General features: G+C 70.8%; 172 protein-coding genes, 3 tRNA genes and 3 pseudogenes (1 of these 178 only partly in view). 61 read left to right on the forward strand and 117 right to left on the reverse strand.

Annotated features, from left to right (window positions below):
• The 9 genes from lpdA to wrbA all read right to left on the reverse strand — a co-directional run.
• Nucleotides 1-46 carry the 5' end (the start) of a dihydrolipoyl dehydrogenase gene (lpdA, locus tag BO39_RS06275; RefSeq protein ID WP_043831149.1) on the reverse strand. 1,349 nt of this gene lie to the left of the window's left edge, so only the first 46 of its 1,395 coding nucleotides appear in the window; it begins with the start codon at nt 44-46; its stop codon lies off the left edge, out of view.
• A 29-nt stretch (nt 47-75) separates the two neighbouring features.
• Nucleotides 76-555 carry a GNAT family N-acetyltransferase gene (locus tag BO39_RS06280; protein ID WP_043831151.1) on the reverse strand — a complete coding sequence of 160 codons (480 nt, stop codon included), beginning with the start codon at nt 553-555 and terminating at the stop codon, nt 76-78.
• Between the two features lie 9 nt (nt 556-564).
• Nucleotides 565-1,968 carry a hypothetical protein gene (locus BO39_RS06285; RefSeq protein ID WP_043831153.1) on the reverse strand — a complete coding sequence of 468 codons (1,404 nt, stop codon included), beginning with the start codon at nt 1,966-1,968 and terminating at the stop codon, nt 565-567.
• A gap of 31 nt (nt 1,969-1,999) precedes the next feature.
• Nucleotides 2,000-3,376, reverse strand: a complete 1,377-nt coding sequence (locus tag BO39_RS06290; protein WP_043831154.1) for a pyruvate dehydrogenase complex dihydrolipoamide acetyltransferase — start codon at nt 3,374-3,376, stop codon at nt 2,000-2,002.
• Nucleotides 3,377-3,392: 16 nt separating this feature from the next.
• Nucleotides 3,393-4,850: a pyruvate dehydrogenase complex E1 component subunit beta gene (locus BO39_RS06295; protein WP_043831156.1), complete on the reverse strand. Its 1,458-nt coding sequence runs from the start codon at nt 4,848-4,850 to the stop codon at nt 3,393-3,395.
• Nucleotide 4,851: 1 nt separating this feature from the next.
• On the reverse strand, nt 4,852-5,898 hold the full coding sequence (gene pdhA / locus BO39_RS06300; protein WP_043831158.1) for a pyruvate dehydrogenase (acetyl-transferring) E1 component subunit alpha: 1,047 nt from the start codon (nt 5,896-5,898) through the stop codon (nt 4,852-4,854).
• Between the two features lie 226 nt (nt 5,899-6,124).
• A complete protein-coding gene (locus BO39_RS06305; protein WP_043831159.1) occupies nt 6,125-6,454 on the reverse strand; it encodes an FtsB family cell division protein in 330 nt (109 codons plus the stop codon).
• 188 nt (nt 6,455-6,642) lie between these two features.
• Complete coding sequence (gene eno / locus BO39_RS06310; protein ID WP_043831160.1) at nt 6,643-7,926, reverse strand: phosphopyruvate hydratase; 1,284 nt, start codon at nt 7,924-7,926, stop codon at nt 6,643-6,645.
• A gap of 126 nt (nt 7,927-8,052) precedes the next feature.
• A complete protein-coding gene (gene wrbA, locus BO39_RS06315; protein WP_043831162.1) occupies nt 8,053-8,655 on the reverse strand; it encodes an NAD(P)H:quinone oxidoreductase in 603 nt (200 codons plus the stop codon).
• 207 nt (nt 8,656-8,862) lie between these two features.
• Between wrbA and BO39_RS33575 the strand changes: the two genes are divergently transcribed.
• Nucleotides 8,863-9,369: a hypothetical protein gene (locus BO39_RS33575; RefSeq protein WP_052401661.1), complete on the forward strand. Its 507-nt coding sequence runs from the start codon at nt 8,863-8,865 to the stop codon at nt 9,367-9,369.
• The gene (locus tag BO39_RS33580; protein ID WP_052401663.1) at nt 9,366-9,824 is read left to right on the forward strand and encodes a DUF421 domain-containing protein; all 459 of its coding nucleotides are present in this window, start codon (nt 9,366-9,368) and stop codon (nt 9,822-9,824) included. The genes BO39_RS33575 and BO39_RS33580 overlap by 4 nt, the downstream gene beginning before the upstream one ends.
• Before the next feature lie 4 nt (nt 9,825-9,828).
• Here the strand turns inward: BO39_RS33580 and kdsA are convergent, their stop codons facing one another.
• From kdsA to tpiA, 4 genes are all read right to left on the reverse strand, one after another.
• Nucleotides 9,829-10,650: a 3-deoxy-8-phosphooctulonate synthase gene (gene kdsA / locus BO39_RS06330; protein WP_043831164.1), complete on the reverse strand. Its 822-nt coding sequence runs from the start codon at nt 10,648-10,650 to the stop codon at nt 9,829-9,831.
• Nucleotides 10,647-12,278, reverse strand: coding sequence for a CTP synthase (locus BO39_RS06335; protein WP_043831166.1), 1,632 nt, complete (start codon nt 12,276-12,278; stop codon nt 10,647-10,649). The genes kdsA and BO39_RS06335 overlap by 4 nt, the downstream gene beginning before the upstream one ends.
• Before the next feature lie 102 nt (nt 12,279-12,380).
• On the reverse strand, nt 12,381-12,752 hold the full coding sequence (secG, locus tag BO39_RS06340) for a preprotein translocase subunit SecG (RefSeq protein ID WP_043831168.1): 372 nt from the start codon (nt 12,750-12,752) through the stop codon (nt 12,381-12,383).
• Between the two features lie 97 nt (nt 12,753-12,849).
• A complete protein-coding gene (tpiA, locus tag BO39_RS06345; RefSeq protein ID WP_043831170.1) occupies nt 12,850-13,608 on the reverse strand; it encodes a triose-phosphate isomerase in 759 nt (252 codons plus the stop codon).
• A gap of 123 nt (nt 13,609-13,731) precedes the next feature.
• Between tpiA and BO39_RS34920 the strand changes: the two genes are divergently transcribed.
• From BO39_RS34920 to lexA, 8 genes are all read left to right on the forward strand, one after another.
• Nucleotides 13,732-15,630: a peptidylprolyl isomerase gene (locus BO39_RS34920; RefSeq protein WP_043831172.1), complete on the forward strand. Its 1,899-nt coding sequence runs from the start codon at nt 13,732-13,734 to the stop codon at nt 15,628-15,630.
• Entirely contained in the window at nt 15,627-17,144 is a 1,518-nt protein-coding gene (trpE, locus tag BO39_RS06355) for an anthranilate synthase component I (RefSeq protein WP_043831174.1), read from the forward strand. The genes BO39_RS34920 and trpE overlap by 4 nt, the downstream gene beginning before the upstream one ends.
• A 91-nt stretch (nt 17,145-17,235) precedes the next feature.
• Nucleotides 17,236-17,856: an anthranilate synthase component II gene (locus tag BO39_RS06360; protein ID WP_052401665.1), complete on the forward strand. Its 621-nt coding sequence runs from the start codon at nt 17,236-17,238 to the stop codon at nt 17,854-17,856.
• A gap of 3 nt (nt 17,857-17,859) precedes the next feature.
• Nucleotides 17,860-18,867: an anthranilate phosphoribosyltransferase gene (gene trpD, locus BO39_RS06365; RefSeq protein ID WP_043831176.1), complete on the forward strand. Its 1,008-nt coding sequence runs from the start codon at nt 17,860-17,862 to the stop codon at nt 18,865-18,867.
• 100 nt (nt 18,868-18,967) lie between these two features.
• Nucleotides 18,968-19,795 carry an indole-3-glycerol phosphate synthase TrpC gene (gene trpC / locus BO39_RS06370; protein WP_052401667.1) on the forward strand — a complete coding sequence of 276 codons (828 nt, stop codon included), beginning with the start codon at nt 18,968-18,970 and terminating at the stop codon, nt 19,793-19,795.
• Complete coding sequence (gene moaC / locus BO39_RS06375; protein WP_043831178.1) at nt 19,792-20,268, forward strand: cyclic pyranopterin monophosphate synthase MoaC; 477 nt, start codon at nt 19,792-19,794, stop codon at nt 20,266-20,268. The genes trpC and moaC overlap by 4 nt, the downstream gene beginning before the upstream one ends.
• Nucleotides 20,268-21,473, forward strand: coding sequence for a molybdopterin molybdotransferase MoeA (locus BO39_RS06380; protein WP_043831180.1), 1,206 nt, complete (start codon nt 20,268-20,270; stop codon nt 21,471-21,473). The genes moaC and BO39_RS06380 overlap by 1 nt, the downstream gene beginning before the upstream one ends.
• Before the next feature lie 114 nt (nt 21,474-21,587).
• The gene (gene lexA, locus BO39_RS06385; protein ID WP_043831182.1) at nt 21,588-22,322 is read left to right on the forward strand and encodes a transcriptional repressor LexA; all 735 of its coding nucleotides are present in this window, start codon (nt 21,588-21,590) and stop codon (nt 22,320-22,322) included.
• Between the two features lie 177 nt (nt 22,323-22,499).
• Here lexA and BO39_RS06390 read toward each other — a convergent pair whose 3' ends face one another.
• A complete protein-coding gene (locus tag BO39_RS06390; protein ID WP_052401669.1) occupies nt 22,500-24,683 on the reverse strand; it encodes a ComEC/Rec2 family competence protein in 2,184 nt (727 codons plus the stop codon).
• Nucleotides 24,684-24,761: 78 nt separating this feature from the next.
• Between BO39_RS06390 and gltX the strand changes: the two genes are divergently transcribed.
• Nucleotides 24,762-26,168 carry a glutamate--tRNA ligase gene (gene gltX / locus BO39_RS06395; protein WP_043831184.1) on the forward strand — a complete coding sequence of 469 codons (1,407 nt, stop codon included), beginning with the start codon at nt 24,762-24,764 and terminating at the stop codon, nt 26,166-26,168.
• Here the strand turns inward: gltX and BO39_RS06400 are convergent.
• Complete coding sequence (locus BO39_RS06400) at nt 26,149-27,072, reverse strand: LysR family transcriptional regulator (RefSeq protein ID WP_245615009.1); 924 nt, start codon at nt 27,070-27,072, stop codon at nt 26,149-26,151. The genes gltX and BO39_RS06400 overlap by 20 nt on opposite strands.
• A 120-nt stretch (nt 27,073-27,192) precedes the next feature.
• On the opposite strand from BO39_RS06400, the gene BO39_RS06405 reads away from it, so the two are divergent.
• From BO39_RS06405 to BO39_RS06430, 6 genes are all read left to right on the forward strand, one after another.
• On the forward strand, nt 27,193-28,203 hold the full coding sequence (locus tag BO39_RS06405) for an ABC transporter substrate-binding protein (protein ID WP_043831188.1): 1,011 nt from the start codon (nt 27,193-27,195) through the stop codon (nt 28,201-28,203).
• Nucleotides 28,204-28,207: 4 nt separating this feature from the next.
• Nucleotides 28,208-29,596, forward strand: a complete 1,389-nt coding sequence (locus BO39_RS06410; protein ID WP_245615000.1) for an amidohydrolase family protein — start codon at nt 28,208-28,210, stop codon at nt 29,594-29,596.
• Nucleotides 29,593-30,375, forward strand: a complete 783-nt coding sequence (locus BO39_RS06415; protein ID WP_043831192.1) for an ABC transporter ATP-binding protein — start codon at nt 29,593-29,595, stop codon at nt 30,373-30,375. The genes BO39_RS06410 and BO39_RS06415 overlap by 4 nt, the downstream gene beginning before the upstream one ends.
• Nucleotides 30,372-31,121 (forward strand): ABC transporter permease, encoded by a 750-nt coding sequence (locus tag BO39_RS06420; RefSeq protein WP_211257394.1) that lies wholly within the window; start codon nt 30,372-30,374, stop codon nt 31,119-31,121. Before BO39_RS06415 ends, BO39_RS06420 begins: the two co-directional genes overlap by 4 nt.
• Nucleotides 31,121-31,867 carry an ABC transporter permease gene (locus tag BO39_RS06425; RefSeq protein WP_043831194.1) on the forward strand — a complete coding sequence of 249 codons (747 nt, stop codon included), beginning with the start codon at nt 31,121-31,123 and terminating at the stop codon, nt 31,865-31,867. Before BO39_RS06420 ends, BO39_RS06425 begins: the two co-directional genes overlap by 1 nt.
• 138 nt (nt 31,868-32,005) lie before the next feature.
• A complete protein-coding gene (locus BO39_RS06430) occupies nt 32,006-32,245 on the forward strand; it encodes a hypothetical protein (RefSeq protein ID WP_043831196.1) in 240 nt (79 codons plus the stop codon).
• 114 nt (nt 32,246-32,359) lie between these two features.
• Here the strand turns inward: BO39_RS06430 and BO39_RS06435 are convergent, their stop codons facing one another.
• The 19 genes and pseudogenes from BO39_RS06435 to BO39_RS06525 all read right to left on the reverse strand — a co-directional run bounded on the left by BO39_RS06435 (nt 32,360) and on the right by BO39_RS06525 (nt 52,213).
• Nucleotides 32,360-34,426: a methyl-accepting chemotaxis protein gene (locus BO39_RS06435; RefSeq protein WP_052401672.1), complete on the reverse strand. Its 2,067-nt coding sequence runs from the start codon at nt 34,424-34,426 to the stop codon at nt 32,360-32,362.
• A gap of 83 nt (nt 34,427-34,509) precedes the next feature.
• Complete coding sequence (locus BO39_RS29700) at nt 34,510-35,379, reverse strand: DUF697 domain-containing protein (RefSeq protein WP_052401674.1); 870 nt, start codon at nt 35,377-35,379, stop codon at nt 34,510-34,512.
• Between the two features lie 49 nt (nt 35,380-35,428).
• Nucleotides 35,429-36,832: a YcjX family protein gene (locus BO39_RS06445; protein ID WP_052401675.1), complete on the reverse strand. Its 1,404-nt coding sequence runs from the start codon at nt 36,830-36,832 to the stop codon at nt 35,429-35,431.
• Nucleotides 36,833-36,837: 5 nt separating this feature from the next.
• Entirely contained in the window at nt 36,838-37,242 is a 405-nt protein-coding gene (gene gloA, locus BO39_RS06450; protein WP_043831198.1) for a lactoylglutathione lyase, read from the reverse strand.
• Nucleotides 37,239-38,111 carry an LpxI family protein gene (locus BO39_RS06455; protein ID WP_043831200.1) on the reverse strand — a complete coding sequence of 291 codons (873 nt, stop codon included), beginning with the start codon at nt 38,109-38,111 and terminating at the stop codon, nt 37,239-37,241. The genes gloA and BO39_RS06455 overlap by 4 nt, the downstream gene beginning before the upstream one ends.
• A gap of 7 nt (nt 38,112-38,118) precedes the next feature.
• Nucleotides 38,119-38,943, reverse strand: coding sequence for an acyl-ACP--UDP-N-acetylglucosamine O-acyltransferase (gene lpxA, locus BO39_RS06460; protein ID WP_084697899.1), 825 nt, complete (start codon nt 38,941-38,943; stop codon nt 38,119-38,121).
• Nucleotides 38,940-39,464, reverse strand: coding sequence for a 3-hydroxyacyl-ACP dehydratase FabZ (gene fabZ / locus BO39_RS06465; RefSeq protein ID WP_043831204.1), 525 nt, complete (start codon nt 39,462-39,464; stop codon nt 38,940-38,942). Before fabZ ends, lpxA begins: the two co-directional genes overlap by 4 nt.
• A 2-nt stretch (nt 39,465-39,466) precedes the next feature.
• The gene (lpxD, locus tag BO39_RS06470) at nt 39,467-40,519 is read right to left on the reverse strand and encodes a UDP-3-O-(3-hydroxymyristoyl)glucosamine N-acyltransferase (protein WP_043831482.1); all 1,053 of its coding nucleotides are present in this window, start codon (nt 40,517-40,519) and stop codon (nt 39,467-39,469) included.
• 4 nt (nt 40,520-40,523) lie between these two features.
• On the reverse strand, nt 40,524-41,357 hold the full coding sequence (locus BO39_RS06475; protein WP_052401678.1) for an OmpH/Skp family outer membrane protein: 834 nt from the start codon (nt 41,355-41,357) through the stop codon (nt 40,524-40,526).
• 22 nt (nt 41,358-41,379) lie between these two features.
• Complete coding sequence (gene bamA, locus BO39_RS06480) at nt 41,380-43,788, reverse strand: outer membrane protein assembly factor BamA (RefSeq protein ID WP_043831206.1); 2,409 nt, start codon at nt 43,786-43,788, stop codon at nt 41,380-41,382.
• 142 nt (nt 43,789-43,930) lie between these two features.
• Nucleotides 43,931-45,058, reverse strand: coding sequence for an RIP metalloprotease RseP (rseP, locus tag BO39_RS06485; protein WP_043831208.1), 1,128 nt, complete (start codon nt 45,056-45,058; stop codon nt 43,931-43,933).
• Nucleotides 45,059-45,089: 31 nt separating this feature from the next.
• Nucleotides 45,090-46,259: a 1-deoxy-D-xylulose-5-phosphate reductoisomerase gene (gene dxr / locus BO39_RS06490; RefSeq protein WP_043831489.1), complete on the reverse strand. Its 1,170-nt coding sequence runs from the start codon at nt 46,257-46,259 to the stop codon at nt 45,090-45,092.
• Nucleotides 46,260-46,290: 31 nt separating this feature from the next.
• The gene (locus BO39_RS06495; RefSeq protein ID WP_043831211.1) at nt 46,291-47,166 is read right to left on the reverse strand and encodes a phosphatidate cytidylyltransferase; all 876 of its coding nucleotides are present in this window, start codon (nt 47,164-47,166) and stop codon (nt 46,291-46,293) included.
• Between the two features lie 4 nt (nt 47,167-47,170).
• On the reverse strand, nt 47,171-47,917 hold the full coding sequence (uppS, locus tag BO39_RS06500; protein WP_052401679.1) for a polyprenyl diphosphate synthase: 747 nt from the start codon (nt 47,915-47,917) through the stop codon (nt 47,171-47,173).
• A 14-nt stretch (nt 47,918-47,931) separates the two neighbouring features.
• Nucleotides 47,932-48,504: a ribosome recycling factor gene (gene frr, locus BO39_RS06505; protein WP_043831213.1), complete on the reverse strand. Its 573-nt coding sequence runs from the start codon at nt 48,502-48,504 to the stop codon at nt 47,932-47,934.
• Between the two features lie 10 nt (nt 48,505-48,514).
• Nucleotides 48,515-49,234 carry a UMP kinase gene (gene pyrH / locus BO39_RS06510; RefSeq protein WP_043831215.1) on the reverse strand — a complete coding sequence of 240 codons (720 nt, stop codon included), beginning with the start codon at nt 49,232-49,234 and terminating at the stop codon, nt 48,515-48,517.
• Nucleotides 49,235-49,404: 170 nt separating this feature from the next.
• Nucleotides 49,405-50,319 carry a translation elongation factor Ts gene (tsf, locus tag BO39_RS06515; RefSeq protein ID WP_043831217.1) on the reverse strand — a complete coding sequence of 305 codons (915 nt, stop codon included), beginning with the start codon at nt 50,317-50,319 and terminating at the stop codon, nt 49,405-49,407.
• Between the two features lie 349 nt (nt 50,320-50,668).
• Nucleotides 50,669-51,406, reverse strand: a pseudogene (rpsB, locus tag BO39_RS06520) (30S ribosomal protein S2); the annotation flags it as partial.
• A gap of 261 nt (nt 51,407-51,667) precedes the next feature.
• A complete protein-coding gene (locus BO39_RS06525) occupies nt 51,668-52,213 on the reverse strand; it encodes a hypothetical protein (protein WP_043831221.1) in 546 nt (181 codons plus the stop codon).
• A gap of 174 nt (nt 52,214-52,387) precedes the next feature.
• On the opposite strand from BO39_RS06525, the gene BO39_RS06530 reads away from it, so the two are divergent.
• On the forward strand, nt 52,388-53,371 hold the full coding sequence (locus BO39_RS06530; RefSeq protein ID WP_052401681.1) for a tripartite tricarboxylate transporter substrate binding protein: 984 nt from the start codon (nt 52,388-52,390) through the stop codon (nt 53,369-53,371).
• 105 nt (nt 53,372-53,476) lie between these two features.
• Here the strand turns inward: BO39_RS06530 and BO39_RS32460 are convergent, their stop codons facing one another.
• The 8 genes from BO39_RS32460 to BO39_RS06565 all read right to left on the reverse strand — a co-directional run bounded on the left by BO39_RS32460 (nt 53,477) and on the right by BO39_RS06565 (nt 63,388).
• Nucleotides 53,477-53,647 (reverse strand): hypothetical protein, encoded by a 171-nt coding sequence (locus BO39_RS32460; protein WP_156963533.1) that lies wholly within the window; start codon nt 53,645-53,647, stop codon nt 53,477-53,479.
• A 143-nt stretch (nt 53,648-53,790) separates the two neighbouring features.
• A complete protein-coding gene (dnaE, locus tag BO39_RS06535) occupies nt 53,791-57,249 on the reverse strand; it encodes a DNA polymerase III subunit alpha (protein ID WP_043831223.1) in 3,459 nt (1,152 codons plus the stop codon).
• Between the two features lie 54 nt (nt 57,250-57,303).
• Entirely contained in the window at nt 57,304-58,533 is a 1,230-nt protein-coding gene (locus BO39_RS06540; protein ID WP_043831225.1) for a M28 family peptidase, read from the reverse strand.
• The gene (locus BO39_RS06545) at nt 58,533-59,495 is read right to left on the reverse strand and encodes a Bug family tripartite tricarboxylate transporter substrate binding protein (protein ID WP_052401683.1); all 963 of its coding nucleotides are present in this window, start codon (nt 59,493-59,495) and stop codon (nt 58,533-58,535) included. The genes BO39_RS06540 and BO39_RS06545 overlap by 1 nt, the downstream gene beginning before the upstream one ends.
• Nucleotides 59,496-59,544: 49 nt before the next feature.
• On the reverse strand, nt 59,545-60,249 hold the full coding sequence (locus BO39_RS06550; protein ID WP_043831228.1) for an ABC transporter ATP-binding protein: 705 nt from the start codon (nt 60,247-60,249) through the stop codon (nt 59,545-59,547).
• Complete coding sequence (locus BO39_RS06555; protein ID WP_043831230.1) at nt 60,242-61,495, reverse strand: lipoprotein-releasing ABC transporter permease subunit; 1,254 nt, start codon at nt 61,493-61,495, stop codon at nt 60,242-60,244. The genes BO39_RS06550 and BO39_RS06555 overlap by 8 nt, the downstream gene beginning before the upstream one ends.
• On the reverse strand, nt 61,495-62,811 hold the full coding sequence (proS, locus tag BO39_RS06560; RefSeq protein ID WP_043831232.1) for a proline--tRNA ligase: 1,317 nt from the start codon (nt 62,809-62,811) through the stop codon (nt 61,495-61,497). The genes BO39_RS06555 and proS overlap by 1 nt, the downstream gene beginning before the upstream one ends.
• 316 nt (nt 62,812-63,127) lie before the next feature.
• Entirely contained in the window at nt 63,128-63,388 is a 261-nt protein-coding gene (locus BO39_RS06565) for a DUF1467 family protein (RefSeq protein ID WP_043831234.1), read from the reverse strand.
• Nucleotides 63,389-63,471: 83 nt separating this feature from the next.
• Here BO39_RS06565 and BO39_RS06570 point away from each other — a divergent pair, with 83 nt between their 5' ends.
• Complete coding sequence (locus BO39_RS06570) at nt 63,472-63,759, forward strand: hypothetical protein (protein ID WP_043831236.1); 288 nt, start codon at nt 63,472-63,474, stop codon at nt 63,757-63,759.
• 7 nt (nt 63,760-63,766) lie between these two features.
• On the opposite strand, the gene BO39_RS06575 is transcribed toward BO39_RS06570, so the two are convergent.
• From BO39_RS06575 to BO39_RS06700, 26 genes and pseudogenes are all read right to left on the reverse strand, one after another.
• The gene (locus tag BO39_RS06575) at nt 63,767-65,419 is read right to left on the reverse strand and encodes a ribonuclease J (protein ID WP_043831238.1); all 1,653 of its coding nucleotides are present in this window, start codon (nt 65,417-65,419) and stop codon (nt 63,767-63,769) included.
• The gene (locus BO39_RS06580) at nt 65,416-66,237 is read right to left on the reverse strand and encodes a type III pantothenate kinase (RefSeq protein WP_043831240.1); all 822 of its coding nucleotides are present in this window, start codon (nt 66,235-66,237) and stop codon (nt 65,416-65,418) included. The genes BO39_RS06575 and BO39_RS06580 overlap by 4 nt, the downstream gene beginning before the upstream one ends.
• Before the next feature lie 22 nt (nt 66,238-66,259).
• Complete coding sequence (locus BO39_RS06585; protein ID WP_043831242.1) at nt 66,260-66,982, reverse strand: biotin--[acetyl-CoA-carboxylase] ligase; 723 nt, start codon at nt 66,980-66,982, stop codon at nt 66,260-66,262.
• Nucleotides 66,979-68,400 carry an NADH-quinone oxidoreductase subunit NuoN gene (nuoN, locus tag BO39_RS06590; RefSeq protein WP_043831494.1) on the reverse strand — a complete coding sequence of 474 codons (1,422 nt, stop codon included), beginning with the start codon at nt 68,398-68,400 and terminating at the stop codon, nt 66,979-66,981. Before nuoN ends, BO39_RS06585 begins: the two co-directional genes overlap by 4 nt.
• A 4-nt stretch (nt 68,401-68,404) precedes the next feature.
• Nucleotides 68,405-69,916: an NADH-quinone oxidoreductase subunit M gene (locus tag BO39_RS06595; protein ID WP_043831244.1), complete on the reverse strand. Its 1,512-nt coding sequence runs from the start codon at nt 69,914-69,916 to the stop codon at nt 68,405-68,407.
• Nucleotides 69,913-71,829, reverse strand: a complete 1,917-nt coding sequence (gene nuoL / locus BO39_RS06600; RefSeq protein ID WP_043831246.1) for an NADH-quinone oxidoreductase subunit L — start codon at nt 71,827-71,829, stop codon at nt 69,913-69,915. Before nuoL ends, BO39_RS06595 begins: the two co-directional genes overlap by 4 nt.
• A gap of 6 nt (nt 71,830-71,835) precedes the next feature.
• Complete coding sequence (nuoK, locus tag BO39_RS06605; RefSeq protein ID WP_043831248.1) at nt 71,836-72,147, reverse strand: NADH-quinone oxidoreductase subunit NuoK; 312 nt, start codon at nt 72,145-72,147, stop codon at nt 71,836-71,838.
• Nucleotides 72,147-72,842 (reverse strand): NADH-quinone oxidoreductase subunit J, encoded by a 696-nt coding sequence (locus tag BO39_RS06610; RefSeq protein WP_043831250.1) that lies wholly within the window; start codon nt 72,840-72,842, stop codon nt 72,147-72,149. Before BO39_RS06610 ends, nuoK begins: the two co-directional genes overlap by 1 nt.
• Nucleotides 72,839-73,327 carry an NADH-quinone oxidoreductase subunit NuoI gene (gene nuoI, locus BO39_RS06615; RefSeq protein ID WP_043831252.1) on the reverse strand — a complete coding sequence of 163 codons (489 nt, stop codon included), beginning with the start codon at nt 73,325-73,327 and terminating at the stop codon, nt 72,839-72,841. The genes BO39_RS06610 and nuoI overlap by 4 nt, the downstream gene beginning before the upstream one ends.
• A gap of 44 nt (nt 73,328-73,371) precedes the next feature.
• Nucleotides 73,372-74,382, reverse strand: coding sequence for an NADH-quinone oxidoreductase subunit NuoH (gene nuoH, locus BO39_RS06620; RefSeq protein WP_043831495.1), 1,011 nt, complete (start codon nt 74,380-74,382; stop codon nt 73,372-73,374).
• Nucleotides 74,382-76,445 (reverse strand): NADH-quinone oxidoreductase subunit NuoG, encoded by a 2,064-nt coding sequence (nuoG, locus tag BO39_RS06625; protein WP_043831254.1) that lies wholly within the window; start codon nt 76,443-76,445, stop codon nt 74,382-74,384. Before nuoG ends, nuoH begins: the two co-directional genes overlap by 1 nt.
• A gap of 6 nt (nt 76,446-76,451) precedes the next feature.
• On the reverse strand, nt 76,452-77,762 hold the full coding sequence (nuoF, locus tag BO39_RS06630) for an NADH-quinone oxidoreductase subunit NuoF (protein WP_043831256.1): 1,311 nt from the start codon (nt 77,760-77,762) through the stop codon (nt 76,452-76,454).
• A gap of 2 nt (nt 77,763-77,764) precedes the next feature.
• Complete coding sequence (locus BO39_RS06635) at nt 77,765-78,421, reverse strand: complex I 24 kDa subunit family protein (RefSeq protein ID WP_043831258.1); 657 nt, start codon at nt 78,419-78,421, stop codon at nt 77,765-77,767.
• Nucleotides 78,418-79,671, reverse strand: coding sequence for an NADH-quinone oxidoreductase subunit D (locus BO39_RS06640; protein ID WP_043831260.1), 1,254 nt, complete (start codon nt 79,669-79,671; stop codon nt 78,418-78,420). Before BO39_RS06640 ends, BO39_RS06635 begins: the two co-directional genes overlap by 4 nt.
• Nucleotides 79,668-80,345 (reverse strand): NADH-quinone oxidoreductase subunit C, encoded by a 678-nt coding sequence (locus tag BO39_RS06645; RefSeq protein WP_052401688.1) that lies wholly within the window; start codon nt 80,343-80,345, stop codon nt 79,668-79,670. The genes BO39_RS06640 and BO39_RS06645 overlap by 4 nt, the downstream gene beginning before the upstream one ends.
• Nucleotides 80,338-80,925, reverse strand: a complete 588-nt coding sequence (locus BO39_RS06650; protein ID WP_052401690.1) for a NuoB/complex I 20 kDa subunit family protein — start codon at nt 80,923-80,925, stop codon at nt 80,338-80,340. The genes BO39_RS06645 and BO39_RS06650 overlap by 8 nt, the downstream gene beginning before the upstream one ends.
• A gap of 118 nt (nt 80,926-81,043) precedes the next feature.
• On the reverse strand, nt 81,044-81,412 hold the full coding sequence (locus BO39_RS06655; protein WP_043831262.1) for an NADH-quinone oxidoreductase subunit A: 369 nt from the start codon (nt 81,410-81,412) through the stop codon (nt 81,044-81,046).
• Nucleotides 81,413-81,673: 261 nt separating this feature from the next.
• Nucleotides 81,674-81,750 (reverse strand) — tRNA-Asp (locus BO39_RS06660).
• A 71-nt stretch (nt 81,751-81,821) separates the two neighbouring features.
• A tRNA-Val gene (locus BO39_RS06665) sits at nt 81,822-81,893 on the reverse strand.
• Nucleotides 81,894-82,009: 116 nt separating this feature from the next.
• Entirely contained in the window at nt 82,010-84,430 is a 2,421-nt protein-coding gene (lon, locus tag BO39_RS06670) for an endopeptidase La (RefSeq protein WP_043831264.1), read from the reverse strand.
• 191 nt (nt 84,431-84,621) lie between these two features.
• Nucleotides 84,622-85,878: an ATP-dependent Clp protease ATP-binding subunit ClpX gene (clpX, locus tag BO39_RS06675; RefSeq protein ID WP_043831265.1), complete on the reverse strand. Its 1,257-nt coding sequence runs from the start codon at nt 85,876-85,878 to the stop codon at nt 84,622-84,624.
• A gap of 178 nt (nt 85,879-86,056) precedes the next feature.
• The gene (clpP, locus tag BO39_RS06680; protein WP_043831266.1) at nt 86,057-86,734 is read right to left on the reverse strand and encodes an ATP-dependent Clp endopeptidase proteolytic subunit ClpP; all 678 of its coding nucleotides are present in this window, start codon (nt 86,732-86,734) and stop codon (nt 86,057-86,059) included.
• A gap of 174 nt (nt 86,735-86,908) precedes the next feature.
• Nucleotides 86,909-87,739, reverse strand: a pseudogene (tig, locus tag BO39_RS30920) (trigger factor); the annotation flags it as partial.
• Between the two features lie 594 nt (nt 87,740-88,333).
• Nucleotides 88,334-88,753: pseudogene (locus BO39_RS06690) on the reverse strand (trigger factor family protein); the annotation flags it as partial.
• Between the two features lie 56 nt (nt 88,754-88,809).
• A tRNA-Leu gene (locus BO39_RS06695) sits at nt 88,810-88,894 on the reverse strand.
• A 101-nt stretch (nt 88,895-88,995) separates the two neighbouring features.
• Nucleotides 88,996-90,447 (reverse strand): NAD(P)H-hydrate dehydratase, encoded by a 1,452-nt coding sequence (locus BO39_RS06700; protein ID WP_043831267.1) that lies wholly within the window; start codon nt 90,445-90,447, stop codon nt 88,996-88,998.
• Between the two features lie 186 nt (nt 90,448-90,633).
• On the opposite strand from BO39_RS06700, the gene parA reads away from it, so the two are divergent.
• Nucleotides 90,634-91,257, forward strand: coding sequence for a ParA family partition ATPase (parA, locus tag BO39_RS06705; protein ID WP_043831269.1), 624 nt, complete (start codon nt 90,634-90,636; stop codon nt 91,255-91,257).
• Nucleotides 91,258-91,291: 34 nt separating this feature from the next.
• Here the strand turns inward: parA and BO39_RS06710 are convergent, their stop codons facing one another.
• The gene (locus BO39_RS06710; protein WP_084697902.1) at nt 91,292-92,218 is read right to left on the reverse strand and encodes a DMT family transporter; all 927 of its coding nucleotides are present in this window, start codon (nt 92,216-92,218) and stop codon (nt 91,292-91,294) included.
• Nucleotides 92,219-92,430: 212 nt separating this feature from the next.
• On the opposite strand from BO39_RS06710, the gene BO39_RS06715 reads away from it, so the two are divergent.
• The 4 genes from BO39_RS06715 to metC are packed head-to-tail and all read left to right on the forward strand — an operon-like array spanning nt 92,431 to nt 95,850.
• Nucleotides 92,431-93,066: an NUDIX domain-containing protein gene (locus BO39_RS06715; protein WP_052401694.1), complete on the forward strand. Its 636-nt coding sequence runs from the start codon at nt 92,431-92,433 to the stop codon at nt 93,064-93,066.
• Nucleotides 93,063-93,794: an alanyl-tRNA editing protein gene (locus BO39_RS06720; protein WP_420493634.1), complete on the forward strand. Its 732-nt coding sequence runs from the start codon at nt 93,063-93,065 to the stop codon at nt 93,792-93,794. The genes BO39_RS06715 and BO39_RS06720 overlap by 4 nt, the downstream gene beginning before the upstream one ends.
• On the forward strand, nt 93,791-94,657 hold the full coding sequence (locus BO39_RS06725) for a sulfurtransferase (RefSeq protein WP_043831271.1): 867 nt from the start codon (nt 93,791-93,793) through the stop codon (nt 94,655-94,657). Before BO39_RS06720 ends, BO39_RS06725 begins: the two co-directional genes overlap by 4 nt.
• Nucleotides 94,657-95,850, forward strand: coding sequence for a cystathionine beta-lyase (metC, locus tag BO39_RS06730; protein ID WP_043831273.1), 1,194 nt, complete (start codon nt 94,657-94,659; stop codon nt 95,848-95,850). Before BO39_RS06725 ends, metC begins: the two co-directional genes overlap by 1 nt.
• A 19-nt stretch (nt 95,851-95,869) precedes the next feature.
• Here metC and BO39_RS06735 read toward each other — a convergent pair whose 3' ends face one another.
• The 3 genes from BO39_RS06735 to BO39_RS06745 all read right to left on the reverse strand — a co-directional run bounded on the left by BO39_RS06735 (nt 95,870) and on the right by BO39_RS06745 (nt 98,743).
• The gene (locus BO39_RS06735; RefSeq protein ID WP_052401696.1) at nt 95,870-97,228 is read right to left on the reverse strand and encodes an NTP/NDP exchange transporter; all 1,359 of its coding nucleotides are present in this window, start codon (nt 97,226-97,228) and stop codon (nt 95,870-95,872) included.
• Nucleotides 97,215-98,129, reverse strand: coding sequence for an aldo/keto reductase (locus tag BO39_RS06740; RefSeq protein WP_043831275.1), 915 nt, complete (start codon nt 98,127-98,129; stop codon nt 97,215-97,217). The genes BO39_RS06735 and BO39_RS06740 overlap by 14 nt, the downstream gene beginning before the upstream one ends.
• 128 nt (nt 98,130-98,257) lie before the next feature.
• Complete coding sequence (locus BO39_RS06745) at nt 98,258-98,743, reverse strand: Fur family transcriptional regulator (RefSeq protein ID WP_052401697.1); 486 nt, start codon at nt 98,741-98,743, stop codon at nt 98,258-98,260.
• A gap of 56 nt (nt 98,744-98,799) precedes the next feature.
• Between BO39_RS06745 and hisI the strand changes: the two genes are divergently transcribed.
• Nucleotides 98,800-99,276 carry a phosphoribosyl-AMP cyclohydrolase gene (gene hisI, locus BO39_RS06750; protein ID WP_084697905.1) on the forward strand — a complete coding sequence of 159 codons (477 nt, stop codon included), beginning with the start codon at nt 98,800-98,802 and terminating at the stop codon, nt 99,274-99,276.
• Nucleotides 99,277-99,349: 73 nt separating this feature from the next.
• A complete protein-coding gene (locus BO39_RS06755; RefSeq protein ID WP_043831278.1) occupies nt 99,350-100,012 on the forward strand; it encodes a GOLPH3/VPS74 family protein in 663 nt (220 codons plus the stop codon).
• A 7-nt stretch (nt 100,013-100,019) separates the two neighbouring features.
• Here the strand turns inward: BO39_RS06755 and BO39_RS06760 are convergent, their stop codons facing one another.
• Nucleotides 100,020-100,274 carry a SemiSWEET family sugar transporter gene (locus BO39_RS06760; protein ID WP_043831280.1) on the reverse strand — a complete coding sequence of 85 codons (255 nt, stop codon included), beginning with the start codon at nt 100,272-100,274 and terminating at the stop codon, nt 100,020-100,022.
• Nucleotides 100,275-100,391: 117 nt separating this feature from the next.
• Here BO39_RS06760 and lpxB point away from each other — a divergent pair, with 117 nt between their 5' ends.
• Entirely contained in the window at nt 100,392-101,534 is a 1,143-nt protein-coding gene (lpxB, locus tag BO39_RS06765) for a lipid-A-disaccharide synthase (RefSeq protein WP_043831282.1), read from the forward strand.
• Nucleotides 101,535-101,598: 64 nt separating this feature from the next.
• Here the strand turns inward: lpxB and BO39_RS06770 are convergent, their stop codons facing one another.
• The 3 genes from BO39_RS06770 to BO39_RS06780 all read right to left on the reverse strand — a co-directional run bounded on the left by BO39_RS06770 (nt 101,599) and on the right by BO39_RS06780 (nt 105,437).
• Entirely contained in the window at nt 101,599-102,555 is a 957-nt protein-coding gene (locus BO39_RS06770) for a YsnF/AvaK domain-containing protein (RefSeq protein ID WP_043831284.1), read from the reverse strand.
• Nucleotides 102,556-102,623: 68 nt separating this feature from the next.
• Entirely contained in the window at nt 102,624-103,025 is a 402-nt protein-coding gene (locus BO39_RS06775) for a DUF2382 domain-containing protein (RefSeq protein WP_043831286.1), read from the reverse strand.
• Between the two features lie 96 nt (nt 103,026-103,121).
• Entirely contained in the window at nt 103,122-105,437 is a 2,316-nt protein-coding gene (locus BO39_RS06780; RefSeq protein WP_043831288.1) for a bifunctional salicylyl-CoA 5-hydroxylase/oxidoreductase, read from the reverse strand.
• 108 nt (nt 105,438-105,545) lie between these two features.
• On the opposite strand from BO39_RS06780, the gene BO39_RS06785 reads away from it, so the two are divergent.
• The 11 genes from BO39_RS06785 to BO39_RS06835 all read left to right on the forward strand — a co-directional run bounded on the left by BO39_RS06785 (nt 105,546) and on the right by BO39_RS06835 (nt 115,295).
• Nucleotides 105,546-106,292, forward strand: coding sequence for an SDR family NAD(P)-dependent oxidoreductase (locus tag BO39_RS06785; RefSeq protein WP_043831290.1), 747 nt, complete (start codon nt 105,546-105,548; stop codon nt 106,290-106,292).
• The gene (locus tag BO39_RS06790; protein WP_043831292.1) at nt 106,289-106,795 is read left to right on the forward strand and encodes a MarR family winged helix-turn-helix transcriptional regulator; all 507 of its coding nucleotides are present in this window, start codon (nt 106,289-106,291) and stop codon (nt 106,793-106,795) included. Before BO39_RS06785 ends, BO39_RS06790 begins: the two co-directional genes overlap by 4 nt.
• On the forward strand, nt 106,792-107,601 hold the full coding sequence (locus BO39_RS06795; RefSeq protein WP_043831294.1) for an enoyl-CoA hydratase family protein: 810 nt from the start codon (nt 106,792-106,794) through the stop codon (nt 107,599-107,601). The genes BO39_RS06790 and BO39_RS06795 overlap by 4 nt, the downstream gene beginning before the upstream one ends.
• Entirely contained in the window at nt 107,601-108,761 is a 1,161-nt protein-coding gene (locus BO39_RS06800; RefSeq protein WP_043831296.1) for an acyl-CoA dehydrogenase family protein, read from the forward strand. The genes BO39_RS06795 and BO39_RS06800 overlap by 1 nt, the downstream gene beginning before the upstream one ends.
• Nucleotides 108,758-110,419, forward strand: coding sequence for an AMP-binding protein (locus BO39_RS06805; protein ID WP_043831297.1), 1,662 nt, complete (start codon nt 108,758-108,760; stop codon nt 110,417-110,419). The genes BO39_RS06800 and BO39_RS06805 overlap by 4 nt, the downstream gene beginning before the upstream one ends.
• Before the next feature lie 26 nt (nt 110,420-110,445).
• On the forward strand, nt 110,446-110,961 hold the full coding sequence (locus BO39_RS06810; RefSeq protein WP_052401699.1) for an acyl-CoA thioesterase: 516 nt from the start codon (nt 110,446-110,448) through the stop codon (nt 110,959-110,961).
• Nucleotides 110,958-111,359, forward strand: a complete 402-nt coding sequence (locus BO39_RS06815; protein WP_043831299.1) for a RidA family protein — start codon at nt 110,958-110,960, stop codon at nt 111,357-111,359. Before BO39_RS06810 ends, BO39_RS06815 begins: the two co-directional genes overlap by 4 nt.
• Nucleotides 111,360-111,742: 383 nt before the next feature.
• Nucleotides 111,743-112,957: an NADP-dependent isocitrate dehydrogenase gene (locus BO39_RS06820; protein WP_043831305.1), complete on the forward strand. Its 1,215-nt coding sequence runs from the start codon at nt 111,743-111,745 to the stop codon at nt 112,955-112,957.
• A 104-nt stretch (nt 112,958-113,061) separates the two neighbouring features.
• The gene (locus BO39_RS06825; RefSeq protein ID WP_245615002.1) at nt 113,062-113,739 is read left to right on the forward strand and encodes a DUF599 domain-containing protein; all 678 of its coding nucleotides are present in this window, start codon (nt 113,062-113,064) and stop codon (nt 113,737-113,739) included.
• A 172-nt stretch (nt 113,740-113,911) separates the two neighbouring features.
• A complete protein-coding gene (locus BO39_RS06830) occupies nt 113,912-114,298 on the forward strand; it encodes a hypothetical protein (RefSeq protein WP_043831311.1) in 387 nt (128 codons plus the stop codon).
• Between the two features lie 58 nt (nt 114,299-114,356).
• The gene (locus tag BO39_RS06835; RefSeq protein ID WP_043831313.1) at nt 114,357-115,295 is read left to right on the forward strand and encodes a cation diffusion facilitator family transporter; all 939 of its coding nucleotides are present in this window, start codon (nt 114,357-114,359) and stop codon (nt 115,293-115,295) included.
• Here BO39_RS06835 and BO39_RS06840 read toward each other — a convergent pair.
• The 3 genes from BO39_RS06840 to BO39_RS06850 form a co-directional block, all read right to left on the reverse strand.
• Nucleotides 115,292-115,759: a hypothetical protein gene (locus BO39_RS06840; protein ID WP_043831314.1), complete on the reverse strand. Its 468-nt coding sequence runs from the start codon at nt 115,757-115,759 to the stop codon at nt 115,292-115,294. The genes BO39_RS06835 and BO39_RS06840 overlap by 4 nt on opposite strands.
• Nucleotides 115,756-117,387 carry a peptide chain release factor 3 gene (locus BO39_RS06845; RefSeq protein WP_043831315.1) on the reverse strand — a complete coding sequence of 544 codons (1,632 nt, stop codon included), beginning with the start codon at nt 117,385-117,387 and terminating at the stop codon, nt 115,756-115,758. Before BO39_RS06845 ends, BO39_RS06840 begins: the two co-directional genes overlap by 4 nt.
• Before the next feature lie 88 nt (nt 117,388-117,475).
• Nucleotides 117,476-118,645, reverse strand: coding sequence for a multidrug effflux MFS transporter (locus tag BO39_RS06850; protein ID WP_043831511.1), 1,170 nt, complete (start codon nt 118,643-118,645; stop codon nt 117,476-117,478).
• A 167-nt stretch (nt 118,646-118,812) separates the two neighbouring features.
• Here BO39_RS06850 and BO39_RS06855 point away from each other — a divergent pair, with 167 nt between their 5' ends.
• Nucleotides 118,813-119,259: a hypothetical protein gene (locus tag BO39_RS06855; protein ID WP_043831316.1), complete on the forward strand. Its 447-nt coding sequence runs from the start codon at nt 118,813-118,815 to the stop codon at nt 119,257-119,259.
• Nucleotides 119,260-119,304: 45 nt separating this feature from the next.
• Here BO39_RS06855 and BO39_RS06860 read toward each other — a convergent pair whose 3' ends face one another.
• From BO39_RS06860 to BO39_RS06870, 3 genes are all read right to left on the reverse strand, one after another.
• Nucleotides 119,305-119,898, reverse strand: coding sequence for a YcbK family protein (locus BO39_RS06860; protein WP_043831320.1), 594 nt, complete (start codon nt 119,896-119,898; stop codon nt 119,305-119,307).
• Nucleotides 119,898-121,439: a L,D-transpeptidase family protein gene (locus BO39_RS06865; protein ID WP_052401702.1), complete on the reverse strand. Its 1,542-nt coding sequence runs from the start codon at nt 121,437-121,439 to the stop codon at nt 119,898-119,900. The genes BO39_RS06860 and BO39_RS06865 overlap by 1 nt, the downstream gene beginning before the upstream one ends.
• Nucleotides 121,440-121,503: 64 nt before the next feature.
• On the reverse strand, nt 121,504-121,734 hold the full coding sequence (locus BO39_RS06870) for a hypothetical protein (RefSeq protein ID WP_043831322.1): 231 nt from the start codon (nt 121,732-121,734) through the stop codon (nt 121,504-121,506).
• Nucleotides 121,735-121,978: 244 nt separating this feature from the next.
• On the opposite strand from BO39_RS06870, the gene BO39_RS32465 reads away from it, so the two are divergent.
• Together BO39_RS32465 and BO39_RS06880 are read left to right on the forward strand one after the other, a co-directional pair.
• A complete protein-coding gene (locus BO39_RS32465) occupies nt 121,979-123,688 on the forward strand; it encodes a hypothetical protein (protein WP_043831324.1) in 1,710 nt (569 codons plus the stop codon).
• Between the two features lie 59 nt (nt 123,689-123,747).
• Nucleotides 123,748-124,467, forward strand: a complete 720-nt coding sequence (locus BO39_RS06880; RefSeq protein WP_043831326.1) for a DUF1028 domain-containing protein — start codon at nt 123,748-123,750, stop codon at nt 124,465-124,467.
• A gap of 12 nt (nt 124,468-124,479) precedes the next feature.
• Here BO39_RS06880 and BO39_RS29705 read toward each other — a convergent pair whose 3' ends face one another.
• The 4 genes from BO39_RS29705 to minC form a co-directional block, all read right to left on the reverse strand.
• Entirely contained in the window at nt 124,480-126,867 is a 2,388-nt protein-coding gene (locus BO39_RS29705; protein WP_052401704.1) for a putative bifunctional diguanylate cyclase/phosphodiesterase, read from the reverse strand.
• Between the two features lie 97 nt (nt 126,868-126,964).
• A complete protein-coding gene (gene minE / locus BO39_RS06890) occupies nt 126,965-127,246 on the reverse strand; it encodes a cell division topological specificity factor MinE (protein WP_043831328.1) in 282 nt (93 codons plus the stop codon).
• Nucleotides 127,243-128,061, reverse strand: a complete 819-nt coding sequence (gene minD, locus BO39_RS06895; protein WP_043831330.1) for a septum site-determining protein MinD — start codon at nt 128,059-128,061, stop codon at nt 127,243-127,245. Before minD ends, minE begins: the two co-directional genes overlap by 4 nt.
• A 106-nt stretch (nt 128,062-128,167) precedes the next feature.
• The gene (minC, locus tag BO39_RS06900; protein ID WP_052401706.1) at nt 128,168-128,887 is read right to left on the reverse strand and encodes a septum site-determining protein MinC; all 720 of its coding nucleotides are present in this window, start codon (nt 128,885-128,887) and stop codon (nt 128,168-128,170) included.
• 155 nt (nt 128,888-129,042) lie between these two features.
• Here minC and BO39_RS06905 point away from each other — a divergent pair, with 155 nt between their 5' ends.
• Complete coding sequence (locus tag BO39_RS06905) at nt 129,043-129,486, forward strand: acyl-CoA thioesterase (protein WP_043831334.1); 444 nt, start codon at nt 129,043-129,045, stop codon at nt 129,484-129,486.
• Here the strand turns inward: BO39_RS06905 and BO39_RS06910 are convergent.
• From BO39_RS06910 to BO39_RS06920, 3 genes are all read right to left on the reverse strand, one after another.
• On the reverse strand, nt 129,483-129,665 hold the full coding sequence (locus BO39_RS06910) for a hypothetical protein (RefSeq protein WP_043831335.1): 183 nt from the start codon (nt 129,663-129,665) through the stop codon (nt 129,483-129,485). The genes BO39_RS06905 and BO39_RS06910 overlap by 4 nt on opposite strands.
• Nucleotides 129,666-129,675: 10 nt before the next feature.
• Nucleotides 129,676-130,758: an ABC transporter ATP-binding protein gene (locus BO39_RS06915; protein WP_043831337.1), complete on the reverse strand. Its 1,083-nt coding sequence runs from the start codon at nt 130,756-130,758 to the stop codon at nt 129,676-129,678.
• Nucleotides 130,759-130,822: 64 nt separating this feature from the next.
• The gene (locus BO39_RS06920; protein ID WP_052401708.1) at nt 130,823-131,758 is read right to left on the reverse strand and encodes a 2-hydroxyacid dehydrogenase; all 936 of its coding nucleotides are present in this window, start codon (nt 131,756-131,758) and stop codon (nt 130,823-130,825) included.
• A gap of 283 nt (nt 131,759-132,041) precedes the next feature.
• Here BO39_RS06920 and BO39_RS32470 point away from each other — a divergent pair, with 283 nt between their 5' ends.
• Nucleotides 132,042-132,212, forward strand: a complete 171-nt coding sequence (locus BO39_RS32470) for a hypothetical protein (protein ID WP_156963539.1) — start codon at nt 132,042-132,044, stop codon at nt 132,210-132,212.
• Nucleotides 132,213-132,297: 85 nt separating this feature from the next.
• Complete coding sequence (locus tag BO39_RS06925; RefSeq protein ID WP_156963541.1) at nt 132,298-133,854, forward strand: sensor domain-containing phosphodiesterase; 1,557 nt, start codon at nt 132,298-132,300, stop codon at nt 133,852-133,854.
• 15 nt (nt 133,855-133,869) lie between these two features.
• Here BO39_RS06925 and BO39_RS06930 read toward each other — a convergent pair whose 3' ends face one another.
• The 4 genes from BO39_RS06930 to BO39_RS06945 form a co-directional block, all read right to left on the reverse strand.
• Nucleotides 133,870-135,150 (reverse strand): TRAP transporter large permease, encoded by a 1,281-nt coding sequence (locus BO39_RS06930; protein WP_043831340.1) that lies wholly within the window; start codon nt 135,148-135,150, stop codon nt 133,870-133,872.
• Nucleotides 135,151-135,156: 6 nt separating this feature from the next.
• Nucleotides 135,157-135,690 (reverse strand): TRAP transporter small permease, encoded by a 534-nt coding sequence (locus BO39_RS06935; RefSeq protein ID WP_043831342.1) that lies wholly within the window; start codon nt 135,688-135,690, stop codon nt 135,157-135,159.
• A gap of 1 nt (nt 135,691) precedes the next feature.
• Nucleotides 135,692-136,693, reverse strand: a complete 1,002-nt coding sequence (gene dctP / locus BO39_RS06940) for a TRAP transporter substrate-binding protein DctP (protein ID WP_043831343.1) — start codon at nt 136,691-136,693, stop codon at nt 135,692-135,694.
• Between the two features lie 74 nt (nt 136,694-136,767).
• The gene (locus BO39_RS06945) at nt 136,768-139,950 is read right to left on the reverse strand and encodes a YhdP family protein (protein ID WP_156963543.1); all 3,183 of its coding nucleotides are present in this window, start codon (nt 139,948-139,950) and stop codon (nt 136,768-136,770) included.
• 17 nt (nt 139,951-139,967) lie between these two features.
• On the opposite strand from BO39_RS06945, the gene BO39_RS06950 reads away from it, so the two are divergent.
• The 4 genes from BO39_RS06950 (at nt 139,968) to BO39_RS06965 (ending at nt 144,708) form a co-directional block, all read left to right on the forward strand.
• A complete protein-coding gene (locus BO39_RS06950; protein ID WP_043831346.1) occupies nt 139,968-142,946 on the forward strand; it encodes a bifunctional [glutamine synthetase] adenylyltransferase/[glutamine synthetase]-adenylyl-L-tyrosine phosphorylase in 2,979 nt (992 codons plus the stop codon).
• Nucleotides 142,943-143,395 carry a thioredoxin-dependent thiol peroxidase gene (bcp, locus tag BO39_RS06955; RefSeq protein WP_043831347.1) on the forward strand — a complete coding sequence of 151 codons (453 nt, stop codon included), beginning with the start codon at nt 142,943-142,945 and terminating at the stop codon, nt 143,393-143,395. Before BO39_RS06950 ends, bcp begins: the two co-directional genes overlap by 4 nt.
• 93 nt (nt 143,396-143,488) lie before the next feature.
• Nucleotides 143,489-143,950: a hypothetical protein gene (locus BO39_RS06960; protein ID WP_052401709.1), complete on the forward strand. Its 462-nt coding sequence runs from the start codon at nt 143,489-143,491 to the stop codon at nt 143,948-143,950.
• A gap of 11 nt (nt 143,951-143,961) precedes the next feature.
• A complete protein-coding gene (locus BO39_RS06965; protein WP_043831350.1) occupies nt 143,962-144,708 on the forward strand; it encodes a DUF6065 family protein in 747 nt (248 codons plus the stop codon).
• 185 nt (nt 144,709-144,893) lie between these two features.
• Here the strand turns inward: BO39_RS06965 and BO39_RS06970 are convergent, their stop codons facing one another.
• On the reverse strand, nt 144,894-146,228 hold the full coding sequence (locus BO39_RS06970) for an ATP-binding protein (protein WP_342666311.1): 1,335 nt from the start codon (nt 146,226-146,228) through the stop codon (nt 144,894-144,896).
• 37 nt (nt 146,229-146,265) lie between these two features.
• The gene (locus BO39_RS06975) at nt 146,266-146,985 is read right to left on the reverse strand and encodes a response regulator (RefSeq protein ID WP_043831354.1); all 720 of its coding nucleotides are present in this window, start codon (nt 146,983-146,985) and stop codon (nt 146,266-146,268) included.
• Nucleotides 146,986-147,235: 250 nt separating this feature from the next.
• Between BO39_RS06975 and BO39_RS06980 the strand changes: the two genes are divergently transcribed.
• On the forward strand, nt 147,236-147,898 hold the full coding sequence (locus BO39_RS06980) for a DNA-3-methyladenine glycosylase family protein (protein ID WP_043831356.1): 663 nt from the start codon (nt 147,236-147,238) through the stop codon (nt 147,896-147,898).
• Nucleotides 147,899-148,062: 164 nt separating this feature from the next.
• On the opposite strand, the gene BO39_RS32475 is transcribed toward BO39_RS06980, so the two are convergent.
• Complete coding sequence (locus BO39_RS32475) at nt 148,063-148,215, reverse strand: hypothetical protein (protein ID WP_156963545.1); 153 nt, start codon at nt 148,213-148,215, stop codon at nt 148,063-148,065.
• Nucleotides 148,216-148,374: 159 nt separating this feature from the next.
• On the opposite strand from BO39_RS32475, the gene BO39_RS06985 reads away from it, so the two are divergent.
• The 4 genes from BO39_RS06985 (at nt 148,375) to BO39_RS07000 (ending at nt 151,985) form a co-directional block, all read left to right on the forward strand.
• Nucleotides 148,375-149,889 (forward strand): circularly permuted type 2 ATP-grasp protein, encoded by a 1,515-nt coding sequence (locus tag BO39_RS06985; RefSeq protein ID WP_052401710.1) that lies wholly within the window; start codon nt 148,375-148,377, stop codon nt 149,887-149,889.
• Complete coding sequence (locus BO39_RS06990; RefSeq protein WP_043831358.1) at nt 149,889-150,830, forward strand: alpha-E domain-containing protein; 942 nt, start codon at nt 149,889-149,891, stop codon at nt 150,828-150,830. The genes BO39_RS06985 and BO39_RS06990 overlap by 1 nt, the downstream gene beginning before the upstream one ends.
• A gap of 67 nt (nt 150,831-150,897) precedes the next feature.
• Nucleotides 150,898-151,677, forward strand: a complete 780-nt coding sequence (locus BO39_RS06995; protein ID WP_342666312.1) for a proteasome-type protease — start codon at nt 150,898-150,900, stop codon at nt 151,675-151,677.
• Between the two features lie 110 nt (nt 151,678-151,787).
• Nucleotides 151,788-151,985, forward strand: coding sequence for a hypothetical protein (locus BO39_RS07000; protein WP_043831360.1), 198 nt, complete (start codon nt 151,788-151,790; stop codon nt 151,983-151,985).
• A gap of 87 nt (nt 151,986-152,072) precedes the next feature.
• Here the strand turns inward: BO39_RS07000 and alaS are convergent, their stop codons facing one another.
• The 11 genes from alaS to flgB all read right to left on the reverse strand — a co-directional run bounded on the left by alaS (nt 152,073) and on the right by flgB (nt 163,911).
• Entirely contained in the window at nt 152,073-154,724 is a 2,652-nt protein-coding gene (gene alaS, locus BO39_RS07005; RefSeq protein ID WP_043831362.1) for an alanine--tRNA ligase, read from the reverse strand.
• Between the two features lie 118 nt (nt 154,725-154,842).
• Nucleotides 154,843-156,504 (reverse strand): ABC transporter substrate-binding protein, encoded by a 1,662-nt coding sequence (locus BO39_RS30935; RefSeq protein ID WP_084697917.1) that lies wholly within the window; start codon nt 156,502-156,504, stop codon nt 154,843-154,845.
• Nucleotides 156,501-157,325 (reverse strand): hypothetical protein, encoded by an 825-nt coding sequence (locus BO39_RS32480; protein WP_156963547.1) that lies wholly within the window; start codon nt 157,323-157,325, stop codon nt 156,501-156,503. Before BO39_RS32480 ends, BO39_RS30935 begins: the two co-directional genes overlap by 4 nt.
• Before the next feature lie 407 nt (nt 157,326-157,732).
• Entirely contained in the window at nt 157,733-158,773 is a 1,041-nt protein-coding gene (gene recA / locus BO39_RS07010) for a recombinase RecA (RefSeq protein ID WP_043831367.1), read from the reverse strand.
• Nucleotides 158,774-158,964: 191 nt separating this feature from the next.
• Complete coding sequence (locus BO39_RS07015; RefSeq protein ID WP_245615004.1) at nt 158,965-160,620, reverse strand: ATP-binding protein; 1,656 nt, start codon at nt 160,618-160,620, stop codon at nt 158,965-158,967.
• A 7-nt stretch (nt 160,621-160,627) separates the two neighbouring features.
• Nucleotides 160,628-161,686 carry an EscU/YscU/HrcU family type III secretion system export apparatus switch protein gene (locus tag BO39_RS07020; protein WP_043831368.1) on the reverse strand — a complete coding sequence of 353 codons (1,059 nt, stop codon included), beginning with the start codon at nt 161,684-161,686 and terminating at the stop codon, nt 160,628-160,630.
• 3 nt (nt 161,687-161,689) lie between these two features.
• Nucleotides 161,690-162,466, reverse strand: a complete 777-nt coding sequence (locus tag BO39_RS07025; protein WP_043831370.1) for a flagellar biosynthetic protein FliR — start codon at nt 162,464-162,466, stop codon at nt 161,690-161,692.
• Nucleotides 162,463-162,738 (reverse strand): flagellar biosynthetic protein FliQ, encoded by a 276-nt coding sequence (locus BO39_RS07030; protein WP_043831372.1) that lies wholly within the window; start codon nt 162,736-162,738, stop codon nt 162,463-162,465. The genes BO39_RS07025 and BO39_RS07030 overlap by 4 nt, the downstream gene beginning before the upstream one ends.
• Before the next feature lie 48 nt (nt 162,739-162,786).
• Nucleotides 162,787-163,083 carry a flagellar hook-basal body complex protein FliE gene (fliE, locus tag BO39_RS07035; RefSeq protein WP_043831374.1) on the reverse strand — a complete coding sequence of 99 codons (297 nt, stop codon included), beginning with the start codon at nt 163,081-163,083 and terminating at the stop codon, nt 162,787-162,789.
• Nucleotides 163,083-163,490: a flagellar basal body rod protein FlgC gene (gene flgC, locus BO39_RS07040; RefSeq protein WP_043831375.1), complete on the reverse strand. Its 408-nt coding sequence runs from the start codon at nt 163,488-163,490 to the stop codon at nt 163,083-163,085. Before flgC ends, fliE begins: the two co-directional genes overlap by 1 nt.
• A gap of 19 nt (nt 163,491-163,509) precedes the next feature.
• On the reverse strand, nt 163,510-163,911 hold the full coding sequence (flgB, locus tag BO39_RS07045) for a flagellar basal body rod protein FlgB (protein ID WP_169742734.1): 402 nt from the start codon (nt 163,909-163,911) through the stop codon (nt 163,510-163,512).
• Nucleotides 163,912-164,006: 95 nt separating this feature from the next.
• Here flgB and BO39_RS07050 point away from each other — a divergent pair, with 95 nt between their 5' ends.
• Genes BO39_RS07050 through fliP form a run of 3 tightly spaced genes read left to right on the forward strand, consistent with a single transcriptional unit; the run spans nt 164,007 to nt 165,244 of the window.
• Nucleotides 164,007-164,252 (forward strand): hypothetical protein, encoded by a 246-nt coding sequence (locus BO39_RS07050; RefSeq protein ID WP_043831377.1) that lies wholly within the window; start codon nt 164,007-164,009, stop codon nt 164,250-164,252.
• Between the two features lie 33 nt (nt 164,253-164,285).
• Nucleotides 164,286-164,531, forward strand: a complete 246-nt coding sequence (locus BO39_RS34290) for a FliO/MopB family protein (protein ID WP_052401712.1) — start codon at nt 164,286-164,288, stop codon at nt 164,529-164,531.
• Between the two features lie 11 nt (nt 164,532-164,542).
• Nucleotides 164,543-165,244, forward strand: coding sequence for a flagellar type III secretion system pore protein FliP (gene fliP / locus BO39_RS07060; RefSeq protein WP_342666313.1), 702 nt, complete (start codon nt 164,543-164,545; stop codon nt 165,242-165,244).
• A gap of 116 nt (nt 165,245-165,360) precedes the next feature.
• Here fliP and speE read toward each other — a convergent pair whose 3' ends face one another.
• The 9 genes from speE to BO39_RS07105 form a co-directional block, all read right to left on the reverse strand.
• On the reverse strand, nt 165,361-166,233 hold the full coding sequence (speE, locus tag BO39_RS07065) for a polyamine aminopropyltransferase (RefSeq protein ID WP_043831523.1): 873 nt from the start codon (nt 166,231-166,233) through the stop codon (nt 165,361-165,363).
• A gap of 73 nt (nt 166,234-166,306) precedes the next feature.
• Entirely contained in the window at nt 166,307-166,753 is a 447-nt protein-coding gene (speD, locus tag BO39_RS07070; RefSeq protein WP_043831379.1) for an adenosylmethionine decarboxylase, read from the reverse strand.
• A 161-nt stretch (nt 166,754-166,914) separates the two neighbouring features.
• Nucleotides 166,915-169,650 carry a tetratricopeptide repeat protein gene (locus BO39_RS07075; RefSeq protein ID WP_043831381.1) on the reverse strand — a complete coding sequence of 912 codons (2,736 nt, stop codon included), beginning with the start codon at nt 169,648-169,650 and terminating at the stop codon, nt 166,915-166,917.
• Nucleotides 169,650-170,204 carry a protein phosphatase CheZ gene (locus tag BO39_RS07080; protein ID WP_043831383.1) on the reverse strand — a complete coding sequence of 185 codons (555 nt, stop codon included), beginning with the start codon at nt 170,202-170,204 and terminating at the stop codon, nt 169,650-169,652. Before BO39_RS07080 ends, BO39_RS07075 begins: the two co-directional genes overlap by 1 nt.
• On the reverse strand, nt 170,197-170,577 hold the full coding sequence (locus tag BO39_RS07085; RefSeq protein ID WP_043831385.1) for a chemotaxis response regulator CheY: 381 nt from the start codon (nt 170,575-170,577) through the stop codon (nt 170,197-170,199). Before BO39_RS07085 ends, BO39_RS07080 begins: the two co-directional genes overlap by 8 nt.
• 15 nt (nt 170,578-170,592) lie before the next feature.
• Nucleotides 170,593-171,255, reverse strand: coding sequence for a MotE family protein (locus tag BO39_RS07090; RefSeq protein WP_156963549.1), 663 nt, complete (start codon nt 171,253-171,255; stop codon nt 170,593-170,595).
• Nucleotides 171,255-171,671: a DUF6468 domain-containing protein gene (locus tag BO39_RS07095; protein WP_043831386.1), complete on the reverse strand. Its 417-nt coding sequence runs from the start codon at nt 171,669-171,671 to the stop codon at nt 171,255-171,257. The genes BO39_RS07090 and BO39_RS07095 overlap by 1 nt, the downstream gene beginning before the upstream one ends.
• Nucleotides 171,668-172,738: a flagellar motor switch protein FliM gene (fliM, locus tag BO39_RS07100; protein WP_043831389.1), complete on the reverse strand. Its 1,071-nt coding sequence runs from the start codon at nt 172,736-172,738 to the stop codon at nt 171,668-171,670. Before fliM ends, BO39_RS07095 begins: the two co-directional genes overlap by 4 nt.
• 10 nt (nt 172,739-172,748) lie before the next feature.
• The gene (locus BO39_RS07105) at nt 172,749-173,339 is read right to left on the reverse strand and encodes a flagellar basal body-associated FliL family protein (protein WP_043831391.1); all 591 of its coding nucleotides are present in this window, start codon (nt 173,337-173,339) and stop codon (nt 172,749-172,751) included.
• A gap of 224 nt (nt 173,340-173,563) precedes the next feature.
• Between BO39_RS07105 and BO39_RS07110 the strand changes: the two genes are divergently transcribed.
• From BO39_RS07110 to BO39_RS07130, 5 genes are all read left to right on the forward strand, one after another.
• Entirely contained in the window at nt 173,564-174,310 is a 747-nt protein-coding gene (locus tag BO39_RS07110) for a flagellar hook-basal body complex protein (protein WP_043831392.1), read from the forward strand.
• An 89-nt stretch (nt 174,311-174,399) separates the two neighbouring features.
• Nucleotides 174,400-175,185 carry a flagellar basal-body rod protein FlgG gene (gene flgG, locus BO39_RS07115; RefSeq protein ID WP_043831394.1) on the forward strand — a complete coding sequence of 262 codons (786 nt, stop codon included), beginning with the start codon at nt 174,400-174,402 and terminating at the stop codon, nt 175,183-175,185.
• On the forward strand, nt 175,182-176,144 hold the full coding sequence (gene flgA, locus BO39_RS07120) for a flagellar basal body P-ring formation chaperone FlgA (protein WP_043831396.1): 963 nt from the start codon (nt 175,182-175,184) through the stop codon (nt 176,142-176,144). Before flgG ends, flgA begins: the two co-directional genes overlap by 4 nt.
• Nucleotides 176,145-176,155: 11 nt before the next feature.
• Nucleotides 176,156-176,905, forward strand: coding sequence for a flagellar basal body L-ring protein FlgH (gene flgH, locus BO39_RS07125; protein ID WP_156963551.1), 750 nt, complete (start codon nt 176,156-176,158; stop codon nt 176,903-176,905).
• Between the two features lie 453 nt (nt 176,906-177,358).
• Nucleotides 177,359-179,413: a PAS domain-containing sensor histidine kinase gene (locus BO39_RS07130; RefSeq protein WP_052401714.1), complete on the forward strand. Its 2,055-nt coding sequence runs from the start codon at nt 177,359-177,361 to the stop codon at nt 179,411-179,413.
• Nucleotides 179,414-179,571: 158 nt separating this feature from the next.
• Here BO39_RS07130 and BO39_RS29710 read toward each other — a convergent pair.
• The coding region (locus tag BO39_RS29710; protein WP_408735162.1) for a calcium-binding protein at nt 179,572-180,679 on the reverse strand (1,108 nt) is incomplete at its 5' end.

A 180,679-nucleotide genomic window follows, 5' to 3' on the forward strand; every position in this document is an offset into this window, starting at 1 on the left:
CGCCAGGCCCGCCGCCCACCACAACCAGATCGAATTCGTCCGCCATCGCGACGCTCCTTCCCTATCCCGCCAGTACTAACTCGCCAGCCGCGCGAGAGCGTCGCCGCTCACCCGCCGCCCACGCCATTCATCGAGCGCCTCGGCGCCCAGCCCCTCGTAGAACTTGATGGCGGGCTCGTTCCAATCCAACACCTGCCAATCGAGCCGGGCCCAGCCCCGCTCCACCGCGATCCGCGCGAGGTGTCGGAAGAAGGCGCGGCCGATGCCGAGGCCCCGGTGCGGGGGCTCGACAAAGATATCCTCGAGGTGGATGCCCGGCTTGCCCGTGAAGGTGCTGACGTTGTTGTACCACAGCGCACCGCCGACCACCCGCCCGCCCACTTCCGCCAGCACCGCGTGCAGCAGCGGCGCGGGGCCGAAGAGAAGCGCGCGGAAATCCTCCTCCGTCGCGACGGCGCGGTGGGAGAGCCGCTCGTACTCCGCGAGGGCGCGCACGAGGCGCAGCACCGCCGGCAGATCGTCCGGCGCGGCGTCGCGGAGGAGGAAGCCTTCCATCCCGCCCCCTCAGGCCAGCGTGCCGCGCAGCGCCGGCCAGCGCCGGGCGGCGAGGGAGAGGATGGCCCAGGCAGCGGCAACCGAGAGGCCGAGGATCAGCGCAAGGTTGTAGCGCTCCTGGTTCACCGAGGCCCCGGCATGAACGACCAGCATGATCCAGGCCGGCGCTGCATAGAGCGCCCAAAGCCGCAGCCGCCCCGCCCGGTGCGCCGCGACAAGCCCAAGCGGCAGCAACAGGATCACGACGATCCCCACGTTCCGCCCGACCCAAAGCCCCCTCCAGGCAAGCGAGAGAGTGGAGGCCACATAGGCGACGGGACGGCCGATCACCTCATCCCGCAGCAGCCCCGGCACGAGGTCGTCGATCCGTCCGGGCGCCGCCAGCGCGGCGTGGCGGCGGTGCTGGCCGATATCGTAGAGGCTGTCCGGCAGGTTCCAGTCGAGCCGCCGCACCGTCTCGTGGCCGAAGAGACGCTCCGCCAATCCATCGCCGAAATCGGGCAGCCAGTAGAGGAAGGAGGCGCCGAATTCCCTGGGCGTCATCTCGTTATAGGCCATGCGCTCTATCAGTACGGCCGGGCCGTATCCGGCGGTGAGCGCGAAACGGCCGAGCACCGCCTCGTTCCGCAATGCCCAGGGCAGCGTGACGGCCGCGACGCCGAGGGCGAAGAGCGCCGTCGCGGCGATCCGCCGCCCGGACGGGACCGGCCGCATCGCCGCGTAAAGCAGCGCCGGCAGCGCGACCGGAAGCAGCACGACATGGCTCGGCCGCGTCAGCAACAGCAGGCCGAAGAACAGCCCGCCCAGCAGCGCCACCCCGCGCCTGCCGTCCAGCAGCGCCCGCATGAAGGTGTAAGCCGCACCGGAGAAGAGGAAGAGCGCCAGGCTCTCGGTCATCGCGAGGCTGAAGAGGCGCGCATAGGCGAGGCAGAGAACCAGCCCGATCCCGGTGGCCAGCCCCGCGACCGCGAGGCTCCCGCTCACCCGCCGGGCCGCCGCCAGCAGGAAGGCCAGCGCCCCCGCGACGAGCGCCATGTGCAGCGGCCGCACCAGTCCGCGATAGGCCGGGCAGCGCGCCGCGACATCGGCCGAGGGCGTGTGCCGCACCATGCAGCCCGCCGCTTCTCGCAGGCTTGGTTCGACAGACATCACGCCCGCCAGCAGCAGCGGATAGGCCGGGCCGAGGAACATGCCCGGCGGTGGCGCCTCCACCGCGCTGTCCACGCGGTCGAAGAAGCCGTCCGAGAAGGTGCCCCAGCGCAGCAGGTCCCAGGCGGTGGTCGCGTAGAAGGACTGGTCGCCATAGGAGAGGTCACGCGGCGGCGCCCGCAGACCCGCCACGAGCAGCGCGGCGAAGCAGAGGGCGAAGGCCAGCACCACCGGCCTCCCCCCCTGCCCCCAGCGGGCGAGCATCGTCACCTCTCCGCGCCGGCCGCCGGATGCATCAGAGCATCAGGCTCAGCGGATCCTCGACGATCGACTTGAAGGTCGCGACCCATTCCGCCGCCAGCGCACCATCGATGGCGCGATGGTCGACCGAGAGCGTGACCGTCATGACGGTCGCGACCGCCAGCTGCCCGTCCTTCACCACCGGCCGCTTCTCGCCGGCGGAAACCGCGAGGATGCCGGCCTGCGGCGGGTTGATGATGGCCGAGAACTCCTTCACCCCGAACATGCCCATGTTCGAGATGGAGAAGCCGCCGCCCTGGAACTCCTCGGGCTTCAGCTTCCCGGCCTTCGCGCGGGCGGCGAGGTCCTTCATCTCGTTGGAGATGGTGGCCAGGCCCTTCTGGTCGGCCTTGCGGATGATCGGCGTGATCAGCCCGTCGGGGATCGACACGGCGATGCTGATGTCCACGTCGTCGTAGATCACCATCGCGTTGTCGGTCCAGGTCGCGTTCGTCTGCGGCAGCTTGCGCAGCGTCGCGGCCGTCGCCTTGATGACGAGGTCGTTCACCGAGAGCTTGTAGGCCCCCGGCCCCTCCTTCGGGGAACGCGCGTTGAGGTCGGCGCGCAGCTTCATCAGCGCGTCCAGTTCCACGTCGATCGAGACGTAGAAGTGCGGGATGGTCTGCTTCGCCTCCGTCAGGCGGCGGGCGATGACCTTGCGCATCGAGGAGTGCGGCACCGCCTTGTGCGGGGCGGTGATGACCGGCGCGGGCGCGGCCGGCTTCGGCGCCGCGGCAGGCGCCGGCGCGGGCGCGGCGGCGGCAGCCTGCGGCGCGGGCGCGGCGACCGGCTTCGGTGCAGCCTGGGCTGCCTCCACATCCGCCTTCACGATCCGCCCGCCTGGGCCGGAACCCTTGATCGAGCCGAGATCGAGCCCCGCCTGCCCTGCCATGCGGCGCGCGAGCGGCGAGGCGAAGATGCGCCCGGCCTGCCCGTTCGCCACCGGCGCGGGCACCGGTGCCGGTCCCTGCGGCTTCGGCGCATCCGGCACCACCGGCTGCTCCGCCGCGCCCGCAACCTTGCCGCCCGAGGCCTGCACGGCCTCCAGCGCCGGGCTGCCAGAGGGCGAGGGCGCGGATTCCGTGGCCTTGGCGGGCGCCGCGGCCGGCGCGCCGGACGGAACCGCCTCGCCCTCCTCCACCATCACGCCGATGGGCTGGTTGACCTGCACGCCCTCGGTGCCGTCGGGCACGAGGATCTTGCCGAGGATGCCCTCATCCACGGCCTCGAATTCCATCGTGGCCTTGTCGGTCTCGATCTCGCAGATCACGTCGCCCGACTTGACCTGCTCGCCCTCCTTCTTGAGCCAGCGGGCGAGCGTCCCCTCCGTCATCGTCGGGGAAAGCGCGGGCATCAGGATGTTGGTCGCCATGGTGCGCGCGCCCCTCTTACTTGTAGGTGACTTTGCGCGCCGCCTCGATCACCTGCGCCACCGTCGGCAGCGCGAGCTTCTCAAGGTTGGCGGCATAGGGCATCGGCACGTCGAGGCCGGCCACGCGGACCGGCGGCGCGTCGAGGTAGTCGAAGGCTTCCTCGACCACCTGCATCGCGACCTCGGCGCCAATATTGGCGAAGGCCCAGCCCTCCTCCAGCGTCACCAGCCGGTTCGTCTTGCGGACCGAAGCAAGCACCGTCTCGATGTCGAGCGGGCGGATGGTGCGGAGGTTGATCACCTCCGCCGAAATCCCCGCCTTCTCCAGCTCGGCCGCCGCCTGCATCGCGAGGCCGACCATGATCGAGTAGGAAACGATCGTGACGTCCGTGCCCTTGCGCTCCACCTTCGCCTTGCCGATCGGGAGGATGAAGTCCTCCGCCACCGGGCAGTCGAAGGTCTGGCCGTAAAGGATCTCGTTCTCGAGGAAGATGATCGGGTTCGGGTCGCGGATGGCCGCGCGCAGCAGGCCCTTCGCATCGGCCGAGGACCAGGGCGCGATCACCTTCAGGCCCGGCACATGCGCGTACCAGGATGTGTAGTCCTGGCTGTGCTGGGCGGCCACGCGCGCCGCCGCGCCATTGGCGCCGCGGAACACGATCGGGCAGCCGAGCTGGCCGCCCGACATGTAGAGGGTCTTCGCCGCCGAGTTGATGATGTGGTCGATCGCCTGCATGGCGAAGTTGAAGGTCATGAACTCGACGATCGGCTTCAGCCCGGTCAGCGCCGCGCCGACCGCCATGCCCGTGAAGCCGTGCTCGGTGATCGGCATGTCGAGCACGCGCTTCGGCCCGAACTCGTCCAACATCCCCTGCGAGATCTTGTAGGCGCCCTGGTACTGGGCGACCTCCTCGCCCATCAGGAACACGTCCCCGTCCGCGCGCATCTCGAGCGACATGGCGTCGCGCAGCGCCTCGCGCACGGTGATGGGCTTCGTCTCGCCCCAGTCCTTCTCGGGCGCGGCGTCGGTGGACTTCGCCTGGGCGGCCACCCCCTCGTCGCGCGCCGCGCCGCGGGCGGAGACCTCGCCGTAGTCCTCGGCAGTCTTCGCCACCTTCGCCGCCTCGCCGCCGTGCTGCGTGGCGTTGGATTCCGGCAGATTGACGGACGCCGCCTTGCTGCCCTGCTGCGTCGCGGGGGTGCCCGCATCGCCTGCCGGGGCCGCGCTGCCGTCGCCACCGTCGAGCTCGGCGATGGCGGCGTTCACCTGCACGCCCTCGGTGCCCTCGGGCACGAGGAGCTTCGTGATGCGCCCCTCATCGACCGCCTCCACCTCCATGGTGGCCTTGTCGGTCTCGATCTCGGCGAGAACGTCGCCGGACTTCACCTCGTCCCCTTCCTTCTTCAGCCAGCGGCTGAGCTTTCCCTCCGTCATGGTGGGGGAAAGCGCGGGCATCAGGATCGTCGCGCCCATCTCAGCGGGTCTCCACCAGAACATCGGTCCAGAGCTCGGATTCGTCCGGCTCGGGGCTGGACTGGGCGAATTCGGCGGCGTCCGCCACGATCGCCTTCACCTCGTCATCCACCGCCTTCAACTCGGCCTCGCCCCGGCCGGACTCCAGCAGCAGCTTGCGCACATGCTCGATGCAGTCGCTCTGCTCGCGCATCTTCTGCACCTCCTCGCGCGTGCGGTACTTCGCGGGGTCGGACATGGAGTGGCCGCGGTAGCGGTAGGTGAGCATCTCCAGCAGGTAGGGGCCCTTGCCCTCGCGGCAGTGGGCAACGGCGCGCTCGCCGGCGGCCTTCACCGCCATCACGTCCATGCCGTCCACCTGCTCGCCCGGGATGCCCCAGGGCGCGCCGTTCTTCGACAGGTCCTTCGAGGCGGAGGCGCGCTCCACGCTCGTGCCCATGCCGTAGCGGTTGTTCTCGATGACGAAGACGCAGGGCAGCTTCAGCAGGGCGGCGAGGTTGAAGCTCTCATAGACCTGGCCCTGGTTGGAGGCGCCCTCGCCGAAATAGGCGAGGCTCACCTGGCCGTTCTCGCGATACCAGTTGGCGAAGGCCAAGCCGGTGCCGAGCGCCACCTGGGCGCCGACGATCCCGTGGCCGCCGTAGAAGCCCTTCTCGCGGGAGAACATGTGCATGCTCCCGCCCTTGCCCTTGGAATAGCCGCCGATGCGCCCGGTCAGCTCGGCCATCACGCCGCGGGCTTCCATGCCGGTCGCCAGCATGTGCCCGTGGTCGCGGTAGGAGGTGATGACCTGATCGCCCTCCTGCAGGGTCATCTGCATGCCGACCACCACGGCCTCCTGGCCGATGTAGAGGTGGCAGAAGCCGCCGATCAGACCCATGCCGTAGAGCTGGCCCGCCCTCTCCTCGAAGCGGCGGATAAGCAGCATGTCGCGGTAGGCGCGGGACAACAGGTCCTGGTTGTGCCCTGCGGAGGGGGCTGTGGAGGGAACCGCCTCCTTCCCGTTCGCGCCGCCGCGCTTTGTCGCGCTTTCCGTCCCGTTAGCCATGGGCTGCTCCTGGTTCAAGCCGCCCGAGACGCGGCCTCCTAGGGGCAGATACGGTGGACAATGCCGATCAGCAAGTTATAGGACTCGGCTAAGCCATTGATGTTGCACCGCGTCATGACGATTCATGCAGGGGTCATGACGCATTTGCGAGGTTTAGGAAGGCATAAACGCCCTTCCGGCCGGGCAGGACCCTAAGCGCGGGGCCCGCCGCCTGTGCTCACCAGGATCAGAAAAGGCGTCGGTTCGGCGCGTAGGGAACGACGATCTCGTCCCGCGCGACGACGTTCAGCAGGGCGCGGGCGCGCTCCTCCAGCATGTCGCGATCGAGGTGCTCGGCGCGCAGGCCGGCCACCTTCCTCTCCATGGCGTCACGCTCCGCCTCCGCATCGGCCAGCACGAGGCGGGCCTGCGCGATCTCGGCGTTGCGGGCATCTCGCGCGATCAGGCCGCGCGTGCCGTTCATCGCGTGGTGGGCAAAGTAGCCGCACAGCGCGAAGAAAATCCCTGGAAGCACCAGGGCTTGCGCCCGGCGCTTCACACCGCTGAAGAAAGCCAACTGCCCCTCCCCCGAAGAGCTTAGGCTGATCGGAAGTGATCCCCTGACCGTGAGTAGACTGGCACTGGGGCTGCCGTGCAAGGCGTTTCACGGCAAAGCAGTGAAAACTCAGGCAAAAACATACGGGCGTGGCGCCGAAAGCGCGGTCCACGCCCGCGGCGGAGGGCTAGCGCCCCCGCGACGGAGGGCTAGCGCCCCCGCGGCAGTACCGTACGGCCGGCGTAGCGGGCGGCCGGGCCAAGATCCTGCTCGATGCGAATGAGCTGGTTGTACTTCGCCAGCCGGTCCGAGCGCGACAGCGAGCCGGTCTTGATCTGCCCGCAATTCGTGGCCACCGCCAGGTCGGCGATCGTCGCGTCCTCCGTCTCGCCGGAGCGGTGGGACATCACCGCCTTGTAGGCGGCACGGTGCGCCATCTCGACGGCCTCCAGCGTCTCGGTCAGCGTGCCGATCTGGTTCACCTTCACCAGGATGGCGTTGCCGACCCCACGCTCGATCCCCTGGCGCAGCCGCTCCGGGTTGGTGACGAAGAGATCGTCGCCCACGAGGTTGACGGAACCGCCGAGTCGCTCGGTCAGCAGCTTCCAGCCCTCCCAGTCGTCCTCGGCGCAGCCATCCTCGATGGAGACGATCGGGTAGCGGCCGCAAAGGTTGGCCAGGTAGTCCACCATCCCCCCGGCATCGAGCTTCACTCCCTCGCCTTCCATGTCGTAGGTGCCGTTCTTGAAGAACTCGGTGGAGGCGCAGTCGAGGGCGAACATGATGTCCTCGCCCACCCGGTGCCCGGCCGCCTCGCAGGCGGAGGCGATGAAGTCGAGCGCCTCCTCGGCGCTCTTGAGGTTCGGCGCGAAGCCGCCCTCGTCGCCCACATTCGTCGCGTGGCCGGCGTCGTGCAGCTTCTTTTTCAGCGCCTGGAAGACCTCGGAGCCGATTCGCACGGCGTCCGCGATCGTGCCGGCCGCCACCGGCATGATCATGAATTCCTGGATGTCGATCGGGTTGTCCGCGTGCTGGCCGCCGTTGATGATGTTCATCATCGGCACCGGCAGGGTGCGGGCGAAGGTGCCGCCGACATAGCGGTAGAGCGGTAGCCCGTAGTGCTCCGCCGCCGCCTTGGCCGAGGCGAGGGAGACCGCGAGCATGGCGTTCGCGCCGAGCCGACCCTTATTGGGGGTTCCGTCCAGCTCGATCATCGCCTGGTCGATCTTCACCTGGTCGGTGACGTCGAGGCCGGAAAGGGCGTCGAAGATCTCGCCCTCGACATTGGCGCAGGCCTTGCGCACGCCCTTGCCGCCGTAGCGGGACTTGTCGCCGTCGCGCAGCTCCACCGCCTCATGCGCGCCGGTCGAGGCGCCGGAGGGGACGATGGCGCGGCCCATGGCCCCGCTGTCCAGCATCACCTCCACTTCCACGGTGGGGTTGCCCCGGCTGTCGAGCACCTCGCGGGCAACGATGTCGGAAATGGCGCTCATCTGTGCTGTCTCCCGGCCTTGCCCCGCGTTTCCGGGACCCGGAGCGGATAGGGCCAGCCGGGATGGCAAGCAAGTGTGCGGCCGTAACGATGCCGCCACCTGCCCTTCCCGGCCGCCCCCTCAGGATCAGGCCGCCAGCTTGGCCGCGATCCGCGCGACATGCGCTCCCTGGAAGCGGGCGCCGCCGAGATCGTCCTCCGTCGGCTTCGCGCTGCCGTCACCGCCCGCGATGGTGCTGGCGCCATAGGGGGTGCCGCCCTGCACCTTCGTGATGTCGGTCAGCGGCGCGTAGCTGTAGGGCAGGCCCACGATCACCATGCCGAAGTGATAGAGCACGTTGTTCGTGGCGAGGATCGTGCTCTCCTGGCCGCCATGGGGGCTGGCGGTGGAGGTGAAGGAGGAACCCACCTTCCCCACCAGCGCGCCGGTGGCCCAGAGCCCGCCCGTCTGGTCGAGAAAGTTCTTCATCTGCGCGGCCATGTTCCCGTAGCGGGTCGGCGTGCCAATGATGATCGCGTCATAGCCCGGCAGTTCCGCGACCGTCGCGACGGGCGCCGCCTGGTCCACCTTGTAATGGGACTTCCGCGCCACCTCCTCGGGCACCAACTCCGGCACCCGACGGATATCGACGGTCGTGCCGGGCACGGAGCGGGCGCCCTCCGCGACCGCTTCCGCCAGCGCCTCGATGTGGCCGTAGCTGGAGTAGTAGAGGACCAGGACCTTCGCCATCCGATAGGCTTCCTTCCGAAACAGGATTTGCACGGCGGCCGTGCCGCCCCCGGGGCAGCCCGGGACGCCGCGCCCGCGACGGCCGGGACTTAGGCAACTTCGTCCGGGCGTCAAAACCCGAAGGCCGGATAACCATCATTCACGGACAGGTATGACAATCCCGTCATCCCGCTCCGCCGGTCATGCCGCGCCCGCGTTCGGCCCCTCATGCAGATCCCGCCAACGATCGCGCGCATCGACGCGCGTGCCGGCCTGCAGCGGCGGGTATGGACGGCGTCGCGCATCGCCTGGCGGACCATGGTGGCCGTGCTGCTGCTCGCTGCCGGCGGGGCCTTCGGCGACGGCCCTCTGGCGGAGGCCGAGGCACGCGCCGCCGATGGCAGCATCAGGGTCGCCTACGACCGCTTTCAGCGCTCCGACGCCGGCTCGACCCTCGATATCCGGCTTCGAGGCGGACAGGGCGGCGAGGCCCGCTTCTGCCTCGACCACGCCTTCGGGCAGGCTTGGCAGGTCACCCTCATCGAGCCCGCCGCCCTGCGGGAGGAGCTGAACGCTGGCGGCACCTGCCATGTCGTGGCGCTGTCCGCCACCCCGCCGGGGGCGCCGCTCATCCGCCTGCGGGTCCATCCCCGCCACGCCGCGCTGCGGATCGAGGGCTCGCTCTATGTCCCCGGCGGCGATCCCGTGAGCATTCGGGCGCTCGTCTGGCCATGATCGACATCATCTTCCGCACCGCCATCGCCTGGCTCGGCCTGACCATCCTGCTCCGCCTCTCCGGCCGACGGACCCTGGGCGAGATGAGCGCGGTGGACCTTGTGGTCCTGCTGATCACGGGCGACATGATTCAGCAGTCGCTGCTCGGGGACGATGCGAGCCTTACCAGCGGCTTCGTGGTGATCATCACCCTGCTGACGCTCACCATGGCCTATGCAAAGGCCAAGGCTGTCTGGCCCGGCGCCGCGCGCCACTTCGAGGGTGTCCCGACCGTGCTCATCCGCAACGGCAAGCCCGACGAACGGCAGATGGCGAACAGCCGCGTCGCCATGGACGAGATCTTGGAGGCGGCCCGCCTGCAGGGCATCACGGAGCCGGAGGAGATCCGCTTCGCCCTGCTGGAGGTGAGCGGCCAAATCAGCATCATCCCGCGCGCCCCGGCCGGGCGCGCCTAGAGGCTCAGCCCGCCTTGGCGAGCGCGTCGAAACGCTTCAGGCGCTCGATCAGCGCCGGCATCTCCCGCAGCGGGATCATGTTCGGCCCGTCGCTCGGTGCGTGGTCAGGATCCGGATGGGTCTCGATGAAGACCATGGCCACACCGACCGCCACCGCCGCCCGAGCCAGCACGGGGGCGAACTCCCGCTGCCCGCCGCTGGACCCGCCGAGCCCGCCCGGCTGCTGCACCGAGTGGGTGGCGTCGAAGACCACGGGGTAGCCCGTCCGCGCCATGATCGGCAGGCCCCGAAGGTCGGAGACGAGGGTGTTGTACCCGAAGGAGGTTCCGCGGTCGCAGAGCAGGATGTGCTCGTTGCCGGTGGAGGCGATCTTGGCGGCGACGTTCACCATGTCCCAGGGCGCAAGGAACTGCCCCTTCTTCACGTTCACCGCGCGCCCGGTGCGCCCCGCCGCCAACAGCAGGTCGGTCTGGCGGGAGAGGAAGGCCGGGATCTGCAGGCAGTCTACCACCTCCCCCACGGGGGCGCATTGCGCGGCGTCGTGCACGTCGGTCAGCACGGGAAGTCCGGTGCGGTCGCGCACCTCCGCCAGGATGGAAAGCCCCTCCTCCAGCCCCACGCCGCGCGCGGCGCCCGCGCTGGTGCGGTTGGCCTTATCGAAGCTCGACTTGAAGACCATTCCGACGCCGGCCTCCCGCGCCATGGTCGCCAGCGCCTCGGCGCATTCCAGCGCGTGCGCCCGGCTCTCGATCTGGCAGGGGCCGGAGATGAAGGCGAGCGGCAGGTCGTTCCCGACCTGCACGTTCCCGATCGAGACGGCGCTCATACCAGGCGCGCCTGGCGCACCGCCGCCCCGATGAACCCGGCAAACAGCGGGTGCGGGTCGAAGGGCTTGGACTTCAACTCGGGGTGGTACTGCACGCCAACGAACCAGGGATGGTCCGGCCGCTCCACGATCTCGGGCAGCACGCCGTCGGGCGACATGCCGGAGAAGCGCAGGCCCGTCTGCTCCAGCTTGTCCCGGTAGTTCACGTTCACCTCGTAGCGGTGGCGATGTCGCTCACTGATCTCGGCCTTACCGCCATAGATCGAGCGGACCAGTGAATCTTCGGCCAGCAGGGAGGGATAGGAGCCCAGCCGCATGGTGCCGCCGAGGTCACCGCCCTCCTCGCGCCGCTCAAGCTGGTTGCCGCGCTTCCATTCCGTCAGCAGGCCCACCACGGGATCCTCGCAGGGGCCGAACTCGGTGGAGGAGGCGTGGGGCAGCCCTGCCTGGTTCCGCGCCGCCTCGACCACGGCCATCTGCATGCCGAAGCAGATGCCGAAGAAGGGCACCTTCTGCTCCCGCGCGAACTGAACCGCGCGGATCTTGCCCTCCGAGCCGCGCTCACCGAAGCCGCCGGGGACGAGGATGCCGTGCACCCCCTCCAGCCGCTTCGTCGCGCCCTCGCCCTCGAAGATGGAGCTGTCCACCCAGTCGAGCCGCACCTTCACGTTGTGCGCGATGCCGCCATGGGTCAGCGCCTCGCCGAGCGACTTGTAGGCGTCGAGCAGCGACATGTACTTGCCGACCACGGCGACCGTCACCTCGCCCTCCGGCTGCTGGAGGGAGGCGACGATCCGGCGCCAGCGGGAGAGATCGGGCTCACCGTAAACCGACATGTCGAAGTGCCGCAGCACTTCCCGGTCCAGCCCCTCCGCATGGTATTGCAGGGGCACGGCGTAGATCGAGGTCGCGTCGAGCGCGGGGATCACGCTCTCGGGCCGCACATTGCAGAAACTGGCGATCTTGCGCCGCTCGTTCTCCGGGATCGGCCGGTCGCTGCGGCAGAGAAGGATCTGCGGCTGGATGCCGAGGCCCAGCAGCTCCTTCACGCTGTGCTGGGTCGGCTTCGTCTTCAGCTCGCCGGCGGAGGCGATCCAGGGCACGAGCGTCAGGTGCACGAAGATGCTGCGGCGCGGGCCCAGCTCGTTCGCCAGCTGGCGCATTGCTTCGAGGAAGGGAAGGCTCTCGATATCGCCGACGGTGCCGCCGACCTCCACCAGCACGAAGTCGTAGTCCTCGACCCCTGCGGTGATGCCCTCCTTGATGGCGTCGGTGATGTGCGGGATGACCTGCACGGTCCCGCCCAGGTACTCGCCGCGCCGCTCCTTCGCGATCACGTCGGAGTAGATGCGCCCCGTCGTCCAGGCGTCGGCCTGGTTGGCATGAACCCCGGTGAAGCGCTCGTAATGGCCGAGGTCGAGGTCCGTCTCCGCCCCGTCATCGGTCACGAAGACCTCGCCGTGCTGATACGGGCTCATCGTGCCCGGATCGACGTTGAGATAGGGGTCCAGCTTCCGCAGGCGGACCTTGTAGCCGCGCGCCTGCAGGAGGGCCGCAAGGGACGCGGCGGCGATGCCCTTGCCGAGGGAGGAGACCACGCCGCCGGTGATGAATACGTACCGCGTCATGGGAGACCCTCATAGCAAGCGTTTGGGCGCCGCGGCCAGGGGCCGCGGACGCAGGGAAGGCATGCGCGGCCCCTCCTTGCGAAGGGCCGCCGGTGGAACGGGTTAGTTGTTCGGAACGCTCGGCGCCGGCGGCAGCGCGGGCAGCGACGGGGCGGCAGGTGTGCCACCGGCGGCGGGCGCGCCGCCGGGCGCGGCACCCGGCGCGGCGGAGGGCGGCGGCGCGTCGAAGATGGAGCGCTGCCGCCCCGTCCCCTGGTTCATCAGCCCGAGCGCAAGGGCGAGCGCCATGAAGATGGCCGCCAGCACCCCCGTCGCCCGCGTCAGCAGATTCGCGGTCCCCCGCCCGGACATGAAGCTGCCCATGCCCTGGGAGGAGCCGATGCCCAGCCCGCCGCCCTCGCTGCGCTGAAGCAGCACCACCCCGATCAGGGCGGCGGCGACAAAGAAGTGCAGAACGAGGAGGACGGTGATCATGGCGGCCGGGTTCTAGCCCCGTTACGTCCCTGGGGGGAAGGGCAAAGCCCTCCCCGGGGGGGAAGGGCAAAGCCCTCCCCGCGTTAGGAGCAGCCCTTCAGGCCGGCACCGCCGCCGCAATCGCCAGGAAATCCGCCGCCTTCAGGCTCGCCCCACCGACCAGCGCGCCGTCCACATTCGCCAGCGCCAGGATGGAAGCGGCATTGGAGGGCTTCACCGAACCGCCATAGAGCAGCCGCGTCGTCCCGCCCTGCCCCGGAAACCGCGCCACCAGCTCCGCCCGCATCCGCGCGTGCATGGCCACGATGTCCCCCTCGGTGGGCGTGCGGCCGGTTCCGATGGCCCAGACGGGCTCGTAGGCCACCACGCCCTTGGCCTCCGTGAAGCCCTCGGGCAGGGAGCCCGCGATCTGCGCGGCCACCACCGCCTCCGCCTCGCCCGAATCGCGCTGGGCCTCGGTCTCGCCCACGCAGACCACGGGGATCAGCCCCGCCTCGATCGCGGCCCCGGCCTTGGCCTTCACCAGGACATCGGTCTCGCCCCGGTCCGCCCGCCGCTCGGAATGGCCGAGGATGACGAAGGCGCAGCCGGCATCGGACAGCATGGCGGCAGACACGTCACCGGTATGGGCGCCGTTCGGCTCCGCCGCGCAGTCCTGCCCGCCGATCGCGACGGCCTTCCAGCCCATCGAGGCCGCGGCGACGTGGAGGTGGACGAAGGGCGGGCAGATCAGCAGGTCCGCCCCGCGAACCCCCTCCAGCCCGGCGCGCACGCCCTCGGCGAGGGCGGCCGCCTCGCGCAGCGTGCCGTTCATCTTCCAGTTGCCGGCGATGAGGGGGCGGACTCCGGGCGTCATGATCTCTCTCCTGGGTTCGGCGCCGCGTATCGGGGTGCCCAGCTTTTGGCAACCGGCCGTTTGGCAAGGGGCCCCGGTTGCGCTACGGGCTGCGCCTTCTCCCGCCTTCAGGTCTCAACGCCAATGATCACCGCGTTCCGCCGCCTCGCCGGCACCTGGTTCGCCAAGGGCCTGTTCATCCTCCTGGTGCTGTCCTTCGGCATCTGGGGCATCGAGGACGTCGTCCGGAACTTCGGGCGGGACAACGCGGTGGCGCGCGTCGGCGGCCAGCCGATCGAGCTGACCGAAGCCCAGAACGCCGCCCGGCGCGAGGGCCAGCGCATCCAGCGCGAGCTCGGCCCGCGCTTCGAGCCGAACGACGCCTTCCGCAACGCCGTGGCCCGCCAGGCGCTGGAGAACCTCATCGCCGGCCGCGCGCAGGGGCTGGAGGCGCGCCGCATGGGCGTCGGCGTCTCGGTGGACGCGATCCGCGCCTATACCTTCTCCATCCCCTCCTTCCAGGGCGCGGACGGCCGCTTCAACCCGCTGATCCTGAACCAGTTCCTGCGCCAGAACGACCTGAGCGAGGCCGACTTCACCCGCCTCGTCGCCTCCGACCTCGAGCGCCAGCAGCTCATCGGCGCGGTGCGGGCCGGCGCCCGCTCTCCGGAGGTCCTGACCCGCCAGCTCCTCGCCTTCGCGGAGGAGAAGCGCAGCGCCGACGTGGCCGAGTTCCCGCTGCTGAGCGCCCCCGAGGTGCCCGAGCCGACCGAGGCGCAGCTCACCCGCTTCCACGAGAACAACCCCGCCCAGTTCTCCTCCCCCGAGTACCGGGAAGCCGCCCTGGCCCTCCTCACGCCCGAGGTGCTGCTGCCCCGCGTGACCGTGACCGACGCCGAGATCGATGCGGGGCTCGACGCCGAGCGCGAGCGGAGCGGCACGCCCGAGCGCCGCACGGTCGAGCAGGCCCTCGTCTCCACGAAGGAGGCGGCGGACGCGATCCGCACCGCCTGGCAGGGCGGCGCCGACCTCGCGACCATCAAGGCCCAGGCCGAGGCCGCCGGCGGCTCCGCTCTCGAGATGGGGACGGTCACGCGGGCCGAGATGCCCGTCGAGAACCTCGCCGCCGCCGTCTTCGGCGCCCCCGAGGGCGGCGTGGCCGAGCCGGTGCAGAGCCCCTTCGGCTGGCACGTCATGAAGGTGACGGCGATCCAGCCCGGCGCCGAGCCGCCGCTGGACGAGCTGCGCGCCCGCACCCGGCAGTCGCTGGCGCTCGAAAAAGCCGCCGACATGACCTTCGAGGAGGCGAACAAGCTGGAGGACGCGCTCTCCTCCGGCGCGACGGTGGAGGAAGCCGCCCAGCGCTTCGGGCTCACCCCCGCCCGCGTGACGGTGGACAAGGAGGGCAACGGCCGCGACGGCCGCCGCGTGGAGCTGCCCGGCGGCCCCGCCGCCCGCGCCGCCGTGCTGGAGGCGATCTTCGCCAGCCCCGTCGGCAGCGGCCCGCGCGTGGCCGAGGCCGCCGGCAGCTTCGTCGCGCTCGACGTGCCCAGCTCCACCCCCGCCGCCCTCCGGCCCTTCGCGACGGTCGAGGCCGAGGTGCGCCGCGCCTGGACCCTCGACGCCCGCCGCCGCGCCCAGGAGGAGCGGGCCGCCGCCCTCCTCGCTGCCGCGCAGGGCGGCAAGGACTTCGCCGAGGCCGCGCGCGAGGCGGGCGTGGAGCCCGTCCGCATGGGCCCCGCGCTTCGTGATCCCCAGGCCGCCACCCCCGGCGGCATCCCGCCGGAGCTGCTGCCCGGCCTCTTCGCCGCCAAGCCCGGCGAGGTGACGATGGCCGCCACCGCCGCCGGCTTCGCCGTCGCGCGCCTGGCCGAGGTCGTGGCGGCGGATGTCGCGGCCGACACCGCCGGCCTCGCCCGGGTGAAGGGCGAGGTGGAGGGAACCATGCAGGACGACCTGGAGGCGCAGTTCGCCGCCGCCCTCCGCGCCCGCGCCAACGTCACCATCAACCCCGCCATGCTGGAGCAGGTCGCCGGGCGATGAGCGGAACCGAGCAGGGCTACGCCGCCTTCGCCGAGGCGCACGCCGCCGGCCGCGGCCAGGTCGTCTGGCGCGAGCGCGTGGCGGACCTCGACACGCCCGTCGGCGCCTTCCTGAAGCTTGCCGAGGGCCGGCCGAACACCTTCCTGCTCGAAAGCGTGGAAGGCGGGCAGAGCCGCGGCCGCTACTCCGTGATCGGCCTCGCGCCCGACCTCGTCTGGCGCTGCCGGGACGGGCGGGCCGAGATCAACCGTCACGCCCTCTCGGCCCCCCACGCCTTCGCGCCCGAGGAGGCCGCGCCGCTCGACAGCCTCCGCGCCCTCATCGCCGCCTGCCGCATGGACCTGCCCCAGGGCTTGCCGCCCCCCGCCGCCGGTCTCTTCGGCTATCTCGGCTACGACATGGTGCGGGAGATGGAGCGCCTGCCCACCCGCACGCCCGACGTGCTCGGCATCCCCGACGCCATCCTCGGCCGCCCCACCCTCATCGCCGTCTTCGACCATGTGCGGGACGTGCTGACCCTCTGCGCCCCGGTCCACGCCGACCATGGCGAGACGGCGCGGGCCGCCTGGGAAGCGGCGCAGGCGCGGCTGGACGAGGCCGAGGCCGCGCTCGACCGCCCCGTGCCGCGCGCCGCACCGCCGGCCGCCCTTCCCGCCCCCGGCGCACCTTCCTCCAACTTCACGAAGGAGGGGTTCATGGCGGCGGTGGAGCGCGGGAAGGAGCTCATCGCGGCGGGCGATGCCTTCCAGATCGTGCTCAGCCAGCGCTTCCAGGCGCCCTTCGCCCTGCCGCCCTTCGCGCTCTACCGGGCGCTGCGGCGGCTCAACCCCGCGCCCTTCCTCTTCCACTTCGACTTCGGCGGCTTCGCGGCCGTCGGCGCCAGCCCCGAGATCCTCGTCCGGCTGCGCGACGGCACCGTCACCGTCCGCCCCCTCGCCGGCACCCGCCGCCGCGGCGCGACGCCCGAGGAGGACGCGGCGCTGGAGAAGGAACTGCTGGCCGACCCAAAGGAGCGGGCCGAACACCTCATGCTTCTCGACCTCGGCCGCAACGATGTCGGCCGCGTGTCGGAGATCGGCAGCGTGCGGGTCACCGCCCAGTTCGGGATCGAGCGCTACAGCCAGGTCATGCATATCGGCAGCGAGGTGCAGGGCCGCCTGCGCCCCGGCCTCTCCGCCCTCGATGCCCTGGCCGCCGGCTTCCCGGCCGGCACCCTCTCCGGCGCGCCCAAGGTGCGGGCGATGGAGATCATCGAGGAGACCGAGCCCTCCCGCCGCGGCGTCTATGCCGGCTGCTTCGGCTATTTCGGCGCCGACGGTGGGATGGATACCTGCATCGGTCTGCGGATGGCGCTGGTGAAGGACGGCGTCATGTCCGTGCAGGCCGGGGCCGGCGTGGTGGCGGACAGCGACCCGGAGGCGGAATACGAGGAAACGCGCCAGAAGGCCCGCGCCCTCTTCCGCGCGGCGGAGGAGGCGGTGCGCTTCGCCGCCGTCCACAAGCGCGGCGGGTAGGGGCGGCCCACCACCCGCGGCCATGCGCCGGCTGCAGGGCACCTCGGCCCGGCTTGACCCGCGCCGGTCCCTCGGCCGAAGTGAGGGCGCCATGATCCTGCTCATCGACAACTACGACAGCTTCACCTTCAACCTCGTCCACTTCCTGGGGGAGCTGGGCGCGGAGGTGGAAGTCTGGCGCAACGACAGCCTGTCGGTGGATCAGGCGCTGGAGATGCGGCCGAGCGCCATCGTGCTCTCCCCCGGCCCCTGCACCCCGAACGAGGCGGGCATCTGCCTCGACCTCATCGGCGCGGCCTCGACGAAGGGCGTGCCGCTCTTCGGGGTCTGCCTCGGGCACCAGGCGATCGGGCAGGCCTTCGGCGGCACGGTGGTGCGCGCCCCTCAGCCGGTGCACGGCAAGGTGCACGAGATCACCCACGGCAACACGGACGTCTTCTCCGGCCTTCCCTCCCCCTTCCAGGCCACGCGCTACCACTCCCTCGTCGTCCGCCGCGACGACCTGCCCGAGCAGCTTGCGGTTACGGCGGAGACGGCGGACGGGCTGATCATGGGCCTCGCCCATCGCGACCTGCCGGTCTGGGGCGTGCAGTTCCACCCGGAGAGCATCGCCTCCGCCCACGGCCACGACATCCTGTCGAATATGATGCGCCTCTCCGGCATCAACCTTCCGCCGGCTGGACAAGCCGCTTCGCGATCGCGGGCGGCCTGAGCCATGTCCCTCAAGCCCGTCCTCGCCCGGCTCGCGGCGGGGGAGCGCCTTGCCGAGAGCGAGGCGGAATCGGCCTTCGGCACCGTCATGGCCGGCGAGGCCACGCCCGCCCAGATCGCGGGCCTGCTGATGGCCATGCGCGTGCGCGGGGAGACGGTCGCTGAGATGACCGGCGCGGTGCGGGCCATGCGCGCCCGCATGATCGCGGTGGAGGCGCCGGAGGGTGCCATCGACATCGTCGGCACGGGCGGCGACGCGGCCGGCACGCTGAATATCTCCACCGCCGCCGCCCTGGTGGTCGCTGGCGCCGGGGTGCCCGTCGCCAAGCACGGCAACCGCGCCCTTTCCTCCCGCTCCGGCGCCTCGGACGTGCTCTCGGCCCTCGGGGTGAACACGGATGTGCCCTTCGAGCGCCTGCCGGAGGTGATCCGCGAGGCCGGCATCTGCTTCCTCATGGCGCCCCGCCACCACGCGGCGCTGCGCCACGCCGCCGGACCCCGCATGGAACTGGCGACGCGCACCATCTTCAACCTGCTGGGGCCGCTGACGAACCCCGCGCGGGTGCGGCGCCAGATGACCGGTGCCTTCGCCCCCCAGTGGCTGCGCCCCATGGCCGAAACCCTCGGCCGCATCGGAACGGAGCATGCCTGGCTCGTCCACGGCCAGGGGCTGGACGAGCTGACGGTCGCCGGCCCCTCCGATGTCGTGGAATTGAAGGGGGGCGTGATCCGGGAGTTCCAGGTCTCGCCCGAGGAAGCCGGCCTCTCCCGCCACCCCGCCGAGTCGCTTCGCGGCGGCGAGGCCGCGGAGAACGCGGAGGCGCTGATCGCCGTCCTGAAAGGGGAGACGGGGGGCTATCGCGACTGCGTCCTGCTGAACGCGGCCGCCGCCCTTCTTGTCGCAGGGCGCGCGGCGGACCTCCGGGCGGGGGCGGCGCTGGCCGCGGAATCCGTCGCCTCCGGTTCGGCCCTTGCCGCGTTGGAGCGGTTGCGGGCGGCCACCGCCGCCTGACCGCCCCTCTTGCTCCCTCGCGCGGGGATGGCTGCCCCGCGGCCGGGGCGCCCGCCTCCGCTTGACGCCGGGCGCGCATCGGCCCCAGGAACCGCGCATCATGGACCAAACATTCCCGGTAACCGACGCGCCCTTCTCGGACACGCTCCGGCAGATCCTTGAGGGAAAGCGCGCCGAGGTGGAGGCCCGCCGGGCGCAGTCCCCGCTGGCGGAGATGGAGAAACGGGCCCGGCACTCGCCGCCCGTGCGCCCCTTCACTGCCTCCCTCTGCCAGGCGGTGGCGGAGATGCGGATCGGGCTGATCGCCGAGATCAAGCGCGCCTCGCCCTCCGGTGGCCTCATCCGCGAGCCCTTCGACCCCGCCGGCATCGCCCAGGCCTACGAGGCGGCCGGCGCGTCCTGCCTCTCCGTCCTGACGGACGAGCCCTGGTTCCAGGGCACCACCGAGCACCTGCATCTGGCGCGCGAGGCGACGCGGCTGCCGGTGCTCCGCAAGGACTTCATGATCGACCCCTGGCAGGTCTTCGAGGCCCGGGCGATGGGCGCGGACGCCATCCTGATCATCATGGCCGCCCTGACCGACGCCGAGGCGGAGGTGCTGGAGGACGTGGCGCGCAGCCTCGACATGGGCGTCCTCGTCGAGGTGCACGACGAGAAGGAGTTGCAGCGCGCCCTCGGCCTCGAGACGCGGCTGATCGGCGTGAATAACCGCGACCTCCGCTCCCTGAAGACCGACATCTCCGTCACCGAGCGCCTGGCGCCGCTGGTCCCCGCCGACCGCATCCCCGTGGCCGAGAGCGGCATCCGCACCCCCGCCGACGTGCGCCGCATGGCCGCCGCCGGCGCCCGCTGCCTGCTGGTGGGCGAGCACCTGCTGCGCCAGCCCGATCCCGGCGCCGCCGCGCGCGAGCTGGTGGGGGCGGCTTGAGCGGCCCCCTCACCCATTTCGACGCCGCCGGCCGGGCGGCGATGGTGGATGTCTCGGCCAAGCCCGAGACCGTGCGGGAGGCCACCGCCCGCGGGCGGATCACCATGCGGCCCGAAACCCTGGCCCTGATTGCCGAGGGCCGCGCCGGCAAGGGCGACGTGCTGGGGGTCGCGCGCCTCGCCGGCATCATGGCCGCCAAGCGCACGGCCGACCTTATTCCCCTCTGCCACCCCCTCTCCCTTTCCTCCGTCACGCTCGACCTGGAACTCGCCGAGCCCGACGCGGTGGAGATCGCGGCCACGGTCCGCACGGCCGGGCGGACGGGGGTCGAGATGGAGGCGATGACCGCCGTCAGCGTCGCCGCGCTGACCATCTACGACATGGTCAAGGCCGCGGACCGCGGCATGCGGATCGAGGCGGTGCGACTGGTCAGGAAGTCCGGCGGCAAGTCGGGCCTCTACGAGGCGCCCTGATGATCGCCGTCTCGGAGGCGCTGGATCGCATCCTCGGGAATCTGACGCCCACCGGGGCGGAGACGGTGGCGCTGCCGGAGGGCCCGGGCCGCGTGCTCGCGCGCCCGCTGGAAGCCCGGCTGACCCAGCCGCCCACCGACGTGTCCGCCATGGACGGCTATGCGCTGCGTGCGGAGGACGCGGCCGTCGGCGCGCGCCTGCGCGTGATCGGCGCCTCGCCGGCCGGGCATCCTTTCGAGGGCAGCGTCGGTCCGGGCGAGGCGGTGCGGATCTTCACCGGCGGCGCCCTGCCGCCCGGCGCCGACGCCATCCTCCTGCAGGAGGACGCGAGCGCCGGGGACGGGCACGTCATCCCCACCGAGGCGCCGCGGGCCGGCCGCTGGATCCGGCGCGCCGGCCTCGACTTCCGCGCGGGCGACACCCTCCTCCCCGCCGGCCGCCGGCTGACGGCGCGCGACATCGGCCTCGCTGCCGCCGCCAACCATCCCTGGCTGCCGGTCCACCGCCGCCCGCGCATCGCGATCCTCGCGACCGGCGACGAGATCGTGTTGCCCGGCGAGGCACTGCCCCCCGGCGGCATTGTCTCCTCCAACGCCCACGCCCTCGCCGCCCTGATCCGGGCGGCGGGCGCGGAACCGCTGGTGCTGCCCATTGCGGGCGACGACCGCGAGGCCATCGCCGCCGCCGCCGGGGCCGCCGCGGGCTGCGACCTCATCGTCACCACCGGCGGGGCGAGCGTGGGCGAGCACGACCTGGTGCAGGCGGCGCTCAGCCCGCAGGGCTTCTCCCTCGACTTCTGGAAGATCGCCATGCGGCCGGGGAAGCCGCTGATCTGGGGCGGCCTGCGGGGCACGCCGCTGCTCGGCCTGCCGGGTAACCCCGTCTCGGCCATGGTCTGCGCCGTGGTCTTCCTCATTCCCGCTCTCCGCCGCCTCTCCGGCCTGCCGGCGGGCCCGGTGGAGACGCGCCACGGCCTTCTCGGCCGCGCCCTGGAGGCGAACGACCGCCGCCGGGACTACATCCGCGCCACCCTTTCGCGCGACGGGGAGGGCCGGGCGGTGGTCACGCCCTTTCCCCTGCAGGACAGCTCCATGCTGGCGACGCTGGCCAGGGCGGACGCGCTGATGATCCGCGCCCCGCATGCACCGGCGGCCGAAGCCGGCGCGCCGGTGGAGTTTGTGGAGCTCTCCTCCCTCGGCGTCTGAGGCTCCTTGAGCGATGCCATTGACCGACGCGGGAGAACTTTCATAGAACTCTCCCGTCGGTTGCCCGTTTGTTCGTGCAAGAGACCCCCCCGCCCCCAGGGAGACGCCCGGACCATGCTGACCCGCAAGCAGCACGAACTGCTCCTCTTCATCGACAAACATCTTCGAAGCACCGGCTTCTCGCCCTCCTTCGAGGAGATGAAGGAGGCGCTGAACCTCAAGTCGAAGTCCGGCATCCATCGCCTGATCACGGCGCTGGAGGAGCGCGGCTTCCTCAAGCGCCGCGCTCACCGCGCCCGCGCGCTGGAAGTGCTGCGCGTGCCGGACAGCCTTTCGCCCCGGATGGCCGCCGTGGCCGTGGCTGCCCCCCAGCCCGCCCAGCCCCCCTCCTTTGCGCCGAACGTCATCCGCGGGAACTTCGCGCAGAACCTGCCGGGCGCGGTCCGCACGGCCAACGATGCCGCGGCCGTCCACCTCCCCCTCTACGGCCGCATCGCCGCGGGTCTGCCGATCGAAGCCCTGCGCGACGGCGGCGAGAGCGTGGAGGTCCCCGCCGCGATGCTCAGCGGCGGCGAGCACTACGCGCTCGAAGTCGCGGGCGATTCGATGGAAGGCGCCGGCATTCTCGACGGCGACACCGTCATCATCCGCCGCGGCGACACGGCCGACAACGGCGCGATCGTTGTCGCCCTGGTGGACGAGAACGAGGTCACGCTGAAACGCCTGCGCCGCCGCGGCAACTCGATCGCGCTGGAAGCGGCCAACCCCCGCTACGAGACCCGCATCTTCGGGCCGGACCGGGTGAAGGTGCAGGGACGGCTGGTCGGGCTCGTGCGCCGTTACCACTGAGGGCTCTAAGAGACTGTTCTAGAAGGGCAGTGCTCATGACTTTAGGGAGAGGAAGAAGGAAGTCTTCCTCTCCGCAGCCCCCTATCCATCAACTTCTTCTATCTGTTTGAAATCACTTTGCGGATGAGGTGCCGGAGAGGGCGGAGCCCTCTCTGAAGCCGCAAGCGCCAGCCCAGCTCACTCCGCCTCCGCCAACGGTTCTGCCCCTGCCCGCGCCCGCGGCACGGGTGCAGGCGGCACCCAGGGTCGGTCCCCCCGGTTGGCGCGGTCGGACAGGATCTGCGCGCCGGCCGCGGCCAGCCAAATCGCGTGGGAGCCGTCACGCCAGACGCTGAAGCGGTCCACCCGCGGGGTATCGCCGCAGCGCCCGCGGATAGGTTCAAGGGAGATCAGGACCGCCGCCTCACCGCAGCCGGTCTCCGCCAGCACGGGCGGAGGAGGCGGCGCGGGCCCACGGCGGGGCGCCGGCACACTACGTGGCGGCTGACGCAAGAGAACAGCGGCTGCCACGTCCACGCGCGGCCGAAGCAGGCAGGAAAGCGGCGTGCAGACCACGCCAGGCGCCTCGCCGCTCCGTGGGAGGGGGGCCGCGTCCTCCTCGCCCCAGCTTCGCAGCCAGGACTCGCGGGTCAGGCGGCTGGCACCGGAGGCGCGCTCGGAAAGAACCCCGGCGGGGGTCGAGACGGCGAGCATCCGCCCATCGGCGGCGATGAGGATGTCGGGCGGGGTGGTGACAAGGCCTGAGAGGAGGCCGGCCGCCATCATCGGCACCCCCGCCCATCGCCAGGGCAGCCCCCAGAGGCAGAGCCAGCAGAGCCCGAGCGCGAAGAGGCCGAGCCCCCAGGCCGGGATGGGCGGCGCCGCGATGGCCGCGCCGGGCCAGGCCGCGACCGTGCGCCCGACGAGGAGCGTGGCGTCCACCCCCCAGCCCATCACGGCGAGTGCCGGCCCCTCGAGCCCGAGCGGCATGAGGAAGGCCGCCAGCATTCCCGCGGGCATGACGATGAAGGAGGTGAGCGGCACGGCGACCGCGTTGGCGGCCACGCCGTAGAGCTGCAGCCGCCCGAAATGGTGAAGGCCGAAGGGCGTGGTGGCCGCGCCCAAGATCAGCGAGGTCGCCATTAACCCGATCACCACCAGCGCCGCCCGGCCCGGGGCGCCCATGGCACGCAGCCGCCGGGTCAGCCCGCGCATGCCCTCGGCCGCGGCGATCAGGGCGAGCACCGCGCCAAAGGACATCTGGAAAGACGGGCCGACCAGCGCCTCCGGAGCGAAAAGCAGCACCACGCCCGCGGCAAGGGCCAGCGCCCGCGGCGAGAGCGCCCGCCGCCCCGTCAGGATCGCGAGGGTGGCCAGTGCCGCCATGGCGAAGGAGCGCAGCATCGGCACGCCCGCGCCCGTCAGCAGGGTATAGGCTCCGCCGAGGGCGAGCCCGAGCACCGCCGCCGCGCCCTTCGAATCGACGCGCAGCGCGAGCCAGGGGATGGCGGCGATGCCCGCGCGCAGGGTCACGAAGCCGAGCCCGATGACGATGGCGACGTGAAGGCCCGAAGGCGAGAGGAGGTGCGCGAGACCCGCATCCCGCAGAGCCGCCAGCGCCGGGGCTGGGATCGCCGATTGGGAGCCGGTGAGAAGCGCCGCCGAGACCGCTCCTGTCTCACCTGGCAGGGCGGCGGAGACGCGCGCCTCGATCGCGGCGCGCAGGCCGGCGAAGAGGGGTGCCCCGGCCCGCGGCGTGACCTCGGCCGGGTTCAGCGCGAAGCCGGACCCTGCCAGGCCCGAGAAGAAGGCCGCGCGCTGGAAGTCGAAGGCGCCGGGATAGGCGGGCGGCATCGGCGTTCGCACGAGGGCGCGGACGGCAAGATCGTCCCCTGGCACCGGGCGCGCGGGGTCGTTGTTGCGCAGCCTCACCCGGATCGCGCGCTCCAGCGGCGGCCCGTCTGCGAGGCGCGGCGCCTCGAGCGTGACGCGGCGCCCCTCCGGCAGCAGGTCCACGGCGGCCACTCGGCCCGAGACGACGACGGCGGTGCGCGGCAACTCCGCCAGGGGTGCCGCGGCGCGCGCGTGGAACAGGGCGGCCGCGAAGCCGAGCGCGGCGGCGCCCACCAGCGCCAGCGCGGCGCCGGCCAGCGGATATCGCCGCCGCAGGAGGAGGGAGAGAGTGAGAAATGGCCAGGGCAGCGCCATCCAGGCCGCGCCGGGTTCCGCGCGAAGCCCGAAATAGGCGAGCACGCCGGCCCCCATGGCCACCGGCAGCCAGAGCGGCCACCGGCTCCACTCGGCCGCCGCCCAGCCGGCGGCGCGCTCGGCGAGCGTCAGGGCAGGGGCGGCGAGGAAGCTTTGGGCGGCGTGGGCGGACATGGTCGGCCGCGATCCTAGACCAGCCGATCACGCGGGCGTGAGGGGTCAACAGCGGCTTTCCGCGTGATAGAGGAGCGCATGACCGTCCGAACCCGCTTCGCCCCCTCCCCCACCGGCTACCTGCACATCGGGGGGGCGCGCACCGCCCTCTTCAACTTTCTCTTCGCGCGCCACCACGGCGGCAAGTACCTCCTGCGGATCGAGGACACGGACCGCGCGCGTAGCACGCCCGAGGCGGTGCAGCAGATCCTGGACAGCCTCGACTGGCTCGGCCTCTCGCCCGACGAGCCGCCGGTGATGCAGACCTCGCGCGAGGCGCGGCATGCCGAAGTCGCGCGGGCGCTGCTGGAGAAGGGCGCCGCCTACCTCGCCTACGACACGGCGGAGGAGCTGGTGGCCATGCGCGAGCGCGCCCAGGCCGAGGGCCGCCCGCCCCGCTACGACGGCCGCTGGCGCGACCGCGACCCGTCCGAGGCGCCCGCCGGCGTCGCGCCCGTCATCCGCATCAAGGCCCCGCGGGAGGGCGAAACGGTGGTGCGCGACCTCGTGCAGGGGGAGGTGCGCGTCGCGAACAGCGAGCTGGACGACATGATCATCCTCCGCTCCGATGGCACGCCCACCTACCTCCACGCCGTGGTGGTGGACGATCACGACATGGCCATCACCCATGTCATCCGCGGCGACGACCACCTGACCAACACCTTCCGCCAGTGCATGGTCTACGACGCCATGGGTTGGGAGCGCCCGGAATTCGCGCATATCCCGCTCATCCACGGGGCGGACGGGGCGAAGCTGTCGAAGCGACACGGCGCGGTCGGCGCGCTCGAGTTCCGCGACCAGGGGCTGCTGCCGGAGGCGGTGTGCAACTACCTCCTCCGCCTCGGCTGGGGCCATGGGGACGAGGAGTTCGTGCCGCGCGAGCGCGCGATCGAGCTCTTCGACCTGAAGGATGTCGGCCGCGCCGCCTCCCGCATGGACTACGCGAAGCTCATGCACCTCAATGGCCAGTATATCCGCGCCGCCTCGCCCGAGGCGCTGCTGCCGCGCGTGCTGGAGCGGCTCGGCAAGGTCGGCGAGGTGCAGGCGGCCCGCGTCGCCGCCCTCATCCCCGACCTTCAGCCCCGCGCGCGGAGCCTTGCCGAGATGGCCGACGGCGCGCGCTTCGCGCTCGCCAACCGCCCGCTCAAATACGAGCCCAAGGCCTCCCTCGCCCTTGAGGACCACGAGGCACGGGAGCGCCTGTCGGCGCTGGCGGGAGCGCTTGCGGGCGTGGAATGGGAGCGGGCGGCGCTGGACGCGGCTCTGCGCGCCTTCGCGGAGGCGCAGGGCGTGAAGCTCGGCCAGGTGGCGCAGCCGCTGCGCGCCGCGCTCACCGGAAGCCTGCAATCCCCGCCGATCGACGCGGTGCTGGCGGCGCTCGGCCGCGAGGAGAGCCTGGCCCGCATCGGCGACGGGGCGGAGGGGGTTACGCTCGTCGGCGGCTGAGCGCCCCCGGCTCCGCGATCTCGGCCAGCGCGGCGAGGAGGCGTTCCAGCAGCGCCTCCGTCAGCGCCGGCAGCCGCCGGTCGCTCGGCACGCAGACCGCGAGCACGGTGCGCGACGGCGCTGCCTCGTCCAGCGGCCGCCAGACCAACTCGCCCCGCCGCTCGTCCGCCAGCACGTCAAGGCGCGAGAGGAAGGCGACGCCGAGCCCCGCCCGCGCCATCGCGCGCATCGGCAGCACGCGGTTGCACTCGGCGAGCGTCATGAGGTTCACCCCTGTCGCCTGCACGGCCTGGGAGAGTTCCCAACGGTCCGCGATGCTCGCATCCGGCACGATGGCGGGCCAGGCGGCGCAGTCCCGCAGGCTCAGCCGCTCGGCCGCGGCCAGGGGATGATCGGGCGCGACCACCGCACCCATCGGGAAGTGGAAGCGCCGCACCACGCGGGCGGGGCCGGGCTCGGCCGGGTTGAAGCAGGCGCCGAGATCGACGGTGCCGTCGGCGAGCGCCCGCAGAACGCCCTCGGCGTCCGACATCGTGACCGCGAAGCTCGCGCGGGGCGATTCGCGGCGGAAGGCCGTCAGCAGCGGTGGCAGCACGGCCTCGGACAGCGCCTCCCCTACCGCCAGCCGCACGGTGCCGCTGCCGGGGCCGCGCATGGCCTCCAGGCTTTCCCGCAACTGCCGCTCGTCGCGACGCCAGAGGCGCAGCCGGTGCAGCAGCATCTCTCCGGCAGAGGAGAGACGCAGGCCGCGGGGCAGGCGCTCGAAAAGCGGCAGGCCGAGTTCGGCCTCGAGGTTCAGGATCTGCCGGTTCACCGCGGAGGGGGCGAGCGCCAGGTGCTCGGCCGCGCGCCGGATACCACCCTGCCGGGCGGTCTCCTCGAAGCAGCGCAGGGCCTGGGTCATGAGCGGCAAGCGGTCGGCTCCGTCCGTTGCATTTATCGCAACGGTCCGGCGCAAATTATGTCATGGAATTGATCGGTCAAGGACGGCAGATTGCGGGCCCCGTCCCGCAGGTGTCCCGCCATGACCGCCCTCTCCCGCCGCCTGGTCCTTGCCGCCCCCGCAGCCCTCGCGCTGCCCGGCCTCGCGGTTGCGCAGCCCAAGCCGCTCCGCGTCGCCTTCCTCTGGATCCCGAATGTCGAGTACGCGGGGCTCTGGGTCGCGCTGGACCGCGGCTACATCAAGCCGGCGGAGCTGCAGTGGCAGCCGGGTGGCCCAAACGCGACGGCCCCGGTGGTGACAGTCGCGGCTGGGGGTGCCGATATCGGCTACGTGCAGCTCCTGCCCTTCCTCGACGCCGTCTCGAGGGGCAACGAGTTCGTCCTGCTGGCGGCAACCTTCCAGCGTTCGCCGCTCGGCGTCATCTCGCGCGGGGACAAGCCGATCCGCGCGGCCTCCGACCTGCCGGGCAAGAAGATCCTCGCCCAGGGCCCGAACGAGCGCACGGCGGTGGACGCGGTGCTGAAACTGAACAAGCTCCAGGGCGGCGTGGAGTTCGTGCCGGCCGGCTTCTCGCCGGAGCCGCTGCTCGCGCGCCAGGGCGACGGCTACACGGGCTTCGAGACGAACCAGGTCGTGACGCTGGAGCGGATGGGCCAGACGCGGGGCCGCGACTTCCACTTCGTCTCGATGGATTCGATGGGCTACCGCTCCTATGCGAGCATGATCTTCACCACGAAGGCCTTCCTCCGCTCCGACCGGCCGGCGGTGGTGCGCTTCCTCGCGGGCCTCACGCGCGGCTGGGCAGAGAACGCGGCGGACCCTGCCGTCGCCGCGCGTCTGGCGGTGCGCAACTACGGCCGCGACCTCGGCCTCGACCTCGATCAGCAGACGCGGCAGAACGCCATCCAGAACACCTTCCTTCGCTCGCCGGAGAAGGCGGACGCCCCGATCCTCGCCCTCGACAAGGAGGTGCTGGCCGGTCCGATGATGGAGGCCGCCCGCGCCACCGGTCGCAGCAACCTGCCGGCGATCGAGGACTTCACCGACTTCACCGTGATGGAAGAGGTCCATCGCACCCTGGCGAATGGCTGATCCCGTGGAAACGAACACCCCGCCCCGCCCGGTGGACCTGCTGGTCGAGGGCTGCGACCTTGTCGCCTTCGATGCCGCCGACACCGTGCTGCGCGACGCCGCCATCGCGGTGACGGACGGCGCGATTGCCTGGGTCGGCCCCGCCGCCGAGGCCCGCGCCCGCTTCGCGCCGCGCGAGCGGATCGATGGGCGCGACCGCATCGCCATGCCCGGGCTGATCGACAGCCACATGCACACCGCCCAGCAGTTCCTGCGCGGCAAGCTCTTCGAGATGTCGCGCCGCGGCATCGGCATGCGCAACCCGATCTGGAAGAACTACTACATCCCCTTCGAAGGGATGCTGGATGAGGAGGACGTGCGCCTCTCCGGCCTCGTCGCCTATGCGGACATGCTGAGCACCGGCACTACCTGCTTCGCCGAGGCCGGCGGCCCGCGCCCGGACATCATGGGCGAGGCGGCGCTGGAAGCGGGCATCCGCGGCGTCATCTCCCTCTCCACCGTGGACATGGGCACGGGCATCCCGGACAGCATGATGCTCACGACCGACGAGGCGCTGCGCCGCAACGTCGAACTGGTGGAGCGCTGGCGGCAGAAGGGCGAGGGCCGCGTGACGGCAAGCCTCGCGCTGCGCCAGATCATGGTCTGCACCACCGACCTCATCCGCATGATGGCGGAGGAGGCACGGCGGATGGGCGCCATGATCCACACCCATCTCTGCGAGGGTTCCTACGAGATCGACTTCTCGCTGGAGCGCTTCGGGATGCGCCCGGCGGAGTACCTCGACAGCATCGGCTGCATGGGGCCCTTCCTGCACGCAGCTCACGCCATCATGCTCTCGCCGAACGAGATGGACCTGCTGGTCAGCAACGACGTCTCGGTCGCCCACTGCGCCTTCAACAACTACGCCATCGGGCATCCGCGCGTGATCGAGATGCTGCGCCGGGGCATCCGCCTCGGCCTCGGCACCGACGGCGCGGCGGCCCTGGGCACGATGGACATCTTCCAGGTCGCGCGCTGCGGGCGCATCGCCCAGCAATGCATCGGCGGCACCTCCTGGCATGAGCGCTTCTCGATCAGTGGGGAGACGGTTCTGCGCGCGGGCTGCGCCGGCGGCGGCAAGGCGCTCGGCCTCGATATCGGCTCGCTGGAGGTCGGCAAGCGCGCTGACATCCTGTTGGTGAAGGCCGACGATCCCGACCATTTCCCGGTCTATGACCCGCAGTTCACCGCCGCCAACACCGTTGTAGGGCGCGACGTGCGGACCGTGATCGTGGACGGGCGTGTGGTGATGAAGGAGCGCGAGTTCACGTCGCTCGACACCGAGCGCCTGCGCGCCCGCCTGCGCGAGCGCCACCCCGCCCTGATGGAGCGCTTCGAGGCCGCCGTCATATGACGGCAGGGGCCGCCATCGCGCTCGCGGACGTCACCCGCCGCTTCCCCCTCAAGGGCAGCCGGGAGGGCGTGCTGGCGCTCGACCGCGTGACGCTCGACGTGCGGCCCGGTGAGTTCGTGGCGCTGCTCGGCCCCTCCGGCTGCGGCAAGTCCACCCTCCTGCGGATGACGGCGGGCCTTGACGCGCCGAGCACCGGCACCGTCCGCGTCGGCGGCGAGGCGCCGGCCGCCATCGCCGCCCGCCAGGGCTTCGGCGTCGCCTTCCAGGACCACGCGCTGCTGCCCTGGCTGAGCGTGCGGGACAATATCGCCCTGCCCTATCGTGTCGCCGGCCGGCGGGTGGATGCGGCGCGCGTCGCGGAGCTGATCGCGCTGGTGAAGCTGACGGGCTTCGAGGAGGCCTTCCCGCGCGCGCTCTCGGGCGGCATGCGCCAGCGCGTGAACATCGCCCGCGCGCTCGTGCTCGAACCCGCTGTGCTGCTGCTGGACGAGCCCTTCGGCGCGCTCGACGCCGTGACGCGCCGGCACATGAATCTGGAACTTCAGCGCATCTGGACGGAAACGCGCACCACCACCCTGCTGGTGACCCACGCGGTGGAGGAGGCGCTGTTCCTGGCGGACCGCGTCGTGGTCATGACCGGCCGCCCCGGCCGTGTGGCGCAGGACCTGCCCGTGCCCTTCCCCCGCCCACGCCCCGTGGAGGTGATGCGCGAGCCCGAGTTCCACCGCCTCTCGGACGGCCTCGTCGCCGCGCTGGAGCCGGAGGCGGCGGAGCCTTGAGGATCGCCCGCGACCCGCGCGTGCTCGGGCTGCTCGGCACGCTGCTGCTCTGCCTCGCCTGGGAGGCGATCGGCGCCTCCGGCCTCGGCGGCTTCACCTGGCCGCCGCTGTCGCGCGTGGTCGCCATGCTGGCGGATCCCGACCGCTGGGACCTGTTCGGCCGCGCGGCGGGCGCGACCCTCTCCGCCGCCCTCACCGGCTACGCCCTCGGCGCCGCGGCCGGCATCGTGCTCGCGGTGCTCACGCATCTCCTGCCGCCCCTCGCACCCGGCGCGGACAGGCTCGCGGCGGGGATGAACGCGGTGCCCAGCGTGGCGCTGGCCCCGGTCTTCCTCGTGCTGCTCCCGGCAGGCGGAACGCCGGCCACGCTCTCCGGCATCGGCGTCATGTTCCTCGTCTATGTCGCCACCGCCTCCGGCCTACGGGCTGCGGGGGCGGCGCACCAGGACCTCTTCTCCGTGCTCGGCGCTCGCCCGGCCGCGCGGCTGCTGCGGCTGGAACTGCCGGCCGCCCTGCCCTCCATCTCCACCGGCCTGCGCCTCGCGGTGCCGGCGGCACTCATCGGCGCCGTCATCGGCGAGTGGTTCGGTGCCCCGCGCGGCCTCGGCGTGCTGATCGTCAACGGGATGCAGAACTTCCAGATCGTCCTTCTCTGGAGCGCCGTGCTGCTTGCGGCCCTTCTCTCCCTGGCCGGCTTCCTCATCGCCACCGCCGTGGAGCGCGCCGTGCACGCGCGGTTCCGCTGATGCGCGCCCTCTCGGCCCTCATGCGGGATTGGTGGGGGGTCGGGCTGATCCTCCTCGCCTGGCAGGCCTGGGTGGTGGTCTCGGGCATGAACGCCATCGTCATGCCCCACCCGCTCGACGTGGCAGCGGATCTGGCGACGGGGATGGGCGACTACCTGCCGGCGCTCGGCGTCAGCCTCTCGGCCGCCATGGCCGGGCTGGTCGGGGGCTTCGCGCTGGGCCTGCTCCTCGGCATCCTCACCTGGGCCTCGCCGGTCGCGGCGGGGATGCTAACGCCGGTCACGGTCCTCTTCTCCTCCGTGCCGGTCGTCACGCTCATCCCGGTGCTGGCGAGGCTTTTCGGCTATGGGCCGGGCACGGTCGTCGCGATCACCGTGGTGATCTCCTTCTTCCCTGCTTTTGTCTTCTCCTCAGCCGGGCTACGCGCCCTGCCGCCGGGCAGCGCGGACCTGTTCCGAGTGCTGGGCGCCTCGCGCTGGCGGGTGCTCGTCTCCCTCGCCCTGCCCGCCGCCATGCCGAGCCTCGCGGTCGCGCTGCGCATCGGCGCCGCCCATGCCTTGCTGGCCGCGATGGTAGCGGAATACCTGATGGGCAGCTCAGGCCTCGGCGCCATGTTCGCCGCCGCCAAGTCGGAGCTGCGGACGGAGCGCGCCCTCGGTGCCAGCCTCATCGTGGCGGGCGCGTCCCTGGCGCTCTATCTCCTCTCCCTCTGCGCTGAGAGATGGGCGAGGGCGCGCTTCAACTAGCCTCCAGCGCCCCGCTTGCATCCACCGGCCGAATAGACAGCATCCATGCCATGAAGTGGACCGGGCGGGCCCGGCCGCGCATATAACCCCTACAAGACGACGACGTAATGCCGCCGCCATCCACTAAGGATATGAGCGATGTCCCTTTCCATGCTTACCCGTAACCTTCGCGCCCTTGGCCTCGCGGCCGCCGTGCTGGGTTCCTTCGCCGCGCAGGGCGTCTCCGCCCGCACGCTCGACACCATCGACGGCCCGATCACCGTCCCTGACGCAGTGCCGGTGCAGACCCGCACGCCGCTGTCCTCCCCCTCGAAGACTCCCGCCCAGATCTTCCTGGAGCGGAGCGGCGCCACGGGGGGCGACGGCCAGCACGCCTGAACCGGCGGGCCGGTCATCCGGCTTGAACGCGAGGGGCCGCCGGCACTGCCGGCGGCCCTTTTTGCGTGGGCGCGGTCAGTCACCCGCGCAGCAGGATCCCGATCGGCCCCAAGCTCAGGCCGCCCGCACCTCGGCCACGAAGGCGTTCACCGTCCCGTTCAGGCGCTCCGCCTGCTTCGAGAGATCGGAGGCGGAGGTCAGCACCTGCCCGGAGGCGGAGCCGGTTTCCACCGAGTCCTGGCTCACCGTCGCGATATCGGCCGCCATCGTCTCCGTCGCCCGGGCCGTTTCCTGCACGGTGCGGGCGATCTCCCCCGTGGCCGCCGTCTGCTGCTCCACCGCGGCGGCGATGGCGACGGCGATGCTGCTCACCTCCTCGATGGTGCGCCCGACGCCGCCGATCGCCGCAACGGCCTGACCGGTCGCAGACTGGATGGCCGCGATCTGGCCGCCGATATCCTCGGTCGCCTTGGCCGTCTGGGCCGCGAGCGTCTTCACCTCCGATGCGACGACGGCGAAGCCCCGGCCAGCCTCGCCGGCGCGGGCGGCCTCGATCGTGGCGTTCAGGGCGAGAAGGTTCGTCTGGCTCGCGATATCCGCGATCATGCGCACCACGTCCCCGATCCGCGCGGCGCCTTCGGACAGCGCCTGGACGGTTGAATCCGTGTCCTTGGCGTCCTGCACAGCCCGCGCCGCCGCCTCGGTGGCGTGCGAGACCTGCCGGCTGATCTCGCCGATGGAGGCGGTGAGCTGCTCGGCGGCCGCGGCCACCGTCTGCACGCCCGCGCTGGCTTGCCCCGCGGCCGAAAGGACACGTCCCGCCCGCTCGCTCGTCTTCTCCGCGGTGCCGCTCAGCCCGCGCGCCGTGGCCTCGAGCTCGCCGGAGGAGGAGGAGAGGTTCCGGACCATGTCACCGGCCTGCGCCTGGAAGCCCTGCACGAGACCTTCCATCCGCACGGCGCGCGCCTCGCGGGCGGCGCGCGCCGCCTCTGCTTCCGCGCTGAGGCGCCGCTGCTCGATGGAGTTCACCCGCAGTACCTCGACCGCCGCCGCCATCTCGCCCACCTCGTCCGCGCGGCCACGACAGGGAACCTCAATATCGAGTTCCCCGGCGGCGATGCGGCCGACATTGCCGGTCATCTGCCGCACCGGCAGCACCAAACGCCGCAGCAGCAGCACGACGCCGGCGATCGCGAGCGACAGCGCGATCCCTGCCAGGGCGAGGCTCGCCAGCAGCCGCAGCCGCGCCCCGGCCGCAGCGGCGTCACCCTGCGTGACGGCCGCATCCAGCGCCGCGTCGCGCAGCGCCAGCACGGGGATAAGTGCCGGCACGGTCCAGCGCGCGAACTCCGCCGGGCTGGAGGGCCAGGCCGGCGCCGCGGACTTGCCGTAGGCCGCCATCGCCGCCTCCACGAAGGCGCGATAGCGCGGCTCGATGCCGCGAACATACTCGGCCTCAACCTTGTCCAGGACCTCCAGCAGACGCGCCTCGCCCCGTGCCCGCGTCAGCCGCCGCGCATCCTCCATCGCGCTCTCGATCCGGCCGTTCACCCGAACCGCGCCCGACAGTGTCGCATCGGTGACCGGCTGGCCCGCCAGCCACGCGTTGATCTGCAGGCTGCGACCGCCCATCTCGTTCCGCACCGCCATCACTTGGCCGGCGATCTCCACGAGTGTCGCGAGCGGCGGGGCGGCGCGGAGGATTCTTTCCTCCGCCGCCCGGGCAGCGCCCTCCAACCCCGCAATGATCTCGGCCCGGCCGCTGATCAGGTCGGCAACGAGCTTCGGATCGCCCTGCTGGCCGTTGCGGGCGACTAGCTCTGCGACGCGGCGGCGCAGGGAGGCGAGCTTGCGCGCGGACTCATCGATCGCATCGGTGGCCAGCCCCTCGGCCCGGACGGCGCGGCGCACCTCCTCCAGCAGCGCCTCGGTTAAGCGCTCGCTCGCCTGGAGCTCGGCGGGGTTGGCCGCCCCCGTACGCCCGGCGGCGCTCAGCATCCCGCTCTCTACCCCGAGCGCGGTGATGCCGCGGAGCGTCCCGCTCAGCACGCGGGTCGAGTAGGTGGCCTGGTTCGCCATCTTCCAGGTGTTCCAGGCCTGCCAGGAGTTCCAGCCGAGCCCGATGAACCCCGGCAGGGAAATCGCGGTGACGCCGGCAAGAAGAAGAGTGCGAATGCGCATGACGATCCCTGAGCAGTGCTCAGGAATACTCGGTGAATAGCGTCAACATCGCGTAAATGGCGGGCCGGGCGGGCCCCTGCGCCTCACGCGCGCGGCACGATCCGGCAGGCGGCTGCCGTCGCGCGGGCGAGGGTGATCAGGCGGCGGGCGGCGACCGCCCCCGTCGCGGCCTCTCCCACCACATGGCCAATCAGCGGGTTGGTGACGATGGCGCGCACGGCCGTGTCGGTCGCCACCTCCGTCGCCGCGACGGTCGCCGCGTCGAAGGCGGCACGGCGAAGAAGGGAGGCGGTGGCGGCAATGCCCGGCCGCATCCCGTGCAGCGCGGCCACCTGCCGCACCAGCCGCAGCCCGCGCCAGCCGACCACCAGTGCGTCGAGCGAGGGCGAGGGGCTGATCGCGGTGGCCGCGAAGCCCTGGATCGCCGCCAAACGCCCGAGCGCGCGCGCCTCGCCGTCCAGCGCGGCCAGGGGGCCCGCTTCCAACAGGGCGCGAAGGGCGGAAAGATCCGGCGCCTCGCGCAAGGCCGGCAACGCGGCGGCCGCGAGCGGGATCGGCTCTGCCCAGGCGAGCACATGCGCCTTGGCAGCCTGGTGGTCGCCGCGGGCAAAGGCCGCACGTGCGGCGTCTACCGCGCGCAGCTGGAATAGGGCACGGAACTCCCGCACCACCGCCCAGCCGAGCGCGCCGAAGCCGCCGAGAGCCACGGCCAGGGTCAGCCAGCCGAGCCAGGCCGCGCGCCCGAACTGCTCCGCCACGTAATTGCCGGCCGCGAGCGCCGAGAAGCCGAGGATGAGAGCCGAGAGCCCGATCGCGAGGAGCGAGAGGGTGGAGATGCCGAGCGAGGGCACGGCGACGGGGCTGGTCTCCGCCTCCCAGGCATGGTCCAGGCGGGCTTGTCCGGCCTCCTCCTCCAGGATCACCCGGGGCGGGCGGTGGGCGGTCTCGCTCAACGGGGGCCTCCTTCGCGCGGACCCCGGATATGGCCCGACGGGCGCGGGTTTACAGCGCGTCGCCCAACAGCCCCGAGAGCAACCCGTCGAGCCCGAGATGCGGCACGCCGCCGCGCCCATCCGCCTCCAGCCCGGGCGGGCGGAAAACCGGCATCTGGAAATAGGCCGCGTTCCAGAAGCTCTCGGGCGGGCGGCGGGCCGGAACGATACCGGGATCGACCGTCGCCCAGCGCCCGTTCTCCAGCAGGATCCCGCGGACGGCCGGCGAAGCGCGCCCCTCGTGCAGGGCCGTCGCCTCCTGGGTGCACCGGATGGCCGCCACCGTGTGGACAGACACTGCCGCGCCCGCGATCTCGGCCCGCCGCCGTGGCGCATCCACGAGGTCCGCGAGAAGGGAGGAAAGGCTGTCCCGGCTCACCTCCGGCACGTGGTCGGCCTTGGTGGCGGCGAAGGCCACGCGGGCGATGCCGGCGCCGGTCAGCAGGTCCAGCCAGCCGCGTCCGTAGCGCAGCGTGCCGGAGATGGCGGCCAGCGCCTCGGCCGTGTCGTCGAAGGCCTCGCGCCCGGCATGAAGGGCGCCGAGCACGTCCACCAGCACCACCTGCCGGTCGAAGCGGCGGAAGACGGGATCGAGGAAGCGGTCGCGCTGGTCCCTCAGGTAGGCGGCGTAGCGCCGCTCCAGCAGTTCGCCCAGCGGCGAGCCGCGCGCCGCCTCGGGCATGGGGAAGAACCAGAGCAGCGGCGCATCGCCCGCCGGGCCGGGATTAAGGAAGCGGCCGGGCTGGAGGAAGCGCAGGCCGAGCTCGTCCCGCGCCTCGAGAAGGAAGCGGCGGTAGAGCGAGTGGCCGCGGCGCGCCAGCGAGTCCTCGGCCGGAGCATTGGCCGGCAGGGCGCGGGCGAAGGCGAGGAATTCGGCGGCGGGCGTCGCGCGGATGCCGGTGGAAATCCGCGCCAGCGTCTCCTCGGACCAGGTGGAAAAATCCTGCCCGAACATCGGCAGGTCGAGCAGCCATTCGCCGGGGTAGTCGAGAAGGTCGAGCGTCACCTCGCGATCCGGCAGGAACTGGCCGTAGAGGCCGCGCCGACGGATCACGAGGGAGAGGGAAAGGGTGGAGAGGTCGTCCGTCCGCTCGGGCCAGCGCGGCGGATCGGCGGCCAGGGCGGCGAGATGCGCCTCCGCATCGAAGCGCGGCGTCGCCTCCACGCCCGGCGGGACGGCGCGGGCGCGCTGGAGGCGGCCCGAAGTCGCCTCCAGCCCCGGCAAGGTCCGCCGCCCAGCCCCCGCCGCCACGAGATTGGCGACGAGGGAGGTGAGGAACACCGTCTTCCCGGCGCGGGAAAGGCCGGTCACCGCCAGCCGCACCCGCTCCCGCCCGGCGAGCGCAAGGGCTGCCTCCGCGCTGCGGCTGGCGGCCTCGTTGAGGACGCGGACGGGATCGGGAAAGAGCGCCACTCGGACTACTGGCGCTGGATCAGCTCGATCTTGTAGCCGTCCGGATCCTCGACGAAGGCGATGATGGTCGTGCCGTGCTTCACCGGCCCGGCCTCTCGCACCACCTTGCCGCCCTCGGCGCGAATGCGCTCGCAGGCGGCGGCCACGTCGGGCACGCCGATGGCGAGGTGGCCGAAGGCGCCGCCCATCTCGTACTTCTCGGTGCCGTAGTTATAGGTCAGCTCGATCTCCGCCTCGCCGGCCGCGTTGCCGCCATAGCCGAGGAAGGCAAGGGTGTACTTGCCCGCGGGCACGTCGTTGCGCCGAAGCTCCCGCATGCCGAACATCTGCGTGTAAAACTTCACGCTCCGCTCGAGATCGCCGACGCGGATCATCGTGTGAAGGAACTTGCCCTTCGGGGTATCGCTCATGTAGCGGCTCCTGCTGTCGCCGCGCCCACATGGTCATCCGGGTGGATCGCGAGAAGGAAGAGGCCCGCGGAATTCGCGCGCTCTACCATTCCCGCCCGGTCGAGCAGCAGCGCGCCCTCCGCCTCGAAGGCGATACCGGAGAGCCCGGCGGCGACGGCGTTCTCCACCGTGCGCGGGCCGAGCGCGGGCATGTCCACCTCCCGGTCCTGGCCGGGCTTGACCAGCTTCACCAGCACGCCGCCCGGACCATCCCGCCGCAGCCCGCCCACGCGGGCGAGCAGCGCGTCCGTGCCCTCGATGGCCTCGACACCGAGCACCAGGCCCTGCTGCACCACCGCCCCCTGGCCCACATCCACCGCGCCCAGCGCGCGCACCACGGCCACGCCACGGGCGATGTCGGAGAGCGCCATGGCGCTCGGCCCGGCGCGCGTGAGAAGGCCGGAGGGGGCCTGGGCTTCGGCAAGGAAGCGCGTGGGGCCAACAGGATCGAACCCTTCCTCCCGCAGCACCTGCCGGATGGCCGAGAGCAGCGTGTCGTCCCCGCTGAAAGCCTTCATACCGATACGCGCGATGTGGCGCGCCGCGCCGGCATCCGGCCGGAGCGAGAGGATGGAGGGGCGGCGGATATCGCCGACGAGCACGAGCTGCCGCGCTCCCTGGCCCTTTAGCCAGTCGATCGCGGCTCCTGCGGCGCCGAGCCGGATGGCGATCTGCGGCACCCCGACCCAGTCTCCCGGCCGGGCAAAGCCCTCCAGCAGTACGGCGACATAGGGCCGTCCGGTGGCGCGGCAGGCCGCCGCCACCTGGAGCGGCATGGCGCCGCCCCCGGCCACGATCCCGACGGGCCCCTCGGCATGCGGCTGGTTCACGCGCGCCTCAGGCCGCCTCGGCCTCGGCCTCGCCGGCCTGTCGGCCGGCGCGCATCAGCCCGCGGCGGGAGGAAGCCTCGATGAAAGCGAGCACCTCCGCCACCTGCGCTTGGTCGCCGTGCTCCTGCGCCACCAGGGCCACGCGCGCGTCGAAGGTGCCGCGGCCGAGGAAGAGGCCGCGATAGGCAGCGCGAAGCGCATTGATCGCCTCCCGCCCGAAGCCGCGGCGCTTCAGGCCGATGAGGTTCAGCCCGATCAGCCGCGCCCGGTTGCCCATGCAGGAGCCGAAGGGGATCACGTCCCGCTCCACGCCGCTCATGCCGCCGATCACCGCCTGGCGGCCGATCCGCACGGACTGGTGGATGGCCGTGCCGCCGCCGACGAAGACGTTGTCGCCGATATGCACGTGCCCGCCGAGCATGACGTTGTTCGCCAGGATCACCTTGTCCTCAAGCTGGCAGTCATGCCCGACATGGGCGACGCACATGATGAGGCATTCGGCGCCGAGGCGGGTGACCCCCTCCCCGCCCACGCTGCCGCGGTGGATTGTCGCGTGCTCGCGGATGATGCTGCGCGGCCCGACCTCCACCCGCGTCGGCTCGCCCTTGTACTTCAGGTCCTGCGGCGGCAACCCGACGGAGGCGAAGGGCAGCACCTGCACGCCCTCCCCAAGATGCGTGATGCCGTCGAGCACGGCGTGCGCGCCCACCTGCACACCATCCGCCAGGACGACCTGCGCGCCCACGGTGGCATAGGGACCGATGGTAACGCCGGCGCCCAGGCGGGCGCCCTCCGCCACGATGGCGGTCGGGTGGATCTCGGCCACGCTCAGCCGTCCAGGATCATGGCGGCATAGGTGGCCTCGGCCACCACCACGCCATCGACCTTCGCCTCGGCCGAGAACTTCCAGACGTTACCGCGCTGGCGCTCCTTGGTGACGTGGACGCGCATCTGGTCGCCCGGCACCACCGGCTTCCTGAACTTCGCCCCCTCGATCGACATGAAGTAGACGAGCTTGCCCCGCGCGCTCTCGCCCAGCGTCTCCACCACCAGCACGCCCGCGGTCTGGGCCATGCTCTCGATGATCATCACGCCGGGAAAGACGGGATGGCGCGGGAAGTGGCCCTGGAAGATGCCCTCGTTGATGGAGACGTTCTTGATGCCCGTGGCACTCGTGCCGGGAATGAAGTCCACCACGCGGTCCACGAGCAGGAAGGGGTAGCGATGCGGGATCGCCTCCATGATGCGGGCGATGTCGAGCACGTCCCGCGTACCGCCCGCCGGCTGCGCCTCCTTCGACGCGGCCCTGCTGCCGCCCCCGTCCCCGAGGACCTGACCTGTGCTGTCCGACATGCTCAATCGCTCTTCGTTTCGGGCATGCGGGCCGCTGCCTTCGATCGTCCCAGCTTCCGCATCGCGGCCGCAACCCGCAAGCCCTCCCTCGCGGGGATAGCCGGGAAGCCGAAGACGTCCATTCCCTCCGGCACGTCGTTGATGACGCCCGACTTGGCGCCGACCCGCGCCCGGGAACCGATATTGAGATGGCCGGAAATACCGGCCTGCGCTGCGACGACGACGAAGTCCCCGAGCACGGTGGAGCCGGAGATCCCGGCCTGGGCAACCAGCACGCAGCCGCGCCCGGTACGGACGTTATGGCCGATCATCACCTGGTCATCCAGCCGCGTGCCGGACCCGATGACCGTGTCGTTGCCCGAGCCGCGGTCGATACAGCTGTTGGCGCCGACCTCCACGTCGTCGCCCAGCAGCACGCGGCCAAGCTGGGGCACCGTCACGTGCTCGCCCGTGCGCGCCGTGGCGAAGCCGAAGCCCTCGCTGCCGATCCGCGCGCCGGGGTTCAGCGTCACCCGGTCCCCGGCGATGCAGTGCGTGGCCGTAACATGCGACAGGATACGGCAATCCGCCCCGAAGACGCAGTTGGGGCCGATATGGGCATGGGGCCCGACGATGCAGCGCGGGCCAAGCACGGCCCCGGCCTCGACCACGGCATAGGGGCCGATCTCGCAGCCCTCGCCGATCACCGCCCCCTTCCCGACCACGGCCATCGGGTGGATGGCGCCGGACGCGACCGCGGGCGGATGAAGAAGGGTCGCGATGCGCGCGAAGGCGAGCACAGGGGCGGGGGAGACGAGCGCGACGGCGCCCTCCGGCACCGCATGCGCGTTCGCCTCTGCCAGCACCACGGCGCCGGCACGGCTCTCCCTCAAGCTCGGCAGCCAGCGCCGACCCTCGAGGAAGGAGACATCGTCCGGCCCGGCGGATTGCAGGGTGGCGACGCTCGTGAACAGACGCCCCTCCACCCCTGCCGGCAGCGCGATACCGGCCGCCGCGGCCAGCTGCCCCAGCGTCAGGGGACCGGCCGAGGGATGGAAGCGAGGATCCGCCGCCACCGACTTAGCGGCGGGGCTGCTGCGCCGCCGGCGCGGCGGGCTGGGCGGCGGGGGCGGCAGGCCGGGCGGCAGCGGGTGCGGCCGGAGCGGCACCGCCCTGGGCGGCCGGCTGGGCCGGGGCCTGGCCCTCGGGCGGAAGCGTCACGCTGCGGAGCACGCGGTTCACCTGCTGGCTGATCTCGTCCGTCAGGTCGAAGGGCGCGTCATTGAAGATCACGAGCGGGCGCGGCAGCACGAGGTTCACGTTCCGGCTGGCGGCCACCTGGCGGATCACCACGGCCAGCGCCTGCTCGATCTCGCCGAGCGCGGCCTGGGCCACCTGCTCGATGGCGCGGGAACGGTCGCGGAAGACGCGCTGGCTGTCGGTGATGCGCTCCTGCAGCTCGCGCTCGCGCTGGCGCAGCTGGTCGGGGTTCATCGTCGCGCGCTGGTTGGCGAGCGTTGTCTGCTCCTCACGCCAGCGGGTCTGCTCGCGCTGCAGGTCGTCGTTCAGGCGCTGCCGGCGGCGCTCCACCTCCTCGCGCACGCCGTTGAAGGCGGTCGAGTTCCGCTGGATCTCCGGCACGTCCACAATGCCGATGACGGCGGCCGGCGGCGGCTGGCCGGGCGGGAGCGGCGCGGGGTTGGGCTGGGGCGGGCGCTGGGCCTGCTGCGGCGGGCGCTGCTGCTGCTGGGGCGGCCGCGACGGCTGCTGGGCAGGCCGCGCGGCGCCGCCGCCACCGCCACCCGGCGGGATAAAGAAGCCGGGGTCGGACTGCGCGAGCGCGGGCCCACCCGCCGAGAGGACGGGGATGAGCAGGGCCGCCAAGGCTGCGATCGCGGGGCGCGCGGACATCATTCGTGCTCCAGTCTCTTCGATCTCAGAACCGCGTGCCGAAGCCGAAGCGGAAGATCTGCGTGGTGTCGTAGCTCTTCTTCACCACCGCCTTGCCGAAGTCGAGGTTGATCAGCCCGAAGGGGCTGCGCCAGGACACGCCAACGCCGGTGCCGACGCGCGGGGAGGAGTCATCCGCGATGTTCGGCCCGCTGGAAGAGCCGCTGAGGCCGCCCACGTCCACGAAGGCGCGGCCAGTGATGCCGATCTCCTCGGGGACGGGCAGCGGGAAGCGGAACTCGGTCGTCTGGGTATAGAGGAAGCGGCCGCCAAGGCTGTCGCGGGTGCCGTTCGGGGTGATGTCGCGTGGGCCAGCGCCGGCCGTCTGGAAGCCGCGCAGGTTCTCGCCGCCGAGGAAGAAGCGGTCCACGATCCGCTCCCGCTTGCCGCCGAAGGGCTCGAGGTAGCCGACCGAGCCCTGCAGCGCGAGCACGTAGTTCGGGTCGCCCAGCAGCCGCTCGAAGGGGATGAAGTAGGCGCCGTCCACGCGGCCGCGGACATAGTTCACGTCGCCGCCGAGGCCGGCCACGTCCGTGCCGACGCGCACGAGGTATCCGCTGTGCGGGTCGAGGCGGCTGTCGCGCCGGTCGTAGGTGAGCGTCTGCCCCACCTGGGAAAGCAGCGTCTCGCCCCTCTGCTCCTGGATGTAGCGGGAGGCGCCGGTGACGATGTCGTAGATGTTGCGCTGCGCGAGCGTGTAGCTGAAGGACTGGCGCAGGAACTCGTTGTACTCGTAGCCGGCGCGCAGCGCGAAACCGTAGCGGCGCTCGCGATAGCCCGAGTAAGTCGTGAGGTCGCGGTTGATGTAGAACACGTCCGCGCCCACCGCGAGGTTGCGATCGAGGAAGGACGGGTCCGTCACCGAGAAGTCGAGCTGGCTGCGCCGCTGGGCGAGCACGCCGTTAAGGCGCGCGTCGATGCCGGTGCCGAGCAGGTTGCGCTCGCGCAGCCCCACATCGGCCAGCGCGCCCGCATCCGTGGAGTAGCCGCCGCCGAGCGAGACCTCGCCGGTCGCGCGCTCGGTCACGCCGGTGGTCAGGATCACACGGTCCGGCGCGGAGCCGGGCGTGGTGTTGATCGTCGCGTCGCTGAAGTAGCCGAGGTCGCGGATGCGCTGGCGGGAACGGCGCACCTGCGCCGCGTTGAAGGCGTCGCCCTCAGCGAGGCGGAACTCGCGCCGGATCACGCGGTCCTGGGTGCGGACATTGCCGGTCACGTCGACGCGCTCGACGTAGAGGCGGTTGCCCTCCTTCACCTCAAAGGTGATGTCGATCGTGCCGCGCTCGGTGTTGCGCACAACGCGCGGCGTGACCTCCACGAAGGGAGCGCCAAGCGCGTTGGCGCGGTCCGACATGGTCTCGGCAATCCGCTCGACCGCCTCGCCGTCATACTGGTCGCCGCTCGAGATGTTCACCTCGGGACGAAGCTGGTCGGCCGTCACGCTGCGCAGCGAGGAGGTCGTCTCGACCTTGCCGAAGCGGTAGCGCCGCCCCTCGTCCACCACGTAGGTGACGAAGAAGCCCGTGCGATCCGGCGTCAGCTCGGCGGAGCTGGCGGTGACGTTCACGTCCGCGAAGCCCTGGCGGAGATAGAAGCGGCGCAGCAGCTCTCGGTCGAAGTTCAGGCGCTCGGGGTCGTAGGTGTCGCTCGTGCTGAGCGGGCGGTACCAGGCGGCCTCGCGCGTCGCCACGATCTCCTTCAGCCGGCTGTCCGAGTAGGACCGGTTGCCGACGAAGTTGATCCGGGTAATGAGCGCGACCTCGCCCTCGTTCACCTCGAAGACCACGTCCACCCGGTTCTGGTCGAGGCGGATGATCTTCGGCTCCACCGTGGCGGAGAGCCGCCCGCGGCTCGCGTAGAGGTCCAGCACCCGGGAACGGTCCGACTGCGCAGCCTGGGGCGTGAAGACCGAGCGGGCGCGGAGCTGCACGGCGTTGCGCAGCACGTCGTCGCTGAGCTTGCTGTTCCCCTCGAAGGCCACCCGGTTGACGATCGGGTTCTCCTCCACCTGCACCTGGATCCGGTCCCCCTGGCGGGAGACGCGCACATCGCGGAACAGGCCGGTGGCGTAGAGCGTGCGGAGCGACCGGTCCAGCCGGTCCTCCTCGAAGGCGTCGCCGGGCTGCAGCAGCATGTAGGAGCGAATCGTGTCCGCCTCGATGCGCTGGTTGCCCTGCACGTCGATCGCCTGGACCGTGCCCGAAGCGGGCCGTGCCTGCCGGGCGGGAAGCGCGCGGCCGGCAGCCGGGCGCGCGGCCACGGGGCGGGCGGTGCCTCGCTGGGCGGCGCGGGGCTCGGGGCCGCGCGGCTGCGCCTCCGCGCCGGAGGTGACCATGACGGGAACGAGGCAAGTGGCGGCCAGGAGGACGGCCCGGGAGAAAGGCGTGACTTGCAAGGCGTGATCCTGTGCCGGCGTTTCCGGGTCGCGGGGCTGGAGGCCCGCGACGGCGCCGCAACCTAGCGACAAGGGCCGTGCGTTGCCACCCCCGGCCGAGGTTGCGGCCGGGGGTGAGAAAAATTTACGCCCGGCCGTGCTCTCAGCCGAAGAGGCCGTGCACCCAGCGGAACAGGCCGAAGTTCGAGAGGTCGTTCCATGTGGCGAAGATGAACAGAGTCGCCAGCACCGCGAGCCCCGCCCGGAAGCCGTATTCCACCGCCCGCGGCGGCAACGGCCGGCCACGCAGCGCCTCGATCGCGTAGAAAACCAGATGCCCGCCGTCGAGCACCGGAATCGGGAAGAGGTTGATCAGCGCGAGGTTGACCGAGAGGATCGCCATGAACGTCACGAGGCTGGAGAGCCCAAGGCTGGCCACCTGCCCGGAGAGCTGAGCGATCCGCAGCGGCCCGCCGAGTTCCTCCGTGCCCCGCTGACCCGCGATCATCTGCCAGATGCCGCCGAGCGTCTGCACCGTGATCTCGCCCGTGTAGGCGATGCCGCCCCAGATCGCCGAGAGCGGGTCCGTCCGCTCATAGACCGGCGCCCCGCCGCCGATGCCGAGCAGCCCGACCGGCGCCGCGCCCTCCGCTGCGCCGGCACGGGGCTGCGGGGTCACGGTCACGCTCATCTCCCGCCCCTCGCGCAGCAGGTGGAGCTGAATCGGCTGGTTGGCGCGCGGTTGGACGTAGGCCTGCACCTGCTCGAAGCGCGTGACCGGCGTTTCGTCGAGCGAGACGATGCGGTCGCCGACCATCACCCCCGCCCGCTCCGCCGCGCCGCCCGCCACCACGGAGGCGACGCTGGTGGTGCCGACCGGACGGCCCACAGCCATGAAGAGCGCGGCGAAGAGCACGGCCGCGAGGACGAAGTTGGCAGCCGGCCCCGCCGCGACGACGATCGCGCGGTCGAGCACGGACTTGTCGTGGAAGCGCGGCCCCCGCGGGTCGTGCCCGGCGGGCGCATCGACCGAATCGGTCACGTCGCCCGGCCCTTCCTGCCCGTAGAGCTTCACGTAACCGCCGAGCGGCAGCCATCCGATCTGCCACTCCGTCCCGCGCCGGTCCGTCCAGGCGGCGATGCGGCGGCCGAAGCCGATGGAGAAGCGCTCGACATAGATGCCGCGCCAGCGGGCGGCGGCGTAGTGGCCCAACTCGTGGAAGAAGACGAGCACGCCCAGGACCACGACGAAGGCCAGGATGGTGCGGAAGGGATCGGGAAGGAACTGCACCGGGGTCTCTCTGGCTGTTCGGCTTGCTGGATCAGGCGGGGGCGTGAAGGCTGCTGGCGATGCGCTCCGCCTCAGCCCGGGCGGCGGCATCGAGGTCGATCACGGCGTCGAGGCTCGCCACGGGCGGGGTGCCGAGGCGCTCCATCGTTTCCTCGACGACGCGGGCGATGTCGAGGAAGCCGAGGCGGCGCGAGAGGAAGCGCGCCACCGCCACCTCGTTCGCCGCATTGAGGATGGTGGGGGCGCCACCTCCGGCCAGCAAGGCCTCCCGCGCGAGGCGCAGCGCGGGGAAGCGGACGGGATCGGGCGCGGAGAACTCCAGGCGCCCCAGCGCGGCCAGGTCCAGCCGCGCCACGTCGGCCCGCATCCGGTTCGGCCAGGCGAGGGCATGGGCGATCGGCGTGCGCATATCGGGCGTTCCGAGCTGCGCCAGCAACGAGCCATCCGCGTACTGCACGAGGCCGTGGACCGCCGACTGCGGGTGCACCAGCACCTCGATCCTGTCCGGCGACACGGGAAAAAGCCGCGCCGCCTCGATCAGCTCCAGCCCCTTGTTGAACATGGTGGCGCTGTCGATGCTGATCTTCGCGCCCATGGACCAGACGGGGTGGCGCACCGCCTGCTCAGGGGTCGCCGCTCGCATTTCGGCGAGGCTGGCCGTGCGGAACGGCCCGCCGGAGGCCGTAAGGATGATCCGCTCCACCATCGCGGGGTCGCGGGCGTCGAGGGCCTGGAAGATGGCATTGTGCTCGGAATCGACCGGCAGCAGCGTCGCGCCGGCGTCCCGGACCGCGCGCAGGAAGATCTCGCCGGCGCAGACCAACGCCTCCTTGTTGGCCAGCGCCAGCGTGCCGCCCCGCCGCAGCGCCGCGAGCGCCGGATGCAGCCCCGCCGCGCCGACGATGGCGGCCATGGTCCAGTCCGCCGGCCGCGCCGCGGCCTCGATCACCGCCTCCGGTCCGGCCGCGGCCTCGATGCCGCTCCCCGCCAGGGCCTCGCGCAGCGCCGGCAGCCCGGCTGGGTCCGCCAGCACGGCGATTCGCGCCCGCAGCCGCCGGGCCGTTTCCGCCAGGGCCGCGGCATCGCGCCCGGCGACCAGCGCCTCCACTGCGAAGGCTCCCTCGGGCGCGGCCTCCAGCAGGGCCGTGGTGGAGCGCCCGACCGAGCCGGTGGCGCCGAGGATGGTTACGGTGCGCGTCATGGCGTCGCCCCCGGGGTTAGGGTGGGGAAGGTCAGCGCCACAGCGCGCCGCCATAGCCGATCAGCAGCGCCAGAAGCATGGCGGCCGGGGCGGCGGCCAGCAGCCCGTCCAGCCGGTCGAGCAACCCGCCATGACCGGGGATGAGGCTGGAGGTGTCCTTGACCTTGAAGTGCCGCTTGATCGCGGATTCGAGGAGGTCGCCGGCCTGGGTGGCGACGGCCAGCACCGCCGCCGCGGCCGCCGCGCGGAAGAAGCTGCCGGGTGCGAGCTGCAGGGCCACGAAGCCGCCGATGACCATGGCCAGCAGCAGCCCGCCGGCCGCCCCGGTCCAGGTCTTGGCCGGCGAGACCTGCGGCCAGAGCAGCGGCCCGCCGAGGGCCCGGCCAGCCAGATAGGCGCCGATATCGCTCGCCCAGACGACGAGGAGGAGGAAGAGAAGATTCGCCCGCCCGGCCTCGTTCTCGTGCCGCAGTTCGATGAGGCAGAGGCCGGCGATGCCGATGTAGAGCACCCCGAGCGCAAGCCGCAGGCTTGGCTGAGCCGGCCGGTCGCGGTCGCGCATCCCTGCCGCGAAGGCCCAGGTCAGCAGGAAACCCGCCCCCAGCACCGCCCAGGCCGCGAGCGGGTATTCCATCACCGCCAGCGTCCCGGCGATGAACACGGCCACCGGCACCCCCGCGCCCGGCAGGGTGCGCGCGCGCATCCCGCAGAGATGCACCCATTCCCAGGTCAGGATGGCCGCGCCGAGGGCGAGGAGAAAGGTATAGGCATTCGCGCCGAGCCAGACGCAGAGAAGCGCGCAGGGTGCCAGCACGATGGCCGAGAGCACCCGCTTGCGCAGGTCCCGCCAGTTCTTCCCGGGCTTGGCCGCCGGCGCGGCCTCCGGCGCGGTGCCCGCGTCCGCCACCGCCTCAGCCGGTCCGGGCGCCGAAACGCCGGTCGCGGCGCTGGAACTCGGCGACGGCCTCGCGCAGATGGGTGGCGTCGTAGTCGGGCCAGAGCACGGGCTGGAAGACCAGCTCGGCATAGGCGCACTGCCAGAGAAGAAAGTTCGACAGCCGGCTCTCGCCGGAGGTGCGGATGATGAGGTCCGGGTCCGGCATGCCCGCCGTGTCGAGATGCGCGGCGAGGCTCGCCTCGTCGATATGCGCCTCGTCGATCTCGCCGCTCGCCACGCGACGGGCCAGGGCGCGGGCGGCCTTCACCAGCTCCGCCCGCCCGCCATAGGAAAGGGCCACGTTGAGGTTCAGCCGCGTGTTGCCGGCCGTGACGGCCTCCGCGCGGGCGATCTCGGCCTGCATGCCCGGCCCGAAGGCCGTGCGGTCCCCGATGACGCGCAGGCGGACGCCCTTCTCGACCAGCTGCCCCACCTCGTGGCGGAGGTAGTGGCGCATCAGCCCCGTCAGGTCCCGAACCTCGTCCGCCGGGCGGCGCCAATTCTCGCTGCTGAAGGCGAAGAGGGTGAGCCAGGAGATGCCCATGTCGCCAGCCGCCTCGATCAGCCGGCGCGTGGCCTCCGCCCCCGCCTTGTGGCCGAGCGCCCGGGGCACGCCGCGGGCCGCTGCCCAGCGGCCGTTGCCGTCCATGATCACCCCCACATGAAGGGGGGCGGCGGGGGTCTCCCCCCTCACTCGTTTGGTCTGCGTGGCGGCGCTCATGAGGATACGGCCGCTCAGACGGCCTTGATGTCCTTTTCCTTCTCCGCGTAAGCCGCGTCCACCTTCTTCACGTACTCATCGGTCAGCTTCTGCACGTCGTCGGACCAGCGCTTGGCGTCGTCCTTCGAGATCTCGGACTTCGTCTCCCAGCCCTTGATCGTCTCCATCCCGTCGCGGCGGACGCCGCGGATGGAGACCTTGTTCGCCTCGGCGTACTTGGCCGCCTGCTTGGCCAGGTCGTTGCGGCGCTCCTGCGTCAGCGGCGGCAGGGGAACGCGGATCACCTGGCCCTCGGCCTGCGGGTTGAGGCCGAGATTGGCGTCACGGATGGCCACCTCCACCGCCTTGGTCACCGACTTGTCCCAGACCTGCACCGACAGCAGCCCAGGGCCGGCGACAGATATATTGGCCACCTGGCTCAGCGGCTGGTTCGTGCCATAGGCCTCGACCCGGATCGGCTCCAGCAGCGCCGGGCTGGCACGGCCGGTGCGGAGGCCGGTGAACTCCTTGCGCAGGGTCTCCAGCGCGCCATCCATGCGGCGCACCAGATCCTTGCGAAGCTCGGGGAAGTCGGGGGGAGCGGCCATGGGGTGTCCCTCAGCTCTCGTGGACCGTGGTGAACTTGCCCTCGCCCTTCATGACGGCGGTGAAGGCACCCGGCTCATGGATGTCGAAGACGATGATCGGAAGCTTGTTCTCGCGCGCGAGCGAGATGGCGGCCGCGTCCATGACCGCGAGGTCGCGCGCGAGCATGTCGTGATAGGTCAGCGCCTCGTAACGCTCAGCCAGCGGGTCCTTGCGGGGGTCGGCGGTATAGACGCCGTCCACCTGCGTGCCCTTCAGCAGCGCGTCGCAACCCATCTCGGCCGCGCGCAGGGCGGCGGCGGTGTCGGTCGTGAAGAAGGGGTTGCCCGTGCCGGCGGCGAAGATCACCACCCGCCCCTTCTCCATGTGCCGCACGGCGCGGCGGCGGATGAAGGGCTCGCAAAGGCTGGCCATGGGGATGGCGGACTGCACGCGGGTGGTGACGCCCGCCTTCTCCAGCGCGTTCTGCATGGCCAGTGCGTTGATCACGGTGGCCAGCATGCCCATGCCATCGGCCTGGGCCCGGTCCATCCCGGCGGCCGCGCCGGAGACACCGCGGAAGATGTTGCCCCCGCCGATCACGAGGCCGACCTCGATCCCGAGCTGGGTGACCGCGAAGATGTCCTCGGCGATCGCGTTCACGGTCGTGGCGTCGAGACCGTAATTGCCCTTGCCCATCAGGGCCTCGCCCGAAACCTTCAGCAGGACACGCTTGTAGCGGAGGCTTGTCATTCTGTGCTGCGGTCCTGGAGGCTGGCGAGGTTAATCGCGCCCGGGCAGCCCGGCAAGGCGCCGTGGCCGGGAGCGTGGCGTCCGGCGCCGGGCGAGGATCACCCGGCGACGAACCGTTCCCCCCTGCGAGGAGGGGTGTGCCGGGCGCGGAGGAGCGCCCGGCGGGCCGGTCAGCCGGCGGTGCCGGCGGCGGCGGCGACCTCGGCGGCGAAGTCGCTCGTCTCCTTCTCGATGCCCTCGCCGAGCTGGAAGCGGGCGAAGCCCGTCAGCTTGGCGCCGGACTTCTGGACGACGGCCTTCACGCGGCTCTCGCCGTCATGCACCCAGACCTGCTCCAGCAGCACCACTTCCTCGTAGTACTTGCGGATGCGGCCCTCGACCATCTTCTCGATGACCGCAGGGGGCTTGCCGGAGGCTTGGGCCTGCTCGGTCAGCACCGCGCGCTCACGGTCCAGCGCCGAGCTGTCCACCGCGGAGATGTCGAGCGCGTCCGGCCGGGCGGCCGCGACGTGCATGCCGATCTGCCGGCCGAGTGTGAGGATCGTGTCCCCGCCATCCGCGGCCTCGAGGGCGGCCAGGACGCCGATCTTGCCCAGGCCCGGCTTCACCGCGCTGTGGACGTAGGTGGCGACGGCGCCCGAGGGCACCGAGAGCACGCGGGCGCGGCGGATCGTCATGTTCTCGCCAATCGTGGCAATCAGGCGGGTCAGCTCCTCGGCGACCGTGTGGCCGGCGCCCGGATACTGCGCGCCCTTCAGCGCCTCCACGTCCTCGCCGGCCTCGAGGGCGATCTGCGCGACCGTCTGGACGAAGCCCTGGAACCCCTCGTTACGGGCAACGAAGTCGGTCTCGGCATTCACCTCGACCATCGCGGCCTTCGTGCCGGCGGCGGCGACGCCGATCAGGCCCTCGGCGGCCACGCGGCCGGACTTCTTGGCGGCGGAGGAAAGTCCCTTCTTGCGCAGCCAGTCGATCGCCGCCTCGGAGTCGCCGTTGCTCTCCACGAGGGCCTTCTTGACGTCCATCATGCCCGCGCCGGTCTTCTCGCGCAGGTCGCGCACCATGGCTGCCGTGATCTCGGCCATCTGTCTCTATCCCGTCTTCTGGCATGCCGGCCCGGCCGGGCGTACCCGGGACGTTGTGGCGCGGCGTGTATGCGATACGCCGGGGCGGCCATGCCACCCCGGCGCGATCAGTTCATTGCGAGCCCGCGCGGTCCGGCCCGCGCGGGGGTCGCGGCGATCAGCCCGCCTGGTTGGCGTCCGCGCCCTCGACGCCCGAGGCCGGGCTGGACTGCGCGTTCTCGAGCGCCGGGCCGGCCGCGGCGTCGGGGCCGCCCACGGACTCGGGGATGCTCTCGGCGAAGATGCCGACGCCCTCGGTCGAGGCGATGTCGTTCGGCACGGAGGGCAGCGCCTCGTCGTCCGGCAGGGCGTCGACCGGCAGGTCCGCCTGGGCGCCGACATCGATGCCGGAGTTGGACAGCTCGGCCGAGATGCCGTCGAACACGGCGGCCGCCATCATGTCGCAGTAGAGGTTGATGGCGCGGATCGCGTCGTCATTGCCCGGGATCGGGAAGGCGACGCCCGAGGGGTCGGCGTTGGAGTCGCAGACGGCGATCACGGGGATGCCGAGCTTGTTGGCCTCCTCGATCGCCAGCTTCTCCTTGATCGTGTCGATCACGAAGATCACGTCGGGCAGGCCGCCCATCTCGCGGATGCCGCCGAGCGCGCGGTCGAGCTTCTCCTTCTCGCGCGTCAGCATCAGGATCTCCTTCTTGGTGAGACCCTGGGTGTTGCCGCCGAGCTGCTCGTCCATCTGCTTCAGGCGCTTGATGGAGCCGGTGATGGTCTTCCAGTTCGTGAGCATGCCGCCGAGCCAGCGGTGGTTCACGTAGTACTGGCCGCAGCGGGTCGCGGCCTCGGCCACGTAGTCCGCCGCCGCCTTCTTGGTGCCCACGAAGAGCACGCGGCCGCCGCCGGCCACCACGTCGCGCACGGTGCGGAGCGCACGGTCGAGCATGGGGACGGTCTGCTGCAGGTCGAGGATGTGGACCTGGTTGCGGACACCGAAGATGTAGGGGGCCATCTTCGGGTTCCACCGGCGGGTGTGGTGGCCGAAGTGGACGCCGGCCTCGAGCAGGCCGCGCAGGGTAACGTCGGGCATCGCCATGTGGCGGTTCCTTCTTCCGATTGATCCGGTTAGGCCTCCGCGGCGCTGTACCCCCGTGCGACATTTTCCCTGTGGGAAAAGTCGGGGGACCGGACCCTGCCGCTTATCTCGGAAGGGCGCACCGCGTGCGGATTTGCCGGGCATGGAGAAGCCCCCGTGCCCGGCGCGCGGCATATGGCACGCGGCGCCCGCCCGGGCAAGGGCGCGCCACCCCGTTGCGGCGCAGCCCTGCCTTGTTGCGCCGGCCCAAGCGGAGCCCGCTCAGACGGTGAAGGCGGCCTCCAGCCGCTTCAGCATCGCCTGCTCGGTAGGGGAGACCTTGCTCACCAGCCCGAGGAAGCCGCCCGCGGCCTCCGCCACCTGGTGCGCGCGCGCCATGACGTCCTTGTGCAGCGCCATACGAGCCTCGGGCGCCAGAGCGCGGACGTAATCCGCCCAGGTGGCGAGCAGGTCGGCCGGCGGGTGCTGGGCCAGCCAGTGGTCGAGCAGGTTGTGCGCGGCGCTGCCCGCGGGAATGCCGGCCCTATCGGCGGCGGAGAGCACCGCCTGGCGTTCCTCCCGCTGCGGCGCCCCGTCCGCCCAGGCGACGAGGACGAGCGGGGCCAGGGAGAGAGCGGTCAGCGCGTTCGCGCCGATGCCGTGGGCGGCAAGACGCTCGAGCACGGCCGGATCCTGAATGCCGGTGCCGGAGGCGGGTGACTGGCCGCTCTCCTCGGGGTGCAGGCGGCGGATCGCCTCGGCGTTCTCGCGGGCGAAGAAGGCCTCCTCCAGGGCCTTGCGGCGCTCGTCCAGAAAGTCGTGACTCATGGCATCCTCCAGCACTGGGTCATTGCCCTTGTGGGCATCGAAAGAAGGATAGGGGGTGCGCCGGCCGGCTCCAATGCCGCCCCCTCACGGCGGTTGTCACGCCGGGTCCCGTTCTGCCACCCTTTCACAGGGCAGGACGCCGGCAACAGGCGCCGCCCGACGGGAGGATATCCGATGGCCAGGCACGCGCAGGGGCCCCTGCCCCGCCGAACCCTTCTCGCGCTCGGCGCCGCGGGGCTGGGGAGGCCGGCCCTTGCCCAATCCGGCTTTCCCAACAGGCCCATTCGGCTGCTCGTGCCCTGGCCGCCCGGCGGCTCGGCCGACGCGCAGCTCCGCTCCCTCGCCGATGTCGCGACGAAGCTCCTCGGGCAGCCCGTGCTTGTCGAGAACCGCTCCGGCGCCCGCGGGCTGCTCGCGGCGCAGGCGCTGCTCCAGGCGGCGCCTGACGGCTACACCCTTGCCCAGCACCACCTCTCGGTCCTGCGCCACCCCTTCATGACCAAGGCCCGGTCCTGGGACCCGGTGGCGGACTTCACCCCGGTCCTAGGGCTGACCGGCTGGCTCTTTGGCGTCGTCGTGCGGGCGGACAGCCCGATCCAGGACTGGGCCGGCTACGTGGCGACCGCCAAAGCAAGGCCGGGGCGGATGACCTACTCGACCAGCGGCATCGGCACGAGCAACCACATCGCCATGGAGGACATCTGCTCGCGGCTTGGCCTGGAGATGGTCCACGTCCCCTTCCGCGGCACAACCGAGGGCGTGACGGCCTTGCTGGGCGGGCAGATCGACAGCATCGCCGATAGCTCCGCCTGGGTGCCGCAGGTCGAATCCGGCGCCTTCCGCCTCATCTGCGTCTGGTCGCCGGAGCGAGCCGCACGCTTCCCCGCCGTGCCGACCCTGAGGGAACTCGGCGTGGACGTGGTCGTCACCTCGCCCTACGGCATCGCGGGGCCCAGGGGCATGGACCCCGGCGTGGTGCGGGTGCTGCACGACGCGCTGAAGGAGGCGCTGATGAGCCCGGAGAACACGGCCATCCGCGAGCGCTGGGACATGCCGCTCGCCTATCTCGACACCGCCGCCTACCGCGACTTCATCGCCGAGCGCGTCGCCTATGAGCGCGAGATGGTCGGCAAGCTGAGGCTCAGCATCGACAGCTAGAGGGCCTTCAGAAGCGAACCCCTCACAGGAGATCCGGATCCGGGAGGCGCCGGGAAGACATGCGGGCGGAGGACGCGGCGAACGGGGCTGCGCCGGACGCCGGCATCAACCCTGCGACCTGCCCGTCTCCGAAGCTCTCTCGGTCTCCATCACGACCGGCCAGTCGAGGACGTACTCGAAAAGGATGAGAGCAGCCACGGCGGCAACGGTCACCACCGCCAGGGCCAGGCTCGATCCCGGGTGTGAGACCCGCCACCAGGGAGAAAAGAGGTCCATGACAGCCTCCAGGCTTGATCGGCGCGGAACCCCGATAGCACCCGTCCAGCTCCCTCTTCAGCTGCGGGGGCATCGGGAAAACAGGTTATCAACCGTTCCCGCCGAATGCCACAAATGCCTGCGCCGGTGCGGCTGAGACGCCTTCAGGCCGCCTCCACCGCCTCCACGCCCGGGATCACCTTCATCGCCTGGGCCAGCCGGGGCGAGACGTTCCAGCGGCCGGGCAGGGTCAGCTCCACCTCCTGACCGGGCCCGGTGCGGGGGATGAGGATGACCTCCCCCCTGCCCTTCCCTTCCCGCTCCAGCAGGGCACGGAGGGCGTCGATCGCCTCCATCGCCGCCACCTCGATCCGCAGGCCCTGGCCGATGGACTGGGCCGCGCGCTCCAGCGGCTCGCAGTCTAGCGCGGTGAGGCGCACGGCCTCGCCATCCACCCGCACCTCGGCGGAGAAGATCACGGCGTTGCCCTCCACCAGCATCTCCCGGCACTTGCCGAGGATCTCGGAGAAGCAGGTGACCTCCGTGCTGCCGCTGGCGTCCGAGATGCGGATCCAGGCCATGCGGCTGCCGGTCTTCGTCGTGCGCTCCTTCGCGCCGATAATGGTGCCGGCGAGCTTCAGCCGCCCCGCGCCGGCCTGGGCACGCTCCGTCATCTTCGCGATGGGGCAGACGTTCAGCTTGCGCAGCGTGTCGATATAGGTGTCGAGCGGATGGGCGGAGAGGTGGAAGCCGATCGCCTCCGCCTCCTTCTCCAGCCGGTCGAGCTGCGGCCAGTCCGGCATGTCCCGCAGCCGCAGCGGCGGCGTATCCGCGGAGGCGCCGGGCGCACCGAAAAGGCCGATCTGCGCGCTGCCCCGGTCCTCGGCGGCGGCCTGGGCGCGACGAAGGATCCCTTCAGCCCCCTCGGTCACCCGCGCGCGGTTGGGGTCCAGGCATTCGAAGGCACCGGCGCGGGCGAGGTTCTCCACCTGCATCTTGTTGAGCTGCTTCGGGTCCACGCGGTCCGCGAAGTCAGAGAGGGAGCGGAAGGGCCCGCCCTCCCCGCGCACGCGCACGAGGTCCTGCATGGCGGCGAGGCCCACGCGCTTCACGGCGGCCAGCGCGAAGCGGATCGACTCCACCTGCCTGCCGTCCTCCCCCTCCTGCACCTCCACCGTGAACTCGGCGGCGCTGCGGTTCACGTCCGGCGGCAGCACCTTGATGCCGAGGCGGGACGCCTCCTGCAGGTGGGAGGCGAGCTTGTCGGTATTCGCCATGTCGAGCGTCATGGAGGCCGCGAGGAAGGCGACGGTGTGGTTCGCCTTCAGCCAGGCCGTCTGGTACGAGACGAGCGCGTAGGCGGCGGCGTGCGACTTGTTGAAGCCGTACTCCGCGAAACGCTCCATCAGGTCGAAGATCTCGCCGGCCTTGTCGTTCGGGATGCCGCGCGCCGTCGCGCCCTCCACGAAGATCGCGCGCTGGGCCTGCATCTCCGAACGGATCTTCTTGCCCATGGCGCGGCGCAGCAGATCGGCGCCGCCGAGCGAGTAGCCCGCCAGCTCCTGGCTGATCTGCATCACCTGCTCCTGGTAGACCAGGATGCCGTAGGTCTCCTCAACCAGCGGGCGCATCGCAGGGTGCACGGGTTCCCAGGGCTCGCCGTGCTTGCGCGCGCAATAGGCCGGGATGTTCGCCATCGGGCCCGGGCGGTAGAGCGAGACGGCGGCGATCAGGTCCTCGAAGCGGTCCGGGCGCATCATGCGGAGGCAGTCCCGCATACCCTGGCCTTCGAACTGGAACACGCCCGCCGCATCGCCCTTCGCCAACATGGCGTAGGTCTTGGCGTCGTCCAGCGGGATGGTGGTCAGGTCCACGTTGATCCCCTGGCCCTTGAGGATGTTCACCGCGCGCTCGAGCACCGTGAGCGTCTTCAGGCCGAGGAAGTCGAACTTTACCAGTGACGCGCTCTCGACGTATTTCATCGAGTACTGCGTCACCAGCATGTCGCTCCGCGGATCGCGGTAGAGCGGCACGATCTCGATCAGCGGCTTGCGCCCGATCACCACGCCCGCGGCATGGGTGGAGGCGTTGCGGTAGAGGCCTTCGAGCTGCAGGCCCGTATGCATGAGACGATCGACGTTCTCGTCGGTCTCGCGCATCTCCTTCAGCCGCGGCTCGCCGTCCAGCGCCTCCTGGAGCGTCGGCGGCTTGGCGGCGTTGAAGGGGATCAGCTCCGCGATGCGATTCACCTGGCCGTAGGGCATGCCCATGACGCGGCCGACGTCGCGCACCACCGCCTTCGCCTGCAAGCGGCCAAAGGTGATGATCTGGCCAACGCGATCCTCCCCGTACTCGCGGCGCACGTACTGGATCACCTCTTCCCGGCGGTCCTGGCAGAAGTCGATGTCGAAGTCGGGCATCGAGACGCGCTCGGGGTTCAGGAAGCGCTCGAAGAGCAGCCCGAAGCGGAGCGGGTCAAGGTCGGTGATCAGCAGCGCCCAGGCGGCGACGGAGCCCGCGCCCGATCCGCGCCCCGGTCCCACGGGGATGCCCTGCTCCTTCGCCCACTGGATGAAGTCGGCGACGATGAGGAAGTAGCCGGAGAACCCCATCTTCTCGATGATGCCCAGCTCGAAGTCGAGGCGCTCCCGGTACTCCGGGCGCTTCTCCTCGGGCGTGCCCTGGGCGTCGAGGCGACCCTCCAGCCCGCGCGTCGCCATGTCGCGCACGGTCTCGGCCTCGGTCATGCCGGGCTGCACCTTCGGGCAGATAGGCAGCTCCGGCTTCTTCGTCTCCGCCATCACGGCGCAGCGGCGGGCGATGGCCAGCGTGTTGTCGCAGGCCTCCGGCAGGTCGGAGAACAGGGCACGCATGGCGGCCGGCGGCTTGAACCAGTGCTCGGGCGTCAGGCGCCGCCGGTCGGGCTCGGCGAGGGTCCGGCCCTCGGCGATGCAGAGCAGGGCGTCATGCGCCTCGTGCCCCGCCTCGGTCGCGAAATACACGTCGTTTGCGGCGACGATCGGCACGGCCGCGGCATCGGCCAGCGCCAGCAGGCCCGGCTCCACCGCCCGGTCGCGCTCGGTGCCGTGGCGGGTGAGCTCCACCGCCAGGTTGTCGCTATAGGCCTCGCGCAGCGCGGCCAGCAGCCCCTCTGCCATCGGGCGCCGCCCCTCGGCCAGTAGGCGCCCGAGCGGGCCGAGGGTGCCGCCCGTCAGCAGGAAGATTCCCTCCGCATGGGAGCGGAGCTGGTCGAGGTTGATCGCGGGCTTGCCCGAGGGGTCCTCCCCCAGCCAGCCGAGCGAGGACAGCCGCTGGAGGTTCTGCAGCCCCTCCCCGTTCATCGCGAGCGCCACCACCGGATCGGGCGGCAGCCGGGCCGCCTCGGGCCGCTCCGGCTCCTTCGCGCGGGCCAGCCAGAGCTGGCAGCCAATGATGGGCTGCACCCCCTCCTTCGTGGCGTACTGGCTGAACTCGAGCGCGCCGAACATGGTGGCCGTGTCAGTCAGCGCCAGCGCGGGCATCCCCGCCTTGCGGGCCAGGCCCGGAAGCTTGTCGGCCTTGATGGCGCCCTCCGCCAGCGAGTAGGCGGAGTGGACATGGAGGTGCACGAAGCTGGAGGGCATCCCCCGAATATAGGTGAGGAACGCCCGATTCGCGCCGCGTCGTGAGCGGAACGATCAGGCGAGTGCCGCGATCTCCTCGTCGCTCGCGTTGAGGGCGGCCCACAGGATCGCGCCGGCCGTGATCGTCGCCGATTTAAGCTCGCCCGGCGGCACCACGGCGCGCGTGTCGGCGCCGGTGAGGAGGTGCCGCAGCGCCCCCTCCGGCACGTCGAACCCGGCGATGAGGCGCAGCGCGGGGATACCGGCGGCAGCGAAGTTCGCGTGGTCCGAATTGACCATCAGGGGAAGATGCACCGCGACCTCCGCCCCGATCGCCGCCGCCGCCTGCCGCACGAAGGGGCCGAGGGCTGTGAAGCCGCTCGTCAGCGCCGTCAGTCGGGGGTGGCCCGCGATACTGTCGAGGTTGAGGTTGAACCGAATGGCGAAGCGACGCGCCGGGTCTATCGAGGCGAGCCAGGCTTTGGAGCCCGAGAGCGCCCATTCCTCCGCCCCGAAGACACAAACCGCGAGGCCCCGACGGCAGGAGAGCAGGTCGGGCGCCACCGCGCGGGCGAGCGCCAGCACGGCGGCGAGGCCGGTCGCGTTGTCCATCGCGCTCTCGCCCAGTGGATGGCCATCCAAGTGGGCGGAAAGCACGACACGACCCTCCCCTCCTCCGGGAAGATCCAGCACCAGGGTCGGCGCCATGGCCGGGGCGGCCTCGCCCTCCAGCAGCAGGCGGGCGCGGCGCCCGGCAAGGCGCGAAGCGACCTCGATCCCCACGCCGAAGCAGGGGATGGGCACGCCGTTGGCGCCGCCCGAGACTGGGCCGATGCCGGGTTCCGGCTGCACCATCAGCGCCGCCGCCGCGCCTGCCGCAGCCGCGGCGGCCAGCTTGAAGCGGCGGTGGATGGTCCAGGGCGCGAAGGGGTATTCGTGCCGCAGCAGCACGGCCTTGCCGCGCACCGCCTCCCCGGCCGCGGCGATGTCATCGGGCGCGCCGCGGCCAAGATCGATCACCTCGAGCTCAACCCCATCGGGTCCAGTATTGCCGGAGCCAAAGAGCGGCACGTGCGGCAGGGCTGTTCCGTCCAGCAGTGACAGGGCGGCGCGGCGAAGCGCCCAGCCACTATAGGGGACAGGTTCTTCCACGGTGGGGCCGGTCTCGCGGAGGCGCGCGAGGGTCCAGGCGAAGGCGGCCTCGGCCGAGGCGCTGCCCTGCACGCGGCCGCCGAAATCGCAGAGCGCCTCGAAATCGGCGCGGAGGCCGGGATCGGCGGCCAGCCGCCCAAGGAAGGTCCTCATCAGCGGACGCTCACGCCGGCCGCGCGGGCGACCTCCGCCCAGCGGTAGAATTCCGCATCGAGCACGCGGGCAAAGGCATCGGGTCCCATTGGCCGCGGCTCCAGGCCTAGCGTGGAGAGACGGGCGCGCACCTCCTCAGTCGCGTTCACCCTGGCGATGGCCGCTGCCAGCCGCGCCCGCGCCTCCACGGGAATGGAGGTGGGGGCCAGCACCCCGAACCAGTTGTCGGCGCTGAGATCGATGCCGCCCTCCAGCAGCGTCGGCACATCGGGCATCGCCGGCAGGCGCCGGGGGGCCGCGACAGCGATGGGGGTGACCTGCCCCGCCCGCAACGGCCCCTCGATCGAGGCCGGAGAGGAGAAGATCGCGTTGATCTGCCCGGCCGCGACATCCTGCAGCGCCGGCCCCGCGCCGCGATAGGCGACATTAGCGAAGCGCGCGCCCGTTAGCTGGCCGAACCACTCCGGCAGGAGATGCGAGAGGCTGCCAATGCCCGAGGAGCCGAAGGACACCGTGTCCGGCCGCACCTTCCCTGCCTCGGCCAGGGCGGAGGCGCTGCGGGCGGGAAAGCCGCTGTTCACGGCAAGGATCATGGTGACCGCGCCGATGAGCGTGACGGGCGCGAGATCCGCCTTGGCGTCGTAGGGCACGCGCTCCTGCACCGCGGGAATGATCGTGAAGGGCGAATCGGCAAGCAGGACCGTGTGGCCGTCCGTTGCGCGCGCCGCCGCCTCGGTTCCCAGCATCGAGCCCGCGCCGGGGCGGTTGTCCACCACGACCGGCTGGCCGAGCACCGTCGCGAGGCCAGGAGCGAGGAGCCGCGCGACGATGTCGGAGGGCCCACCCGCCGCATAGGGCACGATCACACGGACCGGGCGCTGCGGCCAGTCGCCCTGCGCCAGGGCGGAGGGTGCCGCCAGCACGGCAGGGGCGACGAGCAGCGATCGGCGACGGACGGACATGGGCGCGCAGCCTAGGGGCCTGCCCCGCCCCCTGTCCATCGAAGCGCCCTTAGCCTGGAACGATCAGCCCATCCCGCAGCGTGACCGTCCGGTCCATCCGCGCCGCCAACTCGGGGTTGTGGGTCGCGATCAGCGCCGCCACGCCCCGGCCCCGCACGGCCTCCAGGAGCTCCGCGAAGACACGGTCGGCCGTCGCCACGTCCAGGTTCCCGGTGGGCTCGTCCGCCAGCAATACCTTGGGGCTGTTGGCCAGGGCCCGCGCGATCGCCACCCGTTGCTGCTCGCCCCCGGAGAGGCGCGTCGGCCGATGGTGGCCGCGATCGGCCAGGCCGAAAGTGGCAAGAAGCTCGCGCGCCCGCCCCTCCGCTTCGCGCCGCGGGCGGGCGGCGGCGAGCTGCGGAAGAACGATGTTCTCCTCCGCCGTGAACTCCGGCAGCAGGTGGTGGAACTGGTAGACGAAGCCGATCGTGTCCCGCCGCAGCGCCGTGCGGGCATCGTCGGGCAGGTTCCCGCAGTCGCGGCCGCCGACCAGCACCTGCCCGCCATCCGGCTTCTCCAACAGGCCCGCCACGTGCAGCAGCGTGGACTTACCGGTGCCGGAGGGCGCGACGAGGGCCACGATCTCGCCCGCCACGAGGTCAAGGCTGGCGCCGCGCAGCACCGGCAGCTCCCCCGCCTCCGTGCGGTAACGGCGCTCGACGGCGCGCAGCGCCAGAGGCGCTCCATTCGGCGGCGCGAGCGGCGCGTCAGGCATTGCGCAGCCCCTCCACCGGGTCCAGCCGCGCAGCGCGCCAGGAGGGATAGATCGTCGCCAGCAGCGAGAGCACGAGGCCCATGCCGACCACCTGCGCCACCTCCATCGGCTCCACCACGGCGGGCAGCTTCGTCAGGAAGTAGATCTCCGCGCTGAACAGGTCCGTGCCGGTCAGCGATTGCAGGAACTGCCGGATGTTCTCGATGTTGAGGCAGAAGACGAGGCCGATGAGGAAGCCAATCAGCGTGCCCGCGACGCCGATCGAGGCGCCGGCGAGAAGGAAGATCCGCAGAATGGCGCCCCGCGTCGCGCCCACCGTCCGCAGCACCGCGATATCCCGCCCCTTGTCCTTCACCAGCATGATCAGCGACGAGACGATGTTGAAGGCCGCGACGATGATGATGAGGGTGAGGATGAGGAACATCACGTTCCGCTCCACCTGCACCGCGTTGAAGAAGGAGGAGTTGGAATCCTGCCAGTCCAGCACCCGCACGGGCAGGCCGCGCAGGGTCTGAAAGATCTCGCGCGTGGCGAGCCGCACACGGGAGGGGTCGTCCACGAAGACTTCCACCTGCGTCGCGCTGTCGCGGTGCTGGAAGTAGATCTGCGCGGCGCCGAAGGGCAGGAAGACGTAGCTCGCGTCGTATTCCTGCATCCCTGCCTCGAAGAGCGCGACCACCTCATAGGCGCGCAGCCGCGGCACGGTGCCGACGACCGTCGCGCGCCCCTGCGGCGAGACGAGCGTGATCCTCTCCCCCACGCGGATGCCGAGCTTGCGGGCGAGGCGCGTGCCGATGACGATCGTGTCGTCGCCGCCGAAGCGCGAGAGGTCGCCGGCGCGGATATTGTCCGCGATCAGCGGGCGAGCGCGCAGGTCCTCCGGCCGGATGCCGCGCGCCAGCCCGCCCGTCGCGCCGCCCTCCTCACTGGTGAAGAGTACCTGCCCCTCCACGATGGGCGTCGCGGAGACGATGCCGGGAAGGCCGCGGATGCGGGCCGCGATGTCGTCGAAGTTTCGCAGCCCCGCATTGTCGGCGGCATAGACGCCGAGATGCCCGTTCAGCCCGAGGATCCGGCCCAGCAACTCCTGCCGGAAGCCGTTCATCACGGACATGACGATGATGAGCGTCGCCACCCCCAGCGCGATCCCCACAAGCGAGAAGATCGCGATGACCGAGACGAAGCGCTCCCCCTTGCGGGCGCGGAGATAGCGGAAGGCGACGGCGCGCTCGAAAGGGGAGAACATCAGGGGATCGTCGCGCGGATCTTCGCCAGCGCTTCCTCGAGCGGCAGTTCCAGCCGCTCGCCGGTCGCGCGGCGCTTCAGCTCCACCACGCCCTTCGCGGCGCCGCGCGGGCCGACGATCGCCTGCCAGGGATAGCCGACGAGGTCCGCGTCCGCGAACTTCGCGCCCGCGCGCTCCGGCCGGTCGTCGAGCACCGCCTCGCTCCCCAGCGCGCCGTAGAGCTGCTCGCAGAGCGCATCGGCCGCGGCGTCGCCTGGCTTGAGGTTGAGGATGGTGCAGGCATAGGGCGCGACCGCGTCGGGCCAGATGATGCCCTCCTCATCGTGCCCGGCCTCGATGATCGCGGCCAGCAGGCGGGAGACGCCGATGCCGTAGGAACCCATCTCGGGGACCACCGGCGTGCCGTCCGGCCCCGCGACGGTCAGGCCCATCGGCTTCGAGTACTTCGTCCCGAAGTAGAAGATGTGCCCCACCTCGATGCCGCGGGCGGTGACCTGCGATTCCGCGGAAATGGCGTCCCAGGCGGCCTCGTCGTGCTTCTCGTCCGTCGCGGCGTAGCGGCTGGTCCAGAAATCCACGACCGGCGAGGGATCGCCCGTGCCGGTCGGGTCCTGCGCCAGCACGTCGAAGTCGAGCAGGTCCTTGTGGAGGTAGACCAGGCTCTCGCCCGTCTCCGCCAGGATGATGAACTCGTGCGAGAGGTCGCCGCCGATCGGCCCCGTGTCGGCCTGCATCGGGATGGCCTTCAGCCCCATCCGCGCGAAGGTGCGGAGATAGGCGCGGAACATCAGGCGGTAGGACTTGCGCGCGCCCTCCGCGTCCAGGTCGAAGGAATAGGCGTCCTTCATCAGGAACTCGCGCCCGCGCATCACGCCGAAGCGGGGGCGGATCTCATCCCGGAACTTCCACTGGATATGGTAGAGGCTGCGCGGCAGGTCGCGGTAGGACTTGGCGTAGCCTTTGAAGATGTCCGTGACCATTTCCTCGTTGGTCGGGCCGTATAGCATCTCCCGGTCGTGCCGGTCGGTGATGCGGAGCATCTCCTTGCCGTAGTCCTCGTAGCGGCCGCTCTCCTTCCAGAGCTCGGCCGGCTGGACGGTCGGCATCAGGATTTCCTGCGCGCCCGCGAGGTCCTGCTCCTGCCGCACGATCTCGGCCACCTTGCGCAGCACGCGCAGGCCGAGCGGCAGCCAGGCATAGATGCCGGCGCTGGTCTGGCGGATGAGGCCCGCCCGCAGCATGAGGCGGTGCGAGACGATCTGCGCCTCGGCGGGCGTTTCCTTCAGCGTGGGCAGGAAGGCGCGGGACAGGCGCAAGTGGGCGGGCTCCGGTAAGGCCAAGGGGGTCGTTCGCGGCGCAACCTAGAGCAAGGCGCCGGGGGCGCAATCCGCCACGGGCACGCCGCGGCGCCCGACACAAAAAAGAAGGGCCGCCCCGAAGGGACGGCCCGAGTTTAGGGAGGAAACGCCAGTCACACGGCGGAAGAGGAAAAGCCCTCTTCCATGTCCCGATGATGCGGCAGGCCAGCCGGGCCGGGAAGATTTTTTGGGGTCAAGAAGATGAAAAAAGTGGCGAAACACTCGGCCGACTGATTAATCTGATGGCTAAATCGCCGTGATCGCAGGCAAATGCCTAATCGTTGGGCTTGGCCAGCCAGCCCTCGCGAAAGGAAAGCCAGTCTGCCCGCACAAGCCAGTCGATGAAGAGCCAGACGAGGATCGCGACGAGGGTGGTGATCAGCACGATTCTCAGCACCCGCACCTGGCGGGGCGCGCCGCGCCAACCGCCGGCCGCCTCGGCCTCCGGATCCGGGTTCACTCCGAGCGGCAGCACGGCGAAGAGCACCGTCCACCACACGAGGAAGTACACGACGGTACCCGTCACCCAGCCCATGCCCGCTTCCTTGCCATTCCGGTGCCGTAATCCCGCGGCCCGGTCGTGCGTTGGGGAAATAACCAACCCGAAAGGAGACCGCCATGCGACGCATCATCATCCTCGCGGGCCTCGCCCTCTCGGCGCTGCCGCTGCTGCCCCAGGCCGCCGAGGCCCGCCCGCCCTGGGAGCGCGGCTGGGAAGACCGGCGCGGCTGGGAGCGCCACGAGGCACGCCGCGAGGAACGCTGGCGCCGCGAGGCCTGGCGCCGCGAAGCCGAGCGGCGCGAAGCCTGGCGGGAGGAACGCTGGCGCCGCCAGCGCGCCTATGCCCCGCCGCTCGCCTACGCGCCCCCCGCCCCCGGGGTGACGCTCCAGTTCAACCTGCGCTGAGCCGGCGCTAGACCCGGAGCAAGTGCAGCTCCACCAACGGGCGTTTGCGCACCCGGCGGCCGATCGCCTTGCGCAGCGCCGTGCGGGCGGCCTCGCGCAGGGCCGTGTCCTCGCGGCGCAGCCCCGCCGGCATGTCGTTCACCAGCCGCGCGAGGTCGGTGGCGATCTGGTTGGTCGCCTCCTCCCCCTGGTCGAAGAGGCCAGGGGCGGAGATCTGCGGCTGCCCGCGAACTCGCCCCGCCTCGTCCACGGCCAGCGAGCCGACGACCACACCGTTGAACAGCATCCGCCGGCGCGCGCCGAGCACGTTGCCCTCCAACGGCAGCAGACGCGCCCCATCCACCGCCAGCTTGCCGCTCTGCACGGTTTCGCAGACCTCGACCGGATCCGGACCGAGGCGGAGCATGTCGCCGTCCTCGATCAGGTGCGGGATGGCACCGAAGTCACGGGCCAGGGCCGCATGCTGCTGCAGGTGGCGCCACTCCCCGTGCACGGGCACGGCGTGGCGCGGCTTCACCAGGTCGTAGAGCCGCCGCAACTCCTCCTTCGCGGGGTGGCCGGAAACGTGCACGGGGTGCTCGGAATCCGGCGTGATGACGCGGCAGCCGGCGCGGAACAGGGCGGACTCCACCGCCATGATCGCCTTCTCGTTCCCCGGGATCATGCGGGAGGAGAAGATCACCGTGTCCCCCTCGCCGAGCGAGATCTGGGGATGCGTGTCGGCCGCGATCTTGGCCAGCGCGGAGCGCGGCTCGCCCTGGCTACCGGTGCAGATGATCAGCAGCTCGTCGTCCGGCAGGTATCCGGCCTCCTCCTCGTCGAGGAAGGGCGGGATGTCCTTGAAGTAGCCGGTCTCCCGCGCCGCGGCGTCGGCGTTGCGGAGCGAGCGGCCGAAGAGCGCGACCCGCCGGCCGGCCGCCATGGCCGCGCGGGTGATGGATTCCACCCGCGCCACATTGGTCGCGAAGCAGGCGACGGCCACCCGGCCCTTCAGCTCGGCAATCAGCTCCGTCAGCGCCACGCGCACGCCGGCCTCGCTACCGGAGAAGCCGTCCACCAGCGCATTGGTGCTGTCGCAGACCATGGCGAGCACCCCTTCCCGGCCAAGGGCTGCGAAGCCGGCCTCGTCGGTGGGCGGCCCGATCAGCGGGTCGGCATCCAGCTTCCAGTCGCCTGTATGGAGGACCGTGCCGTAGGGCGTCCGGATCGCCAGCGCCTGCGCCTCGGGCACGGAGTGCGCCACGCGGAGGAACTGGAGGTCGAAGGGGCCGACCAGCAGGCGGGAGGCCAGCGGCACCGTGTGCAGCTTCACCTCGCCGAGGATCCCCGCCTCACCCAGCTTGCGCCGCAGCACCGCCGCCGCGAAGGGGCTGGCATAGAGCGGGCAGCGCAGAAGCGGCCAAAGCGAAGCGACGGCCCCCAGATGGTCCTCGTGTGCGTGGGTGATGACCAGCCCGACCAGCCGGTCCCGCCGCTCCACCAGCCAGGCCGGATCCGGGACCAGGATCTCCGCTTCCGGAAATTCGCTTCCCCCGAACCCGATTCCGCAATCCACCGCCAGGAGGGTTCCGTCCAGGCGATAGACGTTAAGGTTCATGCCGATCTCGCCCGTCCCCCCCAGGGGGAGGAAGGCAAGGTCGTCCGTTGTCTCGAAGGTCATTCGTTCTCGTTCTTGAGAGATTCTGGAAGCGTTGTCTTATGGAAGATGGGGGGCGGGTTGCGGGCCGCCAACAGGCGCAGCCCCTCCAGCGTGATATCAGGGTCGGTATGTTGAATGACCGTCGTACCCTCGGCGAACAAGGGGGCGAGGCCGCCGGTCGCGATCACCTTCAGGGGACCCCCGTGCTCTGCACGGATGCGCGAGACCAACCCTTCGACGAGGCCGACATAGCCCCAGAAGACGCCGGACTGCATGGCCGGCACGGTGTCACGCCCGATCACCGCCTGCGGCCGGCCGATGCCGATGCGCGGCAAGCGGGCGGCGGCGCGGTGCAGCGCCTCGATCGAGAGATTGATGCCAGGCGCGATGACGCCGCCGACATAGGCCCCCCCCTCCCCCACCACATCGAAAGTCGTGGCGGTGCCGAAATCGATCACGATCAGCGGACCGCGGTAGTGATGGTGTGCAGCCAGCGCATTGAGCAAGCGGTCGGCCCCAACCTCCTTCGGTCGGTCCATCAGGATCTCGAAGCCCCAGTTGACGCTGTCCCCGCGGGCGACCAGGGGTTCGCAGCCGAACCAGTCCCGCACGAGGCGGCGAAGGCTGTAGAGGGCGGCTGGAACAACGGTGCCGAGCGCGCACTGCGTGATGTCGGAGGGCTTCAGTCCCGTATGCGACAGCAGGGCGAGCAACCACACCGCGTACTCGTCGCTCGTCCGGTCCGCCCGCGTCGCGATCCGCCAGCGGCCGCGCCATTCCTCGCCATCATGGACGGCAAAGACGACGTTCGTGTTGCCGGCATCGATCGCCAGGAGCATCGCTGGGGTTCCTCTCGGCTCCTCAGGGGTGGACGTCCCCGGCCGTGACCGTTTCCATGCCGCCTGCGGTGCGGATAAGCAATGCACCGGTCCCGTCCAGCCCCTCGAAGCTGCCGAGGAGCGGGCCGGACGGGCCCGTCACGCCGACCGGTGTGCCCGGCGCCGGGCCGCGGTCGAGCCAGGCTTGGCGAATCGCGGCGAACCCCCGTCCCTCCATCACCGTTCGCCAGTCGTCGAGCGAGCCCATGAGCCGCGCCGCCGCCTCTTCAGGCGGCAGGGCGGGGGCCGGCAGGGCGGCGGTCCGCCGCCCGGGCACCTCGGGCGCGAAGGCGAGGTTCACGCCGATGCCGAAGGCGAGCCAGTCCAGCCGGCCATCCGGACGCAGCGCGGCCTCCGACAAGATGCCCGCGCATTTCGCTCCGCCGAGAAGCAGGTCGTTCGGCCATTTCAGCGAAAGGCCCGCTGCGAGTGGCGCAAGGGCCGCGTGCAGCGCGACGGCCGCCAGCAGCCCCCATTGCGGCACTTCCCGCACCGGGACGGCAGGCCGGAGAAGAACGGAAAGATAGAGATTGCCCGGCGGCGATTCCCAGGCCCGCCCGCGCGTGCCCCGCCCGGCCGTCTGCCGGCGGGCGAGGATGGCAAGGCGCTCCGGCGCCCCACTCTCCGCCTCCTGGCGGAGAAGATCGGCGGTGCTGGGGAGCTGGTCGTGAACCAGCATCCGCCAGCCCGCCGGCAGGTCGCTCACCCCGCCAGCGCCGCCACAGCCGCCGCCGCCGCCGCAACCAGCGGCGCCGGGAAGAGGAAGAACAGTACGTTGAACAAACCGGCCCCCGCGAGAACGAAGGAGACGGCGGAGGAGCGGCGGTCGAGCGCCGCCTCGGCGGTGTCGAAATACATGATCTTGATGATGCGGAGGTAGTAGTAGGCGCCGACCACGCTCGTCAGTACGCCCACCGTCGCCAGAACCCAGTACCCCTCCTGCACGGCGGCAAGGAAGACGTAGAGCTTCGAGAAGAAGCCCGCGAGCGGCGGGATGCCGGCCATCGAGAACATGAAGATCGCCATGGCCAGTGCCATCGCGGGATCGGTGCGGCCGAGGCCCGCGAGATCCTCGATCCGCTCCAGCGAACGCCCCTGGCGCCGCATCGCCACGAGCACGGCGAAAACGCCCGCGTTCATGATGATGTAGATTGCCATGTAGAGCATGACACCGCGCAGCCCGACATCGGTCGCGACCGCCAGACCCATCAGCGCGTAGCCGACATGGCCGATGGAGGAATAAGCCATCAGCCGCTTGATGTTGGACTGGCGGATCGCCGCGAGCGAGCCGAGCAGCATCGAGCCGAGCGAGGCCAGCCAGATCACGCCCTGCCACTGCTCCGCGAGATCGGCGAAAGGATCGGCCAGTACCCGCACCAGCAGCGCGACCGCCGCCACCTTCGGTGCGGAGGCGAAGAAGGCCGTCACCGGCGTCGGCGCCCCCTCGTAGACATCCGGCGTCCACATGTGGAAGGGCACGGCGGAGATCTTGAAGGCGAGCGCCGCGACGACGAAGGTCATGCCGACCAGCACGCCGAGGGAGACACCCCCCTCCCCCGACACCGCCGTCGCGATGGCCGAGAAGTTGGTGGTGCCCGCGAAGCCGTAGGTGAGGCTCGCGCCGTAGAGATAGAGGCCGGAAGCCAGCGCGCCGAGCACGAAATACTTCAGCCCCGCTTCGGCAGAGCGCGCGTTGTCACGGTCGAAGGCCGCGATGACGTAGAGCGAGAGCGAGAGCAGCTCGAGCCCCATGTAGAGGGTGATGAGATCTGAGGCCGAGACCATGGCCATCATCCCCACCGTGCTGAACAGCACGAGGATCGGGAACTCGAAGCGCGCGATCCCCTGCTTCTCGTTCCAGTCAAGCGCGAGCAGCAGCCCCGTCGCCGCGCCGAGCAGAATGAGGATCTTGGCAAAGCGCGCGAAGGCGTCGGAGATGAACTGGCCATGGAAGGCCTGTCCGTCCGGCGCGCCCAGCACAAGCACTGCCGCCACGAGCAGCGCGCCGAGCGTGCCCATGGTGATCGGGAAGGTCGTATCCCGCTTCGGGATCACACCGGCGAGCAGCAGCCCGAGACCGGCGACCGAGAGCACGGTCTCGGGAAGGGCGAGGGTCCAGTTCATCGTCTCACAGCCCCGCCAGCCGGGGGATCGCAAGGGCCGCCTCATGCCGCTCGACGAGCGCGGCGACCGAGGCCTCCCAGACATGGGTGAAGGAGGAGGGATAGAGCCCCATCCAGAGAGTGAGCAGGATCAGCGGCGCGAAGATCGCCAGTTCCCGCGGGGAAAGGTCGAGCAGCGCCTTCACCTCGGCCTTCGTCACCTTGGAGAAGATCACCCGGCGGTAGAGCCAGAGCATATACGCCGCGCCGAGGATCATCCCCATCGCCGCGCCAAGCGCCACCCAGCCATTGGACTTCCAGGCACCCGTGATCACGAGGAACTCGCCCGGAAAGCCCGCCGTGCCCGGAAGCGCCACGCTCGCCATGGTGAAGAGCATGAAGACGAGCGCGTAGGCCGGCATGATCTTCGCCACCCCGCCGTAGCGCGCGATCTCCCGCGAGTGGACGCGGTCGTACAGCACGCCGACGCAGAGGAAGAGCGCGCCGGAGACCACGCCGTGCGACAGCATCTGGAAGATGGCGCCCGAGATGCCCTGCTGGTTGAAGGTGAACAGCCCGATCGTCACGATCCCCATATGGGCGACCGAGGAATAGGCGATCAGCTTCTTCATGTCGTCCTGCGCGAAGGCCACGCAGCTCGTGTAGATCACCGCGACCACGCTGAGCGCGAACATCATCGGCGCGAAATAAGCGGAGGCATCGGGGAAGAGCGGGATGGAGAAGCGCAGGAAGCCGTAGCCGCCCATCTTCAGCAGCACGCCCGCCAGGATCACCGAACCCGCCGTCGGAGCCTCGACGTGGGCGTCCGGCAGCCAGGTATGCACCGGCCACATCGGCACCTTCACCGCGAAGGAGGCGAAAAAGGCGAGGAACATCCAGTACTGCCAGCTCACCGGCACGGGGTGCTGCATCAGCCCCGCGATGTCCGTCGTGCCCGCGTGATACCACAGCGCGAGGATCGCGAGCAGCATCAGCACCGAGCCGAGCAGCGTGTAGAGGAAGAACTTGAAGGCCGCGTAGACCCGCCGCTGCCCGCCCCAGACACCGATGATGAGGAACATCGGGATCAGAACGCCCTCGAAGAAGACGTAGAAGATGATGAGGTCGAGCGCGCAGAACATGCCGACCATCATCGTCTCGAGGACGAGGAAGGCGATCATGTACTCCCGCACCCGGTTCTGCACCGACTCCCAGGAGGCGAGGATGCAGATCGGCGTCAGCAGCGTGGAGAGCAGGACGAAGAGCATCGAGATGCCGTCCACGCCCATGTGATAGTTGACGCCGAACTCGGGCAGCCAGCTCACCTGCTCGACGAACTGCGCATCGGGCACCCGGGCGTCGAAGCGCGCCCAGAGGATGAGGGAGAGGCCGAAGACGATCAGGCTCGTCCACAGCGCCGTCCAGCGGGCATTCGAGGCGACGGTCGCCTCGTCCCCGCGGATGGCCAGGATCGCCACCACCCCCGCCAGCGGCAGGAAGGTGAGGAGGGAGAGCAGCGGGAAGCCGGCCGCGTTCATCGGGTGAAGCCCAGGAAAATGACGGAAACGAAGACGACGAGGCCAGCGATCATGGTGAAGGCGTAGTTGGCCACGCGCCCGGTCTGGAAACGGGCCACGCCGCGCGCGGCGTCGACCGTGACGGCGGCGACGCCGTTCGGCACCCCGTCGATGATCTTCGCGTCGCCGGTCCGCCAGAGGACCGCCGCCAGCCGCCGGAAGGGCCGGACAAAGATCGCGTCGTACAGTTCGTCGAAATACCACTTGTTCAGCAGGAAGCGATGGACAGCCGGGAAGGTCTCGGCCAGCCGCACCGGCAGCCCTGGCGCGAACATGTAGAAGAGGTAGGCGAGCGCGATTCCGGCGATGGCGATCACTGTCGGCGCCAGCGGCACCCAGCCGGGAACCTCGTGCATCGCGTGCATGATGTGGTTGTGCTCGCCGTTGAAAATGGCGCCGTTCCAGAACTCGCGCTCGTGGTGGCCAATGAAGAGGTCCGAAAAGGCCGCACCGGTGAAGAGCGCGCCCAGGGCCAGCACCAGTAGCGGGATCAGCATCACCGCGGGGCTCTCATGCACGTGCTCCATGGTGTGGTGATCCGCGCGCGGGCGGCCGTGGAAGGTCAGGATCAGCAGGCGCCAGGAGTAGAAGGCAGTCAGGAAGGCCGCGATCAGCCCCATGGCGAAGGCATACATGCCGGCGCCGGTATGGGCCGCGAAGGCGCTCTCCAGGATCGCGTCCTTTGAATAGTAGCCCGCGAAGAAGGGGATGCCGGCCAGGGCGAGGCTGCCGATCCACATAACGGCATAGGTGACCGGGATCTTCGTCCAGATGCCGCCCATCTTGCGGATATCCTGCTCGTCCGACATCGCGTGGATGACGGAGCCGGCGGATAGGAACAGCAGCGCCTTGAAGAAGGCGTGGGTGAAAAGGTGGAAAACCGCCACCTGGTAGGCGCCGACCCCGATCGCGAAGAACATGTAGCCGAGCTGCGAGCAGGTCGAGTAGGCGATGATCCGCTTGATGTCGTTCTGCACGCAGCCGATCGTCGCCGCGAAGAAGGCGGTGGAGGCGCCGACGATCGTCACCAGCGTCAGCGCGTTCGGCGCGTGCTCGAAGATCGGCGACATGCGCGCCAGCAGGAACACGCCGGCTGTCACCATCGTCGCCGCGTGGATGAGGGCGGAAACCGGCGTCGGGCCCTCCATCGCGTCCGGCAGCCAGGTGTGCAGGCCGAGCTGCGCGGACTTGCCGCAGGCGCCGAGGAACAGCAGCACCGAGATCACCTCGAGCGCCGGCATCCCCGCGAAAGTGGCCGAGCGCATCTCCTCCACCCGGCCGAAGATGTCGCCGAAGTTCAGGGCCCCGAAGGTCCAGAAGGTCAGCGCCATGCCGAGCATGAAGAAGAGATCGCCGACGCGGTTCACGATGAAGGCCTTCATCGCGGCCCGGTTCGCGCTCTCGCGGTCGTACCAGTAGCCGATCAGCAGGTAGCTCGCGAGGCCGACGCCCTCCCAGCCGAAGAAGAGCTGCACGAGGTTGTCCGCTGTCACCAGCATCAGCATGGCGAAGGTGAAGAGGCCGAGATAGGCGAAGAAGCGCGGCGGCGTCGCGTCATGCGACATGTACCCGACGCTGTAGAGATGGATGAAGGTGGAGATGAAGGTCACCATCCCCACCATCATGGCGCTGAGCGTGTCGTAGCGAAGCGCCCAGTCCACGCTCAGCCCGCCCACGTTGATCCATTCGGAAATCGTGATGGTACGGGGCGCCGAGTGCAGCCCCACCTCGACGAAGGCCGAGACGCCGCAGATGGCGGCCAGCACCATGCAGCCGACCGAAACCCACATGGAAAGGCGATCGCCCAGCCAGCGGCCGAAGAAGCCCGCGAGCGTCGCGCCCAGCAGGGGAAAGAAGACGGCACCGACGAACATGGCGCCCTAACCCTTCAGGGTGGAAACGTCTTCCACCTCGATGCTGCCGGTGTTGCGGAAATAGATGACGAGGACCGCCAGCCCGATCGCCGCCTCGGCGGCCGCGACGGTCAGGATGAACATGGCGAAGATCTGCCCCGTCAGGTCACCCAACTGGGAGGAGAAGGCCACCAGGTTGAGGTTCACCGAGAGAAGGATCAGCTCCACCGACATCAGGATGACGATGATGTTCTTCCGGTTGAGGAAGATGCCGAAGATACCGAGCACGAAGAGGATCGCGCCGACCGTGAGGTAGTGGCCGAGGCCAATATCGAGCATCAGTGGTGCCCCCCGTGGCCGTGGCCGTGATCGTCGTCATGCGCGATGACCTTCGGCTTCTCCTCCGGCACCGGCGGGCGAAGGATGCCCAGCGACCCGATGGAAGCCCCGACCGGCACCTTCGCCATGTCGAGCTGCGTGCGCCGCGTCACCTGCGCCTCGATGTTCTGCCGCTTGCTCTGCACGCGGTCGCGATGCGTGAGGACGATGGCCCCGATCATGGAGACCAGCAGCACCAACCCCGCGCCCTGGAAGAGGAACACGTAGTCCGTATAGAGCACCCGGCCGATCGCCACCGTGTTCTGCACGTCCGCCGGCATGGCGTTCAGCCGAAGCTCCGGCGCCTGCCCGCTCGACTGCCAGGCGCCGAGCACGAAGACCAGCTCCAGGAACAGGATGCCGCCGATCACCGCCCCGATCGGCGCGTAGCGCTGAAAGCCCTGCCTCAGCCGCACGAAGTCGATGTCGAGCATCATCACGACAAAGAGGAACAGCACCGCGACCGCGCCGACATAAACGATGACCAGGATCATCGCCAGGAACTCGGCACCCGCGATCAGGAAGAGGGCGGCGGCGTTGAAGAAGGCCAGGATCAGGTACAGCACGCTGTGCACCGGGTTCCGGCTGGTGACCACCATCACGGCGCTGGCGATCAGCACCGCGGCGAAGGCGTAGAAGGCGAGTCCAGCGATCATCGGAAGGGGGCATCCGCCTTCAGGCGGGCCGCGAGCACCGGCTCCCAGCGATCGCCGTTATCGAGCAGCTTCTCCTTGTTATAGAGCAGCTCCTCGCGGGTCTCGGTCGCGAATTCGAGGTTCGGCCCGAGGACGATGGCATCCACCGGGCAGGCCTCCTCGCAGAGACCGCAATAGATGCACTTGGTCATGTCGAGGTCGTAGCGCGTCGTGCGGCGGGAAGCGTCCTCGCGCGGCTCGGACTCGATAGTGATGCAGACGGCCGGGCAGACCGCCTCACAGAGCTTGCAGGCAATGCAGCGCTCCTCCCCATTGGGGTAGCGGCGCAATGCGTGCTCCCCCCGGAAGCGCGGGCTCAGCGGAGAGCGCTCGGAGGGGTAGTTGATGGTGGCCTTCGGCTTGAAGAAGGCACGCAGCGTCAGCCCCATGCCGGAGATAATCTCCGTCAGCAGGAGGCTGCGCGCGATGCGGTCGAGCGTCGCCATTCAGCGGACCTTTCGCGGGCGCAGGTTGCGCCGAAGTGTCGAAATCATGTCGGAAGCCAGCCCGCCACCTTCAGCACGCCCGCGGTGATCACCAGCCAGATGAGGCTGATCGGCAGGAACACCTTCCAGCCGAGCCGCATGAGCTGGTCGTAGCGGTAGCGCGGGAAGGTCGCGCGGACCCAGACGAAGACGAAGAGACAGAAGCAGACCTTCAGGATGAACCAGACCGGCCCAGGCACCAGGTTCAGCGGCGCCACGTCGAAGGGCGGCAGCCAGCCCCCGAGGAAGAGGATCGTGGTGAGCGAGGACATGAGGATCATGTTCGCGTACTCACCGAGGAAGAAGAGGGCGAAGGTCATCGCGGAGTATTCCACGAAGAACCCCGCCACCAGCTCCGATTCACCCTCGGGCAGGTCGAAGGGCGCCCGGTTCGTCTCTGCCAGGGTGGAGATGAAGAAGATGACGAACATCGGGAAGAGCGGGATGAAGAACCACACCGTCTTCTGCGCCAGCACCACGTCCGTCAGGTTCAGCGACCCCACGCAGAGCAGCACGGTGACGATCACGAAGCCCATCGAGACCTCGTAGGACACCATCTGCGCCGCCGAGCGGAGCGCGCCGAGAAAGGCGTATTTCGAGTTCGATGCCCAGCCCGCGATAATGATGCCGTAGACCCCGAGTGAGGAGATCGCGAAGAGGTAGAGCACCCCGACATTGATGTCGGCGACCGCCCAGCCCTCGTTCACGGGGATCACCGCCCAGGCGATCATCGCGAGCGAGAAGGTGAGCATCGGCGCCATGATGAAGAGCACCCGGCTCGCGCCCGCGGGCACGATCGTTTCCTTCATCAGCATCTTGCCGGCATCGGCGAAGGGCTGCAGCAGCCCGAAGAAGCCGACCACATTCGGCCCCTTCCGCAGCTGCATCGCGCCGAGGATCTTGCGCTCCGCCCAGGTGAGATAGGCCACGAAGATCAGCAGCGGCACCAGCAACGCCAGCGCCTGGGCCAGCGTCAGCGACAGCACCCCAATGGGGGAGTTGAGGAAGTCGGTCATCACTCGGCCGCCATGGCGGGGGTTGGCGCATGGGTGCGCGCGCATTCCGCCATCACGTCACTCGCCCGGCCCATGACATCGGCCTGGTAGTAGTTCGTAATGAAGGGCACGAAGGGCTCGCTCCCCACCGCCCCGGCATCCCCGGCGGGGATGGCGGAAACAACGGCCGGCGGCGGCAGCTCGTCCACGCGTTCGAAGACCGGGTTCGCCCCGACCAGTCGCGAGCGAACCCCGAACAGGTCGTCATAGGGCAGCGGATGCCCGAGCAGCTCGCTCGCTGCACGAATGATCCGCCAGTCCTCGCGCGCCTCGCCCGGTGGGAAGACACCGCGGCGGCCACGCTGCACGCGCCCCTCGGTGCTGACGTAGGTGCCGTCCTTCTCCAGGTAGGTCGCGCCCGGAAGAATAACGTCCGCGCGGCCCGCCATGCGGTCCCCGTGGTGCCCCTGGTAGATCACGAAGGTGCCCGGCGCGATCAGCGCGGGATCGAAGGCATCCGCGCCAAGCAGCCAGAGCGCATCTACCCCGCCGCCGAGCATCGCGCCCAGGCCCTTGCCCCCCTGCCCCGGCAGGAAGCCGAGATCGAGCGCCGCGACCTGCCCGCCCTGCGTGTGCAGCAGGTTGAAGCCGTTCCAGTCCTCCCGCACCGCGTTGAGCGACTGCGCCAGCCCCCAGGCCGCCGCCAGAACCGCCGCACCGTCCAGCCGCGCGAGCGCCCCGCGCCCGACGAGGATCATCGGCCGCTTGGCGTTGCGCAGCACCTCGCCGAAGGCGCCGCCAAGCACCTCGGCGATGGCCGCCGGCCCGTCGCCCAGATACTGCACGGGGTAGGTGAGGTCCGCCCGAGGCCCGATTGCCGCGACCGGCATCCGGTTGTTCATCACCTTGCGCCGGATGCGCGAGTTCAGCACCGGCGCCTCGAGGCGCGGGTTGCTGCCGATGATGATCACCGCATCCGCCACGTCGATCCCGGTGATCCCGGAATTGAAGAGGTAGAAGGCGCGGTTGGATCCATCCAGCGCCGCCCCGTCCTCGCGGCAGTCGAGGTTGGAGGAGCCGAGCGCCCCCATCAGGTCCTTCAGGGCCACGATGCTCTCGGCATCGGCCAGCCCGCCGGCCACCGCGCCAATGCGCTCGCCCGGCAATCCCTTGAACTTGGCCGCGATCGCCCCGAAAGCCTCCGGCCAGGACGCCGCGCGCAGCTTGCCGCCCTCCCGGATCCAGGGCCGGTCCAGCCGGCGCTTCTTGAGGGCGTCGAAGGAGAAGCGGCCGCGGTCGGCCATCCACTCCTCGTTCACCTCCTCATGCACGCGCGGCAGGATGCGCAGCACGTCCGGCCCGCGCGCATCCACGCGGATATTCGTGCCCATCGCGTCCAGCACGTCGATGCTGTCCGTCTTCGTCAGCTCCCAGGGCCGCGTCATGAAGGCGTAGGGACGGCTGGTCAGCGCGCCCACCGGGCAGATGTCGATCAGGTTGCCCGAGAGCTCGGAGGACAGCGCCTTCTCGACATAGGTCGTGATTTCCATCGCCTCGCCGCGGCCCACCGCGCCGAGCTCAGGCACGCCGGCCACCTCGGTCGCGAAGCGGACGCAGCGCGTGCACTGGATGCAGCGCGTCATGATCGTCTTGATCAGCGGGCCGAGATACTTGTCGGTCACCGACCGCTTGTTCTCGTGATAGCGGCTGGAATCGCCGCCATAGGCCATCGCCTGGTCCTGCAGGTCGCACTCGCCGCCCTGGTCGCAGATCGGGCAGTCCAGCGGGTGGTTGATCAGCAGGAACTCCATCACGCCCCGGCGCGCGTTGCGCACGGTCGGGCTGTCCGTGATGATCTTCATGCCGTCCATCACCGGGAAGGCGCAGGAGGCCACCGGCTTCGGCGCCTTCTCCACTTCCACCAGGCACATCCGGCAATTGCCGGCGATCGACAGGCGCTCGTGGTAGCAGAAGCGCGGGATTTCCGCGCCGGCCAGCTCGGCGGCCTGGAGAGCCGTGGCGCCCAGCGGCACCTCGACCTCCTTGCCGTCCACCGTGACCTTGATGAGCTTCACTTCGCTCATGGTTTCCTACTCCGCCGCCATCGGCATGGCCGGTGCGGCAACTCGCGCCTTATAGGCCGCGATGCGTTCTTCCATCATCGGGCGGTAGTGGCGGATGAGCCCCTGTACCGGCCAGACGCCGCCATCGGCGAGGGCGCAAATCGTGTGCCCCTCGATCCGCTTGGTCACGTCCTCCAGCACCGAGATCTCCTCGATCTCCGCCCGGCCCTCGACCATGCGGTCCATCACCCGGCTCACCCAGCCCATGCCCTCGCGGCAGGGCGTGCACTGCCCGCAGCTCTCGTGCTTGTAGAACTTCGACAGGCGCGCGATGGCGCGGATCAGGTCCGTGGACTTGTCCATCACGATCACCCCCGCCGTGCCGAGACCCGACTTGTGCTCGCGCAGCGCGTCGAAATCCATCAGCACGTCGTCGCAGATGTGCTTCGGCAGCAGCGGCGTGGAGGATCCACCGGGAATGACGCAGAGCAGGTTGTCCCAGCCCCCGCGCACGCCGCCGGCATGGCGCTCGATGAGCTCCCGCAACGGGATGCTCATCTCCTCCTCCACGTTGCAGGGCTTGTTCACATGGCCCTGGATGCAGAAGATCTTCGTGCCCGAGTTCTTCGGCCGCCCGAAGCCCGCGAACCAGGTCGCCCCGCGCCGCAGGATCTCCGGCACCACCGCGATCGTCTCGACGTTGTTCACCGTGGACGGGCAGCCATAAAGTCCCACGGCCGCCGGAAAGGGCGGCTTCAGGCGCGGCATGCCCTTCTTGCCCTCGAGCGACTCGATGAGGGCCGTCTCCTCGCCGCAGATATAGGCGCCGGCGCCGCGATGCACGTAGAGGTCGAAGTCGTACCCCGTGCCCGCCGCGTTCTTGCCGAGCAGCCCCGCCGCGTAGGCTTCCTCGATCGCGGCCTGCAGGATCAGGTGCTCGTTGTAGTACTCGCCGCGCACGTAGATGTAGCCCGCCGAGGCGTTCATCGCGACCGCCGCCATGAGGCAGCCCTCGACCAGCGTGTGCGGGTCGTGGCGGATGATGTCGCGGTCCTTGCAGGTGCCGGGCTCGGACTCGTCGCAGTTCACGACGAGATAGGAGGGCCGACCATCCGGGTTGGACTTGGGCATGAAGGACCACTTCAGCCCCGTCGGGAAGCCGGCGCCGCCCCGGCCACGCAGACCGGACTGCTTCACCTCCTCGATGATCCAGTCACGCCCCTTGGCAATGATCTCCGCCGTGCGGTCCCAGTTGCCGCGCTTCTGTGCCGCCTGCAGCCCCCAGTGCTGGGTGCCGTAGAGGTTGGTGAAGATGCGGTCCTTATCCTGAAGAGCCATGGTCAGTCCCCTCCCGGGACATCAAGCAGCGTCAGCGGCCCACCCTCCGGCGCGCTCGTCTGGCGCCCCGTGGTGCTGCCCGGCGCCGGGCGCTCGCCGCGGCGCAGCGCCTCGATCAGCTGAACCGTGCGGTCGTAGTCCAGGTCCTCGTAGTAGTCGTCGTCCACCTGCAGGATCGGCGCGTTCACGCAGGCACCGAGGCATTCCACCTCGGTCATCGTGAACAGCCCGTCCTCGCTCGTGTGGCCATAACCCTGGACCTTCGCCGCGTCCTTGCAGGCCTGGAATACGTCATCCGAGCCCCGCAGCATGCAGGGCGTCGTCCCGCAGACCTGGAGGTGAAACCGGCCGATCGGCTTCGTGTTGAACATGAAGTAGAAGGTCGCGACCTCGTAGACGCGGATCGGCGCCATGCCGAGCCGATCGCCCACCCGGTCCATGGCGATGCGCGGCACCCAGGCGCTGCCGGTCTGGCGGCCCATCTGCTTCTGCACGACATAGAGCAGCGGGATGACACCTGAGGCCTTCTTGCTCTCGGGATAGCGCGCGAGGATCTTGGCGATCTGCGCCTCGCTCTCCGCGTCGAACTCGAAGCTGTCGGGCTCCGCGCGGCTGTTCCGCCAGTTGGGGTCGAGGTGATCGGTAGCAGCTTCGGTCATCGATCGATCTCCCCGAAAACGATATCGAGGCTGCCGATCACCGCCACGGCGTCGGCCAGCATATGGCCCTTCGAAAGCACCTCCATCGCCTGGAGATGCGCGAAGCCCGGCGCCCGGATCTTGCAGCGATAGGGCCTGTTGGTCCCGTTCGCCACCAGATACACGCCGAACTCGCCCTTCGGCGCCTCGACGGCCGTGTAGGTCGCGCCCTCCGGCACGTGATAGCCCTCGGTGTAGAGCTTGAAGTGATGGATCAGCGCCTCCATCGAGCGCTTCATCTCGCCACGCCGCGGCCCGACGATCTTGCGGTCATCCACCTTCACCGGCCCTTCCGGCATCTGGTCGAGGCACTGGTGGATGATCTTCAGGCTCTCCCGCATCTCCGCCATGCGGACGAGATAGCGGTCGTAGCAGTCACCGTGGCGCCCGACCGGGATCTCGAAGTCCATCCGGTCGTACATGTCATAGGGCTGCTGCCGGCGCAGGTCCCAGGCAAGGCCCGAGGCGCGCAGGCAGGGACCGGAGAAGCCCCAGTCCATCGCCTGCTCGGCCGTCATCACGCCAATATCGACGGTGCGCTGCTTGAAGATGCGGTTGTCCGTCAGCAGCCCCGCCAGCTCGTCGATGAACTTCGGGAACTGGTTGCACCAGGCGCGGATACGATCCGTCAGCCCCGGCGGCAGGTCCCGCGCCACGCCGCCCGGCCGGAAGTAGTTCGCGTGGTAATGGCTGCCCGAAACCTGCTCGTAGAACTCAAGCAGCGTCTCCCGCTGCTCGAAGCCCCAGAGGGAGGGCGTGATGGCGCCGCAGTCCAGGGCGTAGGTCGTGATGTTCAGCAGGTGGTTCGCGATGCGCGTGATCTCGGCGAACATCGTGCGGATGTACTTCGCCCGCTCCGGCGCCTCGATCCCGAGCAGCTTCTCCTGCGCGAGCGCGAACACGTGCTCCATGCACATGGGCGAGACGTAGTCGAGCCGATCGAAATACGGCATCGCCTGGATATAGGTCTTGTACTCGATCAGCTTCTCGGTGCCGCGATGCAGCAGGCCGATATGCGGATCGGCGCGCTCCACCACCTCGCCCTTCATCTCGAGGATGAGGCGAAGCACGCCGTGCGCAGCCGGGTGCTGCGGGCCGAAGTTGATCGTGTGGCTGTCCACCTCGACGCGGCGCGTCTCGGTCGCCGTCTCGGCGGTGGCCCCTGGCGCGGCCGTGCCGAGCGGCAGGGAGTCGGCGGTCGTCAGGCTCATGGCTGCTTCTCCGCGGTCCCATCCTCGACTTGCGGCTTGTCGAGCAGCGAGGTCTCGGAAGGCGCGATGCGGTTCAGATGGACCTTCTCGTCGCCCGGAAGGGTCGTCAGGCCCTCCCAGGGAGAGAGGAAGTCAAAATCACGGAAATCCTGCTGGAGCTTCACGGGCTCGTAGACCACCTCGCGCCGCTCCGCGTCGTAGCGGACCTCGACATGGCCGGTCAGCGGGAAGTCCTTGCGGAGCGGATGACCCTTGAAGCCGTAATCCGTGAGGATCCGGCGCATGTCCTCCAGCCCCTCGAAGGCGATGCCGTACATGTCCCAGGCCTCGCGCTCGAACCAGGTGGCCGTCGACCAGATGGCGGAGACGCTCGGCACGGCATTCTCGGCATCCGTCGTGGCCAGCACGCGGATCCGGTGGTTATGCGTGAGCGAGAGAAGGTTCCAAACCACCTCGAACCGCTCCTCGCGCTCCGGATAGTCCACGCCGCAGATGTCCATGCACTGCTCGAAGGCGAAGCGCGGGTCGGTGCGCAGCACCGTCATCACGTTCCGAACCTGATCGCGGTGGATGCGGATCGCCAGCTCGTTCCCGCGGGCGATACTGGCCTCGAGCAGCACGCCCGCCGGCAGGGTTTCGGCGAGCGCGGTGCCGAGCGCGGAAAGGTCAGCCACGAAGGATCGTCCCCGTCCTGCGGATCTTCTTCTGGAGTTGCATGATCCCGTAGACCAGCGCCTCCGCCGTCGGCGGGCAGCCCGGCACGTAGACATCGACCGGCACAATCCGGTCGCAGCCGCGCACCACGCTGTAGCTCCAGTGGTAGTACCCGCCGCCATTGGCGCAGGACCCCATGGAGATGACCCAGCGCGGCTCGCTCATCTGGTCGTAGACCTTGCGCAGCGCGGGAGCCATCTTGTTGGTCAGCGTGCCCGCCACGATCATCACGTCCGACTGCCGCGGCGACCCCCGCGGGATCACGCCGAAGCGGTCGAGGTCGTAGCGCGCCATGTAGGCGTGGATCATCGGCACGGCGCAGCAGGCCAGGCCGAAGGTCATCGGCCAGAGGCTGCCCGTGCGGGCCCAGTTCACCACCTTGTCCAGGTTGGCGACCACGAAGCCCTTCTCCTCGACCTCGTCGGTCACGCCGCGCAGGACGGCGTCCTGCTCGGGGCCGGGCGGCAGGGCTTTGCCGTTCCAGGCGATCGAGGTCGTGTTCGCCCCGCTGATGTTCGTCTGCTCGCCGACGCCGCTCATCGCATCGTCCTCCGCGCGTCGCCGCGCGTCATGTTCTTGCATGCCAGGCCCCGGATGGGCCGGCGCGTCTCGCCGCACCTTCGCGCGCGGCTCGTCTCTCCGCGCGTCGCCGCGCGGATCATTCCCAGTCCAGCGCGCCCTTGCGCCACTCGTACACGAAGCCGACTGTCAGCAGGCCCAGAAAGCCCATCATCGAGAGGAAGCCCACCCAACCGATGCCACCGAGCGACACGGCCCAGGGAAACAGGAAGGCCACCTCAAGGTCGAAGATGATGAACAGGATCGCCACGAGGTAGAATCGCACGTCGAAGCGGCGCCGCGTGTCGTCGAAGGGCTCAAATCCGCACTCGTAGGTCGAGAGCTTTTCCGAGTCCGGCTTCTGCCGCGCCGCGAGGACAGACCCCCCGACCATGGCGATGCTGATCGCCGCAGCGATCGCGAGGAAAATCAGGATCGGGAAGTAGTTAGCCAGCAGCGGCTGGGTCATCGTGCCCTCAGTGCTTTCCGGGGACCCGGCTCCCCTGGAGGCACCGGATACGCCCATGGGCGCTGAGGCGATGCCGCAGCGCAACGCACGCTACATATAGGCCCCCGTTCCCTTCCGCCATAGGGCTGCGGCCGGGGCGTTGCAGAATAAACGCAGCTTAATCAACGGTTGCGAGCGGTTCGCAACACCATCTTCCACTCGCAACGGGCCGAAAAAACGAAAACGCCGCCCGGTGAGGGGCGGCGCTTCGATATCGTCGCGTGGCGCGAGTGACGGGGCTCGAACCCGCGACCTCCGGCGTGACAGGCCGGCGCTCTAACCAACTGAGCTACACCCGCTCGCGTCGTGAGGGGCCGTTTATGGGGTCCGACAGGGCCTGTCAACCCGACCCGGACGCCATAAGGCAGAATGGGCGCTGAGGGATTCGAACCCCCGGCATCCTCGGTGTAAACGAGGCGCTCTACCGCTGAGCTAAGCGCCCACAAGCCCGCGCACGCAGCCTAGCCGAGCCCTGCGCGCCGCGCCACGGCCCCGGACAAAGGAAAAGGGCGCCAGCTCCCGCCGACGCCCCCTCCCCGTCTTCCTGACGCCGCAGGATCAGTGCGGCAGCAGCGCCGTCGAGGCAGGATCCCCCGCCGCCGGCTTGGAGGGCGTGACCTCCTCCGGCTCGATCCAGTCGATCGGCTCCGGCCGACGCACCAGGGCCTGCGCGATCACCTCGTCCACATGGGAGACGGGGATGACCTTCAGCACCTTGGTCACGCTCTCCGGGATATCGGCCAGGTCCTTCTCGTTCTCCTTCGGGATGAAGACGGTGCCGACGCCGGCGCGCAGCGCCGCCAGCAGCTTCTCCTTCAGCCCGCCGATCGGCAGCACCCGTCCGCGCAGCGTAATCTCGCCGGTCATTGCCACGTCCTTCCGGACAGGAATGCCCGTGAGGATCGAGACGATGCTCGTCGCCATCGCGATACCAGCGGAAGGCCCGTCCTTGGGCGTCGCACCCTCGGGCACGTGGACGTGGATGTCCCGCTTCTCGAAGATGTTCGGCTTGATCCCGAAGCTGGTCGCCCGGCTCCGGACATAGGACACTGCCGCCGAGACGCTCTCCTGCATGACGTCGCCGAGCTTGCCGGTGTGCTTCACGGCGCCCTTGCCGGGCAGCAGCACCGCCTCGATCGTCAGGATCTCACCACCCACCTCGGTCCAGGCGAGGCCAGTGACGGCGCCCACCATGTCCTCGGCCTCGGCCTCGCCGTAGCGGAACTTCCGCACGCCCGCGTACTTGCCAAGGTTCTCGTCGGTGATCTCCACCTTCGTCGCCTTGCCGGAGACGATCTCGCGCACGGCCTTGCGGGCCAGCCCGCCGATCTCCCGCTCGAGGTTACGGACGCCGGCCTCGCGCGTGTAGTAGCGCACCAGGTCGCGCACGGCGTCGTCGGTGACGCTCCACTCCCCCGCCTTCAGCCCGTTCGCCTCGGAGACCTTGGCGATCAGGTGGCGCCGTGCGATGCCGATCTTCTCATCCTCGGTGTAGCCGGGGATGCGGATGATCTCCATGCGGTCCAGCAGCGGCTGGGGCATCTTCAGCGAGTTGGCGGTCGTGATGAACATCACGTCCGACAGGTCGTAGTCCACCTCAAGGTAGTGGTCGTTGAAGGTCCCGTTCTGCTCGGGGTCCAGCACCTCCAGCAGGGCCGAGGACGGGTCCCCGCGCCAGTCGGCGCCGAGCTTGTCGATCTCGTCCAGCAGGAAGAGCGGGTTGGAGCTCTTCGCCTTCTTCATGCCCTGGATGACCTTGCCGGGCATCGAGCCGATATAGGTCCGCCGGTGGCCGCGCACCTCCGCCTCGTCGCGCACGCCGCCGAGCGACATCCGGACGAAGTTGCGGTTCACCGCCTTCGCGATCGACTTGCCAAGCGAGGTCTTGCCGACGCCGGGCGGGCCGACGAGGCACAGGATAGGCCCGCGGATCTTCTGGCTGCGCGACTGCACCGCCAGGTACTCGATGATCCGCTCCTTCACCTTGTCCAGGCCGAAGTGGTCGGCGTCGAGCACCTTCTGCGCCGCCTCCAGGTCGATCCGCACCTTCGTGCGCTTCTTCCAGGGGATGGTCAGCATCCAGTCGAGGTAGTTACGGACGACCGTCGCCTCGGCCGACATCGGCGACATGCCGCGGAGCTTCTTCAGCTCGCCCATCGCCTTGTCGCGCGCCTCGGGGGAGAGCTTGGTGGCCTTGATCTTGGCCTCCAGCTCCGCGACCTCGTCCTTGCCCTCCTCGCCCTCGCCCAGCTCCTTCTGGATCGCCTTCATCTGCTCGTTCAGGTAGTACTCGCGCTGGGTCTTCTCCATCTGCCGCTTCACGCGGTTCCGGATGCGCTTCTCGACCTGAAGGACGCCGATCTCGCTCTCCATATGAGCAAAGACGCGCTCGAGCCGGGCGGGCACGCCCACCGTCTCCAGCAGCTCCTGCTTCTCGGCGATCTTGAGGTTCAGGTGGGCCGCCACCGTGTCGGCAAGCTTCGCCGGCTCCTCGATCTGGTTGATCGAGACGAGCACCTCGGGCGCGATCTTCTTGTTGAGCTTGATGTAGCCCTCGAACTGGCTGACCACCGAGCGGCTGAGCGCCTCGACCTCGCGCGGCTCGGTGGCCGCCTCCTCGATCGTCTCGGCGAAGGCCTCGAAGTGGGTGCCGGTCTCCTTCCAGCCCACAACGCGGGCACGCCGCCCGCCCTCGACGAGCACCTTCACGGTGCCGTCCGGCAGCTTCAGCAGCTGGAGCACGGTGGAGACGGTGCCGACATCGAAGAGGTCACCGGCACCAGGATCGTCCTGAGACGCATTGCGCTGGGCCAGCAGGAGGATCTGCTTGTCCTCCCGCATCACTGTTTCCAGCGCGCGGACGGACTTCTCTCGGCCCACGAAAAGCGGGACGATCATGTGTGGAAAAACAACGATATCGCGGAGAGGAAGGACGGGCAGGGCCTCGCCCTTGATCAGCTCCACATCGGAATCCGCCATCGGGACCTCACTTGGACAGTCGGCGCGGGACCGCCCCAAACAGGCACGGCCCCTTGCCACGGGGGAATGCCCTATGTGGTACCGGGGCGCCTTCCGCACAACTGTGGGACGGCGCCCCGGTCAAAAGGGACCTTGCAAGAAGGATGCCCCCCTGAGAAGGGGGAGCCGCCCCGAAGGGCGGCCAACCCGGCTCAGGCGCTAGTTTGCTCCGCCGCCCGTTCACCATAGATGAACAGCGGCTGCGCCCGGGTCTCGGCCACTTCCTTGTTGACCACGACCTCCTCGACCTCCTCCAGGCCGGGCAGCTCGAACATGGTGGAGAGCAGGATGCCCTCCATGATCGAGCGCAGCCCGCGGGCGCCGGTCTTGCGCTGGATGGCGCGGGTCGCAACCGACTTCAGCGCGTCCTCGGTGAAGGTGAGCTTCGTCCCCTCCATCTCGAACAGCCGCTGGTACTGCTTCAGCAGGGCGTTCTTCGGCTTGGTCAGGATCTCGATGAGGGCCTTCTCGTCCAGGTCCTCGAGCGTCGCGATCACCGGCAGGCGACCGATGAACTCGGGAATCAGGCCGAACTTCAGCAGGTCCTCGGGCTCCACCTCGCGGAGGATCGCCCCGGCCCGGCGCTCGTCGGGGCCACGGACCTCGGCGCCGAAGCCGATTCCCGAGCCCTTGCCCTTGGCCGCGATGATCTTCTCGAGGCCGGCGAAGGCGCCACCCACGATGAAGAGGATGTTGGAGGTATCCACCTGCAGGAACTCCTGCTGGGGGTGCTTCCGGCCACCCTGCGGCGGCACGGAGGCAACCGTGCCCTCCATGATCTTCAGCAGCGCCTGCTGGACGCCCTCGCCCGAGACGTCCCGGGTGATCGAGGGATTATCCGACTTGCGGGAGATCTTATCGACCTCGTCGATATAGACGATGCCGCGCTGCGCCCGCTCGACGTTGTAGTCTGCGGCCTGGAGCAGCTTGAGGATGATGTTCTCGACATCCTCGCCCACATAGCCGGCCTCGGTCAGCGTGGTCGCGTCGGCCATCGTGAAGGGCACGTCGAGGATGCGGGCCAGAGTCTGGGCCAGCAGCGTCTTGCCCGAGCCGGTGGGGCCCACGAGCATGATGTTGCTCTTGGCGATCTCCACCTCGCCGGTCTTAGCGCCATGCGCCAGCCGCTTGTAGTGGTTGTGCACGGCCACCGAGAGCACCTTCTTCGCGTGCTCCTGCCCGATGACATAGTCATCAAGGACCTTGCAGATCTCCTTGGGCGTCGGAACCCCGTCGCGGGACTTCACGAGGTGCGTCTTATGCTCCTCGCGGATGATGTCCATGCACAGCTCGACGCACTCATCGCAGATGAACACGGTCGGGCCCGCGATGAGCTTGCGCACCTCGTGCTGCGACTTGCCGCAGAACGAGCAGTACAGGGTATTCTTGGAATCGGCGGACTTGCTCATGCGCGCTCCTCGCCCCCGGGCCGGCCATGCGGCGCAACAAAGGCGTCAAGAAAGCAAGATAACCCCGCCTCCCCCTTGGGGGAAGCGAGGGACGAAATCGTGAAGGGCATACCGCCCCTGCGCCCGGGCCAAGGCCGAAGCGGGCCTGACCCGGACGGCACGGGCGGAGTCGTGTCCATCAGGGGCGCGGCGGCTCCACCGCGGGGGTTGCCACATTGGCGCCCGCGGGCAGCTTCACCACCACCTGGTCGATCAGCCCGAACTGCTGGGCCTCCTCGGCGGACATGTAGCTGTCGCGCTCCAGCTTCTTCTCGATCTCCTCGATCGGCTGGCCGGTGTGGTGAACGTAGATCTGGTTCAGCCGCTGGCGCAGGCTCAGGATCTCGCGCGCCTGGATCTCGATGTCCGTCGCCTGGCCCTGGGCACCGCCGGAGGGCTGGTGCACCATGATCCGGCTGTTCGGCAGGGCAAAGCGCTTGCCCTTCTCGCCGGCGGTCAGCAGCAGCGAGCCCATAGAGGCCGCCATGCCGAGGCAAACCGTCGATACGGGGCTACGGATGTACTGCATCGTGTCGTACATCGCGAGGCCGGCCGAGACGACGCCGCCCGGGCTGTTGATGTAGAAGGCGATGTCCTTGTTCGGGTTCTCGCTCTCGAGAAAGAGGAGCTGCGCGCAGATCAGCGACGACATCTGGTCGTAGACCTGGCCCGTCAGGAAGATGATCCGCTCCTTCAGCAGGCGCGAATAGATGTCGAAAGCGCGCTCCCCACGGGCGGTCTGCTCGACCACCATGGGAACGAGGGAGTTGTTGTACAGCTCCACCGGATCGCGATCGACGAATACTGAGCGAGTCATCGTTTGTCCTTCCCCACCGGCGAGGAGGCGCGTCCCCGATGGCACCGCCCGGAGGGACGCCCGGCCAGGCCGCGGCATCCGCCCGGCCCATCCTGCCGGCTATCTTCCACCCCAAGATGGGGCAAGCCGCCCCCCCGCGAAAGGGGGGCGGCGCCGGGATTCAGCGGGCTTCTCTCAGGCCGCCTGAAGATCGGAAGCTGAAACGGTCGTGTCGTTCACCTTCGCCAGTTCGAGCATGAAGTCCACCACCTTCTCCTCGAAGATAGGGGCGCGGAGGTTCTCCAGAGCCTGCGGGTTCTTCTGGAAGAACTCGAAAACCTGTTTCTCCTGGCCGGGGTAGCGGCTGGCCTCGTTTCGCATGGCCTGGGCCAGCTCGTCCTGCCCGACCTGGATGTTGTTCGTCCGCCCGATCTCGGAGAGCAGCAGGCCCAGTCGGATGCGCCGCTCGGCGATCTTCCGGTACTCGGCGCGCAGCGTCTCCTCGTCCTTGCCGGCGTCCTCGGCGTCCAGGCGGCCGGCCTTGCGGTCCTCCTCCACCCGGCCCCAGATCTGGCCGAACTCGGCCTCCACCATGCCCTCCGGCACCGGGAAATCCGCCCGCTCCGCCAGCTGGTCAAGCAGCGAGCGCTTCACCCGCAGCCGCGTCAGCTGGTCGTACTCGCGCTGGATGGAGGCGCGCAGCTCGTCGCGCAGCTTCTCGGCGCTCTCAAGCCCGAGGGACTTGGCGAAATCATCGTCCGCCGGCGCCGCGGCGCGCTTCTTCAGGGCCTTGGCGGTGATCTCAAACTCGGCGGGCTTGCCGGCCAGCTCGGCGGAACCGTAGGCCTCGGGGAAGCTCACCCGCACCTTGCGGGTCTCGCCCACGCGGATGCCCTCAAGCCCCTCGGTGAAGCCGGGGATGAAGCCCTCGCCGCCCACGTCGATCGGCATGTCCTGGGCGGTGCCGCCCGGGAAGGGCTCGCCGACGGTCGCCTCGCCGGCATACGTGAGGACCGGTGCGCCAAAGCGAAGGGTGATCGGCGCCCTCAGCGGCACCTTCATCTCGAGCCGCAGGCCGGGAACGAAGCCGGCGACCTCCGCATCCTCTGGCAGGCTCATCGTGCCGTAGAGCACCTGCTCGCCCAGGGATGCGGATCCGATGACCGGCACCCCCGCGAACACGCTCTTCCGCAGTTGCCCAGCCGCGTTCAGCCCGTTGAGGTAGAGCTGGGTCGCGACCTCGCCCGACATCTCCCCATTCACCAGGCGGCAGGGAACGCCGAGCGTGAAGGTGCCGCCCGCCTTCCCCGGGATGGCGGCGCGGGCGAAATCGATCCGGAAGGCGGAGAGCGGCGCCTCCTCCGTGCCCGGCTGGAGGGTGACGTCGAGATAGCCGATGCCGTCCTCCTCGCCGGTGCCGGCCGTGGCGGCCAACCCCTCAGGTCCGGAGCGCAGCTTGACGCTCCCCTCGGTCGGCGCCGTGCCGAGCAGGTTCCCTGCCCCCGGCGCATTGACCAGCCGGCCCACGAAGTCGGCCACGACCGTGTCGCCCTTCTCGGCGGGGCGGTCCTCGGTCACGTCCTCGAGCTTCGCGTTGCGGGAGGCGAGGCCGTCGAGCGCCTTCTGCACCTCCTCATCGGAGGGCTCGGCGCGCGGACGCTCCACCTCGATTCCCGAGAAATCGGGCATCGGGATCTCGGGCAGAAGCTCCATCTCGATGTTGAAGGTCAGGTCCTGGCCATCGGCGAACTCGCCGGCCAGCTCCACCTTCGGCTGCAGGGCGGGGCGCAGGCCGCGGCCGGTCAGCAGCTCGCGCGTCGCGTTCTGCACCTGCTCCTCCAGCACCTCGCCGGTCACGGCCGTGCCGTAGCGCTTCTTGACCACCGACATCGGCACCTTGCCCGGGCGGAAGCCGGGCATCCGCAGGTCGCGGCCCAGCGCCGCCAGCCGCTTGTCGCGCGTCGCCTCGAGTTCGGCCGCCGGCACAACCACCGAGAAGGACCGCTTCAGCCCCTCGGCCGAGAGCTCCGTCACCTGCATTCGCTCAGTTCCACATCCAGGACATTAAAAGGCAATTCTGGCGGCGCCGAAGCGTTTGGTGCGGGCGGAGGGATTTGAACCCCCACGGCTTGCGCCACTGGAACCTAAATCCAGCGTGTCTGCCAGTTCCACCACGCCCGCCCATCGGCGGCACCGAAGGGCGCGGCCATAGCGCACCCGCGCCCGCTTTCCAAGCGGCGCCGGATTCGCGCCGCAAGTAATGAGAGCCACAGCCGTCCCGCTCAGCCCCCGGCGGCGGCCCGAAGGGCGGCGGGAAGCCCCGCGATCACGTCCTCCGCCACCACCCCCGGCGCGTCCGGGACCGCCGCCCCCTGGAGCCAGACGGCAGCGCAGGCGGCCTCGAAGGGCGGCATTCCCTGGGCCAGTAGCCCGCCCAGCGTGCCCGCCAGCACGTCCCCCGTGCCGGCGGTGGCCAGGCTCGGTGGCGCGTTGTGGTTGATCGCCGCCCGACCGTCCGGCGCCGCGATCACCGTGTCGGGCCCCTTGAGCACGACGACCACCCCCGTCCGCCAGGCGGCATCCCGCGCGGCGGAAAGCCGGTCCGGACCGGCCTCCCCGAAGATGCGCGCGAACTCCCCGGAATGCGGCGTCAGCACCGCCGCCCCCCGCAGCGCGTCCGGCTGCCCCGCGCAGGCGCCGAGCGCCCCGGCATCGGCCACGATCGTCCGCCCCGCCCAGATGGCGGCGTCCAGCAACTTCCGAGTGGCCTCGTCGGGCGGCAGGCCAGGGCCGATCACCCAGATGCCGCGCCGCTCGTCCTGCAGCAGGGGGCGCACCGGCGGATCCGCCACGATCGCGCCCGGCTCGCCCGCCCGGAAGGCCGCCGCCGCCTCCGCCGTCGCCGCCGCGAGGGTCACCAGCCCGGCCCCAGCCCGCCGCGCGGCCGACGCCGCCAGCCGCGCGGCGCCGGGCATGGCGCCCCCGGCCACCACCACATGGCCGCGGCGGTATTTGTGCCCCTCCACCTCGAGCGCGGGCGGTCGCCACAGGCCCGGCGCGTTGCGGAAGCTGCGCCCCTCTTCCCCGGCCAGGGCCGCGGCCAGCGCCGCCTCCGGAAGGCCGATATCCGCCAGCACCAGCTCCCCGCAGAGCAGCCGGCCCGGCAGCAGAAGGTGCCCGGGCTTCAGCCGCGCGAAGGTGACCGTGACGGCGGCGGCCGCGACTTCGCCCAGCGCCTGTCCCGTCGCGCCGTCCAGCCCGCTCGGCACATCCACGGCCAGGATCGGCCCGCCGGCCGCCCGCAAGACCGCCACCGCTTCGTCTTCGAGCGGCCGGGAGGGAGCAGCGCCGAGGAGCGCGTCGATCACCAGCCCGGCCCGTGCCGCCTCGGCCGGCTCGAAGGGCACCACGGGCCCGCGCCAGCGCCCCGCGGCCCGCGCCGCCGGCCCGCCCGGCCGCGGCGGCGCCATGGTGGCGACCGAGACGCCCCAACCTGCCCTCTCAAGCCGCCGCGCCGCGACATAGCCGTCGCCGCCATTATTCCCCGGCCCGACCAGCACGAGCACGCGGCGGGGACGGAACCGCGCCGTCACCGCCCGCGCCACCGCCTCGCCCGCCGCCTCCATCAGCCGGTCCACGGGCACGGCGGAGGCGGCATCCGCCCGCGCCATCGCGGCGGGGGAGAGCAGATCGATGGGCCAGGGCAGCGCCGCGGCACCGCGGGTGACGCGCATGGAGACTCTTTCTCGTTGCTGGCAAGCGCGCGGCGCGCGGCTGGTCTGGAAGGCGGTCATGGGGCCACAACGCCGGCGGGACCGGTTTCATACGCCGTCCAGCCCGCCGGGCCGCGCCATGGCCAGGGCTGGCCCTTTCCCCGCCGATCCGCGCTAGGGTGGTCCCGAATCGGCAGGAGGCGGGGCATGGCCTTCGTGGTGGCAGTGGCGCAGCGCAAGGGCGGGGCAGGTAAGTCCACCGTCGCCGCCAACCTGGCGGTCGCCCTCGCGGAAGCCGGCCTGAAGGCCGCGCTGCTCGACACCGACCCCCAGGGCACGCTCACCCGCTGGCACGGGCTGCGCGGGCAGGGCGCGCGCGACCTCGCCTTCGAGAACCCGGCCGGTTGGCGCGTGCCCCAGGCCGTGACCCGGCTGCGGAAGACGATGGACTTCGTCATCCTCGACACGCCGCCGCATGCGGACACCGACAGCCGGCTCGCGATGCGCTCGGCCGACCTCGTCCTCATTCCCCTCCAGCCCTCGGTCGCCGATCTCTGGGCCATGGAGGGCACGCTGGAGGTGGCGGCGGCGGAGAAGCGCGTCGTCGCCCTCATGCTCAACCGCGTTCCCGCCCAGGGTCGCGCCGCGCAGGAGGTGGCGGCGACGCTGAAGGAGCGGAACCTGCCCCTCCTCCCCTCCCCCTTCGGCAACCGCACCGCCTTCGCGGCCGCCTTCGCGGAGGGGATGGGCGTCACCGAGCACGCCTCCCGCAGCCAGGCCGCGACCGAGGCCCGGGCCCTCGCCGAGGCCATCCGGCGGGAGGGTGCCTGAGCCCGGCCGGGGCGCGAGAGCGCCCTCGCCCCGCTCACCGCCCGCCCGACAGCTCGGTCCGCCACAGCGCCAGCCCCGCGCCCACCAGCACCAGGAAGCCTGCCAGGTCCCACCCGTCCGGCACCTCGCCCCATAGAAGGGCGCCGAGCGCGGTGGTCCAAAGGATGGCCGAATACTCGAAGGGAGCGACGAGGCTCGTGTCCTCCGCCCGGTAGGCCGCCGTCATCAGCAGCTGCGCCGCGATCGAGACGAGGCCCACCACCAGCAGCAATCCCCACTGCCAGGCCGTCGGCGCCACCCAACCGGGAATCGCCGCGATCCCCGAGGCGATGGCCGCCCCGATCGCGAACCAGAGGACGATGGTGATCCCCGCCTCCCCCGCCTCCCCCATGCGGCGGATCGAGACCATGGCGCAGGCCCAGCCGAAGGCGCCGAGCAGCACCGCCCCCGCCGCGCCGAGATGCAGCGGCCCGCCACCGCCGGGCTGGAGCATCAGCAGCACGCCGAGGAACCCGGCCACCACCACCACCACCCGCTGCCATCCCACCCGCTCCCGCAGCAGGACCACCGAGAGGGCCGTGAGGAAGAGCGGCATAGTGAAGTTCAGCGCCGTCACGGTCGCGAGCGGCAGCAGCGCGTAGCCGAAGAAGGAGCCGTACATCCCGAGCAAGCCGCCCACCAGCCGCTCCAGGTGCCGCCGCGCGTGCCGCGTCCGCAGCGCGCCGCGCAGCCCGCCCGGCGAGGCCCGCGCCATCAGCAGCAGCACAGGCAGCGGCAGCAGGTTACGGAAAAACACCAGCTCCGAGAGCGGCACCTCCCCCTGCAACCCCTTCACCGCCGCGGCGGCGAGGGCGAAGAGGCCGGCCGAGCCGGTGACGCAGGCGATCGCCCGCAGGCGCGCGGCGCGGCCGCCCGGCGAGGGTTGCCCGCCGGGCACCGTAGACACTGAGGGGGCGTTCATTACTCTCGCGCTTCGTGTGGCCGGCTTTCTCTCCCGGCCATTCTCCCGCCCCCGCCCGCCTCCGCAACCCCCGCATGCCCGATCCTCGTCCCCCACTCGTCACCCCAGGGGTGATTTCAAGCGGCCCGGTTCCGCTGTAGCTTCCCGCCCACATGAGCGAGCAAGACGGCGCGGCCGACCCTTCCGCGCCCCCGACGGCCAGCCCCAGAGCGATGCCGAGACCGGCGAACGCCCCACCCGTCCCCCCGCACCCCCTCCTCATCCCTGAGGCGGATGAGGTCGTCTGGGCCGGCCGCTTCCCCGTGCAGCGCGTGCGCTTCCGCTTCAGGAAGCGCGACGGAACCCCCTCCGCCCCCCTTACCTGGGAGCTGATGCGGCGCGGCCAGGGCACCGTGATCCTGCCCTGGGATCCCGTGACGGACCGCATCGCCCTCATCGAGCAGTTCCGCCTCCCCGCCCTCGCCGCCGGGGAAGAACCGATGATGACCGAGCTGCCCGCCGGCCTCGTCGAGACCGGCGAGGACCCCGACGCCACCGCCCGGCGCGAGCTGGCCGAGGAAACCGGCCTCCACACCGACCGCATGATCCCGATCGGTGCCTTCATGCTCATGCAGGGCGCCTCGGACGAGCGTGTTCACTTCTACCTCGCCCAGGTTGCCCTTCAGGACGAGGACGGCACCCTTGGCGGCCTCGACACCGAGGGCGAGGAAACCGCGGTCGTCGTGGTGACGGCCGCGGACGCCTTCGCCATGGTGGCCGGGAACAGGATCCGGAACGCTCCTGCCGCCCTCGCCCTGCTCTGGCTGCAGGTGAACCACGCCCGCCTGAGGGCGGAATGGACGGAATGATGCAGACACAGCCCCTTTTCCGCGACGACGCCTATGCCGCCGCCGCCCAGGCCACCGTGCTCGAATCCTCGGACGCGGGCGTGATCCTCGACCGCAGCGTCTTCTACCCCCGTGCCGGCGGCCAGCCCGGCGATACCGGCACACTGGCCTGGGAAGGCGGCGAGATGACCGTCGCCGACACGATCAAATCCCCCGACGGCTCCGCCCTGCACGTCCCCTCCCCCGGCAGCGCTATCCCGCCCGTGGGCGCGAAGGTGGAGGCGCGGCTCGACTGGACCCGCCGGCACCGGCACATGCGGATGCACACCACGCTGCACCTTCTCTGCGCCGCGATGCCGGGCATCTACGCCACCGGCAACCAGATCGGCGCCGAGAAGTCCCGCCTCGACTTCGACTTGCCCGATCCGCCCGCCAAGGAATGGGTGACCGAGAAGCTCAACGAACTCATCGCCGGCGACCACCCGATCGGCGAGCGCTGGATCACCGAGGCGGAACTCGACGCCAATCCCGGCCTCGTCCGCACCCTCTCCGTCCAGCCCCCGCGCGGCGCCGGCCAGGTCCGCCTCGTCCGCATCGGCGCGGAGGAATCCCCCATCGACCTCCAGCCCTGCGGCGGCACCCATGTCCGCCGCACCGGCGAGATCGGCCGCGTGGAGGTCGTGAAGATGGAGAGCAAGGGCAAGCAGAACCGGCGCATCCACATCGTGCTGGCGGAGGACACCCCATGAACGATCTCGTCTCGACCGATTGGCTGGCGGCCGAACTCGGCAAGCCCGACCTCGTGGTGCTCGACTGCACCCTGTTCCTGCCCAACGAGCCCGGCGACAAGTTCGAGGCCTTCAGCGCCGCCCACATCCCCGGCGCGCGGCTCTTCGACATCGACCTCTTCGCCGATCCCGACGGCGACCTGCCGCACATGGTCCCGACGCCCGCCCGCTTCGCAAAGCTCGCGGGCGCGCTCGGTATCTCGAATTCCAGCCGCGTCGTCTTCTACGACCAGCACGGCCTCCGCGCCTCCGCCCGCGGCTGGTGGCTCATGCGCCTGATGGGCCATGAGAACGCCTTCGTGCTCGACGGCGGCCTTCCGAAATGGAAGCGCGAGGGCCACCCCATCGAGAGCGGCGAACCCGCCACCGCCCAGGCCGCCACCTTCACGCCCGACTTCCGCGCCGACCGCCTGCGCGGCATCGGCGACATCAAGCGCATCGTTCGCCAGGGCGGCGGCGAGGCCCTCATCCTCGACGCCCGCGCCGCCGGCCGCTTCGACGGCACCGCGCCGGAGCCCCGCCCCGGCCTGCCCTCCGGCCACATGCCCGGCGCCGCCAACATCGCCTTCACCGAACTCCTCACCCCCGAGGGCACCATGCTGCCCCCGGAGGCGCTGCGTGCCCGCTTCGAGCGCGCGGGCGCGGACGGCGAGCGGCCGGTCATCCTCTCCTGCGGCTCCGGCGTCACCGCCTGCGTGCTGGCCCTCGGCCTCGTCCGCGCCGGCCTGCCCGAGGGCGCCGTCTATGACGGATCCTGGACCGAATGGGCGCTGCGCCCCGAAACCCCCAAGAGCACCCCCAAGAACAACGAGGACGCCGCCTGATGGCCGATCCCACCGACAAGCAGCTCGGCTTCGCCACCCGCATGTCCCATCACGGGCGCGCGGGGGCGAAGGTGCACGGCTTCGTCAACCCGCCCGTCCACCGCGGCTCCACCGTCCTCTTCCCCGATTGCGAGAGCCGCAAGTCCGCCGCCAAGCAGCGCTACGAGCAGGTCCTGACCTACGGCACCGCCGGCGGCCCCACCCACCACATGCTCGAGGACATGATCGCGGAGATCGAGGGCGGCACCCGCGCCCTCATCGTCGGCACCGGCCTCGCCGCCGTCATGGTCCCGCTGCTCGCCTACCTGAAGGCCGGCGACCACTGCCTCATGCCCGACAGCGTCTACGGCCCGGCGCGGAACCTGTCGGACGGCCTCATGAAGGGATGGGGAATCGAGACGACCTACTACGACCCGCTGGTGGACGAGGCGGGCATGCGCGCCCTCATCCGCCCGAACACGAAGGTCGTTTATACCGAGAGCCCCGGCAGCCACACCTTCGAGGTGCAGGACATCCCCGCCATCGCCCGCGCCGCCCATGCCGCGGGGGCCAAGGTGCTGATGGACAACACCTGGGGCTTCTACAACTTCCAGCCCTTCGAGCACGGGGTGGACGTCTCCATCCAGGCGTTGACGAAGTATGCCGGCGGTCACTCGGACATCCTGCTCGGCAGCGTCGCCGTGAACTCACCCGAGGACTGGACGGTGGTGAAGGGCGCGGCCAGCCAGCTCGGCCAGTTCGCCAGTCCCGACGACTGCTGGCTCTGCCTGCGCGGCCTGCGCACCCTGCCGGTGCGGCTGCGCCAGCAGGCGGAGAACGGCCTCACCGTCGCCCGTTGGCTGGAGGGCCGGCCGGAGGTGCTGCGCCTGCTGCACCCCGCGCTCCCCTCCCACCCTCAGCACGAACTCTACGCCCGCGACTTCCTCGGGCCGTGCAGCCTCTTCGGCGTGGTGCTCCAGCCCCGCTACTCCGAGGCGGATGCGGAGTCGGTCTGCGACAACCTGGCCCTCTTCGGCATCGGCGCTTCCTGGGGCGGCTACGAGAGCCTCGCCCTGCCGACCGCCCCCTCCATCACCCGCACGGCGAAGGACCCGGCCCTGGGCGGGCCGGCGATCCGCCTGCATATCGGGCTGGAGGAGACGGAGGACCTGATCGCCGACCTCGCACAGGCGCTGGACCGGCTGCCGGGCTGATCCCCAGACCCCCGCCCGGTCAGGCTGGGCGGGGGGCACCTGCGGACTTCGGTGCGGGAGTACCCGCCGCTTCAGCCTCGACCCGCTCCTGCCGCCGCCCCAGCCAGAAGCTCAGCCCCAGCCAGATCACCGAGAGCGGCACCGCCACCACCGAGATACCGGTCAGCCCGAGTCCAAGATACCCCAGCCCCGCATAGGACCAGGACCCCACCTGGTCCCCCCCGCGATAGACCACCGTGTCGATGAAGTTCTTCGCCTTGTAGCGGTCCTCTCGCGGCACGGAGGTGAACAGCACCTCCCGCGTCGGCCGGGCGAGAGCGAAGTTGCTCACCCGCCGCGCCACCTGCACCACTACGAAGACCGCGACGCCGGGTGACGCTGCCAACGCCGCGAACCCCACCACGCTGAACAGCGGCAGGGCACAGAGCGTGATCGCCACCCCGAGCCACCCCATCAGCCGCCCCGTGAGAAAGAGCTGGAAGACGAGGGTGAGCACGTTCACCCAGAAATCGATGTCCGCGAAGAAGGCCGTGCGCGCCGCCCGGCTCGTGAAGTTCGCCTCCGCGATCGTCGCCTGCTGAAAGTACAGGAAGGTGGAGGTGACGGAGTAGAAGAGCATGAAGAAGGCGATCCCCAGCAGGTAGGGGGATCGGAAGGTATGCGTCATCCCCGCGAAGATCCCCCCGCCGACTGCCCGGTGCGGGTCGTCGCCCGCGACCGGCCGCTGGAAGGCGTCGCTGATCCGGGAAAGCTGGCGGGAGGCCAGTACCGCCACCTCCAGCAGCGCGATCGAGGCCAGAAGCAGCCAGTTCTGCCCGATATGCTCCACGAAGCCGGAGGTGAGGCTCGACCCCGCGATCCCGCCCACGGTCGCGCCCGCTGCCAGGAAGCCGAAGAGCCGCTTCCCCTGCTCCCCATCGAAGACATCCACGACGAAGGACCAGAAGACCGAGACGACGAAGAGGTTGAAAACCGAGATCCAGATGAAGAAGGCCCGCCCGATCCAGACATGCGCTTCGGGCGAGGAGAAACCGAGCAGCGCCATGAAGATCAGCAGGTTCAGCATGAAGAAGCGGTAGGCGATCGCGATGAAGCGCTCCCGCGGGAAGCGGCGCACCGCATAGGCAAACAGCGGGTTCACCGCGAGCATCGCCACCAGCGTGCCCGTGAAGAGCCAGGGCAGGTTCCGCACCCCGCCCGCAACACCCAACTCGTCCCGGATCGGCCGCAGCACGTAATAGGCAAGGAACAGCGCGAAGACGTAGAGCCAGGACCAGGCCAGCGCCTGCGCCTCCGCCGGGCGCACGTCGATCACCCGGCGCAGCGCACGAAAGAGCCAGCCACCCTCCGCCGGAGCGGAGGCGTCAGAGGCCGTCAATATACTGCTCCATCCGCCGGCGCAGCGCGGCGTCGGGCATCCGCCCCTGGGCAGCCTTCAAGTTGTCATCCACGTAGCGGGCCTGGGCCATGCCGGGGATCGCGCAGGTCACCGCCTCGTGGGAGACGATGTATTTCAGCATCACCTGCGCCCAGCTCGTGCAGTCGATCTCCGCCGCCCAGTCCGGCAGCGGCTTGCCCTGGGTGGCCCGGAACACGCTGCCCCGCCCGAAGGGCAGGTTGATGAAGACCGCCATCCCCCGGTCCCGCGCCAAGGGGATGATCCGCTCGGCGGCGTTGCGGTTGTCCAGCGCGTAGTCGATCTGGATGGAGTCCAGCGCCTCCCGGCGCATCATCGCCTCGAAGGCCTCGTACTGCCGGTCGAAGGAGGTGGTGGCGCCCACATAGCGGATGCGCCCTGCCGCCTTCAGCTCCCGCAGCGTCGCCAGTTCATTGGAGATGTCGCGCAGGTTGTGCACGGCGATGAGGTCGATCCGGTTCGTCCGCAGGTTGCGGAAGGATTGCTCGATCTGCTCCCGCCCCTGCTCCTTGTTGTCCACGGCCACCTTCGTGCAGACGAACATGGAGGGCCGGATGTTCAGATCCGCCATCAGCCCGCCCATGACCGGCTCCGCGACCCCATAGGTCGGCGAGGTGTCGAGCACCGTCCCACCCATGGCCTGGAACTGCCGGAAGGTCTCGCGCAGCGGCCCGATATCCTCCTCCGTCTTCGCGTCCTCGTAGCGGCGAGCGGAGCCGAGGCCGATCACCGGGATCATCTCCCCGGAGGAGGGGATCGGCTTGCGGATGAGCGCCGGCTGCGCGGCGGCCCCGAGATCAAGCGCGGCGGCGACCAACCCGCCCCCCAGGGCGGCCAGCGCGGTGCGGCGGGTGGCATTCATGGCGTCGTCTCCCCGGAGGAACCGGCCGAAGCGGGATGCGCGGCCGGACGGCGTCGTGGCCAGTAGAGGGGAAGCTTGGCCCGGATGGCGCGGCGCGTGAATGGCCCGTTCGCCGGGCCGCGAGGCGCTCAGCCCGGCGCGGCGCAGTCCCCGCAGGTGCCCTCGACCTCAACGGTCGCCCTCAGCGGGCTGAACCCCGCCGCCCGCGCCGCCGCGGCCACCGCCTGCGCCACCGAATCATCCGACAGCTCCGCCGTCCGTCCGCAGTTGCGGCAGATGAGGAACTGGTGGGGATGGTCGTGCTCGTGCCCCTGCGAGACCTCCATGCAGGGCAGGAAGGCGTTCAGCCGCTCGATCCGGTGGATCAGCCCCTGCGCCATCAGGAAATCGAGCGCGCGATAGACGGTGGGCGGCGCCGCCCCCGGCCGCTCGGCCCGCAGCCGGTCCAGCAGGGCATAGGCACCCACGGGCTGCCCCGCCTCCATCACCATCTCCAGCACGCGGCGCCGCAGTGGCGTGAGTTGCACCCCTCGCCGAAGGCAGGAGTCCTCAGCCTCGCGCAGCGCGCCGGCCGTGCCGTCGGTCAGGGAATGATGGTGGTCGCCGTGGGGCATCCGGTCCTCGGCCGGCTGTAAGGGACGCGCGCGCCGGCACCTCCTATATAGAGCCGATGGCCACGCCCCCCAACCGCCCCGCTGTACGCCCCCCTGGCCGCCCCGCCGACCTCCCCCCCTGGCAGCCCCCCTCCCCCGAGGCCTGCGCCGCCTTCGTCGCCGCCCTGAAGCCCGACACCAACGGCCTCGTCGCCGCCATCGCCCAGGCCCACGGCACCGGGGAGGTGCTGATGCTCGCCTGGATGAACGCCGAATCGGTCGCGGAAACCCTCGAGACCGGCCGCGTCACCTATTACAGCCGCTCCCGCCGCGCCCTCTGGCGCAAGGGCGAGACGTCCGGCCAGGTGCAGCACCTGATCGACCTGCGCCTCGACTGCGATGGCGACGCCCTGCTGGCGACCGTCCACCAGGATGGCGTCGCCTGCCACACCGGCCGCCGCTCCTGCTTCTCCTGGGGCCTCTCCGCCGGGGAAGTCGCCCCTCTCGAGCCGGTCCTGACCGATCCCGCAGCGCTCTACCCCACGGACAGCTGACCCGGGCGCGCGATTGACGGCCGCCCCCGCGCAGCGCTTCCCTGCCGCGGGCCAAAGGGAATCGGGATACGCCATGCCGCTGACCATGCCGGAGGAACTCCTCCTCCTGATGTTGGACGACCGCACGGGGCGGCTGAACGAGGCCGCGGGCCCCGCCTCCGGCTACGCCATCGCCGGCGCCATCCTCGCCGAGCTCGCTCTCCGAAATCGCATCGACACCGACCCGCAGCGCCTCTTCGTCGCCGACGCCACGCCGACTGGGGACAACCTGCTGGACCCGGTCCTCGCCCGCATCGCGGCCGATCCCGCCCCGGAGGGCGAGCCGCATGACAGCCGCTGGTGGATCGAGACCCTCGGCCAGGAGGCGGACCGCTTCCGCGACGCCATCTTTGCCCGCCTCGTCGCCCACGGCATTCTCCGCACCGAGGAGGGCCGCTTCCTCTGGATCTTCCCCGAGCGCCGCTACCCCATGATCTCCGACAAGGAGGAGCGCGAGGTGAAGGCTCGCCTCATGGGCGTGATCTTCGAGGACGACATCCCCGAGCCCCGCGACAGCCTCCTCATCGGCCTCGTCCGCGCCGCCGGCTTGCTGCCGCTGATCCTGGCCCCGGACACGCTGGAGGCCGCCGAGCCGCGCATCGCCCAGGTCGCCAACCTCGAGGAGCTGAGCCGCTCCCTCGGCAACGCGGTGCGCGACATCTTCGTGGAGATGGCCCGCTACACGCCGCTGATGTGAGGCGCCGTCAACCGAAGCGAAGCTTCATCCCGAGGATATAGGCCGAGAGGATCATCGTGGCCGCGTTCGCCATGATGATCCCGTTGCTGCCGATCAGCAGCCCATAGGCGAGCCACAGCCCCACCCCCGTGGTGAAGAGCATCAGCATGGGCATCGACAGGTCGCTGGCCGAGCGCGTCCGGTGCGTGCGAAGCACCTGCGGCACGAAGGCAATGGTGGTGAGGATGCCCGCGACCACGCCCAGCCACTCGACACCGTCCATCGCTGCTCCCCGGACACCGTTCCGCTTCCTCTCGGCGCCGCCTCCGCCTATGCATCAGTGCATGATCGAAATCCACCTTCGGCAAGAGGCCCCCGCCATCTTCCCCGCGGGTGTTGCATGACCCTCCTCTACGTCGTCGCCGGCGAATCCTCCGGCGACGTGCTCGGCGCCCGCCTCATCGTCCGGCTGCGCGAAGCGAGGCCCGACCTCCGCTTCGCCGGCATCGGCGGCGACCGGATGGCCGAGGCTGGGGTGACCAGCCTCTTCCCCATGCGCGAACTCGCCCTGATGGGCCTGCTGGAGGTGCTGCCCAACATCCGCAGCCTCGCCCGCCGCCTGGACGAGACGGTCGCGGACATCGCCGCCCGCCGCCCCGCCGCCCTCGTGACCATCGACAGCCCGGGCTTCGTGCTGCGCGTCGCCGCCCGCGTGCGGCCGCTCGGCATTCCCGTCATCCACTACGTCGCGCCCCAGGTCTGGGCTTGGCGGCAGGGCCGGGTGAAGAAGATGGGCCGGAAGCTGGACCGCATCCTCGCCCTCCTGCCCTTCGAGGCCCCCTTCTTCGAGCGCGCGGGCATCCCCGTCACCTTCGTCGGCCATCCCGTGCTGGAGAGCGGGGCCGCCGCCGGCGACGCCGCCCGCTTCCGCGCCCGCCATAGCATCGCGCCCGGCGAAAGGGTGGTTCTCGTCATGCCCGGCAGCCGCCGCACGGAGGTCGGCCGCCTGCTGCCCATCTTCGGCGAAACGCTGCGCCTCCTCGCCGCCCGCCACCCCAACCTTCGCCCCGTCGTGCCCCTGGCCGGCCCGGTGGAGGAAGCCGTGCGCGCCGCCGCCACCGGCTGGAGCCCCGCGCCGGTCCTCGTCCGCGACATAGACGACAAGCACGACGCCTTCGCCGCCGCCGAGGCGGGGCTGATCAAGTCCGGCACCTCCTCGCTCGAGGTCGCGATGGCCGGCGTGCCGATGGTGGTGGCCTACAAGATGAACCCGGTCACCGGCTGGATCATCCGCCGCCTGGCGAAGGTGAAGTACGCGAGCATCGTCAACCTCCTCGCCGACGCGCCGGTCATCCCGGAACTGCTGATCGAGGACTGCCGCCCACCGCTCCTCGCCGAAGCTCTGGGCAAGCTCCTGGAAGGCGAGGGCGTCGAGGCCCAGCGGGAGGGCTTCGCCCGCGTCATGTCGCTTCTCTCGCCGCCCGGCGGCGGCAGCCCGAGCGAGGCGGCGGCGCGTGCCGTGCTGGAGATGATCGGCCCCTGAAACGCGGAAGGGGCCGCAGCTTCCGCCGCGGCCCCCTCCAACTTCCCGCCCTTGCGGGCGAGCGTCAGACGCGCGGCTTGCCCGTGGTGGTGCCAGTCGTGCCAGTGGTGCTGCCGGTGGTGGTCCCCGTGGTCGTCCCGGCGGTGCGGTCGTCCTGCACCTCCACCTCGGTGTGGCGCACCGTGTCGCTCACCGTCTGCGTGCGATCGGACACATCCTTGCGAATGACCAACTCCTCCTTCACCCGCGCCTCCTTGGAGACAACCGCCTCCTCGCTGTGCTCGACGGCGTCGATCACGCGCTCGCGGAAGGCGTCATCGGCGGCCGAGAGCGGCTGGTCCACGGCGCGGCGCTCGATCGAGACGTGCTCCTCGTGCAGCGTCACGTTCTCGCTCACCGGCGTCTCGACGATGTAGGACCGCACGCGCACGCGGCCGCGCTCCGTCTCGCGCTTGCCGACGCGCAGTTGCTCCTCGACGACCGGGATCCGCTCCTCGCGGTCCGTCCCCGTCGTGGCGGCCCCCATGGCGGCACCAGTCGTGCCCGTCCCCATGGCGGCCGTGCTGCCCGTGCTGACGGCCGGCGTGGAGGTGCCGCCCATCGTGGCCGCGCCGACCGCGCCCGAGGTGTTCATCGGCGTGCCCGTGCCGGCAGCATCATCCATTGAGCCGCTCCAGCCGCTCGCGCGCCACTCGGCCTCACGGGAGTCAAGATCCACCGCGCCATGCGCCTCGAAGATGTCGAGCGCGTGGTCCACGACGCTGTCGTCCACCTGGGCGGAGACGACGTAGCCGCCGCGGCGGATGCCCTCCGCATAGGCCTGGCGATCCTCGTCCGCGATGAAGAGGTCCTTCAGCGAGGCCCAGAGGCCAGTGTCACCCGTGCCGGTGCTGGTCGTCTGCCCGGTATTGCCGTGGATGGCGATGTGGTTCGAGTCGATGCGGTCATGTGTGCGCAGGTGCTCGACGACGGCCTCCGCCTCGGCGCGGCTGTCGAACAAGCCGGTAATCGTGCGGGTCATGCGTGCATTCCTTCCTGATGGGACCTGTATCGTGCGTATTCCGTGGACGGCGCGGGCAGGGCCCGGGTTCAGGATTCCGTCCGCTCGCCCGTGGGGGTGATCCGTTCGACGGCGGCGTGCTGCACCCGGCGGGTCGCCGGCTGCTCCACCGTCTTCTCCTCGTTGATCATGTGGAGATGGATCTCCTCCCGCAGGACGAGGCGCTTCTCGACGACGAGAACCTCCTCGACCACGGGGATGATGATCACGTCCCCCTCCTGGCGAACCTGCGGCGCCTCGGTGACCGTCGTGCCCACGGGCCGACGCTCCACCTCGGCGCGGCGGCTGTGCAGCGTCTCGCGCAGCATCTCCTCCACCACCTCCGTGGTGAGGGAGACGCGAACACGACCTGTCTCCACCTGCCGCTTGCTCAGCAGAAGGGTTTCCTCGACGAGAGGAATCACGGCCTCGGCAGTTGTCTCAGCCGTCATCACAACCTCACCTCGGACCGTTCTGAAAACGGCCGAGTCGTGGGCCAGTTGCCCCCGGTTGCGGAACGGTCTGGCGTTTAGAACGCCAGGCGGCACCTAAACGGCGTGGCGCTTCGGCCGGGCCTTGCGGCGCAACTCCATCAGCTCCGCCTCCTCGCGCACGGCATTGCGCAGCAGCGCGTCCTGCCCCCAGCGATACTGCGGCGGGCACGCCGTGCGCACGCCGTAACGGGCGGCGGCGTGCAGCGTGAAGGCGGGATCGACGAGGTGCGGCCGCGCCAGCGCCACGAGATCCGCGCGCCCGGCCGCGAGGATCGTGTTCACCTGGTCCGCCGAGGTGATGCTGCCCACGCACATGGTGGCCACCTTCGCCTCGTTGCGGATCATGTCCGACCAAGGCACCTGGAACATGCGCCCATAATGCGGCGCGCTGTCCGCTACCGTCTGCCCGGTCGAAACATCCAGCAGGTCGCAGCCCTCCTCCGCGAAGGCCCGGGCGATCCCCAGCGTCTCCTCGTCCGTTACGCCGCCCTCCGCCCAATCCGTCGCGGAAACGCGCACGCTCATCGGCCGGTCCGAGGGCCAGGCCGCCCGCAGCGCCCGATAGACCTCGAGCGGATAGCGCAGCCGGTTCTCAAGGCTCCCGCCATAGCCATCGGTGCGCCGGTTCGTCAGCGGCGAGAGGAAGCTCGCCATGAGGTAGCCGTGCGCGCAGTGGAACTCGAGCATGTCGAAGCCCGCCCGCGCGCCGCGCTGCGCCGCCGCCACGAAATCGTCGCGCACGCGGTCCATCTCGGCCCGCGTGATCTCCCGCGGCACCTGGCTGTTCGGGAAGTACGGCACGGCACTCGCGGAGACGATCGGCCACCCACCCTCCGGCAGGGGCTGGTCCATCCCCTCCCACATGAGCTTCGTCGCACCCTTCTGCCCGGCATGGCCGAGCTGCAGCGCGATCCGGCTGCCCCCATGCGCGTGCACGAAATCGACGATGCGCTTCCAGCCCGCTTCCTGCGCGTCGTTCCAGATCCCCGTGCAGCCCGGCGTGATCCGCGCCTCCGGCGAGACGCAGGTCATCTCCGTGAAGATCAGCCCCGCGCCGCCCGTCGCGCGCGCGCCGTAATGCATGAGGTGCCAGTCATCCGGCATCCCGTCCGTGGCCGAATACTGGCACATCGGCGATACGACGACGCGGTTCGCCAGCTCCATCCCGCGCAGGCGAAAGGGCTGGAACATCGGCGGCGCGCCCTTGACAGCCGGCAGCCCCTGAGCGCGCACCTCGTCCTCGAATAGCGCGCGCGATTCCTCCACGAACTCCGGCGCGCGCAGGGAAAGGTTCTCCCAGGTGATCGCCTTGGAGCGCGTCATCACCCCGAAGGCGAAGCGCGTCGCCGGCATGTCCCAGAAGCGCGCGACATGCTCGAACCACACGAGCGAGACATCGGCCGCGTGCTGGATCTTCTCCACCTCCTCGCGGCGCCCGCCCTCGAAGCGCGCCAGCGCCTCCTCCACCGTGCCGCCGCGCATGAAGGCGGCGTGGAGGTGGATGGCGTCCTCCATCGCCAGCTTCGTGCCGGACCCGATGGAGTAGTGCGCCGTCGCCTTGGCATCGCCGAGCAGTACGACATTGCCCTTCGACCACCGCGCGCAGCGCATCATCGGAAAGCGCCGCCACAGGCTGCGGTTGGTGATGAGCCGATGGCCCTCAAGCTCCTCCGCGAAGACCTCCTCCATGAAGGCCGCGCTCTCGGCCTCGCTCATCGCGCCAAGCCCCGCGCGCTCGAAGGTCCCGGGGTCCGTCTCCAGCACCCAGGTGCTCGCGCCCTTCTCGTACTGGTAGCAGTGGGCGATGAAGATCCCCTCAGGGCGCTCCTTGAAGAAGAAGGTGAAGGCATCGAAGGGGCGGGTGCTGCCCATCCAGGCGAAGCGGTTCGGCCGCAGGTCCACCGTCGGCGCGAAGTGCTCGAGGTCGCGCTGCCGCACCGGGCTGTTGATGCCATCGGCCGCAACGACGAGATCGGCGTCCGGGAAGTCCTCCGGCATCGCCTCCCGCCCGAACTCCAGCTCCACCCCCAGTTCCCGGGCGCGCGCCTGCAGCAGCATCAGCAGCGTCCGGCGGGAGCAGCCGCAAAAGCCGTTCCCCCCGATCCGGTGGGTCGCCACCTCGTTGCCCCGCTTGGCCACGATCTCGATGTCGTCCCAGTAGGCGAAGGCGTCGGTGATGGCCTTATAGGACTCACGGTCCGCTCGCTCGAAGGTCTCCAGCGTCTGGTCGCTGAACACCACGCCGAAGCCGAAGGTGTCGTCCGCCTGGTTGCGCTCCACCACCGTGATCCGCGCCTCCGGCCGGTCGCGCTTCATCAGGATGGCGAAGTAGAGCCCGGCGGGGCCGCCGCCGATGACCGCGATCCGCATGGGAAATCTCCTGGGCTGTCAGGACAGGAGATAGTTTAGGCTTCAAGTTTTCAAGGTTTCAACTGGCGCTTGCGGGTCGCCGCCATATTCCTTTAGGCTTCAAGGATCATGAACGGCATCACCGGACGCCATGCGATCGTGACGGGGGGCGGCACGGGCATCGGCCTGGCCGTGGCGGAGGCCCTCACCCGCGCCGGCGCCCGCGTGACCGTGACGGGCCGCCGCGAGGCCCCCCTCCGCGCCGCCGTGGAATCCGGCCAGGCGGCCGGCTTCGAAACCGCCGACGTAACCGAGCCCGGCGCCTTCGCCGCCGCCCTCTCCCGCGCGGGCCACCCCGCCATCCTCGTCAACGCCGCCGGTGCCGCCGAGAGCGCCCCCTTCCTCCGCACCGACGACGCCCTGTGGGAGCGGATGCTGCGCGTGAACCTTCTCGGCGCCGCCTCTGCCACCCGCGCGGCGCTTCCCGCCATGCTGGAGGCCGGCTGGGGCCGCGTGGTCAACATCGCCTCAACCGCGGCGCTGCGGGGCTACCCCTATGTCACCGCCTACACCGCCGCCAAGCACGGGCTGCTCGGCCTCACCCGCGCCCTCGCCCTGGAAGTGGCCACGAAGGGCGTCACCGTGAACGCCGTCTGCCCCGGCTTCACCGAGACCGACATCGTGGCCGAGAGCGTCGCCCGCATTACCGCGAAAACCGGTCGCACGGAGGCCGAGGCTCGCGCCGAGCTCGCCCGCCACAACCCCCAGGGCCGCCTCGTCCAGCCGGAGGAGGTGGCCTCGGCGGTGCTGTTCCTCCTCGGCAACGCGGCGATCAACGGCCGCGCCATCGCGGTGGACGGGGGCGAGGTGCCATGACCCCCGACACCCATGTGGACGCGGAAACCGCGCTCGACCACGCCCCCGCCGGCCACAAGGATGACCTCCGTCTCTGGCTGCGCATGCTCTCCTGCGCCCGCCTGATCGAGGCCGAGATCCGCCGCCGCCTTCGCGCCCGCTTCGACACCACCCTCCCCCGCTTCGACTTCCTCGCCCAGCTCGAGCGCGCGGCCGAAGGCCTCACCCCCGGCGAGATCAGCCGCCGCATGATGGTCACCGGCGGCAACGTCACCGGCCTCGCTGCCCGGCTTGAAGAAGAAGGCCTGATCGAGCGCCGCGCCGTCCGCGAGGACCGCCGCGCCGTCACCCTCCGCCTGACGCCCCAGGGCCGGCGCGAATTCGCGCGCCAGTCCGCCGCGCATGAGGAATGGGTGGCCGAGCTTCTCGGCGGCCTCTCCGCCACCGACCGCGCGGCCCTGCTGCGCCTGCTGGACCGCACGCGCCGCGGCGTCCGCGCCGCCATGTCAGAGGGGGGCGCATGAGCCTCAAGAGCTTCAACGCACAGCACGTGCGCCTCACCGTGGAGGGCCGCGTCGCCTCCATCCTGCTCGACCGCCCTGAGCGGAAGAACCCGCTGACCTTCGAGTCCTACGCGGAACTTGCATCCATCTTCCGCACCGCCACGAACGACGAGGAGGTCGGCGCCTTCATCCTCTCCGGCGCCGGCGGCAACTTCTGCTCCGGCGGCGACGTGCACGAGATCATCGGCCCGCTGCTCGACCGAGACACGAAGGGCCTGATGCAATTCACGGCCATGACAGGCGAGTTGGTGAAAGCCATGCGCGCCTGCCCGCAGCCGATCGTCGCCGCCGTGGACGGCGTCGCGGCCGGCGCCGGCGCCATCATGGCCATGGCCTCCGACATCCGCCTCGCCACGCCCCGCGCCAAGGTCGCCTTCCTCTTCAACCGCGTCGGCCTTGCCGGCTGCGACATGGGCGCCTGCGCCATCCTGCCCCGCATCATCGGCCAGGGCCGCGCCTCCGAACTTCTCTACACCGGCCGCTCCATGTCCGCTCAGGAGGGCCTCGACTGGGGCTTCTTTTCCCGCGCCGTGGAACCGGAGGCCCTGATGGAAGCCGCCGCCAACCTCGCTCGCCAGGTGGTCGAAGGCCCCGGCTTCGCCAATGCCATGACGAAGCGGATGCTCGCCATGGAGTGGTCCATGTCCGTCGAGCAGGCGATCGAGGCGGAGGCCGTCGCCCAGGCCCTCTGCATGACCACCAAGGATTTCCGCCGCGCCTACGACGCCTTCGTGGCGAAGCAGCGCCCGGTCTTCGAGGGCGACTGATGGCCGACCGCGACTTCCTCCTCTGGCCCTTCCTCGAACCCCGCCACCGCGCCTGGGCCGACGAGGTCGAGGCCTGGGCGGCCGCCAACGCCGAGCGCCTGTCGGAAGGCGACACCGACACCGCCGTCCGCAACCTCACCCGCGCTATGGGGGAAGCCGGCCTGCTCCGCGTCGCCGTCCCCGAGGACGGCCGCCTCGACGTGCGCTCCCTCTGCATCGCCCGCGAGACCCTGGCCCGCCACTCCGGCCTCGCCGACTTCGCCTTCGCCATGGCCGGCCTCGGCACCGGCTCCGTCACCCTCTTCGCCGACGCCGCCCTGCGGGAAGCGGTCCTCCCCGCCGCCCGCGCCGGCACCTCGCTCGCCGCCTTCGCCCTCAGCGAGCCCGAGGCCGGCTCGGACGTGGCAGCGCTGGCCACCACCGCCACCCGCGACGGCAACGCCCACTGGCGGATCGAGGGCAGCAAGACCTGGATCAGCAACGGAGGCATCGCCGGCACCTACGTCGTCTTCGCCCGCACCGGCGAGGCTCCGGGCGCGAGGGGCCTGACCGCCTTCCTCGTCCCCGCGGACACGCCCGGCCTCACCATCGCCGAGCGCATCGAGGTCTCTGCCCCGCACCCCCTCGCGACGCTCCGCTTCGACGCGATGCGCGTGCCTGACAGCCACCGCCTCGGCGCGCCCGGCGAAGGCTTCAAGGTCGCCATGGCCACGCTCGACGTCTTCCGCGCCACCGTCGGCGCCGCGGCGCTCGGCTTCGCCCGCCACGCGCTCGACCTCACCGTCGCCCGCGCCACCAACCGCCAGCTCTTTGGCGGCCCCCTTTTCGACCAGCAGATGACTCAGGCCGCTATCGCCGAGAGCGCCGTGGACGTGGAAACCTCCGCCCTCCTCGTATATCGCGCCGCCTGGCTGAAGGATTCCGGCACCCCCCGCGTGTCCCGCGAAGCCTCCATGGCGAAGCTCCACGCGACGGAGGCCGCCCAGCGCGCCGCCGATCGCTGCGTCCAGATCCACGGGGGGTACGGCGTCGTCCGCGACCACCCCGCCGAAAAACTCTACCGGGAGGTTCGCGCCCTGCGCGTCTACGAGGGCGCCAGCGAAGTCCAGCGGATCATCATCGCCCGCGCCGAGCGCGACCGGGCGAAGGGAGCGGCATGATGGACACCAACCTTCCCCAGGACGACTGGTCCGGCGCCACGACGGAACTCGCGCCGAGCGCCCACATCGACACCTTCCCGCGCGACAACCTCCCGCCGCGCGACCAGTGGCCCGAACTTCTCTTCGACCTGCCGGACTACCGCTATCCCCGCCGCCTCAACTGCGCAGTCGAGCTGCTGGACCGCAACGTGGAGAACGGGCGGGCCGACCACCCCGCCATCATCACGCCCGAGGAAACCCTCACCTACCGGCAATTGCAGGACCGGGTGGACCGGATCTGCAACGTGCTCACGCGCGACCTCGGCATGGTCCCGGGCAACCGCGTCATGCTCCGCAGCGCCAACAACGCCTGGATGACAGCGACCTACCTCGCGGTCCTCAAGGCCGGCGGCGTGGTCGTCGCCACCATGCCGCTCCTCCGCGCGAAGGAGCTGGGCCAGATGCTGGAGAAGGCCCGCATCACCCACGCGCTCTGCGACGTGAAGCTGCGCGACGAAATGGAGAAGGCCGCCGCCGAGGCACCGCAACTCCGCCACGTCATCCTCTGGGGCAACGGCGACCTCGAGTCCCGCTGTGCCGCCCAGCCCGCGGGCTTTACCGCCTGCGACACCGCCGCCGACGACGTCTGCCTCATCGGCTTCACCTCCGGCACCACGGGTCTGCCGAAGGGCACCATGCATTTCCACCGGGACATGCTGGCGATCTGCGACGGCTACTCCCGCCACGTCCTCCGCCCGACGCCCGAGGACCGCTTCATCGGCTCCGCGCCCCTGGCCTTCACCTTCGGCCTCGGCGGCCTCGTCCTCTTCCCCTTCCGCATCGGCGCCACGGGCATCCTGCTCGAAAAGGCGGGGCCCGACGAACTCCTTCCCGCCGTCGAGCAGCACCGCGCCACAATCCTCTTCACCGCCCCCACCGCCTACCGCGTCATGGCCGGCAAGGTCGCCGATTTCGACATCTCCTCCCTTCGCAAATGCGTCTCCGCCGGCGAGACCCTGCCGCGCGCCATCTTCGACGCCTGGGAGAAGGCGACCGGCCTGCGCCTGATGGACGGCATTGGCGGCACTGAGCTGCTGCACATTTTCGTCGCCGCCCCCGAGGAAACGCTCCGCCCCGGCTGCACCGGCCTGCCCGTCCCCGGCTACCAAGCCCGCGTGATCGATGGCGAGGGGAACGAGGTCCCGCGCGGCACGCCCGGCTGGCTCGCCATCCGCGGCCCCATCGGCTGCCGCTACCTCGCCGATCCCCGGCAATCCGACTACGTCCGTCACGGCTGGAACATCCCCGGCGACGTCTACATCCAGGACGAGGACGGCTACTTCCGCTACCAGGGCCGCGGCGACGACATGATCGTGGCCGCCGGCTACAACATCGCGGGCCCCGAGGTGGAGGGCGCGCTCCTCACCCATCCCGCCGTGCGCGAATGCGGCGTCGTCGGCGCGCCCGATGGCAAGGGTGGCACGGTCGTGAAGGCCTATGTCGCCCTCAAGCCCGAATACTTCGGCAACGAGAGCATGGTGCGCGCCCTGCAGGACCATGTCCGCGCCGAGATCGCCCCCTACAAGGCGCCGCGCATCATCGAGTTCCTCGACGCCATGCCCCGCACCGAATCCGGCAAGCTCCAGCGCTTCGCGCTCCGTCGCATGGCGAACCCGTGACGGGTTCGACGTCGCATGGCGAACCCGTGACGGATTCGCCTCCGGACGGCCCGCGCGCGAGCACCAGCGCCGCGCGTCCGACCCCGATCCCCGCCTCCGCCCTGCCCGCCGCCGCCTTCCGCGGCACGGCGCGCGTCCGCTTCGGCGATTGCGACCCCGCGGGGATCGTCTTCTTCCCCAACTGGTTCATCATCGCGCACGGCATCGTGGAGGATCTCTTCCGCGAGCGCCTTCGCATCGACTTCCACGAGATGCACGGCACCCGCGGCATCGGCACCGGCTTCGTCCACGCCGCCGCCACCTTCATGCGCCCGGGCATCATGGGGGAAGAGGTGACGCTCACCCCTCTTGTCCGCCGCGTCGGCGGCGCCTCCTACGCGCTGGACCTGCATATCCATCGCGGCGAGGAGGAACTCGTCCGCCTCGACCTCGTCACCGCCACCACCGACCTCGCCAGCCGCACCAGCGTGCCGGTGCCGCCCGACCTGCGCGCCGCCCTGCTGCGCTACCAGGGCGAGTGCCGGCAGGAGAACACCCCATGAGCGGCAAGCTCGACATCCTCCAGCCCCCCGGCTGGCCGGCCCCGCGCGGCTATTCCAATGGCGTCGCCGGGCGTGGCCGCGTCGTGCTCGTCGGCGGGCAGATCGGCTGGGACGAATCCGGCCGCTTCGCCGAGGGCTTCGTCGCCCAGACCGAAAGGGCTCTCCGCAACATCCTCGCCGTCCTCGCCGAGGCCGGGGCGGGCCCCGAGCACATTGGACGCCTCACCTGGTACGTCACCAGCATGGACGAGTACCGCGCCTGCCTGCCCGAGCTGGGCCGCGCCTATCGCTCCGTGATGGGCCGTAACTTCCCGGCCATGGCGCTCGTCGGCGTCGTCGCCCTGGCCGAGCCCGAGGCGCGGGTGGAGATCGAGGCCACCGCCATCGTCCCAGACTGAGGCACCGGCCGCGGCCCGGCGGGCAGCTCCCGTTCCGCCGCGCAGGAACACACCACCTCCCCGCCCGCCAGCCGGTTCGGCACCGTCGGCTCCCCGCAATGCGGGCACTCCCGGATCGTCTCCATCGCGGTTCCTCCACCGTCACGCCGCTCTATCTGGGGGCGATCCGCCGCGGCGCAGGAGGCCCGCGCCATCAAGCCTGCCGGCGCCAACGCCGCCTGCCCGCGCACACTATTCCCGGCCCCCGCCTTGCCCCTGTGCCGCCCCGGTGCGAATGTCCGGCCGCTGCCGGGGGGCCCTCCCCCTGGCCCCCACTCGACGCGGGCCCAGCCCGCTCCTTTCCCGGCGGGCAGCGCCCGTCCTGTGAGCCTGCGAGGACCGGAATGGCCAAGATCAAGGTGAAGACCCCCGTCGTGGAGATGGACGGGGATGAGATGACGCGGATCATCTGGGGCTTCATCAAGGAGAAGCTGATCCTTCCGTACCTCGACATCGAACTGAAGTACTACGACCTCGGCGTCGAGTACCGCGACCAGACCGACGACCAGGTGACGATCGACGCCGCCAACGCCACGAAGCAGTACGGCGTGGGCGTGAAGTGCGCGACCATCACCCCGGATGAGGCGCGGGTGAAGGAATTCAACCTCAAGAAGATGTGGAAGTCCCCCAACGGGACCATCCGCAACATCCTCGACGGCACGATCTTCCGCGAGCCGATCATCTGCCAGAACGTGCCGCGCCTCGTGCCGCACTGGTCCAAGCCCATCGTCGTCGGCCGCCACGCCTACGGCGACATCTACCGTTCGGTCGAGATGAAGGTGCCCGGCGCCGGCACCGTGAAGATGACCTTCACCCCCGAAGGCGGCCAGCCGCAGGAGATCGGCGAGTTCCCGATGCCCGCCACGGGCGGCGTCGCGATGATGATCCACAACCTCAACAAGTCGATCGAGGGCTTCGCGCGCGCCTCCTTCAACTACGGCCTGGCGCGGAACTACTCCGTCTACTTCAGCCACAAGAACACGATCCTCAAGGCCTATGACGGCTCCTTCAAGGACATCTTCCGCAAGATCTACGACGAGGAGTTCAAGGCCGAGTACGAGAAGCGCGGCCTGACCTACGAGGACCGCCTGATCGACGACATGGTCGCCTCCGCCCTCAAGTGGGAAGGCGGCTACATCTGGGCCTGCAAGAACTACGACGGCGACGTGCAGTCCGACATCGTGGCCCAGGGCTTCGGCTCCCTTGGCCTGATGACCTCCGTGCTGCTCTCCCCCGACGGCAACACCGTCGAGTCGGAAGCCGCCCACGGCACCGTCACGCGCCATTACCGCGAGCACCAGAAGGGCCGGGAGACGAGCACCAACCCGATCGCCTCCATCTTCGCCTGGACGCGCGGCCTCGCCTATCGCGGCAAGTTCGACAACACGCCCGACGTGGTGGACTTCGCCAACTCCCTCGAGCGCGTCTGCATCGAGACGGTCGAGGCCGGCCACATGACGAAGGACCTCGCCATCCTCATCGGCAAGGACCAGCCCTGGCTCAACACCCAGGCCTTCCTCGCCAAGCTCGACGAGAACCTGCAGAAGGCCCGCGCCTGATCCAGGGCCGCCGCCGCGTGAACTGAAAGGGGGCGGGCGCCGAGAGGCCCCGCCCCTTTCCGCGTCATGGCACCCTTCTTGGAAGCCCCCGAAGGAAGATGACCATGCCAGGCTTCCTGACCGCGCTCGACCTCGTCGCCCTTCTCGTCTTCGCCCTCTGCTGGACCGGCTACGCGACGGTCGTGGACCGCGTCCCCTCCATCCGGCGCCGCAGCGTCATCCACGCCATGGACGAGCACCGCCGCCGCTGGCTCACCGCCGCTATCCCGAAGGAGAACCGGATCGCGGACGTCGCCATCGTCGGCAACCTCATGTCCTCCACCTCCTTCCTCGCGAACACCTGCATCTTCATCATCGGCGGCGCCATGGCCCTGCTCGCCTCGCCCGAGACCGGCCGCCGCGTGCTCGGCGCCATGCCCTTCGCCGAGGGCGCGCTGACCGATGGCGGGTGGGAGGCGCGCATCCTCCTCATCCTCCTCATCTTCGTCCGCGCCTTCTTCGAGCTGACCTGGGCACTGCGCCAGTTCAACTACGGCTCCATCCTCCTGGGCGGCCTCGGCCGCACGGAAGCCGCCCTCCCGGCCGCCGAGATCGCGGCCCAAGTGGTGAACCGCGCCGCCCGCCACTTCAACACGGGCCTCCGCGCCTATTATTTCGGCCTCGCCGTCCTCGGCTGGATGGTGCACCCCCTCGCCTTCATCCTCGCCTCCCTCTGGGTGGTCTCCGAACTGCACCGGCGCGAATTCCGCTCTGCCGTCCAGGCGGCACTGTCCACGGGCTGAGCGACGGGACATTCCGCCTCCCTGTTTCGGACCCTCCGCACAAGGCACCAGGGGCTGAAACCCCGGCACCGCTCCCCTCTTGAGAGCCGGACGGAGGGCCCGCGCCGAAACCTGCGAGGAGCCCTCTCCAAGGGCCGCGACGCTCCCGGCCTGAAACCGCGGGAGGAACGCGATGCCCCAGCTCGTCCTCGGATGGCTCCTGCCGGAGGGGGAGCGCGGCGCCCTCCTCGCCCTCGTCCCGCCCCGCTACCCCCGCGTGATGGCGCACCACGTCACACTGAAGCCCGGCGTCCGCCAGGACCATCCCCTGCCCGAGGCGACGCACGGCCGCGTGGTCGGCCTCGCCGATGACGGCCGCGGCGTCCAGGCCCTGGTGGTGGAGATCGACGGGACCACGCGACGCCCGGACGGCTCCACCTGGCACATCACCTGGTCGCTCGGACCGGGCCGCAAGCCCGTGGAGAGCAACGACGTGATCCGCCAGCATCGCTGGAAGCCCCTCGAATCGCCGCGCGACATCCGGCTCGAACCCGCCGTCTTCGGCTCCGCCAACCGCTGAGGCGCCCTCGGATCGTTTCGATCTCGCCTGCCCGCCACGGCTGCGGCATCGTTGCGGCGTGAACAACATCGATCGCGTCGCGCCCGCATTTCCCGACCAGGCCGCCCTGAGGCGGGAACGCTCCATCCTCCTCGCCTGCCTGCTCGATCTCGCGGTGATCCTTCCCTACCTCGTCATCGGCCTCTACGCGAACACCCTCACCATGGTCGCCGAGGCCCTGCGCGCCAGCCTCATGGTGGGGCTCGAGCTCGTGCTCCTGGTCATGCTCCGCCGCATCCATCGTGGAGAGACCACCGCTTACGACTACGGCGTCGGCAAGATGGAGCAGTTCGCCAACCTCGCCATCGGGGTGGCGATGGGCGCGCTCGGCGTCTGGCTGATCTTCGCCGCCCTGGAGCGCTGGGGCATGCCGGAGGAGCAGAACGCCGCCGGCATGGTCCTGGCCGGCATCGCCACCACGGCCAACCTCGCCCTCAACGCCATCGCCCTCCGCGCCCTCTGGCTCGCGGGGCGGGACGGCACCTCGGCCATCATGACCGTGCAGATCCGCAGCCGTGCCGTGAAGCTGATCGCCTCGGCCGTCGTGGCGGTCGCCATCGGCATCAACGCCGTCGCCGAACTCCTTCACGCCGCCACCCGGGTGGGCGCCCTCGCCGAGGCGGGCGGCACGATCTTCGTCGGCCTCGTGATGATTCAGCTCTGCGTCTCCGTCTGGCGGGAAGCGGTGCCGCACCTGCTGGACCGCAGCCTGGACGAGGGCCGCCAGGCCTCCATCAACCGCGCCCTGGCCGAGCATTTCGCGAGCTACGACGCGCTGCTCGGCGTGCGATCCCGCATCGCCGGCAAGCGGGCCCATGTGGACATCACCCTCGGCTTCGAGGCGGGGCGCACCATCGGCGAGATCCAGACCGTGGCCGACGCCGTCGCCCGCGACCTGACCGACCTCATCCCCGGCGCGGAGGTCATCGTCACCCCCGTCGCCCTCCCCGCTGGCTAGGCGGCCGCGCCCTCGAAGCCCAGCGCCCGCAGCGCCGCGATCGAGCGCTCCGCCGAGACGTGGTGGATGAAGGTGCCTCCCTTCGCCTCCCACCCCTCGCGGGCCGAGGCGCGGTCGTCCACCAGCACATGGCCCGGGCCGGACCAGCGCGGCTTCTCACGGCTCATGCAGGTGACGATCGGCACATGCGCCCCGAGCATCCGCGCCACCCACCGCTTCTTCTGCGCCGGCGCCCACTTCCCCAGCGGCAGCCCCGTCAGGATCGTCGGGTGGTGCGGCTCGCAGAAGCGCCACAGCGCCTCCGCATCGTGCATGAATTCCAGCGTGTCGAAGAAGGCAGGCGCCTTGGCCAGCGCCGCCCACATCGTCTTCAGCGGCAGCTCCTCCGGCCGGCGGCCGGTGACCACCTTCACGCCCGCATCGAAATCGGCCAACACCCCGTCGAGGTCGAGGAAGAGCTTCACGCCGCCGCGTGCTGTTCCCGCAGCTTCAGGAACTTGAGCGTCGGCCATTCCTCCTCCGCCCGGTTGCGCCGCCAGTCGCTGGTGAAGAAGGCCACCAGCGCCCCGTCATGGTCCTCCGCCGTGTCATGCGGCGCGGATTGCCGGAAGCCCTGCATCGCCGCCTTATCGTCGGAGACCACCCAGCGCATCATCCCCCAGGGCGTGCTCTCGTAGCGGCTGGGCACCGAGTATTCCGCCTTCAGCCGCTCCGCCAGCACGTCGAGCTGCAGCGCGCCCACCACGCCCACAACGGGCGGCGTGCCGTCCAGCGGGCGGAAAAGCTGAACCACCCCCTCCTCGGCAAGCTGCTCCAGCGCGGTGCGGAGCTTCTTCCCGACCATCGCGTCCTCGATCATCACGCGACGCAGGATCTCCGGCGCGAAACTCGGCACGCCCCGGAAGTTGATCTGCTCGCCCTCGGTCAGCGTGTCCCCGATCCGCAGGATGCCGTGATTGGCGATCCCCACCACGTCCCCCGGCCAGGCCTCCTGCGCCACCTGCCGGTCCTGCGCGAAGAAGAACAGCGGTGCGTTCACGGGAACCTGCTTGCCCGTGCGCGTCTGCCGCAGCCGCATCCCCTTCTCCAACCGGCCGGAGCAGATGCGCAGGAAGGCCACGCGGTCCCGGTGGTTCGGGTCCATGTTCGCCTGGATCTTGAACACGAAGCCCGTCAGCGCCGGCTCCTCCGGCCGCACGCGCCGCGTATCCGCCGGCCGCGCGCCCGGATGCGGCGCGAAGCGGGACAACCCCTCCAGCAGGTGCCCGATCCCAAAGTCCCGCAGCGCCGAGCCGAAATAGACGGGAGTCATCGTCCCCTCGCGGAAGGCCTCCAGGTCGAAGGTCTTGAACGCCCCCGCCAGCTCCGCCCCCTCGCGCAACGCTTCGGCTTCCGCCGCCGGCACCAGCTCGTCCAGCTTCGGGTCATCCAGCCCGGTGAGCTTCACCGGTCCCGAACCCTCCGCCAGCAGGTGCAGCGCCGGCTCCAGCACGTCGTAGGTGCCGAGGAACCCGCGCCCCGAGCCCACCGGCCAGGCCGCCGGCGTCACGTCCAGCGCCAGCGTCTTCTCGATCTCGTCCAGCAGCTCGAAGACGTCCCGGCTCTCGCGGTCCATCTTGTTGATGAAGGTGATGATCGGAATGTCCCGCAGGCGGCACACCTCGAACAGCTTGCGCGTCTGCGCCTCGATGCCCTTGGCCGCGTCGATCACCATGACAGCCGCGTCCACGGCCGTCAGCGTGCGATAGGTGTCCTCCGAGAAGTCCTCGTGGCCCGGCGTGTCCAGCAGGTTGAACACCACCCCGTCCCGCTCGAAGGTCATCACGGAGGTCGCGACCGAGATGCCGCGATCCTGCTCGATCTTCATCCAGTCCGAGCGCGTGCGCCGCCGGTCGCCCTTGGCGCGCACCTGCCCCGCCAACTGGATGGCGCCGCCGCGCAGCAGCAGCTTCTCCGTCAGCGTGGTCTTGCCGGCGTCAGGGTGGGCGATGATGGCGAAGGCCCGGCGCCGCGCGGCCTCGCGCGCGACCGCCGTGCTCGCAGGATCGGCAGGGGCCGACTCAAGGGCCTCGATCGGGGTGGTCTGGTCCATGCCCGCTATCTGGCGAGAATGGCGCCCCGCTGCAACGCATAAGGCCGCAACCCCCGGGAACGCGGCGCACAGGGCTCGGCCACGCCGCTCAGCCGTAACGCCGCCGCAACTGGTTGAGCCCCAGCGCCATCACCGCGCCGAACAGGATCACCAGCGTCACCGGCAGCGGCGTTCCATCGGCAAAGATCCCCACCCCCATGCTGCCGAGCGCCGCGACGGAGAACTGCATCGTCCCCAGCAGGGCCGAGGCAGTGCCCGCTCGCTGCCCGTGCCGCGCCAGCGCTCCCACGGCCGAATTCGGCAGCACGAGGCTGCTCGAACTCAGCAGGAGCACCACGGGCGGGAAAACACCCCAGATCCCACCCCAGCCGGTCACCGCGCAGACCACCAGCAGCACCGAAGCCGCGAGAACCCCGAGCGTGGCCGCCGTCAGCACCCGCCCCGGCCGGAAGCGCGCGGCCAGCATCGGATTGAGCTGCGCCCCCCCGATGAACCCCGCCGCCGAGGCCCCGAAGATCACCGCGAACTGGCCCGGCGTGATCCCGAAATGCTCGATGTAGATGGCCGGCGCCCCGCTGATATAGGCGAAGACGCAGAACATGACGGCCGAGCCCAGCAGCGCGTGGGTAACGAAAACCGGCTCCGACAGCACGCGCCAGTAGCCCCGGAACAGCGCGAAGAAGCCCAGCCGCAGCCGCCGCTCCACCGGCAGCGTGTCCGGCAGCAACCGCCAGACGAGAAAGCAGGACAGCGCGCCGTAGAACGCCATCACCCAGAAGATCGAGCGCCACCCGGCCACCCCCAGCAGCAGCCCGCCGAGCGAGGGCGCGAGGATTGGCGCCGCCCCCATGACGAGGATCAGCCGCGACATCAGCCGCGCCGCCTCCAGCCCCGTCGCCATGTCGCGCACGATAGCCCGCGGAATAACGGCACTCGCCGAGGCGCCGAAGGCCGCCAGGCCCCGGAACACCGCGAGCCAGCCCATATCGGGCGCCAGCGCGCAGCCGATGGAGGCAGCGGTATAGACCAGCGTGCCTACCATCAGCGGCCCCCGCCGCCCGAAGCGGTCGGCCAGGCTGCCCTGCGTCACCTGCCCCACGGCGAGCCCGATGAACCAGGTGGCCAGCGTCACCTGCGCGCTGCCCGCGCCCGTCTGGAACTCCGCCTCCAGCGTCGGGAAGGCCGGGAGATACATGTCCGTGGAGATCGGGTTGATCGCCGTGAGGAAGCCAAGCAGCAGGGGAAGCCAGGACGGCATGGGATCCTTCATCCGGTCTGGGCGTCATTGCTGCGCCGCAGCAGGGCACTTGGAAAGCCCATTTTTCCGCATGGCGCCCCATCCTCCGCCGACCGGTGCCGCATCTGTCTTGCGAACGATTATCATTATCGCCAAACTCCGGCCGCGTCCCCACAGGAGAATCACCCATGACCACCCGCGGCCTTCCCACCTGGCCCTGGAGCGGCGCCGCCCCGGAGGACCTCCCCCCGGCCGAGTCCGTCCTCCTGGATGCCGCCCGCGGCTGGGTCGAGGCCACGCGCGAAGGACGCCCTCCGCTTCCCGCCCTGCGCCTGCCCCTGGCCACGGAGGGAATCGAGGCCGCCGCCCCCGTGCTCGAAGCGGTCCTGCGCGGCCTCGCCTGTCCGGGATCCATGGGCTGCCGCCTCTGCCCGCGCCTCACGCCGGCCGAATCGGCGCTGCTGATGGGCCTCGCCCTCGCCCAGCGCGCCACCCGCCGGGAAGCGCTCGCGGGTTTTCTGCGCCTGGCGCCCCCGGCCGCGGCCTACTCGGCCCTTGGCCCGGCGCTGACGGTCGGCCTCATGCTCCGCCGCGCCGGCCTGCTTCTCGCGAACCCGCTGCGCACCGAATCCTGAGCGCGCGCACCGCGCCGCCGGTCATCACCGGCGGCGCGTCGAGCTTCACCAGCGGCGGGACTGCCCGCAGTCGAGATGGACGAAGCCGTCGCGCCGATAGAGCCCGACGCCGCCCAGCCCCATCGTCGCCGCCAGCCGCGCCATCCCCATGGACTCGCGCCCGGGCAGCCGCATGTCGCCGGCCATGCCCGACATGTGCAGCGACACCGTCGAGACCCGCGAGTTGCGCCGGTCCAGCGCCGCGTTCGTCTCGGGTGCGCGGTAGCCGCTGATCACCTCGAAGGCCTCGGTCGCCTCCATCCGCGCGGCAACGGCGTTCATCACGTCGAAAAGCCGCGGGTCCATCGGCGTCACCTCCTCGCGCGAGAGGTCGCGGAAAACCCAGTCGAGCTTGCTCAGCGCGTCCGCCACGTAGCGCCCGTCGGCGAAATAGACGCCCGAGAAGGAATCGCTCGTATAGGCGCGCCGCACCGTCAGCCGCCGGGCGCCGCGCGCCACCTGCGCCTCCGCACCCCCCGGCACCGCCGCACAGGCCATCAGCCCCAGCCCGGCGCCCAGCAGATTGCGCCGCCCGAGCACGCCGCCCGCGCAGCAATCGCAGGCCGGTTCCTTCGGCCGGTTGCCCCCGAACACCCGCATCACCGCGCCGTCCCCATGGCCACCCGCGTTCCCACCCGGTCCATCTCCCGCGCATAGGCGAGATCGAGCCCGTAGATATCCGGCCGCACCCGCGCCTTCCCGCCCTCGACCGTCACGGTGCTGTAGTGCAGCCGCACCGGAAGGCTGCGCCGGAGCGACACGCCCTGGGTCTGGTGGCTGTCATAGGTCCGCTGGATCCGCGCCGAGTCCCAGCCCATTCCCTCGAGCACGACGGCGAGCAGCGCGTCCGGCTGCGCGAGCCGGATGCAGCCCGACGAGAAGGCCCGGTCCGGCCTGTTGAACAGGCCCCGGTCCGGCGTGTCGTGCAGGTAGATGTCGTCGGAGTTTGGCATGATGAACTTGATCCGTCCGAGCGCGTTGCCGTCGCCGGCATCCTGTCGGATGAGGTAGGGAAAACGGTCCGCCCGGACGGCGGACCAGTCCACGGTGGCGGGATCGACCTGCACCCTCTCGCCCCCCACGACGGAGTAGAGGCGAAAGCCCTTCGCGGTCATCCCCGCCGGGTCGCGGCGGAAGCGGGGCAGCAGGTCCTCTCGCGCGTTGCGCTCGGGCACGCCCCAGACTGGGTTGAACTGCACGGTGGTCAGGCGCGCGCGCATCGTCGGCGTCGCCCGCGCGGGCTTGCCGACCACGACGTTCATCTTCAGCAGCGCCCGCTCGCCCTCGAAGACGGTCAGCAGGAACTCGGGGATGTTCACCTCGATGCGGCGCTCCTCGCCCGGCCGCGCCGCGTTGCGCCGCATGTCGAGCGCCGCCCGCAACTGCGCCACCCGCGCCGAGGCCGGGCGGTTCAGCAGCCCCTGGCTGATCGCGCCCACCCGCCCGTCCGGCTCCACCCCGTTCGCCGCCTGCCAGCGCCGCACCGCGGCCTCCAGGGCCGCGTCATAGGTGGCGCCGCCGTCACGCGCCGCGGCCAGCACCGGGTCCTCGGCCCGCAGCCGCGCCCGCAGCAAGGGCACGCGCACCGCATCCACCAGCCCGGGGTCGAGCGTGGAGACCCCCGATGGAATCGGCTGCCACCCGCCGGCCGAGACCATTCCCGCCGCCCGCGCCAGCTCCGCCCGCAGCGCCGTCGCGCCTTCCGGCAGGTCGGCCGCGCGGTCGATCACCCGCGCGGGCTCGGGCGCCCCCACCAGCTCGGCCTGCCAGTGCGCGAAGTCGGCGGCGACCGGATCCCGCAGGATATCGCCCCGTCCCGGCGGCTGCCGCAGCCGGCCGAGAACAAGGTCGCCCATGGCCGCATTCGCCGCGTGGTAGGTCGCCGCATGGAAGGCCGCGGGATCGGAGGTGGCCAGCGCATCCGGCGGAACCGCGTAGGCGGCCGGATCCAGCCCCTCCGCCGCCAGGCGCCGCAGCCGCGCCGCCAGCCGATAGACCGACTCCCAGCCCTGCGGCCCCGGCCCGGCCGGCTGCACGGGCGGCGTCTCCGCCGCGTCGGCCGCCGTCGCGGCGAACTGCGCGCGGCCGATCGCGGGCAGAAGTCCGGCCATCAGGCCGCCGAGGGCATCGCGTCTGCGCATGGCGGAGGCATAGCCCCCAAGACGGCGCGATGCCAGCCGAATGCGCGCCCGGACAGCACGCTGTTCAGGGCGAAATAAGCCACCCGATCAGCATGATGACGGCGGCGGCGATGAGGATCGCCTTCACGAGGGTCCACCACTCCCCCCGCTTGTCCGTCACCTCCTCGGGATGGGCCACCCCGCGCGGCGCGCGATGGGGCCGCTCGGCCATTCCAGGCGGCGCCGCGACGTTGCTGCGCTCGGCCACCGCGTCGCGCAGGATCTCATCCCTGCTTCGGACCGGATCCTCGGGCATGCTGCTTCCTTCCCGATTCGGGCTCGCGGCCCGTTCATCCAAAAAGATAGCCCGGCCCTCGCCGCGTTCCGGCCGCTTCCAGGAGAACCCCGGGGACTCGCGCAACGGGATGGGGCCCCGCGACGCGTAATGGACCCCAAAGCGCGCAGGTGATCCAGCGACCACCTCGGAGCGAAGCCTGCCCGCGATGGTTTTCGACCCGCACCCGCTTGATCCGGCCGCGCAACCCCGCAACCCTGGCCGAATGTCATGGCAAGACCCCGGCAGCGATCAGGCCCATAGCTGGGCGGGCGTCACCCGTTTCCTGGAGGGGCGCATCCCGCCGGGCGGAAAGGTCGTCGCGCCCGATGCGCTGGCCGCGGTGCTCGGCCCCCTTTCGCCACCCGACCCGGCGGACCTGCCGGACTGGGCCGTCGTCTCCCTCGCCGAGGCCGACGCCCTCCCGCCTGCCCTCCTGCGCCGCCTGCTCGCGGAAACCACGCCCGTCTTCGCCGACGATGCCCACGTCGTCTTTGCCCGCCGCCCGACCTTCGGCCTGCCCAACCTGCGCGGCGCGGCGGCGGTGCGAAGCCTCGCCGCGCGCCCCGCAGACAAGCTGCCGGCGCCGAAGGGAGTGGGCCTTCCAACCGCCACGCCACCCGGCGCGGGCCGCCCGGCCTTCCCGCCCGCCCTGGGCCTCCCCCCGGCGGCACCCGGCCACCCGCCGGGCCTTCCCCTGGGCCGCCCCCCTCTGCCCGCGTCGCTTCCGCCTCGTCCGGTGCCCTTCGCGCCCTCCGCCCCTGCGGAGGAACGCTTCGCACCGGAGCCCCCGCCCTTCCCTGCTCCCGGCGTGGAGGAACGGTTCGAAACGATTCCCCCGCCTTTCGACCCGCCACCCTTCCCGGCCCCGAGCGCGGAGGAACGCTTCGTGCCAGTGCCGCCGCCCTTCCCTGCTCCCACCACGGAAGAGCGCTCCCAGCCGGAACCGCCGCCCTTCGAGTTGCCGCCCCTCCCGTCGCCGGTCGCCGAGGAGCACCCGGCCTCAGTTCCCGTGCCCCTTGATGCGCCGCACTTAGCCGCCCCGCCCGCGGCCGTGGAGGCTGCCGCGCTCTCGGCTCCGCCGCCGGTCCTCCCAACCGCCGCCGCGCCCGCCGAGGCGGATCGCTCCGCGCCTCATCCACTGGCTCTCGAGCCGGCAGCTCTCCCCCACCCCGTCACGGCCGCAAAGAAGCCCCCCGCGATCGAACCACCGCCCGCCCCCACGGGGGCGGAGCCAGCCGCGCCGGCCGTCGAACCAGTTCCGGCACCGAACGACCCACCGCCCGCCCCAACGCCGCCGGCCGGGCCGCCCGCCCGCATCCCCGCTGCCCCCGCAAGTCCGCCCCAGCCCGCCCTCAACGCCCCGCCCTCGAAGGGCGGCCCAGGCTGGGGCGGCCTCCCGCTGCGCGTCGGAGCACTTCTCGGGCCGCTTCACGGCCGCCGCGTCGGCGCGGCCGGGGCGCATGCGAACGGCACCGCCATGGCCCTTGCCGCCGCCTCGCTCCCACCCGCCGCCATGCTCTTCAGCGCCGCCGGGGACCTGCCGGAGGCCGCGCTCGACGCCGCCCTTCTCCTCGCGGAGGACGCGCCGGGCGCCGAGGCCGCGAGGATCGCCCGCCTGTTGCGCCCCGGTGGCCTTGCCCTGCTGGTGGCGGAGAACGCCGGTTCGCTCGGCCGCCGCCTCGCCGCTGCTCTCGGCCGCCCCGTCCCGCCCGGCGGGAGCACGGCGGAGGCCCTGCGCGGGGCGGCCCATGCCGCCGGCCTCCAGCCGCTGCGCCTCGAAGGCCACCTGCTCGACGCCTGGCGCGCCACCGCCGACGCGCCGCCCTACGGGCTCGGCCCGATGGATGCCGCCGCCGCGCTGCTCGAGGAGGCCGGACAGGACGCCGGCCCCCGCCACGCCGCTTGGCTCCTCCTTCTCGCCCGCAAGCCCTGATGGCCGGATAGGCCTGCTCGTGTAGTCTGCGCGCCGAGAACGGAGGGAAGGCCCGGCGCATGACCTGGTCCATCGTCGCCCACGACCCCGCCACGGGCGCCTTCGCCGTGGCCGTCACCACCTGCAGCTTCGCGGTCGGCGCCTCCTGCCCGCATGTCCGAGCCGGGGTCGGCGCCGTCTCCACCCAGTCCTTCACCAACCGCTATCTCGGCCCCGCCGTCCTCGACGGCATGGCGCGCGGCCTGCCGCCGGGCGCCGCGATCGAGGGCGCACTGGCCGGCGACGAGGGCCGTCACCTCCGCCAGGTGCATGCCGTGGACCGCTTCGGCCGCAGCGCCGCCTTCACGGGCGCGAACTGCGTCGAATGGGCCGGCGACCGCGCCATGGCCGGCTTCTCGGTTGCCGGGAACATGCTGGCGGGCCCGGCCGTGGTGAACGACACCGTCGCCGCCTTCACGATCAACGCGGACATGCCCCTGCCCGAGCGCCTCTCCCTCGCCCTCGACGCCGGCGAGGCCGCGGGGGGCGACCGCCGCGGCCGCCAGTCCGCCGCCATGCGGCTGGTCACGACCGAGGACTTCCCCGACCTCGACATCCGCGTGGATGACCACCCCGAGCCACTGGCCGAACTGCGCCGCCTCCTGGCCATCTGGCGCCGCGACCGCGCGCCCTTCCTCGACCGCCAGCCGCGCAAGGGAAACCCCAGCGGCATCGCCGACATGGAGGCGATCGAGGCCGCCTGGACAGCGGCCGGCCTCGACCTCCGCTTCAGGCGCTAGGCACAACGGCGCTCACGCCGCCCGCGCCCCGCTCAGCCCGGCCTGGGCCCGGAACTCCGCCGCCGACATGGGCTTGCCGAAGAGATAGCCCTGCGCCTCCTCGCAGCCCTCCGCACGCAGCATGGAGAGCTGCCCCTCCTCCTCCACGCCCTCGGCATTGGTGATCACGTCCAGCGCGCTGCCCAGCGCGATCACCGCCCGCAGCAGCGCCACCGCCTTGGGGTCCTTCTCCAGATGCCGGATGAAGGAACGGTCCACCTTGATCTTGTCGAAGCGAAAGCGCTGCAAGGTCGCGAGGGAGGAATATCCAGTCCCGAAGTCATCCATCGCCAGCCGCACCCCGAGGCTCCGCAGGCGCGACAGGATGGCCAGCGTCTCCGCCGTGTTCGTCAGCATCGTCGCCTCGGTGATCTCCAGCTCCAGCCGTTCGGGCGGCAGGCCGGAGCGGGAGAGCGCGCGCTCGACCGTCCCGACGAAGCCCGCCTGCCGCACCTGGATGGGTGAGACGTTCACGGCCAGATGCAGCCCGCCCCAGCTCCGCGCCACCTGGCAGGCCTCCTCCAGCACCCAGGCGCCGATCGGCACGATCAGCCCGGTTTCCTCCGCCAGCGGGATGAAGATGTCGGGCCCGATCAGGCCGCGCTGCGGATGGTACCAGCGCAGCAGCGCCTCCGCCCCCTTGATCCGCCGCGTGGCCGTCGAGACCTGCGGCTGGAACAGGATGGTCAGCTCCTGCCGCTCCATCGCCATGCGCAGGTCCGCGATCAGCGCCCGCCGCGTGCGCAGCCGCTCGTCCATGCCGGGCTCGAAGATCCGCAGGCAGGACCCACCCGCCGCCTTCGCCTGGTAGAGTGCCAGGTCGGCATCCTGCAGCAGGGCTTCCGGACGGTCATCGAAGCTGTTCGGCGGCAGCACCGCCGCCCCGATCGAGAGCCCGATCGCCCGATGCTCCGGCCCAACGGGCACCGGGTCCTCCATCGCGGCCAGCAGCCGCGCCGCGAAGGCTGAGAGCGCCGCAGGCCCGTCAAGCCCGGGCGCCACGAGCACGAACTCGTCGCCCCCGATCCGGGCCAGCGTGTCGGTCGCGCGCAGGCATCCCCGCAGCCGCGCGGCCACCACCCGCAGCACCTCGTCGCCCGCCGCATGGCCGAGCGTGTCGTTCACCTCCTTGAAGTGGTCGAGATCCATGGCGAAGACGACCAGCCCCATGCCGTCGCGCCGCGCCGCGGCGAAGGCCAGCTCCAGCCGGTCGCCCATCAGAGCGCGGTTGGGCAGGCCCGTCAGCCCGTCGAAGTTGGCGAGCCAGCGCAGGCGCTCCGATAGCCGGGTGCGCTCGGCGGCGGCATCGCGGAAGGTGGTGCAGGCCTCGGTGAGCTCGATCAGCTCCCGCGAGGCGCCGCGTGGGGGCCGCGGGATCTGCACGGCGGCATCGCCCTGGCCAAGCCGGCTCAGCGCCTCCGTCAGCGCGGCGAGCATGGCGGCCAGGCGCCGCGCTGCAAGGACCGTGACGGCCCCGAGCACCACGAGCACGGCCGCCGCCACGCCGCCGAGAACCCGGAACCGCCGCTCGATGGCCGCGAGGCCGGGTTCGGCTGGCCGCAGCAGCAGCGCGGCGCGCGGCGGCGGCACCGTTGCCAGCCGGGCTGCCGCGCCGAGCACCCCCTTCCGCGCGGCCGGGCCGTCGAGCGGAACGAGGGCCGCGATGAGGTCACCGTGCTCGGCGGTCAGGAACCCGGTGGCTGCCCGTCGCCCTTGCCGGACCATCTGCCGCCAGGCCGGTGGCAATTCGGGTAGCGTTTCCTCCTCGCCCGGCGGGTCGATCCCCCGGATCACCTCGCCGGAGACGAGCGCGAGCCGGCCCGATGTTCCGAGCATCCGCCTCGCCACCGCGGGGTCGAGAAAGGCGGCCAGGCGCAGTTCCGCCCGTGCGCCGCCCGGAAGGTTGTAGAAGGCCGTGGCACTCGCGACGGCCAGTTCCGGCGCCGGGCTCCCGTGCTGCGCCACCCAGCGCCGCGGGGGGCCGCCCAGGGGTGTTGCCGTAGCCTCCACGGTGCGTATCGCCGGATCGGCGCGGCGCAGGTCGGTCAGCAGCCGCGACAGGAGGTCCGCGCCGGCGGAGGGGTCCTCCGCCCCGGCCGCCAGGGCCAGTTCCTCCCGCAGCAGCCCCTCGCGCGAGAGGACGCCGGCGAGCCCCGCGAGTCCCGACCGGGCCCCCGCCACCTCCGCCTCGAGCCTCGCGGCCGCGGCCCGGAGCGCACCGCCCGCCGCCGGCCCGCCCAGGTCCCGCAGGATCCGCGGCACCCCCACCAGCAGCACCAGCACGCAGATGAGCGAGGGCGCGACCGAGAGGACGATCAGCCGCGCCCGCAAGGTCTGCAAGGGAAAGAGCCGCCCTGCCATTGCCCGATTCCCGTGCCGTTCAGGCAGGGATGGTCGCAGGGCGGCCTTGACCGACGGTTAAGCCTGCCCGCCACCCCCGAGGGGGCGGCGGGGCCCGTCAGGAAGCGTGGCGCACCGGCTCCGGCCCGGGCAGCTCCACCGCGATCGCGAGGGTGGACAGATCGCCCCCGCGCTCGAGCGAGACGTTCACCCGCTCCGGGTCGATCGAGACGTGCCGCGCCACCAGCTCCACGATCTCGCGCTGGAGCTTCGGCAGGAAGTCCTCGCCCTTGCGCGAGATGCGCTCATGCGCGAGGACGATCTGCAGCCGCTCCTTCGCCTGTGGAGCGGTAGCAGGCGCCTCTTCCTTCTTGTCGCGAAAGAAGTTCAGCCAGCTCATGCAGCCCTCCCGCCAAACAGGCGCGAGAAGAAGCCCTTCTTCTCGTAGTCGGTGAAGCGCATCTTCCGGTCCTCGCCCAGGAAGCGGGCGACCGCGTCCTTGTAGGCCTGGCCCGCGGGCGAGGGCTCGTCCAGGATCACGGGATTGCCCGTGTTGGAGGCCTTCAGCACGCTCTCGCTCTCCGGGATCACGCCCAGCAGCGGGATGCGCAGGATGTCCTGGATGTCGTCGAGCTTCAGCATCTCGCCCCGCTCCACCCGGTTCGGGTCGTAGCGCGTGACGAGGAGGTGCTCCTTCACCGGGTCCTTCTTCTCCTCGGCGCGCTTCGACTTCGACTGGAGCACGCCCAGGATCCGGTCGCTGTCGCGGACGGAGGAGACCTCCGGGTTCGTCACCACGATCGCCTGGTCGGCGAAGTAGAGCGCGAGCAGCGCGCCCTTCTCGATGCCCGCCGGGCTGTCGCAGAGGATGTAGTCGAAGTCCTTCGACAGCTCGTCGATGACGGTCTGCACGCCCTCCTTCGTCAGCGCGTCCTTGTCCCGCGTCTGGCTGGCCGGCAGGATCGACAGCGTATCGACCCGCTTGTCGCGGATCAGCGCCTGGCTCAGCCGCGCCTCGCCGCTGATGACGTTCACGATGTCGAACACCACCCGCCGCTCGACCCCCATGATGAGGTCGAGGTTGCGTAGGCCGACGTCGAAGTCGATCACGACCGTCTTCTTGCCGGTCTGCGCCAGCCCTGTCGCGAATGCTGCCGAGGACGTGGTCTTGCCCACGCCCCCCTTGCCCGAAGTCACCACGATCACTTGCGCCATGCGCAGATCTCCGCCCCCTTGAACCCTGGTCCGCCCGGCAGGCCGCGTCTTTCGCACGCCCGGCGAGGCCCCTGCAAAGGGCTTCTCGCCGGAACCTGCGCCCCTCTCAGCCCAGCTTGTCGAACCGCATGCTCTCGCCGATGAGGCAGACCTGAACCGGCCTGCCCAGCGGCGCGTCCCCCAGCCCGTCCCGGACGGCATAGTAGCCGGCGATCGAGACGAGCTCGGGCTCGAAATTCAGCGCGAAGATGCGCGCCGTCCGGTTCTCCGCCCCGCCCGCGATCGCGCGGCCCTTGAGCGTGCCGTAGACATGGACGTTTCCGTCCGCGATCACCTCGGCCCCCGGATTAACCGTGCCGCGAATGATGAGGTCGCAGCCCTGCGCCCAGATCCGCTGCCCCGCGCGCACCGCCTGGTCCACCACCATGGTCGGCTGCCAGCCCGAAGGAGGCGGCGGCAGCTCCGGCACCGGCTGCGGCTCGGGCGCGGGCTCGACGGCCGCGACCGGCGGCGGCACCTCGCCGCCCGCCGCGCGGAGCGGCGGCAGCCCCGCCGCCTGGGCGGCCGCGCGCAGCTCCGTCACCCCGCCCGTGGTGCCGATGGGCGCGATCTGCACCGCACGGAGCTGGGCCGTCAGATGGGCGAAATCCGGCGCCGCGGCGGGGTCGAGGTCATCCAGCCCAAGGACGATCGGGGCATTCCGCAGGAAGCCAGGCGCGCGGCGGAACTGGTCCGCGAGCGCAGGCACGATCACCTCCACCCGCGGGTCCAGCAGGCGCAGGACCAGGAGGTTGAAATTCGCCCCGCGCAGCCGGAACGGCTCCAATCGGGCTTCGGACGCGGGAGAGGACATTCTGAAAAGAAGGTTCCCAGATCGTTAAGTCGCTGGCTCACATTACAGCGAACTCCGCCGCAGGCGAAGCCTTGCATGCCGCTTCTCGCGAAGGGAGTTTGCGCGCCCTACAGCGAAGCGAGCGAGCCATGAGCGAGAGAACGCGCCCCCGGCGGGCCGATTACCGCCATTTCCTGCCCATTCCGACGCGCTGGGGCGACAACGACGCCTACGCGCATATCAACAACACCGTCTATTATTCCTTCTTCGACACCGTCGTCTCGCGCTTCCTCCTCACCTCCGGTGCCATCGACCTCAAGACCTCCCCCGTGATCGGCGTGGTGGTGGAGACCGGCTGCCGCTACCTCGCCCCCGTCTCCTTCCCCGACCTCGTCACCGCCGGCCTGCGCGTCGCCCGCCTCGGCCGCACCTCCATCCGCTACGAGATCGGCATCTTCCGCAACGAGGAGGAAACGGCCAGCGCAGAGGGCCACTTCATCCACGTCTATGTGGACCGCGAGACTCAAACGGTGCCAACCCCGCTCCCCCAGGCGCTCATCGACGCCGTCACGCCCTTGCTGGTCGCGCCCTAGCGCCGCCCCGGCTCCGGCATGAAGCGCACCCCTGCCCGCGCTATCCTGCCGCCGACCGCCGGCAGCGCGTCCACCGCATTCCCGCCGGCGAGCAGCATCTCCGCCCCGGCGCCGGAGGCCAGCAGATGGTTCGTCACCACCATTCCCTTGCGGGCGGTGACAGGATGCTTCTCGGTCATGATCCCCTCCTCATGCCGGGTCCTCCGCCACGGCCACCGCCGCCGCGCGCGGCCAGCCCAGCCGCACCGCCATCCCCTCCGCCGGCATCAACGGGATGCGCCAGGACGGCACCTGCACCTTCAGCACGCCAAGATCCGCCGTCCCAACGGTGATCGAGAACTCGGTGCCGAGATAGGACCAGGCCGCGATCCGCCCCTCCACCACGTTATCCTCCGCCGCCCCCTCGGGCAGCACGGCGATCTTCTCGGGCCGCAGCGAGAGCAGCGCGCGCCCGGGCCGCGCGGCGCCCACCCCCAGCACCCGCGTGCCGCCGCGGCGGAGCACGATGCCAGCCGCATCCCGCTCCGCCTCGCCCTCGATGAAGTTCGACCGGCCGAGGAACCCCGCCACGAAGCGCGTCGCCGGTCGCTCATACAGTTCCCGCGGCGCCCCCACCTGCACCACCCGCCCCTCGTTGAGGATGGCGATCTCGTCGGAGAGGCTCAGTGCCTCCTCCTGGTCGTGCGTCACGTTGATGAAGGTGCGCCCCACCCGCCGGTGCAGCGCCTTCAGCTCGTCCTGCAGCTCCGCCCGCAATTTCTTGTCGAGCGCCGAGAGCGGCTCGTCCAGCAGCAGCAGCGCGGGATCGAAGACGAGCGCCCGCGCCAGCGCCACCCGCTGCTGCTGCCCGCCCGAGAGCTGCCCCGGCCGCCGGTCCGCGAACCTTTCGAGCTGCACGAGATCGAGCGTCGCCCGCACCCGCGCTTCCCGCTCCGCCCGCCCCAGCCGCCGCACCCGCAGCGGAAAGGCGACGTTCTCCGCCACCGTCATGTGCGGGAACAGCGCGTAGCCCTGGAACACTATCCCGAACTCGCGCCGCTCCGGCGGCACGGCCGTGATGTCGCGCCCGTCCAGCAGCACGCGCCCGGCGCTCGGCTCCACGAAGCCCGCGATCATCATCAGGATCGTCGTCTTGCCCGAGCCGGAGGGGCCGAGCAGCGTCAGGAACCGCCCGCTGCCCACCTCCAGCGAGGCCTCCGCCACCGCCACGGAGTCGCCGTAGCGCCGCGAGATCCCCTGCAGAGACAGCGCATGCCCCGCCCGCCCGCTCACGCCGCCAGGCCCCGCCACGGTGCCAGCTTAGGATCGGGCCGCAAGGGCGGCGGAAGAGGCATCGTCAGTAGCCCCGGGCGGGATCGTAGAGGTTGGGCAGCGGGCGGCCCGCCTCGAAGCCGAGAATCGCCTCCGCCACGTAGCGGGCCCTCGCCTCCCGCCGCGCCACGCTCGCGACATGCGGCGTCACCGTGACCTTCGGATGGGACCAGAGCGGGCTCTCGGCCGGAAGCGGCTCGGGGTCGAAGACGTCCAGCACCGCGCCGGAGACCTGCCCGGAATCGAGTGCCGCCACAAGATCCGGCACCACCACATGCCCGCCGCGCGCGGCGTTCACGAAGCCCGCCCCGGGACGCAGCCGCGACAGCAGCCCCGCATTCACGATCCCCGCCGTCTCGGGCGTCGAGGGCAGCAGGCAAACAAGCACGTCCGCGCGCGCGAGGAAGGCATCCAGCTCCCCCGCGCCCGCGAAGCTCTCTACCCCATCCAGCGCCTTGCGGCTCCGCGACCAGCCGATCACGCGGTAACCCAGCCCGCGCAGCATCGGCGCCGCGGCCGCCCCCAGCGAGCCCATTCCCATGATGCCCACCGTCAGGTCGCGCGCCGTATCCTCCCCCACCTTATAGTCCCACCGCCGCTCCGCCTGGGCGATCGCGAAGGTCCGCCCGTGTCGCAGCAGCGTCAGGCAGGCCCAGGCGAGATATTCCCCCATCCTCTGCCCCGGCTCCTCGCCGCCCATGCGCACCAGCGGCACATGGCTCGGCCAGGAGGGGTCGGCCGTGATGTGGTCCACCCCCGCCCCGAGCGAGAAGATCGCATTCAGCCCCGGCAGCCCCGCGAGCCAGCCCGCCGGCGGCCCCCAGGTGAGCACGTAGCGCACCTCCTCCGGCCGTACCTCCGGCGCGTCGAAGGGCCTGGCCACCAGCCCGGGACACATCCCCTCCAGCAGGCCGCACCAGGCCTGGCGCGTCCGCTCGCCCTCCACCCTCACGAGAAGCATCGGCTCAGGCCGAGCCGGAGCCAGAGGGCAAAGGGCAACCGCCCGCCGCTGAACCTTGCGCCATCCATCATCCCCTTCTGCCGGGCCCCGCCTTGGGGCGCCCAAGGCACCGCGCGCAAGCCCCATACCACGGCACCCGCCGGGGCAAGGCACCGCCCAATCATTTCGATATAGGAAATAATGCGTTTTCCGTTGATCAGGGCACTGCGGCAGCGATAGATAGTCACTCACGGTTTCGTGATGTCCACGAGCAACCCGTCAATGCGGTGCAGGCACCCCGACGATGACCCAACCCGACCGGAAGACCACCCGCCACCGCCGCCCGGCCCGCGCCGCGCTCCCCGGTGGGGTTGTCGCCCTTCTCCGCCACCTGATCGCCCAGGCCCGCTACCGGCCGGAGCGCCATTACATGCGCGGCCGCAGCACCGCCCCGCGAGCGACCGGGAACGGTTAACAGGCCGGAAACCATCGCCAGCTAGCCTGTGGGGATGGAGATCCGAGGCGGCACATCCCCCGAAGGCGCACCAGCGGCCCCGCGCATGCTCCGCGAGGATCATCGGGACCGCTTCCTCACCTTTGCCTTCGCTGCCGCCGACCTCCTGGTCGAGACCGGGCCGCACGCCACCATCACCTTCGCCGCCGGCGCGTTCCGCCACCACCTCGGCGAGGCGCCCGAGGCCTTCGTAGGCCGCCCCGTCTACGACCTCATCGCCATCGACGAGCGCGGCGCCCTCCGCATGGCCATGCAGCTCCTCGCGGCCCGCGGGCGCCTGCCGCCCACGGCCATCCGGCTGAACAACGCGGCCGGCACGCCCTTCTCCATCGCTGGCCTCGCCCCCGCGGGCGCGAACGGCCAGTTCTGCCTTACCTTCGGGCCCCTGCCCGCCCCGCCTCGCAGCACGGACCTCGCGGGGGACGCGGCCTTCGCCCAGGCCGCGGCCGGCATGGTGCGGGCTTCGGGGCGCGGCTCCCTCGCCGTCATCGACCTACCGGACGAGGTCCGCCGCGGCATCCCCAGCCGCCCGGAGCTGGAAGGGGAACTCGACGCCGCCGTGCTGGCGGGCTCCGGCAGCGGCTTGGCAGGCCGCCTCTCCCCCGGGCGCTACGGCCTGCTCCTCCCGCGGGAGGCGGACATGCACACCCTCGCCGGCATCACCGCGGGGCTGGAGGCCGCACTTCTCTCGCATGACATCCCCGCGCAGGTGCGGACCGCAACCCTGCCGCTCGACGCCTCCTCCCTGACGCCCGCCCAGGCCACGCGCGCCCTGCGGCAGGCGCTCTCCAACTTCGCCGGCAAGGGCATCGTCGGCATCGCAGAAGGCGGACTGACGGGCGCGCTGCGCGACATCGCCGCCCAGGCCGGCAGCGTGCGCCGCGCCATTGGCGAGCGCCGCTTCGAGCTTCTCTACCAGCCCATCGTGAGCCTGAAGGACCGCCGTATCCATCACCACGAGGCGCTGCTCCGCCCCGCCGGCCTGAACGTTGAGACCTTCATCCGCTGCGCCGAGACCGTCGGCCTGACCGAGGAGGTGGACCTCGCCGTGACCGACCGGGTGCTCGACACCCTGCGCTTCACCCCGGGCGCAAGGATCGCGATGAACATCTCCGGCCTTTCGATGGAAAGCCCGCGCTTCCGCGAAGCCCTGCGGGCCCGTCTCGATGCCCAGAAGAACCTCCTGCCCCGCCTCATGGTCGAGCTGACCGAATCCGCGGAAGTGGAGGACGAGACCGAGGCGCGCGCCACGCTCGACATGCTGCGCGACCGCGGCGTGCCGCTGTGCATCGACGATTTCGGCGCCGGCGCCGCCGCCTTCCGCTACCTCCGCAGCTTCCCCGTGAACTGGGTGAAGGTGGATGGCGCCTATGTGCAGAACGCCGTCCGCAGCGAGCGGGACCGCTCCTTCGTCGCCAGCATGGTGGACCTCAGCCTTGCCGTCGGCGCGCGCGTGATCGCCGAGCAGGTCGAGACGGAGGAGCACGCGGCGGTCATGGCCTCGCTCGGCATCGAGCTCGCCCAGGGCTATCTCTTCGCCCGCCCCGGCAAGCTCCCCGCCTCTTCCGGCGTCAGCGCCCCGGCCCGGCGGCGCGTCGCCTGAGCGGCGCCGCCCGCCTCAGCCCCCGTAGCCCGCTTGGCGCGGCAGCCACAGCGCGATCTCCGGAAAGGCGATCAGCAGCCCCGTCCCCGCCGCCAGCATCAGCATGTAGGGAATGATCGAGCGATTGACCTCGGCCAGCGGCGCCCCGGTGATCGCCTTGATCACCACGAGGTTCATCGCCACCGGCGGGCTGATCAGCGCCATCTCCAGCGAGAGCGTCAGCAGCACCCCGTACCAGACCTTGTCGATCCCGAGCGCCCCCAGCGAGGGCAGGATGGCCGGCATGGTCAGCAGGATGATGGAGAAGCTCTCCAGCACCAGCCCGAGGACGAACAGCAGCACCATCATCGCGACGAGGAAACCGGTGCGCGAAAGGCCCATCTCCGTCACCAGCGCCGCCAGCTCCTGCGGGATGCGCAGCTTCGTCAGCATGTAGCCGTAGACCGCAGCCCCCGCGATGATCATCAGCAGCATCGCGCTCGTCCGCGTCGCGTCCCCAACCCCATCCCAGAGGTCGCGCCAGGTCAGCGTGCGGTAGATGCCGGCCGCGATCAGGATCGCGTAGATCGTGCCCGCCCCCGCCGCCTCGGTAGCCGTGAACACCCCCATGTAGATCCCGCCGAGCACGAAGATCGGCAGCGTCATCGACCAGCCCGCACGCCGCAGCGAGGTGCCGAGCCGCTCCGGCGGCGGCTCGTCCGCCGGCGCCACCGCCCGGCCCTCGGTGATGAACACATAGGCCGCGAAGACGATCGCCATCATCAGCCCCGGCAGCAGCCCCGCGAGGAACAGCGCCCCCACGCTCGTCTCCGTCACGAAGGCATAGAGCACCATCGGCGCGGAGGGCGGAATGAGGATGCCGAGCGTCCCGCCGCCGGCCACCACCCCGAAGGCCCCGCGCCGCGACATGCCGTAGCGCAGCATCTGCGGGATCGCGATCTTGCCGATCGTCAGCGCCGTCGCGACAGACGAACCGCAGATCGCCGCGAAGACCGTGCAGGCCAGCACCGTGGCGATGCCCACCCCGCCCCGCACGTTCCGCAGCATGGCGAAGGCCGCGCCGTAGAGGTCGTTCACCACCCGCCCGCGCACCATCACATGCGCCATCATCATGAAGAGCGGGATGGCCACCAGCAGGTAGCCGTTGAGGTTGCCGATAACGATCTCGCCCAGCGCGGGGACGCCGCCCTCCACCCAGAGCAGCACCGCGAGCGGTAGCAGGAACAGGGCCGCGAACATCGGGATGCCGAGGTAGAGCAGGCCGATCAGCACGGCCATCAACACGAAGAAGAGCATGCCGCGCTACTCCCCGCGCGCCAGCGTGTCGCGCGGCAATTCCTCGTCGCCCGTCGGCAGGTACTCAGGCGTCCCGCCCAGCAGCAGCACCACGAGTTGCGCGAGGGAAACCAGCAGCAGCACCGCCGCCCCCACCGGCAGCAACAGTTGCACCCACCATTCCGGGATCTCGGCCACGTCCGTCACCAGCCCGACCATCCTCGAAAAGGCGACCGTCTCCCACCCCGCCCAGAGCAGGATGCCCGCGACGGCGACGACCGAGGCCGCGCCCACCACATGCGCCGCCCGCGCCAGCCGCGGCCCCATCCGCCCGACCGCGACATCCACCCCGATATGCTCGAAGCGCCGCTGCGCCTCGGGCGCCGCCAGCAGCACGAGGGCCAGCACCAGCCAGCCCGCCACCTTGTCGATCCAGGGCTGCGGCGCGTGGAACACGTAGCGCGCGACCACCGATCCGCCGATCAGCACGAGGCAGACGATCGTCGAGACCGAGGCCAGCCCGTAGACCAGGCGGGAAAGGATGCCGATCGCGCGCCGCACCTCAGACCGCCCGCAGCAGGTCCAGCAGCCGCGGCCCGTTCTCGGGGGCCTGGCGCAGGAAGGCGTCCATCACGGGCTTCTGCATCACGTCGCGCCACGCCGCCACCTGCTCGGGCGTCTGCACGGTGATCGCCATTCCCTTCTCCCGCAGCTCGCCCACGGCGGCCTCGGCGGTGCGGACGGTCACGTCCACCGCCTCCTCCTCGGCCTTGGCCAGCGCCGCCTCGATCACCGAGCGCGCCTCGGGCCGCAGCCCGTCCCACCAGCGCGGGTTGACGTAAACCTGGGTCGAGACACTGAAGAAGGGCGAGACCGTCCCGTATTTCTGCACCTCGTAGAAGCGGCGCGACACGGCGGCCGAAACATCCGTCAGCCCGGCGTCGAGGATGCCCGACTGCAGCGCCCCCACCACCTCCGGTGCCGGCGTCGCGGCGGGAGCCGCGCCCACGGCGGTCAGCGACTGGTCGATCAGCGTGTTGATCCCCCGGATCTTCACGCCCCGGAAGTCCTCGGGGTTGACCAGGGCCTTCCGCCCGGAGGTGAAGATCGCGGAATTGGTGGTGAACAGCCAGGCCACCGAGCGCACCGCCCGCCGCGCCGTGATCCCGTCCAGGAAGCGCCGCGCCTCCGACTTCGGGAAGCGCCGGTTCTGTTCCAGCCCCGTGAAGAAGAAGGGGATCGTCTGGGCCGACATCTCTGGGATGGTGTTGCCCCAGGTGAAGTTGGTGGCCACCGCCGCCTCGAAGGCCCCGCGCGCGACGCCCGGGAAGTTCTCGGCCACCCGCGCCAACTGCTCGGCCGGGAAGACCTGCACGTCCACCGCCCCGTTGCTCCGCGCCTTCACCTCGGCCGCGAAGGCGACCAGCACCTGCGCGATGTGGTGGGAGGGCGGGTACTGGTGCGACAGCCGCATCACCGTCGCCGCCTGCGCCGCCGCGGTGCGGATGGCTGGGGCGGAAACGCCCGCCGCCAGCGGCAGGGCGAGGAGATGGCGTCGGTGCATGGTCTTCCTCCGGGGGATCGTTGCCCCGGGGTTTGCGTCGCGCTCCCCCGCCGGTCAAGCGCGCAGCACGCGCCCTAGTTCCCGCCGAACAGCCCCCGCAGCGCCCCCGGCGCCAGCATCGAGAGTGGGTCCAGCTGGAAATCCGGGTCGTCCAGCTTCCCCGTCATGCGGAAATTGGCGGCGAAGATCCCCCCGTTCCGCTCGGCCGTGAACAGCCGCCCGATCCCCGGCAGCCGCCCCAGCGCGCTGTTCAGCGCGTAGGAGGGAATGATCGTCCCGCGCAGGTCGTAGCGCTCCGCCTCCCGCAGGATACGCCCCTCCACCGTCACCCCCAGCGAGGCGGAGACCGCCCGCGCCTCGCGCAGCGTCAGCGCCTGCGGCGTCAGCGTGTAGGGCGCGCTCGCCACGGTGAAGCGCAGCCCCGGCCCGCGCGCCGCCTCTGGAATGCCGTAGATCGACAGCGCCTGCAGCAGCTTGCCGATCGAGGCCGCCTCCCGCACCCCGAACTCGCGCAGCTCCGCCACGCCCGTCAGCGGCGATCCCGGCGCGTTGGACGACCACTCCCCGGAGGCGTGGAAGGCCCCATCATCCACCGCGTCGAACAGCCCGAGGTCGCGCAGCAGGGTGCCGAAGCCCGAGGCCCGCGCCTCCATCGCCCGCCCCGCCCCGCGCGGCACCACCACCGCCTCGAAGCCGCCGCCGCGCACCCCGCGCCCACTCGCGCGCAGCTCCCGCAGCACGCCGCGCGCATCCACGAACAGCGCCGCCTGCACCGGCGCCAGCTCCCGCCCCTCGTTCAGCAGCACCCGGTCGAACACGGCGTCCACCCGCATCGCCGTCTCCCCGCCGCCCCGCCCGCCGGAGGAAGCGGCGCGTTCCCGCAGCAGCCCGCGCGCGTCGAGCACCGTGCCGCGCACCCGGATGTCCCAGGGATCGCCCGGCCCCGTCGGAGAGGCGAAGCGCCCGACGAGCCGGCTCGCCCCCACCCGCGCCTCCAGCACATCGGCCGAGTAGGCGTCGCTGCGCCCGAAGGCGACGCCGCCGCGCACGTCCAGCTGCGGTCCCTCGATCCGCACGCCCTCCAGTGCCACGAGCTCGTCGCCCCGGAAGCGCAGGGTCCCCTCTGCCCGGGCCGCCACCCCCGGCGCCTTGGAATAGAGGAAGGGCGAGAGCGCCAGCCGCGTGTCCCGCAGGTCCGCCCGCACGGCGACCTCCGCCTCGCGGGAGCGGTGACGTTCCACCTGCGCGACGTAGCCCATCGGCCCCGTCGCATAGGGCGCGGCCTCCACGCCCAGGCGGCGCAGGTCGGCGGCCTCCGCGCGCCCCTCCACCCGCACCCGCTCCGTCACCTGGGAGGGCGGGCCGGGCCGGAAGTCGAGCTGCGCCTCCAACCGCCCGGGGATGGTGCCGAGCTGCGCGTTGCCCGCCAGCCGCATCCCCGCCAGGTCCACCTGCACGTCGAGATCCGCCCGCTCCACCGGCTGTCCCCGGATGAAGTCGGCGATGCGGCCGTTCATCACCTTCCCCGTGGCGGAGACCGCGATCTCCTCCGTCCGCAGGTCCTTCTTCAGCGGCGTGGTCAGCGTCAGCCGCGCGTCCACCGTGCCGCCCGCCGCCCCCAGCTCCAGCGGCCGCTTGTCGAACAGGTGCAGCCGCGGGTGCCGCACGATCGTCAGCACATCGGCCAGCGGGCCCGTCACCCGCCCGTTGATCTCCGCCTTCTCCGCGTCGTTATCGAGGTCGAAGAGCCGCACCCGCGCCTCGGGCAGCGCGAGCCCCGTGCCCGACTGCCGGTTGGCCCGCGCCTGCACCACCACCTCGCCGAGTGAGAAGGTGATCAGCCCGTCCGCCCCCTCGATCGGCGGCACCGGGCGCAGCCAGTGCACCGTCACCCCCTCGGCGCGCAGCGTGCCGTTCACCTCCGTCACGCGCGGGTCGGAAAGGCCGGAGCCCACCTCCCCCTTCACCACCCAGCGGCCGTCCCGCGCCGCGCCGGCCGTCAGGTTCTCTACCAGCCAGGACCGCACGTTCACCGCCAGGTCCGCCGGCCAGTAGCGGTCGAGGTCGGCCACCGCCAGCCAGTCCACCGTGAGCTCGGCCTGTCCATGCCAGCGGTCCTCGCGCCGGTCCGCACTCGCCTTCGCGCTGATCCGCGTGGGCCGCCCCGCGGGCCCCGTGGCGGGCAGCGTCAGCTCCAGCCGCTCCATCTCGAGATGCGTGCCGTCGTTCGTCAGCACCAGTCGCGCCGCCTGGAAGGGCACGCGCCGGTCCGGCGCCACCACCTGCCCTCCCTCGGCCCTCACCTCGGCCCGCCCCGTGAAGCGCCCGTCCCCGAAGTCGTAGCGCCCGCTCAGCCGCGCCCCGAGATCCGCCTCCAGAACCGAGAGCGGCTTGAGCGAGGGCAGCGCCGCGGCAAGCGCGGCGGGGCTCACCGCGTCGATCTCGAGCGCCGCCTCCGCCACCGGCGGCTCCCCCGCCGCACGGCCGACGATGCGCACCGGGATCTGCTGCCCCGCGACAAGCAAGGCGCCGGACCCCGCAATGCCCAGCGCCCCGTCCGCGCCACGGGTGAGAGAAAGTCCGACCTCGTCGAGCGACCAGTTGAAGCGCAGCGGATCGTCCCGCACCTGCACCAGCCCGCTCTCGATCCGCACCTCCTGGAGGGAGGCAAGCGGCGAATCGCTCGCCGGCCCTCGCAGCGCCCGCGCCAGCGCCTGCGTCCCCGCCTCCAGGCTCTGCGCCCCGTCCGAAGGCGGCGCCTCCGGCACCTCCGGCGGCACGCCGAGGTCGAGCGCGAGGTCGCCCGCCATGTCACGCCGCAGCGAGACGAAGGGATCGCGCAGCAGCACCCGCTCCGGCGCCGCCACCCCGTGCAGCAGCGGCGGCACCGCCAGCGTCACCTCCACCGAGGCGAGCGAGGCCCGCGTCGACCCCTCCGGGTCCGCCGCCCGCAGAGCGTCCAACCGCAGCTGCAGCGGCGCGGGCCGGCCGTCCTTCCAGCCCTCCCAGGCCACCCAGGCCTGGCCGTAGGTGACGCGCACACCCGGGGCCATGCCGGTCAGCCGCGCCGCCACCGCGTTGTTCACCGCGGTGATGGAGGGAATCGCCAGCGGCCCCTGCGCCAGCCGCCAACCGAGCGCCGCCAGCCCCACCCCTAGAAGGATCGCGGCGAGCATCGCCAGGCGCAGCAGGAAGGAAACCGCCTGCACCGCGCGGCGCCAGGAGTGCCTCCCCACTTGACCAACAAGGCGCCTCACGCGTTGCCTGCCGGGAGATGTCCGAAAACGATGCCAGCCGCCGTCGGCCCCCGCCACCTTTCGACGAGGCCTCCGCGAACCGCCTGAGGGAGGACTTCGTCGCGCGCGGGGCCGCCGAGGCCGCCTATGCCGCCTCGCCCGCCGGCAGCGCGCTCCTCGGCGCGCTCGGCGGCCACAGCCCCTTCCTCGCCGACCTCGCGCTGCGCGAGGCGACGACGCTGCTCCGCATGGCCGAGCGCGGGGCGGACGCGGCTCTCGCCGCCGCCCTCGACCCCCTCGGCCGCGCCGATCCGGGCGCGAGCTTCACCCAGCTCGGCGCCGTGCTGCGCCAGGCGAAGCGCCAGGCCGCGCTCATCGTCGCCGCCGCCGACCTCACGGGCGAATGGAGCCTCGACCAGGTGACCGGCGCCCTCTCCACCCTCGCCGAGACCTGCATCGACCTCGCCTGCGCCCACCTCCTGCGGGAGGCCGCGGCGCGTGGCGACATCGCCCTGCCCAACGCCGCGAAGCGCGACGCCCGGAGCGCCAGCAAGGGCTCGGGCCTCGTCGTCCTCGGCATGGGCAAGCTCGGCGGGCGCGAGCTGAACTACTCCTCCGACGTCGATCTGATGGTCCTCTTCGATCCGGCCGCCGCCATCGATCCGGACACGGCCCAGGGCACCTTCGTGCGCCTGGCGCGCGACCTCGTGCGGCTGCTGGAGGAACGCACGGCGGAGGGATACGTCTTCCGGACTGATCTGCGCCTCCGTCCGGACCCGGCCGCGACTCCGCTGGCCGTCTCGATACAGGCGGCGATCACCTATTACGAGAGCTTCGGCCAGAATTGGGAACGGGCCGCCATGCTCAAGGCCCGCCCCGTCGCCGGGGACCGCGCCCTGGCCGAAAGCTTCCTGGCGGAGATCCGCCCCTTCGTCTGGCGCCGCCACCTCGACTTCGCGATGATCGCGGACATCCACTCGATCAAGCGCCAGATCCACGCCGTCCACGGCAGCAAACGCGGCGCGGGGTCTGAGATCGCGGTCGCCGGCCACGACGTGAAGCTCGGCCGCGGCGGCATCCGCGAGATCGAGTTCACCGCCCAGGTCGCCCAGCTCATCTGGGGCGGGCGAGACCCCAGCCTGCGCGACCCCACCACCCTCGGCGCCCTCGTGGCGCTCGCCGCCGCCGGCCGCATGGACCGGCGCGCCGCGGCCGAGCTGGCCGACGCCTATGTCTTCCTCCGCGACGTCGAGCACCGCCTGCAGATGGTCGCCGACCGCCAGACCCACCGCCTGCCCGAGGACCCGGACGGCCTCACCCGCATCGCCTCCTTCATGGGCTTCGACAGCACGGAGGCCTTCTCCGCCGCTCTCACCGGCCATCTGCGCCGCGTCGCCGGCCAGTACTCCCGCCAGTTCGAGGCCGGACCGCCCCTCAGCCTCCCGCCCGGCGAGGGCTTCGAGGGCGGCAACCTCGTCTTCACCGGCCCCGAGAACGACCCGGCGACGCTCGAAACCCTGCACGCCATGGGCTTCGCGAACCCGACCGGCATCTCCGCGATGATCCGCGCCTGGCATCACGGCCACCGCCGCGGCACCCGCAGTTCCCGCGCGCGAGAACTGCTGACGGCCCTCATGCCCGCCCTGCTGGCCGCCTTCGCCCGCCAGCGCGAGCCCGACGCGGCCCTCGCCCGGCTCGATGCCCTGCTGGACCGCTTGCCGGCGGGCGTGCAGGTGCTCAGCCTCCTGCACCGCAACCCCGCCCTGCTGGACCGGATCGCCGGCGTCCTCGGCGCCGCGCCTGCCCTCGCCGACCACCTCGCCCGCGACCCCTCCGCGCTCGAGGGCCTACTCGCCGGCGGCACGGGCCAGGCAGCGTCGGCCATCCCCGCCCTCGTCGGCGCCGCGCGCCACTACGAGGAAGCGCTCGAATCCGTCCGCCGCATGGTCACGGAAGGCCGCTTCGAGGTGGATGTCGCGGCGCTCGAAGGCGCGCTCGACGTGGACGCCGCCGGCATCGCCCGCGCCGAGCTGGCGGAGGCCGCCATCTCCTGCCTCCTCCCCCAGGTCGCGAAGGACTTCGCCACGCGCCACGGCAAGGTCGCCGGCGGGGCGATGGCCGTCGTCGGCATGGGCAAGCTTGGGAGCCGGGAGATGCTGCCGGGCTCGGACCTCGACCTCGTCCTCATCTACGACCACGCCGAGGACGCGACCGAGAGCGACGGCCCGAAACCCCTCGCGGTGCCCACCTACTTCGCTCGCCTCGCCGCGCAGTTCGTGGCCGCCCTCACCGCCCCGGGCGCCGAGGGCAAGCCCTACGAGGTGGACATGCGCCTCCGCCCCTCCGGCAACAAAGGCCCCGTCGCGGCCAGCATCGCCGCCTTCGAGCGCTACCACGGCCCGAAGGAGGGCGGTGGCCAAGCCTGGACCTGGGAGCGGATGGCCCTCACCCGCGCCCGCCCCGTCGCCGGGCCGCCCGCCCTGCGCAAGCGCATCGCCGAGTGCTGCCGCGGCGCCCTCATCGCCCATGCCGGCCCCCAGGCGGTCGCGGACGCCATCGCCATGCGCGCCCGCATGATCCGCGACCTGCCACCCGAGGGCCCCTGGGACGTGAAGGCCATTCCCGGCGGCCTGGTGGAGGTGGAATTCATCGCCCAGGCCCTGCAATGCGCCCACGCCGCCACCCATCCCCGCATCCTCGCCCCCAGCACGCGCGACGCTCTCGCCAATCTCGCCCGCGCCGGCCTGCTCGATGCGGACGAGGCGGCCGCGCTGATCCGGGCGGAGCGCTTCTGGCGCGGCCTCCAATCCCTCCTTCGCCTGACCGTCGGCAGCGTGCGGACCGAGGCGCTGCCCCCCGCCTCCGCCCACGCCCTGCTCCGCGCCCTCGCCCCTGCCTGCGAGACGCCGCCCGTTGACCTCCCCGCGCTCCGCGGGCAGATGCGCGACGTTGCGGCCACGGTTCGCTCGGCCTTCGAGCGCCGCCTCGGGCCGCTGCCAGTACGGGGGGCCGCATGATCGAGGTTGGTGACAAGGCGCCGGAATTCGACCTGCCGGCCGCGGGCGGCAAGCGTGTCAGCGCCGCCCTGCTGCGCGGCCGCCGCTACGCCCTCTATTTCTACCCGAAGGCCGACACCTCCGGCTGCACCGTCCAGGCCCAGGGCGTGCAGGAGAACCTCGCCGCCCTGGAGAAGGCCGGCATCACCGTCATCGGCGTCTCGCCCGACCCCGTGAAGAAGATCGAGGCCTTCGCGAAGAAATACGGCCTCACCTTCACCCTCGCCTCGGACGCCGACCAGTCCCTCGCCGCGGCCTACGACGCCTGGGTCGAGAAATCCATGTATGGCCGCAAATACATGGGCATGGAGCGCAGCACCTTCCTCGTCTCCGCCGACGGCACGGTCGAGGCCATCTGGCGCAAGGTGAAGCCGGCCGAGCACGCGGCCCTCCTCCTCGCGGCGGCCTGAACCGCGCCCTGCTGAAACAAAGGGGGCACGGGGTGGACACGGCGCGCGTCCTCCCCTTTCCTGCGGCCCACTATCCGACTCAAGGGGCGTAGCATGCGGCGGAACTGGATGAAGTGGGTCATGGTCGCGGCGCTCGCCGCCCCCCTGGCCGCGGCGGACGCGCAGCAGCCGGAGGCCCAGGCCGCCCCGCATGCCTGGCTCTTCGGAAGCTGGACCGGCGGCATCTACCCCGCCACGGAAACCGAGGGCGCGAACTGCGCCGCCCAGCCCACCGTCATCTTCACCCGCGACGTCATCATGCGCGTCTCCGTGCTGGAGGTGCCCTACCGCCAGCGCCTGATCGAGACCGTCTCGGGCGGCCCCGACGCCGTCGAGTTCCGCATGGCGCCCCCCGCCGCCGCCATCCCGCCGCTGGGCGGCCGCCTGCCGCCCGACAGCGCCTTCGGCTGCGCGAACCCGAACAACCTTCGCGTCGAGCGCCGCGGCCCGAACGAGATCGTCTTTCCCAACTGCGCCGAGTTCCCGAGCCCCCTGAAGCGCTGCACCGCCCGCTGAGCCGCCCGGCCGTGCCCGAGGAGGAGCCACCGCTCCGCCTCACCGCCCACAGCCTCGGCGGCCCGGCCCCCACCCTCCGCCCCGCCCCCGCGCGGCGGGACTGGATGGACGCCACACCGCAGAGCTTCGCCAATCGCTGCCTGCCGCTGACCATCGCGAACGCCCACGGCTGGGAGGTCGTCGGCGAGGGCGGCTTCGAGGCCTGGTGGAACGGCGGCCCCATCCCCGGGGACATCACCATCCGCGCCGAGCGGCCCGGCCGGCCCACCCCGGTCAGCCATTTCGGCTCCGGGATCCTCACCTTCCACATCGACCTCGTCTTCCGCACCGACCCCGGCATCAGCCTCTGGGTCTCCGGCCCGCCCAACCTGCCGAAGGACGGGATCTACCCCCTGACCGGCATCGTCGAGACCGACTGGTCCCCCGCCACCTTCACCATGAACTGGCGCTTCACCCGACCGCGCCACCCCGTCCGCTTCGCCCCCGGCGAGCCCGTCTGCTTCCTCTTCCCCGTCCCGCGAGACCTCATCCCCCGCGTGGAACCCCGCCTCCGCCCCATCGCGGACGACCCCGCGCTGGACGCCGCCTACCGCGATTGGTCCGCCTCCCGCGCCGGCTTCAACGCGGGCCTGAAGGAACCGGGGAGCGAGGCCCGCGCCCAGGGCTGGCAGCGCGACTACCACCGCGGCCGCATCGGCGAGAGCGCGGCGGAGGACCACCTTACGCGGCTCCGCCCGAAGCCTTTCGCGCAGGACTGACCGGCGCCGCGGCCCCTGACCCCCCAGTTGGCTTTCGCGGAACCTTCCTGAAGGGGCAGTCGCCGCGGGTCTTGGACCCGAGGCGCACCGGCCGCGAAGCACCCCCAACTCGAAGAAAAAGATGAGCGGGGGCTGGGGGGGGGGGAGAATTCGTTCTCTCCCCCGGAGTCACCCGCGCGGACTGTTCAAGCCGGCAGCGTCGCCACCGCCAGCAGCCCGCCTTCCGGCCGGTTCCTCAGCACCACGTCCCCGCCATGCGCCCGCAGGATGTTCCGCGCGATTGGCAGGCCGAGCCCCACGCCCCCGGTCTCGCGGTTGCGGCTCGTCTCCAGCCGGCGGAAGGGCTGGAACACCGCCTCGTGGCTTTCCTCGGGGATACCCGGCCCCTCGTCCTCCACCCGAAGCTGGATCTGCCCGCCCTGGGGCGGCACCAGCACCACGCGCGCCGCGTTGCCGTAGTTCAACGCGTTCGCGACAAGGTTCGCCAGCGCCCGCTTGAGCGCGATCGGCCGCCCGCGCACCGTCAGCCGCTCCGGCCCCTCATAGGCGAAGGTCTCCGCTGGCGCGTCCGGCCGCGCATCCGCCGCCTCGTCCAGCACCGTGCGGCAGAGCGCCGCGAGGTCGAGCGGCACGGACGGTTCGGCCGCCGCGTCGTCCCGCGCGAAGGCAAGGGTCGCGTTCACCATCGCCTCCATCTCCTCGAGGTCCGACAGCATCTTCGCGCGCTGCTCCTCGTCCTCCATGAACTCGGCGCGCAGCTTCAGCCGCGTGATGGGCGTCCGGAGGTCGTGGCCGATCGCGGCCAGCATCTGCGTGCGGTCCCCCACGAAACGCCGGATGCGCTCGGCCATGGTGTTGAAGGCGCGCGCCGCGGTCGCGACCTCCAGCGGCCCGTCCTCCGGCATGGGCGGCGCGTTCACGTCGCGCCCCAGCGCATTGGCCGCCCGCGCCAGGTCGCTCACGGGCCGCGTCAGCCGCCGCGTCGCCCAGACGATGAGCAGCGCCGCCGCCGCCGTCATGAGCAGGAAGGCGATGAGGAAGGTCTCGGAATGCCAGGGCCGGAGCGGCGGCATGCGCAGCTTCACGTTCACCCATTGCGAGCCGTCCGGCAGCAGCGCCGAGACATAGAGCGTCCCGAAGCCCATTCCCGCCTGCACTTCCCGAGCCCGCCAGCGCGGCGGCCCGCCCAGAAGGATCTCCGGCCGGACCATTCGCAGCACGGGCGGCGGCGCCGGCAGCATCCCCGACCGTACCCAGGGCAGGGAATCCAGCCCTGCCTCCAGTCCCTCCGGCAGTTCCATCTCGGCCAGCATCACGGCCCGCCGGTCCGGGGGGTTGATCACCATGCTGCGCCAGAGCGTGAACACGCGGGCGGAGGTCTCCCGCTCCATCGCCGCGCGCTGCAGGTCCACCCGGTCCAGCGCGTGGATGGTCAGTCCCGCCGCCTGCACGGCCATGAGCGCGAGCAGCAGGAACACCGCCGTCCGCGCCGCCAGCGTGCAGGGCAGGAAGCGCCGCAAGATACCTCTCATCGTGCAGGATGCGGCGGGCGCCGCATCAGGCCGCCCGCTCCACGTCGGCCGCCAGCACATAGCCGCCGCCGCGCACGGTCTTGATCAGGCTGGGGTTGCGCCCGTCATCCTCCAGCTTCCGCCGCAGCCGGGAAACCGCCACGTCGATCGCCCGGTCGAAAGGCCCCGCCTGCCGCCCGCGCAGCAGGTCCATCAGCATGTCGCGCGTCAGCACCCGGTTCGGCCGCTCCACCAGGACCGTCAGCAGCTCGTACTCGCCCCCCGTCAGCGGCACCTCCGCGCCATCCGGGTTCAGCAGCCGGCGCCGCTGCGGCTCCAGCACCCAGCCGCCGAAGCGGATGGCGCTCGGCAGCGGGTCCCGCCGCGGCCCCTCGCCGTGGGCGCGCCGCATCACCGCGCGGATCCGCGCCAGCAGCTCCCGCGGGTTGAAGGGCTTGGCCACGTAGTCGTCCGCGCCCAGCTCCAGCCCCACGATCCGGTCCGTCTCCTCGCCCATGGCGGTGAGCATGACGATCGGCACGTCGGACTGCGATCGCAGCCAGCGCGCGAAGTCGAGGCCCGATTCGCCGGGCATCATCAGATCCAGCACCACGATGTGGTATCGCCCGAGCGGCCAGGCGCGCCGCGCCTCCCGCGCCTCCCGCGCGGTCGTCACGCGAAATCCCTGCTTCTCCAGGAACCGCGCCAGCAGCTCCCGGATCTCACGGTCGTCGTCCACGACGAGGATGTGCGGTGCGGTTTCCATGCCCGTTACATAGCGTGCCCAGGGGCCATGTCGCGGGCCGACTTGTTACAATCCATGTCGGAACGGCCGCCCGTTTCCGGCCGTTTCACCATCACGGGATCGCGCCTTCAACGGGCGCCCCGGCGTGCCAGATAGGGGGCAACGGCGGTGCCCTTCCCCCCAAACCCCCAGGGCATCGTCGCAGGAACGGCGGCGGGAGGATCGCATCCCCCCTTGTCGCGGCACCCGCCGCCGTTCACCTCACCCCCACATGTCCCTGGACAGCACGAACCACCCCGCATGGGCCGCCGCAGGGCTCGCCGCCCTCGCGCGGGCCGATCCGGTCCTGCACGCCGTGCCCCTCGCGGCCGGCCCGCTGCCCTGGCGCCGCCGCGCCCCCGGCTTTCCCGGCCTTCTCCGCGCCATCTGCGGCCAACAGATCAGCAACACGGCTGCCCAGGCTATCTGGAACCGCCTGCGGGCCCTCCCCGGCGCCCTCGACCCCGCCGGCCTCCTCGCGCTCGACGACGCTGCGCTTTGCGGCATCGGCGGCCTCTCCCGCCCGAAGGCCGCCCACGCCCGCGCCCTCGCGGCCGCCATCCTCGAAGGCAAGCTCCGCCTCGGTGCGATCCCGTCCATGACCGACGCCGAAGCCGTCGCCCACCTCTCCGAAATCCGCGGCCTCGGCCGCTGGACCGCCCAGGTCCACCTCCTCTTTGCCGAGGACCGGCCGGACATCTTCCCCGAAGGCGACCTCGCCCTCGCCGCCTCCCTCGCCAACCTCCGCGCCCTGCCCGCCCGCCCGGCGCCGCGCGCCCTGACCGCCCTGGCCGAGGATTGGGCGCCTTACCGCTCCCTCGCCGCCCGGCTCCTCTGGCACCACTGGCGCCACGTCACGGGACGGCCGGGGAAGGATCCGGAGGATGACGGGTGAGGTCCCTGGTCCCGTTTCCGGCTACCGCTGAACCGTCCTTCGCGTGCCGTCGCCTCGGGTTCATGACCCAAGGCGCACCCGCCATAACAATCCCAAACAAGGGAAGAAAAATGAGGGGGGGTTCGGGTAGGGAACTCATTCTCCCGCCCGGAGTCACCAGCGCCTCAGTATCCCAGCGCCACCGCCACCTCGCCGATCGCCCAGAAGGCGGGAAAGGCGACGACGAAGGCCAGCATGGCCTCGCGCAGGGCATCATTCGGGATCAGGGGTCGGGTTGCGGCATGGACGTATCGCATGGACAGAAGTGAACATAACATGAACAACGCCTGCAAGCGCCGCCTTCACCCCCCTTCCGCACGATAACGCGACCTGGGCTCTCACCGGGCCGCCATGCGCCCGCCCCCCTCCCCCGGCACGCGACTTGCTGCAACCATGGCGCAGCGGCCCGTCCCGGCCGCAGCAAGAGGGGGGACAGGGTGCCGGCTTTCGACGAGATGCATGAGGAAGGAAGGGTGCGCGCCCCCTATGCGGGCATCGCGCGCTACCTTGAGGCGGCGGGCGGCCAGGCGCTGGAGGCCAAGCGCCGAGAGGCCGAGATCCTTTTCCGCCGCATCGGCGTGACCTTCGCCGTCTACACGGAAGGCGGCGACCCCGAGCGCCTCATCCCCTTCGACGTCATCCCCCGCATCATCGCCCGCGAGGAGTGGGAGGGCCTGAAGCGCGGGCTGGAGCAGCGCGTCCGCGCCCTCAACGCCTTCCTCGCCGATGTCTACGGTCCGCGCCGCATCCTGGAAGCGGGCCTCATCCCCGCCGACCTCGTCCTCAAGAACGAGGGCTACCGCGCGGCCATGGAGGGCTTCACCCCACCGGGCGGCGTCTACACCGTCATCTCCGGCATCGACCTCGTCCGCACCGCCGCCGACGAGTTCTTCGTGCTCGAGGACAACTGCCGCGTCCCCTCCGGCGTCTCCTACATGCTGGAGAACCGCGAGGCGATGATGCGCCTCCTCCCCGGCCTCTGCGCCTCCCACCGCATCGCACCGGTCGGCCACTACCCCGAGGAACTGCTGGTCACCCTCAAGTCCCTCGCACCCCCCGCCTGCGCCGCCGAGCCGACGGTCGTCGTCCTCACCCCCGGCCCCTTCAACTCCGCCTATTACGAGCACTCCTTCCTCGCCGACGAGATGGGCGTGGAACTCGTGGAGGGCGCCGACCTCTTCGTGCGGGACGACACGGTCTTCATGCGCACCACCGCCGGCCCGCGCCGCGTGGACGTCATCTACCGCCGCGTGGACGACGAGTACCTCGACCCCCTCGCCTTCCGCGAGGACTCCACCCTCGGCGTCCCCGGCCTCATGCGCGCCTACCTCGCGGGCCGCGTGACCCTGGCCAACGCGCCGGGCGCCGGCATCGCCGACGACAAGGCGGTCTACCCCTTCGTCCCCGAGATGATCCGCTTCTACCTCTCGGAGGAGCCGATCCTGAACAACGTCCCCACCTACATGTGCGAGCGGGAGGAGGAGCGCGAATACGTCCTCGCCCATCTCGGCGAGCTGGTGGTGAAGCTTGCCCGCGGCTCCGGCGGCTACGGCATGCTCGTCGGCCCCCACAGCACCCCGGAAGAGCGCGCCCTCTTCGAGACCCGCATCCGCGAGCGCCCGGCCGACTACATCGCCCAGCCCACCCTCGCCCTCTCCACCGTCCCCACCCTCGTCGCCGGCGGCATGGCGCCCCGCCACGTCGATCTCCGCCCCTTCGTCCTCTTCGGGCGGGACCAGGTCCGCATGGTCCCCGGCGGCCTCACCCGCGTCGCCCTGCGGGAGGGCTCGCTCGTCGTGAACTCCTCCCAGGGCGGCGGCACGAAGGACACCTGGGTGCTGGAGGACGATACGCGCCCCATGTCGCAATCCATGGAGGCGGGCGGGATGACCCAGAGCATGGGCGGCATGACCCAATCCTTCGCGAAGCCCGATAACGGGAACACCCGCTGATGCTCGCCCGCACCGCCGACAGCCTCTTCTGGCTCGGCCGCTACATGGAGCGCGCCGGCAACGTCGCGCGCGGCCTCAACGTCTCTCTGCGCATGGCGGCCCTCGCCGCCCCGCGCGGGACGGAGAGCGCGGAATGGACCGGCCTCCTCGCCGCCACCGGCACGGGCGCCCACTACACGGAGCTCTACGGCGAGCCGACGCCCGACGGCGCCGCCCGCTGGCTGACGCTCGACACCCTCAACCCCTCCTCCATCTCCGCCTGCTTCGAGGCCGCCCGTCGCAACGCCCGCGCCGTCCGCACCGCGCTCACCGTGGACATGTGGGAGGCCGTCAACGACAGCTGGATCGACCTCCGCAAGCTCGACCCCGGCGATGCCGGCGGGGACCGCCTGATGGGCTTCCTCGACTGGGTGATGTCCCGCGCCGTCCTGTTCAACGGCGCCGCCATGGACACCATGCTGCGGGACGACGCCTGGCGCTTCGTCCGCCTCGGCACGATGCTCGAGCGCGCGGACAACACCGCCCGCCTCCTCGCCTCCCGCAGCGATGCCTTCGGCGCCGGGGCAGAGGAGGACCCCGCGAACCACGTCCAGTGGCAGGGCCTGCTCCGCTCCGTCTCGGCGCTGCGCGCCTACCAGCATATGTACCGCGACCGCCTGCGCCCGGCGCGCGTGGTGGAGCTGCTGCTGATGCGCCCCGAGCACCCGCGCTCCGTCACCGCCTGCTACGAGGAGGTGAACGACATCCTCAGCGTCCTCGCCATGTCCGAGGGAGAGGACCGCGTCTCCTGCCGCCGCCTGGCCGCGGCGCTGCGCGGCCGCTGCGTGGCGCAGACCCCCGCGCGCCTGATGGATGGCGGCCTGAAGAGCCTGCTAAGCGAGGTCATCGAGGGCAACACTCATCTCGGCGTCTCCATCGGGAAGTGCTTCCTCGTCGGCTAGGAAGGGGCCCTCGCGGCCCCGCCCCCTCCACCGCCGCGCAGCCGGGCGAGAGGCCCGCGGAAACGAAGTGCCGCGCCGCGTGTTGCCCCGGCGCGGCGGCGGGGAGCCCGGCACCATGACCTATTGCGTCGGCCTCTTCCTGAGGGATGGCCTCGTGATGCTCGGCGATACCCGCACCAACGCGGGCGTCGACAACATCTCCACCTTCTCCAAGCTCTACACGGCGGGGGTGGAGGGGGACCGCAGCTTCGGCCTCCTCTCGGCGGGGAACCTCGGCATCACCCAGGCCGTCTGGAACCGCCTGCAGGAGGGCGTGCTGCTTGACGGCGAAATGCAGACCCTCCTCACCGTCCCCACCATGTTCCGCGCCGCCCAGCTCGTCGGCGCGGCCGTGCGAGCCGTCTACGCGGCGGACGGGGCGGCGCTGAAGGCACAAGGCCTCTCCTTCACCGCCTCCTTCCTCATCGGCGGGCAGATCCGCGGGGACGACGCGCACCTCTTCCTCGTCTACTCCGCCGGCAACTTCATCGAGGCCACGGCGGATACCCCCTTCCTCCAGATCGGGGAGCACAAGTACGGCAAGCCCATCATCACGCGGGTGCTGACCCACGACACGCCGCTGGAGGACGGGGTGAAGCTCGTGCTCGTCAGCATGGACGACACGGTGCGCACCAATCTCTCGGTCGGGCTGCCGCTTGACCTGCTGGTGCTCCGCAAGGATCGCTTCGAGACACCCGCCGTGCGCCGCATCGCCGCCGACGACCCGTATTTCGCGGCGCTGCGAAACGGCTGGTCCAGCCGGATGCGGCAGACCTTCCGGGACCTGCCCTCGCCCGAATGGATGTGAGGTGCGGGCAGTTCCCCCGGCAGAACACGGATGTGGACTCCGCGCAACAGTTTCACTGAGGTTGATCACGGGACTGTGAAGATGCGGTGAGAGGGCGCTAACCTCGCCCCATGAGCAATTTCCGAGCCCTCTCCCTCCCCGGCCGCGTCGTCCTGGTGCACGACATGCCCGACCAGATCGTGGTCTCCGAATTCGATGCAGCGGAGGCGACGACGCTGCTGCGCCAGCTCGAGGACGCGCTGGCGCAGGTCCTCCGCGGCCTCGCCGAGCAGGCCGGCGAGCCGCTCTGCCCCGAAGCCGTGGGCTGAGGCGAGCCGCCCGGTGCCTTTCGGCCCGGGCTTCGTGGGGATGCGGCAGGTCCGCCTCGGCTTCGCCGGGGGAACCCGCCCCTCGCGTCACGCCGCCAGGGCGCCGCGGATGGCGGCCAGGGCCTCGGCCGACTTGCCGCCCTCGGGGCCGCCGGCCTGGGCCATGTCCGGGCGACCGCCGCCGCCCTTGCCGCCGACCGCGGCCGAGGCGGCGCGGACGAGTGTGACGGCGTCCGCCCTGCCCTTCGCGGCCTCGCCGACGGCGACGACGATGCTCGCCTTGCCTTCCGCTGAGGAGACGAGGGCGACAACGTCGGCGGTGCCGCCCTTGAGGATGGCTTCCGCCAGGCCCTTCAGGTCGCGGGGCGGGACCTCGCCGAGGTCGCGGAGGGAGACACGGAGGCCGGCCAGTTCTTCGACCTCGGAGGCGCTGCCGCCGGTGGCGAGCTTGCGGCGGAGGTCGGCGATCTCGCGCTCGAGCTTGCGGCGGTCCTCCAGGAGGGCGGTGATGCGGGCGGGAACCTCGTGGGCGGGGACCTTGAGGGCGGCGGCGGTCTCGCGGAGGAGGCGCTCCTCCTCCTCGACGATGGCGAGCGCGGCGGGGCCGGTGACGGCTTCCACGCGGCGGACGCCGGCGGCGACGGCGCTCTCCCCGACGATCTTGAAGATGCCGATGTCGCCGGTGCGGTTCACGTGGGTGCCGCCGCAGAGTTCCAGGCTGTAGACGCCGTGGCGGGAGGTGGCCTCGGGGTCGTGGCCCATGCCGATGACGCGGACCTCGTCGCCGTATTTCTCGCCGAACAGGGCCATGGCGCCGGCCTCGACGGCCTGCTCGGGGGTCATCAGGCGGGTGGTGACTTCCGCATTCTCGCGGATGCGGGCGTTCACCTCCTGCTCCACCCAATGCAGATCCTCGGGGGACATGGGGGTGGGCTGGGAGACGTCGAAGCGCAGGCGCTCGGGGGCGTTGAGGCTGCCCTTCTGCGCGACGTGGTCGCCGAGGCGGCGGCGCAGGGCCTCGTGCAGGAGGTGGGTGGCGCTGTGGTGGGCGCGGATGGCGCTGCGGCGGTGGTGGGCGACCTCCGCCAGGACGGGGGCGCCGGTGTTGGCGGTGCCGTGCTGGACGATGCCGATGTGGATGAAGAGGCCGAGCTTCTTCTGGGTGTCGCGGATGGCGATTTGTAGATTGTCGGGGCCGGTGATGAGGCCGGCGTCGCCGACCTGGCCGCCGGACTCGGCGTAGAAGGGGGTCTGGTTGAGGACCACCGAGACTTCGGTGCCCTCGGGGGCCTCGGTGACTTCCTTGTTGTCGGCGACGATGGCGAGGATCGAGGCCTCGGCGCGCTCGGTGGTGTAGCCCTGGAACTCGGTGCCGGTGGCGAGGCGTTCCTTGATGTCGAACCAGAGGGTTTCGGTGGCGGCGTCGCCGGTGCCGGACCAGGCGGCGCGGGCGCGGCGGCGCTGCTCCGCCATGGCGGTCTCGAAGCCCTCGGTGTCCACGGGGCGGCCCTCGGCGCGGAGGGCGTCCTGGGTGAGGTCGAGGGGGAAGCCGAAGGTGTCGTAGAGGCGGAAGGCGATGTCGCCCGGGAGGGGCTGGCGGTCGCCGAGCTTCGCGGTTTCCTCGGCGAGGAGGCCGAGGCCGCGTTCGAGGAGGTGGCGGAAGCGGGTTTCTTCCAGGCGGAGGGTTTCGGTGATCAGGGATTCCGCGCGGACGAGTTCGGGGTAGGCGGCGCCCATCTGGCGGTTGAGGACCGGGACCAAGCGGGGGAGTAGGGGGTCGCGGGCGCCCATCATGTGGGCGTGGCGCATGGCGCGGCGGAGGATGCGGCGGAGGACGTAGCCGCGGCCCTCGTTGGAGGGGAGGACGCCCTCCGCGATGAGGAAGGCGCCGGAGCGGAGGTGGTCGGCGACGACGCGGTGGCTGGCCTTGAAGGGGCCGTCGGGGTCCTGGCTGGTGGCCTCGGCGGAGGCGAGGATGATCGCGCGGAAGGTGTCGGTGTCGTAGTTATCGTGGACGCCCTGCATGATCGCGGTGAAGCGTTCCATGCCCATGCCGGTGTCGATCGAGGGGCGCGGGAGGGGGTTGCGGACCCCGGCCGGCTGCTCGAGGAACTGCATGAAGACGAGGTTCCAGATCTCGATGAAGCGGTCGCCGTCCTCATCGGGGGAGCCGGGGGGGCCGCCGGGGATGCCCGGGCCGTGGTCGTAGAAGATTTCGGAGCAGGGGCCGCAGGGGCCGGTGTCGCCCATGCGCCAGAAGTTGTCGCTGGTGGCGATGCGGATGATGCGGTCTTCGGGGAGACCGGCGATCTTCTTCCAGAGGGCGGCCGCGTCGTCGTCCTCGTGGTAGACGGTGACGAGGAGCTTTTCGCGGTCTAGCGCGAAGTCCTTCGTGAGCAGGGTCCAGGCGTGGTGGATGGCCTGTTCCTTGAAGTAGTCGCCGAAGGAGAAGTTACCCAGCATCTCGAAGAAGGTGTGGTGGCGGGCGGTGTAGCCGACGTTGTCGAGATCGTTGTGCTTGCCGCCGGCGCGGAGGCACTTCTGAGCCGTGGTGGCTCGACTGTAGGGACGATGCTCGGCGCCGGTAAAGACGTTTTTAAACTGCACCATGCCAGCAGCAGTAAAAAGCAAAGAAGGATCGTTGGTCGGAACCAGCGAGCTCGAAGGAACTACTGAATGCCCAGTTCTCCCAAAATACTTAAGAAACGTACCCCTAATATCGTCCGAAGTCGCGTACATCAGCGCCATCCTCAACTCTACACTTTATAATAGTGAGAACAGCTCCAGGACGCAAGCGGGCACGGAACCGTTGATGCAGAGCAGCAACGGCGAAAACCACATCGCGAAAGTTGCAAGTTCAGGGAGGCGGACTGGTGTAAAACTGGTCTGCCAGTGTGAACTCGTCAGCGCGCGCCGCATAATTTAGATCGCGTTTTGTTGCCCATGTGTTAACCTGATGATATAGCGGAATCAGAGCTATCTGATCACGAAAAGCCGCCTTTGTTGCCATTGACCAGAGGTCCAGACGCTGCGACTGATCTGTCGTAACAAGCGCCCGCTCAATTATCTGGTCAAGGGCTGCATTAGAATAGCTTAAAAAATTAGCAGCTCCCCTCCCACGCCGCCTATCCGGTGTAGCGAGTAGGCCCTCGAAATAGGTATTCGGCTCGCCAGACGCGTGCGACCAACCGTATAAGGCGGCGCTGAAATCTCCACGTGCGAGCCTGGAAAAGAAAACACCTGACGGAACAGCATCAACCTCGGTCTTTATTCCGATGCGCTCCCACATTTGCGCCACAGCCTGCAACACCCGGTCGTCGTTAACGTAGCGGTCCGACGGGCCGGCGAGAATGATCCGCAATCCATCCGGCCATCCAGCGTCCCGCAAGAGCCGTCTCGCCTCCTCTGGTTCGAATTTGTCAGGTGCGATAGCTGCATCATACCCCGGCGCACCATCCGGCAAAAACTGACCGGCCGAAGTCGCTTGCCCGTCCATAATTCGGTGCACCAAAGCGTCTCGATTGATCGCAGAGGAGAGAGCTTGCCGAACACGACGATCCTGCAAAGGATTGACCGGCAGATTCCTTCCATCTGGAGCACGGATGTCAGGAGAGATTGCCCTAGCCTGATCCATAACTAGGAACAGCAGCCTGAACCCTGTCCGCCTGTGGACAGCAAAGCGGCTATCCCGAGCCAGAATTTGGAAATCGCGAGGAGGCACGGCCTCGACAGCGTCGACGTCTCCTGATCGAAGTGCAGCAACACGCGAAGCGTCCGCACTTAAAACTTTAAATGTAACTCTGTTCCACTTCGCTATACCCCGCCACCAGCTATCGTTGCGTTCCAACGTAGCCCCCTCACCGTTCCGATATCCAACTACCCTATACGGCCCACTACCGACCGCAGCGAACAAGCGGTTGAAATCGGCAGTTGCGGCGTTCTGAGCAATTTGGTGTGGTACGATTAGGACTGCAGGCAGAAGTGTCGGCAAGAGCGGCGACGGGGATGCTGTTCGGAGTTGAAGCCGCAATTCATCTAGAACGACTACAGAAGTAAGGTCAAGTTGGTGACGTCCGGGGCTACTAGGTATAGTTGCTACACGAGCAAGACTTGCGGCGACATCGGCAGAACGCACCGGCTCCCCAGTACTAAAGCGTGCACGGCGGTCAAGTACAACTTCCCAACCCAATCCGTCTGCCAAAGGGCTCCAACTTTCTGCCAAGGAGGGAATTAAATTTGCAGAGGCGTCCCGCTCAATTAACGACTCGAAGACATGCTGGTGAAGAGCGAGGCTGGGTGCGTGAGCATGAAAGTGCGGATCAAAACTTGTCGGGGCGGCAGCCAAGCCGATCCGTAACTCTTGTGCTCCAACTGAGACGGTGACGAACAAGTAGAGTAAGGCACCGCCTACTTTCGACAGATCGAGCAACCGCTGGTTTCGAAGTGGTTTCCAAGGCGAGGACCGCTCTAGGCTGCCGTCTAAATTGATACTGACTGCCTGTCGAGCCTTACGCATCATGGAACTACGACCGCCTCCTTTGAGACTGCCCGCAAGAACAGTCTAGTCGCTCCCTCGAAGACAAACTGATCCTTGAATATGTCGCGTGAATGGAAGCCCAAATCATTCCTGAAGATCTGGGCGCGAAAGAGGGTTTGCGGCGCTTGGATCCGGCGCTCACATGCAAGCAGTGCTGATTGCATATCCGCAAGAAGCTGTGAACCCTCTTCGTCTTTCCCCATCAGCTCTCCATTACTAAACGCGTAGATCTCGCCGTCAGAAGTTTCCCAGAATGCCGTTACTTCAGTGAAGGCCTCCGGCTCAAGGGGCGCATCAAGCTGACTTTGATAAACAACGGGAGTGGGGCGAAATTTGAATTTCTTTCCTGAGCCTTTTTCTGTGATTCGCCGAAGCTCGGGGCATTCCCTTTTATGGACATATATAAAATTTCCAGGATCTTTATACCCAACAAAAAGGTTCATCAAGCTAACGTACTTCGGAATATGGAAGCCGTTCCGGCGAGCGATGACGTCGTTATGAAATCCGAGTTTTTCGTCAGGTGAATAGAACTTGATTCCAGCATTTTTCATGGCAGTTCTGTTGTCTGCAGAACTTTTGTAAATGGTAAACGGGAGCTTACTTTTCGACTCTAAGGTGCTCTCAAAAAGACAGGAGTTCACGAGTTGGAACAAAGATGCACTCAGTATAATCTGTTCGGCGCCTGGGAGGTTCTCCGGGACGCATAGATCCACGGAAATCAGTCCATCACCATCCGAGCTGAGTTGCCTAAGACAGTTCGTCTGATCGGAGAGGAAGGTTTCAACACGGCTTCTGAGAAGCAACTCTAATCGATCATGCGGTATCGAGCTTAGATTGGTCACGCAGTGAGCTTTAAGATGCGTCAAGCATTCCTGAACAATGCTTTGTGGTATGCTAGCGAGGGCAGGACTTTTCATGAAAAAAAAGCACGCCCGTTAAGGCGTGCCCTCTAGTTTGTTTTCGACACACTATTCGCTATCACCAACATCATCCAAAGTACATTCTGGAGACTGAAGGCAAGGATCAGCCTCCGCCAGCACTTCATCAATGATATTCTGGAAATTCTCGGGTTCCATGTGTTTATCCTCCAGCAGCTCTTGCCAGCGTCTGCAAGGCCATTTGAAGGCTGACAGGATGCACTCAGCTCGGTCAAGAAGATTTTTGAATTAAAACTGGATCGATCTGGTACACTCCCGATTCGCTATTATACTCATTCCGCCGCGGCGGCGGCTTCCTCGGCGTCCGGGGCGACCATCATGGCGTTGGCGACCTGGTTGGCCTGGTCGCGGATGCGCTTCTCGATGGACTCCGCCAGCTCGGGGTGGTCGCGGAGGAACTGCTTGGCGTTCTCGCGGCCCTGGCCGATGCGCTGGCTGTCGGCGGAGAACCAGGCGCCGGACTTCTCGACCACGCCGGCCTTGACGCCGAGGTCGATGAGCTCGCCGACCTTGGAGACGCCCTCGCCGTACATGATGTCGAACTCGACCTGCCGGAATGGCGGGGCCATCTTGTTCTTCACCACCTTCACGCGGGTCTGGTTGCCGACGACTTCCTCGCGGTCCTTGATCTGGCCGATGCGGCGGATTTCCATGCGGATGGAGGCATAGAACTTCAGCGCGTTGCCGCCCGTGGTCGTCTCCGGGTTGCCGAACATGACGCCGATCTTCAGCCGGATCTGGTTGAGGAAGATCATCATGCAGTTGGAGCGGGCGATGGAGCCGGTCAGCTTACGCAGCGCCTGGGACATGAGGCGGGCGTGGAGGCCGACGTGGCTGTCGCCCATCTCGCCCTCGAGTTCGGCGCGGGGGACGAGGGCGGCGACGGAGTCGATCACCAGCACGTCGATGGCGCCGGAGCGGACGAGGGTGTCGGCGATTTCCAGCGCCTGCTCACCGGCGTCGGGCTGGGAGATGAGGAGGTTGTCCACGTCCACGCCGAGCTTGCGGGCGTAGCCGGGGTCGAGGGCGTGCTCGGCGTCGATGAAGGCGCAGGTGCCGCCCTTCTTCTGGGCTTCGGCGACGCACTGGAGGGCGAGGGTGGTCTTGCCCGAGGATTCCGGGCCGTAGATCTCGATGACGCGGCCCTTGGGGAGGCCGCCGATGCCGAGGGCCAGGTCGAGGCCAAGGGAGCCGGTGGAGACGACCTCGACGTCCTCGTTAATCTGCTTTCCGCCCATCCGCATGATGGAGCCCTTCCCGAAGGAGCGCTCGATCTGGGAGAGAGCGGCCTCGAGAGCCTTGTTCTTTTCCATTGTGGAAGTAGCCCCTTGCGTTCGGTGGACGGCTCGCGTGCCACCGGCGGATGAGTGGATGGTGAGTTACACCACCGCCTCACGCGCTTGTTAACCGGCCGGGGTGGGCGTGCACAAGGTGAAACGCCGCCCCGGTCCAGGATGTTCATATTATGTTCAGGGTCGCCAAAAGCAAGGGGAAAGAGGGCGATTCAGGGGAGGTTGGCGACGGCCTGGACGAGGTCGGCGGGGCGGTAGGGCTTGGGGAGGAAGAGGGTGGGGGTGCGGGGGTCCCTCCCCTGCCCTGCTCCTTCGGTTGCCGGTGGTTCGGGGGAGAGGTCGCGGGTGAGGTCGGTGCCGAGGGCGGCTTCGGCGTAGCCGCTGGTGAGGATGACGGGGAGGTCCGGGCGCTGGGCGCGGAGGGCACGGGCGAGGGCGATGCCGTCGGTGCCGGGCATGGTGATGTCGGAGATGAGGGCGTCCGGGGCGAGGCCGGCTTCGACGAGTTCGAGGGCGGTGTCGCCGTCCTCGGCCTGGGTGACCTTGTGGCCGGCGCGTTCGAGGGCGACGGCGGAGAGGCGGCGGAGGGGGGCTTCGTCGTCCACGAGGAGGATGTGGCGGGTGGTGGGGCGCGGGGGTGGCGTAGGGGTGGCCTGGGCGGGGGGAGTTGGGTCGGGCTCGCCCTCGTGGCGGGGGAAGGCGATGCGGAAGCGGGTGTGGCCGGGGCGGCTCTCGATCTGGAGGGCGCCGCCGGACTGGCGGACGATGCCGTGGACGGTTGCCAGGCCGAGGCCGGTGCCGCCCTGGGCGGCGCGGGTGGTGAAGAAGGGTTCGACCACGCGGCCGAGGGTTTCGGGGGGCATGCCCGGCCCGTTGTCGGTGACTTCGAGGACGACCCAGCGGCCGGGGGGGAGGGTGTCGGGGAGGCCGGGTTCCTCGCGGAGGGCGACGGCGGTGTCGGTGGCGATGGTGAGGCGGGCGGTGCCTTCGGGTAGGGCGGCCATGGCGTCGCGGGCGTTGGTCGCGAGGTTGAGGAGGACCTGGTCGAGCTGGACGGGGTCCACGCGGACGCGGCGGCCGAGGGCGTGGGGGCGGAGGTCGAGGGCGATGTGCGGGCCGAGGAGGCTGCGGAGCATGGGCGTCATCGCAGCGACGGTGTCGTCGAGGCTGACCACGCGGGGTTCGAGTTGCTGGCGCCGGGCGAAGGCGAGGAGGCGACGGACGAGGGCGGCGCCGCGGGCGGCGGCGTCGAGGGCGGGCTGGAGGTCGGACGTGGTTTGAGGCGCGGCCTGGCGGGCGACGTCCACCGCGGAGACGATGATCGAGAGAAGGTTGTTGATGTCGTGGGCGATGCCGCCGGCGAGCTGGCCGACGGTGCGCAGGCGCTCGCCGGCGGCGGCCCCCTCGCGGCCGCGGGCGCGCTCGGAGAGGTCCTCGGCCAGGAGGATGCGGGTGCCGTCCGGGAGAGGGGAGAGGTTGAGGGCAGCGAGGAGCGGGGGCTGGCCTTCGGGCTGGGCGAGTTCGGCTTCCAGCGCTGCCGGGGCGGGGCTTTCGAGCCAGCGGAGGATGGCGGGGCGGGCCGCGAGGCCCGCGAGGGAAGGCGCGGGGGTGCCCGGGCGCAGCGGGACGGCGGGGCCGAGCATCCGGCGGAGGGCGGGGTTGGCGTGGAGGAGCGTGTTCGCCGCGTCGAGCAGGGCGGCGCCCTGGGGGAGCGCGTCGATGAGGGCGAGCAGGGTCGCGTCCGGCGCGGGGCCGGGCCGGGAAAGTCCGAGTGCTCTCCGGATGCCGTCCGCCATGGGGGCCAGCCTAGCGTGGGCGGTGGGCGCGTCCAGCGGGGTGGGTGCAAGTCTTATGCGGGGGCGGCTCATGCGCGGCTCATACGGGCGGCCTGTTGCTGCGGGCGCGCCAGACGAAGGCGATGATCTCGGCGACGGCCTGGTAGTGCTCGGGCGGGATCTCGGTCTCCAGCGGCAGCTTAAAGAGGGCGCGGGCGAGCGGCGGGTTGGAGACGAGGGGCACGCCCGATTCGCGGGCCTTCTCGCGGATGCGGGCGGCGACCTCGTCGGCGCCTTTGGCGAGGATCTTCGGGGCGGAGGCGGAACCCTCGTCGTAGCCGAGGGCGACAGCGAAGTGGGTGGGGTTGGTGATGATGACGGCGGCGCGGGGGACGGCAGCCATCATGCGTTGGCGGGCGCGCTGCTGGCGGATGGCCTTCTGCTTGCCCTTCACATGCGGGTCGCCCTCGCTGTCCTTCGCTTCCTGCTTCATCTCCTCACGGCTCATTCGCAGGCGGCGGAGATGGCGGAAATGGACGAGGAAGACGTCGCCGGCGGCGAGGAGGGCGAAGGCGGCGAGGGTGGCGGCGACGAGGCGCAGGCCCTGATCGGCGACGGTGGAGAGGAGCGCCGAGGCGGGCTGGTGCATCAGCGTCTCCAGCAGCTCGGGCGCGGCGCCGGCGTGCCAGATGGCGGCGCCGACGAGGGCCATCTTGAGGAGCGTTTTCAGGAACTCGATCAGCGGCTCCATGCCGACGAGGCGCTTGAAGCCGGACATCGGGGAGAGGCGGGAGAATTGTGGCTTGAGGCCCTGGGCGGAGACGAGGCCGCGGGTCTGCAGAAGCGTGGTGCCGGCGGCGCCGATCGCGGCGGCGGCGAGGACGGGGAGGAGGACGAGGGCGGAAGGCTGGAGGAGTTCCAGCGCCTGCTGGGGTGAGAGCTCGTGGCCGCGCTCGAGGATGCCGCGGAGGGCGCGCAGGAGGTCGCGGCCCATTGAGGGAAGGGCAGAGGCGGCGGCAAGGACGGCGAGGAGGAGGGCCATGAAGCCCGAGGCCTCACGCGAGTTCGGGACCTGGCCTTCCTCCCGCGCCTTCTCGAGCCGCCGGGCGCTGGGTGGGCCCTGGCGGTCCTCGGCGTCGGCGCCTTCCTCTTCGGCCATGGATTAGCGAAGCCCCGGGAGGGTGGACCAGCCGGCCTGGAGCGCGACCATGAAGCTACCGAGCAGCGAAGGGGCGAGGAGGGCGAGAAGGGCGAGGCCGGCGACGATCTGGCCGGGAGCCGCGACAAAGAAGACCTGGATGGAGGGCGCGACGCGGGCGATGAGCGCCATGGCAAGGTTGATGGTGACGGCGGCGAGCACGAAGGGCGCGGCGAGGCGGAGCGCGAGAGCGAGCATGGCGCCGCCGGCCTCGGCCAGTTCGCCCGCGGCCTCGGCGGCGGGCCAGGGGGCGCCGGGGGGCATGAGGGTGTAGGACTCGGCGAGGGCGCGCAGCGGCAGCGCGTGCAGGCCGGTGGAGAGGACGAGGACGGCGGCGGCGAGGGTGCCGAGCCGGCCGAGGGCGGAGGCGCCGCTGCCGAGCGCCGCGTCCGGGACGAGGATATTGGCGAGGCCGAGCAGGGTGGCGCCGGCCTGGAGGGCGACGGAGAGGGCAAGGGCGAGGAGGCGCGCGAGGCCGCCGATCCAGAGGCCGGTCGCGATCTCGAGCGAGATGAGGCGGGCGGTGGTGGCGATGTCGTCCGGGGCCGGCGGCAGGGTGGGGGCGAGGACGGGCAGCAGGAGCGGCACGAGGCCGAGGGCGATGGCCAGGCGGATCGGGGCGGGCACGTCGCTTTCGCCGAGGCCGGGGAGGATCATCGCGGCGGCGCCGAGGCGGGCGAGGACGAGCACGGCCTGGAAGGCGAGCGAGGGCAGGGCCGCGAGGAGCTCGGCCTCGGTCACGGCATGCCGCCGAGGGCGACCATGCGGTCGAAGAGCGTGACCGTCCAGGCGCGGAGCGATTCGACCATGAAGGGGCCGAGGAGGAGGAGGCCGCCGCCGGTGACCGCGAGCTTCGGCAGGAAGGCGAGCGAGGCTTCCTGGATCTGGGTGAGGGCCTGGATGACCGAGACGGCGAGGCCGACAACGAGGAGCGCGATCAGCAGGGGTGCGCCCAGTTGCAGGCAGATCCAGATCGCGTCGCGCATCGATTGCGCGACGAGTTCGACGTCCATTCGGCCCTCCTGGCCTTCGTGCGTGCGGTGGTGGTGGCGGGGCGCGCGCTAGATCGGCATGCGCATGACGTCCTGGTAGGCGGAGATCACGCGGTCCCGCACGGCGACGGCGGTTTGCAGCGCCATCTCGGCGCGGGTGACGGCGAGGACGGTTTCGGTGACGCCGACCTGGCCGAGGAGGGCGCCGGAGCTGGCGGCGTCGGCTTGGCGACTGGAGTCGACGGCCCCCTCGATGGCGCGCTTGAGGGCGCCGCCGAAGCCCTCCCCTCCCCCACCCGCCGAGGGCGTGGCGTTCACGCCGCGATAGGCGGCGGCAGCGGCGGCGGCGCCGATCGGGCCCGGCATCAGCGCAGCGACTCGATCGTGCGCGTGAGCATGCCGCGCGTGGTTTCGAGCACCGAGAGGTTGGCGCTGTAGCTGCGCTGGGCCTCGCGCATGTCCATGACCTCGATAAGGCTGTCGACGTTGGGTGTCTTCACGTAGCCCTGGGCGTCGGCGGCGGGGCTGGATGGGTCGAAGCGCTTCGGGAAGTCGCCGGGGGCCTGGCCGATGCGCGATACGGAGACGGTCTGGGCGCCCGTCGCGCGGTCGAGGTGGTTGCCGAAGCTGACCGTGCGGCGGCGATAGGGGTCGGCGCCCGGCGTGTCGCCGGTGCTGTCGCGGTTGGCGAGGTTTTCCGCCACCACGCGGAGGCGGGTGGACTGCGCCGCCATGCCGGCGGCGGAGATCCGTAATGCCCTGTCCATGTCCATGCGCGGGTTTCCTTACGGTCTATCCGTTGCGGCCGAGGGCCGTGCGGAACATGCCCACCCAGCGGCGATGAAGGCTCATCGCGAGGGAATGGGCGGTATCGGTGTCGGCGACCTTGATGGCCTGCTCGTCGAGCGAGACGGCGTTGCCGTCGGGCGAGACCTCGGCCGCGGGATCGGGGCGGGTGCCGGCGGCGTTGCCGGTGCCGACGAGGTGGCCGGGGTTGGTGCGGGCCATGCCCTGGCTGCCGGTGGCGCGGGCGAGCTGGGCGGCGAAAGGCGTGAGGTCGCGCGCGCGGTAGTTCGGTGTGTCGGCGTTGGCGATGTTGCGCGCGAGGACCTCCTGCCGGCGGTCAAGCCAGCGGAGGCGGGCCTCGGCGAGCTCCATCGGGCTTTTGGCCGCGGCAGGGGTGGTTCGGTCCATGCCCGGCATTATCGGCCGGGTTGGTTAACCGATGCTTGATGCGGCGCGGGGCGGCATTAACGGTTTGGAAGGGTTGGGGCGGCAAACTCTGCCGCATGACGAGCACGCCGCAAAAAGCCGTTCTCGCCGCCGTGGATGAATTGCACGGCGTGCTGAGCCTCGCAGAGGTCCTCCTGATCACGGGACGGACACTCGACCTTGGGGGACTGGACAAGGAGGTCGCGGCCATCTGCGACGCCGTGGCCGCCCTGCCGCCGGAGGAGGGCCGCGCCGCGCGGCCTGCCCTTACCGACCTGCTTCGCCAGGTGGAGGGGCTGCATGGCCAGCTTCGGGCGCGATGAGCCGGATTTCCGCGGCCGGTCCTGGGGGCGGGCATGAACGAGGCGATGGGGCAGTGGGTGAGCGCGGCCGGGGCGCTGGCCGTGGTGCTGGGCCTGCTCTGGCTGGTCGCGCGGCTGGCGCGGCGGGGCGGGATGGCGGCCTCGGGGCCGCGCCGGGTGCGGGTGGTGGAGGCGACGGCGATCGATCCGCGCCGTCGCGCCGTGATCCTGCGGGTGGACGGGCGCGAGGCGCTGGTGCTGACGGGCGGGCCGCAGGACGTCTTCGTCGGCTGGCTCTGATCGCGGGGTTCGTGCTGCTGCCCGTGGGGGCGGCGGTGGCGCAGTCGGTCTCGCTCGATCTCGGCGGCTCGGGTTCGGGGAGCACGGCGCGGCTGGTTCAGCTGACGGCGATGATCGGGCTGCTGTCGCTGGCCCCTTCCCTGCTGGTGATGGCGACGGCCTTCGCGCGGATCGTCATCGTGCTGTCGCTGTTGCGGAGCGCGATCGGGGCGCAGGGGATCCCGCCGAACCCGGTGCTGATCGGGCTGGCGCTGTTCCTGACCTTCTTTGTCATGCAGCCGGTGATCGAGGCGTCCTGGGCGCAGGGATTGCAGCCGATGCTCGCGGGGCAGATGGCGGAGCTGGACGGGCTTTCGGCCTCGGCGGAGCCGTTCCGGAAGTTCATGGCGGCGAATGCGCGGGATTCGGATCTCGCGCTGTTCCTCGACCTCGCGCAGTTGCCGGCGCCGGCAGGGCCGGAGGCGACACCGTGGCGGGCGCTGGTGCCCGCCTTCATGGTGAGCGAGCTGAAGCGTGGCTTCGAGATCGGCTTCCTGATGTTCCTGCCGTTCCTGGTGATCGACCTGGTGGCGGCCTCGCTGCTGATGTCGCTGGGCATGATGATGCTGCCGCCGAGCGTGGTGGCGCTGCCCTTCAAGATCATCTTCTTCGTGATGGTCGATGGCTGGCGCCTGGTCTCGGCGAGCCTCGTGCAGGGCTTCGCGAGCCAATAGGGTTACGGCCGCCGCGTCCCCGCGTTCCCGATCCATCCCGCACGCCGCATGACGCGCCGGGGACGGCTAGATGGGGAACCGGTGGAGCGCGGCGGCCGAAAGGCACAGCCCCTGGCTCAGACCTTCTGAGGCAGGTGCTTCGCGATGTAGGGCGGCAGGTTGAAAGCGCCCGCGTGGATTTCCGGCGTCCAGTAGCCGGTCGTGCCGAGGATGCCGGCCGATTCTGCGCGACGCCGGATTTCTTCCGGGGCGATCGCGCGCATGGAGGCGTCCTTCGCGGCCCAGCCAAGGGTCATCAGGCCGCCGACATAGGTGGGCACCGCCGCGACATAGGCGTGGATGTCCGGAAAGGACTTCGCGCGGCGGAGCGAGGTTTCGGCGAGTTCCTCGGCCTGCATGGCGGGGACGCCGCACTGGTTCACGACGAGGCCGCGATCCGTCAGGAGGCGGGCGGTGTTCGCGTAGAATTCGTCGGTGAAGAGGGCCTCGCCGACGCCGACGGGGTCGGTGCTGTCCACGATGACGACGTCGAAGGAGCCGGCCTCGGTGCGGCGGACGTAGTCGATGCCGTCGGCCACCAGCACTTCCGCGCGCGGGTCGTTCCAGGCGTCGCCGGCGATGTTCGGCAGGAACTCCTTAGCGAGGCGGATGACCTCGCCGTCGATCTCCACCATCACCGCGCGCTCAACGTTGCGGTGCTGGAGGACGCGGCGGAGGACGCCGCCGTCGCCGGCACCGATGATGAGGACGCGCTTCGCCTCGCCATGGGCGAGGAGCGGGACGTGCGTCAGCATCTCCTGATAGACGAACTCATCCATCTCGGTGATCTGCACGGCGCCGTCGAGCAGCATGACGCGGCCATGCGTCTCTGACTCGAAGATCAGGATGTCCTGGAATTCCGAGCGGGTGCGGGCGAGCTCCCGCACGACGCGGAAGCGCTGGCCCCAGCCGGCATAGAGGGTTTCGTTCACCCAGATGTCGGTGGTCATCATGCTGCTCCGGACAAGAAGAAGGGGCGGACCCTAGGGTCCGCCCCCGGTCAGGTCAGGTGAAGCTTCTGCTTCAGGCCTGCATGCCGCGGCGGTGCTCGGCGAGCTGCACGCGCTCCGGCAGGAAGCCGCGCTTGAGCACGGGGATCGCCAGGTAAGGGTCGCAGGCGCCGCAGACGAAGATGTCGAGCGCGGCGTAGGACTTCTCGGGCCAGGTGTGGATCGACACGTGGCTCTCGGCGAGCACGAGCACGCCGCTCACTCCGCCATTCGGCTGGAAGTGATGGAAATGGCCGTGCAGGATCGTCGCGCCCGTCTCGATGGCGGCGACGCGCAGGATCTCGTCGATATGCGCGGGGTCGTCGAGATTCGTCGCCCCCCACAGATCGATAATCAGGTGAGTCCCGGCGAAGCGGATGCCGTTCTTCTCGACGAAGTAGTCCTTCGTCTCTTCAGTGTGCAGGGCTTCGCTCGGGCTGAAATCCGAAACCATCCCCAGCGGAGCAGTAAGAGTGTCCATCAGCGGGCCCCCCAATCCTCGACCGGCGATGACCAGGGCGATCGGGAATTCGATCAGGTCAACGGGGGGCGCATATGAGGCACCCCCTCCCCCAACGCAAGCGAAATTACGATTTTTCCCGCCGAAAAAAACGCGGCGCCCCCCCGCGTTGGACGCGCAGCTCAGCGCGAAACAGCGGCTGCGATCCGGAAGGCCTCCAGCCCTGCGGAGATTCCCCGGAAAAGGTCCAGTTCGCGGGTGAGCCTCGGCAGGTCAGCGAGGCCTTGAACGGGATCGGTGGTGAGCAGGCGGAAGGCTTCGGCAAGCGGGCCGTTACCGAGGCGGGAGGCCCAATCGCCGCGCAGCGCGGTCAGGCGCGCGGTGTCGCGGGCCAGGGTGGCGAAGGCGGCGGCGCGCAGGATTTCGCGCGGCGTGGAGGCGTCGTCCGGATGAGTGGCGGCGAGAGCAGCTGCGGCGTCCGAGGCGCCGGACCAGTCCTGGCGCTCGGCCAGGAGGGCGGTCAGCGCGGGGAGGCCGGGCGTGCCGAGGGTGCGGAGGGTAGTGGCCGCGCCATCCGCATCGCCGAGGCGGGACTTGATGCGGGCGGCGAGGAGGCCGCGTGGCACGGTGCTCTCGGGGGTGGCGGGGGCGGATTCGAGGGCGGCGAGCGCGCCGGGAGCGTCGCCGGCGGCGAGGCGGAAGCCCGCGAGCTGCAGTGCGAGGGCGGGGCGCTGGGCGGGCGTGGCGCGCTCCCCGGCGCGCTGGGCGAGGGCGGCGGCACGGTCGGGAAGGTCCATCGCGGCGAGGCGTTCGGCGAGGCCGAGGAGGGCGTCGGTGCCGCGGGTGTCGCGCGGGAGGAGGGGTTCATTGGCCTCGAAAAGGGCGACGGCGACGGTCGGCTGCTCCCTCGTGAGCGCCTGGATGAGGGCGGCTTCCTGCACGGCTCGGAGGGCTTCGGCGCGGTCGGGGAAGGTTTCGCCGGTGTCGCGGAGAAGGTCGAGGGCGGCGCGGCTGTCGCCGGCGGCTTGCCGGAGGGCGGCGATTCGGAGGCGCGTGGCGAATTCCTCGCCGTCGCCGCGCCAGGCGAAGAGGGCGGATTCGAGGGCGGCGGCGGCGCCGGCATTGTCCAGCATGCCCGCGGCGAGGCGCAGCTCGGCGCTCCGGCGGAGGGCGCGGGCGCGGGCGAGGCGGTCCCTCCCCTCCCCTATCGCGGCGTAGAGCGCGAGGGCCTCGTCGCGGCGGCCCTCGGCCTCGGCGAGGCGGGCGCGGGCCAGGGCGAGGTCCGGTCGCTCGCCGGCGGCGCGGAGGAGACGGCGGGCGGAGGTGAGGTCGCCGCCCTCGATCAGGGTATCGGCGGCGAGCGGCAGGAGGCGGGCGCGGACGGGCTCGGGATAGGTGAGCATGAGGGGGAGTGTGGCGGCGAAGCCGGTGGCGGCGGGCTCGCCCTTCGCGGCGGCGAGGACGGCGCGCCAGAGGGTGAGCTCGTCGCTCGGCGGCAGGCTGGGCGAGAGGAGGTTCGCGGCCTCTGCGGGGCGGTTGGCCAGGAGGGCGGCGGCGCCGTGGACGAGAAGGGCGGCGGGGTCCGTCGAGGCGCGCGAATCCTCCTGGAAGGCGAGGCGCATCATGGACTGCGCTTCGTGCGCCATGCCGAGGGAGAGGAGGCCCTCGGCGGCGGCGCGGCGGATGGGCAGGCGGGCGAGCGGCGGGGTGGCGGCGAGGCTGGCGCTCTGCGCGCGCTGGCGCTCGTTGGCGGCCGCATTGTCGAGAGAGGTCAGATCCATCAGCCGCGACATGGCGGCGGCCTCGGCGGCGTCCGGCAGGGCGGCAACGCCCGCGACGCCGGAGAGGAGGAAGCGGTCGCCGGCGCGGCGGAGGGAGGCGGTGTCGGCGCGGGCGAGGGCCGCGACCCCGAGCTGCGTGGGGAGGAGGTCGAGCTGGGCGAGGCTGCGCGTGCCGCCCATGGCCTGGCCGGGCTCGCGCACCGTGCCGAGGAGGAGGGGCAGGCCGGTCTCGGGGTCGGGGATCGGGACGGGACGGCCGGGGGCGGCGACGCGCATGACCATCCGGGCGCCCTCGGGCTCGGCGAGGATGGAGCGCTCCCGCTCGGGGGTGGCGACGGGGGTGAGGAACCAGCGGGCGCCGTCACGGCGGGCTCGCAGCGAGGCCGGGGCGGCGAGCGGGAGGCGGAGGATGGTGGCCTCGGGGCGCGTCTCGACCTCGAGGGCGCCGAAGACGGGATCGTCGCGCAGGGGGGTGGCGTCGAAATCCTGCGGCTGGTCGAGGACGATCAGGAGGAGGTCGCCGCGGCGGAGGATAGCCAGGGCCGTCTCTGGGGCGAGTGGCAGCGCGAGGGCACGGCGGTCACCGTCTCCGATGAGGCGGAGGGGGGTGCCGCTGGGCGCGGGCGCCGGGGGCTCCGCGGGCGGCGGGAGCGGGGCGGTGGCGACGGGTGTCACCGGGGCGGTGGTGGGCGCGGGCGGAGCGGGGGGAGCGGGGGCCGGGGCGGGGCTGGGCGGTGCGAGAGCCAAGGGCGTCGCGGGCTCGGGCGCCGGGGTGCCGCGACCGGCGCGCGGGGGCGGGCCGTCGAGAACCTCGAGCACGAGCCGGTTGCCGGCGCGCTGATGGCGGAGATGTGTGCCGGGGCGGGTGGTGAGCAGCAGGCCGTCCGCGTTCGCCTCGATCGCGCGGAGGTTGCGGGGCATGCGGCGGTTGGCGGGCATGTCCAGGGTGAGGTTGGGGCCGAGGCGCACGAAGGTGCCCCTCGGCCAGTTCTCCACGCGGTAGGGCGTGTCGGGCGCGGCGAGGTCCAGAACCACCCGGCTGTTGCCGGGCTGGTCGCTCAGCTGCACCCCGACGCGCTCTGCCAGGGCGGGCGAGGCGAGGAGAAGCAGGGCGAGGCCGGTCGCCGCGAAACGCATCAGTCGAAGCTCGCCAGCAGGGCGTCGATCTCCGCCTGGGAGGAGGCGGCCGCGACCGGCTGCGGGCCGTTCGCCAGGCGCTCGCCCTCCGTCCGGGCTGGCGCAGTGCGGGCGGGGAGCGCGGCGGAGGGCGCGTAGCGGCCCGTGGTCTCGCGCACGCGCTGCTCGATCTGCTTCAGCGCGTTCACCACCTTGCCGATCCGCTGGCCGGTGATGTCCTGGAAGGCGCAGGCCTCGTAGATGCGGGTGACGCAGACGGCGATGGTGTCAGAGGCCTCCGGCGACACGTTCGCCTGGAGATTCTCGAGCGTCTCGCATACGTCGAGGATCTCGTTGGCGGCGTTGGCGGTGCTCTTCACGACCTCGTCGAGCTCGTCGGTCGCGGCAGGGAGATGCGTGGCGTCCACGTTCTCCACGCGCATCGCCGCGATCTCCTCCTTCGCATGGGCAACCATGCGGCCGAGAGCTTCAAGTTCCTGCAGGAGGGTGGCTTCGGTCTTGTTGAGGCCCGACATGACGTTCAGGGCGATCTGGGCGCGGTCCACGTTAAGCATGGGCCATCACCTTCTCGATCTTCTCGCGCAGCGTCTCAGCGTTGAAGGGCTTGACGATGTAGTTGGAGACGCCGGCGGCGCGGGCGGCGACAACGTTCTCGGTCTTGCTCTCGGCGGTGATCATGATGAAGGGCAGCGACTTCAGGCGGGCATCGGCGCGCACCTCCTTCAGCAGGTCCAGGCCCGTCATCGGCTCCATGTTCCAGTCGGAGATGACGAGGCCGAAGTTGCCGGCGCGGAGCTTGGCGAGCGCCTCCTGGCCGTCGGTCGCCTCCTCGACGTTGTTGAAGTCGAGCTGCTTCAGCAGGTTCCTGATGATCCGCAGCATCGTCTTGTAGTCGTCGACGATGAGCACGTTGGTGTTCTTGTCCATGACAAGGCTCTCCTTTCAGTCCGTCCGGTTTGTGGCAGCGCGGAGCCGGGCCAGCTCCGCGGTCAGGCTTCTTGCCCGATCGGGCCGCATGGCGCCGATCACGGGAGCGGCCTTCGCCTCCCGCATGCGGTTCACGATCTGGAGGAGCACGGGCATCTCCAGTTCGTCGAAGACGGTGGCGGCGTCGCGGGGACGCATCGCCTCGTAGGTTTTCACCAGGCCGCGCCAGCCGGCCTCCTCACGCTCGCCGCGGCCGCGCTCCAGCGCTTCCAGGCGGGCCTGCAGAGCGGCCATTTCCTCGAGGCGCGCGGTGAGGCGGCGCTCGGCGGCGGCGAGGACGGATTCGCGGGCGGCGAAGGCGGCTTCCTTCGCCTCCAGCTCCGAGCGGCGCTCGCGCAGGCGGCCGAGGAGCGCGCGCTCGGCCTGGTCCACCGGGTCGGGCGGCGGGGGCTCGGGCGGCGGCGGGGCGGGAGCGCGGGCGGGCGCGGGGGCCGGCGGGGGCGAGGAAGCGGCGGCGGAGGAGACGATCGCCGCGCCGTTGGGGGCCGCGCTCAGCAGGGCCTGAGCCTTCACCAGCGCGAGGCCCGCGCAGGTCGCGAGGATGAGGGGCATTAGGCGCGGCTTTGGGCGGGGGAGGCGCGCGGCGAGGCCGCGCTTCCCTGGGGTGGGGGCAGGCATCAGCGAGCCTGCCTCAGCGCCTGGAGGAGGTCGCGCTCGGCCTGGCTGCGCGCGGGTTCCTCAGCGGGCGCGGCGCCGGGAGGGCCGGCGAGCGGGCGGGCGCGGCGGACGGCGCCTTCCAGGCGGTCGGCGAGGCCTTCGGCGCGCTCGATGAGGAAGCGGAGATCGTCGCGCAGGGCCTCGGCGGCGGCGGCCTGGCGGGCCTGCACCTCGAGCGAGGAACGCAGCGCGGCGAGGACGGACTGCGCGCCGCGGGCCGCTGTCTCGACACCCTCGGCGCCGTCGTTCAGGGCGGCGCGGTCGCGGCGGATGGCGGCGAGGCCGCGCTCGAGCCGCAGCGCGAAGGGGATGGCGGCGAGGAGGAGGACGAGCAGCGCGCCCTGCAGGATCCACTCGATGGTGCCCATGGCGTTCATGCCGGCTCCTCCGTTCCCATGCGCTTCAGCTCGCGCTCGATCTTGACGGCGAGGCGGTTCTCGCGGCGGCCGAGCATCGCCTCGAAGAGGGAGACCTCGCCGCAGCGGAGCACGACGGGGGCGCCAGGGCCGACGTTCAGCGTGATGCGGTCGCCGGGCTTGAGGTTGACGACGGCCGAGAGCGGGAGCGGCTGGTCGTCCAGCACGACGTCGAGGGCGACGTCGGTGTGACGCAGCTCGTCGGCGAGGTGGTTCTCCCAGATGGAGTCGCGGCCGAACTTCTCGCCCATGAACTGCTGGAGGAGGAGTTCGCGCACGGGCTCGAGCGTGGCGTAGGGGAGGAGGAGCTCGACGCGGCCGCCCCGGTCCTCCATCTCGACGCGGAGCTTCACGAGGATGGCGGCGTTGGAGAGGCGCGAGATGGCGGCGAAGCGCGGGTTCACCTCCAGCCGCTCGAACTGGAACTCCACGGGGCAGAGGGGCTCGAAGGCGGCGGAGACGTCGCGGAGGATGACGCCGATGAGGCGCTCGACCAGCGTGCGCTCGATCGTCGTGTAGGGGCGGCCCTCGATGCGCATGGCGGCGGTGCCGCGGCGGCCTCCGAGCAGCACGTCCACCACGGAGTAGATCATCGCGGAGTCGACGACCATGAGGCCGTAGTTGTCCCACTCCTTCGCCTTGGTGACGGCGAGCATGGCGGGGAGCGGGATGGAGTTGAGGTAGTCGCCGAAGCGGAGCGAGGTGATGCCGTCGATCGACACCTCGACGTTGTCGGAGGTGAAGTTGCGGAGCGTGGTGCTCATCAGGCGCACGAGACGGTCGAAGACGATCTCGAGCATCGGCAGGCGCTCGTAGGAGACGAGGCCGCTGCTGATGATGCGCTCGATGCCGGACTTCGCGCCCTCGGCGGGGCCGTCGTCGAAGCCGAGAAGGCTGTCGATCTCGGCCTGGTTGAGGACGCGGGCGGCGTCGGTGCCCGCGCCCGACGTGGCATCGGCGGCGTCGTCGCCCTCGTCGTCGAGGGAGGCGCCCCAGGCGGCGGCGAGATCGTCGTCTTCGGTGCTCATCGGCCCGCCCTCACTGCACGATGAGTTCGACGAAGAGGACGTCGAGCACCTTGCCCGGGCCGACGGCGACGGCGGCGCGGTTCCGCAGTTCTTCCCGCAGGCGGTAGGTGCCCTGGCTGCCGCGCAGCTCCTCCGGCCGCATCTCCCGCAGGTAGGTCTGGAAGAGGTCGAGCAGGCGGGGCATGGCGGCGTTGGCGGCCGCCGTGTCGGCATCCGCGGCGAGTTCGAGCTTCGCGCGGAGGCGGATGAAGGTCGCGCGGCGGCCGGTGACGTTGAGGTTGGTCAGGACCTCCGGCATGTCGAGGAAGACGGTGCCGCGGCCGGCCTGCGCGTTGGTGGCGGGGGCGGCGCCGTGGCCACCTGCCGCTGGGGCGCCGTGGCCCGCTGCGGGCGCGCCGTGCGCGTCCGGCGCGGCGCCGTGCGCGGGGGCTTCCGCCCCGTGGTCGCCCGACTTGCCGAAGGGCAGGAGGCCGCTGAACCAGAGGCCCGCGCCCACGCCGCCGAGCAGCAGCGGGACGAGGGCGATGATGATGAGCTTCTTCTTGCCGCCCTTGACGGGGGCTGCCTCCCCCTCATCCGCCGTGATCGCCGCGCTGGACATCTTTGTCGGGTGCTTCCTGCCGTTCCGATGGGGTGATCCTGACGGGGTGCGGTTAACGGAGGGTTGCACCGGGTGCGAATGGCCGCATGACCGGCAGTTCTTGCCGGAGGGGCGGCAGGGAGGGCGGGCCGGGGCCTGAAAAGAGGTGGCACGCGGGTTGCGCCAACGGTTCCGAAACCTTGGCGGCGCATGGTGGCGCCCCTGACGCAGGAGGCGGACGGAAGATGGACAATGCCGGCTACATCGCCCTCTCGCGGCTGGTGGCGCAGAATCGGTCCACGGCCGTGCTCGCGAACAACATGGCGAACGCTGAGACGCCGGGGTTCCGCGCCATCCGGCCGGCCTTCGCCGATCACCTCGAGCGCCAGAGGGGCGCGCGGTCGGTGCCCGGCGGCGAATCGCTGCATTTCTCGGAAGACCGCGCGGCCTGGCGGGACGAGCGGCCGGGGCCGGTGCAGATGACGGCGAATCCGCTGGACATCGCGATTTCTGGCGAGGGGCTCTTCTCCGTCGGGACGCCGCGGGGGGAGCGCTACACGCGGGCGGGGCGGTTCAGCCTCGGGCCCGAGGGGACGATCGTGGACATGGAGGGGAATTCGCTGCTCGACGCCGGCGGGAATCCGCTGCGCGTCTCGCCGAACGACACGCGGCTGACGATCAAGGGCGACGGCACGCTGTCGAGCGAGAATGGGGAGATCGGGCGGATTCGCGTGGTGCGGTTCGCCGAGGCGCAGCGGCTGGTGCCCGAGGGCGACCGGCTGCTGGCGGCGGCGCCCGGACAGGCGCCGGAGACGATCGAGCGGCCGGCGGTGGTGCAGGGCGCGCTTGAGGGAAGCAACGTGCAGCCGGTTTTGGAGCTGACGCGGCTGACGGCCGAGATGAGGGAGTTCCAGTTCATGGCGCAGTTCGTGGAGAAGGAGGGCGACCGCGTTTCGACGGCGGTCGAGCGCATCCTTCGGAAGCGCAGCTGATGGGGTCGAATCCGGAGGGCGGGTTCGGGGCTGCGAACCAATCGTCAATCAAGCAGTGCCGGCGGTCGCCGGTTGGGGAGTTCTAGCGGATGCGTGCGCTCTGGACCGCTGGCACGGGCATGATGGCCCAGCAGACGAATGTCGAGGTCATCTCGAACAACATCGCGAATATGAGCACGACGGGATTCAAGCGCCGGCGCGCGGAGTTCCAGGACCTGATGTACCAGAACATGCGGCGCGTGGGCTCGCAATCCTCGGATACGGGGACGACGCTTCCTTCGGGCGCGCAGGTCGGGCTCGGCGTGCGGGCGGCGGGCGTGTACCGCATCCACGAGCAGGGGAGCCTGCAGCAGACGGAGAACAAGTTCGACATCGCGATTCGCGGCAACGGGTTCCTGCAGGTGCAGCTTCCCTCGGGCGAGACGGCCTATACGCGGGACGGCACGCTGGGGCTTTCGCCCGAGGGCGTGATCGTGACGGCGGAGGGGTATCCGGTGGCGCCGGGGGTCACGATCCCCGCCAATGCGCGGGACGTGACGATCAACGGCAACGGCGAGGTGCTGGTCAAGCTCGACGGGCAGACGGCGGCGCAGAATGTCGGGCAGTTCCAGCTTGCGATCTTCGCGAACGAGGGCGGGTTGGAGGCGGTGGGGGACAACCTGCTGATGGCTTCGGCCTCCTCCGGCGCGGCGCAGCAGGGGGCGCCGGGGGCGCCGGGCTTCGGCAACGTGATGCAGGGCTTCGTCGAGACGTCGAACGTGAACGTGGTGCAGGAGATCACGAGCCTCATCACGGCCCAGCGCGCCTATGAGATGAACAGCAAGGTGATCACGGCGAGCGACGAGATGCTCAATACCGTGGCGCGGCTGCGGTGAGCGCGGTGCGGGGGGCGCTTCTCGCGGTCGGGCTGCTGCTGGCGCCGCTCTCGGCGCGGGCGGACCTTGCGCTGCTGCGGCCGGTGGCGGTGGTGGAGGAGGCGGCGATCCGCTTGTCGGACCTGTTCGACAATGCGGGGGCGAACGCGGCGCGGGTGGTCGGGCCCTCGCCCGCGCCGGGGCGGCGGATCGTCGTGGAGCCGGCGCAGCTTCTCGCGATCGCGCGGGCGAATGGCGTGATGTGGCGGCCGCTGACGGCGGCGGACACGGTGGTGGTGGAGCGGCCCGGTCGCGCGGTGCCGCGCGACGAGGTGCTGGACCTGCTGCGCGCGGAGTTCGGGCGGATGGGGCTCGATTCCGCGGCGGAGCTGGAGTTGCCGGGGTTCCAGGCGCCGATGGTGCCGCTGGCTTCCTTCACGCAGCTGGCGCTGGAGCAGCCAGCTTTCGAGGCGGCGACGAATCGGTTCTCGGCGACGCTGGTGGTGGTGGCGGAGGGAATGCCGACGCAGCGGGTGCGGCTGGCGGGGCGGGCTCTCGCGACCTCGGCGGTGGTGATCGCGACGCGGCGGCTGGCGCTGGGCGAGGTGGTGCGGGCCGAGGATCTGCGGCTGGTGCGCCAGCGGGCGGAGCGGGTGCGGCCGGGGCTTGCGACCGATCCAGGGCAGGTGGTGGGCAAGGCGCTGCGGCGGCCGGTGGCGGAGGGGCTGCCCTTCGCGGTGGTCGATCTTTCGGCCCCGTCGGTCATCGAGCGGAACGCGACGGTGCTGATGCTGATCGACGGGCCGGGGCTGAGCCTGACGGCGCAGGGGCGCGCGATGGCGCCGGCGGCGCGGGGCGAGGTGGTGCCGGTGATGAACCTTTCCTCCCGCGCGGTGGTGGAGGCGGAGGCGATCGGGCCCGGGCGTGTGCGGGTAGCTTTCGGAAGCGTGCCTGGCGGCAGCGTGCCGGCGAACCGGTGAGGATGGGTGCGATGACGAAACTCGCCACGATTTCGATGGGACTGCTGATGGGGGCGCTGCTGGCGGGCTGCGGCTCGGTGGAGCGGTTGGCGCGGGTGGGGCATGCGCCGGAGCTGTCGCCGATCGCGGATCCGACGCGGGATCCGGACTACCGGCCGGTTTCCATGCCGATGCCGGCGCCGCAGGATTCGCGGCAGCTCGTGGCGAACAGCCTGTGGCGGCCGGGGAGCCGGACCTTCCTGCGGGACCAGCGGGCGGCAGCGGTGGGGGACCTGATCACGGTTCTCGTCGCGATCAAGGACACGGCGCAGCTTTCGAATTCCTCGGAGCGGTCGCGCGGGAACACGGAGAACATGGGGCTTCCGCGGCTGATGGGGCTCGATGCCTCCTATGCGCGGCTGCTGCCGAGCGGGATCGACCCGACGAAGCTCGTGGAGGCGAATTCGGCGAATACCTCGAACGGCGACGGGAAGATCCAGCGCAACGAGGCGGTGACGATGCGGATCGCGGCGACGGTCAACCAGGTGCTGCCGAACGGGAATCTCGTGGTGGGTGGGCGGCAGCAGGTGCGGGTGAACCACGAGATGCGCGACCTGACGGTGGCGGGGATCATCCGGCCGCAGGATATCGCGAGCGACAACACGGTGCAGCACGACCGGCTTGCGGAGGCGCGGATCGCCTATGGCGGGCGCGGGACCATCAGCGACGTGCAGCAGCCTCGCTACGGGCAGCAGTTGCTGGATGCGATCCTGCCCTTCTAGGAGGCAGGCCGAGGAGGCAGGGTTGCGTAGCCTGGCTTTCCCTCGCATGCGCCGTTCGATGCGATCTCGTTCCTTTTGAGCGGGGTTTTCGGAGCCGGTTGCGATTTGCGGCCGGCTCCCGAAATGCGACGCTGAAGGAATGATCCGGCGTGGTTCCTGCCTCCTCGGCGGGAGTTGCGGGTCGGCCGCTTTCCAGCAAGCCCCTCTGGGGATCAGGGCTGCCGGAGCAGCAAGCCATTCGTGAGGTCGGGGCGGCTTCGGCACCGCACTGGAGGCCCGCCGGTTTGTTTTCTTCTGGCCCCGGCTCTCGTCAGCGGCTGCCCGGGTCGGCCCGATGGAGCAGCGCCGAGGATGGGGAGGACCCCGGGGGTGGGATCAACTTGCTGTCCGAGCCGGCTCCACCTCTCGGTAGCTCGATTGGACCGAGAGTTCCGGGCAAGCGTTACTGTTTCCATGGGGAACTACGCGACGGGAAACCACTCCTGGCCCTTCCAGGACGGCGAGATGGCGGGGCGGATCCGCGCCCATGACTGGTCGGCCGGGCCGCTCGGTCCGATCGAGGGATGGCCGGAGCGCCTGAAGCTCATGGTCGAGTTCGTGCTCGCAAGCCCGTCGGTCTCCGCTCTGGTTCATGGGGAGGAGCGGATCCTGATCTACAATGATGCCGCGGCGCGCCTCTATGGCGAGCGGCACCCGGCCGCGCTCGGGCGACCCCTGCCCGCCACCTTTCCGGAAGGCTGGAGGGTGGTCGGCCCTCTCTATGCCCGCGCGTTCGCGGGCGAGGTCGTGCAGGTCACCGGCCAGCCGCTGGACACGCGCGGCGACGGATCCGGCACCGACATGTTCGACGCCACGCTCATCCCTGTTCGCGACGACGCCGGTCGGATCGTGTGCGTCCATATGGCCGGACATGAAGTCGGGGCACAGGTGCGGTCCGAATGCCGTCTCAAGCGGAAGAATATGGTGCTCGATGGCATCAACCGGATCTTCCAGGAGGCCCTGATCGCCGCAACGGAGGAGGAACTCGGCCGCGTCTGCCTCTCCGTGGCCGAGGAGGTTACCGGGAGCGCCTTTGGTTTCATGGGCGAGATCAACTTCAGGACGAACCGGCTCGACGATCTCTCCGTCAGCGAGCGCGGCTGGCAGGCCTTCTCGATGGAGGATCCCGCCTTTCCGAGGGGCAAGGCGCCGACGGGGCTGAAGCTTCATGGCATCTACGGAAGGGTGCTGTTGGATGGAAAGGGGCTGATCGCCAATGATCCCGTGTCGCACCCCGACCGGATCGGCACGCCGAAGGGGCATCCGCCGCTGAGATCGTTCCTGGGCGTGCCGCTGATCCATGCCGGGCGGACGATCGGCATGCTGGGGCTGGGGAACCGCGAGGGCGGCTATCGTCCGGAGGATCTGGAGGCGGCAGAAGCGCTCGCCCCGGCCATTCTGCAGGCCCTGTTCAGCAGGCGGATCGAGCAGCGGCTGCGCGAGAGCGAGGAGCGACTCGCCACCGTGTTCAATGTCCTGCCGGTCGGCATCGGTGTCCTGGACAGCCGGGGCGACCTGTTTCTTTCCAACCAGGAGATGCGGCGCTTCCTGCCGACCGGCCTCATGCCTTCGCGCGACGAGGATCGCGGCGAACGGTGGCGTGCCTATCAGCCGGATGGGCGCCGCGTTGAGCCTTCGGACTTCCCGGACTCCCGCGCGCTGCGTGGCGAGCATGTCCTGCCCGGGGTGGAGATGAGCTACGCGCAGGACGATGGCCGCGAGATCTGGACACGGATGGCCGCGGTGCCGGTCAAGGATGCGGTGGGGAGGGTCAGCGGGGCGGTCGCGGTCATCACGGATATCGATGCGCTGAAGCGCAACGCCACGATGCTGGAGCAGAACCAGGAGCGGCTTCAGGTCATGGTGGCCGAGCTGCAGCACCGGACGCGGAACCTGCTGGCGGTCGTGCGCACCATCGCGCGCCGGAGCCTGGGCCCCTCGGCGGGGCTCGAGAAGTACGATGCCCGGCTGGCTTCGCTGGGCCGGGTGCAGGGCTTCCTCTCCCGCGCGCCGGCCTGGACGGTGCCGCTGGCCGACCTCGTGGGTGCCGAGCTTGCGGCCCTTGGCGCTGGGATGTTGGAGCGGGTGACCGTCAGTGGGCCGGCGATCGACCTGCCGGGGACGCAGGCGCAACTCTTCGCGCTGGCCCTGCACGAGCTGGCCACGAACGCCCTCAAATACGGGGCCCTGAGCAAGGCGGGGGGGAAACTGGCCGTTTCCTGGCACATCGCGCGGGAGGAGCCGGGCAAGGCGCCCTGGCTTCATGTCCTGTGGCAGGAAGCGGGTGTTGCCATCGCCGGCGGCACCGGGCTGCGGCCTGGCGGCTTCGGGCGCGAGCTGATCGAGCGCGCCCTGCCCTATCAGCTCAAGGCGAGGACGAGCTACGAGCTGGGCGCGGATGGGGTGCGCTGCACGATTGCCGCTCCCCTCCTCGGCGAGGCAGGGCGGGGGCCGGGAAGCGCTGGCTGATGGAGGCCTGGCATAGGGCCGGGCGGCCTTGCGGCAGGCCCCCTCCCCGCTTCAGGCCGGAACGGCGGATCGGCGTTCTCACGCGCGCGGCGCCCGCCTCCCCTCGCCCCGGGACGCGCTGACCGGCGTTCCGGGGGAGGCTTCGCCGGCGCCACGCGTCAGAGGATGATGTCCGTGGCGACGATCGTATGGAGGCCGGTGAGGACGAGCGAGAAGTCGGCGGCGAGATCCCCGTTGGCGTTCCCTTCGACATAGGTTTCGCCGGTCGCCGCGTTCTGGACGGCGCGGACTTGTCCCGCGCCCGTGAAGGCGGCCGTTCCGATGAAGAGGAACTTGTCGTTCGTGCTCGTCGCGGCGATGGCGTCGATCTTGGAGAGGTCGATCTTGTCGCCCGCCGCCCAATCCGAGATGACGTCGGAGGGCAGGCCTGTTGCGCCGCCGCCGATTTCGGCGGCCGTGCGGAAAAGGAACTTGTCGGCCCCCGACCCGCCTGTCAGCAGGTCGCGCCCGGCGCCGCCCTCGATGATGTCGTCTCCGCCCAGGCCGAGGATGATGTCGTTTCCGTCCCCGCCGACGAGCGTGTTGATGCCGGCATTGCCGGTGATCCGGTTGTCGGAGGCGTTTCCGGTGGCGGAGCTGTCGGCGCTGCCCGTCAGTTCCAGGTTCTCCACGTTCGACTTGAGGGTGAACTTGCCGGTGCCGGAGAAGTACACGAAGTCCGTGCCCTCGCCGGTCTTCTCGGTGATCGTGTCGCTGGTGCTGTCGGCGTAGAAGGTGTCGTCGCCGACGCCGCCGTAGAGGGTGTCGTTCCCTGCCCCGCCGATCAGCGTATCGTTGCCGGCGCCTCCGTAGAGGGTATCGCCGCTGGCGCCGCCGTCGATGGTGTCGTTGCCGGCCAGGCCGTCGATCCGGTCGGCCGCGGCGGTGCCGGTGAGGTTGTCGTCACCCGCGGTGGGCACCGTGCTGACGGGCGCGCCGTCGTCGTTCTGGATGGTGCCCGTGGCCGTGGCCGTGGTGATGGTGGTTCCGGACGAGGGCGAGGCCAGCGTGAGGGTGAAGGTCTCGTCGGTCTCGGCCAGGGCGTCGCCGGCGACGCTGACCGTGATGGTCTTGCTCGCCTCGCCGGCGGCGAAGGACACGGTGCCGCTGGGCAGGGTGCCGCCGAAGTCCGCGGCATTGGCGGCGTTGCTGCCGCTGCCGGTGACGGACCACTGGGCGGTGCTGGTGCCGCTGAGGTCGCCCGTGCGGGTGACCGTGTAGGCAAAG

Source organism: Roseomonas aerilata DSM 19363, from assembly GCF_000711725.1.
GTDB classification, from domain to species: domain Bacteria; phylum Pseudomonadota; class Alphaproteobacteria; order Acetobacterales; family Acetobacteraceae; genus Roseomonas; species Roseomonas aerilata.

Bases quoted from the DNA above. Each gene is read 5' to 3' on its own strand.
- BO39_RS06555 (WP_043831230.1), bottom strand. From the start codon at position 61,495: ATGTTCTCCCCTTTCGAGCGCGCCGTCGCCTTCCGCTATCTCCGCGCC.
- BO39_RS06775 (WP_043831286.1), bottom strand. From the start codon at position 103,025: ATGACGGCTGAGACAACTGCCGAGGCCGTGATTCCTCTCGTCGAGGAA.
- trpD (WP_043831176.1), top strand. From the start codon at position 17,860: ATGTCCCTCAAGCCCGTCCTCGCCCGGCTCGCGGCGGGGGAGCGCCTT.
- BO39_RS06950 (WP_043831346.1), top strand. From the start codon at position 139,968: ATGTCCGAAAACGATGCCAGCCGCCGTCGGCCCCCGCCACCTTTCGAC.
- BO39_RS06745 (WP_052401697.1), bottom strand. From the start codon at position 98,743: ATGCCCCACGGCGACCACCATCATTCCCTGACCGACGGCACGGCCGGC.
- BO39_RS07020 (WP_043831368.1), bottom strand. From the start codon at position 161,686: ATGGCCGAAGAGGAAGGCGCCGACGCCGAGGACCGCCAGGGCCCACCC.
- minE (WP_043831328.1), bottom strand. From the start codon at position 127,246: ATGAGCTGGCTGAACTTCTTTCGCGACAAGAAGGAAGAGGCGCCTGCT.
- BO39_RS06845 (WP_043831315.1), bottom strand. From the start codon at position 117,387: ATGGACCAGACCACCCCGATCGAGGCCCTTGAGTCGGCCCCTGCCGAT.
- nuoL (WP_043831246.1), bottom strand. From the start codon at position 71,829: ATGTTCGTCGGTGCCGTCTTCTTTCCCCTGCTGGGCGCGACGCTCGCG.
- BO39_RS06475 (WP_052401678.1), bottom strand. From the start codon at position 41,357: ATGATGTCCGCGCGCCCCGCGATCGCAGCCTTGGCGGCCCTGCTCATC.
- metC (WP_043831273.1), top strand. From the start codon at position 94,657: ATGGCCGATCCCACCGACAAGCAGCTCGGCTTCGCCACCCGCATGTCC.
- tpiA (WP_043831170.1), bottom strand. From the start codon at position 13,608: ATGACGCCCGGAGTCCGCCCCCTCATCGCCGGCAACTGGAAGATGAAC.
- BO39_RS06800 (WP_043831296.1), top strand. From the start codon at position 107,601: ATGGCCGACCGCGACTTCCTCCTCTGGCCCTTCCTCGAACCCCGCCAC.
- uppS (WP_052401679.1), bottom strand. From the start codon at position 47,917: ATGAGCGCCGCCACGCAGACCAAACGAGTGAGGGGGGAGACCCCCGCC.
- BO39_RS07130 (WP_052401714.1), top strand. From the start codon at position 177,359: ATGGGGAACTACGCGACGGGAAACCACTCCTGGCCCTTCCAGGACGGC.
- BO39_RS06925 (WP_156963541.1), top strand. From the start codon at position 132,298: ATGCTCCGCGAGGATCATCGGGACCGCTTCCTCACCTTTGCCTTCGCT.
- clpP (WP_043831266.1), bottom strand. From the start codon at position 86,734: ATGACTCGCTCAGTATTCGTCGATCGCGATCCGGTGGAGCTGTACAAC.
- BO39_RS29705 (WP_052401704.1), bottom strand. From the start codon at position 126,867: ATGGCAGGGCGGCTCTTTCCCTTGCAGACCTTGCGGGCGCGGCTGATC.
- BO39_RS32470 (WP_156963539.1), top strand. From the start codon at position 132,042: ATGACCCAACCCGACCGGAAGACCACCCGCCACCGCCGCCCGGCCCGC.
- gltX (WP_043831184.1), top strand. From the start codon at position 24,762: ATGACCGTCCGAACCCGCTTCGCCCCCTCCCCCACCGGCTACCTGCAC.
- BO39_RS34290 (WP_052401712.1), top strand. From the start codon at position 164,286: ATGAACGAGGCGATGGGGCAGTGGGTGAGCGCGGCCGGGGCGCTGGCC.
- BO39_RS06390 (WP_052401669.1), bottom strand. From the start codon at position 24,683: ATGTCCGCCCACGCCGCCCAAAGCTTCCTCGCCGCCCCTGCCCTGACG.
- BO39_RS06820 (WP_043831305.1), top strand. From the start codon at position 111,743: ATGGCCAAGATCAAGGTGAAGACCCCCGTCGTGGAGATGGACGGGGAT.
- BO39_RS34920 (WP_043831172.1), top strand. From the start codon at position 13,732: ATGATCACCGCGTTCCGCCGCCTCGCCGGCACCTGGTTCGCCAAGGGC.
- nuoG (WP_043831254.1), bottom strand. From the start codon at position 76,445: ATGAGCGAAGTGAAGCTCATCAAGGTCACGGTGGACGGCAAGGAGGTC.
- BO39_RS06790 (WP_043831292.1), top strand. From the start codon at position 106,289: ATGACCCCCGACACCCATGTGGACGCGGAAACCGCGCTCGACCACGCC.
- BO39_RS06415 (WP_043831192.1), top strand. From the start codon at position 29,593: ATGACGGCAGGGGCCGCCATCGCGCTCGCGGACGTCACCCGCCGCTTC.
- flgG (WP_043831394.1), top strand. From the start codon at position 174,400: ATGCGTGCGCTCTGGACCGCTGGCACGGGCATGATGGCCCAGCAGACG.
- BO39_RS06780 (WP_043831288.1), bottom strand. From the start codon at position 105,437: ATGCGGATCGCGGTCATCGGCGGCGGCCCCGCCGGGCTCTACTTCGCC.
- nuoK (WP_043831248.1), bottom strand. From the start codon at position 72,147: ATGCTCGATATTGGCCTCGGCCACTACCTCACGGTCGGCGCGATCCTC.
- nuoN (WP_043831494.1), bottom strand. From the start codon at position 68,400: ATGAACTGGACCCTCGCCCTTCCCGAGACCGTGCTCTCGGTCGCCGGT.
- BO39_RS06815 (WP_043831299.1), top strand. From the start codon at position 110,958: ATGAGCGGCAAGCTCGACATCCTCCAGCCCCCCGGCTGGCCGGCCCCG.
- BO39_RS06570 (WP_043831236.1), top strand. From the start codon at position 63,472: ATGCGACGCATCATCATCCTCGCGGGCCTCGCCCTCTCGGCGCTGCCG.
- BO39_RS06905 (WP_043831334.1), top strand. From the start codon at position 129,043: ATGAGCGAGAGAACGCGCCCCCGGCGGGCCGATTACCGCCATTTCCTG.
- BO39_RS06960 (WP_052401709.1), top strand. From the start codon at position 143,489: ATGCGGCGGAACTGGATGAAGTGGGTCATGGTCGCGGCGCTCGCCGCC.
- BO39_RS06740 (WP_043831275.1), bottom strand. From the start codon at position 98,129: ATGAATGCCACCCGCCGCACCGCGCTGGCCGCCCTGGGGGGCGGGTTG.
- BO39_RS30935 (WP_084697917.1), bottom strand. From the start codon at position 156,504: ATGATGCGTAAGGCTCGACAGGCAGTCAGTATCAATTTAGACGGCAGC.
- trpE (WP_043831174.1), top strand. From the start codon at position 15,627: ATGAGCGGAACCGAGCAGGGCTACGCCGCCTTCGCCGAGGCGCACGCC.
- nuoH (WP_043831495.1), bottom strand. From the start codon at position 74,382: ATGACCGACTTCCTCAACTCCCCCATTGGGGTGCTGTCGCTGACGCTG.
- BO39_RS06880 (WP_043831326.1), top strand. From the start codon at position 123,748: ATGACCTGGTCCATCGTCGCCCACGACCCCGCCACGGGCGCCTTCGCC.
- BO39_RS06400 (WP_245615009.1), bottom strand. From the start codon at position 27,072: ATGACCCAGGCCCTGCGCTGCTTCGAGGAGACCGCCCGGCAGGGTGGT.
- BO39_RS07085 (WP_043831385.1), bottom strand. From the start codon at position 170,577: ATGGACAAGAACACCAACGTGCTCATCGTCGACGACTACAAGACGATG.
- BO39_RS06830 (WP_043831311.1), top strand. From the start codon at position 113,912: ATGCCCCAGCTCGTCCTCGGATGGCTCCTGCCGGAGGGGGAGCGCGGC.
- trpC (WP_052401667.1), top strand. From the start codon at position 18,968: ATGGACCAAACATTCCCGGTAACCGACGCGCCCTTCTCGGACACGCTC.
- tsf (WP_043831217.1), bottom strand. From the start codon at position 50,319: ATGGCCGAGATCACGGCAGCCATGGTGCGCGACCTGCGCGAGAAGACC.
- fliE (WP_043831374.1), bottom strand. From the start codon at position 163,083: ATGCCGGGCCCGATCGGCGCCGCCGCCGCTGCCGCCGCCTATCGCGGC.
- BO39_RS06430 (WP_043831196.1), top strand. From the start codon at position 32,006: ATGTCCCTTTCCATGCTTACCCGTAACCTTCGCGCCCTTGGCCTCGCG.
- BO39_RS06405 (WP_043831188.1), top strand. From the start codon at position 27,193: ATGACCGCCCTCTCCCGCCGCCTGGTCCTTGCCGCCCCCGCAGCCCTC.
- BO39_RS06870 (WP_043831322.1), bottom strand. From the start codon at position 121,734: ATGCCCGAGGATCCGGTCCGAAGCAGGGATGAGATCCTGCGCGACGCG.
- BO39_RS07080 (WP_043831383.1), bottom strand. From the start codon at position 170,204: ATGCTTAACGTGGACCGCGCCCAGATCGCCCTGAACGTCATGTCGGGC.
- BO39_RS06855 (WP_043831316.1), top strand. From the start codon at position 118,813: ATGACCACCCGCGGCCTTCCCACCTGGCCCTGGAGCGGCGCCGCCCCG.
- BO39_RS06755 (WP_043831278.1), top strand. From the start codon at position 99,350: ATGCCGCTGACCATGCCGGAGGAACTCCTCCTCCTGATGTTGGACGAC.
- BO39_RS06990 (WP_043831358.1), top strand. From the start codon at position 149,889: ATGCTCGCCCGCACCGCCGACAGCCTCTTCTGGCTCGGCCGCTACATG.
- BO39_RS06785 (WP_043831290.1), top strand. From the start codon at position 105,546: ATGAACGGCATCACCGGACGCCATGCGATCGTGACGGGGGGCGGCACG.
- BO39_RS07075 (WP_043831381.1), bottom strand. From the start codon at position 169,650: ATGCGTTTCGCGGCGACCGGCCTCGCCCTGCTTCTCCTCGCCTCGCCC.
- BO39_RS06290 (WP_043831154.1), bottom strand. From the start codon at position 3,376: ATGGCGACCAACATCCTGATGCCCGCGCTTTCCCCGACGATGACGGAG.
- recA (WP_043831367.1), bottom strand. From the start codon at position 158,773: ATGGAAAAGAACAAGGCTCTCGAGGCCGCTCTCTCCCAGATCGAGCGC.
- BO39_RS33575 (WP_052401661.1), top strand. From the start codon at position 8,863: ATGCAGATCCCGCCAACGATCGCGCGCATCGACGCGCGTGCCGGCCTG.
- fabZ (WP_043831204.1), bottom strand. From the start codon at position 39,464: ATGTCGGACAGCACAGGTCAGGTCCTCGGGGACGGGGGCGGCAGCAGG.
- hisI (WP_084697905.1), top strand. From the start codon at position 98,800: ATGGCCACGCCCCCCAACCGCCCCGCTGTACGCCCCCCTGGCCGCCCC.
- BO39_RS06850 (WP_043831511.1), bottom strand. From the start codon at position 118,645: ATGCCGTCCTGGCTTCCCCTGCTGCTTGGCTTCCTCACGGCGATCAAC.
- clpX (WP_043831265.1), bottom strand. From the start codon at position 85,878: ATGAGCAAGTCCGCCGATTCCAAGAATACCCTGTACTGCTCGTTCTGC.
- BO39_RS06910 (WP_043831335.1), bottom strand. From the start codon at position 129,665: ATGACCGAGAAGCATCCTGTCACCGCCCGCAAGGGAATGGTGGTGACG.
- BO39_RS06655 (WP_043831262.1), bottom strand. From the start codon at position 81,412: ATGACCCAGCCGCTGCTGGCTAACTACTTCCCGATCCTGATTTTCCTC.
- BO39_RS06710 (WP_084697902.1), bottom strand. From the start codon at position 92,218: ATGAACGCCCCCTCAGTGTCTACGGTGCCCGGCGGGCAACCCTCGCCG.
- dnaE (WP_043831223.1), bottom strand. From the start codon at position 57,249: ATGCCCTCCAGCTTCGTGCACCTCCATGTCCACTCCGCCTACTCGCTG.
- BO39_RS06435 (WP_052401672.1), bottom strand. From the start codon at position 34,426: ATGCGCATTCGCACTCTTCTTCTTGCCGGCGTCACCGCGATTTCCCTG.
- BO39_RS07015 (WP_245615004.1), bottom strand. From the start codon at position 160,620: ATGAGCCGCCCCCGCATAAGACTTGCACCCACCCCGCTGGACGCGCCC.
- BO39_RS06380 (WP_043831180.1), top strand. From the start codon at position 20,268: ATGATCGCCGTCTCGGAGGCGCTGGATCGCATCCTCGGGAATCTGACG.
- BO39_RS06930 (WP_043831340.1), bottom strand. From the start codon at position 135,150: ATGCTCTTCTTCGTGTTGATGGCCGTGCTGATCGGCCTGCTCTACCTC.
- BO39_RS06335 (WP_043831166.1), bottom strand. From the start codon at position 12,278: ATGACGCGGTACGTATTCATCACCGGCGGCGTGGTCTCCTCCCTCGGC.
- BO39_RS06920 (WP_052401708.1), bottom strand. From the start codon at position 131,758: ATGCTTCTCGTGAGGGTGGAGGGCGAGCGGACGCGCCAGGCCTGGTGC.
- BO39_RS07000 (WP_043831360.1), top strand. From the start codon at position 151,788: ATGAGCAATTTCCGAGCCCTCTCCCTCCCCGGCCGCGTCGTCCTGGTG.
- BO39_RS32475 (WP_156963545.1), bottom strand. From the start codon at position 148,215: ATGTTATGTTCACTTCTGTCCATGCGATACGTCCATGCCGCAACCCGA.
- BO39_RS06805 (WP_043831297.1), top strand. From the start codon at position 108,758: ATGATGGACACCAACCTTCCCCAGGACGACTGGTCCGGCGCCACGACG.
- BO39_RS07105 (WP_043831391.1), bottom strand. From the start codon at position 173,339: ATGTCCAGCGCGGCGATCACGGCGGATGAGGGGGAGGCAGCCCCCGTC.
- BO39_RS06700 (WP_043831267.1), bottom strand. From the start codon at position 90,447: ATGCGCGTCACCCGCGGTGCCGCGGCGCTGCCCTGGCCCATCGATCTG.
- BO39_RS32465 (WP_043831324.1), top strand. From the start codon at position 121,979: ATGTCATGGCAAGACCCCGGCAGCGATCAGGCCCATAGCTGGGCGGGC.
- BO39_RS33580 (WP_052401663.1), top strand. From the start codon at position 9,366: ATGATCGACATCATCTTCCGCACCGCCATCGCCTGGCTCGGCCTGACC.
- BO39_RS06545 (WP_052401683.1), bottom strand. From the start codon at position 59,495: ATGTCCGTCCGTCGCCGATCGCTGCTCGTCGCCCCTGCCGTGCTGGCG.
- BO39_RS06360 (WP_052401665.1), top strand. From the start codon at position 17,236: ATGATCCTGCTCATCGACAACTACGACAGCTTCACCTTCAACCTCGTC.
- pyrH (WP_043831215.1), bottom strand. From the start codon at position 49,234: ATGACAAGCCTCCGCTACAAGCGTGTCCTGCTGAAGGTTTCGGGCGAG.
- BO39_RS06565 (WP_043831234.1), bottom strand. From the start codon at position 63,388: ATGGGCTGGGTGACGGGTACCGTCGTGTACTTCCTCGTGTGGTGGACG.
- BO39_RS32460 (WP_156963533.1), bottom strand. From the start codon at position 53,647: ATGGACCTCTTTTCTCCCTGGTGGCGGGTCTCACACCCGGGATCGAGC.
- BO39_RS06425 (WP_043831194.1), top strand. From the start codon at position 31,121: ATGCGCGCCCTCTCGGCCCTCATGCGGGATTGGTGGGGGGTCGGGCTG.
- lon (WP_043831264.1), bottom strand. From the start codon at position 84,430: ATGGCGGATTCCGATGTGGAGCTGATCAAGGGCGAGGCCCTGCCCGTC.
- nuoF (WP_043831256.1), bottom strand. From the start codon at position 77,762: ATGGCTCTTCAGGATAAGGACCGCATCTTCACCAACCTCTACGGCACC.
- BO39_RS06530 (WP_052401681.1), top strand. From the start codon at position 52,388: ATGGCCAGGCACGCGCAGGGGCCCCTGCCCCGCCGAACCCTTCTCGCG.
- dxr (WP_043831489.1), bottom strand. From the start codon at position 46,259: ATGACGCGCACCGTAACCATCCTCGGCGCCACCGGCTCGGTCGGGCGC.
- gloA (WP_043831198.1), bottom strand. From the start codon at position 37,242: ATGAGCGATACCCCGAAGGGCAAGTTCCTTCACACGATGATCCGCGTC.
- BO39_RS06770 (WP_043831284.1), bottom strand. From the start codon at position 102,555: ATGACCCGCACGATTACCGGCTTGTTCGACAGCCGCGCCGAGGCGGAG.
- fliM (WP_043831389.1), bottom strand. From the start codon at position 172,738: ATGAGCACCGAAGACGACGATCTCGCCGCCGCCTGGGGCGCCTCCCTC.
- parA (WP_043831269.1), top strand. From the start codon at position 90,634: ATGGCCTTCGTGGTGGCAGTGGCGCAGCGCAAGGGCGGGGCAGGTAAG.
- eno (WP_043831160.1), bottom strand. From the start codon at position 7,926: ATGAGCGCCATTTCCGACATCGTTGCCCGCGAGGTGCTCGACAGCCGG.
- BO39_RS06975 (WP_043831354.1), bottom strand. From the start codon at position 146,985: ATGGAAACCGCACCGCACATCCTCGTCGTGGACGACGACCGTGAGATC.
- BO39_RS06715 (WP_052401694.1), top strand. From the start codon at position 92,431: ATGCCGAGACCGGCGAACGCCCCACCCGTCCCCCCGCACCCCCTCCTC.
- BO39_RS06795 (WP_043831294.1), top strand. From the start codon at position 106,792: ATGAGCCTCAAGAGCTTCAACGCACAGCACGTGCGCCTCACCGTGGAG.
- BO39_RS06280 (WP_043831151.1), bottom strand. From the start codon at position 555: ATGGAAGGCTTCCTCCTCCGCGACGCCGCGCCGGACGATCTGCCGGCG.
- minD (WP_043831330.1), bottom strand. From the start codon at position 128,061: ATGGCGCAAGTGATCGTGGTGACTTCGGGCAAGGGGGGCGTGGGCAAG.
- flgB (WP_169742734.1), bottom strand. From the start codon at position 163,911: ATGGACCGAACCACCCCTGCCGCGGCCAAAAGCCCGATGGAGCTCGCC.
- BO39_RS06650 (WP_052401690.1), bottom strand. From the start codon at position 80,925: ATGAGCGGCGTCGGCGAGCAGACGAACATCAGCGGGGCGAACACGACC.
- BO39_RS06865 (WP_052401702.1), bottom strand. From the start codon at position 121,439: ATGCGCAGACGCGATGCCCTCGGCGGCCTGATGGCCGGACTTCTGCCC.
- BO39_RS06540 (WP_043831225.1), bottom strand. From the start codon at position 58,533: ATGAGGACCTTCCTTGGGCGGCTGGCCGCCGATCCCGGCCTCCGCGCC.
- BO39_RS07030 (WP_043831372.1), bottom strand. From the start codon at position 162,738: ATGGACGTCGAACTCGTCGCGCAATCGATGCGCGACGCGATCTGGATC.
- speD (WP_043831379.1), bottom strand. From the start codon at position 166,753: ATGGACACTCTTACTGCTCCGCTGGGGATGGTTTCGGATTTCAGCCCG.
- nuoI (WP_043831252.1), bottom strand. From the start codon at position 73,327: ATGGCGACGCTCGACCGCATCGCGCGCAGCCTCCTGCTGACGGAGATT.
- BO39_RS07095 (WP_043831386.1), bottom strand. From the start codon at position 171,671: ATGAACGCCATGGGCACCATCGAGTGGATCCTGCAGGGCGCGCTGCTC.
- BO39_RS06860 (WP_043831320.1), bottom strand. From the start codon at position 119,898: ATGCGGGTGTTCGGGGGCAACCGGCCGAAGGAACCGGCCTGCGATTGC.
- bcp (WP_043831347.1), top strand. From the start codon at position 142,943: ATGATCGAGGTTGGTGACAAGGCGCCGGAATTCGACCTGCCGGCCGCG.
- flgC (WP_043831375.1), bottom strand. From the start codon at position 163,490: ATGGACATGGACAGGGCATTACGGATCTCCGCCGCCGGCATGGCGGCG.
- kdsA (WP_043831164.1), bottom strand. From the start codon at position 10,650: ATGAGCGCCGTCTCGATCGGGAACGTGCAGGTCGGGAACGACCTGCCG.
- lpxB (WP_043831282.1), top strand. From the start codon at position 100,392: ATGACCCTCCTCTACGTCGTCGCCGGCGAATCCTCCGGCGACGTGCTC.
- BO39_RS06575 (WP_043831238.1), bottom strand. From the start codon at position 65,419: ATGACCTTCGAGACAACGGACGACCTTGCCTTCCTCCCCCTGGGGGGG.
- secG (WP_043831168.1), bottom strand. From the start codon at position 12,752: ATGATCACCGTCCTCCTCGTTCTGCACTTCTTTGTCGCCGCCGCCCTG.
- wrbA (WP_043831162.1), bottom strand. From the start codon at position 8,655: ATGGCGAAGGTCCTGGTCCTCTACTACTCCAGCTACGGCCACATCGAG.
- speE (WP_043831523.1), bottom strand. From the start codon at position 166,233: ATGACCACCGACATCTGGGTGAACGAAACCCTCTATGCCGGCTGGGGC.
- BO39_RS06640 (WP_043831260.1), bottom strand. From the start codon at position 79,671: ATGAGCCTGACGACCGCCGACTCCCTGCCGCTCGGCACGGCCGCGCCA.
- BO39_RS06760 (WP_043831280.1), bottom strand. From the start codon at position 100,274: ATGGACGGTGTCGAGTGGCTGGGCGTGGTCGCGGGCATCCTCACCACC.
- pdhA (WP_043831158.1), bottom strand. From the start codon at position 5,898: ATGGCTAACGGGACGGAAAGCGCGACAAAGCGCGGCGGCGCGAACGGG.
- flgH (WP_156963551.1), top strand. From the start codon at position 176,156: ATGACGAAACTCGCCACGATTTCGATGGGACTGCTGATGGGGGCGCTG.
- BO39_RS06980 (WP_043831356.1), top strand. From the start codon at position 147,236: ATGTCCCTGGACAGCACGAACCACCCCGCATGGGCCGCCGCAGGGCTC.
- BO39_RS07090 (WP_156963549.1), bottom strand. From the start codon at position 171,255: ATGCCTGCCCCCACCCCAGGGAAGCGCGGCCTCGCCGCGCGCCTCCCC.
- BO39_RS06610 (WP_043831250.1), bottom strand. From the start codon at position 72,842: ATGATCGCTGGACTCGCCTTCTACGCCTTCGCCGCGGTGCTGATCGCC.
- BO39_RS06595 (WP_043831244.1), bottom strand. From the start codon at position 69,916: ATGAACGCGGCCGGCTTCCCGCTGCTCTCCCTCCTCACCTTCCTGCCG.
- alaS (WP_043831362.1), bottom strand. From the start codon at position 154,724: ATGTACGCGACTTCGGACGATATTAGGGGTACGTTTCTTAAGTATTTT.
- BO39_RS06825 (WP_245615002.1), top strand. From the start codon at position 113,062: ATGCCAGGCTTCCTGACCGCGCTCGACCTCGTCGCCCTTCTCGTCTTC.
- BO39_RS06295 (WP_043831156.1), bottom strand. From the start codon at position 4,850: ATGGGCGCGACGATCCTGATGCCCGCGCTTTCCCCCACCATGACGGAG.
- dctP (WP_043831343.1), bottom strand. From the start codon at position 136,693: ATGCACCGACGCCATCTCCTCGCCCTGCCGCTGGCGGCGGGCGTTTCC.
- BO39_RS06285 (WP_043831153.1), bottom strand. From the start codon at position 1,968: ATGCTCGCCCGCTGGGGGCAGGGGGGGAGGCCGGTGGTGCTGGCCTTC.
- BO39_RS07110 (WP_043831392.1), top strand. From the start codon at position 173,564: ATGGACAATGCCGGCTACATCGCCCTCTCGCGGCTGGTGGCGCAGAAT.
- BO39_RS06720 (WP_420493634.1), top strand. From the start codon at position 93,063: ATGATGCAGACACAGCCCCTTTTCCGCGACGACGCCTATGCCGCCGCC.
- BO39_RS06525 (WP_043831221.1), bottom strand. From the start codon at position 52,213: ATGAGTCACGACTTTCTGGACGAGCGCCGCAAGGCCCTGGAGGAGGCC.
- BO39_RS07050 (WP_043831377.1), top strand. From the start codon at position 164,007: ATGACGAGCACGCCGCAAAAAGCCGTTCTCGCCGCCGTGGATGAATTG.
- frr (WP_043831213.1), bottom strand. From the start codon at position 48,504: ATGGCCGCTCCCCCCGACTTCCCCGAGCTTCGCAAGGATCTGGTGCGC.
- lexA (WP_043831182.1), top strand. From the start codon at position 21,588: ATGCTGACCCGCAAGCAGCACGAACTGCTCCTCTTCATCGACAAACAT.
- BO39_RS06635 (WP_043831258.1), bottom strand. From the start codon at position 78,421: ATGACCGAAGCTGCTACCGATCACCTCGACCCCAACTGGCGGAACAGC.
- BO39_RS06580 (WP_043831240.1), bottom strand. From the start codon at position 66,237: ATGCTCCTGGCGATCGATGCCGGCAACACGAACGTCGTCTTTGCCGTC.
- BO39_RS06550 (WP_043831228.1), bottom strand. From the start codon at position 60,249: ATGCCTGACGCGCCGCTCGCGCCGCCGAATGGAGCGCCTCTGGCGCTG.
- BO39_RS06725 (WP_043831271.1), top strand. From the start codon at position 93,791: ATGAACGATCTCGTCTCGACCGATTGGCTGGCGGCCGAACTCGGCAAG.